Genomic DNA, 224868 nt, shown 5'->3' with positions numbered 1-224868 from the left:
GCCGGACGCCTTGGCGATCGGGCCCCACTTGGCCAGCTCGGCCTTGACGTGCTCGCCGAGCGCCTCGGGCGTCGAGCCGACGATCACGGCGCTGACATCCTCCAGGCGCTGCTTCACATTGGCGTCCTTGAGCGACGTATTGGCGGCGCTGTTGATCTTGTCGACGACCGGGCGCGGCATGTTGGCGGGCCCGAACAGCGCATTCCAGGTATAGGTCTCGTAGCCGGCGAGCCCGCCCTCGGCGATCGTCGGCAGATCCGGGAAGGACGAGACACGCTCCTTGGTGGTGACGCCGATGGCGCGCAACTGGCCGCTGCGGATGAACTGGGCCGAGGAGGGCAGGTTGTCGAACATGATCGGCACGGCGCCGGCGACGACGTCGTTGAGCGCGGGGCCGGCGCCGCGGTAGGGCACATGGTTCATGCTGACGCCGCCGAGCGACTTGAACAGCTCGCCGGAGAGGTGCAGCGGCGTGCCGACCCCGGAGGAGGCGTAGGAGTACTTGCCGGGATTGTCCTTCAGCAGCTTCAGCACTTCCGGCACGGTCTTGGCCGGGAAGCTCGGATGCACGACCATGACGTTCGGCACGACGGCGAGCAGCGAGATCGGCGTGAAGTCCTTGACCGCGTCGAAGGTCACGGTCTTCAGGATCGCCGGGTTGAGCGCATGGGTCGAGATCGTGCCGAGCAGCAGCGTGTAGCCGTCGGGCGTGGCCCGGGCGACCGCGGTCGAGCCGATATTGCCGCCGGCGCCGGCGCGATTGTCGATCACGATCGACTGGCCGAGCAGTTCGCCCATCTTCTGGCCGACGAGGCGCGCGACGATGTCGGTCGAGCCGCCGGCGGCGAAGGGCACGATCAGCGAGATCGGCCGCGTCGGGAACTGCGCCTGGGCAAGAGCCGAGCCGGCGGCGCCGGCGAAGGGCAGGGCGGTGGCACCGGCAAGAAAGCCGCGGCGGCTGAGACCTTCAGTCGACATGAGCGATGAACCTTTCAAAATGGGTCGGCGACTGTAGCGCGCCCGGCGCAACCGTCATCTGCGTCTGATGCATCAATCGCAGGAAACAATAAAGGCCGCGACGGGTTCCGTCGCGGCCTCGTCATTCAGCCGATGGAGCCGCTCAGCGGCGGCCGATCGGGGTGTAGTCGCGCTTCGGGGCGCCGGTGTAGAGCTGGCGCGGACGGCCGATGCGCTGGGACGGATCCTCGATCATCTCCTTCCACTGTGCGATCCAGCCGATGCTGCGTGCCAGCGCGAACAGCGCGGTAAACATCGAGGTCGGGAAGCCCATCGCCTTCAGGGTGATGCCCGAATAGAAGTCGATGTTCGGATAGAGCTTCTTCTCGATGAAGTACTCGTCGTGCAGCGCGATGCGCTCGAGCTCCATGGCGACGTCGAGCAACGGATCGTCCTTGATGCCGAGCTCGGCCAAGACCTCATGCGTGGTCTTCTGCATGATCTTGGCGCGCGGATCGTAGTTCTTGTAAACACGGTGGCCGAAGCCCATCAGGCGGAACGGATCGTTCTTGTCCTTGGCCTTGGCGATGTATTTCGGGATGTTGTCGACGCTGCCGATCTCCTCGAGCATCTTCAGCGCCGCCTCGTTGGCGCCGCCATGCGCCGGGCCCCAGAGGCAGGCGACGCCGGCCGCGATGCAGGCGAAGGGATTGGCGCCGGAAGAGCCGGCGAGCCGGACCGTCGAGGTCGAGGCATTCTGCTCATGGTCGGCGTGCAAGATGAAGATCCGGTCGAGGGCCCGCGAGAGCACCGGATTGACCTTGTACTCCTCGGCCGGCACGGCGAAGCACATGCGCAGGAAGTTCGAGGTGTAGTCCAGCGAGTTGAGCGGATACACGAAGGGTTGGCCGATCGTATACTTGTAGGCCATCGCCGCCAGGGTCGGCATCTTCGCGATCATCCGCATCGAGGCGATCATGCGCTGCTGCGGATCGGAGATATCGGTCGAGTCGTGATAGAAGGCCGACATGGCGCCGACCGAGGCGACCAGAACCGCCATCGGGTGCGCGTCGCGGCGGAAGCCCTGGAAGAAGCGGGCCATCTGCTCGTGCACCATGGTGTGGCGCGTGACGCGATAGTCGAAATCCGCCTTCTGCGCCGCGGTCGGCAGCTCGCCGTAAAGCAGCAGGTAGCAGGTCTCGAGGAAGTCGCCATGTTCAGCGAGCTGCTCGATCGGATAGCCGCGATAGAGCAGGACGCCCTCGTCGCCGTCGATATAGGTGATCTGCGACTCGCAGCTCGCGGTCGAGGTGAAGCCGGGGTCGTAGGTGAACATGCCGGTCTGGCTGTACAGCTTGCCGATGTCGATGACCGATGGCCCGATCGAACCCGTTTTGACCGGCATGTCGACGGTCTTGCCTTCGACAGCCAACTGGCTGGTAGTTCCGCTCATGGATCCGATCCTTTCAGGCTCGTTCTTCAGTCATAGTCCCGGTCGGACGGAGGCGCCGGCTGCCTGTCGCATTCCACGTCATCCGAACGTCCCACGATGACGGCTCCATGACGGGACTGTCGGGGCGGGCAAGCGGGAAGGGTTCATCGGACTGATTTTGAAGCATTTTTTATGCCGGACCGGCAGCCGGAGCAGCCGGTCCGCAGCGCGTTGCTAGACCAATTCCGCGAGGGGTTCAACCGAGCGGGCATTAGCCTTTCTGAGGGCGCTCAGGCCGCGTCGGCGAGGCGGGCCAGCACCTCGTCGCGGCCGAGCACCGCCATCACGTCGAAGAGGCCGGGCGAGGTGGTCTTGCCCGTCAGCGCCGCGCGCAGAGGCTGCGCGACCTGGCCGAGCTTGACGCCGCTCTCCTCGGCGAAGTCGCGGATCGCGCTCTCCAGCGGCGGCGGCGCCCAATCCGACACTGCCGAGAGCTTTTCCGCCAGTTTCGGCATGCGTTGGCGCGCAGCCTCGTCCAGCAGCGCGGCCGCCTTGGGCTCCAATGCCAGCGGCCGCTGGGCGTAGAGATAGGAGGCGCTGTCGATCAGCTCGATCAGCGTCTTGGCCCGCTCCTTCAGGCCCGGCATGGCCGCCATCAGCTTGGCTTCCAGCTCCGGGGTCGGCTCCGTGCCGATGCCACGCGGCGGGCCGATCTCCGACCAGATCGCCTTAAGCGCGGTCATCAATTCGTGATCGGCCGACTCGCGCATATAAAGGCCGTTGAGGTTCTCGAGCTTGGCGTAGTCGAAGCGCGCCGGCGAACGGCCGATCGAGGACAGGTTGAACAGCTCGATCATCTCCTGCGTGGAGAAGATTTCCTGATCGCCATGGCTCCAGCCGAGCCGCAGCAGATAGTTGCGCAGCGCCACCGGCAGATAGCCCATGGAGCGATAGGCATCGATGCCGAGCGCGCCATGCCGCTTCGACAATTTGGCGCCGTCAGCCCCGTGGATCAGCGGGATATGCGACATGCTCGGCACGCTCCAGCCGAGCGCCTGGTAGATCTGCGTCTGGCGGGCGGCATTGGTCAGGTGGTCCGAACCGCGGATGATGTGGGTGACGCCCATGTCGTGATCGTCGACGACGACGGCGAGCATATAGGTCGGGTTACCGTCTGAGCGCAGCAGCACGAGATCGTCGAGATTCTCGTTCTGCCAGACGACGCGGCCCTGGACCTCGTCCTCGACCACGGTCTCCCCGGTCCGCTCGGCCTTGAGGCGGATCACCGGCTTGACGCCCTCGGGCGCCGTCGCGGGGTCGCGGTCGCGCCAGCGCCCGTCATAGATCCACGGCTTGCCTTCGGCGCGTGCCGCCTCGCGCTCCGCCTCGAGCTCCTGCGGCGTCGCATAGCAATAATAGGCCTTGCCGGCGGCCAGCATCTGCTCGGCGACCTCGCGATGGCGGGCGGCGCGCTGGAACTGGTAGACGGTCTGCCCGTCCCAAGCGAGACCGAGCCAGGCCAAGCCGTCGAGGATCGCGGCGATGGCGCCCTCGGTCGAGCGTTCGCGATCGGTGTCCTCGATGCGTAGCAGCATCTTGCCGCCATGACGGCGAGCATAGAGCCAGTTGAACAGCGCGGTGCGGGCACCGCCGATGTGCAGGAATCCGGTTGGCGACGGCGCGAAGCGCGTGACGACCGTGTCACTCATGAAAGGAAGGCTCCGGCGGAACGGGTAAGCAAAAGGCGAGGGCAGTTGCGGTGCGGGCCTCGGCCGGGGCTGACATCCGGCGCCGCCGCTGTAACATGGCTTGCCGGCTGCCGTTAAGTGCCTCCTGCGGGGAGGGGGCGATCATCGCGCAGCCGCGACGGGGGACGGATGCTCTCCTACGGGCCAGAACAGCGCCGTAGCAGGGTGCGGGCCGCCGCGCTGGCCTTGCCGGCGCGCTTGCGGCGTGCCGCCGGATTCCCCTGGCCTGCATCACTTTCCCTGCAGGATTGGGGCTGCCGTCTCCGCCACGCTCTCGAAACCGAGATCGAGCGCCGCCGCCTGTTCAACTGGCTTCCGGTCTGCATGGGCGCCGGCGTGTTGCTCTACTTCCTGGCCGATCGTGAGCCGGGGCTGGCCGCCCCCCTGGCCGGGTTGGTGCTGTGCGCGCTCGCCGCGCTGCTGCTGCGGCAGCGCCGGGCGGCCATGGCGGTCTGCATCGCCGCGACTGCGGCCTTTGCAGGTTTCGCCGCCGCGACCTGGCGAACGGCAGGCATCGCGGCGCCCACCCTCGCACGCAACCATGTCGGCAAGCTCACCGGCTTCATCGAAGCGCTGGAGCAGCGCGAGAAGGGCGTCCGCATCGTCATCCAGGTCACCGACCTGCCGGGCATCGATCCGGCACAGAGGCCGCGGCGGGTGCGCGTCACCACGCCGGTGACGACGCTGAAGCCTGGCGACCATATCAGCGCGACCGCGCGCCTGTTGCCGCCGCCCGGCCCGGCGCGCCCAGGCGGCTATGATTTCGCCCGCGACGCCTTCTTCCAGGGCATCGGCGCCGTCGGCAATATCGCCGGCAAGATCGCGCTCGCACCGGCGCCGATCCCGATGCCGCGCCGGCTCGCTTGGGCGGTCGCAATCGACCAGGCCCGCAACGCCTTGACCGAGCGCATCGCGACCAGCGGCGGTGGGCAGGCGGGGGCGATGGCGGCAGCGCTGGTCACCGGCAAGCGCGGTTTGATCAGCGAGCAGACCAACAACGACCTGCGCGCCGCCGGCATCTACCATATCGTCTCGATTTCCGGCCTGCATATGGTGCTCGCCGCCGGCACGATCTTCTGGCTGGCGCGGGCGCTGCTGGCATTGTCGCAGACGGCGGCGCTGTACTGGCCGGTGAAGAAGCTCGCGGCGCTCGCTGCCATGGCTGGCGCGACCGCCTACTGTGTCTTCTCCGGCGCCGAGGTCGCGACGGTGCGCTCGCTGATCATGACACTGGTCATGCTCGGCGCGATCCTGGTCGACCGGCCGGCGCTCTCCATGCGCAATCTCGCGCTCGCTGCGATCATCGTGCTGCTGCGCGAGCCGGAGGCGCTGCTCGGGCCGAGCTTCCAGATGTCATTCGGGGCGGTGGCGGCGCTGATCGCCTTCGCCGAGCGCTGGCAGGAGCGGGCGCCAGACGCCGCGGCTACGTGGCCCTGGCCGCTGCGGCCGCTTTGGCTCTCGGCCGTCGGCATCCTGACCACCACCATGGTCGCGACCGCGGCGACGGCGCCCTATGGCGTCTTCCATTTCCAGACCTTCAACCCGTTCGGCCTGCTCGGCAACGCGCTGGCGCTGCCCTTCGTCTCGCTGATCGTGATGCCGGCCGCGGTCTTCGGCGTGCTCGCCTATCCGTTCGGGCTCGACTGGCCGGCCTGGGCGCTGATGGGCTGGGCGTCGGGCCTCGTGCTCCAGCTCGCCCATTGGGTCGCCGGCATCGACCGCTCGACTATTGTGCTGCCGGCCTTCGGCCCGCTCGCGCTGATCCTGTTCTCGCTGTCACTGCTCTGGCTGACCCTGTGGACGACGGCGCTGCGCTTCCTTGCCGCATTGCCGCTGGTCGGCGGACTGGCGCTGGCCTCGGCGCCGTCGCGGCCCGACATCCTGATCGAGCGCGACGGCTCGGGCGTGCTGGTGCGCGGGCCGGAGGGAAAGATGGTGCTGGCCGGCAAGCCGAGCCGCTTCGTGCTGACGCAATGGCTGCATGCCGACGGTGATTCCCGCTCGCCGGACGATGCGGCCCTGCGCGATGGCGCCGCCTGCGATGCGCGAGGCTGTGTCATCCGCCTGCCGGATGGACGAAGTGTCGCCTATACGCGCGATCGCATCGCACTGGTCGAGGACTGCCAGCGCGCCGATCTCGTGGTGACGTCGCTCTATTGGACAGCACCTTGCGCCGCGCGCCTGATCGATCGCAGTGCGCTCATCCGCGACGGCGCGACCGCTTATCATGCTGCCCGCGGCGGTTGGCGCGCCTATACGGCCGACGAGGTCACGCGCCTGCGTCCATGGACCCGCGCGCGGCCGGAACCGAGGCCGGTGCCCGAGCCTGCAACTGCCCCCGCGCCGACACCTGCAGAGCCGGCACAGGATCTGGAGGCGCTTCAGTAGCGCCGCATCAGGTTGACGAGGCGGCCCTGGATCTTGACCCGGTCGGGGCCGAGCACACGCGTCTCATAAGCGGGGTTGGCGGCTTCGAGCGCGATCGACGAGCCACGCTTGCGCAGCCGCTTCAGCGTCGCTTCCTCGTCGTCGATCAGGGCGACGATGATGTCGCCGGTATTGGCGGTGTCCTGCTTGCGGATCACCACGGTGTCGCCGTCGAGGATGCCGGCCTCGATCATCGAATCGCCGCGGACCTCGAGCGCATAATGCTCGCCGCCGCCGAGCATGTCGGCCGGCATCGTCACGCTGTGGCTGCGGTCCTGGATCGCCGAGATCGGCGTACCGGCGGCGATACGGCCCATGACCGGGATGGAAACGGTCGAACGCCCGCTCTCTTCAGCCGGCGGACGCGGCTTCGTCAGATTGGCCGCAGGTGCCGGGGCTGGCGGGGTTTGGCCGAGCCCACCCTGGACGATCGAGGGGCTGAAACGGCCACGCTGCGCCTGCGGCCCGCCGATGCCGTCCGGCATCTTGATGACTTCGAGGGCGCGCGCCCGGTTCGGAAGCCGGCGAATGAAGCCGCGTTCCTCCAATGCCATGATCAAACGGTGGATGCCCGACTTGGAGCGCAGGTCGAGCGCGTCCTTCATCTCGTCGAAGGAGGGCGGCACGCCGGATTCGCGCAGGCGCTCATGGATGAAGCGAAGCAGTTCGAACTGTTTGCGTGTCAGCATGGCCGCGCCGTTCGCCTCTCGGGCTAGAATCGAAACAAAGCACGAACACCATACGCGTTCGCCTTGTGTTCCGCAAGGCGCTTCCTCTCCCAAGGTGAACGGATCAGCGCAGCCGGATGATGCGGCAGCGATCGCCTGCCTTGGCCGGCTCGGCGAAAGCGGGGCGGATCACCAGCGCCTCGGCCCGCGACAGGTTCGCCAGCATGGACGAATCCTGCTTCGAGAACGGCCTGACGCGTCGCTCGCCGTCGATCGTCTCGATCGTGGCGCGCAGATAGTCCTGGCGTTCATCATTGGCCGGCAGATCGCTGGCGAGGATGGCGGCTTCGCTGCGGTCGCGCTCGGGATCGGCGATGCCGAGCAGGGCCTCGACCAGCGGCATGGCGAAGAGATGGCCGCAGACGATCGAGGAGACCGGGTTGCCGGGGAGGCCGAGCGCGACCATGGGCCCGAGCCGGCCCATCATCATCGGCTTGCCCGGGCGCATCGCGATCTTCCAGAAGCCGAGCGCCATGCCCTGCGCCTTCAGCGCCGCCTGGACGAGATCGTGCTCGCCGACCGAGGCGCCGCCGAGCGTGATCAGCACATCGGCGCCGGCCGTGCGCGCCGCTTCGATCTTGCTAGCGAGGTCGGGATGGTTGTCGCGGGCGATGCCGAGATCGAGCGCCGTGCCGCCTGCCTGCTCGACCAGCGCGGCGAGGGCGAAGCTGTTGGAGGCGACGATCTGGTCGGGGCCGACCGGCTCGCCCGGCAGGACGAGCTCGTCGCCGGTGGCGAGGATCGCGACCAGCGGCTTGCGGCGGACCGAAAGCGTGGGATGTCCAGCGGCGGCGGCAAGGCCGAGCGCGGCGCTGTCGAGCCGGCGCCCGGCCTTGAGCAGGACCTCGCCGGTCTGAAAATCGAGCCCGGCCGGGCGGATGAACTGGCCCTTGCTCGCTGGCCTGGTGACGCGGATGACCGGGCCGCCAACGCCCTCGGCATGCTCCTGGATCAGGATCGCGTCGGCGCCGTCGGGAATGGGGGCGCCAGTGAAAATGCGCACCGTCTCACCGGGGCCGACAGGGCCGGGAAAGCCACGGCCGGCGGCGGATTCGCCGATGACCTTGAGCTCCCTGCCCGGCTCCAGATCGGCGGCGCGGGCGGCATAACCGTCCATGGCCGAATTGGCGAAGGGCGGCTGGGTCCGGAGCGCGGCAACGTCTCCAGCCAGCACGCGGCCGGCGCATTGCGCCAGCGGCAGCGTCTCGGCTTGTGTCGGGCCGGGCACGCTGCCGAGCAGCGCTTTGAGCGCGACGGGAACGGGAGTGAGGCTCATGCTGGCCCTGCGAGCTCGTAGGTTCCGGACTTGCCGCCGGATTTATGCACAAGCCGGATCCCTTCGATATGCATGGCGCGGTCGACCGCCTTCACCATGTCGTAGACCGTGAGGCAGGCGACGCTGACGGCGGTCAGCGCCTCCATCTCGACACCGGTCTTGCCGGTGAGCTTCACCTCGGCGCGGACGCGCACGCCCGGCAGGGCTTCGTCGATCGACAGGTCGACCGCGATCTTCGAGAGCAGCAACGGGTGGCAGAGCGGGATCAGTTCATGGGCGCGCTTGGCGGCCATGATGCCGGCGAGGCGGGCGGTGCCGAGCACGTCGCCCTTCTTCGCCTCACCGTCGCGGACGATCGCCAGCGTCCCGGCCTGCATCACCACATGGCCTTCGGCGATTGCCGTGCGGACGGTCTCGGCCTTGTCGCCGACATCGACCATATGGGCCTCGCCCTTCTGGTCGAGATGGGTGAGGCGGCTCACGCCGCCGCCTCGGTGGTGCCGCCGGTCAAGAGCTGCCGTGTCGCGGCGGCCACGTCCGTCTGGCGCATCAGGCTTTCGCCGACCAGGAAGGTGTTGACCCCGCAAGCCTGCAGGCGGGCGATGTCGGCATGAGTGAAGATGCCGCTCTCGCCAACGAGCAGTCGGTCCTTCGGCGCGCGCGGCGCCAGGCGCTCGGTGACGGCGAGGTCGAGCTCGAAGCTACGCAGGTCGCGGTTGTTGATGCCGACCAGCCTGGTGTCGAGCTGCAGGGCGCGCTCCAGCTCGGCTTCGTCATGGACCTCGGCGAGCGCAGCCATGCCGAGCGCCTTGGCGGTGGCGACGAGCTCGTGCGCCGCGGTATCGTCGAGCGAGGCCATGATGATCAGGATGCAGTCGGCGCCCCAGCTCCTCGCTTCGAAGACCTGGTAGGGCTCGAACATGAAGTCCTTGCGCAGGCCGGGCAGGCCGGAGGCGGCGCGCGCTTCGGCGAGATATTCCGGCCGGCCTTGGAAGGATGGCGTATCGGTCAGCACCGAGAGGCAGGCAGCGCCGCCCTCGGCATAGGCTTTTGCCAGCGCCGGCGGGTCGAAATCGGGGCGGATCAGGCCCTTGGACGGCGAGGCCTTCTTGATCTCGGCGATAAGGGCTGGACTACCGGCGCGATGCTTGGCCTCGAGCGCGCCGACGAAATCGCGCGGGGCAGCTTGCGCCGCCGCGCGCTTCTCGATCTCGGCCTGGGGAACCGCAACGCGAGCCGCCGCGATCTCGTCGCGCTTATAGGCCTCGATCCGCCTGAGGATATCGGACATGGGCAGCCTCACGCATTGGAGCTGGCGACGAGGGTCGCGAGCGCCGCCTTGGCCTTGCCATTGTCCAGCACCGCATAGGCCTGCGCCAGCCCCTCGCCGAGCGTGGCGGCCTTGCCGGCGACGACGAGCGCAGCGGCGGCATTGAAGGCAGCGATGTCGCGGAAGGCACTCTTCGCGCCGCCGAGCACGTCCTGCAACGCCTCAGCATTCTGCGCCGGCTCGCCGCCGCGCAGATCCTCAGGCTTCGCCCGGGCGATGCCGACATCCTCGGGCGCGATATTGAAGCTCTCGATCTTGCCGTCCTTCAGCGCGACGACGCGGGTCGGGCCGGTGGTGGTGATCTCGTCGAGGCCGTCGGAGCCGTGCACGGCCCAGACCGTCTTCGATCCCAGCGACTCCAGCACCTTGACCATCGGCTCGAGCCAGGTCTCGGAGAAGGCGCCGATCAGTTGCTGCTTGACGCCGGCCGGGTTGGAGAGCGGTCCGAGCAGGTTGAAGATGGTACGGGTGCCGAGCTCGGTGCGTACCGGCGCGACATGGCGCATCGAGGCGTGATGGGTCGGCGCGAACATGAAGCCGACGCCGGCCTCGGCGATGCAGCGCTCGGTGCCGGCGGGCTCCAGCCCGACCTTGACGCCGAGCGCGGTCAAGACGTCGGCCGCGCCGGAGCGCGAGGAGGCCGCGCGGTTGCCATGCTTGGCGACCGGGACGCCGCAGGCCGCGACGATGATCGAGGCCAGGGTCGAGACATTGTAGGAGCCCGAGGCGTCGCCGCCAGTGCCGACGATGTCGATGGCGTCGGCGGGCGCCTCAACCGGAAGCATCCGCGAGCGCATGGCCGTGACGGCGCCGGCGATCTCCTCGGTGGTCTCGCCGCGCACGCGCAGCGCCATCAGGAAGGCCGCGGCCTGCGCGTTGGTGACCTCGCCGGAGAGCATGGATTCGAAGGCGTCGCGGGCCTCCTCGCGCGACAGCGAGGCGCCGGTCGCGACCTTGGCGATGAAGGGTTTGAAGTCGTCCATGGGAACTCGATCGATCAGGCTGTCGCGGAAAGGGCGGCTTTGTTGGTCTGGCGCGACCATCGCTCGGCGAGATCGAGGAAATTGCGCAGGATCGTCGCCCCATGCTCCGAAGCGATGCTCTCGGGGTGGAACTGCACGCCATGCACCGGCAGGTCGCGATGCGACAGCGCCATGATCATGCCGTCCCCGGACTCGGCCTCGATGGAGAGTTCGGACGGGCAGGTCTCGCGCCGGACGACCAGCGAATGATAGCGCGTCGCCTCGAGCGGGCCGTTGATGCCGTGGAACAGGCCCCGCGCCCGGTGAGTGATGGTCGAGACCTTGCCGTGCATCGGCAGGGGGGCGCGCACCACCTCGCCGCCGAAAACCTGGCCGATCGTCTGCAAGCCCAGGCAGACGCCGAAAATCGGCTTTTTGTCCGCGCCTTCGCGCACGAGATCGAGGCAGATGCCGGCTTCATTGGGCGTGCACGGGCCGGGCGAGAGCACGATCGCGTCATGGTCGCCGACGAGGGCCTCATCGACCGAGAGCGTGTCGTTGCGGCGCACGTGGACCTGCGCTCCGAGCCCGCCGATCAGGTGGACTAGGTTCCAGGTGAAGCTGTCGTAATTGTCGATCAGCAGGATGTGCATCGCGTCCAGGCCGTTCCCACCCAGTTTCTCAGGGCTGCACATGCCCCCGAACGCGCATGCGGGTCAAGCGCGAGGGCGCGGAGCTGGTTGCTCCGCGCCCTCGAAAGTCTTCAGTCGTGTCGATGCCGAGCCGTCATTTCACCCGGCGGTAATGCGCCGTCATGAACTGGATCCACTGGCCATTCTCGTCCTTGGCGCGCGAGGACAGGATGTGATGATCCGGGCTCTTGATCTCGACGATGTCCTGATAGGCCGCAGTCTTGCCGGGGTTGGTGAAGTCGGGACCTTCGGTATCGAGCGTCAACACTTTGCCGTCGGCGCTGCGCGTGCCGGAATAGACCCACTGACCGCTCATCATCGAGCCGATGAAGGAGCCGACATAGCGCTCCTTCATCGGATCGTAGCCGAGCGTGATCCGGGTCCTGGCCGGGCTGCCGTCGGGCATGGCGCCGGTGCCGTCGCCGACGAGCCAGAGTCCGCCGATGGACGAGTAGGATTGCGTGCCCGAAGACTTCATCGGCGGCTGGTCCGGACCCATCATGCAGTCGGTCTCATAGGTCCATTCGCCGACGAGCTGGTGGAGCCATTCATGCTCCGCCTGGGGCTTGGACGGCATGCAGCCGGACAGGTCGCCGGCCTGCGGCTTGTCGAGTTCTGCTGCGTTGGTCATGGTTCTATCCTCCTTTGCTTTGCTTCTCTGGGGTGAATAGTCGAATCCGCCGCGGTCAGGCGGCGGCAGCAACCAGTTGCGGCCGCTCTGCCGCCTGCTTGAGGGCGGCAAGACCCTTCTCGAAGTCGCCGCCGACCATGCGGTCCATGTTGAAGAGCGTGCCCATGACCTTGCCGATGAACGGACAGGCGCCCTGCATGTGCCAGGTCACCAGCGTGCCGCCTTCGGCCGGGGCGAGCGTGAAGGTGATCAGGTTGTGGCAGGCCATCGGCTTGGTCATGTCGAGCGTGACGGCGAGCTTCACCGGCGCCTGGACCTCGACGATGGCGAGCTCGCCGGTGCCGACCTCTCTGTTGCCGTCGAAGGCGTAGACGGCGCCGACGCCGGAGGTCGCGCCCTTGAAGCTGCGCGTCATCGCCGGATCCTTCTTCTCATAGGGCGACCAGGCGCCCCATTCCTGGAAGTCCGCGAGCAAGGCGAAGATGCGCTCGGGCGTCGCCCGGATCGTCGCGGAACGGCTGACCTGGAAAAGATCGGGCTTGCGTGCGGCGACAATGAGGACGCCGGCGATCAGGGCGAGCACGGCGATGGCGAGATAGGTGAGCATGGCGTTCTCCTGTTGCAGGCGTTTTGGGGCCGGTTTTCCGCCCGTCTGCTGCTAGGACGCTGGCGCCTTCCGCGATCTGACAGCCGGTGCGAATTTTTTTCGCGAGCCGGCTGGCGGCATCAGTCGCTTGCTTCTGCGGCAGCTATCGGCGCGCCGCTGCAGAGCGGCGCGGCCAATATCTCGGCAAGGAGGTCGCGCTGGTTGAGACGGGCGCGCTCGGCGTAGTGGCCGGCGTGCTGGCCGAGCAGCAGGCCTGCCGCACCCAGCAAGGCGATCGATAGGAGCGGGAGGGCGATGCCGAGCCGCCGGGCGAGCTGGCGACGTCGTGCCAGGCCGGCCGCCAACATCACCACGCCGACAGAGCAGCAGATCATCGTGCCCTCCCGCTCGGCAGCTCTTATTCCGCCGCCGGGGCGTGGCAGCAGGACGCCGCTGCGTCCTCGCGCCAGCGGCCGGTCAGGTCGGTCTTGCCGGGCGTGTCGTAGCGATCGTGCGGGCGGACCCAGTCGGTCAGATTGCCGGCCGGGCCGGTCTCGTTGCGGCCCTTCGGGGTCAGGTCGAGATACATGTAGGTGCCGAGCACCTCCTCGGCGCCGCGGCCGAAGGTCGAGTAGGTCTGGTAGATCGTCCCGTCCGCATCCTGCTCGAAGACGGTATGGCCGGAGAGGTCCTCCAGCGGCGAAGCGATCGTCTCGAAATTGTAGAAGGCGTTGGCAAGTTGCTCCGGCGCGTAGGAGACGTCGAAATCATAGTTGAAGTCGCTGCCATGGGACGAGACCCAGTGGAAGCGCCAGCCCATGCGGTTCTTATAGGCCTCGATCTCGGCGAGCGGCGCGCGAGCCACCGCGACATAGGCGACGTCGTGCCGTTCGAGATGCTGCAGCACGCCATCGACATGGTCGGCCTCGAAGGAGCAGCCGACGCAGCCCTCGATCTGGCCGGGCGCCAGCATGAAATGCTTGACGATGAGCTGGCTGCGGCCGCGGAACAGGTCGGACAGCGTCTGCTTTCCGGTCGGCGTGTCGAAGACGTATTCCTTCTCGATCCGGATGCGCGGCAGAGCGCGGCGCTCGGCGGCGACCGCGTCGCGCTGGCGCGTCAACGCCTTCTCCTTGACGAGTAGAGTCTTGCGGGCGGCGATCCAGTCTTCCTTGCTGACGGTGATCTTCGTCATGGTCGGTCTCCTCGCTGCACTGGCCGCTCCCGATCCTGAAACTCAGGATTCCGAAGCAAGCTGTTGTCATCGACGAGTTTTTGGTCCCGGCATTATCCAGCCGACGCCAATCGCTCGTCGCCCCTCTGCGGCAAGGACGAACAGGCGGGTGCGATGCCGACACGGCACCTCAGAAATTTTCAGTAGCGACCCATAGCCGGCCTCAGCCGGCCGCGACCTGTCCGCTCTCGCGCATCAGCCGGTCGATATGCTGGCGAATATGAGCGGCCTCGCTGGCCGAGCCGGCGAGCGCGATGGCGCGATCGAAAGTCATGCGCGCCTCGCGGTTGCGGCCGAGCTGCATCAGCAGCCAGCCCTTGAAACCGAAGAAGTAGAAATAGCCTGAGAGCGACTGCTCCAGAGGCTCGACCATGGCGAGCGCGGCTTCGGGCCCGCGCAGCTTGGCGACGGCGACGGCGCGGTTGAGCGTGATCACCGGCGAGGGCTGGATATGCTCCAGCGTGGCATAGAGAATGTCGATCTGGGCCCAGTCAGTCTCGTCCGGCCGCGTCGCACGGGCGTGAACACCGGCGATCGCTGCCTGGACCTGGTAGGGGCCGGGCCGGCGATGGCGCATCGCCTTGTCGATCAGCGCCAGGCCCTCGGCGATGAGCTCGCGGTCCCAGAGCTTCCGGTTCTGATCATCGAGCAGGACGATCTGGCCGTCGGCGTCGAGCCGCGCCGCCGCCCGAGCATGCTGGAGCAGCATCAGCGCCAGCAGGCCCATGATCTCTGGCTCGGTCTGGAACAATCGCAACAGCAGCCGCGTCAGGCGGATCGCCTCCTCGCTGAAAGGACGGCGGCGATCGCTCTCGGCGCCGCTGGCCGAGTAGCCTTCGTTGAAGACGAGGTAGAGCATCGCCGCCACCGCCGCGAGGCGCTCGGCGCGCTCGACCGGGCCGGGCGTTTCGAACGGTACGTTCGCGGCAGCGACGCGCGCCTTGGCGCGGGTGATGCGCTGTTCCATCGCGCTCTCGCCGACGAGGAAGGCGCGGGCGATCTGCTTGACGCTGAGCCCCGAGACGATGCGCAAAGCGAGCGCCACCTGCTGCGTCGCCGGCAAATCGGGATGGCAGCAGATGAACAGCAGGCGCAGGATGTCGTCGCGGTAATGGCCGCCGTCGAGCCGCTCGGCGACCTCGCTCTCGGCATCGCCGAGATCGGAGAGGCGATCCTCGTCGGGCAGGGCTTCCTGCTTCTTCTGCCGCCTGACCTGGTCGAGCGCGACATTGCGGCCGACGAAGATCAGCCAGGCGGCGGGATCGCGCGGCGGGCCGTTCTGCGGCCAGGTTCGGAGCGCCCGTAGGCAGGCCTCCTGATAGGCCTCCTCGGCAATGTCGAGATCGCGGAAATAGCGCAGCAGGGCGCTGATCGCCTGAGGGCGCGCCGAGGTCAGCGCCGCATGGATCCAGGCGATCTCGGCCATGATCAGACTCCGGCCGGATAGTAGACGGCGAGCGGACGGACCTCGAAGGCGCCGCCCGGATTGGCCTCGCCGAGCTCGCGGGCGATGCCGAGCGCCTCGTCGAGATCGGCGACGTCGACGATGTAGAAGCCGAGGAACTGCTCCTTGGTCTCGGCGAAGGGGCCGTCGATGATCAGCGGCGGATCGCGGTCCTTGCGCAGGGTCGTCGCGGCCGTGGTCGGCAGCAGGCGCGCGACCGGGCCGAGCTTGCCCTCCTTGGCGATGCGCTGGCGGACCTGTTCGAGGCGGCCCATCACCTCCTCGTTCTGCTCCTTCGACCAGGCCATGACGACCTCTTCGGAATGATAGCAAAGGATGGCGTAGTGCATGCGCTGCGCTCCGGTTCAGGCCAAGGACGTTCGGCCGGGCCGGCAGCCGACAAGGCCGCGCGAAAAAAATCAAGCTGGGTCGATACTCCTCCAGACAAAGTCGTCCCGGGCGGGCGAAGCGCGACCCGGGACCCATTCCGGAACCTCTATCGGGAAGGCTCAGGCATGGATCCCGGATCTCCGCTTCGCTGCGTCCGGGATGACGATGTGGGAAAAGAAGGAGCTAGACGACCGGCGGGTTGAGCCGGGCGAATCCCTCCTGGCGATGGTAGGGGAAGGCTGGGTAGGGCGGGACGGTCGCGCTCGCCTTGTCGAGCCTTGCGATCTGCTTTTGCGTCAGCGTCCAGCCGACAGCGCCGAGATTGTCGCGCAATTGCTGCTCGTTGCGGGCGCCGATGATCACTGAGGCGACGGTCGGGCGCTGCAGCAGCCAGTTGATCGCGATCTGCGGCACGCTCTTGCCAGTCTCCTTGGCCAGTTCGTCGAGCACGTCGACGATGGCGTAGAGCTTCTCGTCATCGACCGGCGGGCCGAAATCGGCGGTCTGATGCAGGCGGCTGCCTTCGGGCAGGGCCTGGCCACGGCGGATCTTGCCGGTGAGGCGGCCCCAGCCCAGCGGGCTCCAGACCAGCGCGCCGACGCCCTGGTCGAGGCCGAGCGGCATCAGGTCGAACTCGTAGTCGCGGCCGACCAGCGAATAATAGACCTGATGCGCGACATAGCGCGGGAAGCCGCGCTTTTCGGCGAGCGCAAGCGACTTCATCAACTGCCAGCCGGCGAAGTTGGAGACGCCGACCTGGCGGATCTTGCCGGCGCGGACCAGCGCATCGAGCGTCGCGAGGACCTCCTCGATCGGCGTGAAGGCGTCGAAGGCATGGAGCTGGAGCAGGTCGATATGGTCGCTGCCGAGCCGGCGCAGCGCCGCGTCGGTGCCGTCGATCAGCCGGCTGCGCGAGGAGCCGGCATCGTTCGGACCGTCGCCCATCGGCAGCGTCATCTTTGTCGAGATCAAGAGCTTGTCGCGCCGGCCCTTGATCGCGGCGCCCAAGACCTCCTCGGAGGCGCCGTTCGAATAGACGTCGGCGGTGTCGAACAGGTTGACCCCGGCTTCGAGGCAGATGTCGATAAGACGGGTCGCCTCCTTGGCGTCGCTGGTGCCCCAGGCGCTGAAGAGCGGGCCCTGGCCGCCGAAGGTGCCGGCGCCGAAGCTGAGGGCGGGAACCTTGAGGCCGGAGCGGCCGAGATATCTGTAGTCCATGGTGCAGTTCCTTATGCGAAGTCTCTGAAAACGCTTACTGCGGGCAGGAGGCTGGGGCAGTCTGCAGCGCCGTCTGCGGGCGCTTGTCGAGGCGCAGGCTGATCACGGCCAGCGCCAGGCTCGCCAGCGGCACCAGGCCGGCGACCCAAGTCACGGCGGCCAGCCCCGGCCCATGCTCGATGGTGACGCCGCCGAGCCAGGCGCCGAAGGCATTGCCGAGGTTGAAGGCGGCGATGTTGAGGCTGGAGGCGAGGTTGCGCCCGGCGGGACCCGCCTTGTCGAGCACGCGCATCTGCAAGGGGGCGACAGTCGCGAAGGCGGCGGCGCCGATCAGTCCGACGAAGATCGTCACCGCGACAGGCGAGCGAAGCGTCGCAGTCATGGCGAAGAGCACGATGGCGAGGGTCGCCGTGGTCGCGAGCAGCGCAACGGGCAGATTGCGGTCGGCGAGCTTGCCGCCGAGCATGTTGCCGACGATCAGGCCGAGGCCGAAGAGCAGCAGGATCGGCGAGACGGCCTCCTGCGAGAAGCCGGTGATCTCGACCAGGATGGGCTGGATATAGGTAAAGACCGCAAAGACGCCGCCGAAGCCGAGCACGGTCATGGCGAGGCCGAGCAGGACCTGCGGGTCGGTGAGGGTCGCGAGCTCCTGGCGCAGCGGCGCGACCTCGACCTTGCCCTTGTCGGCCGGGACGAGACGAGCCAGCACCAGCATGGCGACGACGCCGATCACGGCGATGGTCCAGAAGGTGGCGCGCCAGCCAAAATGCAGGCCGAGCCAGGCGCCGGCGGGGACGCCGAGAAGGGTCGCGATGGTCAGGCCGGTGAACATCACGGCGATGGCCGAGGCCTTCTTGTCCGCGGGGACGAGGCTGGTCGCGACGACCGAGCCGACGCCGAAGAAGGTACCGTGCGCCAGCGAGGTGACGATGCGCGCCGCCATCAGGAGGCCGTAGCTCGGCGCGAGAGCACAGGCGATGTTGCCGAGGGTGAAGATCGCCATCAGCAGGATCAACACCTGCTTGCGCGGCAGCGTGCGGGTAGCAAGGGTCAGGACCGGCGCGCCGACAAAGACGCCGAGCGCATAGCCGGAGATCAGCAGGCCGGTCATCGCGACCGAGACCTGCAGATCGGCGGCGACCTGCAACAGCAGGCCCATGATGACGAATTCGGTGGTACCGATGCCGAAGGCACCGGCGGTTAGGGCATAGACGGCAATGGGCATGGGAGGCTCCGCGCCAGGCGAAAGGGAATGATGCCAAGCCAGATGGTGCAATGCAGCGGTTTGAACTAGGATGCCGCTCGTAACATCACTTGTGACTTGAGTTCATCATGGCAGCGCTGCTCAGCAACCGTTCCGGCGAGATGGAAGTGTTCGCGGCCGTCGTCGAGCGCGGTGGCTTCTCCGCCGCGGCCAAGCTCTTCGGCATGACGCCGTCGGCCGTCAGCAAGCTGGTGACCCGGCTGGAAGCCCGGCTCGGTGCCCGGTTGGTCAATCGCTCGACGCGCAAGCTGCAACTGACGGCGGAGGGGCAAGCCTTCCATCAGCGCTGCGTCACTATCCTTTCCGATATCGCCGAAGCCGAGTGCGAGGCGGCGGCCGGGCGGGCGCCGCGCGGGCGGGTGCGGGTCAATGCCAATGTCGCCTTCGGCAATCAAATTCTGCTGCCGCTGGTGCCGGCCTTCCTGGCCGAGCATCCCGAACTCTCGGTCGATCTCGTTTTCACCGACCAGGTCGTCGATCTGATCGAGGAGCGGGCCGATATCGCCATTCGCGTCGCGCCCGGTCCCTTGCGCGGCAACCAATTGATGGCCCGCAAGATCGGCGAGAGCGGCGTCGCCGTCGTCGCCTCGCCCAATTACCTTGCCCGTCATGGCGAGCCGAAGACGCCCTCCGACCTCACAAAGCACAACCTGATCGGCTTCAACTTCGCTCGCTCGGTCGAAGGCTGGCCCTTCCGCGTCGATGGCACGCTGATCTCGATCGCAGCAGTCGGCAACACCCAGGTGGGTGATGGCGAGATTGCGCGCCAGCTTGCCGTCGCCGGCGTCGGGCTCGCCCGGCTGGGGCGCTTCCATACCCAGGCCGAGGTCGCCGCAGGGCGGCTCGTCACGGTGCTGGAGGACTTCAACCCTGGCGACATCGAGGTGATCCACGCCGCCTATCTTGGGCAGGGCGGCTTCGTTCCGGCGCGGATGCGCGCCTTCATCGATTTCCTGGCTAGGAATGTGAAGATCCGGGCTTGAGCCCGGAATCCGTGACACTGCCCTTTTCCGTCATGGTCGGGCTTGTCCCGACCATCCACGCCTTCGCTTCCATGATCGCGTGCAGTGTTCAAGACGTGGATGCTCGCCACAAGGGCGAGCATGACGAACTGGATCAGCGTCGTGGGCATGGGTTCCGGGCTCGCCGCTTCGCGGCGCCCCGGAATGACGGCGGAGCTCTCAGCTCAGCAGCAGGCTGTCGTCCGAGAGCTCCTCGCCGCGCACCTGCTTGAACAGGCGCAGCAGATCGGGCACGTCCATCGCCTTGCGGCGCTCGCCGGCGATGTCGAAGACGACCTTGCCCTCGTGCAGCATCACCGTGCGGCTGCCATGGTCGAGCGCGTCGCGCATCGAATGAGTGACCATCAGGGCGGTCAGCTTCTGCTCGTTGACGATGCGCCGGGTCAGGTCGAGCACGAAGGCGGCGGTGCGGGGATCGAGCGCGGCGGTATGCTCGTCGAGCAGCAAGGTCTTGGTGCCGGCCAGCGTCGACATCAACAGGCTGACTGCCTGGCGCTGGCCGCCCGACAGCAGGCCCATCGAATCGCCGAGGCGGTTTTCGAGGCCGAGACCAAGCATCGCGAGCTTGTCGCGGAACAGGGACCGGCGCGAGCGGTCGAGGGCTGCGCCGAGGCCACGGGCACGGCCGCGCGCCTGAGCCAGCGCCATGTTCTCCTCGATCGTCAGGCGCTCGCAGGTGCCGGCCATCGGGTCCTGGAAGACGCGCGCGATCAGGCCGGCGCGCTTCGGCGTCGGCCAGCGCGTCACGTCGATGCCGTCGACCTCGACCGTGCCACGCTCGGCCCGGGCATCGCCGCTGAGAACGTTGAGCAGCGTCGACTTGCCGGCGCCGTTCGAGCCGATCACGGTGATGAACTCGCCCTCGGGCACGGCGAGATCGAGCCCGCGCAGCGCCCGGTTCTCCAGCGGCGTGCCGCGCCCGAAGGTGACATGGACGTCCCGGACGCTGATCATGGCGCGCTCCGCTTGAACAGGCTGCGCAGCGGATTGGCGACACCTGGCAGCATCAGGGCGATGCCGACCAGCACTGCGGTGACGAGGTTGAGGTCGGACGCCCGCAGGCCGAGCCAGCCGGCGTTGAGCGCAAGCGCGATGGCGAGGCGGTAGGCGATGGCGCCGATCAGGCAGGAGAACACCGCGACGACGATCGACTTCGTACGGAAGATCGTCTCGCCGAGGATGACGGCGGCGAGGCCGGCGATGATGGTGCCGGTGCCGATGCTGACATCGGCGAAGCCGGCCGTCTGTGCGAACAGGGCACCGGCGAGCGCGACGAGGCCGTTGGAGAGGGCGACGCCGACATAGACGTGCATGTCGGTGCGGATGCCCTGCGCCCGCGCCATGCGCGGATTGGCGCCGGTCGCGCGCATCGCAAGGCCGAATTCGGTCTTGAGGAAGCGAGCGAGCAAAGCGGCGATCACTGTGACGATGATCAGCAGCGCCAGCACCCGCAGCGTCGGACGGGCAGGGAGCCCGGTCGCGGCGATCAGCGGGTTCAACCAGGCGAAGAAGTCGATCACCGTCGGCCGGTTCATCAGCGGGATGTTGGGCACGCCCATCACCCGCAGATTGATCGAGAACAGCGCCGTCATCGTCAGGATGCCGGCGAGCAGATGCAGGATCGAAAAGCGGATGTTGAGCCAGGCGGTGACGCTGCCGGCGAGGCAGCCGGCGACGATCGCCGCCAGCGTGGCGAAAAGCGGATTGACCCCGCCCGCGATCATCGCCGCTGCGACGGCTGCGCCGAGCGGCAAGGTGCCGTCGACCGTCAGGTCGGGAAAGTCGAGGACGCGGAAGGTGATGTAGACGCCGAGCGCCACGAGAGCGAACACGAGTCCGATCTCGATGGAGCCCAGGGTTGCGATGAGACTCATCGGTCGCCCTGCTTGCTCTGTTCTGGATTTGGGAGGCGGCCGGTCGCGGCGGCGCTGGAACGCCGCCGCGTCTTCAGGTCAGTTGATCACCTGCTTGGCCCGAGCCTGCACGGCGGCCGGGATCGTCACGCCCATGGCGGCGGCGGCCTTGGCGTTGATGACGAGGTTGCTGCCGCTGGCGTTCTTGACCGGGATGGCGCCGGGCTTCTCGCCCTTGAGGACACGCACGACCACCGCGCCGGTCTCGAGGCCGACCTGGAAATAGTCGAAGCCGATCGAGGCGACCGAGCCCTTCTGGACCGACTCGGTGTCGCCGGTGAAGACCGGCAGCTTGTTGTCGGTGCCGACGGCCAGCACCGTGCCGAGCGCCGAGATGATGGTGTTGTCGGTCGGCAGGTAGATCGCGTCGACCTTGCCGACCAGACTCTGCGCGGCGGCCGAGACATCGGCGGTGCGGCCGGCCGAAGCCTCGACGATCTGCAGGCTGCGGGCGGGTACCAGCGCCTTGACCGCGTTGAGCAGCGCGACGCTGTTGGCCTCGCCGGGATTGAAGACGACGCCGATCTTCTTGGCCGCGGGGACCAGCTCCTTGATCAGGTCGAACTGGGCTTCGAGCGGCGAGAAGTCGGAGATGCCGGTGACGTTGCCACCGGGCGCCTTGCGGTCCTTGACGATCTGGGCCGCGACCGGGTCGGTCACGGCGGTGAACACCACCGGGATCGTCTGCGTTGCCGTCACCATCGCCTGGGCCGACGGAGTCGCGATCGCGACGATCACGTTCGGGTTCTCGCCAGCAAACTTCTGGGCGATCTGTGCCGCTGTCGCCGGGGACCCCTGCGCCGATTCATAGCGGAAGGTGAGGTTGGTGCCGTCCTTGTAGCCGGCCTCCTCCAGCGCCTTCTTGACGCCGTCGCGGGCGGCATCGAGCGCCGGGTGCTCGACGATGGCGGTGACCGCGACCGTCACCTTCTGGGCCTGCTGGGCGATGGCGGCCGTACCGGCCAGAAGCACCAGGGCAAGACCGCTGCCGATCATGCTTGCGCGCAAACGCATGGTTTCCTCTCCATTTGTGTCCGAGCCCTGTCGTTCCGCATCAGGCATTCGTGCCAGCGGGCAGGGCCGGTTCTGATTGCTGAGTGGCCGTCCGAAGCAACCTGAGGGCTAGGGAGCGGCACTCTCGACTACCGGCAATATGCGCGGGCCAAAACACGCCGCGCAAGTGAGCGGGCTGCATGCGCCTCTGGGAGTTGCGCATGCGAAAAACCGCGCCGGGATCACTGGCCCCGGCGGCTGCGCGCGGCAAAGCGCACCGCTTCCTCGGCCGCCTTGAACAGGGCTTTCGCCTTGTTGATGCATTCGAGCTGTTCGGAGGCCGGATTCGAATCGTAGACGATGCCGGCGCCGGCCTGGACCTGCATGCGGCCGTCCTGAACGACGGCGGTGCGCAGGACGATGCAGGTGTCCATCTCGCCATTGGCGCCGAAATAGCCGATGCAGCCGCCATAGGCGCCGCGTCCGTCCTTCTCCAGCTCGTCGATGATCTCCATGGCGCGCACCTTCGGCGCGCCGGAGACGGTGCCGGCCGGGAAGCCGGCGGCGAGGGCGGAGAGCGCGTCGTGCTCGCCGGAGATGCGTCCCTCGACATTTGAGACGATGTGCATCACCTGGCTGTAGCGCTCGATGAAGAAGGAATCGGTGACGTTGACGCTGCCGATCTCCGCGACCCGGCCGACGTCGTTGCGGCCGAGATCAAGCAGCATCAGATGCTCGGCCCGCTCTTTGGGATCGGCCAGCAATTCGTCGGCGAGGGCGGCGTCGGCTGCCAGCGTCGCGCCGCGCGGCCGCGTGCCGGCGATCGGCCGGATCGTGACCTTGCCATCGCGCAGCCGGACCAGGATCTCGGGGCTGGAGCAGACGATCTGAAAAGCTTCGAAATCGAGATAGCCGAGGAAGGGCGCCGGATTGAGCCGCCGCAGTGCGCGGTAGAGCGCAAAAGGCGGCAGTTCAAATGGCGCCTCGAAGCGCTGCGACAGCACGACCTGGAAGACGTCTCCGGCGCGAACATATTCCTGCGCCCGAGCGACCATGGCGTGGAATTCGGCCTCGCTGGTGTTCGAGGTCGCTTCGGGATGCGGGATCGCAGCGATGTCGATGCCGGCCTCGGGGGGCAGGGGCCCTTCCAGTGCCCGCACCACCGCCTCCAACCGCTCCTGCGCCCGCTCATGGGCCGTGCGGGCCGAGACGTTCGCTTGCGGACGCACCGGCGTCAACACTGTGATCTCGTCGCGGATCGAATCGAATACGACCATCAGCGTCGGCCGCGTCAGGATGGCGTCGGGCACGCCCGGGCCGGTTGCCTTCGGCTCCGGCAGGCGCTCCATCAGGCGCACCATGTCGTAGCCGAGATAGCCGAACACGCCGGCGGCCATGGGCGGCAGGCCGTCGCGATCGGGGATGGCGCTCTCGGCGAGCAGGGCGCGCAGGGAGTCGAAGGCCGGGCGCGGATCGGCGACGAAATCCTCATCCTGAGCAAGGCGGCGCAGCGAGGCCTGCCCGCGATGGCAGCGCCAGATCACGTCGGGATCGAGCCCGATCATCGAGTAGCGGCCGCGTACCGCGCCACCCTCGACGGATTCGAGCAGGAACGCTGGACCTCCATAAGCGTGGCGCAGCTTCAGGAAGGCGGCGACCGGCGTCTCGCAATCGCCGACCAGCGACAGCGTCAGCAATTGCGGCTCGCCGGCGGCGTAGGCGGCGGCGAAGCGGGCGAAGTCGGCGGCCGGATCCATGCGTCCCGCTTCAGTTCTGGCTGCCGCCGGTGGCGTTGCGCAGCGCCGCCTGGTTGACCTGCACGCCGAGATCGTTCTGCAGCTTGCTCACATACTGCGCGAGGATGTCCTCGCTGATGCTGGAGGTCAGCAGCCGCACGAAGTTCTCGGCCTCCTCGGCGGTACGGACATAAGGCGTAACGGTCGCTTCCTTGACCTGGAAGACTACGCGGCCGGCATTGTCGACCGCGGCCGAGCCGGCCTTGCCGGCCGGCGTGCCGAACACCAGCGAGACGACGTTGCGCGGCAGCGCCTCGCTCTGGTCCTGGCGGCCGAGCGTGACAGTCTCGAAGGCCAGCCCCTGGGCGAAGGCGAGCGCATCGAGCTTCTCACCAGCGTCGAGCTTCTGCACGATCTCGCGCGCCTGCGCCGACAATCGGGTGGCGACCTCGTCGGCGCGCCATTGCTTCTCGACCTCGGCCTTGACCTCGTCGAAACTGCGCTCGCGCGGCGGATCGATCTTGATGACGTCGTACCAGACATAGCCGCCATTGTTCGGCAGGCGGATCGCCTCGTTGTCGACGCCGATATCGGAGCGGAAGATCGCCTGCTGCGTCGCGTCGCCGCCGGGGAGGGCCGTCTCCTGCGTGCCGTCGGCCTTGCCGAGGCTGGAATCGGCCGGGCCGAATGTCCGCAGAGCCAAGTTGAACTCCTTGGCGATCTCGGGCAGCGGCTTGGCCGAGGCGCGCTGGTCCTCGATCTTGTCGTGCAGCTCGGTCATCTGCTCGCTGGCGCGGCTGGTCGCGACGTCACGGCGGACCTCGTCGGTGACCTCCTCGAAGCTCTTGAGGCGAGCGGCCTCGATCGTCGGCACACGCAGCAGCACGACGCCGAAGCCGCCCTGCACGGGCTCGCTGACCGCGCCCTGCGCCAGCGCGAAGGCTGCGTCGCGCACGGCCGGATCGAACAGGCCTTCGCGGGTGAAGGTGCCGAGCGCGAGATCGGCCGTGGCGATGTTGCGGCTTGCGGCGACCGCCTCGAAGGTCTCGCCGGCATCGATCCTGGCCTTGGCGGCCTTGGCCTCCTCGATCGAGGGGAAGCTGATCTGCTGGACGGTGCGGCGCTCGGGCGAGCCGAAGCGCTGCGTCTTGATCTGCTCGTAGCGGGCGCGTGCGTCGGCATCGCTGACTTTCGCGGGGTCGGCGAGGGTGGCGGTGGTGAGGGCCAGCACGCTGGCAGTGCGATATTCGGGGGCGCGGAAGGCCGCCTTGCGCTCGTCGAAATACTTGCGCAGCGCCTCGTCGGTCGGCGTGGCGATCTCGCCGGCGGCGCTGTCGGGCAGGGTGATGTAGCCGATCTCGCGCTTCTCATGGCGCAGGCGGTGGCCGAGCTCCTGCAGCGCACCCGGGGCCGTCACCGCGCCGATCACCATTTCGGCGAGTTCCTGGCGCATCGTCGCGGCGCGCTGCTCGCGCACGAATTGCTGCTCGTTCATGCCGATGGCGCGCAGCAATTCGTTGAAGCGGCTGGGCTCGAACTGGCCGGCGGCGTTCTTCAGGTTGGGATCGTTGAACAGGATGTTGCGCACGGTCTCGTCGGAGACGGCGAGGCCCATCTTCGTCGCGGTCTGATCGAGCGTCGCCTCGGTGACGAGACGCGAGAGCACGCGCTGGTCGAGGCCGAGCGCCCGCGCCAGGTCCGGGCTGATCGGCCGGCGCTGCTGGCGCTGCAGCTGCTGGATCTCATTCTGATAGGCGGTTCGCACCTGCTCGAGGCCGATCTCGGTCTTGCCGACCACGGCGACGGCGTTGCGGCCATAGCCGCGGAAGATGTCGCCGATGCCCCAGATCGCGAAGGAGATGATCAGGAAGCCGAACATCACGGCGATGATGAGCTTGCCGATCAAGCTCTGCCCCGCCTTGCGGATGCCCTGCATCATCATGGTCTTGTCTTCCCGATCCTCTCGCGGCCATGCCGCTGCGCGCCGCTTATAGGAAGAGCGACGCCTCCCGGCAATCGCTGCCAACCGCCTTGATTGCGATCATGTGACAGCATTGCTAGAGCCGAACGGACAAGATTTGGAGAGCAGCCGTGACGCGAACGATCAAGCCGCTGGTGGCGGGCAACTGGAAGATGAACGGGCTGAAGGCGGATCTCGCCATTGCCGCCGAGGTGGCGAAGGGGGCTGACGCTCGCCTGCGGCGCTCCGTCGACCTCGCCATCTGCCCGCCGGCGACACTGTTGTTCACGCTGAGCGCCTCGCTGATCGGCTCACGCATTGCCACCGGCGGGCAGGATTGCAGCGCCCATGCGAGCGGCGCCTATACCGGCGAGGTCTCGGCGCCGATGCTGGTCGATACGGGGGCGACCTATGTGATCGTCGGCCATTCCGAGCGCCGCACTTTGCACGGCGAGAGCAATGCGCAGGTCAAGGCCAAGGCCGAGGCGGCGCTGGCGGCTGGGCTGATCCCGATCGTCTGCGTCGGCGAAACCAGGGACGAGCGCGAGGCCGGCAAGGCGCTGGCGATCGTGAAGAAGCAATTGCGCGGCTCGGTGCCCGATGGCGCGACGGCGGCTTCGCTCGTCATCGCCTATGAGCCGGTCTGGGCGATCGGCACCGGCCTGACTCCGACCTCGGCCGATGTGGCCGAGATGCACGAGGCGATCCGGGCCGAGCTCGGGCGCATCCTCGGCAAGGCCACGGCCGCCGGCGTGCGGCTGCTCTATGGCGGCTCGGTCAAGCCGAGCAATGCGGCCGAGCTGATGAACGTCGCCAATGTCGACGGCGCGCTCGTCGGCGGCGCCAGCCTCAAGGCCGAGGATTTCCTGGCGATCGCGCGCGCTTGCGCCTGATCTTCATGAACGACATCAAATCGCGGGTGGCATGGGCGCAAAGCCCATGCTATGGGCAGCGCCGATCCGCGGGATGCCGCCATCTTGGCAGGCGCCCGCGCCATACCCATTTCGTGAGCCATGCAGAACGTTCTCATCGTCATTCACTTGCTGATCGTGATCGCGCTGGTCGGCGTCGTGCTGCTCCAGCGTTCCGAGGGTGGCGGCCTCGGCATGGGCTCTGGCGGTGGCGGCGGTGTCGGTGGCTTCATGACCGGCCGTGGTCAGGCCAATGCCCTGACCCGCGCCACGGCGATCCTCGCCGGCCTGTTCTTCATCACCTCGATCGCGCTCGCTGTGATGGCGACGCATGGCCGCACGCAGCGCTCGATCATCGACGGCGCCCCGGCGCCGGCCGGCACGACCGCCCCGGCCGCCCCGAGCGGCCCCTCGGCGCCGAATGCCGGCGGGGTGCTCGACCAGCTCCGGCAGATGCAGAACCAAGGCGGTTCACAACCGCCGCAGCCGGGAACGCCGACACGGTGACCGGGACGAGACAGGGGCAGGGGCCGGGAAACCGGCCCTTCTCTTTTGTGGACAAGCGCGAGGTGCAGGACCGGCCTGCACCGACCTGCTTAGCGAATCGAACTTTAGGCGTTAAAGGTGACCTCCCATGACGCGGTATGTTTTCATCACCGGCGGCGTGGTGTCCTCGCTTGGCAAAGGCCTGGCGGCGGCAGCCCTGGCTGCTCTCCTGCAGGCGCGTGGCCATACGGTCCGCCTGCGCAAGCTCGACCCCTATCTCAATGTCGATCCGGGCACGATGAGCCCGTATCAGCACGGTGAGGTCTTCGTCACCGACGATGGCGCCGAGACCGATCTCGACCTCGGCCATTACGAGCGCTTCACCGGCCGGCCCTGCAACAAGGGCGACAACATCACCACCGGCCGCATCTACATGGACATCCTGACGCGCGAGCGCCGGGGCGACTATCTCGGCGCCACCATCCAGGTGATCCCGCACGTCACCAACGCCATCAAGGAGTTCGTGCTCTCCGGCAATGACGGCTACGACTTCGTGCTCGTCGAGATCGGTGGCACGGTCGGCGACATCGAGAGCCTGCCCTTCCTCGAATCGATCCGTCAGATCAGCCAGCAATTGCCGCGCGGCCAGTGCATCTTCGTGCACCTGACGCTGCTGCCCTATATCCCGACCGCGGGCGAATTGAAGACCAAGCCGACGCAGCATTCGGTCGCCGAGTTGCGCTCGATCGGCATCCAGCCCGACATCCTGCTCTGCCGCACCGATCGCGAGATCCCGCCGGAGGAGCGGCGCAAGCTGGCGCTGTTCTGCAATGTCCGCGAGACGGCGGTGATCGAGGCCCGCGACGTCGCCTCGATCTACGACGTGCCGCTGTCCTACCACGCCGAGGGCCTCGACACCGAGGTGCTGGCGGCGTTCGGCATGGACGACAAGACCGCCCCCGACATCAGCAACTGGCGCCGCATCTCGGAGCGGATCAAGAACCCGGAAGGCGAGGTCACCATCGCCATCGTCGGCAAATACACCGGGATGAAGGACGCCTATAAGTCGCTGATCGAGGCGCTGACCCATGGCGGCATCGCCAATCGGGTCAAGGTCAATCTCGACTGGATCGAGTCGGAGGTGTTCGAGAAGGAGGACCCGGCGCCCTTCCTCGAGCATGTCCACGGCATCCTGGTGCCCGGCGGCTTCGGCCATCGCGGCGCCGAGGGCAAGATCAAGGCAGCGAGCTTCGCCAGGCAGCGCAAGGTGCCCTATTTCGGCATCTGCTTCGGCATGCAGATGGCGGTGATCGAGGCGGCGCGCTCGCTCGCCGGCGTCAAGGACGCCAACTCGACTGAGTTCGGCCCGACCGAGCAGCCCGTCGTCGGCCTGATGACCGAGTGGATGCGCGGCAACGAGCTGGAGCAGCGCTTCTCCGGCGGCGATCTCGGCGGCACGATGCGGCTCGGCGCCTATCAGTCGAAGCTGTCCGAGGACACCAAGATCGCCAAGATCTACGGCTCGACCGACATCTCCGAGCGGCACCGCCACCGCTACGAGGTCAATATGGGCTATCGCGAGATGCTCGAGGCGAAGGGCCTGCGTTTCAGCGGCGTCTCGCCCGACGGGCTGCTGCCCGAGACGGTCGAATATCCCGACCATCCCTGGTTCATCGGCGTGCAATACCATCCGGAGCTGAAGTCGCGCCCGTTCGAGCCGCATCCGCTCTTCGCCAGCTTCGTCGAGGCGGCGGTGGTGCAGAGCCGCCTGGTCTGATCAAGCGGCTCAGTCGACCGGCACCGCAACCCAAGGGTGGCGGTGCTGGGTGTAGACCTGCTTGCCGGGCGCCGGGAAATCCGGATCGGCGAAGGCGCCGACTGCGACCGCGATCATCTGCGGCTTGCGCAGAGGTTCCCAATAAATCGTGCTGCCGCAGCGCGGGCAGAAGTGCTGCGTGACCTCGAAGCCGCTGTCGGCTGGCCGGCGATAAGCCGTCGCTTCGCCACTGATCTCGACCTCCAAACGAGGAAAGAAGGCGGCGATGCCATAGGTGCTGCCGGTGCGGCGCTGGCATTCCCGGCAATGGCAGAGCGAGACGAGTGCCGGATCGCCGCGGCAGATCAGGCTCAAAGCCCCGCAAGAGCATTGGGCATGTCTCTCCTTCATGGGGTCTCTCCGTGACGTCGTCCGCGCGCCCGCAGAACAAGCCGCGACAGTCTGGCGCAGCGGCGCCGCTGACGTATAGTGAGCGCCTTGACCATCATGGCATGCAAGAGGCGGCAGCATGACGATCTCGATGGCCGGGTTGCCGGCGTTCATTCTGTATTTCTGTGTCGGCTTCGCGCTGATCGCCGGCTTCGCCGCGGTCTATATGCGGCTCACCGCTCATGACGAGATCGCGCTGATCCGCGGCGGCAATCTCTCCGCCGCGATCGCCTTCGGCGGCAATCTGATCGGCTTCTCCGTGCCGCTGGAGACGGCGATCGAGCAGGCGGCCAGCATCCCCGATCTTGTGATCTGGGCCGTGATCGCCGTGGTGGTCCAGTTCGGCGCCTATGGCTTCGCCCGCATCGTCATCCCCGACCTGTCGCGCAAGATCGAGGAGGACCGGATTCCCTCGGCGGCGATGCTGGCGGTGATCGCGGTCCTCAGCGGCACGCTCGCAGCCGCCAGCATGACGTTGTAGGAGGGGCCGATGAAGCGCTCGACCCAGATCGGGCTCGCCGCCGCCGGCGTGGTGCTGGTCGCGACCTATTGGTCGCTCTCCGGCGGTGAGACCGACGATTCGCTGATCTACAACAATCTCGCCGAGTGCCGGGCCGCCAACCAGCTCAGCGCCAGCCAATGCGAGCAGCGCTTCAACGAGGCCTCCGCCAACCATTTGCGCGACGCCAAGAAGTTCACCAGCAGCGCCGCCTGCGAGCAGGAATTCGGCGCGAGTGGCTGCCAGAGCGCCGTCTGGAACAATGCCCAGGTCTTCATCCCGGCGCTGGCGGGGATCATGCTGGCGCGCCAGTTCATGTCCGGCGGCGGCGCGGCCCAGCCATTGCTGCCGCCGACCAGCTCAGCCTGTCCACCCGGCACGCGCCAGCCAGGCTCCGGACGTCCCGAATGCGAGCAGCCGGCCCGCAGTTCCTCGTCCTCGTCGTCAGGCGGCTATTATGGCGGCAGCAGCAGCCGCTCGCGCGCCTATACGACGACCTCGGGCCAGGCGATGGTCGCCCGCAACATCTCCTCGACGGGGATGGCGAGCACGCCCAGTGTCGCCTCGCGCGGCGGCTTCGGCTCGTCCTCGCGTTCGTTCTCCTCGTTCTCGTCGTCCTGAGACATCCTGGCAGGTGCTCATCCATGCAGCGGCTTCGCGTAGCACCTCGCAAGGACTGGCAGGCGGAGGTCGAGCGCCTCGGCTTCGCCTATCACACGCTCGATGGTGAGACGTATTGGGACGAGAGCGTCGCCTACGCCTTCTCGCTGAAGGAGATCGAGGAGGATATCGAGGCGCCGACCAGTGAGATCGAAGGCCTCTGCTTCGCCTTCGTCGAGCGCGCTCTCAAGGATGAGGCGATCCTGCGCCGACTCGCCATCCCCGAGGCGCAATGGGGGCTGATCCGCGAGAGCTGGCAGCGCGGCGACCGCAATCTCTACGGCCGGCTCGATCTCGCCTATGACGGCAAGGGCCCCGCCAAGCTGCTGGAATACAACGCCGACACGCCGACCTCGCTGTTCGAGGCGGCCGTGGTGCAATGGGACTGGCTCGAGCAGGCGATGGCGCGCGGCGCGATCTCGCGCGGCAGCGACCAGTTCAACTCGCTGCATGAGCGCCTGATCGCGGCTTTCGGTCAGCTGCGCAACCCGAAGCCCGAGCGCATGCATTTCACCTGCGTGCAGGGCAGCTTCGAGGACAAGGGCACGGTCGACTATCTGATCGACTGCGCCAGCCAAGCCGAGATCGACGCCCGCTTCACCTATATCGAGGAGATCGGCCTGCTCGCCGACGGGCGCTTCTGCGACGGCGCCAGCCTGCCGATCGAGATGCTGTTCAAGCTCTACCCATGGGAGTGGCTGTTCCGGGAGCAATACGCTGCGGCGCTCGCCGGCTCGCGCTGCCAGTTCGTCGAACCGCCCTGGAAGGCGCTGGTCTCCAGCAAGGGCCTCTTGCCCTATCTCTGGGAGATGGCTCCCGGCCATCCCAATCTGCTGCCGGCTTATTTCGAGGACGATCCGCGCTGTGCCGAGCTCGGCGCCAACCATGTGCGCAAGCCGCTCTATTCGCGCGAGGGCGCCAATGTGACGCTGGTCGAGGGCGGGGCGGTCCGCGACAGCGACGACGGCCCCTATGGCGCCGAGGGCTTCATCCTGCAGGCGACCGCGATGCTGCCGAATTTCGACGGCAATTATCCGGTGCTCGGCTCCTGGCTCGTCGCCTCGCAGCCTTGCGGGCTCGGGGTCCGCGAGGATACGACTCCGATCACCAAGAATACCTCGCGCTTCGTGCCGCATTTCATCGAGCCGTAGCGCCAAAGCCTACGGTTCGCCCATGCCTGAAACCCACGCCCGTGGCCTCGACCATCTCGTGATCGGCGTCGCCGATCTCGATGCGGCCGGCGTCTTCTATGAGCAGCTCGGCTTCCGCGTCGGCGCGCGCAACCGCCATCCCTGGGGTACTGAGAACCGGATCGTCCAGTTTCCCGGCTCCTTCCTCGAACTGATCACGGTTGGCGACGCCACGCTGATTCCACCGCATGCGCCGCGGCATTTCTCATTCGGCGCGTTCGTGCGCGACGCGCTGGCGCGCGGCGAGGGCATGTCGATGCTGGTGCTGGAAAGCCGCGATTCGGCCGGCGATGCCGAGGGTTTCCGCACCGCCGGCATCGGCGATTTCGAACCCTTTTTCTTCGAGCGCCAGGCGCGCCGGCCCGACGGCAGCGAGGTCCGCGTCGCCTTTTCGCTCGCCTTCGCCGACAATCCAGGCGCGCCGGACTGCGGCTTCTTCGTCTGCCAGCAGCACGAGCCACAGAACTTCTGGAACCCGGCCTTCCAGCAGCATGAGAACGGTGCGAGCGGGCTGTCCGCCGTGTTCCTGGTGACTGAGGAGCCAGCGGCGCAGACGGCTTTCCTCGGCGGCTTTTCGGGCGCCGAGAGCTTCGCGACACCGGAGGCAGGTCTGCGCCTGCCGCTGCCGCGCGGGCGTCTCGAGGTGCTGACGCCGCAGGCCGCCGGGGCCATGCTCGACGACGAGAGCCGGGAACAGACCCACTTCGCCGGCTTCGCAGTCACGGTGCCGGATCTCGATACCATCGGCGCCAGGCTGGCCGAACGCGGGACTGCCCATCACCGGGACGGTGAGCGCATCGTCGTGCCGGCGGCGGCGGCCTTCGGCTGCGCCATTGTTTTCGAGACGGGCTGAGCGCGAGAAGCTCAGCGTAATCGGATCACCGCCGGCCCGGCCGCTCCCTGCGTCCCCAGGCGCGCGCTCTGGCGACGCGCATGCGCCACCAGCCGCCGGCCCGCCGGCGATGCGTCAATCGGCCGACCAGCAGCGAGTATTCCGCGTCTCCTTCGGGGGCGGCTGCCAGGACCCGGTCTAGTTCGGGCGGGCCGGCCAGGGCCTGCGCGGACGGCAAGGCGGCGAGCACGGCACTGCCGGCGCCGATGCCGATCAGGCTCAGAAGAAACTGGCGACGTTGCATCGAATTCTCCTCGTTGGCGACGGGGAGAAGAATGGTGGATCGATGCCGCTCAAAAATCCTTCGAATGCATGAGGTCTCGATCAGGCCGCCGGGCGCCTCAGCGGCCGACCGGCTCCGCACCGGCACGGGCCGGGCCGTCCGGCAGGTTGGCCAGCAGGCCGAGCAAAGCACGGTCGTGCAATACGACCATGCGCTCCTTCGGCTTCAGCCAGATCACCGCGTCCGCAATCGTCTCGGCGTCGATCAGCTTGGCCTGCGCCACGGCGCGGTCGGGCTCGATCTCGCCGCGTCGGCGCGCCTGGACATGGGGCAGCATGGCCTCATGTGTCGCGCGCAGCATCGGATCGGCATGGAGCACGCTGAGCCCATCGGCATCGTCGAAGCCGGCTTCAGCGAACTCGGCCTGGAGCGCGTTGGCGCGCAAGGCGATCGCCGGCGGGTCGCCTTCCTCCGGCGTCAGCAGGAGGCCGCGCCGCTTGAGCCAGAGGCCGAGCGCGAGGTTGCCCGAGGCCCAGGACAACGGGATCGCCAGCAGCAAGCCGACGATCGTCGGCGACATCCAGGCGAAGAGCGAGGTCGCGATCATGAAAGCCGACAGGCCGGCAACGAGGCCGAGCAGCGTGTGGGCGCGGTGCCGGCGGACGATGTCCTTGAGCGGGATCGAGCCGTCGTCGCGCCGCTGCGGATTCCAGCCGGTATCGCGACCGACCAGGATCTGGAAGACCGAGCCGGACTGGATCACCATCATGATCGGCGCGAAGAAAGCCGAGAACAGGATCTCCAATAGCGCCGAGAGGACGAGCCGGATGCCGCCGCCGCAGGCGCGCCTGAGCTTGCCGTCGAACAGCGTCAGCAGGAGGCCGAACAGTTTTGGCGCCAAGAGGATCGCCATGGTCAGCCCGAACAGGTTGAGCGCGCGTTCTGGGTCGAAGCGCGGCCAGATCGGGAAGAGCCTGAACTCCTCGGTGAAGTATTCCGGCCTGGCGTAATTGACCTGCAGCACGATCAGGATGCCGACCACAAGCTGCATCAGCCAGAATGGCGAGGCGAGATAGGCCATCATGCCGGTGGCGAAGTGCTGGCGGGTCGAGAGCTTGAGGCCCCTGGCGCCGATGATGCGCGAATGCTGCAGATTGCCCTGGCACCAGCGCCGGTCGCGCGTGGCGATGTCGATCAGCGAAGGCGGGCTCTCCTCATAGGAGCCCGTCAGGTCCGGCAGCATGTAGACCGACCAGCCGGCCCGCCGGATCAGCGCCGCCTCGACGAAGTCGTGACTGAGGACGTGGCCGCCGAAGGGCGGCTTGCCCTTGAGGTCGGGCAGGCCGCAATGATCGGCGAAGGCCTTGGTGCGGATGATCGCGTTGTGGCCCCAATAGTTGCCGTCGCGGCCGGACCAGATCGCCAGGCCCGTCGCGATCACCGGACCGTAGACCCGCGCCGCGAACTGCTGCAGGCGCGCGAAGAAGGTGTTGCGATTGATGATCAGCGGCAGCGACTGGATGATGCCGGCGTCGGGGTCGGCCTCCATCGCCGCGGCGAGGCGCACGATGCAGGTACCGGTCATCAGGCTGTCGGCGTCGAGCACGACCATGTGCTCGTAATGCCCGCCCCAGCGCGTGACGAAATCGGCGATGTTGCCGGCCTTGCGATGATGATTCTTCGGCCGGTGGCGATAATAGATGCGCGCATCCGGGCCGAGCCGCTGGCGCAGCGCCAGGAAGGCGCGCTCCTCCGCCACCCAGATGTCGGGATTGGTCGTGTCGGAGACGATGAAATAGTCGAAATGGGCACCCAGGCCCGTCGCCTCGATCGATTCCCGGATCGCCGCCACCGCGGCGAAGGTCCGCGCCGTCGATTCGTTGTAGATCGGCATGACCACGACGGTCTTCTGCGTCAGCGTCTCGGCACGCGGGCTCTTCACCAGCCGGAAGAGCAAAGCGAAGAAGCCGAGGATGGCGCTGGTGAAGGCGAGCGCGATCCAGGAGAAGTTCACCGTGAAGAGGACGAGCAGCACATACTGCAGGAAGGTTGTGCGGCTGACCGACACGACATTGTACATTTCCCAAGCGCCATAGGCGGTGAGCGCCCAGGCTCCGCCGAAGACGAAGATTCTCGCCAGCCACGGCGTGCGCCAGGCTTGCGGCGCGGCGGGCTTGCGCCCCTCGGAGGCGTTCCAGCTGCGGAAGGACTGCACCGGCATCTCCAGCCGGTTCTCGGGCGGCGTCGCCTCGACCGGAGCGGGACAGCCGGTCGCGACCTCGATCTCGGCCGGGCGGGCAAGCGCTTCCACGGTCACCAGGTCCACCGATTGAGCAGGGTTTCCGAAACCGGCTGGCCGCCGGCGTCGAGCACCAGGCGCAGTTCCGAGAGCGTCTCGCTGCCGGGATCGACCTCGAAGGCGACGCGCATGGTCCGGCGCTCCGGAAACGGCCAAAGCCGCAGATTCTGGATCGTGCCTGGTGTCGCTGTGACGTTGGCGCGGATGGCCGCGACGAGAGCGGGGTCGCCGAGCCGGTCGCCGCTGAAGTCGACGAGGAAGCGACGCCTGCGCGCCTGCGAGCCGCGTCCCTGCCGGAGGCGGGTCGCGGTGGCGAGCTGCGGGCGCTCCGGCGGCTGCCAGCACCAGGCCTGGCGATAGGCGATCGTCGTCTCGCTGCCGGCGGCGATCGGCTGACGCGGCCGCCAATAGCTGATGATGTTGTCGTTGAGTTCGGATTCGCTGGGGATCTCGATCAACTGCACCGAGCCCGGTCCCCACTCGCCCAATGGCTCCATCCAGACGCTCGGCCGAAGCTCGAAGCGCTGGTCGTCGTCGACGAAGGCGTTCGGATCACGCTCGCGCTGGACCAGACCAAAGCCGCGCGGATTGGAATCCTGGAAGGACGAGACCTGAAGATTGGCCGGGTTGCTGAGCGGCCGGTAGATCCACTCGCCATTGCCAGTGAGCATCTGCACGCCGGAAACCTCATGGACGGCCGGGCGCAGATCGTCGAAGCCGCGGCGGCTCTGCGGGCCGGAGAGATAGGTGCCCATCACGCAGCCGAAGCCGACATGGTCGAGATTGGCGCGGGCGAACAATGTCATCTCGACATCGATGAAGGTGACGTCGCCGGGGCGCAGCGTCATGCGCACCGCGCCGGTGACGGTCTCCGAATCGAGCAGCGCATGGATGATCACCACACCGGCGGCCGGGCTCGGCCGCTCGATCCAGTAGGCGCGGAAGAACGGGATCTCCTCGCCACGCGTCTCGCCCGGCCGCAGGATCAGGGCGCGCGCCAGTGCCCCGAAATTCTGGCCGCGCGCCAGCGAGCGGAAGAAGGTCGCGCCCTGGAACAGCGCCAGCTCATAAGGGCGCTCCAAGCCGGCCGATACCCGGAAACCCGAGAACTGCAGATCGGTCCCTGGCGGCGGGGGCGTCACGCGACCATAGTTGAACTTGCCGGGGTCGAAGGCGACGCGCCTGACCACGTCGTCCTCGACCGTGAACAGGCTGACCGGTGAGGAGAAGACATAGCCACGATGCAACGGCTCGACGGTGAAGCCGCGATTCTCGCCGGCCCAGATCATGCCCAAGGGCTGCGCCCGGATGCCGACATACTGGTCGTAGGGCAGGGTGGCGTAGCCTTCAGGAAGATCGGTCGCGACGAGCGGCACCATTGGCCGGCGCGAGAGGACGCGGGCGGCCTCGACCACGAGCGCCGGATCGAAACGCTGGCCTTCGGCGATGACCGATTGAACCAGTCCGGCCCATGTCGTCGGGGCCTGCGCCGCCGCAGGACCGACGGCAAACCGCGGCGCGATGGCGCCGGTCGCTGCGAGGCTCAAAAATCGACGGCGATTCAAGGATTTCGACATCACATCCAACTTGGGCCGGCAAAGCTCTGCCGCCATGCGCTTCTAGAGCATTTCGCGCAGGGCTGAAAAGCGCGGTGCAAGGCCAAAGGCGAAAAAAGGAACGCCTTTCATGCAGGAATGCCATGCCGGAAACGAAGCCGTCCCAGCCGGCCCGTTCAGAGCCAGCATGCTGACGTATCGTTCGCCGGGCTTTGCCAAATTCGCTCGCTATCGGCTATCCACCGTCGGTGCGGCATTCGCCTGCACCCGGGACCACGGCCGGTGGTGGCCGCGTTTCCTCTCAGCGAGCATGTGACAGGACGATCATGACGGAAATGCAGCCCGCCCGGACCTGCCTCGCCATCGTGCTGGCGGCGGGCGAGGGGACCCGGATGAAATCTGCGCGGCCGAAGGTCCTACACGAGGTGGCCGGCCGTTCGCTGCTCCGCCATGCCCTGGCGGCCGTGACGGCGGCCGGCGCCGATGCGCTCGCCGTGGTGATCGGGCCAGACCGGCCCGACGTCGCGGCCGAGGTGAAAAAGCACGCGCCGCACGCTGCGGTCTTCGTCCAGAACGAGCGCAAGGGCACGGCCCATGCGGTGCTCGCGGCCCGCGAAAGCCTGAACGGCAAGCATGACGATGTCCTTGTCGCCTTCGCCGACACGCCGCTGGTCCGGCCGGAGACCTTCGCCGATCTGCGCAAGGCGCTGCATGGCGGTGCCGCCGTCGCCGCGCTGGGCTTTGAAGCACGGAACCCGACCGGCTATGGCCGCTTCGTCACACAGGACGGCGAGCTGCAGGCCATCGTCGAGCACAAGGATGCCGACGAGACGACACGCGCGATCACGCTCTGCAATGCCGGGCTGATGGCGCTCGACGGCGGGACGGCGCTCGGCATTCTCGATGCGATCGGCTGCGCCAATGCGCAGAACGAATATTACCTGACCGACGCCGTCGCGGTGGCGCGCGCGCAGGGCCTCACGGCGGTCGCCCAGGTCGCGCCCGAGGCCGAGGTGCAAGGCGTCAACGATCGCGTTCAGCTCGCGGCGGTGGAGGCCGATTTCCAGGCGCGCAAGCGGCGGGAGATGATGCTGGCCGGCGCGACGCTGGTCGCGCCCGGGACCGTGTTCTTCAGCCATGACACTGTGATCGGCCGCGATGTGCTGATCGAGCCCAATGTCGTCTTCGGCCCGGGCGTGCGGGTCGCGGACAACGCCGTCATCCACGCCTTCTCGCATCTGGAAGGAGCGAGCGTGGGCGAGGGCGTCTCGATCGGCCCCTATGCGCGCCTGCGTCCGGGAGCCGAGCTGGCGAAGGGCGCGCGCGTCGGCAACTTCGTCGAGATCAAGGCGGCGGCGATCGGCGAGGGTGCCAAGGTCAACCACCTGACCTATATCGGCGATGCCGAGATCGGCGCGAACGCCAATATTGGCGCAGGCACGATCACCTGCAATTATGACGGCTTCGTCAAGTCGAAGACGATCATCGGCGAGGGCGCCTTCGTCGGCTCCAATTCGGCGCTGGTCGCACCGGTGACGATCGGGGCGGGCGCCTATGTCGGCTCGGGCTCGGTCATCACCCGCGACGTCAAGCCGGATGCGCTCGCCGTCGCGCGCGGCCGGCAGATGGAGCGCGAGGGCTGGGCGTCCGCCTTTCGGGCGGCCGCCAAGGCGCGAAAAGACCGATAATAGGTGATTTTCAAGACATTCCGTTCACAGTTCGACATTCAACGTGATTTCGCGATTGTTCCGCCACGGACTATTGCGATGCGCATCGCTATCAACGGATGAGGCACGTTCATGTGCGGGATCGTGGGCATTCTCGGCAAGCAGGCCGTCGCGGGTCAGGTGGTCGAGGCGCTGCGGCGGCTCGAATATCGCGGCTATGATTCCGCCGGCGTCGCGACGCTCGAAGGCGGCCGGCTCAGCCGCCGCCGCGCCGAGGGCAAGCTCAAGAATCTCGAAGTGCGCCTCTCCAGCGAGCCGCTCGACGGCCTGATCGGCATCGGCCACACCCGCTGGGCGACGCATGGCAAGCCGACCGAGAGCAATGCCCATCCGCACGCCACCGAGAAGCTGGCGGTCGTCCATAACGGCATCATCGAGAACTTCCGCGAGCTCAAGGCCGAGCTCGAGGCCGATGGCCACGTCTTCGCCAGCGAGACCGACACCGAGGTCGTCGCCCATCTCGTCACCCGCGAGCTCGACCGCGGCAAGGACCCGGTCGCGGCGGTCGGAGCCGCACTGCCGCATCTGCGCGGCGCGTTTGCGCTCGCCTTCCTGTTCGAGGGCGAGGAAGACCTCTTGATCGGCGCCCGCAAGGGCTCGCCGCTGGCGGTCGGCATCGGCGACGGCGAGATGTATCTCGGCTCGGATGCGCTGGCATTGGCGCCGTTCACCAATCTGATCGCCTATCTCGACGAGGGCGACTGGGTGGTGCTGAACCGCAAGGGTGCGACCTTCTACGACGCCGACGGGAACCAGGTCGAACGCCGCGCCCAGCGCGTCGCGGCCGGCGCCTTCCTCGTGGAGAAGGGCAACCACCACCACTTCATGGCCAAGGAGATCTACGAGCAGCCGGAGGTGGTCGGCCATACGCTGACGCATTACATCGACATGGCGAATGGCGTGACGCGGCTGCCCTTCGAGACGCCGTTCGACTGGAAGGACCTGTCGCGCCTCTCGGTCTCCGCCTGCGGCACCGCCTATTACGCCGGACTCACCGCCAAATACTGGTTCGAGAAGCTGGCGCGCCTGCCGGTCGAGATCGACGTCGCCTCGGAGTTCCGCTATCGCGAGGCGCCGCTGCCGGCGAACGGGCTTGCCCTCTTCGTCTCGCAATCAGGCGAGACCGCCGACACGCTCGCCTGCCTGCGCTATGCCCGCCAGGAAGGCCAGCACGTGATGTCCGTGGTCAACGTGCCGACCTCGACGATCGCCCGCGAGAGCGATGTCGTCGCCCCGACACTGGCCGGTCCCGAGATCGGCGTCGCCTCGACCAAGGCCTTCACCTGCCAGCTCACCGCGCTCGCCGGTCTCGCCATCGCCGCGGCCCGTGCCCGTGGCACGCTCTCGGCCGAGCAGGAGGCGACTTACGTCCAGGAGCTGATCGCACTGCCTGGCCTGATGGCACAGGCGCTGACGCTGGAGCCGGAGATCGAGAAGCTCGCCCGCAAGCTCGCAAGGGCGCGCGACGTGCTCTATCTCGGCCGCGGCACCGCCTTCCCGCTGGCGCTGGAAGGCGCGCTGAAGCTCAAGGAAATCAGCTACATCCATGCCGAAGGTTATCCGGCGGGCGAGCTCAAGCACGGCCCGATCGCGCTGATCGACGAGGACATGCCGGTCATCGTCATCGCCCCGCACGATGCACTCTTCGAGAAGACTGCCTCGAACATGCAGGAGGTCGCAGCGCGCGGCGGCCGTATCATCCTGGTCACCGACGCCAAGGGTGCGGCGGAGTGCGGCATTGTCCCGGAAGCCACGATCATCATGCCGGAGATGGATCCGCTCTTCGCGCCGATCGTCTACGCGGTGCCGATCCAGATGATCGCCTACCAGACCGCCGTCTTCATGGGCAAGGACGTCGACCAGCCACGCAACCTGGCGAAGTCGGTTACCGTCGAGTAATCTCGTCTTCGGTCGGCTCCGGCCGGCTCGCGACATAGGTGCCGGCCGCGATCAGGCCGGCGCCGCTCAGCCAGAGCGCGATCGGCGGCGCGTCGGTCGCCGCCACGATGACGAAGCTCAGCAGCATCGAGCCACAGGCGACATATTTCGTCCTGCGGGCGATGGCACCGGTCTTGCGCCAGCGCACCACCTGCGGCCCGAGCCGGGGATGGTTGATCAGCCAGCTCTCGAAGCGCGGCGAGGAGCGCGAGAAGCACCAGGCGGCCGCGATCAGGAAGACGGTGCCGGGCATCACCGGCAGGATCAGCCCGATGACACCGAGCAGCACGCAGAGCCAACCGGCGGCGAGATAGAGCGGCCGGTGCCAGCGGGGTTGCGGTCTGGAAGGTTCGGACACGAAACTCGTCGATCCCGGCGAATCGGGGCTGGCCAGCGTCGCGCGCTCGGCTATCGTCCGATAGTGCGGCGCAATAAGGTCAGGCCGCAAGAGCGGACGGAGACCCGGATCGTCGATGACTACCCGCATGCCCGATCCGCGCCTCGTCGCCCAGCCCGACCTGTTGCGGCCGACCTTCGGCACCAGGCTCAGGCGCTATTTCCTGACCGGCCTCGTGCTGGCGGCGCCGCTCGCCATCACCGCCTCGGTGACCTGGTGGTTCATCAACCTGGTCGACGGGATGGTGAAGCCGCTGGTGCCTGCGCAGTTCTGGCCGGACAACTATTTGCCGTTCCCACTGCCCGGCTTCGGCCTCGTCATCGCGCTGATCGGCCTGACGGTGATCGGCTTCTTCGCCGCCAATCTGGTCGGGCGCTCGCTGATCGGCGCCGGCGAGGCGATCCTCAACCGGATGCCGGTGGTGCGCGGCCTCTACAAGGGCGTGAAGCAGATCTTCGAGACGATCTTCTCGCAGTCCGGCACCTCGTTCCGCAAGGTCGGCATGGTGCAGTTTCCGCAGCCGGGGATGTGGTCGATCGTCTTCATCGCGCAGGAGGCGGCGCCCGAGATCGCCGGCAAACTACCCGACGGCGATGAGCAGATCGGCGTCTTCCTGCCCTGCACGCCGAACCCTACCACGGGCTTCTTCTTCTATCTGCCGCGGCGCGAGGTCGTCGAATTGACGATCTCGGTCGAGGACGGCGCCAAGCTGATCATGTCCGCCGGGTTGATCCAGCCCGGCGAACCTGTGGTCGACGGAGCAAAATAGCTCAGCTTTTCAGCGGCACCCAGATCTCGACGACGCCGTTGCCGGTCGCACCGTCGAAGCGCTCGTCCATGCGTTCGAGCGTCACGCCCATGGCCGGTTCCCGGCCCGATTTAGGCAGCCAGTCGCGCCAGATCGCCTCATAGGTCTGCTTGATGCCGGTGATGTGGCCACTGTGCTCGAAGACTGCGCAGAGCTGCTCCGGCACGCTCAATCGTGCGAACTCGTCGGGCAGATCGCTGAAGGACGCGACCTCGGCACCGGCAATGTAGTCGAAGGCGCCGACATCGTCGCAGTTGTAGCTCGCACCATAGGCGACATAGCCCTTCTGGCCGGGGATATGGCCGAAATGCGGGACGATCCTCTGCCAGAGCAGCGGGATTCCTTGCGTGTTGTCGACCGAAAAATGACCGCTGAAGCCGGCGATCAGCATGGGCTTGCCGGTGACGAGACGCGGCTCGGCGAGGGGGATGTGGTTTGCAGCGTGCATGGATAGGGGCTCCACGAGAGCAAGGGAGGAGAGATCGCGCCGCGAACGCAGTTCCTCCGGCGTCAGGCCGAACTGCTCGCGAAAGGCGCGGGTGAAAGCCTCGTGAGAGCCATAGCCCCAGTCGAGCGCGACCTGGAGGATGTCGGGTGCGCCATCGGCGAGCTGGCGCGCCGCTTCCGAGAGCCGGCGCTCGCGCACATAGCGCATCACCGAGCGGCCGGTCGCCACGCCGAAGGCGCGGCTGAGATGGAAGCGCGAGACGCCGCTGACCTCCGCGATCTCGTCGAGCGAGAGCTCGGAGGCGAAGCGGCTTTCGATGCACCAGAGGGCTTTCTTGATCGGGTCCATGGCTCACTCACGAAACGCCGGCACCATGGCGGAGGGAAGGGGCGCGCGCTTGATCGGGATTGCTGTCGCTTCTAGCGCGCGGCCTTGACGACATCGAGGAAGGCCCGCAGCGCCGGGGGCACGGCGCGATGGCCGGGATAATAGATCGCGACCCGTTCGGGGGTGGGCGTCCAGGCTGCCAAAACCCGGCGAAGGCGCCCCTCGGCGAGCGCAGTTTCGGCGGCCGGGCTGGCGACATAGGCAATGCCGAGGCCCTTGACGGCGGCATCGACCATCAGCTCCTCGTCGTCGAGGATGACCGGTCCACTGGTCTCGATCGTCAGCGCCTGCCCGGCCCGCTCGAACTCCCAGCGATAGAGTTTGCCGTTGGGGACGCGGTGGCCGATGCAGCGATGGCGTTGCAAATCGTCGGGCGTCGCCGGCTCGCCGAAGCGGTCGATATAGGCCGGTAAGGCCACGCAGATGAAGCTGACCTCGCCTGCGAAGGGCACGGCGATCATGTCCTTCGGAATCGAGTCGACCAGCCGGACGCCGGCATCGAAGCCGGCCGAGACGATGTCGACGAGCTTTCCCTCGACGACGAGGTCGACGACCACCTCGGGACAGCGCTCGGCCATCACCGGCAGGATGTCGCGCACGAGGATCGAAGCCCCCAGCCGCGGCGCATTGATCCGGACGGTACCTGTGACGTTGCCGCGGAAGGTGGCGATGCTGTCGAGTGCTTCGTCCAAAGACGCGAGCGCCGGTTGAAGCCGGCCGAGCAGTTCGAAACCGGCTTCGGTTGGCGAGACGCTGCGCGTCGTGCGGTTGAGCAGACGCACGCCCATGCGCTCTTCGAGGGCTCGCATTGCATGGCTCAACGTGGAGGGCGCCGTGCCGAGCTCGTCAGCCGCGCGCCGGAAGCTGCGACGGCTCGCGACGGCGACGAAGGCGGTGAGGTCGTGGAGCGACGGGCGGACCATTGCTGGTGATTTTGCATCGGCTTATGCCGATTTCAACGGCTAATGCAAACAATGGCCGCCCGTTATCTCCTGTCGGCAACAGCGAAGCACGCGAATAGGTCGCCTGCGTTCGCAGCTCACAAAAGGAGCCGACATGGCCAAACGCGACGCGATTTTTCCTGCCGACCGGCACGCGCTCTACGATCTCCACCAGTATTCCGCCGCCATCCGCTCCGGCGACCTGCTCTTCATTTCCGGGCAGGTCGGCAGCCGCGAGGACGGTTCGCCCGAGCCGGTGTTCGAGGATCAGGTCCGGCGCGCCTTCGCCAATCTGCGCGCCGTTCTGGCTGCGGCAGGCGCGAGTTTCGACGACGTCATCGACGTCATCTCGTTCCACACCGATCCGCAGGCGCAGTTCGATACGGTGATGGCCATCCGGGCCGAGGAGATCGGCGAGCCGCCCTATCCGACCTGGACCGCCGTCGGCGTGACCTGGCTCGCCGGGTTCGACTTCGAGCTCAAGGTCGTCGCCCGGATTCCGTCCAAGGCTACCGAAAACGCCTAGTTCGCGCAGGGCTGAGTATCATCTCAGCCAGCCCGCAGCAGGCGGATCGCGACGTCGCGCTCGAACAGGTAGAGCAGCGTCCGGATCGCCTGGCCGCGCGGCGTCTCCAGCTGCGGGTCGCGCTCGATCAGCAGGCGAGCATCGTCGCGCGCGGCGGCGAGGAGATCGCCGTCGATCTCCGGGCGAGCGATGCGCCAGTCGGGCGAGCCTGACTGGCGTGTGCCGAGCACCTCGCCTTCGCCGCGCAGGCGCAGGTCTTCCTCGGCGATGCGGAAGCCGTCCTCGCTTTCGCGCATGATGGTGAGGCGCGCTTCCGCCACCTGGCCGAGCGGACCCTTGTAGAGCAGCAGGCAGGTCGAGGCGGCGCTGCCCCGCCCGATCCGCCCGCGCAATTGGTGGAGCTGGGCGAGGCCGAAGCGCTCGGCATGCTCGATCACCATCACCGAGGCGTTGGGCACGTCGACGCCGACCTCGATCACCGTGGTCGAGACCAGCACGCGCGTCTGCCCGCCCGAAAAGGCGGCCATGGCCGCGTCCTTGTCGCGGCCCGGCATCTGGCCATGCAGCAGCCCGACCTTGTCGCCGAAGAGATCCTGCAGCGCCTCGAAGCGTTCCTGTGCTGCCGCGACATCGAGCGTGTCGGATTCCTGCACCAGCGGGCAGACCCAGTAGACCTGCGCGCCGCTCTCCAAGGCGCGCCCGACCGCGCCGACGACTTCGTCATAGCGCTCCAGCGAGATCGCCCGTGTGGTGATCGGCTTCCGGCCGGCCGGCTTCTCCGAGAGGATCGAGACGTCCATGTCGCCGAACCAGGTCAGCGCCAGCGTGCGCGGGATCGGCGTCGCGGTCATCACGAGGATGTCGACCGCCTCGCCCTTGGCCCCGAGCAGCAGGCGCTGGTGCACGCCGAAGCGGTGCTGCTCGTCGACGACGGCGAGCGCGAGGTCATGGAAGGCGACGCCCTCCTGGAACAGCGCATGGGTGCCGACAACGATGTCGATCTCGCCATTGGCGAGGCCTTCCAGCACCTGCCGGCGCCCGGCGCCCTTCTCGCGGCCGGTGAGCAGAGCGAGCTTGAGGCCGGCCTTGTCGGCGAGCGGCGCCAGGCGCTCGGCATGCTGGCGGGCGAGGATCTCGGTCGGTGCCATCAGCACCGATTGCCGCCGCGCCTCGGCTGCGGCGGCCATCGCCATCAGCGCGACCACGGTCTTGCCCGAGCCGACATCGCCCTGGAGCAGGCGCAGCATGCGCTCGGGCTTTTCCATGTCGTCATGGATGTCGGCGATCGCCTTGCGCTGGCCGTCGGTCAGCGTGAAGGGCAGGGCGGTCTCGATGGCGTGGCGCAGGACGCCGTCGCCGGCAGTGGCGCGGCCCGCCGCCTTCTTCTGCTGGCGGCGCACGAGGGCGAGCGCGATCTGGCTCGCCAGCAATTCGTCATAGGCGATGCGCCGGCGCGCCACCGTTTCGCCAGTCGCCGCCTTGAGATCGACCGGGTGGTGCAGAGCGTGAATGGCGTCGCGGAAGGGCACGAAGTCGTTGCGGGCAGCGAAGGCCTCGTCCTGCCATTCCGGTAAGTCCGGGCAGCGTTCGGCCGCACCCGCGGCAATGCGCGCCATGACGCGCCCGCCGATGCCCTCGGTCAGCCCGTAGACCGGCTCGACCGAGGGCAAGGTCGCGGCGAGCTTGGGATCGAGAATGCGGTCGGGATGCACCATCTGGCGCATGCCGTCCCAGAGCTCGAGCTTGCCTGAGATGATGCGGTAGGCGCCGATCGGCAGGGTCTGCAGGAGATGGCGGACATCGGCATGAAAGAAGACCAACGTGACGTCGCCGGTCTCGTCTTCGACGATGACGCGATAGGGTGCCTTGGCCTTGTTCGGCGGGGCAGGGCGATGCTCGGTGACCTGCGCCGAGAAGGTCGCGACCTCGCCGATCGGCGCCTCGGCGATGCTCTCGCTCGGCCGCCGGTCGATCGCGCCGGTCGGCAGATGGAACATCAGGTCGATGACGCGAGCGGCATGCGTCTCGTCGCCCAGCAGCTTGTCGAGCGCCTTGGCGAGCTTGGGGCCGACGCCGGAGAGGGCGGTGGCCGGTGCGAAGAGCGGATCGAGGACGGATGGACGCAATGGCTTCACGGCATGTCAGGAGTGCGAGCCCGGCGGCATTCCTGCCGCTGACTTCGCGAGATGGCATCGCTATATAGCTCGCGACGGCAGGCTTCGCGATGGGGCCGGCCCTATTCCTATTATCCGCGAGGCCGATGATGAGTGGCTCGACCCGTAGCAGTGCCGATCTCGACCCGCGCCGGCGCAAGATCCTGTTCCGCGCCTGGCATCGCGGCATGCGCGAAATGGACCTGATCATGGGCCGCTTCGCCGATGCGCAGATCGGCACGTTGAGCGAGGCCGAGCTCGACGAGTTCGAGCGGTTGATCGAGGTGCTCGACCGCGACCTGCTGAGCTGGGTGACCGGAGAGGCTGAGGTGCCGGAGAACTACGACAGCGATGTCTTCCGGCGGCTGAAGGCCTTCCACCAGCACGACAAGCCGATCCATGTGTGAGGGCTTGGCCTGCTCCCTTCATTGTCATTCCGGGGCTTCGCGCAGCGAAGAACCCGGAACCCACGAACAGGTGAGCGGCCAGGAACCAAGCACAAGATGTTCCATCCCGTCGTGGGTTCCGGGTTCGCGCCTGCGGCGCGCCCCGGAATGACAAGCTATAGTCAGAACTGAAGCGTCCCGATGAGCATTCCGCCTCCCTCCCAGATCGCCAAGCCGCAGCTCGAGCGCATCCTCGATGCGCTGAACCGCGGCGACAAGCCTATGCTCGCCGGCGTGCCGGATGGTTTCGACGCCGTCGTGCTCGCCGATCTGACCCGCGCCCGCGCCAAGAAGTCGGAAGGGCCGGCGCTGATCGTCTTCGTCGCCCGCGACGGCCAGCGCCTGCAGGTGCTGGAAAACGCGCTGCAGTTCGTCGCGCCCGATCTGGAGGTGATGAGCTTCCCGGCCTGGGATTGCCAGCCCTATGACCGCGTCTCGCCGGCGCCCTCGATCGTGGCGCACCGGATGACGACATTGTCGCGCCTCGCCCGGACCAAGTCGGGCGACAGGCCGCGCCTGCTGCTGACCACCGTCAACGCCGCGCTCCAGCGCGTGCCGGCTTTCGGCAAGGTCGCCTCCGAGAGCTTCTCGGCCGCGCCGGGCAACATGGTCGACACCGAGGAGCTGGCGCGCTGGCTCGACGTCAACGGCTACCTCCGGACCTCGACCGTGCGCGAGACCGGCGAGTTCGCCGTGCGCGGCGGCATCGTCGACCTCTTCCCGCCGGGCATGCCGGCGCCGATCCGGCTCGATTTCTTCGGCGATACGCTGGAATCGATCCGCACCTTCGATCCGGAGACGCAGCGCACCACCGGGCAGTTGCGCGGGCTCGACCTCGTGCCGATGTCCGAGGCGCAGATGACGAGCGACTCGATCCGTCGCTTCCGTCAGTCCTATATTTCGACCTTCGGCACGCCCGGCCGCGACGACACGCTCTATGAGGCGGTGAGCGAGGGCCGGCGTCCGGCGGGCCTGGAGCACTGGCTGCCGCTGCTGGCGGAGAAGCTCGACACGCTCTTCACCTATCTGCCCGACGTGCCTGTGGTGCTCGACCATCACGCCGACGACGCGGTCGGTGAGCGCATCAGCCTGATCAAGGACTATTACGACGCCCGCAAGAGCGCGCTCGACCAGCCTTCGCCCGGCTCGATCCCCTACAAGCCGCTGCCGCCGGAGGCGCTCTATCTCTCGCCGGCCGACTGGCGCGGGCTCATTGGCGAAGCCGGCGTCGCGACGCTGACGCCGTTCCAGCTGCCGGAGAGCGAGGGCAAGCTCGTCGTCGATCTCGGCGGCAAGCAGGGCCGCAGCTTCGCCGCCGAACGCGCCGACAATTCCGGCAGCGTCTTCGACGCGGCCGTCGCGCATGTGAAGGCGCTGGAGGCGGACGGGCGACGCGTCATCCTCGCTGCCTGGTCGGAGGGCTCGCGCGAGCGCCTCGCCCATGTGCTGGCCGATCACGGCCTCAAGACCGTGCAGATGACCGGCTCGCTGCGCGCCGCCTTCGACCTCAAGCCCGGGACCACGGCGCTCGCCGTCTGGGGCTTCGAGACCGGTTTTGAGGCTGGCAAGCTTGCCGTCATCGGCGAGCAGGACATTCTCGGCGACCGGCTGGTGCGTCCGCGCAAGAAGGCGCGCCGGCCGCAGGATTTCATCAACGAGCTGTCCTCGCTGACGCCCGGCGACATCGTCGTCCATGTCGACCACGGCATCGGCCGCTTCGTCGGCCTGCAGACGATCACGGCGGCGGGTGCGCCGCATGACTGCCTCGAAATCCACTATGCCGGCGACGCCAAGCTGTTCCTGCCGGCGGAGAATATCGAGCTGCTCTCGCGCTACGGCTCGGAGGACACCGAGGTCGTGCTCGACCGGCTCGGCGGTGGCGGCTGGCAGGCCCGTAAGGCCAAGCTGAAGCAGCGCATCCGCGAGATGGCGGGCAAGCTGATCCAGATCGCCGCTGCGCGCGCCCTCAAGGAAGCGCCGCGCCTCGTCCCGCAGGACGGGCTCTACGACGAGTTCTGCGCGCGCTTCCCTTATGAGGAGACCGAGGACCAGCAGAACACCATCGATGCCGTGCTGGAGGATCTGGCCGCCGGCCGGCCGATGGACCGGCTGGTCTGCGGCGACGTCGGCTTCGGCAAGACGGAAGTCGCGCTGCGCGCCGCCTTCACGGCGGCGCTCGCCGGCAAGCAGGTCGCAGTGGTGGTGCCGACGACGCTGCTGGCGCGCCAGCACTATCGCAATTTCGCCGAGCGCTTCGCCGGGCTGCCGGTCAAGGTCGGCCAGGCCTCGCGCTTCGTCTCGGCCCCCGATCTCAAGGCGGTGAAGCAGGGCATCAGCGACGGCACGATGGACATCACCGTCGGCACCCATGCGCTGCTCGGCAAGGGCATCGACTTCAAGGATCTCGGCCTCGTCATCGTCGACGAGGAGCAGCATTTCGGCGTTGCCCATAAGGAGCGGCTGAAGGAGATGCGCGCCGAGGTTCACATGCTGACGCTGACCGCGACGCCCATCCCGCGCACGCTGCAGCTCGCCATGACCGGGGTGCGCGAGCTCTCGATCATCGCGACCCCGCCGGTCGACCGTCTCGCCGTGCGCACCTTCGTCACGCCCTTCGATCCGCTGATCGTGCGCGAGGCGCTGCTGCGCGAGCGCTATCGCGGCGGCAGATCGTTCTATGTCGTGCCGCGCATCGAGGACATCGCCGAGGTCAAGGACTTCCTCGACAAGCAGGTGCCAGAGTGCAAGGTCGGCATAGCCCATGGCCAGATGGCGGCGGGCACGCTGGAAGACGTGATGACGGCCTTCTATGAGGGCCAGTACGACATCCTGCTCTCGACCACGATCGTCGAATCCGGGCTGGACATTCCGACCGCCAACACGCTGATCATCCATCGCGCCGACATGTTCGGTCTCGCGCAGCTCTACCAGCTGCGTGGTCGCGTCGGCCGCTCGAAGGTGCGTGCCTATGCCCTGTTCACCGTGCCGGCCAACCGCAAGCTGACCGAGCAGGCCGACCGGCGGCTCAAGGTATTGCAATCGCTCGATACGCTGGGTGCCGGCTTCCAGCTCGCCAGCCACGATCTCGACATCCGCGGCGCCGGCAACCTGCTCGGCGACGAGCAGTCCGGCCATATCAAGGAGGTCGGCTACGAGCTCTACCAGCAGATGCTGGAGGAGGCGGTGGCGGCGCTCAAGGCCGGCATCGAGATCGAGAGTGACGCGCACTGGTCGCCGACGATCCAGATCGGCGCGCCGGTGATGATCCCCGAGCACTATATCGGCGATCTGACGCTGCGGCTGACGCTCTACAAGCGGCTCTCGACCATGGACGACGACGCCGAACTGCAATCCTTCGGCGCCGAGCTGGTCGACCGCTTCGGCCCCCTGCCGGAGGAGGTCAAGCAGCTGCTGGAGATCGTCGCGATCAAGGCGCTGTGCAAGCGCGCCAATGTCGAGAAGGTCGAGGCCGGGCCGAAGGGCATCATCGTCGCCTTCCGCGACAATGAGTTCGCCAATCCTGAGGGCCTCGTCGGCTACGTCGCCAAGCAGGGCACGCTGGCCAAGGTCCGCCCCGACATGCGCGTCGTCTTCATCGACGATTTCGACGATGCCGAGCAGCGGCTCAAGGGCACGCGCCGGCTGCTGACCGATCTGGCGCGCATCGCCGAGCGCAAGAAGGCGGCGTAGTTGGAAAGGCCGTCATTCTCGGGCGGAGCGAAGCGCAGACCCGAGAATCTCATGACGAGAAGGCGCCGGCCAGTGCCTCTTCCGGCCTGAGGTGCTCGGGGCAAGCCCGAGCATGACGGCCTTCCGGCTCAGCCGGGATTGCGCCGCCTGATCTCGACGCGGTCCGGCGCGTGCGTGATTACATCGACGATGGCGAGGTCGGGCCGGTCGAGGCGCGGCAAACCGTCATCCTCGCCGGCGCGGCGGGTGACGACGAGGCTGGTCAGCGCCTTGTGGCCGCCGAGCCGCGAGCGTGCCAGCGCGGGCTCCAGCGCCGCGGGGATCACGAGATGGACCATGCGTCCGCCTTCCAGGCAGGCGCGCAGGTCGTCGAGCACGAACAGGCCGAGCGGCAGGAGCTCGACGCCGGTGAGCAGCGCGATGCCGGGGCCGGTCGCGAGCGCGGCGAGGTCGCCGCCGACCAGCGTGGTGATGATGCGCGACGAGGCGAGCGGCTTCAGCACGCGCGAGATTTCGAGCGCTTTGGCCAGCACCTCCTTCTCGCTGATCGGGAAGGGGCCGGTCAGGCTGTGGCCATCGACGACACGGATCGGTGCCCGGATCGCCGCAGGCGGCAGGGCCGAGGGCGTGGCGCCATGGCCGAGGAGCGGATCGAGGGCTGCGACGCCATCCGGCACGCGCGCCCCGAAGCCGCCGATGAAGCGCATGCCGAAAGAGCGGGCGGCGACATCCCTCAGCAGATGCAGGGGCTGCAATTCGCCGATTCGCGGCACGCCGAGCGCCATCACGGCTCCGGAGCGCTCGATGATGGGCAAGAGCTCCGCGTCCTTGGCATGCGCCGGAAGGACCATGGGCGACAGGCCGGCGCGCAGGCTCGCCAGGATCGAGACCAAGGCCTCGGGGCCGAGCGGCGCCAGGATCGCGACGCAGGCGCCGGGCTGCGGCTTGGCGAGCAGGAGCAGATTGGCGAGCCGGTCGACGCGGCCGTCGAGCTCGGCGAAGCCGAAGGCATTGGGGGAAAAGTCGCTCCAGTCGCGCCGGCCCGGAGGATCGCGGAAGGCCGGCTCATAGCCGCGGCGGGCAGCGAGCGCCTTGAGCAGGCTGTCGAAATCGAGCCCCTCGACCAGCGCGCCGATGGAGATTTCGTCGGAGCCCATGCGCATCGCCGGACCTAGTTGGCCGGCGCCGGCGGCGAGGGTGACCGCGCCAGCGTCTCGGTGGAGAAGAAGTATTTCGGCTGCCGCTCGGGCAGGGCGATCTCGCGCGCACGCGCCAGCCAGGTCTCGGGCAGGTAATAGAGCGGCACGACATAGAAGCCGGAGAGCAGCAGACGGTCGAGCGTGCGCACCGTCGCGACGAAATCCTCGCGCGAGCGCGCCGCCAGCAGCCCCTGCAACGTGGCATCGATCGCCGGCGAGCGCACACCGGCATAATTGAGCGCGCCCTTGCGCTCGGCATTGGCCGAGCCCCAGCGCCCGATCTGCTCATTGCCAGGCGAGGCCGAGGCCGGCCAGGTCCACTGGATCATGTCGAAATCGAAGGTCGAGAGCCGGCGCCAGTACTGGACGTCGTCGATCAGTCGGACTGTGACGGCGATGCCGAGCCGCGCGAGCGAGGTCGCATAGTTCAGCGCCAGTCGCTCCTGCGGCCGGTTGGTGACGGTGATCTCGAAGCCGAAGACCTCGCCTTCGCCGCCTTTCTGGCCGCCCTTGCGCAATTGCCCGTCGATCAGCCGGTAGCCTGCGGCTTCCAGCAGATCGAGGGCGCGGCGGGCCTGATCGCGGTCGCGGCCGGAGCCATCGGTCGCGGCCGGCGCCCAGCTCCCTGCCAGGATATCGTCGCGCACGGCGCCGGGGAAGGCGGCGAGCAGCGCCTTCTCGCGCTGATCGGCCGGCACCCCGAGGGCCGAGAGCTCGCTGTCGGCGAAGAAGCTGCCGGCGCGGCGATAGACGCCGTGGAACAGATTGCGATTGGCCCATTCGAAATCGAACAGCATCGCCAGCGCTTCGCGGACGCGGATATCGGCGAATTGCGGGCGGCGCGTGTTGAAGACCAGCCCCGTCATGCCCTTAGGGGTCTGGAACCGGAAGGTGTCGCGGACGATCCGGCCATCGCGCACGGCCGGCACGTCATAGCCGGTCATCCAGCGCGTCGGGTCGCTTTCCAGGCGAAAATCGTAAAGTCCCGCCTTGAAAGCTTCGAACAAGGCATTGGAATCACGATAGAAATCGTAGCGGATCTCGTCGGCGTTGAAGAGCCCGCGGGTGAGGGGATGGTCCTCGGCCCAGAAATCCTTGCGGCGCTTCAGCCGCAGCATCTCGCCGGGCTTGACCTCCTCGACGAGGTAGGGGCCGGAGCCGAGCGCCGGCTTGAAGCTGGTGTCGCCGAACTTCTCGGCGTCCGTCGCATGCTTGGCGAAGATCGGCATGGCGCCGATCACCAGCGGCAATTCGCGGTTGGAACCGTCGCCGAGCTCGAAGACGACGCGGTCGGGCGAGGGGGCCTCGACCTTGGTCACCCGCGCCAGGCTGGAACGGTGGAACGGCTTGCCCTTGGTCTTCAGCATCTCGAAGGTGAAGACCACATCCTCCGCCGTTACCGGCTTGCCGTCGGAGAAGCGGGCGCGCGGGTCGATCTGGAAGGCGAGGCGGGTGCGCTCCGGATTGAGCTCGACCTTGCTCGCCAAAAGCCCATAGGCGGTGAACGGCTCGTCGGCGGAGCGGAAGAGCAGGCTCTGCTGGACGTAACGCGGAACCGCGTCGGGAGCGACGCCGAGCACAACCAGCGGGTTGAGGCTGTCGAAGGTGCCCTGCTGGCCGAAGATGATTCGCCCGCCCTTCGGCGCCTTGGGATCGGCATAGGGGAGGTGCTCAAACCCCTTGGGCAGCTCCGGCTCGCCATGCATGGCGATCGCGCTGTCGTTCTCGGCCGCAACGGCGCACAGGCTCCCGATCGGCCAGACGGCCGCCAGGCTCGCTAGGATGAGCCCGAAAAACCAAGCGGGACGCGCAGATGCGCTGATTTGCCGATGCATGCTCGAAACTGATTCCCTGCCGCAGGATAACATGCGATCAAACTTGTCGCGCTGCGCTCTTCGGGCTGGAAACCTGCGACGGAACTCGTTAAACGCAGGCCGGGCGTCATTCAAACGCCTCAATCGCGCCTGATGTGCTCACGCCGCCACCGGCCCCGGCACCTTGCCGGTTGAGTCTCGGGTGATGCACGCCGCCGGTTACGGCAGCCGAACAAGTTTCATGGTCAAGGAAACGCAGATGTCAGCTTCGACCCGCCTGTCCAAGAGCCAGGGCGCCACCGCGAAGAGCACGGTCCGCAGCCTCGCGCTCGTGCTGGGCGCCGCCGTCGCTCTTGCTCCTCTCGCCGCCAGCGCGCAGCAGGCGCAGCCGCAGCGTCCGGCGAGCCGTCCGGCGCAGCCCGCGCCGGCCCCCGCACAGCCGCCGGCCCAGGGTGGCCAGGCCGCGCAGACCGGCCCGACCGTGGTCCAGGTCAAGCCCGAGCCGTCGCAGACGACCTGGACCAAGGTCTGCGGCAAGGACCAGGCCGCCAACAAGGAAATCTGCTACACCACCCGCGACTTCGTCTCGGACCAAGGCCAACCGGTGCTCGCCGTTGCGGTCTATGACGTCAAGGGCGACCCGAACAAGATCGTCCGTTTCCTGATGCCGCTCGGTCTGCTGCTGCAGCCCGGCATCCGCTTCGGCGTCGACACCGCGCAGCCGCAGCCGGGTCGCTATGCGGTCTGCTTCCCGAATGGCTGCTTTGCCGAGGCGCAGGTCAAGGACGACTTCATCAATGCCTTGAAGAAGGGCACCAACCTCAACATCAGCGTGCAGAACCAGGCGGCGCGCGAGGTTTCCTTCAACATTCCGCTCACGGACTTCGCCAAGGGCTTCGACGGCGCGCCGATCGACCCGAAGGTGCTGGAAGAGCAGCAGAAACAGCTTCAGGACGAGCTGGCCAAGCGCCAGGAGGAGCTGCGCAAGCGCCTCGGCGGCGGCGCGGCCGATGCCACTCCCGGCGCAGCACCGGCGCCGGGCACCCCAGCGGCTCCTGGTGCGGCTCCGGCTCCGGGCGCAACGCCCGCTCCGAAGCCCTGATCGGCCGACGAGACGAATGCCATACTGACGCCGGGCCTCGCGCCCGGCGTTTTCGTTTCAGGGCGCGATGCGCTCGGCGCGCTTGACCCGCTGCCAGAGCGCTTCCATCTCGTCGAGCGAAGCATCGGCTGGCTTTCGCCCGTACTGTTCCAGCGCCGCCTCGATGCCGGCGAAGCGGCGCTCGAACTTGGCGTTGGCTGCCGTCAGGCAGGCCTCGGGGTCGGCGTCGACATGGCGGGCGAGGTTGGCGATCACGAAGAGCAGGTCGCCGATCTCCTCCTTGATCGCGGCCTTGTCGCCACTGGCGAGCGCCTCGTCGATCTCGGCAGTCTCCTCGCGGATCTTGTCCAGCACCAGCCGGGCGTCGTTCCAGTCGAAGCCGACGGTCGAGGCCTTGGCCTGGAGCTTCCAGGCCCGGGTCAGCGCGGGCAGGGTGGTCGGCACGCCGGCAAGGACACCTCTGGCCTCGGGCGGCTCTGGCTGGCCGGCCTCGGCTCTCGCCCGTGCCTTGTCGGCCTTCTCTTGCGCCTTGATCTGCCCCCACAGCGCCTTGACCTCGGCCGGTGACAAATCGCGAGCGTCGCCGAACACATGCGGATGCCTTCGGATCAGCTTGGTGGTGATCGCCTCGACGACGTCCGGAAAGGCGAAGCTGCCCTGCTCCTGCGCCATCCGGGCATGAAACACGACTTGCAGCAGCAGGTCGCCGAGCTCGTCCTTGAGATCGACGAGATCGCCCCGCGCAATGGCATCCGCGACCTCATAGGCCTCCTCGATCGTGTAGGGGGCGATCGAGGCGAAGTCCTGCTCGAGATCCCAAGCGCAGCCCGTACCCGGCGTGCGCAGGGCCGCCATGATCTCGATCAGGCGTTCGATGTCACGCGAGGGCTTCATCGCTGCAATCCTTCTCGGTTTGAGCTAGCGTCCTCCCATGATTCAAGTCAGCCCGTCCATTGCGATCGACGAAAGCGAGATCGAGGAGAGCTTCGTGCGCGCCTCCGGTCCGGGCGGGCAGAACGTCAACAAGGTCTCGACCGCGGTGGAGCTCCGGTTCGACGTCCGCCGCTCGGTCTCCTTGCCCAATGATGTGGCGATCCGCCTGATGAAGCTTGCCGGCAGCCGGCTGACACAGGACGGCGTCATCGTCATCACTGCGCAGGAGCATCGCAGCCAGAACCGCAATCGCGAGGAAGCGCTGGCGCGATTGATCGAGCTGATCCGGCAGGCGGAGGTACGGCCGAAGGTCAGACGGGCGACCAAGCCGACCAAGGCTTCCAAGGAGCGGCGCCTGGCCTCGAAGGAGAAGCGCTCCTCGGTCAAGTCGACCCGCGGCAAGCCGAGGTTCGATTAGCGTGACGTCGATGCAGGATGGCGAAGCGGCCCTGCCCGGGAAACCGGCGCCGAGGCGGATCGATGCGGCCTATCTGCGCCGCGCCGCGCTCCACTATCTCGAACGCTATTCGGTGCCGGCGGCGCAATTGCAGCGCGTCCTGCTGCGCAAGGTCGAGCGAAGCTGCCGGCATTACGGGCTCGACCCACAGTCGTTCCGGGTGACGGTCGACGAGGTCGTCGCGTCCTGCGTCGCATCCGGCCTGGTCGATGACCGCCGCTTCGCCGAGGCGAGGGCGCAGAGCCTGCGCCGCAAGGGGCGCTCGGCACGGGCCGTGGCTGCCGGGCTCGCGTCCAAGGGCGTGGAGCGCGGTCTCGTCGCCGCGGTGGTTGTGGCCAACGATGACGCCGAGCTGGACGCTGCGCGCGTCGCGGCCAAACGCAAACGCCTCGGCCCATGGAGCCGAGGCGATCGGACGGAACTGCGCCAGAAACATATCGCCGCGCTGGCGCGCGCCGGTTTCAGCCTCGCGATCGCCCGCGCCGTGATCGACGGTGCGGGCGAGGGCGGGTAGTTCGGCTCAATCGGGCTTGACGTTGGCCTCGGCGACGACCTTGCCCCAGCGCGCGACCTCGGCCTTGACGAACTCGCCGAAAGCGGGGCCGTAGAGGTTCGGGATCTCCGAGCCGTTCCGCTTCCAGGCCTCGCTCACCGTCGGCGAGGCCAGTGCCTTCTGCACTTCGGCCGCCATCTTGGCGACGATTTCCGGCGGCGTGTTCTTTGGCGCCCACATCGCATACCAGGTCGAGACCTCGTAGCCCGGCACGCCGGCTTCAGCCGTGGTCGGCACGTCCGGGAAGGCGCTGGCGCGCTTGGGCGCGGCGACGGCCAGCGCACGCAGCGTGCCGCTGGAGATCTGCGCGGCGGAGGAGCCGAGCCCGTCGAAGGCGAGATCGACCTGGCCGGCGACGAGATCCTGCATCAGCGGGCCGGCGCCGCGATAGGGGACATGGGTCAGGTTGACCTTGGTGGTGAGCTTGAACAATTCGCCGGCGAGATGATGTGTCGTGCCGTTGCCGGCCGAGCCGTAATTCAGCTTGTCGGGGTTCTTCTTGGCGAAGTCGATCAGCTCCGCCAGCGTCTTGGCCTGGACCTTGCCGGGATGGACGACCACGACCTGCGGCGGCTGGGCGATCACGCCGATCGGGATAAAATCGGTCTGGATGTTGTAGTCGAGCTTGGGATAGAGCGCCGGCGCGATGGCGTGGTGCGCGGCGCCGATGAAGAAGGTGTAGCCGTCCGGCGTAGCCTTGGACGCGGCCGAGGCGCCGACCGTGCCGCCGGCACCGCCGCGGTTGTCGATGAGGATGCGCTGGCCGAGCTGTTGTTCGAGCTGGGCGGCGAGGGGGCGGGCGAAGGCGTCGGTGCCGCCGCCGGCCGGGAACGGCACGATGAAGCTGACGGGCTTCTGCGGCCAGGCTTGAGCGATCGCCGGCGCGGCCGGGACAAGCTGAGCAAAGGTGGCGAGCGCCAGTGCGCCGAGCCAGCCGGACTTCGACATCGATTTGACCTCCCTGGAGATTTGCGGACTCTTCACGGTCCTTACGACTGCGCGTCAGGCGAAATGCCGAGCGCTGCGCAGATTAGCGCATCGCGATCCTAGAATGGCAACCCGACCAAGGTCGTGGTGGCCTGAGCTCGAAGGATCGGGACAGGGGCAGTCTCGCTGTCGAGTGGCTAGGGTGCTTCCGTGCTTCCTCGAATCGCGGAAATGCTCCAAGCCTTTGGCTTATCGCATTTTCCTCGCGCGAACCGGTGTCCACTCCGCTCGACGATGCTCTAATCGGGAAATGCGAAGGAGAGCTCTTTTCCCTTTTTCTTGAAGTCATCGATACCGATGGGATCGCCGGATGGGGCGATGACGGCCGGCATCCCATAGTAGCAATATTCGACGGTTCCAGGTTTCACGGCTCTGTCCAATGCCGCGAACGTCTGCGTGACGACGAAGCATCCGGTTGTTTTCGCCAATTTTGCGCAGAACGGCCGGCCACTGCCGCCGATGTTGCATGCAGACAGCCAGATCACGCGAAGCGACGAGATGCGCATCCATGGCTCGCAGACCTGGACATTGTCCTCCTTGAAGGTTTGCCCGATTTCGAGATGGGCTGGATATTCCGGCTTTGTCGGATGGCCGTGGCAGTTGAAGATGACATGCCGATCGCCGTCCTTCAGCTTCGCGACAATGTCGGCATTGCTCGTGCCGTAGGGAAAGAAAAAATTTCGGGTCGCTTTCGTCTGGTTGACGATCCGCGGGCCGTTGAGTCCGACGGAGTTGGGGCTGAGACGAACGAGTTTCTGGGGCGGGTCAGCCATGAACACGACCTCGTTGCCATTGAAGTCAGCAAGCGTCCGAAGGCCAGGCGGGCGGATGCTATCACGGCCTCGTTGTGGCGGCCATCGAGCAGTGGCTTTCGTGCGACGAGCAATGGAGTGAGGCTGTCGGCATCGGAGCGGGCCTGCTGCCGGCGATGGCCGCGAACAGGCTGAGGAATGATCGGAGGTGGATCGCACGCCCGTGGTCGAGGAGTGCCGCCGGGCCTCGTGGGCCCATTCGCATAAGACATATTATGGAACTTGAATTGATGCCCGACTATGCGCCCCCGGCACTGGCCTATCCCTCGATCGTCAGCTTCATGCCGTCGAAGGCCGGTTCAATGTTGTCCGGCAAGCGCCTGGACAGGCTGGCATAATCGAGATCGACATGGAGATTGGTCATGATCGCGCGGCGCGGCTTGAGCTGCGCGATCGCCTCCAACGATTGCTCCAGATTGAAGTGGCTGGGATGCGGCGCCTCGCGCAGACAGTCGAGGATCAACACGTCGAGCCCGCTCATCGCCGCCAGCGACTCCGGCGGGATCGCGCTGACGTCGGGCGCATAGCCGAAAGAATCGAAGCGGAAGCCGAGCGCGTCATAGTTCGGGCCGTGCTCAAGCCGGAACGGCAGCGTCTCGATCGGTCCGCCGGGGCCGTCGATCGTCAGCGGCTCGCCGGCCGCGAGCGGCGCGAGATCGAGGATCGGCGGATAGAGGCTGCCGGGCGGCGTCTCGAACAGATAGCCGAAGCGCTGGCGCAGCGTCGCGCCAGTCACGGCGTCGGCATGGACCGGAATGCGCTTGCGCATATGCAGGACGAGCGCACGCAGGTCGTCGATGCCATGAGTATGGTCGGCGTGATCGTGGCTGAACAGCGTGGCGTCGAGGCGGTCGACCTCGGCCGAGAGCAATTGTTCGCGCAGGTCCGGCGTGGTGTCGATCAGCACGCTCGTCGTGCCGCCGACGCCCTGGCGCTCGACCAGGATCGAGCAGCGCCGGCGCCGGTTCTTCGGATTGGCGGAATCGCAGGCGCCCCAGCCCGAGCCCGGCCGCGGCACGCCGCCGGATGAGCCGCAGCCGAGGATGGTGACGGTCAGGCTCATGCGGCGCGGCCAGCCTCAGGCCACCTGCGCCACAGGAGCGGCGTGGTCCATCTTCCAGTAACAGCGCCTGGCGTTCGCGGTGGTGACCCTCGCGATCTCGTCGAAGGACACGCCCTTGACCTCGGCCAGAACCTTCGCGGTTTCAACGACATAGGACGGTTCGTTGCGCTTGCCGCGATAGGGCGTCGGGGCAAGATATGGCGCATCGGTCTCGACCAGCAGGTGTTCCAGCGGGATGTCGCGGGCGATATCGCGCAGTGCCTGCGAGGTCTTGAAGGTCAGGATGCCGGAGAACGAGACATAGAGCCCGAGCTCGACGCCGGTGCGGGCCAAGATCTCGCCCGCGGTGAAGCAGTGCAGGATGGCGGGGAAGGCGCCCTTCCCCATCTCCTCGCGCAGGATCGCCGCCATATCCTCGTCAGCCTCGCGCGAATGGATCACCAGCGGCAGCTGGGTCTCGCGGGCGGCAGCGATATGGGTGCGCAGGCCCTGCTCCTGCGCCGCGCGCGGGCTCTTGTCATAGTGGTAGTCGAGCCCGGCCTCGCCGATGGCGACACAACGCGGATGGCGCGACAATGCGACGAGCTGCCCGGCGGTGACGTCGAGCTCTTCATGCGCGCCATGCGGATGCGTGCCGACCGTGCACCAGATCGACGGGAAACGCTCGGCCAGCGCCGCATAGGTGTCAAAGCGAGCAACGCGGGTGGAGATCGTCACCATCCGGCCTACGCCGGCCGCTTCGGCACGGCCGACATAGGCTCCGATATCCTCGGCGAAATCCGGGAAATCGAGATGGCAATGCGTATCGATCAGCATCAGGCGGCCTGCCCGTCTTCCGGCTCGACATAGCGCGGGAAGACCGCGCTCGGCGCCGGCAGCACGGTGCCCGAGGTGAGGCGGCCGGCCTTGCCGAGCGCGGCGAAGTCGCGCGCCTCCGCCGGGACCGCGAGCAGATCGAGCAGCCTGGCCATCGATTGCGGCATCACCGGTTGGGTCAGGATCGCGACCTGCCGGATCGTCTCGATCGTGACGTAGAGCACCGTATCGCGCCGGACCGGATCGCTCTTGGAGAGCTTCCACGGCTCGTTGTTGGCGAAAGAGCGGTTGGCCTCGGCGACCACGGCCCAGATGTCCGCCAGCACGACGTTCAGGGCGAAATCCTGCATGGCCGCGCGCGTCTTCGCCAGCAGCCCGTCGGCCTGCGCCAGCATGGCCTTGTCAGCCTCCGTCAGCGCGCCGGCCGGCGGCACCCTGCCCTCGCAGTTCTTGGCGATCATCGACAGCGAGCGCTGCGCCAGATTGCCGAGGTCGTTGGCGAGGTCGGCGTTGATGCGCCCGACGATCGCCTCATGGCTGTAATTGCCGTCCTGGCCGAAGGAGACCTCGCGCAGGAAGAAATAGCGCAGCTGGTCGACGCCATAGGCCTCGGTCAGATCGAACGGGTCGACGACATTGCCGACCGATTTCGACATCTTCTCGCCCTTCGAGAGCAGGAAGCCGTGGCCGAAGACGCGCTTGGGCGGCTGCAGCCCCGCCGACATCAGGAAGGCCGGCCAGTAGACCGAGTGGAAGCGGGTGATGTCCTTGCCGATGATGTGCACATCGGCCGGCCAGAAGCGCCAGCGCGGATCGCTCTCATCCGGGAAACCGCAGCCGGTGACGTAATTGTTGAGCGCGTCGACCCAGACATACATCACATGCTTCGGATCGCCCGGAACCGGCAGCCCCCAATCGAAGGTGGTGCGGCTGATCGAGAGGTCCTGCAGCCCGCCCTTGACGAAGGAGACGATCTCGTTGCGGCGCGTGTCCGGCCCGATGAAGGACGGATTGGCTTCGTAGTGCGCGAGCAGCCGGTCTTGATAGGCCGAGAGGCGGAAGAAATAGCTCTCCTCCTCGGTCCACTCGACCGGCGTGCCTTGCGGGCCGATGCGCACGCCATCGGCGTTGAGATGGGTTTCCTCCTCGCCGTAATAGGCCTCGTCGCGCACCGAGTACCAGCCGGCATAGCGGTCGAGATAGATGTCGCCATTGGCCTCCATCCGCCGCCAGAGCTCCTGGGTCGACGGCAGATGGTCGGCATCGACCGTGCGGATGAAGCGGTCATAGGCGCAGTTCAGCACGTCGGCCATCGCCTTGAAGCGCGGCGCGGTCCGGTCGACCAGCTCCTTCGGCGTCAGGCCTTCCTTGGCGGCCGCCTGGAAGATCTTCAGGCCGTGATCGTCGGTGCCGGTCTGGAAATAGACGTCGAAGCCGTCGAGCCGCTTGAAACGGGCGATCGCGTCGGCCGCCACGACTTCGTAGGCGTGGCCAATATGCGGCGCGCCGTTCGGATAGGAGATCGCGGTCGAGATGTAGAAGGTCGGGGCCGAGGCCATGGCAGTCCGGTTTCGTGTCGTTGTCAGGCCGCGCGCGAACGGGAAACCGCCTCCGACAGATCGTGAAACAGCGACATGACGAGGGGGCGGCGATCGAGATTATAGGTTTCGACCTCGTTCGCGGCGCGTGCAAGTCTCTCCCACACCTCCGCGAGGGGCGCAAGCCGGGCGGGACCTGCGGCGGCATGCGCATGGAGATGCGCGCCGAGCCAGCCCTGCACGGTTTCGATCATGACGGCGAAATCGGCCTCGCCCGCCCTGCCCGCGACATCCTCGCCCAACGCCAGCAGCGCGGTCAGATCGATAGAGGGCAAAGCATCAAGCCGCGCCCGTACCGCTTCGACCAGCGCCAGGGTCTCCGGATCGACGTAGGTCAGCGCCCGCTTGACCGAACCCTCTGACAAGGTCGCGGCGCGCCCGAGCGCCGAGGCGTCATAGGGCATCCGCATCCGCTCCAGCGCGATCGCGCCGGCTTGGGCGACGTCGTCCTCGCCCAAGGGGTCGAAGCTGAGCAGCCGGCAGCGCGAGCGGATCGTCGGCAGGACGCGGCCGGGGGCATGGGCGACGATCAGGAAGAGGCAGCGCGGCGGCGGCTCCTCCAGCAGCTTCAGCAAGGCGTTGGCGCCCGGCCGGTCGAGGTCCTCGGCGGAGTCGACGATCGCGACGCGCCAGCCGCCCTCGCCCGCGCTGGAGCCGAAGCGGTCGATGATCCGGCGCACCAGATCGACCGGGATGTTGCTGGTGAAGCTCTTGCCGTCCGGCTTGGCGATGCGGCGTAGCAGGTGCAGGTCGGGATGCGACTGCGCCGCGATCTTGCGGGCGGCGCCTTCGGTTTCCGGCACGGCGAGGTCGCGCGCAGCTTCCGCACGACGCAGCGGATCGCCCTCGGCCAGCATGAAGCGGGCAGCGCGATAGGCGAAGCTCGCCTTGCCGACGCCCTCCGGCCCGCCGAGCAGCCAGGCATGATGCATGCGGCCGGAGCGCAGCGCCGTCAGGACCGCTTCCTCCTGGCGCTGGTGGCCGATGAGCGCCAGCGTCTCGCGCGGATGCGGGGCGTTCGGCAGGCGGTCGGGTTCGTTGCTCGATTCGATCATGCCGGCGCAATCTGCGGCAAGGGCAGCCGGGTGGAAAGCGCCTCCCAGGCGGTATCCGCCAGCGTCTCCGGCGGCAGGCTGGCGTCGAGGACGACGCAGCGCTGCGGCTCGGCAGCGGCGATGTCGAGAAAGCCCTGGCGCAGGCGGCGATGGAAGGCGATCGTTTCGCTTTCGAAACGGTCCGTCGCCTCGCCCGGCTGGCGACGGCGAGCGGCGCGGGCGAGGCCGGTCTCCGGCGCAAGATCGAGGATGAAGGTCAGCTCGGGCATCAGGCCGGCGACCGCAACGGCCTCCAGCGCCGCGAGCTTGTCCGCGGCGATCTCGCCGAGCGTGCCCTGATAGACGCGGGTCGAATCGATGAAGCGGTCGCAGATCACCCAGGCGCCGCGCTTGAGCGCCGGCCTGATCCGGCTATCGACATGATCGATGCGGGCGGCCTGGAACATCAGCGCCTCGGCGAAGGCGCCATAGGGCTTGATCCGCCCGGCGAGCAGGGCTTCGCGGATGCGCTCGGCCTTGGGCGAGCCGCCGGGCTCTCGCGTCAGCTCGACGTTGAGGGCGTGCGCCTCCAGCCGGGCAGCGAGTGCCTTGGCGAGAGTCGATTTGCCGGCGCCCTCCCCGCCTTCGAGCGTGATGAAATGCCCAGCCGCGGGCCGCGCCTTCGCTCTGGCCACGCTCAGCTCCGCTTCAGGGCCTTGCGGACCCAGCCGGTCGCGGCCTCCATCAGCGCGTCGAGCGCCCGCTGCTGCAGGCTGCCGACCGCAACGCTCTCCGCCGCATAGAGCGGGATGTCGAGCGTCTTGACCTCGCCGCGCGTGACCAGCAGGCGGCCGACCTCGGTCCCTTCCGCCACCGGCGCCTGCAGCGGGCCTCGATAGACGATGCGAGCGGCGAGACGCTCGCTGCTGCCGCGTGGCACCAACAAGCTGACCGCCCCTTTCGCACGCAGCGCAATACGGCCCTTCTCGCCGCCGAAGACGCTCGCTTCACCGACGCTCTCGCCCTCGGCGAAGACCTGCTTCTGCTCGAAGGAACGGAAGCCCCATTCGAGCAGCTTGCGGGCCTCGCCGGCGCGATCGCGCGCATTCTTCAGCCCATTGACCACGACGATCAGTCGCTGGCCCTTCTGCACGGCCGAGCCGACGAGGCCATAGCCGGTCTCGTCGATATTGCCGGTCTTGAGGCCGTCGGCGCCGATGTCCATGGTCAGGAGCGGGTTGCGATTGCTCTGCTTGATCTTGTTCCAGGTGAAGTCGCGCTGGCCGAAGATCCTGTAGAGCTCGGGATAGGTCTTGATGATGTGGTCGGCGAGCAGCGCAAGCTCGCGCGCCGTCACCTTCTGCTGCGGATCAGCCAAGCCGGTCGCGTTGCGGAACTGCGACTTCGGCAGGCCGAGCGCGTGGACGCGCTCGGTCATGACCCTGGCGAAGCTGGCCTCGTCACCTGCCACCGCCTCGGCCAGGGCGATCGCCGCGTCGTTGCCGGACTGGACGATCAGGCCCTGCAGGATGTCGCCGAGCTTCACGCGGCTGTTGACGATCGCGAACATGGTCGAGCCGCCGGAGACGCCGCCGCCCTTGCGCCAGGCGTTCTCCGAGATCGAGATCTCTGTCTCCAGCGTCATCTTGCCGGCGGCGATCTCCTGGAAGGCGACGAGCGCAGTCGCGAGCTTCACCATGCTCGCGGGCACCATCAGTTCGTCGGCAGCTTTCTCGTAGAGCACAGCGCCGCTGGCGGAATCGAGCAGAAGCGCATAGGGCGCGGCCGACTGGAATGCCTGCGCGCGAGCAAGGCCCGGCGTCAGCAGCAGCAAAGCCACGCAGGCGGCGATCACCCTGCTCCAAATCGGAAGATAGGCGCGCATCATCCCTGATCGACCTTGCGTCATATCGAGATCAGATGATGCGTTGGTCCGGGCGGTCAAGCCCGGAGCAGACTCAATTCCGCGCCAGCGACTGCTGCGTCTGCGCCTTCATGCTGCTGAAGCTGGCGCGCGGCACCGGCAGCGGCGCGTTGACGGCAGCCGGACGCAGGACCGGGACCGGCTTGCCCGCATTGGCGATGGTGTCGAGATCAAACGGGCGCGACGGCGGCAGGCGCACGCCATGGACCGGCACGCCGGCGGTCGGGGCCGATGCGACACTGGCGACGATCGGGCTCTGGATCGCAATCGTGCGCGGCTGCTCGGGCGCATAGGCCTGGACGACGGGCTGGGCCTGGACCGGCGCCGGCTCGGCCCGAACAGGAACGGGTGCAGGCCGCGCGGCCTCGTCATCGATATCCGGGCCGGCCGAACGGCCGAGATCGACCTGCGATGCGGCGCTCGCGATCATGGTCCGGCTGCTCTGGCCCGGAATCGAGGCCGGCGAACCGTCGGTGCGCAGCGAGGCGAGCAGCATGTTGTCGTCGGAGCCGGCGAGCGAAGCCTGGCCGAGATACTCGATCTTGACGCGCGCCGTGCCGAGATGCCGGAAAGCGAGGGCGTCGGCCGTCTTCTGCGAGACGTCCATGACGCGGCCGCCATGGAACGGGCCGCGATCGTTGACGCGCACGATGATCGAGCGGCTGTTGGTGATGTTGGTGACGCGGGCATAGGCCGGCAGCGGCATGGTCGGATGCGCGGCGCTGACGCTGTGACGGTCATAGACCTCGCCATTGGCGGTACGGCGACCGTGGAAGGCCTCGCCATACCAGGAGGCAGTGCCGACGGCGGTGTAGCCGACCGGCTTCTCATAGGGCGTATAGCGCTTGCCGGCGACGGTGTAGCTGCGGCCGATCAATTCGCGGCCGCCCCCCTTCGGCACCGGCTGCCCCTCCTCCACCACGCGGGCGCTGGCGGGGCCGTATTTGGATGACGGGAAGGCGCCGATCTCTTTCGACTTGCCGCGGCGGGCGACCTGGTCGTTGGCGCAATTCGCCAGGAACAGGCCGGCGAGCACGACGCAGCCGAGGCGGGTTGCGGCGGAAAGCGAGGAAGAAGCGCGAGGGGCGTCGCCGGAATCGGCCGGAGAGGTGATCACCGCCGGTGCGCTCGAGCCTCGCATCATGCCGCATTCCCGTTCGTCGCGCCGAAAACGCTGCGCCGCCCAAGCCACCGTCGTGGCAAGGTCGCAGTTTTCGACCAATTTCATTAAGGGATCGTTAAGCGATGGAAGCGCGTACGCACCGCCGTCAACGGAAGCCCAGCCCGGCCTTTGGGCGGGCACAAAGGTGTCGAAAATGCGGCAGCTGTCAATCCGCCACCTTCACGGCGCCATTTTTCGGGGGAGCGTGACAAGCCTGCAACGCTGAAATTCGCCTGCCGGCAAGGCCCTGGGGAGAGGCTGGAGTATCCGCACAAATCCTTGAGAACGCGTCTATTTCCGCGGAGATTGGCAAAGACGAGCGCGATTTCTTTGCGGGCCGCTTGCAAAAATCCGTCGGGGGCGGCAATGACGAGCGCGCTGGAAGGGTGGCCGAGTGGTTTAAGGCAGCGGTCTTGAAAACCGCCGTGGGTGCAAGCCCACCGTGGGTTCGAATCCCACCCCTTCCGCCATTCTTTGCATTGCGCGATGCCGCCCACCAACCCATCGCGCGGGCTCCGATGTCGAACTTGCGTCCGAACTCGGAGCCAGCTCTCAGAATCTGCGCGCCCGCCTCGCACCGGTTGCCGGCGCGCGCCTTCTACCGCGCATCCTCGCGCACCATCTGCGCGCCCTTCTCGCCGATCATCATGCTGGGCGCGGCCGTGTTACCCGAGGTGATCGCCGGCATCACCGAGGCGTCGATAACGCGAAGACCCGCGACGCCGCGCACCCGCAGGCGCTCGTCGAGCACCGCCATGGCGTCGTCCTCGCGGCCCATCTTCGCCGTGCCGACAGGGTGGAAGATCGTCGTGCCTATGCGGCCGGCGGCCTCGACCAGCGCCTCGTCCGTCTCGTAGCCTGGCCCCGGCAGGTATTCCTGCGGATTGAAGCGGGCGAGGGGCGCCTGCGCCACGATGCGGCGGGCGAGCTTCAGGGCGTCGACCGCGACCTGCCGGTCTTCTTGCGTGGAAAGATAGTTCGGCGCGATCGCCGGCGCCGCAGCCGGGTCGGCCGATTTGATATGGACGCTGCCGCGGCTCGATGGCCGCAGATTGCAGACGCTCGCCGTGAAGGCGCCGAACGGGTGCAGGCCGTCGCCCCATTTGTCGAGCGAAAGCGGCTGGAAATGGAATTCGAGATTGGCGGTGGCGTAATGCGGGGCCGATCTGGCGAAGGCGCCCATCTGCGACGGCGCCATGGTCAGGGGGCCGGTGCGGCGCACCGCATATTCCAGCGCCATCAGTGGCCGCCGCCAGAGCTTGGCATAGTCGGTATTGAGCGTCTTGACCCCATCGACCTTGTAGATCGGCCGCAATTGCAGATGGTCCTGCAGGTTTTCGCCGACGCCGGGAGCGTGCTGAACAGTCTCGATGCCGAGCCCGCGCAGGCGCTCGCCATCGCCGATGCCGGAACGCTCGAGGAGAGCGGGCGAGCCGACGGCGCCGGCGCTGAGCAGGACCTCGCCGGTGACCCGCGCCAGATGCCGCTCGCCGCCGCGCATGAGGACGACGCCGGTCGCGCGGCCATCCGCGACGACGATGCGCTCGACCAGGCAGCCGAGTTCGACCCGAAGATTGTCGCGGTCGAGCGCCGGCTCCAGGAAGGCGCGCGCCGCGCTGAAGCGCCGACCGCGCTTCTGGGTGACCTGGAAATAGGACGACCCCTCATTGTCGCCGGTGTTGAAGTCGTCGATCTTGCGGATGCCGGCCGCCTCGGCCGCGTCGCGCACGGCGTCCAGGATGTCCCAGCGCACGCGCGGATGTTCGACGCGCATCTCGCCGCCGGAGCGATGGAATCGGCCATCGGGCGCGATATGGTCCTCGTGCTTCATGAAGAGCGGCAGGACGTCGTCCCAGCCCCAGCCGGTCAGCCCCTGCTGGCGCCAGCCATCATAGTCGGCGCCCTGCCCGCGCATGTAGATCATCGCGTTGATCGCCGAACAGCCGCCGACGACCTTGCCGCGCGGATAGGCGAGGACACGCCCGCCGAGCCCGGCCTCGACCTCGGTCTGAAACAGCCAGTCGGCCCGCGGATTGCCGATGGCGTAGAGATAGCCGACCGGAATGTGGAACCAGATCCAGTCGTCCTTGCCGCCGGCCTCGACGATCAGGACCTTGCGACGGCGATCGGCCGAGAGCCGGTTCGCCAGCACGCAGCCGGCCGAGCCCGCTCCGATGACGACGTAGTCGAAAGTGCCGATGTCGATCTCGCCCGCCATGGCCGCCCTGTTCCGTTGCGCTTCCCCGATCAGGGATAGAGCGGGGACCGCATGGCGGCAACGCGCGCCACGGCGCAAAGGCGCATTGGCGCCGCGACACGTCCCGCATCACATCCTCGCTTCCGCTTCTGGCGCCGGAGAGAACCTCTGCCTAACAATTTTCGCCGGCCAAGTACCGCGCCGATCACCTGGAGGACATCCGCATGTTGGACTGGACCACTTATCGCACGGAGCTGAAGGGGCGCGTCGGCGATTTCGGCAAGGCCGCCCCTGAGGCGCTTCGAGGCTATGCCGCGCTGGCCGGCGGGGCGGCGAAGACGACGCATCTCGATGCCCGTACCCGCGAGCTGATCTCGCTCGCCGTCGCCGTCACGACGCGCTGCGACGGCTGCATCACCTCCCATGTCGATGCGGCGATCAAGGCCGGGGTCAGCCGCGAGGAGATCGCAGAAGCGCTCGGGGTGGCGATCGCGATGAACGCCGGTGCGGCGCTGGTCTACTCGGCGCGGACGCTCGACTGTTTCGAACAGATGACGGCCCCCGTCCCCGCTGCCGCGGAATAAGGCCGGCTCGTCTCCGAAGGAGCCGTGGTCTGCCTCCGAAGGGCTCATGCGAGCGCCACATTGCCATGGCAGGTTGACCGGGAGGCGCGGAACGCCTGATGGCGCTCCGTCGTTTCCTCGTCGACCGCAACGGAACCAGGAGGACGCGATGAGTCATACTGGCAAGGCCGAGCGCGAGATCCGCAAGATCGCCTATGCGCTCTGGATGGAGGAAGGGCAGCCGGAAGGCCGCGACCACGAGCATTGGGAAGCGGCCAAGGCGATCTGGACCTTCCGCAACCGCAGCGAAGACATCGTCGACCACGGGGCGGAGGACGAGCTCAAGGGCGAGCGCATCCGCCGCCGCGAGCAGGAATGGCTGTCCTGACCGCCGCTCGCAGGGCTGCGATCCGCTGCAGCCCTGCCATTCGCTCTCTGCATGATCGCAACCGGCGACAAGCGGTCGCGCCGCGCCCACATTGTGGCTGAAGCGGTGTCGGCGTTGGCGTGTCGGCTCCAGCGGAGAGACGTCATGACCCAGCATGTCGAAACCGGCCGGATCGCCGTCGTCGAACGGCCGGAAAGCGGGCGCTTCGAGCTCGATTTTCCTGGCGGGCAGGCCTTTGCCGTCTATCGCAGCGATGGTGACCGGATCATCGTCACCCATACTGAAGTACCGCCGGCCTTCAACGGCCGCGGCCTTGGTTCGCAACTGGCCGAGGGCATCTTCCAGATCGCGCGGGTCAGCGGTCGCCGCGTCGTGCCGCGCTGCTCCTTCGTCGCGGCGTGGGCGCATCGCCATCCCGACTACGCGGATGTGCTGGCCTGAGCCGCCCCGCTACATCTTGCCTCGCGGCCGCCGATCGCGTTTGAAGGCTCCGTCATGAAACGGGGCCTGCCATGCCGGACGATCTCGCCATCACCGACTTTCCGCTGCGGGCGCATGACAAGCTCCGCTATGGCGACACCGACCGCCAGGGCCACGTCAACAACGCGGTCTTCTCGAGCCTCCTGGAAACCGGTCGCGTCGAGCTGATCTATGGTCAGGCCGGTCGTCTGGTCGAGCCGGGGGCCTCCTTCGTCCTCGCTCGGCTGGAGCTGGATTTCCGGGCAGAGCTGCTCTGGCCCGGCGAGGTCGAGATCGGCACGCGTGTCGCCTCGATCGGCCGCAGCTCGGTCCGGCTCGAACAGGCGATCTTCCAGGGCGAGCGCTGTGTCGCCAGCGGCGTTTCGGTGATCGTCCAGACCGACGAGGCGACGCGCAAGGCGCGGCCGTTCTCGGAGGCGGTGCGCGAGCAGCTGGCGCAGCTGGTGGCGCCGACAAGCTGATCTATCCGCCCTCCTCCGGCCAGCCGACCAGCTCGGTCGGGGTCCAGCGCGCTTTTCGGCGCTCGCGCCGGCCGCCCAATGCTTCGCCGCTGAAATCACGCGGCTCGGCCGGCCTGGTGAAGCGGGCGCGCTCATCGAGCGCGTCGATATTGATCGTCGTCCAAGCTCTGCCGTCCTCGACCATCAGCATGGCGACATAGACGCCGCAGCGCCGGCAAAGAACCACTTCGGACGCGGCGAGCCCGAAACGGTAGCGCTGGAGCTGCGCCGGCTCGTGCACGGTGAGACGGGCGGTCCCCCTCGGATCCGAGACGGTCCGCGCATTGTGCTTGCGGCAAAATGAGCACTGGCAGGCGCCGACGGTCTCCGCCTCCGGCGGACGAGGCAGCGACAGTTCGAGGCCGATCGCGCCACAATGGCAGCAGCCCGTCAGGCGATGCGTCATGCGGTTCTCCCTGTCGCGCGCTGTCACATCACGGCAATTATGGATGTGCGATGATCTGATCAAAACAAGTGATTGGATACCGAATCGAATCGGGGGAACGGAATCATCCCCGCCGCGTTCGAAGCCAAAATGCGGGAGGACATCATGAACAGCCTTGTTGCGGCCTCGGCGCTGTTCCTGGCCGGCGGCTTGTCGAGCGTGACCATGGGGGCCGTGCCCCTGCAAGGCGTTCTCAACGAGATCTTCTGGGCGAGCCTGGCGCTGTCGGGCTTCCTCGCCATCGTGGGCCTCGAAGCGGCGAGCTGATTGCTGGTCGGCCTGCCTCCTTCCCTTATCTGCCGAACCCGCCCGCTGTGCCCTGCGGCAAGCGCTGACTGTCGGCTCGACCGGCCGGCGCTTTAGATGCCTTTGCATCTTTATGCATCGTTTATGCCCCCGCCTGCCCTTCCGGCTCGACCCTTTAGCGGAGGCGACACCACATCTCCGGTCTGAAACTAGGCTGGAGAGCCATCATGGCCGATATCGTCTTTCTCGCGCTCGGAGCCGGGGCCTTCGCGCTCTTCGGCTGGTACGTAGCGCTGCTGCGCAAGGTCTGACGCCATGGGCCTGACCTTGCTCTATGCCGCCGCCGCCCTCGGGCTCGCGGTCTACATGGTCGCCGCGCTGCTGCGCCCCGACCGTTTCTGAACCAACGATAAAAAAGGAGACCTCGCATGGACTGGCGGGGCTGGGCTGAGATCGTCTTCACGATCGCGCTGACGGTAGCCGTGGGCTGGCCGCTCGGCATCTATATGGCGCGCGTCTGGGCGCGCGAGACAACGCCGCTCGACCTGGTGCTGAAACCGGTAGAGGCCGGCTTCTATGCCGCGCTCGGCGTCGACCGGAACAAGGGGCAGACCTGGCTCGGCTATGCCGGCGCCGTGCTCGCCTTCAGCGCGGCCGGCTTCGTGCTGCTCTACGGCCTGCTGCGATTGCAGGGACTGCTGCCGCTGAACCCGCAGGGCTTCGACGGACTGTCGCCGCATCTCGCCTTCAACACCGCCGTCAGCTTCGTCACCAATACGAACTGGCAGTCCTATGGCGGCGAGACGACGCTGAGCAGCCTCAGCCAGATGGCGGGCCTCACCGTGCAGAATTTCGTCTCGGCCGGCGCCGGCCTTGCCGTCGCGGCCGCCGTGGCGCGGGCCTTCGCCGCCGACCGTGGCGAGACGCTTGGCAATTTCTGGGTCGATCTGACCCGCTCCGTCCTCTACGTGCTCCTGCCGGTCTCGATCGTCACCGCGCTGGCGCTCGTCGCGGCCGGTGTGCCGCAGAGCCTGCTCGCCAACGTCACCGCCAAGACGCTGGAGGGCGCCGACCAGATCATCGCCCTCTTCCCGGTCGCCAGCCAGGAAGCGATCAAGCAGTGGGGCACCAATGGCGGCGGCCTATTCAACGTCAACTCGGCCCACCCGCTCGAGAACCCGACGCCGCTGACCAATCTGATCGAGGTCGTCTCGCTGAACGCGCTCGCCTTCGGCACGGTCATCGCCTTCGGGCGCGTCGCCGGCGCACGCAAGGAAGCGCGCGCTCTGCTCGCCGCGATGGTCATCCTCGTCGGCCTCGGCGCCACGGCGATCTACTCCGCCGAGACGCTGACGCCGCAGCCCGCCATGATCGCCGCCGGCATCACCGATGCGCCGGCCAATATGGAGGGCAAGGAAGTGCGCTTCGGCGCCGCCGCCTCGGCGCTCTGGGCGGCGATGACAACCGGCGCCTCGAACGGCTCGGTCAATTCGATGCATGCCAGCTACATGCCGCTCGGTGGCGGCGTCGCGATGTTCCTGATGCAGCTCGGCGAGATCCTGCCCGGCGGCGTCGGCTCCGGCCTCTACGGCATGGTGGTAATGGCGCTGCTCGCGGTCTTCGTCGCCGGCCTGATGGTCGGGCGCACGCCGGAATATCTCGGCAAGAAGGTCGAGAGCCGCGAGATCAAGTTCGCCATGCTGGCGGTGCTGATCCTGCCGCTCGCCATCCTCGGCTTCTCGGCCGTCGCCGCGGTGCTGCCGGTCGCGCTCGAAGGCTTGCTGAACAAGGGGCCGCGCGGTCTCTCCGAGATCCTCTACGCCTATTCGTCGGCGGCGGGGAACAACGGCTCGGCCTTCGCGGGGCTCACCGCCAACGCACCCTGGTGGAACACGACGCTCGGCATCGCCATGCTGCTCGGCCGCTTCGCCTACATCGTCCCCGTGATCGCCATGGCCGGCGCCATCGCGGCCAAGCCGAAGCTCGCGCCAACCGCCGGCACCCTGCCGAGCGACAGCCCGCTCTTCGTCGGCCTGCTCATCGGCATCATCCTGATCCTGGGCGGCCTGCAATTCTTCCCCGCGCTCGCGCTCGGGCCGATCGTTGAGCACTTCCAGGTGCTTGCGGCCGTTCGCTGAGCCGACAAAGGAACCATGTGAAATGAGTGTCTCACTCGCCAAATCCAGCGCCTTCAGCCAGGCCATCGTGCTCACGGCCCTGAAGAGCGCCTTCAGCAAGCTCGATCCGCGTGAGTTGACCGGCAACCCGGTCATCCTCGCCACCGAAGTCGTCGCGGCGCTCGCCACCGTCTCGGCGATCGTCGCCATCGCCAATGGCCAGGCTGCGGCCTTCCCGATCCAGATCGCAATCTGGCTCTGGCTCACCGTGGTCTTCGCCAATTTCGCCGAGGCGATCGCCGAGGGACGCGGCAAGGCGGCGGCGGATTCGCTGCGCGCCACCCGCGTCACAACCAAGGCCAAGCTGATCATCGATGCCGAGCGCAATGCGATGATCCCGACGCCGGCTCACGAACTCGCGCCGGGCGACATCGTCCTGGTCGAGGCCGGCGACGTCATTCCCGCCGATGGCGAGATCATCGAGGGCGTCGCCTCGGTCAACGAGGCCGCTATCACCGGTGAATCCGCGCCGGTGATCCGCGAGAGCGGCGGCGACCGCTCGGCCGTCACCGGCGGCACGACGGTCGTCTCCGACTGGATCAAGGTGAAGGTCACCTCGCGGCCGGGTTCCTCCTTCCTCGATCGCATGATCGCGATGGTCGAGGGCGCCGACCGGCGCAAGACCCCTAACGAGCTCGCGCTCGCCGTGCTGCTGGCCGGCCTGACCCTGGTCTTCCTGATCGCCGTGGTGACCCTGACCGGACTCGGCGCCTTCTCCGGCGTCTCGCTCGACCCGATGGTGCTCGGCGCGCTCTTCGTCACGCTGATCCCGACCACGATCGGCGGCCTGCTCAGCGCCGTCGGCATCGCCGGCATGGACCGGTTGCTGAAGGTCAACGTGCTGGCGACCTCGGGCCGGGCGGTCGAGGCCGCCGGCGACGTCGATACGCTGCTGCTCGACAAGACCGGCACGATCACCTTCGGCAACCGCATGGCGGTCGAGGTGATCCCGGTTCCCGGCGTGCGTCCGGACGCGGCGCTGCGCGCTGCGCTGATGGCCTCGCTCGCCGACGAGACGCCGGAAGGCCGCTCGATCGTCGAGCTCGCCCGTAACCAGGGCGTCGCCGCCGAGATTCCGGCGGGCGCGACGGCGATCCCGTTCAGCGCCACCACGCGCCAGTCGGGCTTGGACTTCGATGGCAAATCCTGGCGCAAGGGCGCGGTCGACGCCGTCATCAAGACGCTCGACCTCGCTGAGAGCCAGGTGCCGGCGGAATTGCGCCAGGCGGTCGATGGCATCGCCCGTTCGGGCGGCACGCCACTCGCCGTCAGCGAGAACGGCGCGCTGGTCGGCGTCATCCACCTCAAGGACGTGGTGAAGCCGGGCGTAAAGGAGCGCTTCGCGGATCTGCGCCGCATGGGCGTGCGCACGGTGATGATCACCGGCGACAACCCCGTCACCGCGGCGGCGATCGCCTCCGAGGCCGGCGTCGACGACTTCCTCGCCGAGGCGACGCCGGAGGACAAGCTGCGGATCATTCGGACCGAGCAGGCCAAGGGCCGCCTCGTCGCCATGTGCGGAGACGGCGCGAACGACGCCCCTGCCCTCGCCCAGGCCGATGTCGGCGTCGCCATGCAGACCGGCGCGCAGGCGGCGCGCGAGGCCGGCAACATGGTCGATCTCGACAGTGACCCGACCAAGGTCCTGGAGATCGTCGAGGTCGGCAAGCAACTGCTGATCACCCGCGGCGCGCTCACCACCTTCTCGATCGCCAACGACGTTGCGAAATACTTCGCCATCATCCCGGCGCTCTTCGTCGTCTCGCTGCCGGCGCTCGGCGCGCTCAACATCATGGGTTTGGCGAGCCCGCAGAGCGCGATCCTCTCGGCGGTGATCTTCAACGCGCTGGTGATCGTCGCGCTGATCCCGCTCGCCCTGAAGGGCGTGCGCTACCGGGCCATCGGCGCGGCCAAGCTGCTTTCGCGCAACCTCACCGTCTACGGCATCGGCGGCATCATCGCGCCCTTCATCGGCATCAAGCTGATCGATCTCGCCCTCGCCGCCCTCAAGCTCGTCTGACGGCCTGACAGGAGAGCCGTATCATGATCGCCAATCTTCGCCCCGCCATCGTTTCGATGGTCCTCTTCACCGCCCTGCTCGGCCTCGCCTATCCGCTCGGGCTCACCGGGCTGGCGCAGGCGCTGTTCCCGGCCCAGGCCGGCGGCTCGCTGATCCGCAACGCCTCCGGCGAGATCGTCGGCTCGCGCTTCGTCGGCCAAAACTTCAAGGACGAAGCCTACTTGCGTCCCCGCCCCTCGGCCGCCGGCAAGGACGGTTATGACGCCTCCGGCTCGTCGGGCTCCAATCTCGGGCCGCTCAACGAGGACCTCGCCGCCCGGATCAAGACCGACGCCGAGGCGCTGCGCGCCGAGAGCCCGGCGCCGATTGCGGTCGACGCCGTCACCACCTCCGGCTCGGGGCTCGACCCGCATGTCTCGCCGGCCAATGCCGCCCGGCAGGTCGCGCGCATCGCCGCCGCCCGCAAGGCCCCGCCGAACGAGGTTCTGGCTGTGATCGCCGCCAATACCGAGGGCTCGACCTTCGGCCTGCTCGGCGAGCCGCGCGTCAATGTGCTCGCCGTGAATTTGGCACTCGACGCGCGCTGGCCACGCACGCAGCGCTAAATGGCTATTCTTTGAGTGTGAGCTACAAGATGAGGTCGTCCCGGGCGGAACGTAGCAGCGACCCGGGACCCATGCCTGACCCTCTCTCCGGAAGGCTCAGGCATGGATCCCGGATCGGCGCGTTTTCGCCGCTTGTCCGGGATGACTTTGCAAGATGGTCAAGAATATCTGGGTAATGGCAACCGACGAATCCCAGTTCCGAGAGGCAGGGCGGCCCGACCCCGACGCCCTGCTCGCTTCAGCCGGCCGCGGCAAGCGTGGCCGGCTGAAGATCTTTCTCGGCATGGCGCCGGGCGTCGGCAAGACCTACGAGATGCTGACGCAGGCTAGGCGCGCGCAAGAGGAGCATGGCGAGGTGCTCGTCGGCGTGGTCGAGACGCATGGCCGGCGCGAGACGGAAGAGCTGCTCGACGGGCTCGAGGTGATGGCGCGCCGGCCGCTCGAGCATCGCGGCCGGCTGATGATGGAGTTCGACCTCGACGCGGCCCTCGCCCTCAAGCCGAAGCTGCTGCTGGTTGACGAATACGCCCACTCCAACGCGCCCGGCAGCCGCCATCCCAAGCGCTGGCAGGATGTCGAGGAGTTGTTGCAGGCGGGCATCGACGTCTGGACGACGCTCAACGTCCAGCATCTCGAAAGCCTGGTCGACGTGGTCTGGAAGATCACCGGCGTGCGCCAGCGCGAGACGGTGCCGGACAGCGCCCTCAGCCGCGCCGACGAGATCGAGCTGATCGACATCACGCCGACCGAGCTGCGCCAGCGCATGGAGGAAGGCAAGGTCTACGTCCCCGAGACGGCGCGGCTCGCCGCCGGCAACTTCTTCAAGCCCGAGAACCTGACGGCGCTGCGCGAACTGGCGTTGCGACGCGCGGCCCAGACGGTCGACGACCATCTCAACCAGGCGATGAAGCGCGCCGGGGTCGAGGGGCCTTGGGCGGCGGGCGAGCGTATCCTCGTGCTGATCGGCCCCGATGCCATGGCCGGCTCGCTGGTCCGGGCCGGGCGGCGCCTCTCCGACATGATGATGGATGCGCCCTGGACGGTCGCCCATGTCGAGCGGCCCAGTGGAGTGGAGCCGGATGCGGCCCGCGGCGCCCATCTCGCCGAAGCGTTGAGGCTCGCCGAACAGCTCGGCGGGGCCAGCGTCGTGCTCAACGGCGACGATCTCGTCGGCGCGGTGCTCGACTATGCCCGGCGCAACAACGTCACCCAGATCGTCGTCGGCAAATCGCATCGCAAGGGCTGGCGCTCCTGGTTCAGGCCCTCTCTCGCGCCCGAATTGCTCAAGGCACAGAACGGTGCGGCGCTGCACATTATCACCGAGGTCGCAAGCGGGCCGGTGCAGCCGGCCCTCCGCGCTTCGCCGCAACGGAGAGCGGGCTGGCTCGGCCATCTCGGCGCGTTAGCCATGGTCGGGGCCGCAATCGGTCTGGCCGAACTGATCGACAGGCGGGTCGAGAACGTCAACCTCGCCATGCTGTTCCTGGTCAGCGTGCTCGGCGCCGGCCTCGCCTTTGGCCTCTGGCCGGCGGTGACGGCCGCGGCGCTCGCCGCCTTCGCCTACAATTTCTTCTTCCTCGAGCCGCGTCTGACGGTGTGGATCGGCCACCCGGCCGACGTACTGACCTTCCTCGTCTTCTTCGCGGTCGCGCTGACGACGGGCGGCCTGACCGGACGCATCCGCGACCAGGCCAGGGCGACGGCACGGAGGGCGTCGGCGATCACCGCCCTGCTCGCCGCCAGCCGCCGGCTCTCGGCCGCGGCGCGGCGCGAGGACGTCGCGTCCATTCTGGCCGAGCAGGTCTCGGCGGCAACCTCCGGCAAGATCGTGGTGCTGCTGCCGGTGGACGGCGAGATCGCCCCGGCCGCGGGCGCGCCGGAGCTGGAGGCGCTTTCGACCGCGGACATGACCGCCGCGCGCTGGACCTGGAACCGCGGCGAACCGGCCGGCGCCGGCACCGGCACCTTGCCGAACGTGGCCTGGACCTTCCGGGCGTTGCAGGGCGTGCGGGCCCGATCGGGCGTAGTCGGCTTCGAGCCGAAGGCGCTGGCGAGCGCCGAGAGCGAGCGTTTCGCCCTGGCGCTGCTCGATCAGGGCGCGATCGCGATCGAGCGGGCCGAGCTTGCGGCCGCCGCCGTCGATGCCGAAGCATTGCGTCGCAGCGACCGCCTGCGCTCGGCGCTGCTCAACTCGGTCAGCCATGACCTGCGCACGCCGCTCGCCACCGTGCTCGGCTCGGCAACGACGCTGATCGACTATGGCGAGGGCATGCGGCCGGCCGTGCGCGACGACCTGCTGCTCTCGATCCGCGAGGAGGCCGAGCGGCTCAACCGCTATGTCGGCGATCTCCTCGACATGACCAGGCTCGAAGGCGGGGCGCTGGTGGCGCGGCGTGACTGGATCGATGTCCGCGACGTGATCGCGTCGGCGCTGTCGCGCATTTCGCGCCGGCTCGGCCAGCGCCGGGTCCAGCGCGACTTTCCCGCCGAGCTTTCCCTGGTCCGGGCCGATGCCGGGCTGCTGGAGCAGGTGCTGGTCAACATCCTCGAGAACGCCATCGCCTATAGCGAGGACGGTGCGCTGATCGAGGCGGCAGCCTATGAAGACCGCGGCAATGTCGTGATCTCGATCGAGGACGAGGGCCGCGGCATCCCGACCGCCGAATTGGAGCGCGTCTTCGAGAAGTTCCGGCGCCTGGAGGAATCGATCGACCGCGGCGGCGAGCGCGGCAAGGGTGCGGGTCTCGGCCTTGCGATCGCCAAGGGGTTCGTCGAAGCCATGGGCGGGCGCATCGCCGCCGCCAGCCCGATCCATGACCGCCCTGACGGCAGCAAAGGCGGCACCCGCATCCTGATCAGCCTGCGTAAGGACGTCGCGGGCGGAGAAAGCAAGTCATGACAGCCTTCCGCCCGCGTATCCTCGTCATCGACGACGAGCCGCAGATCCACCGCTTCCTCGGCCCGGCGCTCGACGCCGCCGGCTATGAACCGATCCGCGCCGACGACGCCACCACCGGCCTGCGCGAGATCGCCCGCAAGCCGCCCGACGCCGTCGTGCTCGATCTCGGCCTGCCCGACATGGACGGCAAGGAGGCGCTGGCCAAGGCGCGTGCCTTTTATGACGGGCCAGTGATCATCCTCTCCGCCCGCGACCGCGAGACAGAGAAGATCGACGCGCTCGACGCCGGCGCCGACGACTATGTCGAGAAGCCCTTCGGCGTCGGCGAGTTGCTGGCGCGCCTGCGCGTCGCGCTGCGCCACCGCCTCGAACGCCAGGGCTCGGAGCCGGCCCTGCAGGTCGGCGATGTCGAGATCGACCTGGTCAACCGCCGGATCAGCAAGGCCGGTGCGGCGGTGAAGCTCTCGCCGAAGGAGTACGACCTGCTCGCCTGCCTGGCGCAAGGCAATGGCCGGGTGCTGACCCATAAGCAGATCCTCACCGCGGTCTGGGGCCCGGCACATGAGCACGACGTGCAGTATCTGCGCGTCTTCGTCGGCCAGCTCCGGCAGAAGCTGGAGGACGATCCGGCCGAGCCGAAGCTGATCGAGACCGAGCCGGGCGTGGGCTATCGGCTGGGGGGGCTGGTCTGAGGCTGAGCCCCCTGGCGCTTCGCCTTGCGCCGTTTCCAACGCCTCTCTAACGTCGGCACCACAACCATGAGGAGAATGGTGATGCGGTTGCCGGTGTTGAGTGCGCTGATCGGCATCGGCTGCTTCGGCCCGGCGCTGGCGGGTTGGGCGCCGACCATCTTTGAGGGTGAGACGAAGCGCGCGATCCAGGGCTGCGCGGCGAAATCGACAGACGATGCCTGGTCCTGCGCCTTCATTCGCTGCGAGCCTGACGGCAGCGGGCTCGGACTCTATCTCGATATCCCCGGTGCCCTCTTGGACGGGCCGATCGTCCTCGCCGTCGACGGCCGTGACTTCCCGCTCAATCTTGAGGACACGTCGGGACCGTTCGGCGGCGCTTATCGTGTGGCCGGCACCGACAGCGTGATGTTCTCGGCACTATCCAGCGGCAAGTCGCTCCGTATCCGGCTGGAAGGCCTCAAGAAGGGCTATGACGTGATCCCGCTCGCTGGAATCGCCCCGGCCCTGCGCAAGCTGAACCAGTCCTGCAAGTCGGGCTGAGGGCGTGCCACTCGGATCCAATGGGCGCTCGGGGGAGGAAAAAACTTCTGCGCCGGCGAATGCCAAAGAGGTCGTGAAGAGAGATTTCCTCTTTTCGAACGGGAATAAGAAAAATCACACTACCTGACGTGAATTGATGCTCGAAGGCCTCTGCCTTATGTAAAACGTTCGGAATAGCGAACGTAGCGAGCATCATTCATGGCTGCCGCCAAACGCCCTGCCCTGCCGGTGATCCTGCTGGCCAACGACCTGCTCGACGGCGATGTCGTCTTCGCGGCGGGCGATGCCGATGGCCTGCACTGGACGCGCGATCCCGGTGCGGCGCTGGTCGGCGACGACGATGCGACCGCCGACCGGCTCGACGCCTTCGCCGCCACCGAGCTCGGCAACCAGCATGTCGTCGACGCCTATCTCGTCGATGTCGCGATCGAGGACGGCGTGCCGGTGCCGCGCCATTACCGCGAGCGGATGAAGACAACCGGCCCCAGCATCCGGCGCGACCTCGGCAAGCAGGCCGAATTGCCGCTCGCCCAAGCCCTTCTGAGAGCCTGACGCATGTATCGGTACGACGAATTCGACGAACGCTTTGTCCGCGAGCGGGTCGTGCAATTCCGCGACCAGGTCGGCCGCCGGCTCAGCGGTTCCCTGACGGAGGACGAGTTCAAGCCGCTGCGCCTGAAGAACGGCGTCTATCTGCAGCTGCACGCCTATATGCTGCGGATCGCCGTGCCCTATGGCACGCTCTCGTCGAAGCAGATGCGCCAGCTCGCGCTGATCGGCGAGCGCTATGACCGCGGCTACGGCCATTTCACCACGCGCACGAATCTCCAGTTCAACTGGCCGAAGCTGCGCGACATCCCTGATATTCTCGATCTGCTCGCCGATGTCGAGATGCATGCGATCCAGACCTCGGGCAATTGCATCCGCAATGTCACCGCCGACCATTTCGCCGGCGTGGCGCAGGACGAGGTCGAGGATCCGCGCCCAACCGCCGAACTGATCCGGCAATGGTCGAGCCTGCACCCGGAGTTCGACTACCTGCCACGCAAGTTCAAGATCGCGGTGACCGGCGCCGCGCACGACCGCGCCGTGGTCAAGGCGCACGATATCGGACTGCGCATCCTGCGCCATCCCGACACGCATGAGATCGGCTACGAGGTCATCGTCGGCGGCGGCCTCGGCCGTACCCCGATGATCGGCAAGGTGGTGCGCGAGTTCCTGCCCAAGGCTGATCTGCTCGCCTATCTCGAGGCGATCATGCGGGTCTACAATCTCGAGGGCCGGCGCGACAACAAGTACAAGGCCAGGGTCAAGATCCTCGTCCACGAGATCGGCACCGAGGAATTCTCCCGCCGCGTCGAGGAGGAGTTCGCCCGGCTCGACGGCCCCTCGGTCAATGCCGATACGGCCGAGGTCGCGCGCATCGCCGCCTATTTCGCGCCGCCGGCCTATGAGACGCTGCCGGCGACCAGCGGCGCCTTCGAGGCGGCCAGGGCCGGCAATCCCGATTTCGCCCGCTGGGTCGAGACCAATCTGACGCCGCACCGGCAACCCGGCTATGCCGCGCTGACCATCTCGCTGAAGCCGATCGGCGCGCCTCCGGGCGACGCCACCAGCGAGCAGATGCGTGTCGTCGCCGATCTGGCGGATGAATTCTCGCTCTCCGAGATCCGGGTCACCCACGCGCAGAACCTCGTCCTGCCGCATGTGAAGCTGTCGGACCTGTTCGCGGTCTGGCAGCGCCTCGGCGAGGCGGAGCTGGCAACGGCCAATGCCGGCCTGATCACCGACATCATCGCTTGCCCCGGCCTCGACTATTGCGCGCTGGCGACGGCCCGCTCGATCCCGATCGCGCAGGCTCTGGCGCAGCGCTTCGCCGATCCCGTCCGGCAGAAGGAGATCGGTGTGCTCAACATCAAGATCTCCGGCTGCATCAATGCCTGCGGCCACCATCATGTCGGCCATATCGGCATTCTCGGCCTCGAGAAACGCGGCATCGAATCCTATCAGATCACGCTTGGCGGCGACGCGACCGAGAATGCGGCGATCGGAGAGATCCTCGGCCCCGGCCTCGCCGCCGAGGACGTGCCCGACGCGATCGAGCGCATCGTCTCGGTCTATCTGGCCCAGCGCCAGGCGGGCGAGAGCTTCATCGACAATGTCCGCCGCATCGGCCTTGCGCCGTTCAAGGCGGCTTTTCAGGAGGTCAGCCATGCCGTTGCTTGATCGTCACGGCGCCAAGGCCGAGATCTGGACGCGCAGCGAAGGCGCGGCGATCGACAATCTCTCGCATGCGCTCGTCGACTGGGCGGCGCTGCCGGAGGCGCTGGCGCAGAAGACGCGCGACCAGCGCATCGGCGTCGTCATCCCCAACACCGTCCGCATCCCCGAGCTCAAGTTGCTCATGCGGCAACTCTCGCTGATCGCGATCAGCTTCCCGTCCTTCGGCGATGGGCGTGGCTTCAGCCTGGCGCGCCTGATCCGCAATCACGGCTTCACCGGCACGTTGCGCGCCAGCGGGCCGCTGATCGTCGACCAGTTCGCCTATGCCCTCGCCTGCGGCTTCGACGAGGTCGAGCTGCCGGAGGCCAGCGCGGCGCGCCAGCCGGCAGAGCAATGGGTCAACGCGCTCGGCCAGATCAGCCATGGCTATCAGCGCGGCTATGGCGACAGCGGCAACATCCTCGATCGGCGCCGCTCGGCCCGGCTGAAGCATGCAGCGGCAGGCTGAGACGATGCACGGTTCGGCCCAGACCAGCCTGCGGCGGCCGGCCGACCGCCATAGCGACGATGAATGGGAGGAGGCCGTGTTGAACGACGCCCTGAGTCACTCCGCTCCCGGCCCGCGCGAGCGCTGGTTCGATCTTTGCTTCCGGCTTATCATCCTGGTGCTTGCCGGTCTGTGGCTGTTCATGCCACCTGCGGGCGACAGTCAGGCGCAACCCGATGTGAAGGCCGCAGCGACGCAACGATGAGTGCAAGACACCCGGAAGCTATTGCCCCGCGCCGGATCGACCGGCTCGCGACCCTGCCGCTCTTCCACAAGCTGGAGGGGCGCAAGGTCGTGCTCGCGGGTGCGAGCGAGGGCGCTCTGTGGAAGGCGGAACTGCTCGCCGCCGCGGGCTCGACGCTGCTGATCCTCGCCGGCGACCAGCCGGAGGTTTTCTTAAGCCTCGCCGCTGACCCGCCGGCCGGTTCGGTCACCGTGCTCCCCCGCACCTGGCAGGCTGATGATCTCGACGGCGCGGCGCTCGCCATTGCCGATGTCGAATCGCTCGACGAGGCCAGGGCCTTTGCCGCGGCGGCCCGGCAGTCTGGCGTGCCGGTCAACGTGGTCGACAAGCCCGAATTCTGCGATTTCGCCTTCGGCTCGCTGGTCAACCGCTCGCCTCTGGTGGTCGCGATCTCGACCGATGGCGCCGCTCCGGTCTTCGGCCAGGCGATCCGGGCCAAGATCGAGGCGCTGCTTCCCGCCGGTCTCAAGGCCTGGGCGCAGGCCGCGCATGACTGGCGCCCGATGGTCAAGGCACGCGAGCTTTCCTTCCCGCTGCGCCGCGATTTCTGGGAACGCTTCACCAGCCGCGCCCTCGCCGAGCCCCAGCGCCGACCCGACGAGAATGATCGCAGCGACCTCACTGCCGCTCTCGACGAGATCGAGCGCGGGGGCACGCCAAACGGCCGCGTCACGCTGGTTGGCGCAGGCCCGGGCGATCCGGAATTGCTCACGCTGAAGGCGATCCGGGCGCTGCAGAGCGCCGACATCATCCTCTACGACGATCTCGTTTCGGCCGGCGTGCTCGAACTCGCCCGGCGCGAGGCCAAGCGCATGCTGGTCGGCAAGCAGGGCTATGGTCCGGCAGTGAAGCAGGACGACATCAATGCGATGCTGGTTTCACTCGCTGCACAGGGCAAGCATGTGGTCAGGCTGAAGGGCGGCGACCCCGGCATCTTCGGACGCGCCGGCGAGGAGATCGAGGCCTGCCAGCGCGCCGGCATCCCGATCGCGATCGTGCCCGGCATCTCCGCGGCGCAGGGCGCGGCCGCCTCGCTCGGGCTTTCGCTTACTCATCGCGACCATGCCCGCCGCTTGCAATTCGTCACCGGCCATGCCCGCGACGGCAAGCTGCCGCAGGATCTCGACTGGAAGGCGCTCGCCGATCCGGCCGCAACCACGGCGCTCTATATGGCGCGCGCCACCTTGCCACTGTTCCGCGAGAAGGCGCTCGCTGCCGGGCTCGATCCGGCGACGCCGGCAATCGCCGTGCTCGGCGCCACCACCCCGGCGGAAACACGGATCGCAAGCACGATCGCGGAGCTGCCCGAGCGCCTCGGCGAGCTGCCGAGCCGCGGCCCCGTCCTCGTCCTGATCGGCCATGCCATGGGGGCTGCGCTGCCGGCCGTGGCCGGTGTAAAATTGGCTCAGGGCTGATGTGAACCAAACCGCCGGAGATGCGTTTTCTCTCTGGCGCGAAAAGTTTGGAAGGGCTCTACTGCCCCCGCTAGTTGAGCGATGACCGCCAATTCAGTACGTTCTGTTTGTTTTTAAGAACAGTTTTGAGCCGTTTCGACGGTTTTCCGAACTGTCCGACACGGAGCACTGAGATGACGCGACAGAGACTTCACCGCCTGCTGCAAGCCGGCCTGGCGCTTGGAGCTTTCGCCCTGTGCTTCGGCGTGATCAGCGGCGCCCGCGCGCAGACCGAGCTGCTCAACGTCTCCTATGATCCGACCCGCGAACTCTACCGCGAGATCAATGCGGCCTTCATCGCCGACTGGAACGGCAAGAACGCCAAGAAGATCACCACGATCCGGCAGTCGCATGGCGGCTCGGGCGCACAGGCCCGCACCGTAATCGACGGCCTCAACGCCGATGTGCTGACGCTGGCGCTCGCGGGTGATATCGACGCGGTGGCGCAACGCTCGAAGAAGCTGCCGCTCGACTGGCAGAAGCGCCTGCCGCAGAACTCCTCGCCCTACACCTCGACCATCGTCTTCCTGGTCCGCAAGGGCAATCCGAAGGCGATCAAGGACTGGGGCGACCTGGTGAAGCCGGGCGTGCAGATCATCACGCCGAATCCGAAGACCTCGGGCGGCGCCCGTTGGAACTATCTCGCCGCCTGGGCCTATGCCGAGAAGGCCTTCAACAAGGACGAGGCCAAGGTCCGCGACTATATCGGCAAGCTGCTCGCCAATGTCCCGGTGCTGGACACCGGCGCGCGCGGCGCGACCACGACCTTCACCCAGCGCGGCATCGGCGACGTCTTCCTGTCCTGGGAGAACGAGGCCTTCCTGGCGCAGAAGGAGTTCGGCGAGGACAAGTTCGACATCGTCGTGCCCTCGCTCTCGATCCTGGCCGAGCCGCCGGTCACGGTGGTCGACGGCAATGTCGACGCCAAGGGCACCCGTGCCCAGGCGCAGGCCTATCTCGACTTCCTCTACACGCCAAAGGGCCAGGCGATCATCGCCAAGCACTATTACCGGCCGCGCAATCCGGAAGCCGCCGATCCGAAGGACATCGCCCGCTTCCCGAAGGTCGAGCTCGTCACCATCGACGAGAGCTTCGGCGGCTGGGCAAAGGCGCAGCCCACCCATTTCGGTGACGGTGGCAGCTTCGACCAGCTCTACAAGCCGGCCCGCTGAGCATGACGGCGACGGTATCACGCTGGCGCGAGCCCAGCATCCTGCCCGGCTTCGGCCTGGCGCTGGGCATCACCGTGACGGCGCTGTCGCTGATCGTGCTGATCCCGCTCGCCGGGCTATTCATCAAGGCGGCGAGCGCCGGCCCGGCCGATATCTGGGCGGTTGCGACCTCGCCGCGCACGCTGGCGGCGCTGAAGCTCTCCTTCTTCGGAGCGTTCTTCGCAGCAACGGTGAATGCCGTCTTCGGGCTGATCCTGGCCTGGGTGCTCGTCCGCTATGATTTCCCCGGCCGGCGCCTGATCGATGCAGCGGTGGACCTGCCCTTCGCCCTGCCGACCGCCGTCGCCGGCATCTCGCTTGCGGCGATCTATGCGCCGAACGGCTGGATTGGCGGCCTGCTCGCGCCCTATGACATCAAGGTCGCCTATACGCCGCTCGGCGTCATGGTGGCGCTGATCTTCATCGGCCTGCCCTTCGTCGTGCGCACCATCCAGCCGGTGCTGGAAGAGCTGCCGGCCGATATCGAGGAGGCCGCGGCCCTGCTCGGCGCCAGCCGTTGGCGCACCGTCTTCACCGTGCTGCTGCCGCCGGTGCTGCCGGCGCTATTGACCGGCTTCGTGCTCGCTTTCGCGCGGGCCGTCGGCGAATACGGCTCGGTGATCTTCATCGCCGGCAATGTGCCGATGGTCTCGGAGATCGCCCCGCTCCTCATCGTGATCCGGCTGGAGCAGTTCGACTATGCCGGGGCGGCCGTGGTCGCGACGATCATGCTGCTGCTGTCGTTCTCGCTGATCCTGCTGGTCAACCTGATCCAGGCCAGCGCCCGCCGGAGGTTCGGCGATGTCTGACGCCAGCCTGCCCTATCAGATCGAGGACCTAGCGCCCGCGCGCGCCGCGCGGCGCGTCAAGGGCGAATCCCGCATCGTCCAGTTCGTGCTGGTCGGCATCTCGCTCGCTTTCCTATGCCTGTTCCTCTTCCTGCCGCTGATCTCGGTCTTCGTCGAGGCCGGCGCGCGCGGCTGGCAGGCCTATCGCGAGGCGATCCTCGAACCCGATGCGCTGGCGGCGATCCGGCTGACCCTGCTCATCGCGGCGATCGCGGTGCCATTCAACGTGATCATCGGCCTTGCAGCCGCCTGGGCGATCGCCAAATTCGAGTTCCGTGGCAAGAGCCTGCTGATCAGCTTCATCGACCTGCCCTTCTCGGTTTCGCCGGTGATCTCGGGGCTGGTCTTCGTGCTGCTCTTCGGAGCGCAGGGCTATTTCGGTCCCTGGCTCGCGGCCAACGACATCAAGATCGTCTTCGCCGTGCCGGGCATCCTGCTGGCGACGATCTTCGTGACCTTCCCCTTCGTGGCGCGCGAACTGATCCCGCATATGCAGTCGCTCGGCTCGGCCGATGAGGAGGCGGCACTGACGCTCGGCGCCTCGCCCTGGCGCACCTTCTTCACGGTGACATTGCCGAATGTGAAATGGAGCCTGTTCTATGGCGTGCTGCTCTGCAATGCCCGCGCCATGGGCGAGTTCGGCGCAGTCGCCGTCGTCTCCGGCAAGATCCGCGGCCTGACCAACACCATGCCGCTGCATGTCGAGATCCTCTACAACGAGTATATGGGCGCCGCCGCCTTCGCCGTCGCCTCGCTGCTGGCGGGCCTGGCCCTCGTCACGCTCGTCCTGAAAACCGTCCTGGAATGGCGCTTCGCCGATGCGATCGCCGCCAGCCGTCGTCACTGAGATAGCGGGACATTCCGATGTCGGTCTCCGTCACCATCGAAAGCGTCGAGAAGCGCTTCCAGAACTTCCCCGCTCTGCGCGGCGTCTCGCTCGACATCCAGCCGGGCGAGCTCGTCGCCCTGCTTGGCCCATCCGGCTCGGGCAAGACCACGCTGCTGCGCGTCATCGCCGGGCTGGAGCAGGCCGAGCGCGGCCGCGTGCTGTTCGGCGAGACCGATACGCGCGAGCTCTCGCTGCGCGAGCGCCGGATCGGCTTCGTCTTCCAGCATTACGCGCTGTTCAAGACGATGAGCGTCGGCGAGAACATCGCCTTCGGGCTGAAGTCGCGGCCACGAGCCGAACGGCCGAGCCCGGCCGAGATCAGGAAACGCGTCTCCGACCTGCTCGAACTCGTCCAGTTGCCGGGCCTGGAGAAGCGCTATCCGAGCCAGCTCTCCGGCGGCCAGCGCCAGCGCATCGCGCTCGCCCGGGCACTGGCGATCGAGCCGCGCGTCCTGTTGCTCGACGAGCCTTTCGGTGCCTTGGACGCCAAGGTCCGCAAGGATCTGCGCGCATGGCTGCGCGAGTTGCACCGGCACACCGGCCATACCACCGTTTTCGTCACGCACGATCAGGAGGAGGCACTGGAACTCGCCGACCGTGTCGCGATCCTGCATGACGGCCGGCTCGAGCAGGTCGGCTCGCCCGACGACGTCTACGATCATCCGGCGACGCCCTTCGTCTGCCAGTTCCTCGGCGACGCCAACCATCTGCCGGTCAAGGTCGTCGGCAGCCAGGCTTTCTTCCAGGATCGGCCCGTGCTCGGTGGCCTGCGCCAGAACCAAAGCGGGCCTGCCTCGCTCTATGTCCGGCCGCAGCATCTGCGCATCGTCGACGACGCGCCGTTGGCCTTGCCCGGCGTGGTCGAGCATCTGCGCCGCAACGGGCCGCTACGCCGCGCTGAGGTCGCCGTCGACGGTTTGCCGAAGCGGCTCGACGTCGATCTCGCCAGCCAGGTCGCGCCGGCGATCGGTGAGCGCATCCGCTTACGCATCACGCATGGCAACCTCTTCGCCGCGGCCTGATGCCGCCCTCGCCTTTCGCGCACCTGACGGGTTATGCCTGTCGCCCGACACGTTCCGACGACAGGAGACGACCATGAAAGCGCGGGCGAAATGGGTCGAGGGCATGGCCTTCATGGGCGAGGCCGGCAGCGGCCACTCCGTGATCATGGACGGCGCGCCTGAATATGGCGGCCGCAATATCGGCATCCGGCCGATGGAGATGCTGCTGATCGGGCTCGCCGGCTGCACCGGCTTCGACGTCGTGCAGATTCTCAAGAAGGGCCGCGAGGCGGTGACTGGCTGCGAGGTCGAGGTGGAGGCCGAGCGCGCGAGCGAAGACCCCAAGGTCTTCACCAAGATCCACATCGCCTATCGCGTCAGCGGCCGCGGCCTGTCGCAGGCCAAGGCCGAGCGCGCCGTCACATTGTCGAAGGAAAAATACTGCTCAGCTTCGATCATGCTGGGCGCGACCGCGCAGATGAGCACCTCGCTCGTGGTCGTCGACGAACTGCAACAGGAGGCCGCGGAATGACGGATATCCCGACCTCGGGGCTGGTGTCTCCCGAAGTCCTGCGTGGCGCGCTGGGCACGCCCGGTCTCGTCATCATCGACATTCGCGCTGCCGCCGAGGGCGGGCGCCAGGCCTTCGAGGCCGGCCATATCCCCGGCGCCGTCCATAGCGACTATGCCGCCGACGGCTGGCGCGCCAAGGTCGGCAATGCGCCGGGCATGCTGCCGCCGCTCGACTATCTCGCGGAGCTGGCAGGCCGGCTTGGCGTAACGCCGCCGAGCAAGGTCGTGATCGTGCCGGCCGGGCGCACCGCCAGCGACCTTGCCGCCGCGACCCGCGTCTACTGGACGCTGAAGCTGATCGGCCATGGCCAGCAGGCGATCCTCGATGGCGGCTTCAAGGGTTGGCAGAGCTCGCTGCGCTTGCCGATCGAGACCGGGCCGTCCAAGCCCCATTCAGCGGCCCCGTATCCGGTCGTGGTGCAGCAGAAATTACGCAGTACCGCCGACGCCACCCTCGTCGCCTCGCGCAGCAAGCTCGCGACGCTCGTCGACGCCCGCTCGGACAGCTATTTCGTGGGCAGGGAGAAGGCCGCCGAGGCCACCCGCGCCGGACACATTCCCGGCGCCGTGTCCCGCGACTACGTGGCTGCCTTCGATCCTGCGACCGGGCGCTTCCGGCCGGTCGAAGAGCTCGCTGCCCTGTTCGGCTCGGTGCCGAACGGTCCGGTGATCTCCTATTGCAATACCGGCCACACCGCCTCGTTCAATTGGTTCGTGATGTCGGAGTTGCTCGGGCGCGAGGAGGTCTCGCTCTATGACGGCTCGATGACCGACTGGACGCAGGACCCGGAACGGCCGGTCGCGGCGGGAGCCGCCTGAGCGGCGGCCCCAGCTGGCTGATGGAGCACTCGCTTATCGGCTGGTCGAGACCGAGCGATTGCCCTGACGGTCGACATGGACACCGACGCGGGTGCCGTCGGCCTGGGTGGTCCAGGTCGAGGTGATCCCGGTGCGCGGATTGTAGGTTGTCCGGCTGGCAGCGCCGGGCTGGCCGGCCCGCTGTCCGGCCGGGCGAAAGCCTGAACGGACTACGCCGTCCGGAGTGATCGTTGTCACGAAGCGGTCGCCGCTGGCGAGACCGATGGAGCGGATGCGCGTGCCGTCGGGCAGGACGGTGTCGGCCGAAGCGACGCCGACCTGGTGTCCCATGGCGCCACCGCCGGCACGAGGCCCGGCGGCGCGATCGGCCCGGCCGATGTGACCATAGCTGCTCGCAGCTTGGCCCAGATTCGGCTGGTTGTGGAACACGGCCCAGCGATCATCGCCACCACCACCACCGCCGCCTCCGCCCCCGCCGCCTTCGCCGGCAAAGGCGGGCGCCAGCGGCGCCGACAGGCAGAGCGCGATCGACAGCGTGCGCGAAACGCGAAGAGAAAACGTAGCCATAGCCGGCCTCCTGAAAGGTGTTGCGCGGCGGCTCGTGCCGTGGCGCTTAGGCACTAGGCTTCCATCGGCGCGGCCTGCTCGGCCTCATCACCGGTGGGATAGTGCTGGCTTGTTGCGGTTTCCACGCTTTTCGCATGCCTTGGCCAGCGTGCGGCGCTGCCGGCGTGAGAGCTGCGCATTTGCAAATTCGTCCAAAAAGGATCAAAGAGGCGCCAATCGTGCCGGCCTTGCCGCGCCCTCATCTTTCCCTGTCAGAGTTACGCCGCCGATGAACGCCGTCGCGCCGAAAATCTCGTTCGTCTCCCTCGGGTGCCCGAAGGCGCTCGTCGATTCCGAACGCATCATCACCTCGCTGCGCTCGGAGGGCTACGAGCTCAGCAAGAGCCATGCGGGCGCTGATGTCGTCATCGTCAACACCTGCGGCTTTCTCGACAGCGCCAAGCAGGAATCGCTGGAGGCGATCGGCTCGGCGATGGCCGAGAACGGCAAGGTCATCGTCACCGGCTGCATGGGCGCCGAGCCCGAGCAGATCCGCGACGCTTTCCCGAACCTGCTCGCGATCACCGGCCCGCAGGCCTATGAGAGCGTCGTCTCGGCGGTGCATCAGGCCGTGCCGCCCAAGCACGATCCCTTCATTGATCTCGTCCCGGACCAGGGCATCAAGCTGACGCCGCGGCACTACGCCTACCTAAAGATTTCAGAGGGTTGCAACAACCGTTGCAGCTTCTGCATCATCCCCAAGCTGCGTGGCGATCTAGTCTCGCGGCCGATCGGCGACGTGCTGCGCGAGGCCGAGAAGCTGGTCAAGGCCGGCGTCAAGGAATTGCTGGTGATCTCGCAGGACACCAGCGCCTATGGGCTCGACATCAAATATGCGCCGTCGATGTGGAAGGACCGCGAGGTCCGCACCCGCTTCTTCGAACTGGCGCGCGAGCTTGGCCAGATGGGTGTCTGGGTGCGGATGCACTATGTCTACCCCTACCCGCATGTCGACGAGGTCATCCCGCTGATGGCAGAGGGCAATGTGCTGCCCTATCTCGACATCCCGTTCCAGCATGCCTCGCCTTCCGTGCTGAAGGCGATGCGCCGGCCGGCCCATCACGAGAAGACGCTGGAGCGGATCCGGAAATGGCGCGAGATCTGCCCCGACCTCGCCATCCGCTCGACCTTCATCGTCGGCTTCCCCGGCGAAACCGAGGACGACGTCGACTTCCTCCTCGACTGGCTGAAGGAAGCAAAGCTGGAGCGAGTCGGCTGCTTCAAATACGAGCCGGTCAAGGGCGCGACCGCCAATGATCTCGGCCTGCCGCTGGTCACGGAGGACGAGAAGGAGGCGCGCTGGCATCGCTTCATGAAGACGCAGGCCGAGGTCTCGGCCCGCATCGTCAAGGGTCGCGTCGGCAAGCGCATTCCGGTGATCATCGACGAGGCCGGGCCGACAGTCGCCAAGGGCCGCTCGAAATGGGATGCGCCCGAGATCGACGGCAATGTCTATGTCTCGAGCCGGCGGCCGCTCCGGCCTGGCGACATCGTCACGGTGAAGATCGAGCGCGCCGACGCCTACGATTTGCACGGCATTGCGGTCTGAGACCGCTTCGGCTCAGGCGAGTTTCGTGGTGACCGGCCGCGGCATGCGGCGTGACTCGGTGACACGGCCGACGCGCGGGCGTGACGACTTCTCGAAGACGACCTGTGCGTCGCTGACCTGAGTAGCGAGCTGGAGCGTCGGGCGGGCGGTGAGCTGCGCCTGGAGCGCCATCGCGACGATGGCGAAGGAAAGGATGAAGCCGGCGCGGCGAAGAAGCGGGGACATGACGTAAGGACCAGTGATCTTGTTGTTGGTCCCGCTTTGCCGGCTCCAGGTGCGCTTTCGCTTTCGGGTTTCGGAATTTTCATTTTTCTTGCTCCCTCTACGTCAGGGAGTTGGCGCGGACGCTTCCATGCGAGAGATGGCGCGACGCTTTCGACCGAGCCGTCCGAGCCACCAGCCGAAGCGCTGCGCGGCCATGGCGACGGCCAGTGCGTAGCCGAGCAGCGCCAGCATCCAGCCGGCTGTCTGCAGGCTGAGCGCGCCGAGCACCAACGCCGAGCGCCCGAGCAATCTGAGAGTTGCGCGCACGGTCGACGGCTTGGCCGCCGCGAGCTTGGCAGCCCGGCCGACATCGCCGGCGTCCTCGGCGACGGCGAGCACTTGGCGCAAGCCGCGCTGGCCTGTCCGGGCATAGAGCGCGCCGGCGTCCTGGCCGAGCGCGGTGAAGCGCGCCAGCGCTGCGGGCCGGACGATGCCACCTGCCGCCGTTTTTGCTGCCGCAAGGTCCAGGCGGGCTGCTGCGCCGAGGCTCGCTGTCAGGGCCGGCCGGTCGACTGCACCGGCCGCCATGCGGCCGAGATTCGCAGTGAGCACCGGGGAAAGCAGTTTGGCTTTGCTCGCGGCCTTGATGGCGCTGACCCCGCCGCGGGCTGGAAGGCTGCCGCCGAGGCTGACCCATGTCGCGGCGCTGACCGCAAGGCCGACCGCGGCGAGCGCCAGCACCGTCTCATCGATCGTCTCGCCGCCGACGAGCTTGTGCCCCTCGCGGACGAGATCGCGCAAATCGCCGAAGCCGCTGATGTCCCCGACCAGCGCACCGGCGAAGGCGGCATCACTCTCGCGCTCGCCTGCGACGAAGCCGTGGCCGAAATCGGAGACAGCGCGCGTTAGCGCGTTCTGCCGCAAGGCCTCGATCTGGGCGACGCGCTCGGGAGCCGTGGCGATGCCGCGTTCGGCCGCCAGCGCGACGAAGCTTTCGGCGAGACCGAGATCGCCGGCTGCCACTGCCCGGTCGATCTCAGGGGCGATGCGATCCTGCGTCGCGACGCTGACGAGGCGAAGCCGGGACAGCTCGGAGGGATCATCTTTCGCCTGTTGAAGCTGCCAGCTCTGCAGGGCCGGCGGAGCGATCATGGCGCCGCCCGCTGCGAGTGCGACGATGATGCTCGACGAGACGATGACCCTGGCAATGCGCAAGCGGGATACCTGAAACGGAAACGGTCCGGCCACCCGGCCGGACCGCAATTCCCATAGCCTTCGATTCAGGCGGAAATTGCGCCGCCGCTACGGCACGATCACCGTCGAACCGGTCGTGCCGCGGCTTTCCAGCGCGCGGTGGGCGTCGGCAGCATCCTTCAGCGCGAAGCGGGCATTGATCGCGACGCTGACCTTGCCGGAGCCGACGGCCTCGAACAGGTTCTTCGCCATCGCGACCAGGGTTTCACGCTTGGCCGTGTGTGTGTTCATCGTCGGGCGGGTGACGTAGAGCGAGCCCTTCGCCGCGAGGATGCCGAGATTGAAGGCCTCGACCGCGCCCGAGGCGTTGCCGAAGCTCGCCAGCAGGCCGAACGGCCTCAGCGAGTCGAGCGAGCCCATGAAGGTGTCCTTGCCGACGCCGTCATAGACGACGTTGCAGAGCTGGCCGCCGGTGATCTCCTTGACCCGCGCCGGGACGTCCTCGTCGCGGTAGAGGATGACATGGTCGGCCTTGTTCGCCCTGGCGAGCTCGGCCTTCTCCTTGCTGCCGACGGTGCCGATCACGGTCGCGCCGAGCGCCTTGCCCCATTGGCAGAGGATCGAGCCGGTGCCGCCCGCCGCGGCATGGACCAGGATGGTGTCGCCCGGCTTCACCGGATAGGTACGGTGGAGCAGGTATTCCGCCGTCAGCCCTTTCAGCATCATGCTGGCGCCGGCTTCGTAGGAGACGTTCTCCGGCAAGGCGACCACCGCCGACGCGGGTACGATGCGCTCCTCGGCATAGGCGCCGTGAGCTGCGACCACGGCGATCCGATCGCCGGGCTTGAATTCCGTCACACCGGGGCCGACCGCGACCACGTCGCCTGCCGATTCATTGCCGAGGGTGAAAGGCAGCGGCGCCGGGTACAGGCCGGTGCGGAAATAGGTGTCGATGAAGTTGAGCCCGATGGCGCGGTTGCGGATCAGGATCTCGCCCGGCCCAGGCGCAGGTAGCGCGACCTCCTCCAGCTGCAGAACCTCGGGCCCACCGGTCTTGTGCACGCGGATTGCTTTCGCCATGGCGATCTCCTGATGTCGATGGCGCAACGATAGGGACTTGCCTTCCTCCGACGCAACGGCTGCACTGCACGGCAGACCCGCGCAAACGCCGAGTCGGTCTGGCATAACTGCATGATCGGTCTCTGACATGAACAGGCAAGGCGCTCATCTCGGCGGCCAACCGATCCTGCGCGAGGCATTCACCCCCAAGCTGGTCACCGCTTTGCGCGAAGGCTACGGCTTCGCTCGCCTGCGGGCCGACGCGGTCTCGGGGCTGACGGTCGCGATCGTCGCGCTGCCGCTCTCCATGGCGATCGCCATTGCCAGCGGCGCGACGCCGGCTGCCGGGCTGTTCACGGCGATCATCGGCGGCTTCCTCGTCTCGGCGCTGAGCGGCAGCCGCCATCAGATCGGCGGGCCGGCCGGCGCCTTCATCGTCCTCGTCGCGGCGACGATCGACCAGCACGGCTTCGACGGGCTGCTGCTGGCGACCATGCTGGCCGGCGCCATGTTGATCGCAGTCGGAGCGCTGCGGCTCGGCACCTACATCAAATACATCCCGCATCCGGTGCTGGTCGGGTTCACCACCGGCATCGCCATCATCATCTTCGCAAGCCAAATCCGCGATCTGGTCGGATTGACGCTCCCCGGCAAGGAGCCGGCGGCGCTGATCCCGAAGCTGCAGGCGCTCACGGCGGCGCTGGGCACGCTCAACCCGGCGGCGCTCGGCCTCTCGGCCCTGACGATCGCGACGATCCTGGCCGTCAGGCGCTGGCGGCCGAACTGGCCGGGTCTCCTAATCGCTGTCGGGCTCGCGGCCGCCGCGACCTTCCTGCTCAACCTGCCGGTCGAGACCATCGGCAGCCGCTTCGGCGGCATTCCGCGCGCTTTGCCCGCCCCGCATCTGCCGGCCTTCAGCCTCGACAAGCTGGTCGAGGTGCTGCCGGCGGCGCTGTCGATCGCGGTGCTCGGCGGCATCGAATCGCTGCTCTCGGCCGTGGTCGCCGACGGGTTGAGCGGGCGCCGCCACCGCTCGAACATGGAGCTGGTCGCGCAGGGCGTCGCCAATATCGGCTCGCCCTTGTTCGGCGGCATCTGCGTCACCGGCACCATCGCCCGCACCGCGACCAATATCCGTGCCGGCGGCGTCACGCCGGTCGCCGGGATGCTGCACGCCGCCTTCGTGCTGCTGTTCATGCTGGTCGCGGCGCCGCTTGCCTCCTACATCCCGCTGGCGGCACTCGCCGGCGTGCTCGCCGTCGTTGCCTGGAACATGGCCGAGAAGGCCGCTTTCGCCGCGATCCTCAGGCATTCGCGCGCCGACTCCCTCGTGCTGCTGTCGACCTTCCTGTTGGTGATCTTCGAGGACCTGATGGTTGGGATCGGTATCGGCGTCGTGCTGGGGTCGCTGATCTTCATGCACCGCATGGCGAGCATCGTCACGGTCGAGGCCGGTATGGACGCTGGCCTCGTCGATTATGACGAGGAGGGCCATGACGAGCTGCAGGCGAACGGCAACGGCAAGCGCGATGGCGAGGCCTTCCACTACAAAATCACGGGCCCGCTCTTCTTCGGCGCCAGCAGTCATGTCGCGACCGTGCTCGATCGGGTCGGCCCTTTTCCCGAGCGGATCGTGCTCGATCTCTCCGGCGTACCCTTCGCCGATTCGAGCGCGGCGGTCTCGCTCAAGGCGATGCTCGACAAGGCGCTGCGGCATGGCTCCGCCGTCGAGATCCGCGGCGCCGGGCGGCAGGTCCGCGCCGTGCTCGGCCATGAGGGCATCGACGAGCGGATCGTCTCCTTCCGGGAGATCGCCCAGAAGCCGCGTAACGGCGTCGTCTGGGGGTAGCCGGCAGCTGCGGCAAGGGCGCGCTCGCCAGCGGCGCCGGCATCGGCTACCCAAAGACCATGACGGACCAGCAGCATTGCGACATCGCCATCGTCGGGGCGGGAGCCGTCGGGCTCGCGGCGGCGCTCGCGCTCGCCGCTGCCGGGCGGCAGGTCGTGCTGTTCGGCCAGGCGAGCGCGCCGCGCGATGGCCGCACGGTCGCCCTGCTCGACGGCTCCTGGCGACTGCTCGAGGCGCTCGGCCTGACGGAGACGCTTGACACGGTCGCGGCGCCGCTCGCGGTGATGCGCCTGGTCGACGACACCGGCAGCCTGTTCAAGCAGCCGCCGGTCGAGTTCAAGGCGGCCGAGCTCGGCCTGCCGGCCTTCGGCTGGAATGTCGAGAACGCCGTGCTGGTCGAGGCGATGGCGGCGAAGGCGGCGGCGGAGCCGCGCATCCGCATGATCCCGCAGGCGGTGACAGAGATCGCGGCAGGCGCCGACAGTGTCCGTCTGGCGGGTGACGGCTTTACCCCTGTCGCGGCCCGCCTCGTCGTCGGCGCCGATGGCCGCAAGTCGCGAGTCCGTGAAGCTTCCGGCATCACGGCGCGCGACTGGAGCTACCCACAGATGGCGCTGACGGCGATCCTGAGCCATCGCCGCGAGCATCAGGACGCCTCGACCGAATTTCACACCCGCTCCGGTCCCTGCACGCTGGTGCCGATGTCAGGGCGGCGTTCTTCGCTGGTCTGGCTGCTCAAACCGGGCGAGGCCGAACGTATCGCCGGGCTCGATGACGCCGCTTTCGCCCGCGAGGTCGAGCGCCGGACCCACTCGATCCTCGGCGCTCTGACCCTGGCAGGCCCACGCGGACGCGTGCCGATGGGAGGTTTGTCGGTCGATCGCTTCGCCGCCAACCGCATGGCGCTGATCGGCGAGGCCGCGCATGTCTTCCCACCGATCGGGGCGCAGGGGCTCAATCTCGGCCTGCGCGACGTCGCCGCGTTGCGCGATGCCGTTTCCGGTGCCGATGATCCCGGCGAAGAGGCAGCGCTTTCCGCTTATGACCGGTCGCGTCAGGCGGATGTGCGCCTGCGCACCGGCGCGGTCGATGCGCTGAACCGGACCTTGCTGACCGACCTGCTGCCGGCCGATCTGATGCGCGGCGCGGGGCTGCTGGCGTTGTCGCGATTCGCGCCGCTGCGCCGGCTGGTGATGCGGCAAGGGCTGGCCGGCGGCACGGCTGCGGGCTGAGCCTCAGATCTCGTAGTCGCCGATCGGCGGGCTCGCGCGCAGCGCCGGCGCGGCATCGCGGAAGACCGGCGCGAGCGGCAGCGGTGTCGAGACCATGCGCCTGCCACCCGGCTCCTCGACCTGCCGGTCGAGCAGACCGCGCGCGGTCAAATGCGGATCGGCCAGCGCCTCGTCGAGCGTCCGCACCACCGTGCAGCAGCAGTCGAGCGGCTCGATCGTGTCCTGCCAATGCTTCGCCGGCCGGGAGGCGATGATCGTGGTGATTGCAGCCCGCGTCGCCGCCGGATCGCGCCGGTCGTCGTGCAGTTCGGCGGCGAGGCCGATGCCCTCGCAAAAACTCGTCCAGAACTTCTCCTCGATCGCGCCGACGGCGAGGAACCAGCCATCTTCCGTCGCATAGAGGCCGTAGCGCGGACTGGCACCGGTGAGCAGCCCCTCCCCGCCCTTGGGATAGCGGCCAACGGCCTGACCCTGCGCCAGCGCATACCAGGAGAAGGCGAGCATCGCGTCGGTCATGGCGATGTCGAGATGGCAACCCTGCCCGGAGCGGTCGCGCTCGCGCAGCGCCAGCAGGATGTTGATTACCGCCGGCATGGCGCCGCCGGCGATGTCCGCGACCAAAGTCGGCGGCAGGGGCGCCGGCCTGCCCTGCGCGAGCGATTGGCCGAGCAGGCCGCCGATCGCCTGGTAGTTGATGTCGTGGCCGGCCTCCGAGGCGCGCGGACCGTCCTGGCCGTAGCCGCTGATCGAGCAATAGACCAGCCGGGGATTGAGCGCCTTCAGAGCCTCGTAGCCGAAGCCGAGCCGGGCCATCACGCCCGGCCTGAACTGCTCGATCACGATGTCGGCCTGCGCGATCAAGCGCGTCAGCCGTTCCAGTGCGTCGGGCGCCTTGAGATCGATGGCGAGGCTCCGCTTGCCGCGGTTGAGCGCGGCGAAGGGGGCGGAGGTTTCGCCGAAGCGCGGCGGGAAGCGGCGCATGTCCTCGCCATCCGGCCGCTCGATCCGGATCACGCGGGCGCCGGCCTCGGCGAGGAAGAGGCTCGCCAGCGGGCCGGGCAGCAGGGTCGAGAAGTCGAGGACGAGGAGATCGGAGAGCGGCTGCATCGATGGGCTCGCGAGTCCCTGCGGGCGATCAGTGGAACAGGTCAGCCGGCATCCTGCCCGTCTTCACCAGCCACAGGAAGCCCGTCAGCGTCACCGTTGAGACGATGGTGCCGACAAGGATGCAGGCCGAGGCGCGCTCGATGCCGACGCGATATTGCGTCGAGATCACGAAGATGTTCAGCGCCGGCGGCAGCGCCGCCATGATCACGGCGGCATAGACCCAGGGGCCCGAGAAATCGCCGAGCCCCGATAGCAGCAGCCAGACCAAGAGCGGGTGCAGCAGCAGCTTGATCGCGACCAGCCAGGGCAGCTCGCTGGGCATCTGCCGGATCGGCTGCAGCGCCACCGTGACGCCGAGCAGAAACAGGGCGCAGGGAGCGGCCGCCTGCGAGAGCCAGAGCGTCATCTTGTCGAGCGCTGTCGGCAATTCAAGCTTGAAGAAGGCCGCGAGCACGCCGGCCACCGTCGCGACATTGAAGGGATGGGTGACGACCCGCCGGACCACCTCGGCGGCGGTCGCGGAAAAGCTGCGCTTGTCGACGCCGGCCAGCGCCATCAGGAACGGGATCAGCGAGAACAGCAGCAGGTTGTCGAAAACGAAGATCAGCACGACCGGGGCGCTGGCAGCGGGGCCGAGCGCCGCCATGATCAACGGCGGGCCCATATAGCCGATGTTCGAATAGGAACCGGCGACGCCCTGCATCACCGCCTGCGGCATGTCGCCATGGGTATGACGCCAGCCGAGCGCAAAGGAGAGCACGAAAGCGCAGAAGGTCGCGAGCGTCGTCACCGCGACGAAGCGCCAGTTCGTCAGTTCGCTCAGCGGCTTGTCGGCGATCAGCCGGTAGAACAGGCAAGGCAGCGCGACATAGATCAGGAAGAACTGCATCCAGGCAAGGCCCTCGCCCGGCAGGCGCTTGTAGCGGCCGATCAGGAAGCCGAGCAGGATCAGCCCGAAGAAGGGCGCAACCAGATTGAACAGGCTGGCGATGTCGGCCATGCGGCGATCTCGGGCGGCCGACGATAGCGACGGCGTCGCCTTATAGGATGCGCCCAGGGGCCTGAGAACCCAGAGAGCTCGCACATCCGGGTGCCAACCGAGGGATATCTCCCGCAACTGGTCGCCTGAATGCTCGACACAACCGTAAATTGCAGAAATCGTCGAACATGGAAGCGATCGGGTAACACATTAATGCCATGCTTGGTCAAAAGCTCATGGAACAGGCGATGATGAGCAGCTCTCAAGCGGCGGCAGGAGGTCCGGTGTCAGGGACACTCTGGCGGAATTCGATAATGTCCCCGACCTTCTGGATCGCGGCGTTCCTGGTCATGGTTATCCTCGGGCTGGCGCTTCCCATGCGCCTGCCCCTGGGGCCGAATTATTGGGACACCGACATCTATCTCGACGCCGCCCAGCGCATCCAGCTCGGCCAGATTCCGAACATCGACTTCTTCACATCGATCGGCTCGCTCGGCTTCTACCTCACCGCCTGGATCAGAGCCGTGTTCCCGCAGGCGCAGCCCGCTCTCCTCGCAAACTGGGCGATCGTGCCGATCTCGCTGCCGATCTTGGTGCTGATCGTCAGGGATGTCGACCTGCGCTCGCGCCGTTTGGCTCTCGCGCTCCTGATACCATTCCTGTTCTTCGCCTCGCTCCCGATCAACCTTCACAGCCTCTACCCATCACCGGGCTTCGACGGTTTCGGCTACTACAACCGCCATGTCGCCCTGCTCCTCTACCTGCTGCTGGCGGCGCTTCTTTTCGTCGAAAGCCGGGTTCTGCTGACGACGCTCGTAGCGGTGCTGATGATGGCCTTGTTCCTGGTCAAGATCACGGGGCCGGTATCGGGCGCGGCTCTCGTCGGCTACGCGGTCCTCGCCGGACGCATGCGCCTGCGCGACGCAGTGATCGCCGCCAGCGTGGTGATCGCATGCCTGTTCCTGATCGAGCTGACGACAGGCATGGTCTACGCCTATGTCGAAGACATCATGAACCTCGCCATGCTCAATTCGGCGTCGTTCCTGCGACGTTTCCTGACGCTCGGCTCAGTCAAGTTCAACGTGATCGCGCCATGCGTGACGCTGATCGGCGTGCTCGCTCTCGCCGCGTGGCGTGACAGGCTTTCACCGGCGGCATTGCTGTCTTCCCCGCTCGGCTGGCTCAGCGCCAGCCTCTTCGCCCTGGTCCTGGGCGAAACCCAGAACAGCGGGTCGCTCGAGTTCATCGGACTTTGGCCGGTCCTCATCCTGATCCTCAAAGACTACTATCCGCGGGCAGACGACCGCCTGCGCATATGGGTGCTCGTGCTCGTCATGGCGGTGTCGCTGCCAAGCGCCATCATCTTCCTCGAACGGGGTGCGCGGGCCCTGGTTTCCGCGCCGCGCTACCAGGCGCTGGACGTGCCGGATCTGGGGCCGCTCGGCCGCGTCAGCCTCAAGCCGGAGCTGGCCGCGCGCGCGATCGCCCAGATCGAGCGTTACCCGAAATACACGGAAGCCTATCAGGACCTCGCCCGCCGGGGCCTGCTGCCATCGGCCACCTTGTTCTCGGAGATCGATCACCAGGCGACCTGGCTCCTCGAAGTGCAGCAGGGTGTCGGTGCGATCAAACGCTGGGAAGCCTCCAACCAGCGGCAGCTGAACGGCTTCTTCGCGCTCGACTTCGTCAATCCGTTCAACCATCTGCTCGAGCGCGCGGCGCCGCTGCACGTCGCGCTCGGCATCGATACCGACCGCACCAATCCGAAAGTCACGCGGGAGATGCTGGAAGCCCTGCGCGATATCGACGCCATCATGCGGCCCAAATGTCCCTTCGAGCTCAAGCGTGCGGCGATCTGGGCGCAGTTCTCGCAGGCGCTCGAAGGGCGCCAGCTGATCGCGCTTTCGCCCTGTTGGGACATGTATCTGAAAAAGTAAGGCCCGCGCGGGATCGTCGAGCCCGGGCGCGAGAATCTGGAGAACGGCGGGCGCCCGCTCGGAGCAGTCCTCGCCAGGAACGCCGAGGTGGTGACCCGCGGCGTCAAGAACTCCCGAGCACGAACGATCCGACGGCGCTCCCTATGGCTTGTCGACCGCGGCCGTCTATGCCGATCTGGCCAAGCCGCTCGCAGAGCAGCCGATGAAGGTCAACTACGAGCCGGTACTGCCGGAAACAGGTCAGGATTTCTACGGGGCGTGGCGGCAGAGACAGGCTGACCAGAGCCGACACTGACGATGCCCCCGCACGGCCCTCCGCTGCAGACGTTGTCGATGACGTCTTCCCGCAGCTCTGCAAACGTGGCTTGATCGGGCCGCGCGATCGCCCGGCCGAAAAGGGGTTGATCGAAACCGCACTTCCGGCTGTCCTACAGCCGAGCCGGGTGACGCTCGTCGCACGGTGCCCTGGAATGCCGCAGCAAGCCGGCACGTGGCGAGGAGAGACGATGAGACGGCAACATGTCCGGTGCGCGCAGACGAAGTTCCGCTCGATCGGCAGTGCGGCCTTCGCGCTGACGCTGCCGCTGATCCTCGCCGCCTGCGGTGGCGGCGAAGGCCCGTCGTCCTCGGCCGGCGTCGCGGCAAGTGCACCGGCTCCGACCGGGATCACGCGCGACGTCCTGGTCGGCCGCTGGGGCATCGCCTCCTTCCATACCGACAAGGACCGCAAGCGCACCGAGGCCGAGGCGCGGGCGGGGTGCAAGCAGCCCTATACGATCGTGCAGGGGCCCGGCGACGGCGTGATGATGCATGTCGCCGACGATCCCAAGCCGTATGAGCTCAGGCTGAAGTCCGGAGGCGGCAAGACCTATGTCGGTTTCGAAGCGCCGGCTGGCGACCCGCAGGACCGCGAGATCCTCTCGCACAGCAGATCGATGCTGATGATGCGCTTCGTCGATCCGGATGCGCAGCGGCGCTACGGCACCTTCATCTACTCCCGTTGCGGCTGAGCGGAGGCAACGCCCATGAGCACAATTCGCACTGCCCTGCGCAGCCTCCTTGCCTGCGGCCTCACCTTTCCCCTGCTGGCCCTGCCCGGTGCCGCCCAGCCACGCCCGCCCGCGGCGTTGCAGGAGACGATGGATATCGGCGACGAGCCGGGCCGGGTCTCGACCGAGGAGGTCAGCATCAGCGAGGGCCCCTATGCCCGCCAGATGGTGCTCTTCCGCTCGAACGAGGCGCCCGGGACCGTCGTGATCCATTCCGGCGAGCGCTTCCTCTATGTGGTCCAGGGCAATGGCCGGGCGTTGCGCTACGGCATCGGCGTCGGCCGCGAGGGCTTCACCTGGTCGGGCCAGGTCCAAGTCAGCCGCAAGGCCGAGTGGCCGGACTGGCGCCCGCCGCCGGAGATGCTGCAGCGCCAGCCCTATCTGCCGCGCTTCATGGCCGGTGGCCCCGGCAATCCGATGGGCGCCCGTGCCCTCTATCTCGGCTCGACCGTCTTCCGCGTCCACGGCACCAACCAGCCTGAGACGATCGGACAGGCGATCTCCTCGGGCTGCTTCCGACTCGCCAATGGCGATATCGTCGATCTCTATGACCGCGTTCCGGTCGGGACCAAGGTCATCATCCGCCACAAGGCGACGCTGTGACCGGCCCTACCCTGTCCCCAGACACCCGAAAGGAGACGCGTGCCATGTCGAAGGCTTCATCGGTTTGCTCGCAGCGTTCCGGCTTGGCCGTCCTCGGAGCACTGGCGGGCTTGTCCGTCATGCCGACCATGGCCGGAACACTCGATACGGTGAAGCAGCGCGGCACGCTGCAATGCGGCGTCAGCGAGGGCGTGGCGGGCTTCTCCGACAAGGATGCGCAAGGCAATTGGCGCGGCTTCGACGTCGACTTCTGCCGGGCCGTCGCGGCCGCGGTGCTGGGTGACAAGGGCAAGGTCGCCTTCACGCCGCTTTCTGCCAGCGAACGCTTCGAGGCGCTGAAGGGCGGCAAGGTCGATCTCCTTGCGCGCAACTCGACTTGGACGCTCGAGCGCGAGGCGCAGCTCGGCCTCGCCTTCGCCGGCATCAGCTTCCATGACGGCCAGGGCTTTTTGGCCAAGCGCGCGCTCGGTGTCGACGGGGCGCTTTCGCTGGACAAGGCGAAGATCTGCGTCGAGGCCGGCACCACGACGCAAGCCAATCTCGGCGACTTCTTCAAGGCCAATTCGATGGCCTATGAGGAGAAGGCGTTTCCGAGCGCGGCCGAGGCCCTCGCCGCCTTCCAGTCCGGGCAATGCGACGTCTTGACCCGCGACCAGTCGGCCCTGCACGGCGAGCGCCTCAAGCTCGCCAAGCCCGCCGAGGCGATCGTGCTGCCTGACGTGATCTCGAAGGAGCCGCTCGGTCCGGTGGTGCGCAGCGACGACTTCGGCTGGTTCACCGTGGTGAAATGGGTGAATTTCGCCCTGGTCAACGCCGAGGAACTCGGCATCGCCAGCACGACCATCGACGACGCCCTCAAATCCCAGAAGCCGGATGTGCGCCGCTTCACCGGCGCCGAAGGCGGCTTCGGCAAGGCGCTCGGCCTCGATGCCGACTGGGCGGTTCGCTCGGTCAAGGCGGGCGGGAACTATGCCGAGCTCTACGAGCGCAATCTCGGCACAGGCTCGCCCCTCGCCATCCCGCGCGGCCTCAACCAGCTCTGGAGCATGGGCGGCATCCTCTACGCCCCGCCGCTGCGCTGAGCAGCGCTGCGGGGACCGCGCTGTCGACGGGGCGCCGTCGACAGTTTCAGGAGCGCCGGCGCGGCGAAGCTGAACCCGTCCCGCGCAGGCCGAGAAGCGGCCCCGCCGCCCCTGCACTCCTTGCGAGGAAGCCGTCAGCCCGGCTTGATGCCGGCTTCCTCGACCACGCGGTTGGCGCGCTGGATTTCGGCCTCGATGAACTTGGCGAAGCTCGCCGGATCCTCGGTCACAGCTTCCGCACCGAGCGCGGTCAGCTTCTCGACGATCTCGCGATCTTTCGAGGCCGCCTGCACCGTCGCATTGACACGCTGCACCGTCTCGGCCGGCAGGCCCTTCGGCCCCCAAAGGCCGTACCAGAGCGTGAAGTTGAGATCGGACAGCCCCTGCTCGCCGGCGGTCGGCACGTTTGGCAGAAGCTTGCTGCGCTGCGCACCCATGATCGCGAAGGCGCGGACCTTGCCGTCGGTGATGAACGACAGGGCCGAGCCGAGTGGGGCGACCATCAGCGGCACCTGGCCGGCGACGACATCGGTGAGCGCCGGAGCCGTGCCGCGATAGTTGACCAGCTCGGCGCTCGTCCCGGTGCGGAGCTTGAAGCTCTCGGTGGCGAGGTGGCCCATGCTGCCCAATCCGGAATTGGCGAAGGTGAACTCGGTCGGCTTCGCTTTCATCTCCGCGATCAGCGCCGGCAGGGTCTCGGGCGTCTTGGTCGAGCCGATCAGCACCATCGGCGAGGTCGCGAAGCGCGAGATCGGGGTGAAATCGGCGAGCGGATCGTAGGACACGCTGCGCATCACATGCTTCGCCATGATGTGGATGTCGGCATTGGTCAGATAGGTCGTGCCATCAGGCGCAGCGCGCGCGACCTCGGCCGCGCCAAGCGTGTTGCTGGCGCCGGCCTTGTTCTCGACCACCCAGGATTCGTCGAGTGCCGGCGCAACGCGCTGGGCATAGAGCCGGCCGATCACATCGATCGCCCCGCCCGCTGCGGCGGGCACGATCAGCCTGACGATCTTGCGCTGGGCCAAGGCGGCACGGGGCGCGAACGCAATGCCCGCGAGCCCGATCAAGGCGGCACGTCGTGTGATGATCACTGGTTTTCCTCCGGGTGCGGCCGCGTTGATGGCGGTTCTCATTCGCTGCGAAAGGGCCGTCTGCGTTCCGGATCTCGCGCTGGGGCAGCCCTCGCCAGCCGCGCTCCGCTCGTGCCGCAAGATAAGACCGCATACTTATTATCAGTATGCACCGTATCTTGGACCTGTCAAATCCGAGCTCCACGAACTGCGCCGACCGGAGTTCAGGAAACCGGTTTCAGCGTCACCTGCGATCTCGGAAAAGTCGCGCCCTCAGGCAGCGTCGGAAGAGCGCAGTGCGTCCAGCCGCAGCGGCACGCGCGAGGCCTCGTTGTTGAGCTCGACGAGCTGCGCGAGCATGCGCATGAAGGTCTCGCGATCCTCCGGCGCGAGCGGGGCGAGGATGCGCTCCTGCGCCCGCTGCGCCAGCGGTCCGGCTTCCTGCAGGATGCGCTCGCCCTTCGGCGACAGGTGCAGCACCTTGACGCGCTTGTCGTCCTTGCTGCCCGAGCGCTGGATCAGCTCCTTGGCTTCCATCCGCTCCAGCACATTGCCCAGAGTCGAGCGGTCGAAGGCGACGAGGGCCGAGAGTCGGGTCGCGTCGATGCCGGGATTGTCGCGCACCGTCACCAGCGCCGCGAACTGGACGGGGGTGAGGTCAACGGGCGCGCATTCCTCGAGAAAGAGCGAGACGGCGATCTGCTGCGCGCGCCGGATGAGGTGGCCGGGCATATGATAGATATCGTCCGTCGCCATCGTCGCTTTGCCTTGGTGGGGCGGGTGGATTTCCGCCGCTCGAATGGTCGTGCCGCCGGCTCTTCGTCAGGCGAATCCGGCTCGGCTCGATCGCTGCATCTTCGCTATAGATCGTATGCTTTCAGTCCGTAAGCGGTCAAAGTGCCCGCTTCACCCTATCCGGATGGAATGCTCAGGCCCCCGCCCTGCAGCCACAGTTGACAGGCAAAAATCTGAGCGTATTCTGTTAATCAGTATACGGACGATCTAGCAGAGATCGCCGGATGGGAGGTTGGCCCAGCGCGTTTCAGTTGCTGGATCTCGGACGCCACTTGCGGGGGGCACACGCTGCTCGCGTACCATTCGCTTCTCTGATCCTTTGCCCGGTTCGGCGGTGTCGCCGCCCTATCGGCAGAGCCTGGCCAGCAAATGTCGATCAAGGCGATTTCGGAGAGAGCGAGCAATGTGCACCGCGGATCATGGCAATCACCCCATCGCCGTCGACGTGGCCGACACGGCCGCTGCCTCGGTCGCGCCCTCGCCCGAGATCGTCGAGGAGCTGGTCGCGGCCAATCACATCCTGTTCGACCAGGGCGTCGTCGATGCTTTCGGCCATGTCAGCGTGCGCCATGACAAGCGGCCCGATCGTTTCCTGCTCGCCCGCAACATGGCGCCGAGCCGGGTCGCCGCCGAGGACATCGTCGAGTTCACCCTCGACGGCGAGGCGGTGAACGCCAATGGCCGCAAGGTCTATCTCGAGCGCTTCATCCACGCCGAGATCTTCCGCAGGCGTCCCGACGTGATGGCCGTGATCCATAGCCATTCGCATTCGATCGTGCCGCTCAGCGTGGTCAAGGGCACTCGGCTCCGGGCTATGTTCCACATGGCCGGCTTCGTCGGCCAGGGCGCTCCCGTCTTCGAGATCCGCGAGGCCGGGGGCGATGCGACCGACCTGCTGATCAGCAACAACCAGCTCGGCCGGGCGCTGGCCGAGCATTTCAACGGGCACGACATCGTGCTGATGCGCGGCCATGGCTCGACCGTGGTCGGCTACTCGATCAAGCAGGCGGTCTACCGTGCCGTCTATGCAGAGCTCAATGCGCGCTACCAGCTCCAGGCGATGCAACTCGGCGAGGTCACCTATCTCACCGAGGGCGAAAGCCGCGCCTGCGTCGCCAGCATCGAGGCGCAGGTCCATCGCCCCTGGGAGATGTGGCTCGAACAGGCGCGCAACCGCCGGCGCTGAGACGCCGCCCGCGTCGAGATCAGCTCAATCCATCCTGCCTCGCAGAAGGTGGCCTTCATGCAATTCCATCTCAACGGTTTTCGGACCGGCGATCCCTCTGTCTCGGACGTTGCCGAGAACCTCCCGGCCTCCCCGGGCGGCGCCCTGCCGCAGGAGGTCGACGTCCTGATCGTCGGCTGCGGCCCTGCCGGCCTGACCCTGGCGGCGCAGCTCTCGGCGTTTCCCGAAATCACCACGCGGATCGTCGAGCAGAAGCCGGGGCCGCTGGAGCTCGGCCAGGCAGATGGCATCGCCTGCCGCACCATCGAGATGTTCGATGCCTTCGGCTTCTCCGAGAAGGTGCTGAAGGAGAGCTACTGGGTCAACGAAACCGTGTTCTGGAAGCCCGACGCGGCTCAGCCGGGCGCCATCGTCCGCAGCGGCCGCATCCTCGATGTCGAGGAAGGCCTCTCCGAATTCCCGCATGTCATCCTGAACCAGGCGCGCGTGCACGACTTCTTCCTCGACGTCATGCGCCGCTCGCCGAGCCGGCTGGAGCCGGACTATTCCCGGCGCCTCGTCGATCTTGAGATCGACAATGCATCGTCACACCCGGTGACCGTAACGCTGGAGCGTGTCGATCCCGCGCATGAAGGCGAGATCGAGACCGTTCGCGCCCGCTATGTCGTCGGCTGCGACGGCGCCCGCAGCGCCGTGCGCAAATCGATCGGGCGCACGCTGCAGGGCGATTCCGCCAACCAGGCCTGGGGCGTGATGGATGTCCTCGCCGTCACCGATTTCCCGGATGTGCGATTGAAGGCGCTGATCCAGTCCGCTGGCGAAGGCACGATCATCATCATCCCGCGCGAGGGCGGCTATCTGATCCGCATCTATGTCGAGCTCGACAAGCTCGCCGCGAACGAGCGCGTCGCGAGCCGCAATATCGGCGTGGAGCATCTGATCGCCGCGGCGCAGCGCATCCTGCGCCCCTACACATTCGAGGTGAAGCAGGTCGCCTGGTGGTCGGTCTACGAGATCGGCCAGCGCCTCTGCGACAAGTTCGACAACGTGCCGGAGGGCGAGGTCGGGCAGCGCCTGCCGTCCGTCTTCATCGCCGGCGACGCCTGCCACACCCACAGCCCCAAGGCCGGCCAGGGTATGAACGTCTCGATGCAGGACGCCTTCAACCTCGGCTGGAAGCTGGCGGCGGTCCTGCGCGGGCAATGCCCGCCGGAGCTCCTGCACAGCTACTCGGCCGAGCGCCAGGCGATCGCCAAGGAGCTGATCGATTTCGACCGCGAATGGGCGAAGATGCTGAGTGCTCCTTTGAAGACCTCGGAGACGGGCGACGGCGTCGATCCCAAGGAGGTCGAGGCCTATTTCATCAGGCACGGCCGCTATACCGCGGGCACCGCGACCCGGTATGCGCCCTCCACCCTGACCGGCGAGCCAACCCATGCCGGCCTCGCGACGGGATTTCCGATCGGCGCGCGCTTCCACTCGGCGCCCGTGATCCGGCTCGGCGACGCCAAGCCGGTCGAGCTCGGCCATGTCGCGCAGGCCGATGGCCGCTGGTGCCTTTACGCCTTTGCCGATCGCGCCGACCCGTCCTCGCCGGCATCGCGGCTGCGAGCCCTTTGCGATGCTCTGGCGAATGAGCCCTCGTCACCGCTGCGCCGCTATGTGGTGCCGGGTGCCGACATCGATTCCGTCATCGACTTGCGCGCGATCCTGCAGCAGGCCCATCGCGAGGTTGCGGTCGAGACCCTGCCGGGCCTGCTCCTGCCCCGGAAGGGCCGCCTCGGCCTGATCGACTACGAGAAGGTGTTCTGCCCCGATCTGCGTGGCGGCCGGGACATCTTCGATCAGCGCAGCATCGACCGGGAGCGCGGCTGCCTGGTGCTCGTGCGGCCCGACCAATATGTCGCGCATGTGCTGCCGCTCGACGGTCACGCTGCTTTGGCAGCCTTTTTCGCCCGCTTCATGTCCCCGCGCGTCTGATCGACGCGCGCCGATCGCAGACCGTCATCAGCCTGATCGCGTCGGCTTGTTTTAAATTAGGACTCCTATATATCTGGTTGCATGGAAACGCCAGGCAACCCGACGACCATCGTTTACCGGCTGCGCGAGGCCCTTGCCCGCGTCTCGACGGTGATCCGCGCCGACGACTGGGAACGGGCGAAGCGAGCCGGCATCAACCCGACGCAGCTGGCGATCATCGAGCTTCTCGACGGCCGGAAGGGCGGGTTGGGGGTCAAGGACATCGCTGCTCATCTGGGCGTTTCGCAGCCGACAGCGACGGATTCGATCGGCGCGCTGGAACGCAAGGGATTTGTCGAGAAGCGCGCGATTGCCGGCGACCGGCGAGCCGTGGTCGTCGCGCTGACGGCCAGCGGCAAGGCGGTGCTCGATGTCGATGCGATGACGAGCGGCGCCGCCGATCAGGCCGTGAGAGCCCTCGCGGCGGAAGAGCAGGACGGGCTGCTCCTCACCCTGATCAGGCTGATCCGCGCGCTGCAGGAAGCCGACGCCATCCCGATCCAGCGCATGTGCGCAAGCTGCAGATATTTCGCGCCTTTCGCCCATCCGCGCGCGGCGCGGCCGCATCATTGTCGTTTCGTCGACGCCGCCTTCGGCCAGCGCGAATTGCGCATCGATTGCCGCGACCATGAGACAGCCGATCCCGCTTCCCGGGCTGCCACCTGGGAAGCATTTCAAGCGGGATGACCCCCTCCAGGCAGGACAGAAAGGAACAGAATCATGGTGGCAAAACGGATAGCCGGCGTGCTCATCGCCGGGACGGCCTCGCTATGGCTGGCGGCCGCCACCGCTCACTCGGTCAAATCGAAGCCGACCGAGGCGGTCCAGGCCTCCTTCGACATCATCGAGACCACCATCGTGACCAAGGGCGACACGGCCGTGTTCACCACACGAGTGCGCGGCGAGGCCGGCAAGGACAAGCCCGACGCCACCGGCAAGTTCGAAGGCTCCAGCGTCCACGCCTATGTCTGGCCGACGACGCTCGACAGCGCCGAGATCGGCTTCGAGAAGGACCAGGGCATCGTCGCGCTCGCCGTCACCTTCCACCCCGATTTCGACGACGCGGCCTATGGCGGCAAGAACCGGCACATCTGGCATCCGCATTGGGTCGTGCTGGCGCAGGACAAGGCCTGCGGCGGCGGCCTGAAGGTGATCGACATTCCCGCTGGCGCAAAGCCGAAGGTGCCGCCGACCTGGCCGAACGTACCCCTGCTGATCGACAGCCCTGACTATCCGACCAGCTTCAAGGGCGACACGGTCGACGTCTCGATCCCGGTCGCGCTGATCGGCGGCATCAAGGGCGCGTCCTTCGACGGTGTCACCGCCGGCCTCAAGGTCAACGGCAACCTGCATGCGCCGCTGCTCTGCGTCAGCGACGTCTTCAAGGTCGCGTCCGGCAATCTGAGCCTTCCCGGCAAGGTCGTGCCGGGCAAGTGACCGCAATAGCGCCGGTTCGCCGACTGCCATCGACGAACCGGCATGTTCTCCCCCTCCAGGCAAATGAAAGGTCAGAACATGAGCAGGATTACCCGCATCGAACCGGCGGGCGCAATGGGAGCCACCCCGGCCCAGATCGCCGTCGCACTCACCGTGTCCATCGACTTTCCCGGCCTGGAGCCGATCTGCGAAGCCGCCGGCGCCGTTACAGGGGCTGGCTACTCAGATGGCCCGCTGGCCTCGAAGGAGTGCCTGTGATGTCCGGCAACGAAGCCGTGCTGGCGCCTGAGCTGGCCGTGAGCGAATGGTTCAATACCCCGACGCCCCTGACCCTGGCCGCGCTGCGCGGGCGGCCCGTCTTCCTGCATGCCTTCCAGCTCCTTTGTCCGGGCTGCGTCGCGCAGGCGATCCCGCAGGTCCAGCGTATCGAGCGGGTTTTCGCGGAGAGCGACCTCCAGATCATCGGCATCCACACAGTCTTCGAGCATCAAGCGGCGATGTCGCCCGTCACCCTGCGCGCCTTCCTGCACGAGTATCGGCTGAGATCGCCGGTGGCCGTCGACCTCGCCGAAGAAGGATCGGACGTTCCGGTCACGATGCGGCGTTTCGGCCTGCAGGGCACGCCGTCCTCTGTGTTGATCGGACGCGACGGGACGATCCTGCACCATGTCTTCGGCTTGGAGGACGATCTCGCGGTAGGCGCCAGGATCGCGATGGCACTGTCGGGCCCGCTTCGCGCCCTGTGCCCAGTCAGGCGACAGCAGGCGCAGATGGCTGCAGCGCCGGGCGATGCGAGGCGCCGGTCCCGGCCGATGTCAGGTGAACTTGTGAAGGGGAATGGAAGTGGCGCGGTCTACGGGAATCGAACCCGTCTTCCCAGCGTGAAAGGCTGGTGTCCTAACCGATAGACGAAGACCGCGGGCCTGAGCGCGAAGCGCTCTTGCAGGGCGGGGCGAGCTATAGTGTCCCGGCGAAGCTTGGGCAAGCCCGCTCTCAGGGTTTTTCGCAGTTGCTCACGACGGACGGGCGAGATCGACCACGCGCAGTTCCGCCCGCTCGCTGCCGCCCCAGCGATTCAAGGTCAACGTTCCCGCGAGATGGACGCTCTCGCCGCGCCCCGCCAGCAGCGCCTGCCCAAGCGGCTCACGCGCGGCGCGAAAGGCGATTCCGCCGATCGTGGCGCCGTCGCCGGCACGCAGCTTGATGCGCAGATGCCCGCCCGCGCCGACCTCGATCACCTCGGTCAGGCGATGGGCCGGCAGCACGAAGACCGGCTCCGGACAGCCGGCACCGAACGGCCCTGCCCGGTCGATTTCGGCGAGCAGGCGCGGATTGGCGCCGCCGGCACTGATCGCAGCATCGATCAGCAGCGCCTCCGACTCGCGCGAGCCTGCTACGCCGGCGGCCAGCCTTTCGCTGACGAAGCTGGCGAAGGCGCCCTCCTGCCCGGGCGCCAGCGTCACGCCCGCCGCCATGGCGTGGCCGCCGCCCTTGACCGCGAGGCCGGCCTCGACCGCCCGGCGCACGGCCGAGCCGAGATCGACGCCGGCGATCGAGCGGCCCGAGCCGGTCGCGCCGCCAGTGGCGTTGCGTGCCAGAGCGAAGGCCGGCCGGTTGAACCTTTCCTTCAAGCGACCCGCAATCAGCCCGACGATACCCGGATGCCAATCGGCCGAGCCGACTACGAGTACCGGATGCGCGGCAGCATCCTCGAAGCGATGCTCGACCTCGGCAACCGCCTCCTCGACCGCGGCGCGCTCGATCTCCTGGCGCTCCTGATTCAGCCGGTTGAGCTCGGCCGCGATCGTGCGCGCCTCGACCTCGTCGCGCGTGAGCAGCAGCCGGGCGCCCAGCGCCGCATCGCCGATGCGCCCGCCGGCATTGATGCGCGGACCGAGCAGGAAGCCGAGATGCCAGGGTTGCACGGGACCATCAAGCCCGGCGACATCGAGCAATGCCGCGAGGCCGGGCCGGTGACGCAGCCGCATGATCGCGATGCCCTGACGTACGAAGGCGCGGTTGAGCCCGATCAGCGGCACGACGTCGGCGATGGTCGCCAAAGCAACGAGGTCGAGCGCCGCGAGCAGATCGGGCTCGCTTCCCCTCGCCTGCCAGACGCCGCGCCGGCGCAATTCGCGATTCGTCGCGACCAGCGTCAGGAAGACGACGCCGGCGGCGCAGAGATGACCGAGACCGGCGAGATCATCCTGCCGGTTCGGATTGACCAGTGCCTGGACCTCGGGGAGGAGTTCGGGCGCCTGGTGATGGTCGAGCACCACCGTGTCGAGGCCGAGCCGTGCCGCCTGCTGCAGCGGCTCATGGCTGGTCGTGCCGCAGTCGACGGTGACGAGCAGGGTCGCGCCCTCGCCTGCCAGCATCGTGATCGCCTCAGCGTTCGGGCCGTAGCCTTCGATCAGGCGATCCGGAATATGGATGCGCGGCCTTGCGCCAGCTTCGGCGAGGAAGCCGGCGAGCAGCGCCGCCGAGCAGGCGCCGTCGACATCGTAGTCGCCGAAGATCGCGACCTTCTCGCCTGATATCGCCGCCTGCGTCAGTCGCTCGGCGGCGCGGTCCATGTCGCGCAGCACCGACGGGTCCGGCAGCAAATCGCGCAGCTTCGGCTCGAGATGGCGCAGCGCCTCGCTGGAGACGACACCGCGGCCGGCGAGGACGCGCGCCAACGTGTCGGGAACACCCTCGACCTGCGCCAGCGCTTCAGCCTGCGCGACGCCGGCAGGATCGAGCCGATCGCGCCAGGGACGTCCGAGGGCGGAATTCCCCACGCCAAGGAACAGGCGATTCTGGCCGAGATTCATGCATCACCGCTGGCGCAGCAGCGCGGGTTCGTCAATCCAAGGTGCATCACTCGAGCGGCTTCTGGTCCTCGATCGCCTGCGCGGTGACCTTGCGAGCGCTCACCGGCGCATGGCCGGAGACCTCGGCGCCGGCATCGGGCTTGAGCTGCATCATCCACAGAACCGAGGAGGCGGAGATCAGGCCGACGAGGGCGAAGGCCGGCCAGAAATCGCCGGCGCCGAGCGTCTTGCCGCCATTGTAGAGATTGGCGGCCTCGAGCGCGAAGGCGCCGATGGTGACGCCGAGGCTGAGCGACAATTGCTGGGCGACGCTGGAGAGGCTGGTCGCGCTCGACATGTCGCGATTGGAGACGTCGGCATAGCTCAACGCGTTGATGCCGGTGAACTGCAGCGAGCGGAAGCAGCCGCCGATCAGCAGGACGCCGAGCATCAGCCAGTGCGGCGTCGTCGGCGTGAACAGGCCGGAGGCCGCGAGGAAGGCCGAGCCGATCAGCGCATTGAAGGTCAGCACGCCGCGGAAGCCGAAGCGGGCGAGGATCGTCTTCGCCAGCGTCTTCATGATCAGCGCGCCGGCGGCCGAGGCGAAGGTGATCAGGCCCGATTGCAGTGCGTCGAGGCCGAAGCCGAGCTGCAGCATCAGCGGCAGCAGGAAGGGGATGGCGCCGATTCCGATACGGAAAACCGAGCCGCCGATCACGCCGATCCGGTAGGTCGGGATTCGCAGCAGCGAGAGGTTGAGCACCGGATAGGCCAGCCGGCGCGCATGGAACCAGTAGACGACCAGCGCCGCCACGCCGAAGGCGACGCAAGCATAGGAGACCGCAACGGGGACAAGATGGCGCCCGCCGGTGGCGAGGCCGAGCATCAGGGCGGCGAAGCCGGTCGAGGAGAGCAGGAAGCCGATGATGTCGAGCGGCGCGACATCCTCCTCGCGGATGTCCTCGAAGAACATCGTCGCGAGCGCGATGCCGAGAAAACCGATCGGGATGTTGATGAAGAAGATCCAGCGCCAGTCGAAATAGGTCGTAATGAAGCCGCCGACCACCGGCCCGACGACCGGGCCGACCAGCGCCGGCACGGTCAGATAGGCGAGCGCGCTGACGATCTGCGATTTCTCGACGCTGCGCAGGATGACGAGCCGGCCGACCGGCACCATCATCGCCCCGCCCATGCCCTGGATGAAGCGCGCGCCGACGAAGGCTCCGAGCGAGTTCGAGAAGGCGCAGAGCACGGAGCCGAGCATGAAGATGCCGAGCGCCGTCCTGAAGATGGTGCGGGCGCCGAACTTGTCCGCCATCCAGCCGGAGATCGGGATGAAGACGGCGAGGCTGACGAGATATGAGGTCAGCGCCAGCTTGAGCGCGATCGGGTCCTCGCCGAGCGACTGCGCGATCACCGGCAGCGAGGTCGCGATCACCGTCGAGTCGGTGTTCTCCATGAACAGCGCGCAGGCGACGATCAGAGGCAGGAGTTTGGCGCGCTGCAAGGAATCGGACTTTCGGATTTTTGGCCGCCCGCAGGCCTTTAATGTGGGTGCTGGCAGCTGGCGAGAGCGGATCGGGGCATGATGACAAGAGTTGCACCCGGTGCATGGCCGCGGACTGTGGCGTTTCAAGGCAAGCCGGCTTCCGATCCGCGCCCAGATCGTCACAAGGCTGTGATTGCGGCGCGGCTATGCGTTTTTTGCAGGGCAATTCGATCAGCCCGTGCCTATCTCAACGTAGGAAGGGGTAACGCTTTCGTATCAGCCAGCGCGGCATCGCCGCGGGCAAGAGGTGTTTCATGATCGCTTCCACTCACCATCACGTCCGCTCGGTCGCCTCAACCGCGCTCCGTCACGGCGCCGCTCTCGCCTTGCTCGCAGGCGCCGCCGCCCTATTCAGCGCCGGCCAGGCTCCGGCTTCCGCACAGTCGATGAACTGGGAAGAAGGCTGCGCCATGCGGGTCGTCACGCCCGGCTCCGGCGATATTCTGCGGACCACCAATTGCGGCCGTCAGAAGGACTGTCAGCAGATGGCCAACGCCCAGGGCAGCATGATGATGGGCAATGGCTGCTTCTTCGTGATGCCCAACGCTGCGCCTCCCGCGGCGCAGGCCAGCCAGACGCGTCCGGTGCGGAAGCACTGACGATTGTGCGAGGCGGTCGCGGTGCCGTGCCGCGACCGCCTCGACAGTTTTTATGATGATGCCTCTAGCGGGCGCGTCACACGCATGATAACGGGCCTCGTCAACTCGGCTCAGGGCGCTTCCGCCCGGCCCTTTTTCAGCGCCGGCCTCGCCGGTCCTCGGAGTTGACGATGGCCACGATCACAGACGGTCTCATTCGCGACGGTTTCACCTTCGACGACGTGCTGCTCGAGCCGGGCCCGTCCGAGGTGATGCCCGGCGATGTCGACATCACCACCAAGCTCACCAAGACGATCTCGCTCAATCTTCCGATCATCGCCTCGGCGATGGACACGGTCACAGAGGCGAAGATGGCGATCGCAATGGCGCAGGCCGGCGGCCTCGGTGTCGTGCACCGCAATCTCGACCCCGATCAGCAGGCTGCCCAGGTCCGCCTGGTCAAGAAGTTCGAATCCGGCATGATCGCCAACCCGATCACCATCCACCCGGACGAGACGCTGGCCGATGCGTTCGCGCTGATGCGGAACAACGGCATTTCCGGCATTCCGGTGGTCGAGCGCGGTCCGCAGGGCCACAAGGGCCGGCTCGTCGGCATCCTGACCAATCGCGATGTGCGCTTCGCGGCCAATCCCGAGCAGCCGGTCTCCGAGCTGATGACCAAGGACCGGCTGATCACCGTGCGCGAGGGCGTCAGCCAGGATGAAGCCCGCCGGCTGCTGCACCAGTTCCGCATCGAGAAGCTGATCGTCGTCGACGATCACTACCGCTGCATCGGCCTGATCACCGTCAAGGACATGGAGAAGCAGGTCACGCATCCCAATGCCGCCAAGGATGGCCAGGGGCGCCTGCTGGTCGCGGCCGCGACCACCACCGGCGACCAGGGCTTCGAGCGCTCGGAGATGCTGATCGACGCCGGCGTCGACCTCATCGTGGTCGATACCGCCCATGGCCATTCCGCCAAGGTGCTGGAGGCGGTGACGCGGGTGAAGAAGCTCTCCAACACCGTCCAGGTCATCGCCGGCAACGTCGCCACCGCCGGCGGCGCCCAGGCGCTGATCGATGCCGGCGCGGACGCGATCAAGGTCGGCATCGGCCCGGGCTCGATCTGCACCACCCGCATCGTCGCCGGCGTCGGCGTGCCCCAGCTGACCGCGGTGATGGATGCGGCCTCCGCCGGCCAGAAGGCCGGCATCCCGATCATCGCCGATGGCGGCATCAAGTATTCGGGCGACCTCGCCAAGGCGCTCGCCGCCGGCGCCGCCTGCGCCATGGTCGGCTCGCTGCTCGCCGGCACCGACGAGACGCCTGGCGAAACCTTCCTGTACCAGGGCCGCTCCTACAAGGCCTATCGCGGCATGGGTTCGGTCGGCGCGATGGCGCGCGGCTCGGCCGACCGCTACTTCCAGCAAGATATCAAGGATGCGCTGAAGCTGGTGCCGGAGGGCATCGAAGGCCAGGTCGCCTATAAGGGCCCGGTCTCGGGCGTGCTGCATCAGCTCGCCGGCGGTCTGCGCGCCGCGATGGGCTATGTCGGCGGCCGCAATCTCGAGGACTACCGCAGCAAGGCCCGCTTCATCCGCATCACCAGCGCCGGCCTGCGCGAGAGCCATGTCCACGACGTGACGATCGTGCGCGAGAGCCCGAACTATCCGACGCGCTCCTGATCTCGGATCGCCTCATGGCGATCTGTCCTTTTTCGATTGGGCATCGGATACTTCCGGAAGGCGGACCCAGTTGTCGGTCCGCCGCTCCACGAAGAGGACTTGCATGACGCTCAAGCTGATCTATCCGGCGCTGGCCCAGATTTTCTGGAGCTTCGTCGTCCTCGTCATCATGTTCCGGCGCCGCAAGCAGGCCTTTGCCAATCGCGAGATCAAGCTCGCCGATATCGCGGTCTCGACCGAGCGCTACCCGGATTCGGCCCGTCTCGCCGCGGCCAATTTCAGTAATCAGTTCGAGACGCCGGTCCTGTTCTTCGCGCTCACCCTGATCGCGATCCATGTCGGCGCTACCGGCTATGTCATGGCGGCGCTGGCCTGGGCTTTTGTCGTCACGCGCGTCGCCCATACATTGATCCACACCGGCTCCAACAGCCTCAAGCACCGGGCGCTCGTCTTCGCAGCAGGCATCGCATGCCTGTTCTTCATGTGGATCGGCATCGTGATTGCTATCATCTGAACGGGGTTTACTTTGCGCACGCAAGACGTGTGACAGCGATTTCGCTCCACTGAATTGTCGTCCTGTCACCGCGTCGCTACAGCACTCAATAAACCGTGTTAGACACTTGCGTCGAAATCGGGCCGTCTTCATGCTAACTTCTTGCGGTGAGGACGGTTTGGGGAGCAACCGTTCGACAGGGTCGGCATGGCGCTCCCCGTGGCGCAAGGCTTTCGATGGCAGTGCTGACTTTCGGGCGTGTGGCTCTGTTCTCGGCCGCGGGCGTTCTCGCCGCGGGCGCGTTTCTTCATTACACCGGGCGTCCGGTTCCCTGGCCGCTCGACCAGGTTCCTTACGGCAAGGTGATCCCGGGACCGGCGAAGCCGGTAGCGACGGCTTCCGCGCCAGCAGCCGGCGGCAACCGCTCCGGCCAGCCCAACCGGCCGCCGGTGACTGTCGTCACCGCCAAGGTCGAGCGCCGGGCGATGCCGGTCCGGATCGACGCGATCGGCACGGTCCAAGCGATCTCCACCGTCAATATCCGCTCGCGCGTCGACAGCCAGATCATGGCGGTCGAGTTCCGCGACGGCGCCATGGTCAACAAGGGCGATGTGCTGTTCCGGCTGGACTCGCGCCAGCTCGAGGCGCAGTTGCGTCAGGCCGAGGCCAATGTCGCGCGCGACAAGGCCTCGCTCATCGCAGCTGAATCCGATCTGCGCCGGGCCGAAGAACTCTCCCGGCGCGAAATCGCCACCGACGCACGGCTCGATACCGCCCGCACGGCGGTGAGCACGCTGCGTGCCGCGATCCGTGGTGGAGAAGCGGCTGTCGACAGCCTGCGCGTCCAGCTCAGCTATTATACGATCAGCGCGCCGGTCTCGGGCCGCGTCGGAGTCGCCGCCTTGAAGGAAGGCAACATCGCCAAGAGCGGCGACAGTTCGGCCATGCTGGCGACGATCAACCAGATCGACCCGATCTATGTCAGCTTCGCCGTGGCGCAGCGCTATCTGCCGGAGATCCGCGAGGCGATGCAGGCGAAGACGGCCGTCGTCCAGGCGAGCCAGCAGGGCGTCGGCAAGAGCATCGAAGGCACGATCGCAGTGATCGACAACGCGGTCGACGCGACGACCGGCACGATCCAGATCCGCGCCAGCTTCGACAATCCGGCCGAGACGCTCTGGCCCGGGGCGCTCGGCCAGGTCAGGCTGACGCTGCGGACCGAGCCCGACGCCGTCACGGTGCCGCGCGAGGCGGTGCAGACCGGGCAGAACGGCTCCTATGTCTTCGTGATCGAGAACAACCTCGCGCGCGCCCGCCCGATCGTGCTCGCCCGCAATGTCGACGATCGCGCCGTCATCGCCTCCGGCCTCACTGGCGACGAAACGGTGGTGATCGACGGGCAGCTGCTGCTGACCGAGGGCGCGCGCACGATCGAGCGCGGCCGCGGCGGCCAGAGCCCGCCGGCGCCGAACCTCACCTCCCAGCGGGGGAGCGCCGGCTGATGAACCTGCCCGAGCTCTGCATCCGTCGCCCGGTCATGACGACCCTCCTGATGGCGACGTTCCTGATCTTCGGGCTGTTCGCCTTCAAGCAGCTGCCGGTCGCTGCCCTGCCCCGGGTCGATTTCCCGACCATCAATGTCAGCGCCCGCCTGCCCGGCGCCAGCCCGGAGACGATGGCCTCCTCGGTCGCGGCGCCGCTCGAGCGCGAATTCGCCTCGATCTCCGGCATCACCTCGATGTCATCGGTCTCGCAGCAAGGCTCGACCTCGATCACGCTGCAATTCGACCTCAACCGCAACATCGACGGCGCCGCGCTCGACGTGCAAGCGGCGCTCAGCGCGACGGTGCGGCGCCTGCCGCCGGAGCTCCCTGCCCCGCCGAGCTTCAGGAAGGTCAACCCGGCCGACCAGCCGGTGCTGTTCATGGTGCTGACCTCGGCGACCAAGCCGCTCTACGAGGTCCATGAATTCGGCGAGAACATCCTGCAGCAGCAGATCTCGCAACTGCCCGGCGTCGCCCAGGTCAACATCTTCGGCGCGCAAAAATATGCGGTGCGCGTGCGCGTGAACCCCGACGCCGTCTCGGCCCGCGGCCTGTCCCTCGCCGAGGTCCGCACGGCCATCGCCGCGGCCAATTCGAACTCCCCGGTCGGAACGCTGAACGGCACCAATCAGCGGCTGACGCTCGGCGCCACCGGCCAAATGGAGCGGGCCGGCGAATACGGCAACCTGATCATCTCGCAGAAGAACGGCATCCCGATCCGGCTCAACGACGTCGCCCAGATCTACGATTCCGTCGAGAACGACCAGACCGGCAGCTGGTACAACGGCCAGCGCTCGATCATGCTGGCGGTCTATCGCCAGTCCGACGCCAACACCGTCCAGGTCGTCGACAGCATCAAGGGCAAGCTCGACGCCTATCGCGCGCAATTGCCGGCGGCGATCGAGCTGCACGTCCTCAACGACCGCTCGATCCCGATCCGCGAAGCGGTCGAGGATGTCGAGGTCTCGCTGATGATCGCGATCGCCCTCGTCATCATGGTGATCTTCCTGTTCCTGAAGAGCTTCGCCGCGACGGTGATCCCGACGCTGGCGCTGCCCATCTCCCTGGTCGGCACCTTCGCGATCATGTATGCGCTCGGCTACTCGCTCGACAACATCTCGCTCCTGGCGTTGACGCTCGCAGTCGGCTTCGTCGTCGACGACGCCATCGTCATGCTGGAGAACATCATCCGGCATATCGAGATGGGCAAGAAGCCGTTCCAGGCGGCGCTCGACGGCTCACGCGAGATCGGCTTCACCATCCTGTCGATCACCATCTCGCTGGTCGCGGTCTTCATCCCGGTCTTCTTCATGGGCGGCGTGGTCGGCAAGGTCTTCGCCACATTCGCCGGCACCATTGCCGCCGCGATCATCGTCTCCGGCTTCGTCTCGCTGACGCTGACCCCGATGCTCTGCGCCCGCTTCCTCAAGGCGCACGACCATCACAAGAAGCCGAATATCGTCGAACGCCTGTTCGAAGCGGGCTTCCAGGGCATGCTCGGCGCCTATCGCTGGACGCTCGACCTCGTCCTCAAGGCGCGCTTCCTGATGCTGCTGGTGACGCTCGGCACCGTCTATGTCTCAGTCCAGCTCTATATCGACGTGCCCAAGGGCTTTTTCCCGACCGAGGACACCGGCCTGCTGCGCGGCGCCACCGAAGGCCCGCCGGACACCTCGTTCGAGGCGATGGCGGCGCGCCAGAGCCGCGTCGCCGAGATCGTCCGGGCCGATCCGGCGATCGACTACCTGACCTCGAATATCGGCGGCTTCAACGCGACCAATAACGGCTTCATGTTCATCGCGCTGAAGCCGAAGGATCAGCGCGACAAGGCCGAGGTCGTGATCGCGCGCCTGCGCCGGGCCGTCTCGGAGGTGCCGGGCATCACCGCGGTGTTCCAGCAGGTCCAGAACATCAACCTCAATGCCGGCCGTTCCTCGCGGGCGCAGTACCTCTATTCGCTGCAGGGGCCCGACCTTGGCGCCCTCTTCAACTACGCGCCGCTGATGCAGCAACGCCTGGCGCAGCTGCCGCAACTGCGCGACGCCAATATCGACCTGCAACTGCGCAACCCGCAGCTCTCGATCGACATCGACCGCGAGCGCGCCGCCAGCTTGGGCATCTCCAGCGACCAGATCCGCCAGGCGCTCGGCAACGCCTTCGGCTCGCGCCAGATCGCGACGATCTTCACGCCCGCGACCGACTACCAGGTGATCATGGAGGCCGACCGCGCCTACCAGCAGGACCCGGCGGTGCTGTCGCGGCTGATGCTGAAAGCCGCCAACGGCCAGAACGTGCCGCTCGAGACGGTGGCGACGATCAAGCCCAGCGTCGGGCCGCTCGCGGTCAACCGGATCTCGCAGCAGCCGGCGGTGACGATCTCGTTCAACACTGCGCCGGGCGTCTCGCTCGGCGACGCCGTCAACGCGATCCGCGCCGCCGAGCGCGAGATCAACCTGCCTGCCTCGATCGTCACCAGCTTCGCCGGCTCGGCCCAGCTCTTCCAGGATGCGCTGAAAGGCCAGGGCCTGCTGATCGTCGCCGCGATCCTGGTGATCTACATCATCCTCGGCATCCTCTACGAGAGCTTCATCCACCCGATCACGATCCTGTCCGGCCTGCCCTCGGCGGGCCTTGGCGCCCTGCTCGCCTTGCAGTATTTCCACATGGACCTGTCGGTGATCGCGATCATCGGCATCCTGATGCTGGTCGGCATCGTCAAGAAGAACGCGATCATGATGGTCGACTTCGCGATCGAGCGCCGTAAGATGGGCGACGACGCGCTGACGGCGATCCGCGATGCCGCGCTGGTGCGCTTCCGGCCGATCATGATGACGAGCTTCGCCGCGATCTTCGGCGTACTGCCGATCGCACTCGGCGCCGGCGCGGGCGCGGAGCTACGCCAGCCGCTCGGCATCGCCGTGGTCGGCGGCCTCGTCGTCTCGCAACTGCTGACGCTCTACATCACGCCGGTCGTCTACTTCTATCTCGACAAGGTCGACAGCTTCATCTCCGGCCGCGGTCGCGGCGAGCGGGAGGAAGTCGCGTCGGTTCCGGGCGCGGTGCCAGTGGCAATCCCGCAAGCGGTGCATCGCCAGCCGGATTGAGTTTTTTCAAGCTCCTAGAGCCCTCATCCTGAGGAGCAGCCAAAGGCTGCGTCTCGAAGGATGCTCCATTTGTCTGTGGAGCTTCCTGGAGCATTCGTCGAGACGGCCGCTTCGCGGCCTCCTGAGGATCAGGACCGTGGGGCTCGACGGCTTCGAACACCTCTTCAGCCTTCCAGCGATACCCCATGCGTGACGCCGCACGGACGCATTAACGATGAAGCCCGCTTTCCGGTGGCGGAAATGCGGCAGCCGTTGAGTCTTAACGAAAAGTAAACTAAGCCAATCCTGCGGCGGACAATGAACCAGCGAGCGATGGAGAGATCGCGGTGCTTCGTGTCCGTAATGTCGATTGCCTGCGTTCCGATCCTGTCCCGCCGACCGGTTCCAGCTCCTCGACAAAGGTGAAATCGGTTTCGCGCGGTCGCAGTAGCGGCCTGCGTCTGGTTGCCATGGCCGGTGTCGGGCTCGCGCTCGGCGCCGGCGGCACGATCCTGACCGTCTCGCTGGTCCAGGCCGAGGACGATGCCGGCATCCGCGCCTTCCATCGCCAGGAAGCCGCCAACCGGGCCGAGCGCGCCCCGCCGCGGGCGGCCTACGCCTCGGTCCCGGTGTCCGCCTATGCTCCAGCCCGCCACACCTGGTCCCTGCCCTTCTTCCAGCAGGCGCGGCCGGATGGGCGTCTCGCACCGCCACCGGTCGAGCTCAACCCGTTCAAGCCGGTCCAGGCCGTGCGCAAGCAGGCGCAGCAGAAGCCGAAGCTCCCGGCCATCCGCTACGACACGGTGTCCGGCGCGGCCGATGTGACGCGGACCATCTGCGTGCGCCTCTGCGACGGCTTCCAGGCGCCGATCGGCCATCTGCGCAGCCAGTCCGATCTCAGGGCGCATGAGGCGCTGTGCCAGGCCGCCAATCCCGGCGTGCCGGTCAAGGTCTTCAAGGTCGCGGCCGGCGCCGCGACGATCGACGACGCCGTGGCGAACGATGGCAAGACCTATCGCCAGCTGCCGATGGCCTATGCCTATGAGCGCGGCGCCGATCCGGCCTGCCGGCCCGCCATCGCGACCGCGAAGGATCGCCGCGTCTCGCTGCTGCGCGACTTCACCTTGCGTCCCGGCGACAGCATCGTGCTCGACGGGCGCGTGCGGACCTTCACCGGTGGCAAATGGCCTTACACCGCCGCGGATTTCCGCGATTTCCGCGGCTCGCCCGAGCTGACCGCCAGCGACCGCCGCAAGATCGACGAGAAGGTCGGCATCTCGCATATGGAGGCGCAGGTCCGTGCCCTGCGCCGCCAGATGCGGGTGCGTGAGGCCAGTCTGCACGACGACAACTACGCCAGCGATGCTGATGCGCTCGGCCTGCGAGGCCTGCTCAACCCGCGCGATCCGATCGCCAATCCGCCACGCGTCGTGCTGCAGACGCCGTTTTCGCGGAACTAGAGCATTTCCGCAATTCTTCGAATCGCGAAATTGCTCTAGATCCTTGTTCTATCGCATTTTCTTCACGCGAACCGGTGTCCACTTCGCTCGAAAATGCTCTAGCAGGCGGGGGACTCCTCTCGTCATTCCGGCGGACCAACGAGTTTGGGATGATTATCCTGGGTTTTTGATCCTAGGATAATTCACCCAAATCCCGTCGAAAGACCGATGGACGGCGGCCTGGCCTTCCGGCACATTCGCTGCGTTGCAGCATGGAGCCGAGCATGACCACCAAGACGCCGCGCCAGTTCTTCCGCCCGCTGGCGATCGGTGCGCCCGAGCCCTATCGCGAACTGCCGCTGCGACTGGAGCGGATGATCCATTTCGTGCCGCCGCATCTTGAGAAGGTGCGCGCCAAGGTTCCCGAGCTCGCAGGCCAGGTCGACATCGTGCTCGGCAATCTCGAGGACGCCATTCCGGTCGAGGCCAAGCAGGCGGCGCGCGACGGCTTCATCGAGCTGGCGAAAGCGATCGATTTCGGTGCGACTGGCCTGTGGACGCGGGTCAATGCGCTGAACTCACCCTGGTTCCTCGACGACATCGCCGCGATCATGGGCGAGATCGGCGGCAAGCTCGACGTCGTCATGGTGCCGAAGGTCGAGGGGCCCTGGGACATCCACTATGTCGACCAGCTGCTGGCGCAGTACGAGGCGCGCCATGCCCTGCCGAAGCCGGTGCTGATCCACGCCATCCTGGAAACCGCCGAGGGCGTGAAGAACGTCGATGCGATCGCCACCGCCTCGCCGCGCATGCACGGCATGAGCCTGGGCCCAGCAGACCTTGCCGCCTCACGCGCCATGAAGACCACGCGCGTCGGCGGCGGCCATCCCGAATACAAGGTCATCGCCGACCCTTCGCCCGATGGCGGCCCGCGCGCGATCGCGCAGCAGGATCTCTGGCATTACACCCTCTCCAAGATGGTCGATGCCTGCGCCTCGGCAGGCCTGAAGCCCTTCTACGGCCCGTTCGGCGATTTCTCAGACGGTGCCGCCTGCGAGGCGCAGTTCCGCAACGCCTTCCTGCTCGGTTGCGCCGGCGCCTGGACGCTGCATCCCTCGCAGATCGAGATCGCCAAACGTGTCTTCAGCCCCGATCCGGACGAGGTCGGCTTCGCCAGGCGTATCCTGGAGGCAATGCCCGACGGCTCGGGCGCGGTGATGATCGACGGCAAGATGCAGGACGACGCGACCTGGAAGCAGGCCAAGGTCATCGTCGATCTGGCGCGGCAGGTTGCAGCGCGCGATCCGGCGCTCGCGGCCCGCTACGGCTTCTGAGCCTCGCCCGCGACATCCGCGGATATTGACGCATTTGCGACGTAATCCTACGTCAAGCGCTGGGGTGCGGCGATACCGGCCGTGACGGGCCGGTCTTGGGCTGAACGAGGATCATGGAATCACGCACGGCGAAATTCCGCATCGGCGACGTTGTGCGCCACCGCGTCTATCCGTTCCGGGGCGTGATCTTCGACGTCGATCCGGTGTTCTCGAACTCGGACGAATGGTGGCTGGCGATCCCGGAGCATCTCCGTCCGTCCAAGGACCAGCCCTTCTATCACCTGTTCGCCGAGAACGAGGAAACCGAGTACGTCGCTTATGTCTCGGAACAAAATCTCGTGATCGACGAGTCGGGCCGGCCGATCCGGCATCCGCAGGCGCGCGAATATTTCCGGCGCGACCGCAAGGGCAAGTACCGGCTCGACAAGGCTGAGCTGAACTGAACTGATCCGCCAGCCTGCCAATCGACGTGCTGCGTGCTGACGAAGGGGTGGTTTCGTGAGCACCAGCCATGCCGACATCGTCATTCTCGGTGGCGGTCACAACGGGCTCGTCTGCGCCTTCTATCTCGCCAAAGCGGGGCTGAAGGTCATCGTGCTGGAGCGGCGCGCCGTGATCGGCGGCGCGGCCGTCACCGAGGAGTTCCACCCCGGTTTCCGCAATTCGACCGCGAGCTACACGGTCAGCCTGCTCAATCCGCGAATCATCGCGCAGATGGAACTCGCCCGGCACGGGCTGCGCATCGTCGAGCGGCGCATGGCGAATTTCCTGCCGCTGCCGGACGGGCGCTATCTTGCGGCCGGAGAAGGTCGAACCGAAGCCGAGGTGGCGAAGTTCTCGGCCCGCGACGCGGAGCGGCTATCGGCGTATGGTGAGCGGCTGGAACGGATCGCCGCCATGCTGCGCGATCTCGTCCTCCAGGCGCCACCCAATCTCGGTGAGGGCGGCTGGCTTGCCGCCTTGCCACAGATGCTGGAAGCCGCTGCGCTCGGGCGGCGCATCGCCGGGCTCGATCAGGCTGGCCGGCGTGATCTTCTCGACTTTTTCACCAAATCGGCTGGCGACTGGCTCGACGGCTGGTTCGAGAGCGATCCGGTCAAGGCGCTGTTCGGCTTCGACAGCGTCGTTGGCAACTATGCCAGCCCCTATACGCCGGGCTCGGCCTATGTGCTGCTCCATCACGTCTTCGGCGAGGTCAACGGCAAGCGCGGTGCCTGGGGCCATGCGCTCGGCGGCATGGGCGCGATCACGCAGGCCATGGCGCGGGCCTGCGCAGAACAGGGGGTCGAGATCAGGCTGGAAACGCCGGTCGCGCAGGTCCTGATCGAGAAGGGCCAAGCCGTGGGCGCCGTGACACAGCAGGGCGATGTGGTGCGGGCGCGGGCCATCGTGTCGAACCTGCATCCGCGCCTGCTGTTCGAGCGGTTCGTCGATCCGGCGATCGTGCCCACCGATTTCAGCGAGCGCATCCGCCGCTATGCCTCGGGCTCCGGTACCTTCCGGATGAATGTCGCGCTGTCGGAGCTGCCGCGCTTCGCCTGCCTGCCGGAAGCGGGCGATCATCTCACCGCCGGCATCATCATCGCGCCCTCGCTCGCCTATATGGATCGCGCCCATGCGCAGGCGCGGCTGTCGGGCTGGTCGAACGAGCCGATCGTCGAGATGCTGATCCCGTCGACGCTCGACGATGGCGTCGCTCCCTCGGGGCAGCATGTCGCGAGCCTGTTCTGCCAGCATGTCGCCCCACAGCTGCCAGGCGGCGAGAGCTGGGACAAGCATCGCGATACGGTCGCCGATCTGATGATCGAGACGGTGGACCGCTACGCCCCGGGCTTCCGCGCTTCGGTGGTCGGCCGGCTGGCGCTGGCGCCGAGCGATCTGGAGGAGCGTTTCGGGCTGGTCGGCGGCGACATCTTCCATGGCCGGCTGACACTCGACCAGCTCTTCAGCGCGCGCCCGGTGCTCGGCCATGCCGATTACCGCATGCCGGTGCCGGGCCTTTATCTCTGCGGCTCCGGTGCCCATCCGGGCGGCGGCGTCACCGGCGCGCCGGGACACAATGCGGCCCGCTCCGTGCTCGCCGATCTGAAGCCACGGCGCTTCAGGTTCCGATCATAGCGAGTGTAACCGACCCCATCCTCAGGGATTGCTGCCGACGCGCTCGGCCTGCGGGAAGCGCGCGCCGAAGGCCCCTTCCCGCTCGGGCGGCAGCCTGACCAGCAGCTCGAGCGTGCCGTCCTCAGCATCCTCGCGCTCGAGGATCTCGCCATTGGCGTGCAGCCAGGCCAGGGACTTGCCGTCGCCCGGCTCTAGAGTGAGCCGGTAGACCGGCCGGGTGCGTGCGATCCGGCGCTCGATCGCGTCGGTCAGCCGTTCCATGCCCTCGCCGGTCAAGGCGGAGACCAGCACCGGCCGGGAGGCGCCGGGCTTGAGCTCGGTCAATGCCGCCTGGCGCTCGCGCTCGTCGACCGAAAGCAGATCGGCCTTGTTCCAGACCTCGATGACGCGGTCGCCATCCTCCGGATCGATGCCGAGATCGCGCAGGATGCCCTGGACATCGGCGGCCTGCGCCTGCGTGTCCTCATGCGAGACATCACGGACATGCAGCAGCACATCGGCCTCGATCGCGTCTTCCAGCGTGGCGCGGAAGGCGGCGACGAGTTGCGTCGGCAGATCGGAGATGAAGCCGACCGTATCCGAGAGCATGATCTTTGCGCCGTGCGGAAGCTTCAGGGCACGCGCCGTCGGGTCGAGCGTGGCAAAGAGCATGTCCTGCGCCAGAACCTCGGCGGAGGTCAGCCGATTGAACAGCGTCGACTTGCCCGCATTGGTGTAGCCGACCAGCGCAACCACCGGATAAGGCACGCGTTTGCGGCTGGCGCGATGCAGCGAGCGGGTGCGCTTCACACTGTCGAGCTCGCGCTCGATCTTGGTCATCCGCTCCTGGATGATGCGCCGGTCGGCCTCGATCTGGGTCTCGCCCGGGCCGCCGAGGAAGCCGAAGCCACCGCGCTGGCGTTCCAGGTGGGTCCAGGAGCGCACGAGCCGGCTCTTCTGGTAGTTGAGATGGGCGAGCTCGACCTGCAGCGCGCCTTCGCGCGTGCGGGCGCGCCGGCCGAAGATCTCGAGGATCAGGCCGGTGCGGTCGATGACCTTGCAGCCGAAGGCCTTCTCCAGATTGCGCTGCTGCACCGGCGACAGGGCGCAATCCATCACGACGAGGCCGATCTCCTCGATCTTGACGCGCTCGGCGAGTTCCTCGACCTTGCCCTTGCCGAGATAGGTCGCGGGCCGCAGCGCCGTCAGCACAACGGGGATCGCCTCGACGATCTGGAGATCGATCGCACCGGCGAGGCCGAACGCCTCGTCCAGCCGCGCCGCATGGCTGCGCTGGTTCTCATCGCCTGCGGCGGCCCGGCTCGCGGCATGGCGCGCCAGATAGGGGCCGATCACAAAGGCGCGAGTGTCCGCGGCCAAGGCATGCTCGGCCGCATCGATCGAGATCCCGATTGCGCTTCCGCTGCCCGTTGTCGAGCTGCCGGACTTGCCGCCCACGGTCAGGCCTTGTCCGTATCCTCGGGCTCGAACAGCTGCACCGGATGGCCGGGCATGATCGTCGAGATCGCATGCTTGTAGACGAGCTGGGAATGCCCGTCGCGGCGCAGCAGGACGCAGAAATTATCGAACCAGGTGACGACGCCCTGCAGTTTGACGCCGTTCACGAGAAAGATGGTGAGGGGAATCTTCTGCTTGCGGACGTGGTTGAGAAAGGTGTCCTGGAGATTTTGAGCCCGCTCGGCGGCCATGGGTAACCCCTGTTGTTGGGATCGCAGCTCGGCTTGCACCTGCGATCCAGATCGTTCCGTTCGGCTTCGGCGCCAATCGCCGGGCCATCGGAACACCGACACTCCATTAGATCGCGACCCAGCGAGAGCGCGCAAGAGTTGCGAGGCGCGAATTTCGATCGGTCGCCTTGCGTGCAGTGCAATACGGCCGCCGGTTCTCAGCCCACCCCTAGCGATTTGAGCTTACGGTGCAGGGCTGAACGCTCCATGCCGATGAACTCCGCCGTGCGCGAAATGTTTCCGGAGAAGCGCGCGATCTGCGCCATCAGATACTCGCGCTCGAAAATCTCACGAGCGTCGCGCAGCGGCAGGCTCATCAGCTTCTCGCCCCCCGAGCCGGAGGGCGTCGTCGGCACCATGGCGCCGACCTCGGCCGGCAGCATCTCGACCGTGATCTCTGCCGTCGGCTCGCCCTTGGTCAGGATCATCAGCCGCTCGACATTGTTGCGCAGCTCGCGGACATTGCCCGGCCATTCATGCGATTGCAGGATCGCCATGGCGTCGCCGCCGATCCGGCGCTTGGGCAGGCCGGTCGCGACCGAGATCTGATCCATGAAGAACTCGATCAGCTCGGGCACATCCTCACGGCGTTCCGACAGAGCCGGCACGCGGATCGGCACGACACCGAGCCGGTGATAGAGATCTTCGCGCAGTTGGCCGTCGGCGATCAGCTTGGCGAGGTCGCGGCTGCTGGAGGAGATGATCCGGACATCGACATGGACGCGGGTGGCGCCGCCGACGCGCTGGAAATTCTGGTCGACCAGCACGCGCAGAATGCGGTTCTGGGTCTCGCGCGGCATGTCGCCGATCTCGTCGATGTAGAGCGAGCCGCCATGGGCTTCCTCGAGCGCGCCGACACGGCGCGAGCGCCCATCGCCGCCCTCGACGCCGAACAGCTCCTCTTCCATCGTCTCCGGTGTGATCGTCGCCGCATTGATCACGACGAAGGGGCCGGCCGAACGGGTCGAAGCATCGTGCAGGGTGCGCGCGGTCAATTCCTTGCCGCAGCCCGGCTCACCGGTGATCAACACGCGGGCATTGGTCGGGGCGACGCGCTCCAGCGTCTGACGCAATTGGTTGACCGCGGTCGAGCGGCCGACGATGCGGCTGGCCTGGACCGAGCGGGTCTTGAGCTCGCGCACCTCGCGCCGCAGCCGCGACGCCTCCAAAGCGCGCTCGGCGACGAGCACGAGCCGATCGGCCTTGAACGGCTTCTCGATGAAGTCGTAGGCGCCGCTCTTGATCGCCGAGACGGCGGTCTCGATGTTGCCGTGGCCGGAGATCATCACCACTGCCAGGTCGGGATGACTCTCCTTGATCAGCTCCAGCACCTGCAATCCGTCAAGCCGGCTGCCCTGCAGCCAGATGTCGAGGAAGACGAGGTTGGGCCGCCGCGCCGCGATCGCGGCCAGCGCCTCGTCGGCGGAGCCCGCCTTGCGCGTCCGATAGCCTTCGTCCTCCAGGAGGCCGGCCACCAGCTCGCGGATATCAACCTCGTCGTCGACGACGAGAATGTCAGCACTCATGCCTTCGTCCCGTTCACTTGTCGTGCGGCGGAAACCGCCGTGCTCTTGCCTGTTTCTGATCGATCTTCGCCGGCCGGCGGCGGACCGGTCTCGATGAACCAGAGCCTGATCTGCGCGCCGCGGGTGCCGTCGGGACGGTCGAGCAGCTCGATGCCGCCGCCATGGTCCTCGAGGATCTTGCCGACGATGGCGAGGCCGAGTCCGGTACCGCCGTCGCGGGTGGTCATATAGGGCTCGAGCAGCTTCTGGCGCTGGTCGGCCGGCAGCCCCTTGCCGTTGTCGAGGATGTCGATGACGATCCGGCCGTCCTGCGTCCGCTCGAAACCGATCTCGATGCGGCCCTTGCCGCGCTCCTCGGCCGGCACGGCCTGGATCGCCTCGGTCGCGTTCTTGATGACATTGGTCAGGGCCTGCGAGATCAGGCGCCGGTCGAAATGCGCCATGACCGGCGTTTCAGGCAGGTTGTCGGAGATGTCGATCTCCGGATTGCCGACCCGCATCAGGAAGGTGACCTGCCGCGCCGTCTCGACGATGTCGTCCCGCGCCGGCGAGGGCTTCGGCATACGGGCGAAGGACGAGAACTCGTCGACCATGCGCCGGATATCCTCGACCTGCCGCACGATGGTGGCGGTGCACTGGTCGAAGATCTCCCTGTCGTCGACGATCACGCGGCCGAACTTGCGCCGGATGCGCTCGGCCGAGAGCTGGATCGGCGTCAGCGGGTTCTTGATCTCATGGGCGATACGGCGGGCGACATCGGCCCAGGCAGCAGTGCGCTGCGCCGAGACGAGATCGGAGATGTCGTCGAGCGTCACCACCAGCCCGGCACCTGCGCCCTCGCCTTCGCGCGTCGCCCGAATGTTGACCATGCGGTCGCGACCGCCGCGGGTGATCGCAACCTGGGTGGAACTCAGCCGCTGGCGGTTGGTGAGCGCCTCCGCGACGAAGCCGGCGATCTCCGGCACGACACGCGCCACCGGTTCGCCGAGCAGGCGCCCGCCGGCACCGAGCAGAGTCTCGGCCGAACGGTTGCTGATCGTGACGTGTCCGTCCTCGTCGATGCCGAGCACGCCGGAAGAGACCCCGGAGAGCACCGTCTCGGTGAAGCGCCGGCGCCGGTCGATCACCTCGCTCGCGGTGACCAGCCCGTCGCGCTGGCGGCGAAGCTCGGCGGTCATCTTGTTGAAGGTCTCGCCGAGATGGGCGAGGTCGCCCTCAGCCCGCCGGATCGGGACCTGGACGTAGAAATTGCCGCTGGAGACCTGATCGGTCGCGTGGATCATCCGCCGGATCGGGGCGACGAGGCCGTTGGCGAAGTTGAGGCCGAGCCAGATCGCCGAGAGCAACAGGATCACCGAGATCAGCGCGTACATCGAGGCGAAGGCGATCTGCACGCCTTTGCGTCGCGCATCGATGCCGAGATATTCGACGGCAGCGCCGCGCGCGACGGCCGGAAACTCGACGGCGAGCGGATCGACCTCGCGAGCGACGTAGAGGAAGGCGCCGTCATAGGTCGGCAGCTTCATCAGCGCGCCGAAGACCCGGCCGGTCGACGGCAGAACACAGATCGGCTCCGGCGAGCTCTGCGCATCGTCGAAGGCTTCGGGATTCGGTTTATGGGGATCGCGCAGCACGTCGATATTGGCTCGGACGAGGATCTCGTCCGGCGGCTTCATGATCCAGACGACCGGCAAACCGAGCGCCGTGGCGCGCGCCGTCAGGAAATTCTCGAACCAGCGCCGATCGGCGTCGTAAGCTGTCTTCGCCCGCCCGAGATCGTCCGAGAGCAATCGGATTTCCCGCCCGAGCGAGCGGCATTGCCCGGTGGTGTAAGCGTCGGCGACCTCGACGGATTTGAAGATCACGTCGCGCATGCGGTCTGAGAACCAGGGCTCGAGGCCGCGCTCCAGCGTCGCCGTGGCGATGATCGCGACGAGGACGGCCGGCAGCGCCGCGACGATGCTGAACAGGCTGACGATCCGCACATGCAGGCCGGCCGCGGCCACGCCTCTGCGCCTGGCGCGAATCAAGACTGCCGCCTCGAAGGCGACGATGATCAGCAGCAGCAGGATCAGCAGGCCATTGATGACGAAGACGCCGACCACGACCTCGTGGACCGGTGCGACCGGCGTCGCGCCCGAGAGCACGAGGAAGGTCGTGAGCGCCGAGACCAACGCGAAGCCGACGACGAGCGCGCCGAGCCAGCCCGAGACCCGGCGGGGCGGGTCGTCGGTCCGGGGCGCCATGCGCATGTCACCGGTCGAGGCCGTCAAAGCGATGTCGAAGCTCCGTTGCTGCGACGCCTTCTTGGCGTCACGCGACGCACTGATGCGCCGCCGCAACGGTGTTGTCAAAATATGACAGATGCAAGGCAGCCACAGTGCCTTGTCGTCACCTGGGCGAACGGACCACCTGCATGTCGAGTTCGCGGATCTTCTTGCGCAAGGTGTTGCGATTCAGTCCCAGCAGCTCGGCGGCCCGGATCTGGTTGCCGCGCGTCGCCGCCAGGGCGGCTGCGATCAGCGGCGGCTCAATCTCGCGCAGGATGCGGTGATACAGCCCCGGCGGCGGGATTTGGTCGCCGAACCCGCCGAAATACTGGCCGAGATGGCGCTCGACCGAACCCGAGAGCGTTTCGGCCCGCTCCGGCGTGGAGCCGCTGCCGGCCTGCACGGGAACACCGCTCGCCGGTTGCAGCTCGGCCTCGACGATCGGCGCGGTGATCGTCTCCTGCGGATAGAGCGCGGCCAGACGCCGCACCAGATTCTCAAGCTCGCGGACGTTGCCGGGCCAGCGATAGCGCCGCAGCACATCCATCGCCTCCGAATCGATCTGCTTGCGCGGCAGCCCTTCCTTCTCGACCAGCGCGAAGAAATGACGGACGAGATCCGGAATGTCCTCGACCCGCTCGCGCAGCGGCGGCAAGCGGATCGGCACGACGTTGAGGCGGAAGAACAGGTCCTCGCGGAACAGCCCATGCGCGATCGAGATGCGCAGATCCTTGTTGGTTGCGGCGACGATGCGGACATTGGTCTTGATCGGCGTGCGGCCGCCGACCGTGGTGTACTCGCCCTGCTGCAGCACGCGCAAAAGCCGCGTCTGCGCCTCCATCGGCATGTCGCCGATCTCGTCGAGGAAGAGCGTGCCGCCCTCCGCCTGCTCGAAGCGGCCGGAGGAGCGGGTCAGCGCCCCGGTGAAGGCGCCCTTCTCATGGCCGAACAGCTCCGATTCGATCAGATCCTTCGGAATCGCCGCCATGTTGATCGCGACGAAGGGGCCGTTGCGCCGTTTGCCGTAATCGTGCAGGGCGCGGGCGACCAGTTCCTTGCCGGTGCCGGACTCGCCGTTGATCATCACGGTCAGGTCGATCGGCATCAGCCGCGCCAGCGCGCGATAGACGTCCTGCATCGCCGGCGAGCGGCCGACCAGCGGGATGTCCTCAGGTTCGGCGGCGTGGTTGCGCGGGGCATCGCCGCGCGGCCGCGACAAGGCCCGCCCGACGATGGCGACGAGCTCCTTCAGGTCGAAGGGTTTTGGCAGGTACTCGTAGGCGCCGCGCTCGGAGGCCTTGATCGCGGTCATGAAGGTGTTCTGCGCGCTCATCACGATGATCGGCAGCTCGGGCCGGACCCGCTTGATGCGCGGCAGCAGGTCGAAGGCGTTGCCGTCCGGCATCACGACGTCGGTGATGATGAGATCGCCGAGCCCTTGCGCCGCCCACGTCCAGAGCGTCGCCGCCTGGCCGGTGGTGCGGACCTCGTAGCCGGCGCGGGCGAGCGCCTGGTTGAGCACGGTGCGGATCGCGGCGTCGTCGTCGGCGATGAGGATGTTACCCGTCGGCATGCGCTTTTCCGTGTCCTGCTCTTTCCTCACCCGGCCTGAGACGGTTTCGCCTCGTGCAGGGGCAATCGAATGCGGAATGTCGTGCGTCGCGGAACGGACTCGCATTCGACAATTCCGCCGTGATCGCCGATCACCTTGGCGACGAGTGCAAGTCCAAGGCCACTTCCCTGCGCCTTGGTGGTGACGAAGGGATCGAACAGGAGCTGGTGCAGGTCCGGCGGCACGCCCGGCCCGTTGTCACGGACGCCGATCTCGAGCGGCAGAGCGAGCCTCGTGCCGGAGCCGGGCGCCTGCATCCGGATGCCCGGGCGATAGGCCGTGGTGAGCGTGATTTCGCCGTCTATGGCGTCGTTGCCGATCGCTTCTGCTGCGTTCTTGACCAGGTTCAGCAGCACCTGGACGAGCTGGTCGCGGTTGCCTGCGACCGGCGGCAATGACGGGTCGTAGACCTCGCTAAAGCGGATGTGGCGGGCAAAGCCCGACTGGGCCAGCCGCTTCACATGGTCGAGCACGTCATGGACGTTGACCGGCCCGCGCTCGGCCGGCCGGTCGTCGCCGAACAGTTCGACGCGCTCGACCAACTTCACGATCCGGTCGGCCTCGTCGCAGATCAATTGCGTCAGCAGGCGGTCGTCATCCTGGACGGAGGCCTCGAGCAGCTGCGCCGCCCCGCGGATGCCGGAGAGCGGGTTCTTGATCTCGTGGGCCAGCATCGCGCCGAGCGCGGTGATCGAACGGGCTGCCCCTCTATGCGTCAATTGCCTGTCCATTTTTTCGGCAATTGTCCGTTCTTGCAGCAGAAGCACGACCGCATCGGGCTGGCTGGGCAACAGAGAGGCAAAGATGTCGACGACGCGGTCGAGTCCGAGCCGGGGCAAGGCGAGCTCGAGCCGGTATTCACTGACGCTGGCGCCGCGACGCTGCACCTCCTCGACCAGTCCAAGGACCGGCGAGCCGAAGGCAACGAGATCGTCGAGGCGCTGGCGCTTCAGCACGAGCGCGCTGGCCTGGAAGAAGTCCTCGGCGGCGGTGTTGGCGTAGAGAATGCCGTGGCCCTCGCCGATCACAAGCACCGGCATGGGCAGAACGTTCAGCGCCTGGATTTCGAGCAGGTCGGACAAGGGATCGTGCCGCTCCTCCAGGCCATCGTTGAACATCGCCATCGTCATCTGCGGGACTTTCGTGATCAGGCGGCGGCGCCGATTTGGTCGGTCGAGAACAATTGCCCGAGCGCGGTGATGGCTCGGGCGGGCTCAGTGGTGGTGAGCAACTCGCGGCGGGCAGCCTCGTCCGGCTCCAATCCGCTGGCGAGCGCCTCGTCTGCATAAGCGGCGAGATGCTTGCGGGCATGGCGGATGCCGGTCTCGCGCCCCATCAGGGAGAGCAGGCCCTCATAGTGCTCGCGGGCGATGTCGTGCTTGGCAGCGAGCGAGATCGCTGGCGGCGCGCGGCCTGCCAGCGCGGCGCCGATCGCGCCGGGCAGCCAGGGGCGGCCCGTTGCGGCGCGGCCGACCATGACATAGTCGGCGCCCGAGCGTTCCAGGCAGGACTGTGCCTGTGCCAATGTCGCGATGTCGCCATTGGCGACCAGCGGAAACGTGCCCGCCGTTCGGACCGGACGGATCGCCGCCCAATCGGCCTGGCCCTTGTAGAATTGCTGGCGGGTGCGGCCATGGACAGTGATGGCTGCCGCCCCGGCGATGACGGCCCGGCGTGCCAGCTCCGGCGCATTGCGGCTGGCATCGTCCCAGCCGAGCCGCATCTTGACGGTGACCGGCACCTTCACCGCCGCGACGACTGCCTCGACCAGGCCGACGGCATGGTCGAGATCGCGCATCAGCGCCGAGCCGGCCCAGCCGCCGACCACCCGCTTGGCCGGACAACCCATATTGATGTCGACGATGTCGGCGCCTGACGCCTCGGCGAGTTGGGCCGCCTCGGCGAGCCAGCGTGCCTCGCAGCCGGCGAGCTGGACGACATGCGGCGTGACGCCGGCTCCTTCCGCCCGCAGCCTTGCCTCCTCGCTACCACGGACGAGCTCGTCGGAGGCGACCATCTCGGAGACCACAAGCCCGGCGCCGAAGCGCGCAGCGATCCGGCGCATCGCCAGATCGGTCACACCCGACATCGGCGCGAGGAAGGCGCGTGACGCCGGTAGAAGCCCGCCGATCGACGCTTCGCGCTCGCCCGAATTTGAGGCAATTTCCATTTTGCCGATTTATTGGACAAATGCTGCGCCGCGCAAGAGAATTTCGCGACATGCTGCATTGCAATATCGGCATGTGCAGCGATCGATCGTCCCGCCATGTCCCGTTCCGGAGTGCCGGTGGCTTGGCGGCAGCGTCTTGCCGTCCTATCAGCGAAGCCCCATGCCGAGGAGCCAAGAGGATCGATGACATCGGCTGTCGCCGCCCTGATCGTTGCCGCCGGACGCGGCCTACGCGCCGGAGCCGGTTCTCCCAAGCAATACCGGCAGCTGGGCGGCGTGCCGGTCCTGTGCCGCACGCTCGCGCCCTTATTCGCCGACGATCGCATCGGGACAGTACTGGTGGTGATCGGCTGCGGCGACAGCGCGCGTTATGACGATGCGATCAGCCATCTTCCGGAGGCGGCGCGCGCCCGGCTGACCGCGCCGATCGACGGCGGCGAGACCCGGCAGGATTCGGTTCGCGCAGGGCTGGAGGCGCTGGCCGCCATCGGCTTCGACGGCAATGTGCTCGTGCACGACGCAGCCCGCCCGTTCGTCTCGCCAGACTTGATCGAGCGTGCCTTGGCGGCAAGCGCGGAGCATGTCGCCGCTATCCCGGCGCTCGCGGTCACGGACACGGTCAAGCGTGTCGATGCCGCCGGCCTGATCGAGGAGACCCTGCCGCGCGAGCAACTCGTCTTCGTGCAGACGCCGCAGGCCTTCGCCTTCCAGCCGCTGCTCGCCGCGCACCGGGCCGCCCACGCCGCCGCAGCCGGCGGCTTCACCGACGATTCCGCCATCATGGAATGGGCCGGCCATCGCGTCGCGACCTTCGCCGGAGATCCGATGAACCTGAAGCTGACCTATCCCGGCGATTTCGAACAGGCCGAGCAGCGCCTCGCCCGCCCGCTCGTGACCCGCATTGGCACGGGCTACGACGTCCACGCCTTCGCCGAGGGCGACCATGTCTGGCTCGGCGGCATCCGCATCCCGCATAGCCGCGGCGTCACCGCGCATTCGGACGGCGACGTCGCCCTGCACGCACTCACCGACGCCGTGCTGGGGGCCCTCGCCGATGGCGATATCGGCAGCCATTTCCCGCCGAGCGACCCGCAATGGCGCGGCGCTTCCTCCGACCGCTTCCTCGCCTTCGCGGCGGAGCGCGTCCGGCAGCGCGGCGGCAGGATCGATCATCTCGACCTGACCATCGTCTGCGAGAGCCCGAAGGTCGGCCCGCATCGCGATGCCATCCGGGCCCGCATCGCGCAGATCGCGGGCCTGCGCCTCGATCAGGTCGGCACCAAGGCGACGACCTCGGAGCGCCTCGGCTTCACCGGGCGCGGCGAAGGCCTGGCCGCTCTCGCCACCGCCACCATCCGCCTGCCCGAGCCGGAGTGAGGCCATGTTCGATCTCGACATCCGTTCGCTTGCCGCCGAACTGCTCAACATCTCGCGCGAGCGTGGCATCACCGTTGCAACGGTCGAATCCTGTACCGGCGGACTGGTCGCCGGTGCGCTGACCGCGATTTCAGGCTCGTCCAGCATGGTGCTCGGCGGCCTCGTCACCTATTCGAACGAGGCGAAGACGGTGCTGGCCGGCGTCCCGGCCGAATTGATCCGCGAGCATGGCGCGGTCAGCGAGCCGGTCGCGCGCGCCATGGCGGAGGGTGGCCGGCAACGGCTGTCGTCGCGGCTCGCCGTCTCGATCACCGGCATCGCCGGCCCGGACGGCGGTAGCGAGGCGAAACCGGTCGGGCTGGTGCATTTCGCCTGCGCCAACGGAGCGCAGACACTGCATCGCGAGAAGCGCTTCGGCGCGAAGGGACGCGACGAAATCAGGCGCCTCAGCGTTCTGGAAGCGCTCGACCTGCTATGCGAGGCCTCGCTCAGCTTGAAATGACAGGGGCGGCCGTGCCGCCGGCGCCATAGATCGCATCGGCGCGTTTCTCGAAGGCTTCGGCGAACTTGCGGAAGGCCTTGTCGAACATCGCGCCCATCAAAAGGCCGAGCATGCGGCTGGCGAATTCGTAGGAGATGAAGAAGCCGACCTCGCTGCCGGTCTCGAGCGGCTTGAAGCTCCAGCGGTTCTCCAGATAGCGGAACGGCCCGTCGACATATTCGACGAGGATCTTGAGGTTCGCGGGATCGAGCGTGACGCGGCTGGTGAAGGTCTCGCGGATCGCCTTGTAGCCGACCGTCATGTCGGCGAGCAGCACCTCCCCGCCCCCGTCGCGCGGCGTGCGCCGACGGACCGTCAGCCCCTCGCAGAGCGGCAGGAACTGCGGGTACTTCTCGATATCCGCCACCAGCGCGAACATCTCTCCGGGTGAGTGCTTCACCCGGCGGGTGTTGTTGAACATCGGCATGAGTACGGAGCCGATCAGTCGCCGAGCTTGGCCGCGCGCGCCGCCCGCAGCTTGGCGAAATCCTCGCCGGCATGGTGCGAGGAGCGCGTCAGCGGCGTCGAAGAGACCATCAGGAAGCCCTTCACATAGGCGATGGTCTCGAAGCTCTTGAACTCGTCCGGCGTGACGAAGCGCACGACTTCATGGTGCTTGCGCGACGGCGCCAGGTACTGGCCGATGGTGATGAAATCGACCTCGGCCGAACGCAGGTCGTCCATCAGCTGCAGCACCTCGTTCCGCTCCTCGCCGAGGCCGACCATGATGCCGGACTTGGTGAAGATGGTCGGGTCGAGCTCCTTGACCTGCTGCAGCAGCCGCAGCGAATGGAAATAGCGGGCGCCGGGACGCACCTTCAGATACTTGCCGGGCACGGTCTCGAGATTGTGGTTGAACACGTCGGGCTTGGCCGCGACGACGACTTCGAGCGCGCCGGGCTTGCGCAGGAAGTCCGGCGTCAGGATCTCGATCGTCGTGCCGGGCGACGCCTCGCGGATGGCGCGGATGACGCGGGCGAAATGCTCGGCGCCGCCATCCTTGAGATCGTCGCGGTCGACCGAGGTGATCACGACATGCTCAAGGCCGAGCTTGGCGACGGCGTCGGCGACCTTGCGCGGCTCATGCGCGTCGAGCGCTTCCGGCACGCCGGTCTTGACGTTGCAGAAGGCACAGGCGCGCGTGCAGGTGTCGCCCATGATCATGAAGGTGGCGTGCTTTTTCTCCCAGCACTCGCCGATATTGGGGCAGCCCGCCTCCTCGCAGACGGTGACGAGCTTCTCGGCCTTCACGATCTTCTGGGTCTCGGCCCATTTCGGCGAGCCCGGCGCCTTGACCCGAATCCAGTCCGGCTTGCGCAGGATCGGGTTCTCCGGCCGCTTCTGCTTTTCCGGATGGCGCAGTTCCGGCTTCACCTCGGCTTTCGGGTTGCCGGCATTGGCGCGCGGATCGCGGTTGAGGAGGTCGAGCACGACGGCCATGGACGGGTCCGTTACTGGCGCCGCGCAGCAGGGCGCGGCCACTCCCGTCTAGCTAATGCCGAAGTGCGGCGCGGGCAACCCGCGCGCAGCAGAACTCAGTTGCGCACGGCGCGCCAGACCACGATCAGCAGGCAGGCGCCGGCGATCGCGGCGGTGAGCGTGCGCCAGAAGCCGAAGACCGGAATGTCCAGCAGCTCCGCGATGCGGCTGCCGACGAAGGAGCCGGCGACGCCGACGATCATGTTGGTGAAGAGGCCGTGATCAGACGAGGTGACGCGCTCGGCGATCCAGCCGGCAAGAACGCCGATCAGCAGCGTCATGAAGAAGCCGTAGCCCGGCGTGCCGAGCGCGGCATAGATCTGGTCGTTCATGATAGTCCCCCTGCCCTCAAAGACCGGCCATTCGGCCGCCCACGACAACGCGCCGCCCGCTCGCTGGTTCCGTCAGGCGATGAAGCGGGCCAGCAGCACGACCAGGATCGCGCCGATCACCGCCATCGCCATCGAATCGAGGAAACGGTAGCCGGTACTGGCCCGCCAGCCGGTGACGCGCACGATGCCCTGGCCGACCAGCATGCCGAGCAGCCCGACCACGGCATGGCGCAGGAAGCCTCCGCCTCCGACCACCAGACTGGCGATGAAGCCTGCGGCTGTACCGAAGGCGACCGGCGGCAGCAGCCGACGCCAATCGAGCGCGAAATCCCGCCTTGGAGGCAGGATCTCGATCCTGTCGTTGGGCACGACCTTGTCAGCCTTGGCGGATTTGCGGGCGCGGCTCATCGGCCGGATATGGCCTGCGCGACCGGCAAATGCCAGCGCCCGCCGCTCAGGCGATCAACCGGGCCAGGAAGACCACGACGATCGCGCCGATCGTCGCGGTGACGATCTGCGAGATCAGCGGATTGCCGATGCCGAGGTTGATGCCGAGCGCCGAGAGCAGGAAGCTGCCGACGAAGGCGCCGATCAGGCCGGTGATGATGTAGCGGATCAACCCACCGCCACCCATGACGATGCTGGCGAGCCAGCCGGCGACGGCGCCGATGGCAATGGCGACGAGAATGGCACGAAGGTCCATGGTGATCTTCCCCAAGCAATGACAGGAGGATCAGCAAGCTTACATGAAGCGGGTATGAACGATGCGGCGCTCTGCCGTCGTTGCGAGGAGCGCAGCGACGACGCAATCCAGGAAGACGTAGAGATGTGCGGCCCCTGGATTGCTTCGCTTACGCTCGCAATGACGGAACGGCTCAGGCGTTCAGCACCTTGCCATAGGCGTCGAGCACCGCCTCCTTCATCGTCTCCGACAGGGTCGGATGCGGGAAGATGGTGTGCATCAGCTCTTCCTCGGTGGTCTCGAGGTTCATCGCGACCACGAAGCCCTGGATCAGCTCGGTGACTTCGGCACCGACCATATGGGCGCCGAGCAGCTTGCCGGTCTTGGCGTCGAACACCGTCTTGACCATGCCGCTGTCCTCGCCGAGCGCCACCGCCTTGCCGTTGGCGACGAAGTTGAAGCGGCCGACCTTGAGCTGGTGGCCGGCTTCCTTGGCCTTCGCCTCGGTCAGGCCGACGCTGGCGATCTGCGGGTGGCAATAGGTGCAGCCCGGGATCATCGCCTTGTCCATCGGGTGCGGATGCAGGCCCTTGATCGCCTCGACGCAGATCACCGCCTCATGCTCGGCCTTGTGCGCCAGCATCGGCGGGCCGGCGACGTCGCCGATCGCATAGACGCCCTTCACATTGGTACGGCAGAGCCCGTCGATCGCGATCACGCCGCGGTCGAGCTTCACGCCGAGCGCCTCGAGGCCGAGATTCTCGACATTGGCGACGACGCCGACGGCCGAGATCATCCGTTCGGCGGTGATCGTCTGCTTGTTGCCCTTCTCGTCCTCGACATGGGCGGTGACGGAGTTCGCTCCCTTCTCGACCTTGGTGACCTTGGTCGAGGTCAGGATCTTCATGCCCTGCTTCTCGAAGGCTTTTCGCGCGAATGCGCCGATCTCGGCATCCTCGACCGGGACGACCTGCGGCATGATCTCGACCACCGTCACCTCGGCGCCGAGCGTGCGATAGAACGAGGCGAACTCGATGCCGATCGCGCCCGACCCCATCACCACCAGCGATTTCGGCATGGTCGGCGGCACCAGCGCCTCGAAATAGGTCCAGATCAGCTTGCCGTCCGGCTCCAGCCCCGGCAGAGCGCGCGGACGGGCGCCGGTCGCGACGATGATGTGGTCGGCGGTATAGGTGCCCTCGCCCTTGGCGCCCTTCGGGATCGGACCCTGCGGCTGCATCGCCGGCTTCTTGGTCGGAGCGACGACGATGGTGTTGGCCTTGGTGAGCTTGGCCTCGCCCCAGATCACGTCGACCTTGTTCTTCTTCATCAGGAACTGGACGCCGTTGTTCATGCGCACCGCGATGCCGCGAGAGCGCTTCACCACCGCCTCCAGATCGGCCTTGAACGAGCCTTCCAGCGTCAGCCCGTAATCCTTGGCGTGCTGGCCGTAATGCAGGATCTCGGCCGAGCGCAGCAGCGCCTTGGTCGGAATGCAGCCCCAGTTCGAGCAGATGCCGGCAAGGTGCTCGCGCTCGACGATCGCGGTCTTGAAGCCGAGCTGCGCCGCGCGGATCGCCGCGACATAGCCGCCGGGGCCGGAGCCGATGATGATGATGTCGTAGTCAGCCATGGGAAATGCCTCGGCTCGTTCTGCCCACCGCGGGCAGTGTTGATGGTGCGGGGCAAGGCCCCGATCGAATGTCGTCTACGGGCCCGTGATGCGCAGCGCCGGCCCGCGCGCCGGCAGTGGCAGGCCGAGCAGGCCATCGACGACCGGCGCCAATGCCAGCCCGATCGCACGGGTGTTGTCGGCGTCGAGGTGGATGCCGTCCGCGCCGGTCACGGTCGCGACCGCCGCCGCGTCGAAGAAATTGACGCCGATCTCGTCGGCGATGCGGCGATAATAGGTCGCCAGCAGCGCCATCTTCTCGGGCGCGCCCTCCATGAAGAAATTGGCCTCGTGCTCGGGATCGTCGGGCATGCGGACCACCGGCGGCGAGACGATCAGCACCTCCGGTACGGGCATGCCGGGCTCGACCGGCGGACGCTGCGCAAGCTGCGCCAGCATCCGCATCGAGCGGGCGACGTCGTAGGGTGCGAGCGAATGCTGGCGCTGGCAGTCATTGGTGCCGAGCATCAGGATGACGAGATCGAGCGGCGCATGGCACTCGATGAACAGCGGCAGCAGCGAGATGCCGGAGCGATAGGGGCGCAGCGGATCGTCGAGCGCGATCCGCCGGCCGTTCAGCCCCTCCTCGATCACCGTGGCGTAGCCGCCGAGCGCCTTTTCCAGCACCCGCGGCCAGCGCACATCGTCGCCATGTCGCTCCGGCCGGTTGGCGATCCGGCCCCAGGTCAGGGAATCGCCGAAGGCGAGGATGCGGGCCTGGCGGGTCATCGCCGCCTCACACCAGCATCGCCATGGGCTTCTCGATATAGCCCTTGAAGGCCTGGAGCAGCTCGGCGCCGAGCGCGCCGTCGACGGCGCGGTGGTCGGTCGAGAGCGTCACCGACATCACCGTCGCGACAGCCGGCTGGCCGCCCTTGACGATGACCCGCTGCTCGCCGGCGCCGACCGCCAGGATCGTCGCATGCGGCGGGTTCACTACCGCGGCGAAGTCCTTGACGCCGAACATGCCGAGATTCGAGACCGCGGTCGTGCCGCCCTGGTACTCCTCCGGCTTCAGCTTGCGCGCCTTGGCGCGGGCCGCCATGTCCTTCATCTCGTTGGAGATCTGGCTCAGCGTCTTGTGGCAGGCGTCACGGATGATCGGCGTGATCAGACCGCCCGGGATCGAGACGGCGACGCCGACATCGGCATGCTTGTGCTTGAGCATGGCGGCGTCGGTCCAGGAGACGTTGGCGTCCGGCACGGCCTTGAGCGCCAGAGCGAGCGCCTTGATCACCATGTCGTTGACCGAGAGCTTGTAGGCCGGCTTGCCGTCCTTCTCCGGCGCGGCCGCGTTGAGCTCGGCCCGCAGCTTGAGCAGCGCGTCGAGCTCGCAATCCAGCGTGACGTAGAAGTGCGGGATGGTCTGCTTGGCTTCGGTCAGGCGGCGCGCGATCGTCTTGCGCATGCCGTCATGCGGGATCTCCTCATAGGAGCCCGGCGCGAACAGCTTCTTGGTCTGCTCGTCGGTGGGGCCGGTCGCGAGCGGCGCGGCGGCGGGCTTCGGCGCAGCAGGAGCGCCCGCTGCGGCGGCCGGCGCAGCCTTGGCCGCCCCGCCCTGCCTGGCGGCCTCGATGTCCTTCTCGACGATACGGCCATGCGGGCCCGAGCCCTGGACCTTGCCGAGGTCGATGCCGGCATCCTTGGCGAGGCGGCGTGCCAGCGGCGAGGCGAAGGGGCGGTTGCCGGATGCGGGCGCGGCGGCCTTCGCGGCAGGCGCCGGAGCGGCGGCGGGGGCCGGAGCAGCAGGGGCTGCTGCGGCGGGGGCCGGCTCGGCCGCCTTGGGAGCAGGCTCGCTCTTGGCCGGCGCGGCACTGGGCGCCGAGACGCTCTTGGCGTCCTCGCCCTCACCGGCGATCACGCCGATCACCTCGTTGACGGCGACATCGGCGGTGCCCTCAGGCACGACGATCTTGGCCAGAATGCCCTCGTCGACCGCCTCGACCTCCATGGTCGCCTTGTCGGTCTCGATCTCGGCGATGATGTCGCCGGACTTGATCTTGTCGCCTTCCTTCTTCAGCCATTTGGCGAGATTGCCCTTCTCCATCGTCGGAGAGAGCGCGGGCATCAGGATGTTCACGGGCATGGCTGGAGGCTCGCTTTTTCCAATGCGATGAACAGCATGCGGCGGGCAACGCCCATGCCGAAGCTGACGGAGACGATGACGAAGGCGATATAGTCGAGATGCTCCAGCGCCGTGCCGGCCAGCGTCTTACCGGCCATGAGTTCGGGCGCGAAAGCCTGGACGCTTTCCGGGATCAGCGTCAGCACGCCGGCGGCGGCTAGCACGAAGGAGAGCACGTCGATGCGGTGCAGATGGAGCCGCGTCGTGGCGAGGTCCCTCGGCGTCAGCGGGCGCGGCGCCAGCCGCTTGCGGGGCTTGACATAAGCATAGGTCGCCAGCCCCCCGATCGACGCGAGGCCGACCGAAACCAGCATGGCTCCGATCGTCACCTGCATGACATCAGGCCCGGTAGCAGACGGCCTTGGCCGCCGCGACGACCTCGCCGATGTTGGGCAGCGCCAGCTTCTCGAGGTTGGCGGCATAGGGCATCGGCACGTCCTTGCCGGTGACGCGCGCCACGGGTGCGTCGAGATAGTCGAAGGCCGCCTCCATGATCTTCATGCCGATCTCGGCGGTGACGCCGGACTGCGGGAAGCCCTCCTCGACCGCGACGCAGCGATTGGTCTTCTGCACCGAGGCGATCACCGTCTCGATGTCCATCGGCCGAATGGTTCTGAGGTCGATGACCTCGGCCTCGATGCCTTCCTTGGCCAGTGCCTCGGCAGCGCCGAGCGCATAGGTCATGCCGATGCCGAAAGAGACGATGGTGACGTCGCTGCCGGGGCGCACGACTTTGGCCTTGCCGATCGGGATCGTGAAATCATCGCCCTTCGGCACGTCGAAGGAGCGGCCGTAGAGAATCTCGTTCTCGAGGAAAATGATCGGGTTGGGATCGCGGATCGCGCTCTTGAGCAGGCCCTTCGCATCCGAGGCGCTGTAGGGCATCACCACCTTGAGGCCCGGAACGTTCGAGTACCAGGCGGCATAGTCGTGGCTGTGCTGCGCGCCGACACGGGCGGCAGCGCCGTTGGGACCGCGGAAGACGATCGGGCAGCCCATCTGGCCGCCGGACATGTAGAGCGTCTTGGCGGCCGAGTTGATGATGTGGTCGATCGCCTGCATGGCGAAGTTGAAGGTCATGAACTCGACGATGGGCCGCAGGCCGGTCAACGCCGCGCCGACGCCGATGCCGGCGAAGCCGTGCTCGGTGATCGGGGTGTCGATGACGCGGCGCGCGCCGAACTCCTGCAGCAGCCCCTGCGTGACCTTGTAGGCGCCCTGGTATTCGGCAACCTCCTCGCCCATCACGAAGACGTCGGCGTCGCGCCGCATCTCCTCGGCCATGGCGTCGCGCAGCGCCTCGCGCACGGTCATCGAGACGACCTCGGCGCCGGCCGGGAATTCGGAGGAGGCGTCGTAGGATTTCGCCTGGGCCGGAACGCTCGGCGCCGCGGCCTGAGCGGCAGGCGCCTCGGCGGCTGCTGCCGGTGCCGGAGCCGGAGCCTCCGCCGCCTGAGGCGCCGGAGCGGCCTTGCCGCCACCACTCGCAGCGGCAGAGAGGTCCTCGCCATCGGCGGCGATCACCGCGATCGGCGTGTTGACCGCGACGTTCTCAGTCCCGTCGGCAATCAGGATCTTGGCGAGGATGCCCTCGTCGACCGCCTCGACCTCCATGGTCGCCTTGTCGGTCTCGATCTCGGCGATGATGTCGCCGGACTTGATCGTGTCGCCCTCGGCTTTGAGCCATTTGGCGAGCTTGCCCTGTTCCATGGTCGGCGACAGGGCGGGCATCAGAATGTCGATCGGCATGAACGCACCCGGAGTTCTGGGATAGCCGCAAGGGCTGAGATGGGTGGGAAGGATCGGGCGCGGCGTCAGGCCTGAGCCGGCTCCAGCAGGATGTCGGTCCAGAGCTCGGAGACGTCCGGCTCGGGATCATGCGTCGCGAACTCGGCGGCGTCGTTGACGATCTCGCGCACCTTGGCGTCGATCGCCTTGAACTCGTCCTCGCCGAGCTTGTGCTCGCGCGTCAGGCGGCCGCGCACCTGCTCGATCGGGTCGTGCTCCTCGCGCATGCGCTGGACCTCGTCCTTCGAGCGATACTTCGCCGGATCGGACATCGAATGGCCGCGATAGCGATAGGTCTGCATCTCAAGGATGTAGGGGCCCTTGCCGGAGCGGGCATGCTCGATGGCACGGCTGGCGGCCTCGCGCACGGCGCGGACGTCCATGCCGTCGACCTGCTCGCCGGGAATACCGAAGGAGACGCCGCGCTTGGAGAAATCGGTCTGGGCCGAGGCGCGGTTGACCGAGGTGCCCATGGCGTAGCGGTTGTTCTCGATCACGAACACGACCGGCAGCTTCCAGAGCTGGGCCATGTTGAAGCTCTCATAGACCTGGCCCTGATTGGCGGCGCCGTCGCCGAAATAGGCCATCGATACCCGCCCGTCCTGGCGATACCAGTTGGCGAAGCCGAGGCCGGCGCCGAGCGAGACCTGGGCGCCGACGATGCCGTGGCCGCCATAGAAATTCTTCTCGCGGCTGAACATGTGCATCGAGCCGCCCTTGCCGTGCGAATAGCCGCCGCGCCGGCCGGTGAGCTCGGCCATCACGCCGCGCGATTCCATGCCGCAGGCGAGCATGTGACCATGGTCGCGATAGCCGGTGATGACTTGATCGCCATCCTTGGAGGCCATCTGCATGCCGATGACCACGGCTTCCTGGCCAATGTAGAGATGGCAGAAGCCGCCGATCAGGCCCATGCCGTACATCTGGCCGGCCTTCTCCTCGAAGCGGCGGATCAGCAGCATCTCGCGATAGGCGTGGAGCTCCTCCTCCTTAGTGAAGGTCGGAACGTTCGGGATCGCCTTGGCCGCACCCTTCGGGGTGCTCTTCGCCGCGGTCTTTGCCGGCGCCTTTGCGGCTGCCTTCGCAGGCGCCCCTGCTTTCGTCTTCCGTGCGGCAATGGCCATGAACGGTCCTCCCCGAGCTCTCCTGCTTTGGTTGTAGAGGAAGCCCCGAGCCTTGGCGAGACGGGCATCTCGCACTGCAACATAGTCTAAGACATTGTTATATTTAATATAATGAGATTTAACCGATTATAAGTTAATCGATCTTTTTGCGACCATTGACGCAAGGATAGCCGGCTCGAAGCCCGCTCGACCAGACCGATGCAGTCCAAGCGGCAAAGCGGTTTCTTGCCTTGCGACGACATCGCCCGGCCGACCGGGATCTCGGGCATGTTCGAGCGAAGTGGACACCAGTCCGCGTGAAGACAATGCCACAAGACAAGGACCTGGAGCGTTTGCGCGATTTGGAGAGGCGCGGAGATGCTCTGACCCCGCAGGATCGCCTCAGCGCCCCATCACGACGACGTCGTTGCGATGGACACGGCCGAGCATGGCCCGAGCCCTCTCTTCGAGCAGATCGCGATCCACAGCTTCGTCGCGCATCAGGTTCAGGCGCTTTTCCCAATCCTGCCGCTCGCTGGCCAGCGCCGCGAGCTCGCCGTCCATCTCGGTGAGCTTCTCGCGCAATCCGCCGAGCGCCTCGAGGCCACGAGCGCCATGCTGGGCATGGAACAGGAAATAGCCGACCACTGCGCTCGACACGAGATAGAGCGCGAGCGTGATGAGGACGGAGCGGAGGCCGCGGCGAATGACCATGTGGCCACGATAGAGTCGCTTGGTTGATGCAGCGTTAACGAAGCGCGCCGCGCCCGGCGGGACCGGGTCCGCCGTGCGATCGGGGGCGAGCGTGCAGCGGACCCCGATCGTTCGAAACTCGCGCGTGAGCATCGAAGCGTGAACATGATCAGCGCCCGCACCCTGAGCGCAAACACCTTGCTCCAAGCGCTCCAGCACATCCGCGCGGCCGCCAAATCCGCGCCGATCCTTGCGTTCGTCGACCATCGTCGCGAACTCTGCCACGATGCGCCCGACGGAACGATGTTGACCGCCGCGCGCCAGCTGCCTATGTCAGCGCCCCAGTGAGGGCGGGTAGCTCAGTGGTAGAGCACGTGACTTTTAATCATGTGGTCGAGGGTTCGATCCCCTCCCCGCTCACCATGATCAAACGACTGATTTGTCTAGAAAATTAGACCAACCTAACCGAGTCCGAACACGAGTTTGCGACGCTGGAGGACGCGTCGCGTGCCGCAGGTTCGCCGGAGATCGTTCTGGGCGCGTTCACCGCATCTGCCGCATCGTCGGCAGGAATCAGGCGCCGGCGAGACGGAATTCACGCGGCCTACCGAAAAGATCGTCGGCCAGCACAAGGGGGCTCGTCGCGATCAGGGCCTGCCGGCATCGCGCGCTACAGCTTCGCGATGGTGCGATGGAATGACTGATAGTCCCCCTCGGCGGGGAAGATGATCCGCGGCGTGTTTTCGACCCAGAGTACCTTGCCGATGAATCGCCTCCCTGCCGGGCCGGCTGGTGCCGCGTACCAGAGATGATTCAGGATCTCGCCCCATAGCGAGCCCTTGCCGGGCTCGGTCGCCCAGGCATCGCTGACCGCATAATGCTGATTGTAGGCATCCTGCGGATCGAATGCCGGATATTCGACCTCGACCAGAAGCGCGCCCGCGCCGCGCATGCCACGCAGCCGGTTCTTCGCGTTCCTGTTCGCATCCGGAATGACGAAGCCCAGCTCCTCCTCGTATCCGAAGAACAGCTTGTAGCGCTTCTTCTGCGCGTTGTGACTGCCGGCGGCCTTCCGTCCCAGCGCCTCGATGGTCATGCGGTTGGGGTTGAAGCTCACATAGATCTGAGGGACCTTCGGCGCGTCGATGCCCGAACCACCAAAGACACGACCAATGCTGCGAAGCACCGGTTCGGTCTTGCCGATACTGCAGCCTCGGACGATGATTTTCGGACCCCGCTTGATCGCCGCGGCCTTTCTGGCGATTCGCTCCAGCTCGTCGTCTTTCACGCCTGCCGGGGCATCGATTTTCGGCTTTTCCTTGCGCCGGAAGCTCTCGGCGGCCGAGGCGATCGCGTTCATGAGCGCGGTGAAGGATTTGGCGTCTCCAGGTATGCCGGTCTTCTCGGATAGATCGACCGCAAGCCCGCCGTCATGACCATGGCAGACTATCAGGTTGTATGCGGCATGGCTGGCCGCGATCTGCTCGACAAGTTGTTCGATCGTAGAGAAGCGCGACTGTTGGCGGACCGGAATGAACTCCGTGCCGAAACTGTCCTGCGGGCAGCGGGTATAATATTGCCCGGGAATATTTCCCAGCGAAGCATGGATATGGGCGCTGATCGGCATACGGGATTCTCCGGACGACGCCGCCAGCATGAGGCAAGGCGAGAAGCCGGAAATCCTTCATTTGGATGGCAAGGCGCTCCGCCGTACCGTCTCAGCCCAGACGTTCGACGATGCCACCCGGCGGCGTCCCGCGAGGTTGCCGCGGCCTCCCGAAGGAGCGGCCTTCAGATGGCGCAATCTCCCCTGCGTAGCCATCGAGCTCCCAGCAGCGCCAGCGCTGGTAATCCGCCGCGGTCGCAGCCTCGGAGCAGGCCAGCCATTGCGAACGTTGCCAGAAGGCCGCGGCGGGGGCCGTCGTCGCGATCATGCCGACAGCGGCGAGGCCGAAAAATGTGAGATTTCTGCACATCCTATCAGGCTCCCGGCCGTCATGACGAGCCGCGAGAAAAGCGCATAGGCCTTACTGAAGCGCTAAGCCGACTTTCCTCGCGCGCCTCCCAATCCGTCAAACGGCACGCGCATCCTCCCCATACGCGAACCAAAACGTCGCTTCCGCGTTGTCCACTCATCCCGCAGATGCGGACACGACAGGAGGATACCGATGTACAAGCGTCACGTTGCATTGACGGCTATCGGCGGCGTCATGCTTGCCACAGCTGCCGTCGCGCAGACCAGCTCGCCCTCGAACCAGCCGCCGAGCCCGCAGCCGACAGCGCCCGCGACGAGCGCGCCTGCCGCCCCGGCGCCGGCTGCCGAGACCGCCAAGGCCCCGGAGAACAATCTCGCCGGCCAGGGCAAGTGGCGGGCATCGAAGCTGATGGGCGTCGACATCTACGGTCCCGACAACAAGAAGGTCGGTGACGTCACCGAGGTGGTGTTCGACAAGACCGGCAAGATCGAGCTCGTCACCGTCGGCGTCGGCGGCTTTCTCGGCATCGGCACCAAGGACGTCGCGATCCCGTTCGAGCAGGTGCAGTGGAGCGAGGAGCCGATGGTTACGCCGGCCCCCGCCCCTGCCGGCGGGACTGGAGCCAGCGGCAGCACCGCGATGAACGCGCCGCCAGCCGCCAAGAAGGGCCCGGAGATGTATCCGGACCATGGTAAGATCACTATGACCAAGGAGCAGCTGACCTCCGCTCCGGCCGTGACCTACGCGGCCCGTTGATCGAAGGTCGTTGTGCCAATCACAGCCCGCCCCTCACGGGGCGGGCTTTTTCTTGCCGGCCGGATCGTCGTAGAGCTGCGCCAGCAGTGGTGGCAACGCTTCGGGCAGGTCATCGGCGATGAGGCCCCCGCCGAGCTCCTCGCCGGCGCGGCCATGCAGCCAGACCGCGGCACAGGCCGCCTCAAAGGCCGGCATCTTCTGCGCCAGCAGGCCGGCGACGACGCCGCCGAGAACGTCGCCCGAACCGGCTGTCGCCAATGCGGATGAACCGGTCTCGTTGATCGCGCCCCGCCCATCGGGAGCTGCGATCACCGTGTCTGGGCCCTTGAGCACGACGACCGCTCCGGTCTGCTTGGCCGCCTGCCGCGCCCGCTGGAGCTTGCCGCGCGCCGCCGCAAAGCCCCCCGCTTCGCCGAACAGTCGCTTGAACTCGCCCTCATGCGGCGTCAGCACGGCAACGCCGGAGCGCCGGCTCAGCAGGTCGGCAAAGCCCGGCCGCCGTGCCCCGATATGCGTGAGCGCATCGGCATCGAAGACGCAGGGCCAGCCCTGCCGCAAAGCAACCTCCACCCAGGCGCACGCTTCGGCGTCGAGCCCGAGTGCAGGGCCGATCAGTACTGCGTCGAGCTTGCGGCTCGTCGATGCCGCCTCGAAGGCGGCCGCGTCCGCGGCGGCCGATTGCATCAGGGCGTCCGGGCCGCGCCCGGCATGGGCCGCCAATGCCTCCGGCCGGCAGATGATCGTCGCCAGGCCCGCGCCGATGCGCAGCGCCGCGCGCGCCCCCAGTCGTGGCGCTCCGACACCGGACAGCCCGCCTGCTGCGATCGCCATCACGCCGCGGCCGTATTTGTGGACATCGGTCGCGTGGTCGGGGAGTTGAGAGCGCCACAGCGCCGGACCGTTGCGGAAAGCGGATGGCGCGATTCCGCCCGGCGCGAAGAGAACCTCGGGCCGGATGCCGATGTCCGCCAGCGTGAGCACGCCGCATAGTGCCCGGCCGGGATGCAGCAGATGGCCGGGCTTCAGCCGGAAGAAGGTCACGGTCTCATCGGCGCGGACGGCGGGGCCTTCGGTGAGGCCGGTGTCGCCATGGACGCCGCTCGGCACGTCGACCGCGATCACGGTTTGCCCTGCCGCGTTGACGCGCTCGATCAGGGCCGCGGTCTCGCCGGAGATCGGTCGGCTGAGGCCGGCGCCGAACAGTGCGTCGATCACGACATCATGCCGAGCCGGGTCGACGCCTCCGCTCGTCTCGATCGCCCCGGTCCAGCGCTCTGCCGCAAGCGCGGCGTCTGCGTCGAGGGCCGCCCGCTCTCCGGCGAGCGCCAGCGTCACGTGACAACCGCGCTCCGCCAGCAGACGAGCCGCGACGAAGCCGTCGCCGCCATTGTTGCCGGGGCCGCAGAGGACCAGGACGCGGTGACCAGGGCGGATGCGCCGCGTCACCGCATCGGCGACGGCCCTGCCCGCTTTTTCCATCAGGACAATGCCAGGCGTGCCGGCGGCGATCGTCGCCGCATCCGCCCCCGCCATCTCGGCGACGCTGAGCAAAGCAAGGGCGGCGGGAGGCGAGACAGTCATGCGCGGATTGTCAGCCAGCCCGAGGACAGGGGCAAGAACCCACGCAGGATTTGCGATTGCACGCGTTATGTGCAGATGCATAATTTTTGGACTGTTTTTTGCCTCTTCAACAGGCGGATTGCCCCGGGGGGCGTCATGGCGGCCCGCCTGCGCCGATGCTATGAGCAGTTCAGGCGAGGTTTTGTCGGACGCGCCGAGGTTGATCCGGGCTGGCCGCCATGGTCAGAACGGAAGAAGGCTGCGTACAGTGCTGCAAGCTCACGCCAAGGAGGTCGGTCGGCGCATGAAGAAGATCGAAGCGATCATCAAGCCCTTCAAGCTCGACGAGGTGAAGGAGGCGCTGCAGGAGGTGGGCCTCCAGGGCATCACGGTGCTCGAGGCGAAGGGTTTCGGCCGCCAGAAGGGCCATACCGAGCTCTATCGCGGCGCCGAATACGTGGTCGACTTCCTGCCGAAGGTGAAGATCGAGATCGTGCTGGCCGACGACATGGTCGAGCGCGCGATCGAAGCGATCAAGAAGGCCGCCCAGACCGGCCGGATCGGCGATGGCAAGATTTTTGTATCGAGCGTGGAGGGGGCGATCCGCATCCGCACCGGAGAATCCGGCGCAGACGCGATCTGAGGATTATTCCCACTACCCCAGAGCGGGATGCGAAAAGTGGACACCGGTTTTTCGCATCGACCCCGCTCTGAACTTTGGAATCGATCACGTTCACCGTGATCTAGGAATGCGTGCGCCGGCGGAGCCCCGCAGGCAACGTCTGTCGTGAGACCCTAGCAGTCGACAAAGGAAGTCGTGAGATGAAGAACGCCAAAGAGGTCCTGAAGGCGATCAAGGACAATGACGTCAAATACGTCGACTTCCGCTTCACCGATCCGCGCGGCAAGTGGCAGCACGTCACCTTCGACGTCTCGATGATCGACGAGGAGATTTTCGCCGAAGGCACGATGTTCGACGGCTCCTCGATCGCCGGCTGGAAGGCGATCAACGAGTCCGACATGCTGCTGATGCCCGACCCGTCGACGGCCTGCATCGACCCGTTCTTCTCGGCCTCGACCATGGTCATCAACTGTGACGTGCTCGAGCCGGCGACCGGCGAGCCCTATAGCCGCGACCCGCGCGGCATGGCCAAGAAGGCCGAGGCGTACCTCAAGTCGACCGGCATCGGCGATACCGTCTATGTCGGCCCCGAAGCCGAATTCTTCGTCTTCGACGACGTCAAGTTCTCGGCCGACCCTTACAACACCGGCTTCAAGCTCGACAGCGTCGAGCTGCCGATCAACGGCCAGACCGAATACGAAGGCGGCAATCTCGGCCACCGTATCGCGATCAAGGGCGGCTACTTCCCGGTCCCGCCGCAGGATTCGGCGCAGGACATGCGCGGCGAGATGCTCGCGGCCATGGCGGCGATGGGCGTCAAGGTCGAGAAGCATCACCACGAGGTCGCCTCGGCCCAGCACGAACTCGGCATGAAGTTCGACACGCTGACGCATATGGCGGACCAGATGCAGGTCTATAAGTACGCCATCCACAATGTCGCCCAGAGCTACGGCAAGACCGCGACTTTCATGCCCAAGCCCGTCTATGGCGACAACGGCTCGGGCATGCACGTCCACCTGTCGATCTGGAAGGGTGGCAAGCCGCTCTTCGCCGGCAACAAGTACGCCGACCTGTCGCAGGAGTGCCTGTGGTTCATCGGAGGCGTGATCAAGCACGCCAAGGCGCTGAACGCCTTCACCAACCCGTCGACCAACTCCTACAAGCGTCTGGTCCCGGGCTATGAGGCGCCGGTTCTGCTCGCCTATTCGGCGCGCAACCGCTCGGCCTCCTGCCGTATTCCGTGGACGACCTCGCCGAAGGCCAAGCGCGTCGAGGTCCGCTTCCCCGATCCGATGGCGAACCCCTATCTCGCCTTCGCCGCGCTGACGATGGCCGGCCTCGACGGCATCCTCAACAAGATCGATCCGGGCCCGGCGATGGACAAGGACCTGTACGACCTGCCGCCGCGCGAGCTGAAGAAGATCCCGACCGTCTGCGGCTCGCTGCGCGAGGCGCTGGATGCGCTGAAGAAGGACAACGCCTTCCTCAAGGCCGGCGGCGTCTTCACCGACGACTTCATCGAGAGCTATATCGAGCTGAAGATGCAGGACGTGGCGCGCTTCGAGATGACGCCGCACCCGGTCGAGTTCACGATGTACTATTCCTACTGAGCCTTTTCCGGCCGAGCTTTCGGCTCGGCCAGGATTTCCTCCCGACTGCGGCGATCCGCAGTCCACCTTGCAAACCGGGGCGGCGACGCCTCGGTTTTTTATTCGTTAGCGCCATCGGCGCCGTTTTCGGTGATCGCCTTTACCGGCTGGCAGAGTTTTCCCAGTAAGCAATCTGCGATCCGTCAGCTTCCGGAGCGCCGCAATGGCTCCTGCCTCGTCCGCCATCGCTTTCGACCGCTCGGCCGGCCGCCTCGTCGCCGGCAGCCTCGGCACCCGAACCCTGGTCGGCGCGCTCGATGCCTATGGCGCGCTTTCCCGCCCCCTGCAGCAGCGCGGGCTCTACAAGGCTTGCCGGCTGGTCGGCAGCGTCGCCTGGAGCGGACGGACCGCGACCATCGCGCTCGGCCCCGACGCGCAGATCAGCTTTCCTGCCAGCGATCCCTACTGGAACCGGATGTTGCTGCGCTCCTACGACCATGAGCCGGAGCTGGCGCGCCTGCTGCGCCTGCTGGCCGGCGTCGACTATGGCTTCGTCGATTGCGGCGCCAATATTGGCTACTGGTCGGTCTTCGTCGCCTCGCGCACCGGCGGCGGCAAGCCGGTCCTCGCGATCGAAGCCTCTGCCTCCACCTATGCCCGCCTGGCCGCCAACGCCGCGCCGCATGCGGACAAGATCGAGCCCATCCATCGCGCCATTTTCGATCGTTCCGGCATCGAGGTCAGGCTCAATGCCGAGGCGCATGAGGCCAGAGGCATCGCAGCCGAGGGCGAAGTCTCGAACGGCGAGATCGTGATCTCGACCTCGATCGACGATCTGCTGGATCAGCGCAGCTGGGCCGCGCGTCGGCTCGTGGTCAAGCTTGACGTCGAGGGCGTCGAGCGCGAGGCCTTGGCCGGGATGGAGCAGGCGCTCGGCAAGGGTGCGCTGGTGATCTACGAGGATCACGGCTCCGACCCGGCGCATGCCCTGACCCGGCACATCATCGCGGAGCGCGGGCTTGCCGTGCATCTGCTGCTCGACGATCGCACGGTTACGATCACGAAGGCCGACGAGCTCGACGCCTACAAATGCGATCGCACCAGAGGCTACAACCTGATCGCCCTGCGCGATCCGAAGCAATGGCCTGAAGTCTCGCCATAGGTGCGCCGATGTCGCTCCGCCAGGACGCACCGACGGCCATACCGTCGACCGCCGTTCCCCTGCTCGACAATCTTCAGGTCTGCCGGGCCTTCGCGGCGATCACCGTCGTCATCGGCCACGCCCTGCACGATGCCGGGGTCGTCGCCGCCGGCCGAGGCGTCGAGGCGCCTGGCCCCAACCTGGACTGGACCTTCGGCGTCGACGTCTTCTTCGTCATCTCCGGCTTCATCATGGTCTATGTCTCGGGCAGGGATTTCGCCAAGCCGGGAGCGGCCTGGCAGTTCCTGAGCCGCCGGCTGATCCGGATTGTGCCGCTCTACTGGACGCTGACGACGCTCCTTCTGGTCGTCGGGCTGCTCCTGCCGCAATTGCTCACAATCCCCATCGGGTCGCTGTCCTATATCGTCAGCTCCTATCTTTTCATCCCCGAATGGCGCATCGGCGCGCCGGTGCCGGAAATCCGCCCGCTCCTGGCGCTGGGCTGGACCCTGAACTACGAGATGCTGTTCTACGTCGCGCTAGCGGGTGTGATGTTCCTGCCCGCGAAGCGAGCGATCGCGGTCCTGAGCGTGCTGTTTGCCGCAGCGGTGACGGCGCGCTTCGCCTTCGACATCCAGCAGACCCAGCTGATGTTCTGGAGCGATCCGATCATCCTGGAATTCCTGATGGGCTGCTATCTGGCGCTGGCTCGCCAGGCCGGCTGGCGCCTGCCCGCGCCGGCGGCGCTGCTCCTGGCCATGGCGGGGATCTTTGGGTCAGTGCTGAATTCCGGCAGCGCGGCGGAAATGCGCCCGCTCGTGGTGGGGCTACCCGCCCTGATGCTGGTCGCCGCCGCGGCACTCGGACCGAGCTTGCCGAGACTGGCGCCGACCCGCATCGCGATCCTGCTCGGCGACGCGTCCTATGCGCTCTATCTCAGCCACCCGCTGGTCATCCGGTCGCTGCGCGAGGTCTGGCTGAAGCTCGCCGATCCCGCCTGGCCCCTCTGGGTCTATGCCGTGCTGTGCGTCGTGGCGGCATCGCTGGCGGCGATCCCGATCTACCTGCTGTTCGAGCGGCCGATGACGCGGCTACTGCAGGGCAAAGCGAAAGGTCGGCGGGAGGCGCAGAAAGATCTGGCGACCGTCTCGCCTCAGGCCGCGGCGGTGAGCACCGGCCGGTAGGCCTCGATCAGCCGCCGGACATGACGCTGCATCGTCAGCGGGTCGTCCCAATAGCGGCGATAGGCGGCGGCCCCCATGCGCGCGGCGGCGTTGTCGTCCGTCAATCGACCCAGGGCGTTCGCCAACCCTGTCCTGTCGCCACCTTCGACCAGGATCCCGTCTTCGCCGTCCTCGATCCAGCTCGCAGGGCCAGTGGTCCGCGAGAGCACGACCGGCACGCCGAGCGAGCGCGCCTCGGCGATCACCAGCGGGCCCGGCTCGTACCAGAGCGAGGGCAGCACGAGGCAGCGTGCCGCCGCGATCTCGTCGAAGACCTGTTCGGCCGGCACCCAGCCGCGGATTTCGGCCTGCGGATTGAGACGGGCGATCTGCTCGGCGAGCGGTCCCTCGCCGACGAAACGCACGGGCATGCCGGCATCCTGCGCGGCAAGGGCCAGGATGTCGCCGGCCTTCTCCTGCGTGAAGCGCCCGAGAAACAGCGCGTGGCGGTTCTTCGCCACGTCGACGGGCCGGCGCTTCTGCGCCTCCATCATGTTCTCGACCACGGCATGCTGGGCCTGCTTCGGCAGGAAGGGCTCGGCGAAACGGCGAGCGAAATCGCTGACATGGATGAAGAGCGGTGCGCGGAGCTTGCGCATCGCCTCATCCGAACGCCATTGCCGGGCGACGCGAACCAGTTTGTGAATATAAGAGGCGCGGTCGCAATTGGCGGTGATGCAGCCGACCGACATCGGCGTCTGCTGGCAGGGCGCTCCGGCCTTGAAATCGAAATAGCCGCCCACCGGGCAGAAGGAGAAATAGTCGTGCATGGTGATCGCGACGGGCAGGCCACTTTCGCCGGCAGCCGCGATCGCAGCCGGGCTGAAGGCCTTGGTCCATTGATGCAGGTGCACGAGCGTCTCGCCGCGCGGCTGGCGCGCGAGAAGGTCGGTCAGGAAGGTATGGGCAGGAGTATTCCAGATGCCCTGCCGAGCGGCCGCCACCTTGCTGCCGACATGCCAGATCTCTTCGCCAGGGTAGAGCTCGACACTGATCAGCGGGTGATCCAGCCGCTCGGAGACCGGGCCGATCGCACAGGCGAAGACGATCTCGACGCCGACCTCGGCAAGCCCGCGTGCACTCTCGATCGCGACCTTGGCGGCGCCGCCGTTGACCGAGCCGAAATCGCTGACGATGACCACGCGCATTGACGAGCCTCCCACCGAGGCTCTTCTAGCGTTCAAAGATTGAGGAAGCGCTGACGGCGCCTCAACGCAAGGCGACGAGCGCCAGGCCGATCAGCGCGACGATGGCGGCGGCCCACCAAAGCCGGCGCAGCTGCGCGGCTTCCGCATCCTGTCGCGTTTCGAGGCCGGAGCATTCCTCGTAGGCAAAGGCTTCACCGGCAAAGCGCGCGGCCCGTTCGAGGCCAGCGATACAGACCTTCGGTACTGCGGAACGCGACGCCACGTGACCTTCCCCCTTGAAGCCAGCTTAGCCGAATACGCGGCCGGAACCAGTCCCGATTCGCGTGACGATGATGAAACCGCCGCCGTTAACGGCAGCTGAACCCGCGAGCAGCGGAAGCGGTTCCGCAAGCTCGCTCTGGCATTCCCGGATGACGGTTCAGCGACGGCCTCGTCCATCCTGACTTTCGGCGGCAGACCGATCGGTTTATTGCGGAGAAGCGCCGGGCTATAGGGGCTCGGGCAAGCGGGCGTCGGGCCGATGCGATATCCTGCGGACCTAGCGAATCAGCGAGTGCGGTGACGATGACGGACGATCTCTTCGGCGATGACGGCGGCAAGGATGCGCGCGCGGAAGCGCCTGCGCCGGCCCCAGCGCCGAAGCCGGCCGCACGCCCTGCCCCGCGCAGCGGCACGCCGTCCGAGGCCGGCTACGATGCCTCCGCCATCGAGGTGCTCGAAGGGTTGGAGCCGGTGCGGCGCCGGCCGGGCATGTATATCGGCGGCACGGACGAGCGGGCGCTGCATCATCTCTTCGCCGAGGTGATCGACAACGCCATGGACGAGGCCGTCGCCGGCCATGCCAGCTTCATCGATGTCGAGCTCTTCGCCGACGGCTCGCTCGCGGTCACCGACAATGGCCGCGGCATGCCGATCGACCCGCATCCGAAATTCCCGGACAAGTCCGCGCTCGAAGTGATCATGACGATCCTGCACGCCGGCGGAAAGTTCGACTCCAAGGTCTATGAGACATCGGGCGGCCTGCACGGCGTCGGCGTCTCCGTCGTCAACGCGCTCTCCGACCTGGTCGAGGTCGAGGTCGCGCGCGGCCAGATGCTCTATCGCCAGAGCTTCTCGCGCGGCCTGCCGCTCGGGCCGCTGGAGACGGTCGGCCGGGCGCCGAACCGGCGCGGCACCCGCGTGCGTTTCCATCCCGACGCACAGATCTTCGGCGAAGGCGCGCATTTCGTCCCGGCGCGGCTGTTCCGCATGGCCCGTTCGAAGGCCTATCTGTTCGGCGGCGTCGAGATCCGCTGGCGCTGCGCGCCCTCGCGCTTGCAGCCCGAAGGCGACGTCGCGGCCGAGGCGGTGTTCAAGTTCCCCGGGGGCTTGCGCGACTATCTCGCCCGCGAGATCGAGGGCAAGGACCTCGTCGCCGAGCCGATCTTCTCGGGGAAGATCACCAAGGAAGGCGGCCACGGCTCGCTCGAATGGGCGGTGGCCTGGCTCGCGACCGGCGAGGACGGGTTCTCCTCCTCCTACTGCAACACGATCCCGACGCCGGAAGGCGGCACGCATGAGCAGGGCCTGCGCATCGCCCTGCTGCGCGGCCTGCGCGACCATGCCGAGCGCATCGGCCAGTCCAAGCGCATGGCGCAGGTCACCGCCGACGACGTGATGGCGACCTGCGCCGCCATGCTCTCGGTCTTCATCCGCGAGCCGGAGTTCCAGGGCCAGACCAAGGACAAGCTGGCGACGCTGGAGGCCGCCCGCATCGTCGAGAACGCGATGCGCGACGCCTTCGACCATTGGCTCGCCGCCTCGCCGCAGCAGGCGCTGAAACTGCTCGACTGGTCGGTCGACCGGGCGGAGGAGCGCCAGCGCCGGCGGCTGGAGAAGGAAGTCTCGCGCAAGACCGCGACGCGCAAGCTCCGGCTACCCGGCAAGCTGGCCGATTGCAGCTCGGCCGGCGCGGCAGGATCCGAGATCTTCATCGTCGAGGGCGATTCGGCCGGCGGCTCGGCCAAGCAGGCGCGTGACCGGGCGACCCAGGCGATCCTGCCCCTGCGCGGCAAGATCCTCAACGTCGCCAATGCGACGCGCGACAAGCTCAACGCCAACCAGCAACTCGCCGACCTGATCCTGGCGCTGGGCTGCGGCATCGGCAGCCAGTTCCGCGAGGACGATCTGCGCTACGAGAAGGTCATCGTGATGACCGACGCCGACGTCGACGGCGCCCATATCGCCTCGTTGCTGGTGACCTTCTTCTGGCGCCAGATGCCGCGGCTGATCGAGAAGGGCCATCTCTATCTCGCCGTGCCGCCGCTCTACCGGCTCCAGCATGGCGGCAAGAGCGTCTATGCCCGTAACGACGCCCATAAGGACGAGCTGATCGACACCGTCTTCAAGGGCAAGAAGCCGGAGATCAGCCGCTTCAAGGGCCTGGGCGAAATGATGCCGGCCCAGCTCAAGGAGACGACCATGGATCCGAAGAAGCGGATCCTGCTCAAGGTCATGGTCGACCATGAGGCCAAGGAGGAGACCTCCGACACGGTCGAGCGGCTGATGGGTAACAAGCCGGAGGCGCGCTTTCTCTTCATTCAGGAGCGGGCCGCCTTCGCCGGCGAGCTGATCGACCTGTGAAGCGAAGCCTGGGCGGCTCGCCTGCCGGGCTCCCCCGCAAGCCTGCCGGGCTGCCTCCTACCGCGTATGCGCCCATCCTGCGCGCATGCCGACCGATCCACACGATGCCGACCATGACTTCGCAGAGCGCCGTGGCCGCCCCCAGCCCTATCTCTGGCCGCTGAGCGCATGGGCGAGCCTCCTGCCTCTCCACCTCGACGCGATGCCCAAACCTCGGGACAGGCCTCGCTCTGGGCCGATCTCGAAATCTTCCACGCCGTCGCCAGCAGCGGCGGCCTCGCTCTGGCGGCGATTGTTCTCAGTTTGAGCGAAACCACCGTCGCGCGACGGCTGAAGGCGTTCGAGGCCCGACTCGGCCTGCCTCTGTTCCAGCGCGGCGCCAATCGGCTGATCCCGACGCAGATCGGCCTTGCGCTCGCCGCCGACGCAGCTGCCGCCGCCGAGGCCGTCGCGCGCTTCGAGGCGCGGGCAAACGCTGCGTGCGTTCGCGATGACGCACCCGTCCGCATCACCGCGACGACCTCGATCAGCCTGTTCCTGACCCAGCATGCCGCCCGTCTCTCGGCTGCCGTGGGCAGCATCGAGATCGTCATCATCAGCACGCGCGAACGGCTCGACCTCGCCCGCGGCGACGCCGAGATCGCAATCCGCATGCGCAAGCCGCCCGCGGAAGCCGGCTATTTCGGCCAGAAGGTCGGCAGGTTGGCGCAGGCCTTCTATGTCCGCCGCGACGTCGACCCGGCGACGGCGCCGGTAATCTCGGTCAGCCGGGACGTCTCGTCGCGGATCGAGCAGCATATCCTCGCCTGGGCGGCCGGCCGGCCGATCGCCGCCCGCGTCGGCGATTCCGCCGCGCGCTATGAGAGCATCCGCTCGTCCGGCGCGGTCTCGATGGCGCCTTGCTTCCTCGCCGATGGCGACGCGACACTGATCCGGCTGGAGCAACCGCCCGAAGCGACCGCCGACGAGATTTTTCTCGTCTCGCATGAGAGCAGCCGGCAACGGGCGGCGGTCCTGGCCACGCTGGAGGCCCTGCGCAAGCTCTTCCGCGAACATCGCGGCCGGCTGGAAGGCCGCACCTGACGATTCGAATTCCATCGATCGCGCTGGGGCCGCGCTAACCAAGTCTTTACATGGGTCGGCGCAGGATTTCCCTGTCGGCGCTCGGCGCCTCTTCTTGAAGATCCGGAGAGCAGCGATGCGCCTCGTCATCGCCTTCCTGCGCAATCAGCGCGGCACCATGGTCGCCGATGTCGCCAAGGCCGGCGCGGCGATCGCCTTCCTCTCCGTCATCGCCGCCAACTTCGTCTCGAGCCAGACGGCGCAACTCGATCGCGACGCGCTGCGCCAGATCGCCCAGGCCGCGACAAAGGGCCAAGCGATCGACCCGCAGGTCACCGGCTCGATCGCCAAGCGCGCCAGCGAAACCAAGCTCGACCCGTGCGTGGCCCCGCGCTGAGGCTCAGCCAAGCCAGTCAAGCAGCGCCGGCGTGACGATCTCGGGTGTCTCCAGCGTCGACAGGTGGCCACAGCCCGGCACTTCCAGATAGCGCGCCTTCGCGCCGATGCCCGCGGCGATCTCGCGCGCTTCGTCCGGCGGGGTGATCGCGTCTTCCGCGCCGACCACGACCAGAGTCGGAACGGAAATCGTCGCGAGGACAGGCCGCGCATCGGACCGGCCCATGATGGCGCGCTGCTGGCGAATGAAGCCCGTGGGGCCGACCGCCTCGGCCATGGCTTTGACTGCGAGCCGTAGCGCCTCGTCTGCGAGACGACCGGGGGCGACGAGCTTCTGCCAGAGCACCGTCACGACATTGTCGAAGGCCCCCTTCTCCGCCAGCGCGATCATCTGCTCGCGCGGCGTGTTCGTCTCGAGCGTCGGCGGCTTTGCGGTGGTGTCGAGCAAAGCGAGCCGCGTCACCCGCTCGGGCGCGCGCCTCATCACCTCGAAGGCGACATAGCCGCCCATCGACAAGCCGCCGAGTGCGAAACGTTCAGGCGCAGCCGCCAGCAGCCGCTCGACCATGGCGGCGATCGTGTCGTCGGCGGCGGTCTCGGCGACCAGAATTTGCCGGCCGGATGCCAAGGCTGGCCATTGTGGAGCATAGAGCGCCGGCGTGCAGTTCAGCCCCGGAATCAGGACCAGAGGCTCCGGAGTCTTCGCCATAACCACACCCATCCTTCAGCAACCTCGCTAGAATGTTGACTTTGCCCTGTTTTTTCTGCATTGCACGGGCGTCCGAAGGCGCGCAACCCAGCAAAGTCGCGCCACCGTTGCGGTTGAACGGTCATCCCGCCACGTGTCCCCGACCCTTGAGAAGCGCAACCATCGATGTCTTTTGCCGAACTCGGCCTGAGCGATAAGGTTCTAACCGCGGTCACCACCGCCGGCTATACGACGCCCACCCCCATCCAGGCCCAGGCCATTCCGCATGTGCTCGCCCGCAAGGACGTGCTCGGCATCGCGCAGACCGGCACCGGCAAGACCGCAGCCTTCACCCTGCCGATGCTGACCATCCTGGAAACCGGCCGCGCCCGGGCCCGGATGCCGCGCACGCTGATCCTCGAGCCGACGCGCGAGCTCGCCGCCCAGGTCGAAGAGAACTTCGTCCGCTATGGCGTCAACCAGAAGCTTTCGGTGGCGCTACTGATCGGCGGCGTCTCCTTCGGCGACCAGGATGCCAAGATCACGCGCGGCGTCGACGTGCTGATCGCCACGCCCGGCCGCCTGCTCGACCATGTCGAGCGCGGCAAGCTGCTGCTCACCGGCGTCGAGCTGCTCGTCATCGACGAGGCCGACCGCATGCTCGACATGGGCTTCATCCCGGACATCGAGCGGATCTGCAAGCTGGTGCCGTTCACGCGCCAGACACTGTTCTTCACTGCGACGATGCCGCCCGAGATCACCAGGATCAGCGAGCAGTTCCTACACAATCCGGTCCGCATCGAGGTCGCCAGGCCGGCAACTGCGGCCGCGACGATCACCCAGCGTCTGGTCGCCTCGCACAGCCAGGACTACGAGAAGCGCGATACGCTGCGCCGGCTGATCAAGGACGCCAAGGACCTGCAGAACGCGATCGTGTTCTGCAACCGCAAGCGCGATGTAGCAACGCTGCACAAGTCCTTGCAGAAGCATGGTTTCCCGGCTGTCGCGCTACATGGCGACATGGATCAGTACGCCCGCATGGCGGCGCTCGATTCCTTCCGCGCCGGCGAGAACCCGATACTGGTCGCCAGCGATGTCGCGGCCCGCGGCCTCGACATCCCGGCCGTCAGCCACGTCTTCAATTTCGACGTGCCGACCCATGCCGAGGACTATGTCCACCGCATCGGCCGCACCGGCCGCGCCGGCCGCGAAGGCGCTTCGTTCACCATCGTCACGCGGCATGACGACAAGCTCCTGGCCGCGATCGAGAAACTGACCGGCCAGAGCATCGAATGGGCCGGGCCGGGCCTCGAGAGCCTGCCGGCAGCCGAGCCGCGCGAGGAACGCCGCGGCCGCCGTGGCGACGACAGAAAGGGCGGCCGGCCACAGCGCGGCGGGCGCGATGGCAAGCCGCCGCGAGGCGAGGCAAGGAGCGAGCACGTCCGGTCCGAAAGCCGGCCCGAGCGGGCCGAAGCGGAGGCCGTGCGCAGCAACGATGCGCCGCGCGCGCCACGCCGCGAAGAGACCGCCGGCAACGGCGCTCCGCGAGGCCCTCGTGGCCGCTCGTCGCGGCGCGACGATCTCGATGACGGCCCGGAGGTCAAGGGCCTCGGCGACCACGTTCCCGCCTTCCTGCTACGCCCGGTCCGCCTCGGCTGAATCTTACGTCCCTGCAACCTTGCATTAACTCCGTCTGCCCTAGGGTCAGGCGCGTAGCGGGCGCGGAAGAATTTCGTGCCCGGCGGGGGACAGGACGTCATGACCAACAGCCGATCGGGCTCGCCGCAGGCTCACGACCTCGCTGAACAGGTCGTCACGGCGATGCGTCAGCATTATTCTCCCGGCTATCCGCGTTCCTTCGAGGTCTGGTACGCTCATCTCAGTGGCGAAGTGCCGGCTCTCAGCATGGCGATGAACGCCGTGATCGCCGCCAGCAATGGCGAGGTCGGCGCCGCCGACATCGACACGCTCTACGAGAAATTCATCAGCACCGACCGCCTCACGCGCCAGGCCGAGCGCACCAGCCTGCAGGTGCTCGCCGAGATCGACAGCATGATGGCGCTGGTCGACCGGGCCCTGAGCTCGAGCGAGCAGTATCACGGCCGGCTCTGCGCCATGTCCGAAGAGGTGCCTCCCTCGGCCGACCGGCAGAAGCTGCGCGAATGGGTCGAGGCCCTGGTCCTGTCGACCCGCGAGGAGGTCGCCCGGAAGACCCAGCTCGAAGGCCAGCTGCGCGAGAGCGCGCACGAGATCCACAATCTGCGAGAGGCGCTGGAATCGACGCGGGCGGAGGCACTGACCGACCCCCTCACCGGCCTCGCCAACCGTCGCCATTTCGAGGAGATGCTGCAGAAGGCGATCGATCAGGCGACGCTGCGGCGCGAGCCCTTCGCGCTGGTCATGGCCGATATCGACTTCTTCAAGAACTTCAACGACATGCACGGCCATCTGACTGGCGATCAGGTGCTGCGCCTGGTCGCCAGGACGATGAAGGACAAGTTCAAGGACAAGGCGATCATCACCCGCTTCGGCGGCGAGGAGTTCGCCATCATCCTGCCGGAAGCCGACGTCGTCGCCGGCAAGTTCGGGGCCGAGACCGTGCGTCAGGCTCTGCTGACCCGGGAGCTGGTCAAGCGCTCGACCAATGAGAGCCTCGGGCGCATCACCATCTCGCTCGGTGTGTCCGTCTACCGGCGCGGCGATACGGCGAGCTCGATCGTCGAGCGGGCCGACAATGCGCTGCTGCAGGCCAAGCGAGACGGGCGCAACCGCACCGTCACCGAGGACGCCGTCCAGGACGCGGCGAAGGTCGCCTGAGCGATCCCGGCTTTACTGGCCCGCCAGCGCAGTTTCCGCGCGCGGTTTGATCTCGACCGATTCGCCGCAGCCGCAGGCCGAGACCTGATTCGGATTGTTGAAGACGAAGGTCGAGGAGAAACGGTCGGTCTTGAAGTCAAGCTCGGTGCCGAGCAGGAACAGCACCGCCTTGGCGTCAACGATCACGGTCGCGTCCTTCTCGGTCACGACCTCGTCGCCCTTGCCGACCACACGCGCGACCTCGAAGGTGTATTCCATGCCGGCGCAGCCGCCCTTCTTGACGCCGACGCGCAGGCCGAGCGCCGGCGAATCCGGATTGTCGCGCACCGACTGCGCCATGATCTCGCGAATGCGCCGAGCGGCGGCGTCGGTCAGCGAGACGACCTTCAGGCCGGGTATCGAAAACATATCCTCGTCCCTCCTCGACCGGATTCAAGGTCCGGTGAAAACAGGATTGCTGACGGCAACATAAGGACTGGTGAGCGCAACGTCGAGATGCACCGGCCGGGACGGCGCCATTTGCTTGCGTCCATTGCATGGAGCGCACGCCCGTGCACTCTGCGCGGATCATTTCAGCATCTGACAGATGGCCATGACATCCTATCGCTTGCACCGGCCCGAGGCGCTCCGTGCCCTCACCCGCGCCATGATAACCGCTGCCGGCTGGAGCGAGGACGAGGCGAAGGAGACGGCCGACCATCTGGTGCTCGCCAATCTCAGCGGCCATGACAGCCATGGCATCGGCATGCTACCGCTCTATTTCAACTCGCTCGCCGACGGCCATCTGACGCCGCAGGCCAAGCTCAGCATTCGCAGCGAGGCCGGTCCCTTCCTGATCGTCGACGGCAATGTCGCGCTCGGCCAACCGGCTGCGCGAGGCGCCGTCGACCGCGCCATCGCGATCGCGCAGACCGGCGGCGTCGCCGTGCTCAACCTGCTCGACTCCCACCATATTGGCCGCATCGGCCATTATTCCGAGGTCGCCGCGGCTGCCGAGCTGATCTCGGTGTTCTGGGTCAATGTCGCCGGACGGCCGCCGATCGTCGCGCCCTTCGCCGCCAAGCAGGCGCGCTTCGGCACCAACCCGATCTCGATCGGCCTGCCCGTGCCCGGCGGCGAGCCGTTGATCCTCGACTTCGCCACCAGCCGCATGGCGCATGGCAAGGCACGCGTCGCGCTCAACAAGGGCGTCACCGTGCCGGAAGGCTACATCATCGATGGCGAGGGCCGCCCGACCGTCGAGCCCCGGCATGTCTTCCTCCAGGAGGGATTGCCGCTCGGCGCGCTGCTGCCCTTCGGCGACCACAAGGGCGCCGGCCTGTCGCTGATCGCCGAACTGCTGTCGGCCGGGCTGATGGGTGCGGCCCGCATCGATCAGAAGCCGCACAAGACCTGGATCATCAACTCGCTGTTCGGCGTGCTGATCGACCCGGCCCGGCTCGAGCCCGATGCCGCCCTGCGACAGCAGCGGATCGAGAGCTACCTCGCCTTCGTACGCGCCGCCGCGCCGCAGGATCCTTCGCAGCCCGTGCTGGCGCCCGGCGACAAGGAACGCAAGATGCGGATCGAGCGCGAGCGCGACGGCATCCCGCTGGACGACGAGACCTGGTCGCAGATCGTCGCCGCGGCGAAGGCCCATGGCGTCGACGCCGAGAGTTTCTAACTTCCGTTAGACCTGACTACTCGCGATCCCGCCTGTGCTGCTCGGCGCCCTTCTGGTGTGCCAGCCAGGGCTCGCGGCGGATGGTCCAGAGTTCATAGGCCGGCAGCAAGGCGCTCGGCGGGCTGTCCAGGCTGCCGAGCTTGATCTCGATCTCGTCGGAGCCTTCCGCCCAGCAGAACAGCGGTGAGCCGCAGGCCGGGCAGAAGCGCTCGCCGCCGGCGCGGCTCGACCAGGATGCAAGTTCTCCAGACAGGATAGCGCTGGCCTTCGGCCAGATGCCGAAATAGGAAAAGGCAGAGCCCGAACCCTTCCGGCAGGTCTCGCAATGACAGATGCCGACGCGGATCGGCTCGCCGTCGAGCTCGTAGCGAACCTGCCCGCAATTGCAGCCGCCTGAAAGTTTCATCGTCGCCTCGCGCACCTGAGCGGCAGATCAACCATGCCCGGTCGCACTGGTTCCGTCACTCCGGCAAGCCAGCCTTGCGGAAACCCTCGACGAAGCGCTCACGCAGCGCATTGTCACGGAACGGCTCCATCGCCGCCCAATGGCGAATACTGAATTCGGGATTGCCGACCAGGAAAAGCTCGGCCTCGGCGCGCCCCTCGTCGAGCTGGCCAAGCTGGGCTAGGCTCGCCGCCAGGAACCGGCGCGAGCTCGTGCGATGGGTCTGATCCCGACGCAGCGCTTCAACAGCAGCCTCGTAGTCGCCAGCCGCATAGAGCGCCTGACCAAGCGACAGATAATACCAGCTCGCCGGAAACGGGTTCAGGCGGAACGCCTTGCGGATGTGCTCCAGGCCTTCCTCAACCCGCCCGGCCAGCACGGTGATGTCGGAGAGCGCTGCCCAAGCATCGGCCTCATTCGGGTCGAGCGCAATCGCTCTGGCGAACTCTGCATCGGCCTCGGCGAAACTGCGCTCATAGGCAAGCAGATACCCTAAGGACCATCGGCAGCCGGCATCGTTGGGGTCCAGCGCCACGGCCTTGCGCGCCAGCTCCAGGGCGGTGCTTCGGGACGCCTCGCTTGGCCCGCCGGAATGCACCCAGCCCATCCAGTGGTTCAAGGCGAGCCAGCGATAGGCCTCAGCATAATCCGGATCGAGCGCGACCGCGCGCGTCAGCAGGATGTGCGCTTCCTGCGCCGCTTGCGGCGTGTCGTCCATCAATCGACGCGCCCGCACGCAGAGATCATAAGCTTCGAGGCTCTTCGGTCGCCGGCGCGGCGACGGGGTACGCAGCCGGCCGAGCAGTGCCTCGACAATTCTGGCCGTGACCTCGTCCTGGACGGCGAAGATGTCATCGAGCTCGCGGTCGAAGCGTTCCGCCCAGAGATGGTCCCCAGTCGTTGCATCAACTAGCTGGGCGTTGACCCGCACACGCCCCGCAGCGTGTCTGACGCTGCCTTCGAGCACATAGCGCACACCGAGCTCTTCGGCGATCTCGCGCGCATCCCTCGCCTTGTTCTTGTAGGTGAAGGCCGAATTACGGGCGATGACGAACAGCTCCGCGGCCCTGGAGAGGTCGGTGATCAAATCCTCAGTCAGTCCGTCGGCGAAGCTTTCCTGCTCGGGATCGTTGCTGACATTGGCGAAGGGCAGCACGGCGATCGACGGATTGGTCGGAAGTGGCAAGGATTTGCGTTTCACCTCGCCGAGTCGCTCGACCGCCCCCGTAAAGCGATAGCCGACACGCGGGATCGTGACGATCCATTCACCGCCCTCGGATGGCGCTCCGAGACGTTTACGCAATTGCGCAATCTGGACGGTGAGATTGGCCTCCTCCACGGCCATCCCCGGCCAGCCGGCGTCGAGCAGTTCGGCCTTGCTCAGGATCTCGCCGGGTCGTGCGGCGAGCGCCGCGAGGAGCTTCAGGCCGCGATAGCTGGCGCTGACGGGGACATCGTTCTCGCGGAGCGTTCCCGCGCCCGGATCGAGCACGAACGGGCCGAAGGCGAAGCGCGATCCCTGCATGGGCTAAATCCATAGCCCGTTTGGAAGTTTTTGGAACTCTTCGGGCGGGCTTAAGGCCCAAGCTGCCCGCATCAGGCAGAACGAAACCTCCCTTCACCCTGAGCGCAGCGCGCCCCGAACCATGGGAGGTTGCCATGCACGATGCTGCTCCCACTCTCGTAAGGTCACCACAAACTGCACCGCGAGGCATCCTGGCAATCTGGCGCGAGCGGATTCGCGTGCGCTGGAAGCTGGCGCAGATGGCGCAGGAGAATCCGCACCTGCTCGAGGATATCGGCCTGACGAAGCAGCAGGTCGAGGCGGAGATCGCCAAGCGCTTTTGGCAGCGCTAGCGGATCGGATCGCCGGCTCCGGACATCAGCTGTCTGCTGTTAGGATACAGGTGATCCGAAGAAGCGACTCGCGACAGCAGGACGACATGACACTCGCCGAATACAACGCGTTCTGCGCCGCCCTGCCAGCGACCAGCCATGTCGTGCAATGGGGCGGTGCCGATGTCTGGAAGGTCGGCGGCAAGGTGTTCGCGCTCGGCCGCGACGATGCCGAGGGCACGCTCTTCGTCTCGTTCAAATGCTCAGCCGTCGCCTATGAGATGCTGCGCGACGCACCCGGCTGTAAGCCCGCGCCCTATCTCGCCTCGCGCGGGATGAAGTGGATCCAGCGCTTCTCCGACGAGGGGCTGCCGGACGACGCCTTCCGCGACTACCTGCGCGAGAGCCACCGGCTGGTCGCCGCGGGGCTGACGCGGAAGGTACGGGCGGAGCTTGGGCTCAGCTGACGGCCGCGTCATTCTCGGGCGGAGCGAAGCGCAGACCCGAGAATCTCGTGACAAGAAGGCGCCATTCAGGGCCTCCTCCGGCCTGGGATGCTCGGGTCAAAGCCCGAGCAGGACGCGCCATTCTTAAACCGTCGCCTCGCCCCTCAGCACCGGCACGCAGCCGCCGCCGACAGTGGCGCGGATCTCGCCATCGGCGCGCCGCGCCGTGACATTCAGCAGGCTCGGCCGGCCCATCTCGACGCCCTGCGCGATTTCGAAAGCGATGCTGTCCTTCTCGGAGAGCGAGAGAGTGAGCGCCGCGAGCGTCGCGCTGGCGCTGCCGGTCGCGGGGTCCTCCCAGGTGCCGGCGAGCGGCGCGAACATGCGGGCGCGAACCCTGTCGCCGTCCCAGGCGTAGAAGAAGATCGACAGGCGGCCTTCCAAGACCGGGTTGGCTGCCGAGAGCCGGCGATAGGCCGCGATGTCCGGCGTCGCCCGCGTCAGCGCCTCCGGCGTGACCTCGGCAAAGAAGAACTTGACCCCGACCGAAGCCTGCTGCGGCAGATGGCGGCCGGTGAGCACGTCCTGCGGGCCGAGCCCGGCGCAGGCTGCGATCGCGTCGGCCGGCAGCTGGAGGCCGAGCGAGAGGGCCTGCGGCGCGGCGATGGTCGCGCCCGTCACCAGTCCTGTGGCACCGCGGGCGACACGGACCTCGACGAGCCCTGCCATTTCCTCGAACAGCAGGATGCCGTCGCGGTCGCGGCCATGGGCGGCGAGCACGCAGGCGGTGCCGACATTGGGATGGCCGGCGAAGGGCATCTCGGCGGTGCGATGGAAGATGCGGACGCGCGCCGTGTTGGCCGGATCGCTCGGCGGCAGCACGAAGGTCGTCTCACTATAGTTCATCTCCGCCGCCAGCGCCTGCATCTCGGCATCCGAGAGGCCGCGCGCATCGGTGAAGACGGCGAGCTGGTTGCCGCCGAAGCGGGTATCGGTGAAAACGTCGACGGTCTCGAACGGATAGGACGGCATGGCGGTCTCCGGCAGCCTGATCAGGCGCGGAGACTGCCACCCGGTGTAGCGTCCGGGAAATCAGGATTCGGAATGCGACCGATCACGCGCCGATGGGTTTCACGCCCACCAGCGCTCGCCAACCGGGAAACGGCCGGCCGCCTCCTCGATGACCTGGCCGAGCGAGAACAGCGTCTCCTCGTCGAAGGGCCGGCCGATCAGCTGCAGGCCGAGCGGCAGGCCCTGGCTGTCGAGCCCCGCCGGCACGGAGATTCCGGGCAGGCCGGCCATGTTGACCGTCACCGTGAAGACGTCGTTGAGATACATCTCGACGGGATCGGACGAGCCCTGCTCGCCGATGCCGAAGGCGGAGGATGGCGTCGCCGGCGTCAGCACCGCGTCGATGCCCTGGTCGTAGACCTGCTCGAAGTCGCGCTTGAGCAGCGTCCGCACCTTCTGGGCGCGCAGGTAATAGGCGTCGTAATAGCCCGAAGACAGCACATAGGTGCCGATCATGATGCGGCGCCTGACCTCGGCGCCGAAGCCGGCGGCACGGGTCTTCTCGTACATCTCGACAATGTCGCGGCCCTGCTCGCGCAGGCCGTAGCGAACGCCGTCATAGCGCGCGAGGTTCGACGAGGCCTCGGCCGGCGCGACGATGTAATAGGCCGGGAGCGCGTATTTGGCATGCGGCAGCGAGATCTCGACGATCTCGGCCCCGGCCGCCTTCAGCCAGTCGATTCCCTGCTGCCAGAGCGCATCGATCTCGGCGTTGAGGCCTTCCAGCCGGTACTCCTTGGGAATACCGATCCGCATGCCCTTGACCGAGCGGCCGACCGAGGCCTCGTAATCCGGCACCGGCCGGTCGACGCATGTGGTGTCCTTCGGGTCGTGCCCGGCCATGGAACGCAGCATCACGGCGCAGTCGCGCACGGTCTTGCCGATCGGCCCGGCCTGGTCGAGCGAGGAGGCATAGGCGATGATGCCCCAGCGCGAGCAGCGGCCATAGGTCGGCTTGATGCCGACCGTGCCGGTGAAGGCGGCCGGCTGGCGGATCGAGCCGCCGGTGTCGGTTGCCGTCGCGGCGAGGCACAGATGCGCGGCGACGGCCGCGGCCGAGCCGCCGGAGGAGCCGCCCGGAACCAGCTTGGCCGAAGACTGTGCACGCCGCCAGGGATTGACCACCGGCCCGAAAGCCGAACTCTCGTTCGACGAGCCCATGGCGAACTCGTCATTGTTGAGCTTGCCGAGCATGACGGCACCGTCGCGCCAGAGCTGCGACGAGACGGTCGATTCATAGGGCGGCACGAAATTGCCGAGGATGCGAGAGCAGGCTGTGGTGCGCACGCCCTTGGTCGCGAACAGGTCCTTGATGCCGAGAGGCAGGCCTTCCAGCGGGCCGGCGTCGCCCTTGGCGAGCTTCTCGTCCGAGGCGGCGGCCTGCTTCAGCGCGTGCTCGGGCGTCTCCAGCACATAGGCGTTCAGCGCCCGCGCCTGCTCGACGGCGGCGATATGGGCCTTGGCGAGCTCGGTGGCGGAGAACTGCTTGGCCTTCAGCCCCTCGCGGGCTTCGGTCAGGGTCAGGCGGGTGAGATCGGTCACGGGAATATCCGAAAACATGAGCGGGCGGGGCGATGGCGATGAGCAGAGCGCCTCAGGCGCTCACTCGATCACCTTCGGCACCATGAAATAATCGTCCTCGGAAGCCGGCGCGTTGGCGACGATCTCGGAAGCGATCTCGCCGTCGTTGACGATGTCCTGGCGCTTCTTCATCACCATCGGCGTGACAGAAGTCATCGGCTCGACGCCGGAGACATCGACCTCGTTGAGCTGCTCGACGAAGCCGAGAATGGCGTTGAGTTCGCCTTGCAGCTTCGGCACATCCGCATCATCGACGGCGATGCGCGAGAGATGCGCGACGCGTTTGACGGTGGCGGCGTCGACCGACATGGGCGGGCTCCTGAAACTTCGCAGCACTGGCGAACGTGATGTGTTGCACGGGCTATACGGCGCGCGAGCCCGGCCCGCAACACGCGTCAAGCCACGCGCGGGATCCCCTCTCCTGGAAGGAGAGGGGTAGGGGTGAGGTGTTCGGGAGAGAAATCGTGAGCCTGAACTCGACCGCGCGGTGAGCGCTCGCGGCGATGGTCGAACAGTCTACACCTCACCCTGCCCTCTCCTTCCAGGAGAGGGTTCCCCGCGCCCTGCTGCCCGGCCTTCGCGCTCCTTCAGACCGTCACCGCCTTGCCCTTCTCCGGCACCAGCGCCTCGACGCCGCTGCCCTTCAGCCCCTCGACGAAGACCGCCGCATCCTGGGCGATGATCGGGAAGGAGCCGTAATGGCAGGGGATGGCGAGCTTCGGCTTGACGAAGCGGGTCATCGCCAGCGCCGCCGTCCTGGCGCCCATGGTGAAGCGGTCGCCGATCGGGCAGATGCAGGCCTCGACGCCATGGATCTCGGCGAGCAGGGCCATGTCCGAGAAGATGTCGGTGTCGCCCATGTGCCAGAGCGTCTTCTCGCCGGGCGCCTTGATGATCGCGCCATTGGCGTTGCCGACCGGGACGCTCACCCCCGCCTCGCCCATGCCGGCCGAATGATCGGCGCGGACCAGCGTCACCGAGAAGGCGCCGAGATCGACGCTGCCGCCGGTGTTCATCGGCTGGAATGTCTTCAGCCCCTTCGAGGCAAGGTGCATGCACAGGTCGTAATTGGTGATCACGGTGGCGTCGTTCGCCGCGGCGATGGCGAGCGTGTCGCCGACATGGTCGCCATGGCCATGCGTCACGACGATATGGCTGACCCCCTTGCCGGCGGCGGCATCGCCCTCGAAAGCGGGATTGCCGGTGAAGAAAGGATCGATCAGGACCGAGGCGCCGGGCAGGTCGAGCCGAAACGCCGAATGGCCGAACCAGGTGAGCTGCATGATGGTCTCCGCGAAAGGCGACTGGACAGCGCCTGTCTAGGCCGGCGAGATGGCGTAGCCAAGCCGGCCCGAACCCGGAGCACTGTCCCATGACCGATGCAGCCACCCTCGCCCGCCGGATCGCGCAAGGACGCGGCGATGAGCCGGCCGATCTCGTCATCCGTGGCGCGCAGCTATTCGATCTCGTCTCGGGCGAGCTGGTCCAGACCGACATCGCGCTCTGCGGCGACACGATCGTCGGCACCTATGGTCGCTATGACGGCAAGGCGAGCTTCGATGCGAGCGGCCTGATCGCCGTGCCCGGCTTCATCGATACGCATCTGCATGTCGAATCCTCGCTGGTGACGCCGCTCGAATTCGAGCGCTGCGTGCTGCCCCACGGCGTCACCACCGCGATCTGCGATCCGCACGAGATCTCCAACGTGCTCGGCGCCGAGGGTATCCGCTATTTCCTCGAATGTGCCGAAGCGATGCGCATGGACCTGCGCGTCCAGCTGTCGAGCTGCGTGCCGGCAACGCATCTGGAGACGGCGGGCGCGGCGCTGGAGGCGGCCGACCTCACGCCGTTCATGGACCATCCCAAGGTGATCGGGCTCGCCGAGTTCATGAATTTCCCGGGCGTGCTGCATCGCGATCCCGGCTGCCTCGCCAAGCTGGAAGCGTTCTCGCACCGGCATATCGATGGGCATGCGCCGCTGGTGCGCGGCCTCGACCTCAACGGCTATCTCTCCGCCGGCATCCGCACCGACCACGAAACCACAACGGCCGAGGAGGCCCGCGAAAAGCTCGCCAAGGGCATGGCGATCCTGATCCGCGAGGGCTCGGTCTCGAAGGACCTGCATGCGCTGATCCCGCTGATCAGCCGCGACGCCTCGCCCTTCCTCGCCTTCTGCACCGATGACCGCAACCCGCTCGACATCGCCGAGGAAGGCCATCTCGACTACATGATCCGCACCGCGATCGCCCATGGCGCCGACATCCTCGCGACCTATCGGACGGCAAGCCTTTCGGCGGCGCGGAATTTCGGCCTGTTCGACCGCGGCTTCATCGGCCCCGGCAAACGCGCCGACATCGTCCTGGTCGATGATCTCGCCGCCTGCCGTGTCCAACGAGTGTTCGCTGGCGGCAGGCTGGTCGAGGACGCGCTGTTCGCCGGCCGGAAGCCGGTAGCGCCGGCCGGCCTCGCCAGCGTCCGTAGCCGCAAGCTCGCGCCCGAGGATTTCGCGGTGAAGGCGCGCGAAGGCGAGACACCGGTGATCGGCGTCGTGCCGGGCCGCATCATCACTGAGCGGCTTTCGATGCACCTGCCGGCACGCGATGGCCTCGCCTTGCCCGATCTCGACCAGGATGCCGTGAGAGTCACGGTGATCGAGCGTCATGGCCGCAATGGCGGCATCGCTTCAGGCTTCGTCCATGGCTTCGGCATGACGCACGGCGCCATCGCCTCCTCGGTCGGCCATGACAGCCATAATCTCTGCGTCGTCGGCGTCGACGAAGCCTCGATGGCGGCGGCCACCAACCGGCTGATCGAGACCGGCGGTGGCTTCGCCGTGGCCGATGGCGGGAAGGTCACGGCCGAGCTGGCGCTGCCCGTCGCCGGGCTGATGAGCGACCAGCCTTTCGAGACGGTACGGCATGGGCTGGAAGGCCTGCGCGCGGCGGCAAAGGCGCTCGGCGTCGTCTTGGCCGAGCCCTTCCTGCAGGTCGCCTTCCTGACCCTGCCGGTGATCCCGCATCTCAAGATCACTGACAAAGGCCTTGTCGATGTTGATCGATTCGACTTTGTCTGACGAAGGTGGGCGCAGCCTCAATCGCGCGCGAAAAGTTCCGCGCAACGCGAGAAGGACAACCCCATGCCGTCCGAATCGCGGCTGATGCGGATCGACTCGATGATGCCCTGCTGATCGGCCACGATCTGGGCCTCGCAGACATAATTGAACTGCCGTGGCGGCTGATAGGTCGTGGTCGTCGTCGTGGTGCGCCGGCCGTCCAGCGTCTGCGTCGGCACTGTACGGGTCTGGAAACTGCCGGGGCGCACCGAGGTCGCCTCTCCTCCACGCCAGGTGTAGATTTGACCGCCGTTGTCGCGCGGGAAACCGGCGACCGGCGGACCGTTCTGGACGAAGAAGGAATCGGCGCTCCGGCCGATCCATTCACTCTTGAGCGTCTGTGCCGCCTTCTCCGTCGTCTGGCACCCTGCCAGCGCTGCTGCCATGGCCCCAGCAAGCAAAGTCGTCTTCATATCGTCCCCGAACGGTTCGCCCGACCCGATGCCGCCGCGTGGACGATGTTTTACTGTCGACACCTTCAAGCTTCGCGTCACGGTTTCCTAAAATCGACCGCAGGCGATTAACCAGCCGCAGCAAACGTCAGAGCGCGACCTCGATCCCCTCCGCCCGGGCTTTGGCCCGCAGGCCATAGCGCCGCATGCCGGGCAGACGCGTGCCGGGCTGCTCCTCGATCGCATGCGTCAGCATCCGCATGCGCTCGGCGAACCAGTTGCCACCCATGCCCGCGGGATCGATGGCGAGGATGAGCTGGCCGGTATCGGGCGGGCCGCCCTTGTCGTCGAGGAAGGACGAGGCCTGGAAGGCAAAATGGGTGCCGACCAGCGCCGCCGCGAGGATCTCGACCATCATGGCGAGCGTCGCGCCCTTGGCGTCGCCGAGCGGCACCATCGTGCCGGCGATCGCCGCCGCCGGGTCGGTGGTCGGCTTGCCCTGGGCGTCGAGCGCCCAGCCCTCGGGGATAGCCTCGCCCTTCTGTCTGGCGGCGACGATCGGCCCGCGCGCCACCTTGGACAGCGCCATGTCGATCACCAAGGGCTCGCGGCCGGCCAGCGGCGCGGCGAAGGCGATCGGGTTGGTGCCGAAGACCGGCTTGGCGCCGCCCCAGGGCGCCATCGCGCCGGGCGTGTTGGCGAAGAGCAGTGCGACGAGGCCCTGCTCGGCCAGCCGCTCGACATGAAGGCCCGCGGCGCCGCAATGGTTCGAGCGCCGGATCGGGGCTGCAGCGATGCCCTGCTTGCGGGCGATTTCGGGCAGTTCGATCACGGCAAGATCGATCGCCGGATAGGCGAAACCATGGGCAGCGTCGATCGCCAACACGCCAGGCTTGGGCTGGCGCGCGATCGGGACGGCCTGGCCGTCGATCTTGCCGGAGCGCAGCATGGAGATGTAGGTCGGCACGCGCGAGAGGCCGTGGCCCTTGAGCCCGTCCGCCTCGGCCATGACCAGCGCCAGCGCGACCGAAGCGGCGTTGGCGGGCGAGGCCCCGGCCTCGATTAAGAGGTCCGCGACCTTCTGCTCGGCCGCTTCCAGCGAGAGCTTGGTCATGCCCTGCCCTCCAGCGCCGCCATCACCCGCTCGGCGACGAGGCCCGAGACGCGCCCGTTCGATTCGACCGTATTGCCGGCGATGTGAGGGGTCAGGATCAGATTGGGCGTGCCGGCGAAGAGTTTCGCGCCATCGGCCTTGAGCGGCTCCTGCTCGAAGACGTCGAGCGCGGCGCCGCCGAGGCACCCGCCTTTCAGCGCCGCGACCAGCGCCGCCTCGTCCATGATGCCGCCGCGCGCCGCGTTGATCAGGATGGCGTCGGGCTTCATCTTCGCAAAGGCCGCCTCGCCGATCAGCCCGCGCGTCTCAGGCGTCAGCGGCAGGTGGATGGAGATCACGTCGGAGGTCGCGAGCAGCGCGTCGAGCTCGAGCTTCTCGATGCCCTGCCAAGCGTCGCCGGCGGGAACATAGGGGTCGTAGGCGGCGACGGTCATGCCGAGCGCCCTGGCATGGCGCGCCGCATCGCGGGCGATCGCGCCGAAACCGACGAGGCCCATGCGCTTGCCGGCGATCTCGCGGCCGATCAGCTTGGTCTTCGGGAATTCGCCGGCGATCATGGCGGAATTGGCGAAATAGGCGCCGCGCAGTAGCGTCATCGCCGTGCCGATCACATATTCGACCACCGACAGGCTGTTGGCACCGGTCGCCGGGAAGACCTGGATGGCGCGGGCCGAGCAGGCCTCCATGTCGATATTGTCGAGCCCGACGCCGAGCCGGCCGACGACCTTGAGGTTCTTCGCGCCGGCCAGCAGCGCGCCGCGAACCTGCGTCTGGTTGCGCACGATCAATGCCGGGATGTCGGCGACCAGCGTCGCGAGCTCGTCCGGCTTGCCGAAGAGCTCGGGGTCATGGTGCACACTGTAGCGCGCCTTCAGCGTCGCCACCGCCGCCTCGTCCATGAATTCGGTGATGACGATATCGGTCATGGCTGTTTCCACTGTGAGTTTCGCTCAGCCGAGCAGGATGATCCCACCCGTGGCGACGACGAGGATGACGAGGCTGGTGCCGGTGACGACGGCGAGATGGCGCCAGCCGAGCCGGGCCATCGCCGCGATCGAGGTGCCGAGGCCGAGCGCCGCGATCGCGATCAGCAGGCCCCAGCGCGAGACTTCGAGCAGGATGTCGCGGATCGGCAGATAGACCCCGGCAACGCCCGCCTGCGTGCTCAGCACGCTGTTGAGCACGCACATGATCAGGAAGACGAAGGCGAAAACCGGGACGGGCACCTTGGCGTCGACATGGCTTTCGCCATGGCGGGTCAGCCACCAGCCCACGATCAGCACCGCGGGCAGCAGCAGGAAGACGCGGAAGAGCTTGACGATGACGGCCGCGTTCGCCGCCTCGTCCGAGACGGCCTGGCCGGCACCGACGACCTGCGCGACGTCGTGGATCGTTGCGCCGAGCATCACGCCGGTCTGCTGCTGCGAGAGGCCGAGCCAAACGCAGAGCAGCGGATAGGCTAGCATCGCGATCGTCGCGAGCACGTTCATCGCGATCACGGTGAAGGCGGTGTCAGCGGCCTTGTCGCGATAATCCGGCACCACTGTCGCGGTAGCGAGCGCGGCCGAGGCGCCGCAGACGGCGGTGGCGACGCCACCGAGGGCGCCTACTCCAGGCTCGCGGCCAAGCAGGCGCGCCAACGCGAAGCCGGCGACGACGGTCGCCACCATCGAGACAATGACGAGCACAGCCGTGCCCAGGCCGAGCGCAATGATGTCGCCGAGCGCGACGCGCAGGCCTAGCAGCGCGATCGCCCAGCGCAGCAGCTTCTTGACGCAGAAGGTCATGCCCGGGAGGAAGAGCTTTGTGTTTGCGACCGGATGCAACGCCATGCCGATCACCAGCGCGATCACCACCGCCGGGATGCCGACGCGTCCGCCGGCGAGCTGCTTCAGCACGGGCTCGGCCAGGACGGAGGCGATCGCCACCACCGTCGAGAGGGCGAAGCCCGGCAGGAGCGGGCCGAGGCCTTTCGCCAGGCGCGGGACGGCTGCTTCGGTCATGATTGCAAATCGATCCGGTACATCAGTCGCTCCCCGGGTCCGTAGAACGGAGCGACGAAACTCTCGACGAAACGCCCGCCATTCTTCTCGATGACCCGCCGCGAGGCTGCGTTCCCGGCATCGCAGGTGATCTTGACGAACGGCAGGCCGATGGAGCGAGCTTCGGCCAGCACCGCCGCCAAAGCGGCGCTGGCGTAGCCGTTTCCGGCATGGTCCGGCAGGATGGTGTAGCCGACATGGCCGAGCACATGCGGCGGCAGTTCGGTGACCGGCTTGCCAGCCTCGTCTTCCTGCCAGCGCAGGTTGATGCTGCCGACAAACTGACTCTCCGGCCCACGAGCCGCGATGATCCAGCGGATGATGCCCGGCAGGCGATCGACCTCGCTGCCGTCATGCAGGCGAATCTTGCCGCCGCGCCCGTTGAGACCGAACAGGAAGGCATCCGGATCAGCCGCGATCGCGGCGAGCTGCTCCGGCGCGACATCGCGCATCGTGTTCGGCGACCAGCCCGCCTCCAGGGCACGGACATAGGCGGGCAAGACTGCCCGCCCCGGCTCATGCAATGAAACGATGCTGTCCGACACGTCTTTCGCCTCGTCGCGCCCGGAGACGCAGGTGCTCAGGCGCTGCGGTATAGCTTGGTCATCGAGAACTCGCGATGGCCCAGCGCCTCGGCTGCCGTGAGGCGGCCATTCGCCGTGCGCACGATGTTCTCGATCAGCGCGTCGCCGGCCTGCGGAATGGTGAGGTCGCGACGCAGGATGCCGGAGACGTCGACGTCGATGTGCTCGGGCATGGTCCGCATCGTCTTCGGGTTGCCGGTGATCTTGATGACCGGGACGATCGGGTTGCCGATGACGTTGCCCTGCCCGGTCGGGAAGGTGTGCACGACGTAGCCGCCGGCAGCCATCAGGGTCACGCATTCGGCGGCAGCCGACGAGGTGTCCATGTAGTAAAGGCCGGGCCCCTTCTCGGGCGCCTGCGCCGGCTCGAGAATGTCAATGAACTTGCACTCGCGGCCGATCTTCTCGAGGTTGCCGAGCGCCTTCTCTTCGATCGTGGTCAGGCCGCCGGCGATGTTGCCCTTGGTCGGCTGCGAATCGGAGAGGTCGTCGGTCTTGTGAGCCTCGATGACGTCGTCCTGATAGGCCTTCCACATCTTGTACCAGCGCTCGCCGACCTCCGGCGTCGCGGCGCGCGCCTTGCAGAGATGCTCGGCCCCGGTGATCTCGGATGTCTCGCCGAAGACGCCATAGACGCCGCGCGGGATCCATTTGTCATACATGTTGCCGACGGTTGGGCAGGAGGACAGGCCGGTGGTGGTGTCCGACTCACCGCATTTGGTCGAGACCCAGAGCTCCTCGATTCCGCACTTCACGCGCTGCAGCTCGGTCGCCCACTGCACGAACTCCTTGGCGACATAGGAGGCCTTGGCGATGGTGGCGATGTCGCCATGGCCCTCGATGCCGAAGCCGACCACCGGCTTGCCGGTCTTGGCGATGCCGTCGACGACGCGCTTGGTCCAGCCGTCCTCGATGCCGATGACCACGACGGCGGCGACGTTCGGGTTCGAGCCGGTGCCGATCAGGGTGCGGAAATGGACCTCGAGATCCTCGCCGAACTGCAGGCGGCCATAGGCGTGCGGGATCGCCAGCGTGCCCTTGATGTTGTTGGCGACGGCCTCGCAGGCGGCGTTGGAGAGATCGTCGAGCGGCAGCAGCAGCACGTGGTTGCGCACGCCGACGCGGCCGTTCTCGCGGCGCCAGCCCATGAAGGAATCGAGGCTGCGGCCGGTCGGGCGCTTGACGAAGGGCGTCTTGAACTCGGGCGCGTCGATCTTGCGGCCCTTCACCCGGGCGAGCTTGCCTTTGACGAGGTCGAAATTGGCGACGATGGAGGACATTGGCGGTTTCCTGGACGGTTGAGGGCTCGACCCTGAAGGGAGCCCTAAGATCGGAACGAACGAAGGCCGGCGCTCACCGGCCTGGCGATCACCAGCGCTTGGTCTTGACGTTGTGGACGTGCAGATGCTCGCCCTTGCCGATGTCGGCGATCGCCTTGCCGATGTCCTGGCCGTATTTCCAGATCGTATCGCCCTTCTTGATGTCCTTGAGCGCGACCTTGTGGCCGATCGGGATGTCCATCTTGGCGGCCAGGCGGAAATCGGAATTGTCGTGCGTGACGACGCCGAGCATGTCGGTTCCGGCCTTGAGGCCCTCGACGACGACGACGCCGACCGTGTCCTTCTTCTCATGCACCAGCAGATGCGGCTTGCTCATGGCGAACTCCCCTGAACCGATTTCGTGACCTGCACGCCGACCCATTTGCGAAATCGGGCTCGACGTGGCTGCGCCCAAGTCTTATATAAGACATATGAGTGTGCACAAGCTCGAAATCGCAGGGCAGCCGCGCGAGCCCGACACGCCGGAGACGCTGGGCTTCCGCCCGCTTTACCGACAGGTGAAGGCGATCTTCGTGCGCCGGCTGATGGACGGCGTCTGGGCGCCGGGCGCGGCGCTGCCGAGCGAAGGCCAGCTCGCCGCCGAGATCGGCGTCAGCCAGGGCACGGTGCGCAAGGCGCTCGACGAGCTCGCGGCCGAGAATCTCGTCGTGCGGCGCCAGGGCCGTGGCACCTTCGTCGCCGAGCATGACGAGCGCCGCATCCTGTTCCAGTTCTTCAAGCTGGCGCCGGACCAAGGCTCGCCGCGCTTCCCCGACAGCGTCGTCCTCTCGGTGACGACCGCCCTGGCCAGCGAGGCCGAGCGCGCGGCACTGGATCTCGCGGAGGATGCCGCCGTCATCCGCATCCGCCGGCAGCGCGCCTTCGACGGCGCGCCGCTGATCGTCGAGACGCTCAGCCTGCCGCAGCAGCTTTTTCCCGGGCTGGAGAACGGGCCGATCCCGAACAATCTCTACAGCCTCTATGCCGGGCACTACGGCATCACCATCGCCAATGCGCGCGAGCGGCTGAAGGCGGTGGCGCTCGGCGCCGAGGACGCCGCGGCGCTTGGCGTTCCGGCCGGCGAGCCGGCCCTGCAGATCGACCGCACCGCCCTGTCGCTCGACGGCACGCCCGTCGAGCACAGGCTCAGCCTGTGCCTGACCCAGGAGGTTCACTACCTGTCGGACCTACGCTGAGCCGCCCTCGCTTCACAGGCGCGTCAGAGCGTCGATCGATCGCAATCGACGCATCATCAACTTGTTGCCAAGTGTTTCTAAAATTTCGCTCGAACAGAGCGATCCAAGCTCGAGGACCGAAAGACCACGAGATTTCGACCAAGCCGACGCAGAGCGGCCGCCACACCGGAGGACACGAATGATCGCCCAATTCCGCAGATTCCTTACGACGCGCCGCGGCGCCCTGGCAGGGCTGCTCCTGCTCGGGCTGGGCGCGCCCGCTCTGGCCCAAGGCTTTCCGAGCAAGCCGATCACCCTGATCGTGCCCTTCGCCGCCGGCGGCCCCAGCGACGTGATCGCTCGCCTGCTCGGCGAGCATATGGGCCGCACGCTCGGCCAGCAGGTCATCGTCGAGAACATTGCCGGCGCCGGCGGGACGGCCGGCGCCAAGCGCCTGGTCTCGGCAGAGGCCGACGGCCACACCTTGCTGATCCACCATCTCGCGCTCGCCGCGGCGCCAGCGCTCTACAGCAATCTCGGCTACGACACCTCGACCGCTTTCGCGCCGGTCGGCTTGGTCAATACCGGCCCGATGGTGATCGCCGGCAAGCTCGCTTTGCCGCCGGTCGACGGCAAGGCTTTCTTCCCCTACGCCAAGCAGCAGGCGGAGAAGCTCACCGTCGCCCATGCCGGCGTCGGGTCCAACGCACATCTATGCGCCGTGCTGATCTCGCAGGCGCTCGGCGTCAAGCTCGCCCAGGTCGCCTATCGCGGCACGGGGCCGGCGATGAACGACCTCGTCGGCGGCCAGGTCGACGTGCTCTGCGACCAGTCGACCACGGCGGTGCCGCAAATCCAGTCCGACAAGATCCGCGCCTATGCGGTGACCTCGCCGGAGCGCCTCGGCGTGCTGCCGAACGTGCCGACCTCGCGCGAGGCCGGCACCGAGATCGACATGACGATATGGCACGGGCTCTACGCCCCGAAGGGAACGCCGGCTGCCGCACTCGGCAAGCTGAACGGCGCATTGCAGGCGGCGCTGAAGGACCCGGCCGTGCTCGATCGCTTCAAGGCGGTCGGCACCAGCGCCTTCCCGACGGCGGAATGGACGCGCGAAGCCCATGGCAAGCGCTTCGCCGCCGAGGTCGCCAAATGGGGCGCGGCGCTGAAGGCGGCCGGCCTGACGCCGCAGAACGCCAACTGAGTCGAGCGGGCCGCTCGCCTCCGCGGGCGGCCCATGCTACCGGCGGCGGATGAGCAATCTCGTCGACCTGGACCACTTCCTCGCTCTGCCCGAGCACGCTCGCCTGCTCGGGCTCGATCTCGGCACCAAGACCATCGGGCTCGCCTTGTCCGATGTCGAGCGCCGGATCGCATCGCCGCTGGAGACGATCCAGCGCGTAAAGTTCAAGCAGGATGCAGCAGCGCTGCTCAAGGTGGCGCAGACCCACGCGATCGCCGGGCTGGTGATCGGCCTGCCGCTCAACATGGACGGGACGGAGGGACCGCGGGTGCAGTCGACCCGCGCCTTCGTGCGCAATCTCGCGCCGCTGACGGCGCTGCCGATCGTGTTCTGGGACGAGCGGATGTCGACGCTCGCCGTCACCCGCACCTTGCTCGATGCCGATGCCTCGCGCGCCCGGCGGGCTGCCGTCGTCGACAAGATGGCGGCAGCCTATATCCTGCAGGGCGCGCTCGACCGGCTCGGCCGCCTCGAATCGGAGGCGGGCGAGCCGGAGGACGACCAAGGCTAGGGCATGATGTAGCCGTTCTTGAACGCCTTCTTCTGCGCCCGGCGATGGTTCTTGATCGCCCGCTTCTGATCTTCGATGCTCATCCCGGCGAGCGGATTGCGAGGATCGGGCCCACGCCGATAGTCGCCGCCATAACGCCGGTCGTCGTAACGTCGCCGATCGTAGCCCCGGTCGTAGCCACGATCATAACCGCGATCATAGCCAGGGCGTTCGTAACGGCGGCCGTAGCCGTCATTGTAGTACTGGGCCATTGCCGTACCGGAGCAGAGCACCGCCAGGGCGACCGCACCGCAGCCGGACAGCAGCGTCTTGAGCGAAGGTTTCATCGTCTTTCTCCAAGGTCGACAAGGCGACGGCTCCGGGTTCGGAGCCGATTGTTCCCGCGCGGCGAAAAGGGCCACCACCGTCGATGGACGGAAATGACCCTTCGCAGCCTAGGCGTCAGGCGTTCGGAATTTATTAAGGCTATTGTCCGGGCGGGACTCAGCGATAGCTGCCGCCAGCCGGATCCCTGATGTTGTCCGGATAGTAGCCGTAATGGCGAGGGCCGTAGTAGCGGCGCGGCGCGACATAGACGGGCTCTTCATAGACATAGCGCGGTCCGTAGCCATAGCCGTTGTCATAGCCATAAACCGGTTCGGCATAGGCGGGCCTGCTCGCCGCGATGGCAGCAGCGCCGAGGATACCGAGACCGACGCCGGCAGCGATGGCAGCGCCCCGGTTACCCCCGCGCCAGCCGCGACGATAATATTGCGAATAATCGACCTGCGCCGCGTCGAGACGGCTCTTGTCGAAGCCGACCGGGCGAGTCTCGCCGGCGATGACGGGGCTCAGGCCCGCCGCCAGAACACTGCCGGTGACGGCGAGCGTCACCAGGAAGCGGCTCTTTCCGAAAACTGACATGGCACTCTCCTTCCGGCGAAATTTCGCCTTGCCGCTCGATCTAACGCGCCTCGGTTGAACCGGGCCTGAACCAATCGCGGCCAAATTGCGACGCGGAAGAAACGCGCTGATCGCGGAGACGTTCCATACAAGAAATTTTATACACGCAGTGATTGCATTATTCGAAGGCGAGTAGCAAGAATAGCCCTTGTCGAACACCGGTTCGTTCCCCCGGGCTGACGCTACCGCGAGGGCAGGAGAAATGAGAAAAGCAACATCACGGCGACTCAAGGAGGATAAAATCTATCCGGATGACAATCGCTTGCCCCGAGTGCCCGATCTCGGCCGGAGCGTGCGGGTTTCACCGGGCCCGCATAGCATGGACGCGATGGCGCGAATGCAACTTGAGGTTGCCACCTATATCGAGGAGATCAGTGTGGAGCTGGGCGCGATGGCACGGGCGGCGCAACTCAGCAGCCTCGCTTATTTCGTCGACATGACGCGGCTGGAGGCTGCGATCAATCGCCGGACCTGCCTTGTTCAGCTGGGTGAGGCGAGCGATATCGACAGTGGAGCTTAGTTCCGCGTGTCCTTTGCCGATTATTAAATTATAGGTTGCATTGTTGTTTGACAGCAACCTGACGGGAGTGCCCCATCCCGGCTTCTCCAACGACCGACGCCTACGCCCCCAGCACTTTTGCGACCTGCCGAACCCCGCCTGTCCACGGCGAATCCGAAACCCTGGCGCTGCAGTTCCTCGTCGCGAAACGAGCCCGTCAACGGGAGCTCCAGCGCGATCTTGCCGTCAAGGCGACGACGATGCTCGCCGAGCTCGGCACGCAGGCTCGCGCCGCCGATCTCGACCTGCTCGTTACCCTCCTGGAACTCGCAGCAGCGGAGGCCGAGCGAGAGCGCGACCGCTGGGGCGAAATGATCGATTGATCGCCGGCCACGATCACTCATCCCGACCGCGAGAGCGCACCACCGGCGTGACGCTGCACCACGCCCTCCAGCTCCAGTTCGAGCAGGATGCGGCTGACCTCGCGCGCAGGCCGGCCGCTGGCGCGAACAAGATCATCCATCGCTATCGGCGCTGAGCCGATCAAATCGAGCAGGCGTCGATGCGGGACGTCCGCAATAACGTCCTGTTGCTGCGGAAACCCGCTTTCGAGCTCGAGCTTCGGCGCCGGCAGCACCTCCGGCAAGTCGAGCTCGTCCCAGAGCGCCTCTTGACGCGCAGGCGGCTCTCCCCCCTCGCGCGCAAGGAACGGCACAGGACCGAACAGATCGCCTTGCCGCAGCATCGGCGCCAGCACGTCGACGATATGCGCCGTCTCGGCACAGAGGATCGCGCCCTCGCGAATCAGGTGATTGCCACCCTCCGCGCGCGGATCGAGCGGCGAGCCCGGCACGGCGAAGACCTGCCGGCCCTGCTCGTTGGCGAAGCGGGCGGTGATCAGCGAGCCGGATTTGCGCGCCGCCTCGACCACGACCGTTCCCAGGGCCAGGCCCGAGACCAGGCGGTTTCGCCGCGGAAAATCACGCCCGCGCGGCACCCAGCCGAGCGGCATCTCGCTCAGCGCCGCGCCACGCTGGCGGATGCGATCGAGCAAGGGAATGTTCTGCGTCGGATAGACCTCGTCGAGCCCGCCGGCCAGCACCGCGATCGTGCCGCTCTCCAGGCTCGCCTGATGAGCTGCCGTATCGATGCCGCGGGCAAGGCCCGAGACGACGACAAAGCCGGCATCGCCGAGCTCGCGCGCCAATGTCGCGGTGAATTTCAACCCGGCAGCCGAGGCGTTGCGCGAGCCGACCACGGCAACGCAGGGGCGGTTCAGCGCCGCCGGGTCGCCGTCGATCGCGATCAGGGGCGGGGCGGAATCGATCGCCTGCAGCGGCACGGGATAAGCGGCTTCGCCCAGCGCGATCAGATGGGCGCCGCGCCGGCGCAGCGCCTCGAATTCCCGCTCGGCCTCAGCCGGTGTGCACAGCCTCAGCGACCGCCCGGCCTGCCGGCCGAGCTCCGGCAAAGCGTCGAGCGCCCCGGCCGCGCCGCCGAAGCGGTTGACCAGAGTGCGGAAGGTGCGCGGGCCAATGCTTTCGCTGCGGATCAGGCGGAGCCAGTCGAGGCGTTGCCGGTCGTCGAGAGCGAAACCGGCCATCGCCATTCAGCCCTTCTGTCCGATCTTGCCCTCGCGGCCGGCGAGCAGCCTCGTGATGTTCTCGCGATGCATGAACCAGAGCAAGAGCGTGAGGATCGCCATCAGCCCGGCCATCTGGACGTCCCGTACCCAGAACCAGAGCAGCAGAGGGGTCAACAGGCTGGCGATCAGAGCCGAGAGCGAGGAGTACTTGGAGAGGTAGGCGATGCTGAGCCAGATCGCGGCGAAGATCAGCGCGATCGACCATTTCAGCCCGATCAGGATGCCCAGGAAGGTGGCAACGCCCTTACCGCCTTTGAAGCGCAGCCAGACTGGAAAGAGATGGCCGATGAAGGCGCCGAGGCCGGCGGCGAGCGCTGCGTTCTTGCCGCCGAGCAGCCAGCCGGCGAGGAGCACCGCGGCGGTGCCCTTCAGCATGTCGCCGAGCAGCGTCAGCGCCGCCAGTTTCTTGTTGCCGGTGCGCAGGACATTGGTCGCGCCGATATTGCCGGAGCCGATCGTGCGCAAATCGGGGCCGCCGGTCAGCCTTGTCAGGATGATGCCGAACGGGACCGAGCCGCAGAGATAGCCGAGGACGAGCGCGGCGAGGCCCATAGGCCCCGAAAACGCCCAAGCGAACGCCTCAGCCATGCAATCTCCCCTGCCCGTCTTGGTTGAACTTACGCGGGTTCGCCGCGATAGACCACCCGGCCACCGACGAAGGTCGCCTGGACGATCCCTTGCAGCCGCGCCTCGTCGAAGGGCGAGTTCTTGGCACGGGATTTCAGCTTGCGCTTGTCGACGACGAAGGGGGCGTCGATGTCGACCAAGGCGAGATCGGCCGGTGCGCCTGCCGCCAGCCGGCCACAACCCAGGCCCAGCAGTTCAGCCGGCCGGCTCGACAGGGCGGCGAACAGCGAAGCAAGGCCTATCTGCTCGCCATGATAGAGCCGGAGCGCCGCCGGCAGCAGCGTCTCGATGCCGAGCGCGCCATTGGCGGCCTCGGCGAAGGGCTGACGCTTGGTCTCGACATCCTGCGGGTCGTGGTCGGAGACGATGACGTCGATCAGCCCCTCGGCCACCGCCGCGATCATCGCCAGCCGCTCGTCCTCATGCCGCAGCGGCGGCGAGACCTTGCAGAAGGTGCGGTACTCGCCGACATCGTTCTCGTTCAGGCAGAGATTGTTGATCGAAACGCCGCAGGTGACGGAAAGCCCGTCTTCCTTGGCCCGGCGGATCAGTACGAGCGAATCCGAGCAGGAGACCATGGCGGCGTGATAGCGGGCGCCGCTGGCGCGGGCGAGGCGCAGATCGCGCTCCAGCATCACCGTCTCGGCCTCGTGCGGGATGCCGGGAAGGCCCTTGCGGCTGGCGAACTCGCCCTCGTTCATCACGCCGACGCCGCGCAGATCGGGGTCTTCGACATGGTTGATCAGCAGCGCGTCGAAGTCGCGGGCATAGATCATCGCCCGGCGCATGACCTGCGGGTTGCGCACGCCGTTGGCGCCGTCGCTGAAGGCGACCGCGCCGGCTTCCAGCAGCAGGCCGAACTCGGTGATCTCCTTGCCGGCGAGCCCCTTGGTCAGAGCCGCCGCGGGCAGGACATTGACGATGGCCTTGTCGCGGGCGCGGCGCTTGATGAAGTCGATCACCGATGGATCGTCGATCGGCGGGTCGGTATCGGGCCGGCAGATCACCGTGGTGACGCCGCCGGCGGCAGCGGCCTGCGAACCGGTCCCGAGCGTCTCGCGGAATTCCGCGCCGGGCTCGCCGAGAAAGGCGCGCAGGTCGACGAGACCGGGGGCGAGGACGAGACCGCCGGCATCCTCGACCGCGATGCCGGCGGGCAGGTCAGGGCGATCGCCGCCCCAATGGACATCGGCGATGACGCCGTCGCGGATCAGGACGCTGCCGACGCCCTCGCGCCCGGAGGCCGGGTCGACCAATCGCGCGCCGATGATCGCAAGATCGCTGCTGTCAGCCATCGCTACGCTCGACCCCGTTCATGCGCTCGCGGCGCTGCGTGAAGACATAATGCCAGAACCCGATCAGCCCCCAGATGCCGACGCACAGGAGCGCGCCCAGCAGCACGATCAGCCAGGTCCAGGCGGAGCGCGGTTCGGCATAGACAAAGCCGGCCACGACCACGAGATAGAGGCCGACGAAGACGATCCGAGCCCGGCGCATCTGTCGCAGCAGCCAGGCGAGGAAGAGCTCCATCCGGCTCAGCCATTTGGCAGATGCTGCGCGAGCGCATCGAGCACCGCCATACGCACGGCGACGCCCATCTCGACCTGCTCGCGGATCAGCGACTGGGCGCCGTCGGCCACTTCGGAGGAGATCTCGACGCCGCGATTCATCGGACCGGGATGCATGACGAGCGCATCCGGCGCCGCCAGCGAGAGCTTGTCGCGGTCGAGCCCGAAATAGCGGAAGTACTCTTTCGAGGACGGAACGAAGGCGCCGTTCATGCGCTCGAGCTGCAAGCGCAGCATCATGACGATGTCGACGCCCTCCAGCCCCTTCCTCATGTCACGGAAGACCTCGACGCCCATGCGCTCGACACCGGTCGGCAGCAAGGTCGAGGGCGCGATCAGGCGCACCTTGGCGCCGAGCGCGCTGAGGAGGATGATGTTGGAGCGGGCGACGCGCGAATGCACGATGTCGCCGCAGATCGCGACGGTAAGCCCCGCTATCCGGCCCTTGTTACGGCGGATGGTCAGGGCGTCGAGCAGGGCCTGCGTCGGATGCTCATGGGCGCCGTCGCCGGCATTGACGACGGAGCAATCGACCTTGCGGGCGAGCAGATTGACCGCGCCGGCGGCATGGTGGCGCACGACCAGGATGTCCGGCCGCATCGCGTTCAGCGTCGCGGCGGTGTCGATCAGCGTCTCGCCCTTCTTCACGGAGGAGGAGCCGACCGACATGTTCATCACATCGGCGCCGAGGCGCTTGCCGGCGAGCTCGAACGAGGCCTGGGTCCGCGTCGAGGGCTCGAAGAACAGATTGATCTGGGTGCGGCCGCGCAGCGTCGCGGTCTTCTTCTCGACCTGGCGCGAGAGCGCGACATAGGTCTCGGCGCGCTCGAGCAGGGCCTCGATATCCAAATGAGACAGCCCCTCGATCCCGAGGAGATGCCGGTGCGGATATAGCGGTGCGGTCGATGTCATTTGAAGACCGCTGTTTAGGGGCGAGTCGTGGCCGGCGCAAGGCAGCGCGTATGTTCTCTGTGGGTCACTCCGCCTTCAGCGAATAGACATGCGCCTCGCCCGGGAACTGGCGGCTGCGCACCTCGGCGGCATAAGTCCGCACCGCCTCGCGGGTGTGCCCGGCCAAATCGCCGTAAGCCTTGACGAATTTCGGTACGCGGCCGGTGAGGCCGAGCATGTCGTCGAGGACGAGGACTTGTCCGTCGCAGGTGGCGGAGGCGCCGATGCCGATGGTCGGGATCGTAATTTTCTTGGTGATCTCCGCCGCCAACGGCTCGGCGACCGCCTCGACCACCAGGGAGAATGCGCCGGCATCGGCGATCGCCTCGGCGTCGGCGATGAGCGCTGGCCACTGCGCCCTGCTGCGCCCCTGCGCCTTGTAGCCGCCGAGCGTATTGACCGCCTGCGGCGTCAGGCCTACATGGCCCATGACCGGCACGCCGCGTTCGACCAGGAAACGCACCGTCTCGGCCATGCGCAGGCCGCCCTCTACCTTCACTGCGCCGGCGCCAGTCTCCTTCACCAGCCGGGCTGCATTGCGGAAGGCCTGCTCGCGGCCCTCCTCATAGCTGCCGAAGGGCATGTCGATCACGACGAGCGAGCGCGCCGTGGCGCGTGTCACCGCCTGGCCGTGCAAGCTCATCATCTCCAGCGTCACCGGGACAGTGCTGTCGAGGCCGTAGACGACCATGCCGAGCGAGTCGCCAACCAGCGCGACGTCGGCGACCTCGTCGACGATCTTCGCCATCGGCGCCGTATAGGCCGTCAGCGCGACGATCGGCTCGCCGCCCTTGCGGGAGCGAATATCGAGAGAGGTCAGCCGGCTTGTCCGGTTCTGCGACGACATGCTGGGTCTCCTTGACATAGATCAAAAACAGCATCGGCTGGTGACCTAGCCTGACCGCCCTGCCCCGGAAAGCAGAATCGGGTTTGACAGGACCGGCCGCGTGAACCACTTTCGCGCGCAATCCCGAACCGGTATCAACGCGCCCCGCGCCAAGTTCGGCGAGGCTGGTCGCCAGTGCCCGCCTTACCCTTGCCTATGAGATCGAAAGCGTCATGAAGCTCCTCGTCGTCGAGTCGCCGGCCAAGGCCAAGACGATCAACAAATATCTGGGCTCGGACTACGAGGTCATCGCCTCGTTCGGGCACATTCGCGATCTGCCCGCGAAGGACGGCTCGGTCGATCCCGAGAACGACTTCGCCATGCTGTGGGAGACCGAGGGCCGCGGCGCCAAGCAGGTCGCCGAGATCGCGCGGGCGGCAAAGAACGCCGAGAAGGTCATCCTCGCCACCGACCCGGATCGCGAGGGCGAAGCGATTTCCTGGCACGTGCTGGAGGCGTTGAACCAGAAGCGCGCCATCAAGGGCATTCCGGTCGAGCGCGTCACCTTCAACGCCGTGACCAAGGATGCGGTGCAGAAGGCGCTGGCCAATCCGCGCCCGATCGACCAGGCGCTGGTCGACGCCTATCTCGCCCGCCGGGCGCTCGACTATCTCGTCGGCTTCACGCTCTCGCCGGTGCTCTGGCGCAAGTTGCCGGGCGCCCGCTCGGCCGGGCGCGTGCAGTCGGTGGCGCTGCGGCTGGTCTGCGACCGCGAGCGCGAGATCGAGGCCTTCCGAGCCCGCGAGTATTGGTCCCTGGTCGCGACCCTCGCGACCCAGAGCGGCGCGACCTTCGACGCGCGCCTCTCCGGCGCGGACGGCAAGAAGATCACCCGGCTCGACATCGGCACGGGCGAGGAGGCGCATGCTTTCAAGGCGGCGCTGGAAACCGCGCGCTTCTCGGTCGCCGAGGTCGAGGCAAAGCCGGTCAGGCGTCACCCCCAGCCCCCGTTCCAGACCTCGACCCTGCAGCAGGAAGCCTCGCGCAAGCTCGGCATGGCGCCGGCCCGCACCATGCAGGTGGCACAGCGTCTCTATGAAGGCGTCGATATCGGCGGCGAGACCGTCGGCCTGATCACCTATATGCGTACCGACGGCGTCGACATGGACGGCTCGGCGATCGCCGCGGCGCGGCGGGTCATCGGCAAGGAGTTCGGCGACAACTACGTGCCGGACGCCCCGCGCAAATATACGGTCAAGGCCAAGAACGCGCAGGAAGCGCACGAGGCCATCCGCCCGACCGACCTTGGCCGGCTGCCGGCGATGGTCGCGCGCCATCTCGAGCCGGAGCAGGCCAAGCTCTACGAGCTGATCTGGAAGCGCACCATCGCCAGCCAGATGGAATCGGCCTCGATCGAGCGCACCACGGTCGACATCGCCGCCCAGGTCGGCGCCCGCGCGCTCGAACTGCGCGCCACCGGCCAGGTCGTGCTGTTCGACGGTTTCCTGACGCTCTATCAGGAGAGCCGTGACGACGAGGAGGACGAGGACTCCAAGAAGCTGCCGGCGATGAAGGCCGGCGACCCGCTGGAGAAGCGGGCGATCGCCGCCGACCAGCATTTCACCGAGCCGCCGCCGCGCTTCTCGGAGGCGAGCCTGGTCAAGCGCATGGAGGAGCTCGGCATCGGCCGGCCCTCGACCTATGCCGCGACGCTCGCCACCCTGCGCGACCGCGAATATGTCCGCGTCGAGAAGAAGCGGCTGGTGCCCGAGGACAAGGGCATGCTGGTCACGGCGTTCCTGGAGAGCTTCTTCAAGCGCTATGTCGAGTTCGACTTCACCGCCAGCCTGGAGGAGAAGCTCGATCTGGTCTCCAGCGGCGATGTCGACTGGAAGGCGCTGCTGCGCGAGTTCTGGGACGAGTTCACCAAATCGATCGGCGAGACCAAGGAGTTGCGCGTCGGCGACGTTCTGGAAGCGCTGAACGGCATCCTGGGCGAGCACGTCTTCCCGCCGCGCGCCGATGGCGGCGACCCGCGCCGCTGCCAGGTCTGCGGCACCGGCACGCTCTCGCTCAAGCTCGGCAAGTTCGGCGCCTTCGTCGGCTGCTCGAACTACCCCGAATGCCGCTTCACCCGCCCGCTCAGCGCTTCGGCCGCCGAAGGCGAGGCCTCGGCCGAGGGCGGACAGGCCGTCAACGGTGTCCGCACCCTCGGCAAGGACCCGGTCAGCGATCTCGAGGTCACCGCGCGCGAAGGCCGCTTCGGCCCCTATATCCAGCTCGGCGATGGCGAGAAGCCGAAGCGCTCGAGCCTGCCCAAGGGCGAGACTGTCGGGTCGCTGACGCTGGAGAAGGCGCTCGCTTTGCTCTCGCTGCCGCGCGAGGTCGCCAAGCATCCGACCAGCGGCGAGCCGATCCTCGCCGGCATCGGCCGCTACGGTCCTTACGTCCAGCACGGCAAGACCTACGCCAATATCGACAAGGACGACGACATCCTCGACATCGGCGCCAACCGGGCGATCGACCTGATCGTCGCCAAGGAGAGCGGCGCGGGCGGCAGGCGCTTCGGCAATGCCGCGGCGACGCCGGGCCGCGATCTCGGCGAACACCCGCAGGGCGGCAAGATGGAGGTCAAGGCCGGCCGCTACGGTCCCTATGTCGCCTGGGGCAAGGTCTACGCCACTCTGCCGAAGACGATGGCGCAGGAGAGCATCACCGCCGAGCAGGCGATCGAGCTGGTCAACGCCAAGGCCGCGGCCGGCGGCGGCGCGAAGGGCAAGGCGAAGGCTCCTGCCAAGAAGCCTGCAGCCGCAAAGAAGGCGCCAGCAAAGGCCAAAAGCGCCAAGCCCAAAAAAGCAAGCGCAACCGAGGGCTGAAGCCAGTCACGGTTAACTCCGGATTCAAGGCCTCTCGTTACCTTGCAGCGCCGCAGTCGAACTAGCGGCCTGCGAGGGGAAATCATGAAATCCATCAGGACCCAGATTCTGGGGCTGATCGCGATTGTCGCGGCCGGCGCCTTGGTTGCACTCGGTTGCGCATTGCTGGCGATGACCCGCATCGACACGATGAACGGACGCTCGTCGCAGCAGAACCACATCGCCCTGGCCGCCGAACGGCTCAACGTCGCGGTCAATCTGGTCGTCGCCGATTCCTACCTCGTCTACACCGCACGCAACCCGCATCTCGCCGGGATCGCCGCGACGACGGTCGAAGGCGGCCTCGCCAAGGTCGAGGAACGCCGCAAGGACCTCGCCAAGCTCGTCCCGCCGGCCGAGCGCGAGCGCATGGAGAAGATCAGCGGCCTGATCACCGAATTCGTCGCCATCCGGCTGGAGACGACGCGCATGGTCCGGGAGATCTCGGCCCGCGCTGCGGAAGCCTGGGGCAACAGCGACGCCAGCAAGAAGAACCGCGCGACGCTGCAGGAAGAGCTCACATCGCTGAGCAGTTTCAACGAGACGCTCGCCAACGAGGTCGATGCAGCCTCCAGCGCCTTCTCGGAGCAGGTGCGGACCTGGCTGCCGGTCGCGCTGGTCGTGGTGCTCGGCGGCGCGATCTTCGGCGCACTGGTCTTCTCGCGGCGCTCGATCATCCGCCCCCTCGTCGATCTCGGCGGCACGATGAGCCGCCTGACCGCCGGCGAGACCCAGATCGAGGTGCCGCACACCAAGCGCCGCGACGAGATCGGCGAAATGGCGCGGGCGGTCTCCGTCCTGCGCCAGAGCACCGAGCAGGTGGCGCTGCTGCAGGAGCAGGAGCGCGCCGCCTCCGCCGCCCGGATACGTTCGGCCGATGCGATGGCCTCGGTGGTGTCGGATGTCGGTGAGGTTGTCGCCGCAGCAGCTGCCGGCGACTTCTCGGCCCGGCTCCAGATCGACCATGGCGACGAGCAGATGCAGAAGCTGGTCGCCGGGATCAACGAGATCAATGCGGTGGTCGACAATGCCACCACCGAGTTCGTCGCGGTGCTGCAGGCGCTCGCCGCCGGCGACCTGACCAACCAGGTGCCGACCGCCTATCGCGGTCGCTTCGCCGAATTGAAGGATGCGATTAACGAGACGATGTCGCGCCTGTCCGCGACCGTCAGCACGATCCAGACCATGTCGGCGGATGTCGGCCTGTCGGCGCGCGAGATCAACATGGGCGCCGACGACCTCTCCAAGCGCACCGAGGAGCAGGCTTCCTCGCTCGAGGAAAGCGCCGCGACGACCGAAGAGCTCGCCGCCTCGGTGAAGGCTGCGGCCCAGGCCGCCCAGCAGGCCGTGCGCCAGGCCGGCGAAGCCATGCAGGTCGCGCAAACCGGCGGCAACATCGTCACCGACGCCGTCTCGGCGATGGAGCGGATCGAGGCGGCTTCCAAGAAAATCTCCGACATCACCCGCGTCATCGACGACATCGCTTTCCAGACCAATCTGCTGGCGCTCAACGCCGCGGTCGAGGCTGCCCGCGCCGGCGATGCCGGCAAGGGCTTTGCGGTCGTCGCGTCCGAAGTGCGCACTCTCGCCCAGCGCTCAGGCGAGGCGGCCAAGGATATTTCGGGGCTGATCTCCTCTTCGAACATCGAGGTCGAGGCCGGCGTGAAGCTGGTGCGTCAGGCCGGCGATGCGCTCACCCGCATCGTCTCCGCCTCGCAGAGCGTCCAGGCGACCGTCTCGGAAGTCGCCGCCGCTTCGAGCGAGCAGGCCAACGGCATCGAGGAGATGAGCCAGACCGTCGCCCATATGGACGAGATGACCCAGGCGAACGCCGCGCTCGCCGAGCAGAGCGCCGCCTCCGCTGGTGCGTTGTCGGGCAAGATCGGCGAGCTCAACGCGCTGGTCGCCGGCTTCCGGACCGGCGAGAGCGCCAGAGCCGCCTCGCCTCAGTCGGCGACGTTCGTATCGGCCAGCGCGTCAGAGCCAGGACGACTGCAGCAGCTTGCGGAAGTCGCCTTTGCCCAGCACAAGCCGACACCGCGTCGCGAACGGGCTGCGCCCGCTCCCGTGCCGGCGCCGGCCCGCAAAGTCGCGAACGCCCGCGGCGGTGACGCGGGCTGGGAGGAGTTCTGAGACCGCTCACCCACAAAATCCTGTCTGCGATGTCCCGCCGAACCTTGACTTTGGTCATCCCGGGCTTGACCCGGGATCCATGCCAGAACGCTTACGAATAAGGTTCGGGCATGGATCCCGGCTCTGCGCTTCGCTCCGGCCGAGATGACTGGTGTGGTTCCAGTGCAGGAATGAGCTGGCGGCGCGCCGCAGCCGCTCCTTCTGTCAGGGCCGCCTGATGCGCTGCAGATGGCAGATTTTGACCTGCCCGCCCCTGCCGTCCGAACGCCAGCTGCAGCCGGGATTGCGCGGCCGCCCTTCGTAGATGTGGTAGACGCCGCGGTTCCGGCGGTCGAAGCGCTGATTCGAGACGTCATGCCCGCCAATGCGGACATTGTTGCCGAAACGCACTTCGGCGGCGGCCGGAGCGGCCACCGCCAGAGGGAGCGCTAGCGCAGCAAGCACCAGCAGGGATGTCGGAAGATTGGCCGGTCTGATCATGCTCCGATCAGACCAGCACGGTCCTTATCGCGCAAGCCAGCGGAGCACTCAGCTGCGCCCGCCGACCACAACGAGCTGCTTGATCTCGCCGCGCAGGAAGGCCTGCAGGAAGCGGTCATAATCCTTGACCGAGACGCAGCCATTCGAGTCGCCGCGCGGGCCGAGCAGGTAGTTGTGCACCAACAGGCCGGCGCGGCCGAAGATCTTGCCGCTGCCGCCGACCGGGTGCATGCGGATGGCACGCACGCCGTGGAAGAGCGCTTCGCGCTCGGTCAGATTGTAGACGTGAGGCGGGGTCGGGCCCTTCATCCGGACATGGACGAAGCGCAGGTCGTTCATCATCTCGCCGAAGCCGGAATTGGCTTCCAGCCGCTCGCCATTGGGCAGATAAACCGTGCGGGCACTGATGTCGTAGACCGCGGTCTTGCCACTGGCGGCCGGTGTCGCCGACGACATGGGCGCAGGCATCGGCGCCGGGGTGACGGTCAGGCCGCTGCCACGGCCGCTGCGCTGGGTGATGTCGTCCTGCGGCGCCGCATAGGCAAGCCGTTCGCCGGAACTCTGCGGCGCATTCGCGTTCACGCCGAAGAGCTTCTCGAAGAAGTTGCGGTTGTCGGCCGCAGGCTCGGTCTTGGCGAGGACGTCCTTGCCCTGGCGCGAGGTCGCGCGCGCCGTGACGCGCGGCTCGGGCAGCGTCGGCAGCTTCAGGTCCGACGGGCGGGGCACCGGACGCGGCGCGATCAGCGCGATACGCGGCGGCTCGACCGTGGCGGGTTGGACGGCAACCGTGGTCGTCGCCAGGCTTGGACCGCCGACCGGTTCGGACGACGCGATCGAGCCGGTGGTTTCAGGATCGAACGCCACTGGCCGCGGAGCAGCCGTCACCGACTGAAAGCGACCAGGGAGCGGCGCGCTGTCGGCGAAGGACTGCGCGACATAGCCGACGACATAGCCAGGACGGAGCAGCGGCGTCGCGCCATGGGCAGGGGCCGGATGTGCCAGTGCGTGCCGTTGGACCGGCGGAGCTGCGGTCGCCGCATGCTCGGCCTGCCTGTTCGACCAGACCGACACGCCGGCCATTGCGCCACCGGCAATCGCGACGAGCACTCCGAGGCGGACGAACGGGCTGCCGCGCCGACGCTTCAGACTATAGGAATAACCGGCGAACTGGTTCGAGCTACGCATACGCAACGCCTCGGGACACCTTGCAGGCATCCCGCTGAGGTTCAGCGCCCTACCCGTCTCGCCGCTGCGCTCGCTTGCGCCGGGCAGACCGTAGCGGCCTGTTCGTCAGTCTCGGGAGGCCCCCAACCACATGAGGCCCATTCAGCGCGACCTTGGTTAATTCGCGATGAATCAAAACAAGTTTAGCGAAAGCCGATCGCGCTGCGGCCAGAACGGCCGCAGCGCGTTTCGTCAGCCCTGGCTCGCTCAAGCCAGGGGCTTGAGTCCGGCCTCGATCGCCGCCCGCTTCGACTCCAGGAAGGGCGGCAGCGACAGCCCTTCGCCCATGGTCTCGAAGGGCTCGTCGGTGGCGAAGCCCGGCCCGTCGCTGGCGATCTCGATCAGCACCCCGTTCGGCTCGCGCAGATAGAGCGAGCGGAAATAGAAGCGATCGACCGGCCCGCTGTTCGGATAGCCCGAGGCGCGCAGCCGCTCGGCCCAGGCGTCGTATTCGCCGAAGCTTGGCGTGCGCAGCGCCAGATGGTGAACCCCGCCAGCGCCTTCGCGCGCCGGCGCAAGACCGGGCTCGACCGCGACGTTGAGCTCGGCCGCCGGGCCGCCCTCGCCGATCCGGAAGACATGGATGTCGCCGCTGGCGTGAGCTGCGTCCCGATAGTCCGCGATGCGCTCCAGCCCGAGCAGCTTGGTCAGGACCAGCTCGGTCCGCTCGATCTGCGGCACGGAGATCGTCACCGGCCCGAGGCCGCGGATCTGATGCTCGGCCGGGACCGGGCTCTTCTCCCAGGCGACGAAGGGGATCGCCCCGCCATCGACGATGAGCGTCAGCCGCTGGCCCTCCGGATCATCGAAATCAAGTGCGGCGCGGCCATTGAGCAGGCGGGTATCGGAAACCTTGACGCCGGCAGCGGTCAGCCGCTCGCGCCAGAAGTCGAGCGAGGCTTCGCTGGCGACCCTGAGCGAGGTCCGCGTGATCGAATGCGTGCCGCGCTTGGCCGGAGCGGTGGGCCAGTCGAAGAAGGTCAGGTCGCTGCCGGGCGAGCCGGCGCCGTCGGCATAGAACAGGTGATAGGCGGACGTATCGTCCTGGTTCACCGTCTTCTTGACCAGACGCAGGCCGAGCATCTCGACATAGAAGCGCCGGTTCTGCGCGGCCTGGGCGGTAATTGCGGTGACGTGGTGGATGCCGGTGAGCTGCATGAGTGGACCCCTTGGTTGCGCCTCAGCTGTCGAGGCGCCTGCGTTGCCACCAAGATAGTCGTTGCATTCACGCCATAAAGACAGCTTTCATCCAATCATAAATTGCGCAAATGCAATGTCATGAACCGCGCCGTCATTCCGGCTGGAGCGAAGCGGAACGCCGGAATCCATCTGGAACTCTGGTGCCCTTCGATGAATTCCGGCGCTGTGCCGCTTCGCAGCTCGTCCGGAACGACAGCGAGATTTTACTCCGCCGCCCGCGCGACCGGAACCGCGGGCGCGCTGCCGTGCCGGCTCGGCTTGGCCTTGAGCTTCAGATCCTGGAGCTCTTCGCGCTCGCGCGGCGTGTTGCGCATGAGCTGGTCCTTGCCGGGCTGGTACTGCACCGGCTGGGAGACATCGGCGCCGTACCAGGCGGCTGCCCTGAGCACGAAGGACGGATCGGCCAGATGCGGCCGTCCCAGCGCGACGAGATCGGCGCGGCCGGCGGCGACGATGGTGTTGGCCTGGTCGGCCGAGGTGATGGCGCCGACGCACATGGTGGCGACGCCGGCCTCGTTGCGGATGCGGTCGGCGAACGGGGTCTGGAACATGCGGCCATAAAGTGGGCGGGCACGCGGCGTCGTCTGTCCGGTCGAGACGTCGACGAGGTCGCAGCCGGCCTGCGCAAAGGCCTCGGAGATCGCGACCGAATCCTCGGCGCTGATGCCGCCCTCCTGCCAGTCCGTCGCCGAGATGCGCACCGACATCGGCTTGTCGAGCGGCCAAGTCTGGCGAAGCGCGGCAAAGACTTCGAGCGGGAAGCGCAAGCGGTTTTCGAGCGAGCCGCCATAGGCGTCCGTGCGCTGGTTGGTCAGCGGCGAGAGGAAGCTCGCGAGCAGATAGCCATGGGCGCAGTGCAGTTCGAGCATGTCGAAACCGGCGCGCAGGCCGCGCTCCGCCGCCGCGACAAAGTCCGCCTTGACCCGGTCCATGTCGGCGCGGGTCATCTCGCGCGGCACCTGGCTCTCCGGGTAATAGGGCAAGGGCGAGGCCGAGATGATCGGCCAGGCGCCTTCGGCGAGCGGCCGGTCCATGCCGTCCCACATCAGCTTGCTCGCGCCCTTGCGGCCGGCATGGCCGAGCTGCAGGCAGATTTTCGCGGCGGAGTTGCCATGGACGAACTCGACGATGCGGGTCCAGGCGGCTTCCTGCGCATCATTGTAGAGGCCGGTGCAGCCGGGGGTGATGCGGGCATCGGCAGAGACGCAGGTCATCTCAGTGAAGACCAGCCCTGCCCCGCCGATGGCGCGGGCGCCGTAATGCATCAGGTGCCAGTCGCCCGGCAGACCATCCTGTGCGGAATACTGGCACATCGGCGAGACGACAAAGCGGTTCGCCACCTTCATCTCGCGCAGGAAGAAGGGCTGGAAGGCTGGTGGCACCGGCGTGCCGTCGCGGCGCGTCGCTTGCTCGGCACCGAGATCGTCGGCGACCAGCCTGTCGATCGCCGCGACGAACTCGGGGGCACGCAGCGCGAGGTTATCGTAGGTGATCGCCTTGGAACGGGTCATCAGGCCGAAGGCGAAGCGCAGCGGCTCGAAATCCCAGAAGCGCTTGAGCTGCTCGAACCAGACCAGCGAGACGTCGGCGGCGTGCTGGGTCTTCTCGACCTCCTCGCGCCGTCCGGTCTCGAAGCCGGCGAGCGCCGCCTTGACGTCGAGTCCGGCGCGATGGAAGGCGCGGTGCAGCGCGATCGAATCCTCCATGGCGAGCTTGGTGCCGGAGCCGATCGAGAAATGCGCCGTCGCCTTGGCGTCGCCGAGCAGCACGACATTGTCGGCCACCCAGTTGCTGCAGCGGATCATCGGGAACTGCCGCCAGAGCGAGCGGTTGGCGATGAGCCTGTGGCCCTGCAATTCCTCGGCAAAGACCTGTTCGAGGAAGGCGGCCGTGCCGGCCTCGTCCATCCCTTCCAGCCCGGCACGGGCGAAGGTCTCGGGGTCCGTCTCCAGCACCCAGGTCGATTGGCCCGGCTCATACTGGTAGCAATGGGCGATGAAGACGCCGTGCTCCGTCTGCTTGAAGAAGAAGGTAAAGGCGTCAAAGGGCCGGGTCGAGCCCATCCAGACGAAGCGGTTCGGCCGCAGATCGACCTGGGGGGCGAAGCGCTCGCGGCCGCCCTCGCGGATGCGGCTGTTGATGCCGTCTGCGGCGACGACGAGGTCGTAGTCGCGCTTTAACGCTACGACGTCCTCGATCTCCTGCGAGAAGACGAGCTTGACGCCGACCTGGCGCGCCCGCTCTTGCAAAAGCATCAGCAGCGTGCGGCGCGAGCAGCCGCAGAAGCCGTTGCCGGAGACGCGCTGCACCGTGCCTTTGAAATGGATCTCGATGTCGTCCCAATAGGCGAAGCTGCGGACAATCGCCTCATAGCTCGGCAGATCGGCCGCCTTGAACAGGTCGAGCGTCTGGTCGGAGAAGACGACGCCAAAGCCGAAGGTGTCGTCGGGACGGTTGCGCTCGAAGACGGTGACGTCGAGCTCAGGCCAATCCCGCTTCATCAGCAGCGCGTAATAGAGACCTGCCGGCCCGCCGCCCACCACCGCAATGCGCATGACGCTCTCCCTCGCTCACGAAATCATTTTAAACCTAAAATAATTTTGGCTCAAGCCCTGACTGAACGGCCATATTACCGACCGCGACGCAGGCAGGTCGAATCTGCTTAAACCACGTATAATAGACTGCGATATCAACGATATTCCTCCTCGTCCCAGCTTCTCTCCATCCCTCTTGCAAAATGTTTCAGACCTAAAATATATTAACTGCCAAGAGGGAGTGAACGGCATGGCATCGGCTCTGGCGGGACAGCATGCCCTGGTGAGCGGCGGCGGACGCGGCATCGGCCGCGCCATCGCTTCCGCTCTGCGCCAGGCCGGCGCTCGCGTCTCGATCATCGGCCGCAATGACGACATTCTGCAACAGGCCGTGCTCGCCGGTGCCGCCGATGCCGCCCATGCCGTCGACGTGACCGACGAGGCGGCAGTGCGCGAGGCCATGGCTGGGCTCGCGGCCGGCCAGCCTTTCGACATCGTCGTCGCCAATGCCGGCGCGGCCGAAAGCGCCAGCTTCCAGCGCAGCGATGCTGAGCTGTTCCGGCGCATGGTCGAGATCAACCTGATCGGCACTGTGAACTGCTTCCGGCCGGCTTTGCACGGCATGACCGAGCGCCACTCCGGACGATTGATCGCCATCGCCTCGACGGCGGGCCATCGCGGCTATCCTTACGTCTCGGCTTATGTCGCGGCCAAGCATGCGGTGGTCGGTCTGGTGCGCTCGCTGGCGCTGGAGACCGCGCGCAGCGGGGTCACCGTCAACGCCGTCTGCCCCGGCTACACCGACACCGACATGGTCGCCGGCAGTCTGACGACGATCGCCGCCAAGACCGGCAAGAGTCGCGCGGAGGCGCTGGCTGAGCTGACCAAGGACAATCCGCAGCACCGGCTGATCACGCCGGAGGAAGTCGCGGCAGCCGTGCTCAATCTCTGCGGCCCGCAAACCCGCGGCATCACCGGCCAGTCCGTCCTGATCAATGGCGGGGAGTTCTGATGATGGAAATCCCGTCCAGCGCTCCTCTGCTCGACCGTGAGACCAAGGCGAGCGAACGCCCCGGCGACCACAAGGACGAGCTGCGGCTCTGGCTGCGGATGCTGACCTGCTCGACCCTGATCGAGAGCGAGATCCGCACCCGCCTGCGCGAGGAATTCAAGACGACGCTGCCGCGCTTTGACCTGATGGCGCAGCTGGAGAAATCGACCACCGGCATGACTGTCGGTGAGGTCTCGCAGCGGCTGATGGTCTCCAACGGCAACGTCACTGCCGTCGTCGCCGGCCTGCTCGCCGACGGGCTGGTCGACAAGCGCCCTGCGGCGCAGGACCGGCGCGTCCAGGTGCTGACGCTGACCGCGCAAGGGCGGCGCGCCTTCAAGGCGATGGCCGAGCGCCATGAGGACTGGATCGCCGAGCTCTTCGCCGGTCTCGGCCCGGCCGAGATCGGCCAGCTCTTCCGCCTGCTCGGCGGGGTCAAGGCCTCGCTGCACCAGGCCATCAGCAACCGCCAGAACGGCACGCCGACCGCGGCGGGAGACGACCAATGACCAGCGCAAACCCCGTCACCCTGCCCCTCTCCGGCTTCAAGCCGCAGCATTTCCAGCTCTCGGTCGCCGGCAAGGTCGCGACCGTGACGCTGAACCGGCCGGAGAAGAAGAACCCGCTGACCTTCGAGAGCTATCGCGAGCTCACCGATTTCTTCCTGGCGGCGCAGAAGGAGGAAGCGGTCAAGGCGATCGTCATGACCGGCGCCGGCGGCAACTTCTCCTCGGGCGGCGACGTCTTCGAGATCATCGGGCCGCTGGTTGCGATGGAGACCAAGGACCTGCTGAAGTTCACCCGGATGACCGGCGAGCTGGTCAAGACCATGCGCGCCTGCCCGCAGCCGGTCGTCGCCGCGATCGACGGCATCTGCGCCGGCGCTGGCGCGATCGTCGCCATGGCCTCGGATCTCAGATTCGGCACGGCCGAGACCAAGATCGCCTTCCTGTTCAACCGCGTCGGCCTCGCCGGCTGCGACATGGGCGCCTGCGCGATGCTGCCCCGCATCATCGGCCAGGGCCGCGCCGCCGAGCTGCTCTATACCGGCCGGGTGCTCAAGGGCGAAGAAGCCGAACGCTGGGGCTTCCTCAACCGCCTCGTCGCCCGCGAGACCGTGCTCGCCGAGGCGCAGACGCTCGCCGCCGAGCTCGCCGACGGGCCGACCTTCGCCAACGCCATGACCAAGCGCATGCTCGAAATGGAATGGGCGATGTCGGTCGAATCCGCGATCGAAGCGGAAGCGGTGGCGCAGGCTTTGTGCATGCAGACCGAGGACTTTTCACGCGCCTATCACGCCTTCGCCGAGAAGCGAAAGCCGGTGTTCGAGGGCAACTGAGATGGCTTCGCTCGGCACAAGCATGCTCGGCGACACGCTCGACTGGCCCTTTTTCGAGGCGCATCACCGCGACTTCGCTGAGCGCCTCTCGGCCTGGGCCGACGCCACCTTGCCCGGCCTGCCGCATGACGATGTCGATGAGGCCTGCCGTGCCCGGGTGAAGGCACTGGGCGCCGCCGGCTTCCTCAGGGCAGCCGTGCCTGCCGAATATGGCGGACTGCATGCCGCGCTCGACGTGCGCACGCTCTGCCTCGCCCGCGAGATCTTGGCCGCCCGCGACGGGCTCGCGGATTTCGCGTTCGCCATGCAGGGGCTCGGCACAGGCTCGATCAGTGTCGCCGGCTCGCCCGAAATGAAGGCGCGCATTCTTCCGGCGGTGGCGCGTGGCGAGAGGATCGCAGCCTTCGCGCTCTCCGAGAAGGAGGCCGGCTCCGACGTCGCGGCCTTGGCGACGACGGCGACGCCGGACGGCAACAGCCATGTCCGTCTCGACGGCGAGAAGACCTGGATTTCGAATGGCGGCATCGCCGACCATTACGTCGTCTTCGCCCGCTCCGGCGAGGCGCCGGGCGCGCGCGGCCTCTCGGCCTACCTGGTCGAGGCCGATACGCCTGGCCTCTCGATCACGGAGCGCATCGACGTGATCGCGCCGCATCCGCTGGCGACGCTGCGCTTCGACGCCTGCCGCATCCCGGTGGAGAACCGCATCGGCGGGCCGGGCGACGGCTTCAAGGTCGCGATGGCGACGCTCGACATCTTCCGCTCGACGGTCGGCGCCGCGGCGCTCGGCTTCGCCCGCCGCGCACTGCACGAGACGGTTTCCCATGCGAAGGGCCGCAAGCTCTTCGGCGGCACGCTCGGCGATCTACAGCTCTCGCAGGCGGCGATCGCCGAGAGCGCGACCGAGGTCGATGCGGCCGCCCTCCTCGTCTATCGCGCCGCCTGGACCAAGGACCGGGGCGCAGCCCGCGTCACCCGCGAGGCGGCGCTGGCCAAGCTGGTCGCGACCGAGAACGCGCAGAAGGTTATCGACCGCGCCGTGCAGATCCATGGCGGGCGCGGCGTCACCCGCGGGGTCAAGGTCGAGGAACTCTATCGCGAGATCAGGGCGCTCAGGATCTACGAGGGCGCCAGCGAGGTGCAGAAGGTCGTGATCGCGCGCGACCTGCTGAAGTAAGGCCGAAAGAGCCAGGGGAACGAGATGGGTACCGCAGATTTCATGCGGTCGGGACATGTGGACACGTTCGCGCGGGACAACCTGCCACCGCGCGAGAGCTGGCCGCGCCTCGACCTCGCAGCCGCCGGGCTGAGCTATCCCGAGCGGCTCAACGTCGTCACTGAATTTGTCGACCGGCACGTCGCCGAGGGGCGTGGCGAGCGCGATGCGGTGATCGGACCGAGCGAGACCTGGAGCTATCAGGCGCTCGCAGAGACGGTGAACCGCATCGCCAATGTGCTGACGCGCGATCTTGGCATGGTGGCCGGCAATCGCGTGCTGCTGCGCGCCGCCAACACGCCGATGATGGTCGCGACCTATTTCGCGGTGCTGAAAGCCGGCGGCGTCGTGGTGGCGACCATGCCGATGCTGCGTGCCGGCGAACTCGCCTATCCGATCCGCAAGGCGAAGATCGGGCTCGCGCTCTGCGACGCCACGCTGGTCGACGAACTCAAGGCAGCGCAACGGCTTGCGCCGGAACTCTCGACCATCGTCACATGGGGAGATGGCGCGCTCGAAACCATGATGGACAAAGCCGGCTACGAACATTTCGAGCCGGCTGGCACGGCGCAGGACGATGTCTGCCTGATTGCCTTCACCTCGGGCACCACCGGCGAGCCCAAGGGCACCATGCATTTCCAGCGAGACCTGCTGGCGATCTGCGATGCCTATGGCGCGCGCGTGCTGCAGGCAGCTCCGGACGATCGCTTCATCGGCTCGCCGCCGCTCGCCTTCACCTTCGGGCTCGGCGGCATCGTGCTCTTTCCCTTGCGGATCGGCGCCGCCTGCATCCTGCCGGCCAAGGTCGCGCCGCCCGATCTCGCCGAGGCGATCGAACGCTATCGCGCGACGGTCTGCTTCACCGCGCCGACCGCCTATCGCGCCATGCTCGGCAAGCTCGCCGAGCTCGACCTGTCATCGCTACGTATCTGCGTCTCGGCCGGCGAGGCCTTGCCGAAGGCGACCTTCGATGCCTGGCAGGCGGCGACCGGGCTGCCATTGATGGATGGCATCGGCGCGACCGAGATGCTGCACATCTTCATCGGCGCGCCACGCGACAAGATCCGGCCCGGCTCGACCGGCCTGCCTGTGCCCGGCTACGAGGCGAAGATCGTCGACGAGGACGGCAAGGAGGTGCCTGACGGCACGCCGGGGCGCCTCGCCGTGCGCGGGCCCACGGGCTGCCGCTACCTCGCCGATCCGCGCCAGGCCAAATACATTCTCGATGGCTGGAACGTCACCGGCGACACCTATCTACGCGATGGCGACGGCTATTTCTGGTATCAGGCCCGCTCCGACGACATGATCATCTCGGCCGGCTACAACATCGCCGGGCCGGAGGTCGAGGCCTGCCTGCTGGCGCATCCGGCGGTGGCCGAATGCGGCGTCGTCGGCGCGCCCTGCCCCGAGCGCGGCCAGATCGTGAAGGCCTATGTGCTGCTGCGCGAGGGTTTTGCCGGCGATGCCGCCTTGGCAAAGGCGCTGCAGGACCACGTCAAGGCGTCGATCGCGCCGTACAAGTATCCGCGCGCCATCGCTTTCGTGACAACCCTGCCGAAGACCTCTACCGGGAAGCTGCAGCGCTTCGCCCTGCGCGAGATCGCGCGTCAGGAAGCCACGGCCTCCTGACTATCGCTTGAGAAAGATGACGCCATGACCAGCGGCTCGCCGCCCTTCGATCCCGCCTCGCGCCGCGCCCGCGCCGTCCTGCCCGATGGCTGGCCGCAGCCGCGCGGCTATGCAAACGGCATGCTCGCCGAGGGCAAGGTGCTGATGACCGGCGGCCTCGTCGGCTGGGATGCGCAGGGCGTCTTCGCCAAGGGCTTCGTCGCACAGGTCGGCCAAACGCTCGCCAACATCAAGGCGGTGGTCGAGGCCGGCGGTGGCAAGGTCGAGGATATCGTGCGGCTGACCTGGTACGTCACCGACATCGAGGCTTATCGTAACAGCCTTTCCGATCTCGGCCCGGCCTATCGCGCCAATTTCGGCCGTCATTTCCCGGCCATGGCGGTGGTCGCCGTCGCGGCGCTGGTCGAGCCGGAGGCGATGGTCGAGATCGAGGCCACGGCGGTGCTTCCCGGCTGAGCAGCCGCTCCGGCGTGGTTTCCAGCCTGCTAGGAATTTACCAATAATTAGCCACGATACTCGACCGCGCCGCCCATACCCGGGCGGTGCGTAACCAGGAGTATCGCATGACAAGCATCGGCGGCGTTGGGGGCTTTCGCCCGCCACCGCCCGGAAAACCACCGAGCTTCGAAAAGCTCGACGGCAACGCCGACGGGGCGCTCAGCCTCGACGAATTCGCCGCCGGCGCGCCGAAGGGCGCCGACAGCAAGAAGACCGAGCGCCTGTTCAAGGCGATGGACGCCGACCAGGACGGTTCGGTCAGCAAGGCGGAATCGGACGCCTTCAAGGCGAAGGTCGAGAAGGCCGAGCAGCAGATGCAGGCTCTCCTGCTGATGCTGCAGTCGGAGACGGCCAGTACCAAGACCGACTCCAAGGACGGCGAGGACAAGAACTACTTCGCCAAGCTCGACGCCGATTCCGATGGCAGCGTCGCCAAGGAAGAATTCCTGAAGGCCGTCAATCCCGATGGCGACGGCTCGAACGGCCTGCTCAGCCGTCTCTTCGCCGCGATGGATGCGGACAAGGACGGCAAGATCTCCAAGGAGGAGATGGCCGACTTCAAGAAGCAGATGGAAGAACGCGCCTCGCACCGGCCGCCTCCGCCACCGCCACCGGCGGAGATCACTGGCGCATCGGAAGCGTATGGCCAGACCTACCAGCTCGGAGCGAAGGCTTCCGCTGGCACGACCTATTCCCAGGCGGCTTAAGCCACCGCTTGCGCAACGCCGGGCCGGCAGAAGGCCGTCCGGCGCTCTTAAGCCTCCTAGCTGCCTGCCCCGTCATAGAGCGCAGGGGGCGCCCTCCTCGCCCACAAGCGGGCATGCAGACCCTTCAGCAGCGGTCGTAGCACGATGTCGCCGAGCCCCAGCGCGGCCGCAAAAGCCCATTGGCCCGTCGGCAGCGCCACCGCGGCGAAGACGAACAATCCGCTCGCCAGGCGCCAGCTCGCCGCCTCGAACCAGGCGCGTCGTTCCTGCGCACCGCGCCAGCCGACGAGACGCAGGACCGTGCGGCGGGCCGCACCCGCCTCGGCAATCGAACGGTTGTTGGATTTACTCCGATGCGTCTCGATGAAGCCGAAGGCGACCGTCTGGTTGCTGAGCCTGTCGATCAGGATGAAGCCGCCGAGCTCGCGGCTGCGGGCGTAGTCGAGCACCGCGAGTTGCCGGTCGAGCGTCAGCGTCGCCAAGCCGATGCCGTTCATCGCCAGGCTTTCGGCGGGAGCCTCGGCATAGCTCTCGATGTCGACGCTGTTGTGCAGGCGAACGACCTGGGCATTAGCGGCCGCGGTGGCGAGCTTGAGGATGAACTCGCCGCCCTCACGCAGCGCCGCTTCGCCGGTCCAGAGCAGCCGAGCCTGCAATTCCTGCTTCACCACCGGGGCATGCGAGACTGAGGCGATGACGTCGCCGCGCGAGATGTCGATCTCGTCCGCGAGCGTGACGGTGACCGACTGGCCGGCGCTCGCCTGCGAGACGTCGCCGGACGGCGCGAGGATGCGCGCGATCGTGCTGCGGCGGCCCGATGGCAGCGCCGCGACGACATCGCCGACGCGCAACCGCCCGCGCGCCACGGTGCCGGCAAAGCCGCGAAAATCGAGATCGGGCCGGTTGACCCATTGCACCGGCAAGGCGAAGCCGGCCTCGACCTCAGCCTCGGCGACGACCACGACGGATTCGAGCAAAGGCAGCAGGGCCGGGCCGCGATACCAGGGGGTCAGGCTGGAGAGGCTGGTGACGTTCTCGCCATCACGGGCCGAGACCGGGACGAAGTCGATGCTGGCGAAGCCGAGCCCAGCGACCGCCTTGCGATAGTCCTGCTCGATCTGGCGGAAGACCGCCTCGTCATAGCCGACCAGGTCCATCTTGTTGACGGCGACGACGACATGGCGGACGCCGACCAGCGAGACGATGAAGGAATGCCGGCGCGTCTGCGGCAGCAGGCCCTTGCGGGCATCGATCAGGATGATGGCGAGGTCGGCGGTCGAGGCGCCGGTCGCCATGTTGCGGGTATATTGCTCGTGGCCAGGCGTGTCGGCGACGATGAAGCTGCGCTGGTCGGTCGAGAAATAGCGATAGGCGACATCGATGGTGATGCCCTGCTCGCGTTCGGCCGAGAGTCCGTCGACCAGCAAGGCGAAATCGGGCGCGGCGCCTTGCGTACCGAACTTGCGGGAATCGCTGTCGAGCGCGGTGAGCTGGTCGTCGAAGACCGCGCCGGCCTCGTAGAGGATGCGGCCGATCAGCGTCGACTTGCCGTCGTCGACCGAGCCGCAGGTGATGAAGCGCAAGAGCGCGCGGGCGCTGCCCTCGGTGCTCTGGCCCTGGTCATTGGCGGGATGCGGCTGGCCGGCCGGAACGGGCTGGCCCTTCAACTTCGCGAGCGCCGCCATCAGAAATAGCCTTCCTGCTTCTTCTGCTCCATCGAGCCTGAGCCGTCATGGTCGATGACGCGCCCCTCGCGCTCGGAGGAGCGCGACGCCCGCATTTCCGCGATGATGTCGGTGAGATTCGCCGCCTCGCTCTCGACCGCCCCGGTCAGCGGGTAGCAGCCGAGCGTGCGAAAGCGGACCATCCTGGTCTCGACCACCTCGCCGGGCAGCAGGTCCATGCGCTCGTCGTCGCGCATGATCCAGGCGCCGTTGCGGCGCACGACCGGGCGCGGCGCGGCAAAATAGAGCGGCACGACCGGGATGTTCTCGAGCGCGATGTAGTCCCAGACGTCCTTCTCGGTCCAGTTGGACAGCGGGAAGACACGGAAGCTCTCGCCCTGGGCCTTGCGGGTGTTGAACAGCCGCCAGGGCTCCGGCCGCTGGGTCTTCGGATCCCAGCGATGCTGAACCGAGCGCAACGAGAATACACGCTCCTTGGCCCGGCTCTTCTCCTCGTCCCGGCGGGCGCCGCCAAAGGCCGCGTCGAAGCCGTATCTGTCGAGGGCCTGCTTCAGCCCTTGCGTCTTCATCACGTCGGTGTGCAGGCGCGATCCCGACGCGAACGGATTGACGCCGGCGCGGACACCCTCCTCGTTGATGTGCACGATCAGGTCGAGCCCGAGCCGGCTGGCGGTCTGGTCGCGGAAGGCGATCATGTCCCGGAACTTCCAGGTCGTATCGACATGGAGCAGCGGGAATGGCGGTTTGCCAGGATAGAAGGCCTTCATGGCAAGGTGGAGGAGGACGGCCGAGTCCTTGCCAATCGAATAGAGCAGCACCGGCTTCTCGCAGGTCGCGACGACCTCGCGGATGATGAAGATCGCCTCGGCTTCGAGCTTCTGCAGATGACTGAGCTGGATCACGCCAAAACCTCCGCGGCCGGCTTCGACCGCACCAAACGACCATCGGGGCCGACATGCAGGCCGCATTCCTTGGCGGCCTCCTCTTCCCACCACCAGCGCCCCGCCCGCTCCGGCTCGTCCGGCCGGACGGCGCGAGTGCAGGGCTGGCAGCCGATCGAGAGGAAACCCCGCTCGTGCAGCGGGTTGAGCGGAACATCGTTCGCGCGGGCGAAGGCCAGCGCCTCCTCGCGCGACCAATCCAGCAGCGGATTGAGCTTGATCAGGCCGCGTTCCCGGTCGATCTCGGCGAGGGCGACGCCGCCACGCGCAGCCGACTGGTCGGCGCGCAGGCCGGTGATCCAGGCGGCAGCCCCTGCGAGCGCCCGGCCGAGCGGCTCGACCTTGCGGACATTGCAGCAGGCCTTGCGGGCCTCGATCGAATTGTAGAAGCCGTTGATGCCATGGCCGCGCACGAAGGCTTCGACGGCATCGTGACGCGGATAGAACGGCGTGATCGTGATGCCGTAGCGCGCCTCGGTTTCCGCCCAGAGCGCATGGACCTCGCCGAAGAGCCGGCCGGTATCGAGCGTGACGATCTCGATCGGCAGATCTTGTGTCGCGATCAGATGGGTGACGATCTGATCCTCGAGGCCGAAGCTGGTGGTGAAGACGAGGCGCCCGCCAACATGCCGCACCAGTCCCGCGAGGCGTTCGGCTGCATCCGACTTTCCGAACGCGGCATTGAGGTTTTCGGCCTGGTCCTGCAACTCGAACATGTGCTTGCTCTGCGCAGGCGAGGCCGGCGCGGACAGCTAAACGCTACCCTCGCTTGCCGCCACCCGCCGTTACCGCCGGTCAGTCGGATGTTCTGTAAATCGAACAATCCACATATAGCCTGAAAGCTGATCAATCAATTTACAGCAGGTAGCGTGAAATTTCTTATTTCGCGAACGAGGGAGAAAATCCTTCCCAAGGCAGGCGCGCCGAGTTGCGAACGCCGGTGTGCCGAGCCCTTTGCCGTAGGAACTTTCGATCCGGGGCCCGCGTTGAGCGAGCAGGCAGGCTGGGCCCTGCGACGCAACAGGGGAACATCATGACGAATTCCGCGAACAAGGCGGTCGAGAGCTTGCGCAAGGAGCAGCGCGAGCAGCGTAAGGACGAGAAGAAGGCGGGTGGCAAGGGAGAGAGTGAACTGGACCGGGCTCTCAAGGACACTTTTCCCGCCAGTGATCCCGTCGCGCCACAAAGTCCGACCAAGCCCGGAGCGCCCAAGCACCGGAGCTGATGCTGACACACGCCGTAGAAGACAGCGCTACGCTCCTCCATCCCGGCCTGACGAGATGGAGATCACCATGCCTGACCGCGCCAGAGTTGATGCCTTCGTTGCCGCCGTCGTCAGCGGCGATCATGTCGGCGCGATCCGCGACTTTTATACCGACGACGCGACGATGCAGGAGAATGCCAACGAGCCGCGCCGTGGCCGCGAGGTGCTGATGGCGCATGAGGCGCGAGCCCTGGTGCGGCTGGAGAAGATGCATACGCACCCGCCTGTCGCTGTGCTGGTCGACGGCGACCATGTCGTCGTCCGCTGGATTTTCGACGCGACAGACAAGGCGGGCGTGACCCGCCGCCTCGAAGAACTCGCCTTCCAGCGCTGGCAGGGCGACCGCATCGCCGAGGAGCGCTTCTTCTACGACACCGGAAGCGCCTGGCAGGTCGTCGGGTAGGCCGACGGGAACCGATCTCGAACGGGTCTCCGGCCTCGCGAGCCGACCAAAAAATGCACGAGTCGCCCTGGGCGACCCGGGACCCATTCCGGAACCTCTTTCGGGTAAGCTCAGGAATGGATCCCGGATCTTCGCTACGCTCCGTCCGGGATGACACTGTGGTTGAGGCCAAGGCCCATTGACTCTCAGCGCAGGCCGCTCGGCCCGACCGCGAGCTTGTCGCCAATCTGAATGAACTTCAGCGGGTTGCGCGCCTCGTCCGACAGCCGCGTCTCGTAATGCAGATGCGGGCCAGTCGAGCGTCCGGTCGAACCGACGCGGCCGATGATCTGGCCGGCGGCGACGAGCTGCCCTTCCTTGACGTCGAAGGCCGAGAGATGGCCGTAGCGGGTGGTGACGCCATTGCCATGGTCGAGCTCGACCAGATTGCCGTAGCCGCCAGCCACCTCGGCGCGCAGGACCTTCCCTGCCCCGGGGGCGCGGATCGGCGTTCCAGTCTCGCCGCGGAAATCCATGCCGGCATGCATCGCCGTGCCGCCGGTGAACGGATCGGAGCGCGGGCCGAAATTGCTGGTCGTGGTGTCGTCGCCCTCCAGCGGGCGCTGGAACGGCATGATCGCCGCCAGATCGCGCCAGCGGCCGAAGACCGCCCTCGCCTCGCCGAGCTGCATCAGCGCATGTTCGAAGGTGCCGGGCTTCAACGCCACGCTCATCGGCACCAATGGCCCGCCCATGCCGGGCCGGCCCGGCGGCAGCCTGACCTTGGCCGGGTCGAGCCCGACCTCGGCCAGAGCCGCCCTCACCTCCTGCACACGTCCGACGAGCTGGCGCCCGAGCGCAGGAAGCTGCTGGTTCTGGCCGTTCTGCACCCGGTCGAGCGACTGGCCGAGTATGGCGATGCGCTGGTCCAGCGACATGGTCTCGGCTGCCTTGACCGCCGCCGCGACCTGCCGGCGCTGCTGCGCCAAGATGGCCGGGTTGACGCGGTCGAGGACGTTCTGGCCGTCGGCGAACTGGTTGCCGCCCGGCGCCTGCGCCCCGCCCTGCGGCAGGATCGGCCCGACCGCCTGCCCGGTGAGCGCGCCGAGCAGGGCCTGGCGGGCTTCCAACTCGATCTGGCGGGTGATCAGGTCGGCGAGCTGGTCACCTGCCTTGCCAGCCACGGCGGGCTGGCCCGGCTGCGCCGGCAGGCCGGGCGAATTGCCGGAGGCGACGATCGCGCTGACGAGGCGGCGCTGCAGCGCTTTGAGCTTCTCATCATAGCTGCTCTGCAGGATCGCCTGCTCCTGCTGGAGAACGGCGACGCGGCCCTTCTCCTCGTAAAGCAGGTAGCCGGTTGCGCCGGTCGCGATGAGACCCAGGCAAGCCAGGAACCAGGGCAGAACGCTGCCCCGGCGGCGCGGTGGGCGCCCGCCAGTCGGTGGTTCGCGAAAGCGCCGTGGAGATGCGCTCTCGCCCTCGGAGCCGGCGACGGCCGGCACCGCTTCGTCGCGCCGCTTCAGCCTGACCGGTTGCATCACCCTTCCATCCCCATGGACACCCGTCAGCCGAACCAGGCCGGCGGGCGCACGATCAGTACTTTGCCGGTCTTGTCGATCTGGATGTATTTCGCGCCGCCACTGGACTTCACTCCTTCCCAGGACTTCCGGTTGTGCTTCGGCCCGTAGTGACCGCTGCCATCCGACGCACCGCTCGACTCGGCGATGAACAAGGTATCCGGAGCGACATCGACATAGGAGATCAGCGCAATGTGGCCCGGCGCCCTGGTCTCGACCATGCGGCTGTTCATCCACACCATCATATCACCGACGCGGACCTGATCCTGCTCCCAAATCAGAGCGCTTTCCAGACCGGGCGCCTTGTTCTTGACCGCTCGGCCGACGAGAAACGGGCAGCTGGCCCCGCCGCTGTACTTGTCGACGTTGATGCGGCCGATCTCGTTGTAATAGGCGACGACGAAGCCGGTGCAGTCGACGCCGAGGCATTGATCGGCCCAGGCCTGAAGATCGCCCGGCTTCACCAGCCCGCTCCGCACCGCCATGGTCAGAATATGCTGGCAATCGCCCGGCGTGACCTTGCCCATGCTAGCCCGGGTGAACGCCTTCTGATCGATGCGATGATTGAGTTTCGCTGCCGCCTGCTGGACGGCCTTGCGCTTCTGTGCCCCGGCATCGGAATTATGGATGCCGATCATGTATTTGTTGATCGAGATGTAGTCATCGTCGACCTGGATGTTCCAATAGGCCTCCACCATGTCGCCGGGCTGGAAATGGTAGTTGCCAATATCACTCGCATTGCTGATGTCAGGCACGGTCATGCTCGCATCTCCTCTGCTGCCAATCCGAACGAACGGCCGCCGCGGCCTGGTCGCGCACGCGGCGGATTTAGCATCGCAATCGAGGCGCACTGTCTTCGCCGTGGCGAAGCGGCCTACCGCTATCAGTTGCAGACGTAGTGGAACGCCCCATCCTGGACGGTCACCTTCGCCTCGGTCAGCGGCTTCTTCTCCAGTTGCAGGTTGAGGATGCTGCGCGAAAGAGCCGGCAGCATCGAGTTGGTGATAATGTTGTCGATCATGCGGCCGCCCGAATCCGGGTCGTTGCACTGGGCGACGATGTGCTCGACGACGGCGTCGTCATAGGTGAAGGCGGCGTTGTGGTTGTCGCGCAGACGCTTGCCGATGCGGCCAAGCTGGAGGCGCACGATGCCGCCGAGCATCTCGCCGGAGAGCGGGTAATACGGGATCGTCACTAGGCGGCCGATCAGCGCCGGCGGGAAGACCTTGAGCAGCGCCGGCCTGAGCGCCACCGCGAGCTCCTCCGGATCGGGCCTGCTCGTCTCGTCGCCGGCCATGCGCATGATCTCGTCGGTCCCGACATTCGAGGTCAGGATGATCAGCGTGTTCTTGAAGTCGATGCGGCGGCCGGTGCCGTCCTCCATCTGACCCTTGTCGAAGACCTGGAAGAACAGCTCATGCACGTCCGGGTGGGCCTTCTCGACCTCGTCGAGAAGCACGACCGAATAGGGCTTGCGCCTGACGGCCTCGGTCAACCGCCCGCCCTCGCCATAGCCGACATAGCCGGGAGGCGCGCCCTTCAGCGTCGAGACGGTGTGCGCCTCCTGGAACTCGCTCATATTGATGGTGATGACGTTCTGCTCGCCGCCATAGAGCGACTCCGCCAGCGCCAGCGCCGTCTCGGTCTTGCCGACGCCGGAGGGGCCGCAGAGCATGAAGACGCCGATCGGCTTGTTCGGATTGTCGAGCTTGGCGCGGTTGGTCTCAATGCGCTTGGCGATCATGCCGATGCCATGGCCCTGCCCGACCACGCGCTTGTTCAGCGTCTGCGCGAGGTTGAGCACGGTCTCGATCTCGTCCTTGACCATGCGGCCGACAGGGATGCCGGTCCAGTCGGAGACGACCGAGGCGACCGATTGCTCATCGACATGGGCGTAGATCATCCGGTTTGCCGGATCGATCGCGCCGAGCGTCGTGAACTTCTCCTTCAGGCTGGCGCGCGTCGCCTCGGGATCGGCCGGCGCTTCGGCTGGCGCGACCTCGGCCGGTGCCTCCCCATCGGCGGGAGCAGCCTCAGCGGCCGCCTTCTCGCCGAGCTTGCCGCGCAGCAGCGTGATCTCCTCGACGAGGGCGAGCTCGGAAGCCCAGTCAGCCTCCAGCGCCTCCAGCTTCGCCGTCAGCGCAGCGCTCTCCTCCTCGATCTTGCCGAGGCGCTCATCCGTGGCATCGCCGAGATCCTTGTCGGCGATCAGGGCGAGCTTCTCCTTCTCCAGCGCGGATATGGCGACACGGGCATCCTCGATCGCAGCAGGCGTCGCCGTCTGGCTGATCGCGACGCGGGCACAGGCGGTGTCGAGCAGGCTCACCGCCTTGTCGGGCAGCTGGCGAGCCGGGATATAGCGCGACGAGAGCTGGACGGCGGCGACGATCGCAGCGTCGGAGATGCGCACCTTGTGGTGCTTCTCCATCGGCCCGATCAGGCCACGCAGCATAGTGCAGCAGCGCACGACGTCCGGCTCGTCGACCTGGACCGGCTGGAAGCGCCGGGTCAGTGCCGGGTCCTTCTCGAAATACTGGCGATACTCGGACCAGGTCGTCGCGGCGATGGTGCGCAGCGTGCCGCGGGCGAGAGCGGGCTTCAGCAAATTGGCGGCGTCGCCCGTGCCGGCAGCCCCGCCGGCGCCGATCAGCGTATGAGCCTCGTCGATGAACAGGATCACCGGCGTCGGCGAGGATTGGACCTCGTCGATGACCGAGCGCAGGCGCTGCTCGAATTCGCCCTTCATGGAGGCACCGGCCTGCATCAGGCCGATGTCGAGGGCGCAGACCTTGACCCCGCGCAGCGGCGGCGGCACGTCGCCGGCGACGATGCGCTGGGCGAAGCCCTCGGCGATCGCGGTCTTGCCGACGCCGGCCTCGCCGGTCAGGATCGGGTTGTTCTGGCGCCGGCGCATCAGCACGTCGATGACCTGGCGGATCTCGTCGTCGCGGCCGAGGATCGGGTCCATCGTGCCCGAGCGAGCCTTCTCGGTCAGGTCCTGCGAGAAGCGGTCGAGCGCCGTCGTGCCCTTGGCGCCTTCGGCCTGCTCGGCGCCGGGCGTGCCGCCAGCGCGCAGGCCCGAGCCGTCCATCGGCCGCAGGTTCTCTTCCTCGGAATCCTTCCAGATCTTGGCATGGCCGGCGGCGAGCTCCTCGACCGGGATCTTGCCGAACTCCTTGGAGATGCCGGTCAGCGCCCGCTTGAGTTCGAGCGATTTGAGCGCCGCGACCAGGACATGGCCAGTCCTGATCTGGGTCTCGCCGAAGAACAGCGTGGCGTAATGCCAGCCGCGGTCGAGCACATCGACGACGTTGTTGGCGACGCCGGGCATCTCCGTCTCGTTCTTGCGGAAGCCCTCGATGACGCCGCCGATATCAGTGGCGAGCCGGGCCATGTCGAGGCCGTAATGCTGCGCGGTCAGCCCGATATCGGTCGAGCGCCGCTGCAGGATCTGGGCGAGCCAGTGCGCCAGCTCGACATTGCGGTTGCCGGCCCCTTTCGCCTGGCGCAGCGCCTGGATGAAGGCCTCATAGCCGACGCGGTTGAGTTTGCCGGTTACGGCTTCGAGACTGATATCGGCCATGGCTGCCTCCTATCGTTTCGTCGTTTGTTTCTGGCTGCGCTTCAGCCGCATGCGTTCAGCGGGGTGGAAACGGGCATCGCGGCGCAAGGTGCCGTCGGCGACATCCCAGTTCGGCGCGACCCAGCTCGACCAGCCGAGCGCGCCGGAGCGGCCGAGCTGCATCGGCCTGACCTTGCCGACCGGCAGAGCGAGCTCGACATCCCATTCGAACTGCTCACCGAGATAGAAGAACACCGCATCGGCCAAGGGCTCGCAGCGATCGCCATTCGGCAGGAAGCGGTTGAACTGCTCAAGGTCGCGCGCGACCAGCTTGACCCGGAACTTGTCCTCGACGCTGTAGACGCTGGCGCCGAGCAGGACATTGCTGCCGAGCGCGCATTGCCCGCGGCCGAGCTTGGTCCGGTCCTCGGGATCAAAGACGAGGCGCATGCCGACGAACTGCTCAACCTCGACCTCGATGTCGAAGAGCCCGGCGAGCAGGCTGCGCAGGCGCGAGGCCGACTTGGCCTGCGCGCCCGCGAGCCCGGCATGGGCGAGCTTCTCGGGATCGGGGACGCTGTCGCGGTTCTGGTAAGGTGAGGAACCCAAACCCACCATGCTGCCGACATAGGCGATGAAACGGTCCTTGTCGGGCCGGTCATGCTGCGCGACGGGACGCGAATCCGCCCAGGCCCGGTAGAAGAGCTGCAGGAAGCGGTTGTTGAAGATGTCGAGGAAGCGCGGGAAGGCATCGTCGCGGACGAGCTGCCAGTGATAGCTCTCCTCGGTCGTCGCCAGCGGCAGCGCGCCCTGGGGCCCGAGCAGGCCGAGGAATTTGACGAAGAGCCGCAGGCGCCCCTGCAGGTCGCGATCGGCCTCGGCGAAGGTCGAAGCCGGAAAATCCATATAAGGCTGCTCGCCGAGCGCGACATATTCATCGCGCCTGGCGGCGACGTCGCCGATGCGCTCGCGCTCTGGGAAGCTGCGCTCGATCCGGCGCAGCACCGCGTAAAAGTCGTGCCGCCAAGGCTCGGCGCGCAGCCCTTCGACGAAGGGCGGCTCGACGCGCAGCTCGTCGAGCGCGGCCGGTGGCGGCAGGGATGGCGCGGTCTCGTTCACAGGATGCGCCTCGTTCCGGCGCGTGGCGGAAAGCGCATGACCTCGCCGCGCTCGACGGTGCGGATCACCGTCTGGGTGAAATGGTTCATCGCGGCGTATTCGGCGAAGAAGCGATCGAGTATCGCCCCCAATAGGAAGACGCCGCTGCCCTCGAAGGCCTTCTCGTCGAAGAGCACGGTGACTTCGAGCCCCCGGGCGGCGCCCGTTCCGGCCCGCTGCGGGAAGCGCCGGATCACCGGGCGGCTGTCGACGTTCTTGATGCCGCGGATGCGGCGCTCGGTGGCGCTGTCGGCGAGATCGGCGAAGAGCGAGAGCATCTCGCGCAGTGCCTCGGCGTTCTCGCCGGCGCCGCGCTGGACCAGGCCGAGATGGTTGAGGCTGAGCAGGTTGATCAGCCGCCAAGTGACGACGCCGGTGCTCGCCGTCTCGGAGCGCAGCCTGAGCTGCGAGACGATCGGCTCGCGCGGCGGCGTCGGCCCGGCGAGGCAGGTCACGTCGAGCACGACGTTGTCGATCAGGCGGAAATCGGCGCCGCCTGTGCCGGTCGGCAGATGCTCGGTGAGATGCCGGTTGGAGCAGAGGGCGCGAACGCTCAACTCGGCCACGGACGCGGCATCGGACACCGTAGCCGGCTCATAGAGCGAGATGAACATCTCCGTGCCGGTATAGTCGGAGGCCCGTCCCTCGCGGCGCTCGGCAGCCGAACGACGGCGTGGCAGGCGCCGCTGCGTATAGAGCAGGCCGTGCGTCGGCGAAGCGCCTTCCGGGGAGGAATAGAGCGGGTGGACCGGCTGCTTGTCGCGGCCACCGGTGTAATGCGCATAGACGTCGAGGATCGAGTGCGGCTCGTAGTCGAGCATGCGGCTGCGATCGGGCACGACATGGTATTCGTGCTCGTTCCGGCGCACCGGGATGCGGTCGGTGGTCTTCTCGAACAGATTGACCGCGGGCGCGGCGTATAGCGCGAACATCTCTCGCTGAACCGCCGCCGACAGGCGCGTGTTGACCTCGTCGAAGACGAAGACGACATCGACCGTCTTGGCCTTGAGCCGGGACATCACCTTGTCGAGGCCCGTCAGCTTGAAGCCGAGGAATTTGCGCGGGAACCAGAACTGCTCGCGCAGCAGGTCGAACCCGCGGAAGATGCGGGTATCGGCCGGCAGCAGCGCGTCGTCCTCGCCGAAACCGATCTGCTCGACGGCGCAGTCGGCGCCCGAGAGAACGACGGGGTCGCCGAACTCGTCGAGATAGCGGAAATAGATGCCGAGACGATCGCCGAAAATCTGCTCGTAGAGCGCGATCGCATCCGCCTCGGCGCCGAGCAAGTGCACGGTGAGCTCACGTGTCCTGCAGCCGGCAAACCAGGCTGCCGGCAGCTTCTTCGCCTCTTCCGGCGACGGCTCTTCGGCCGGGTCGCTGGCGACACGATGGGTCAAAGCGAGCCGCAAGCCCGACAGCACCCGCCCGTCGACCGGCAGTCCGAGCGCCTGCAGCCGCCCGGGCGCGGCGATGTACTCGGCGGACGCGACGTCGAACGGCCAGAGCATCACCGCGGAGCCCAGCCGATAGCGGCAGGCGACGCGCCGGTCGCGCTCGACGTAAGTCGCGTCGAGATAGGAGCCGCGCGGCACCTCGACACCGTCGCGCAGGGCCGGATCGCCAAAGGTCGGCGCAATGCCGGCAAGCAGCGCCGACGGCGTCGGCGCCAGATAGTTCGGGATGAGCTGCTCGAGCAGATTGTTGGTGAATTCCGGAAACTCGTGCTTGAGCTTGAGCTGGACGCGGGCGGCGAGGAAGGCAGCGCCTTCCAGCAAGCCGCCGACCATCGGGTCCATGCGTTCGCCGACGAGACCGCCGAGCCGTTCGGCAATCCCTGGATATTCCTCGGCAAACTCCTTCGTATGCTCGGTGAAGAGCCGGAGCTCACGATTGTAGAAATCGAGGAATTCCTGGTTCATCCGCGCTACCGGTTCCTGATCGCGATCTTGCCGGTGTCGAGCTCGACATCGGCGACGAATTGCACGGGGATGTTGAGCGGCTCGCAGTTCAGATCCGCCCGCACGACGAAGCGGATCTTCAGCTCGGCCTTGTCGAGCCCCTCGTCGCGCTCGACGATGATCGACTGCTTCAGCAGCCTGGGCTCGTATGCCAGCAAGACCTGAGCGAGCTCATCCTTGATCGAGCCGACCCGGTACTCGTCGATCGACTTGTTCTGGATGTCGGGGAAGCCATGATTGAGGACGGAGCGGCGCACATGCTCATGGCGCGAGAGATCGGTGGACGAGCCGAAATTGATCGTATTGACCAAAGCTTCGAGATCGGTAGCGATCTCCTGGCGCAGCTTGCTTTCGGTGATCGCGGCCCGCGGCGCGGCGCGGCGACCGGCCACGACCCGCTCGCCGCCAGCGTCGCGCAGATCGAGATGCACCTTGGCGTCCTTGCTGCGATGCGCCTCGCGGAAGGCGAACATCAGCGGTGGGCGCAACCGGTTCTTCGCCTTGGGGTCGACCATTCGCGCTCCCCGAACGGTTTGCTGAAAGCGATGGACTCCCGAAGACTGCTGCCGCAGTCGCGCGGGAGTCCGTTCTGAGCTGGGCAGGGCCGGCACCGCCAGTCGACGGCGAACCCCGCCTTAGCCGGGCCCGCTGAAGCGAGCCCGGCGAGAGCAGGATGTTACTCCTTGTTCTCCTTGAGATTCCAGGTGCCGGTCGAGGTCGCGCCGAGCGAGCCGTCCTTGTTCTGGACCTTGTACTCGTACTTGATCTTGGCGAAGTTCAGCGAGAACTGGTCGGTCGGGACCGGGTTGCCGCCAGTCGAGTCGCCGGACTGATAGCTCGACACCAGCAGGTCCTCGAGGGTGACCTTGTAGAACTCCTGCTGCTCCTTGCCCTGCTTGCGGACGAAGAGCACGGCCTTCTTGATGTGCTCGCCGGTGGCGCATTTCAGCATCAGCACCGGCGAAGCCTTGCTGACATTGGACGTGCAGTGCAGGTCCTGGAAGCTCGCCTTGCCGGCGCCGCCGCCATGTCCGGCGGCATGCGTGCCGGAGTTGCTGACGCCCCAGGAGAAGGACTCGATCTCGATCGTGTCCTTATGCTTGGAATCCTGGCTTTCGCCTTTGATACCTTCGATTTCGAGGAGGAAATCGCTAGCCATGGTGCTCTCCAATGGTTGGCTGTTTCAGGTTGATTTGGGCATAGAATTCGCGTCGCCTGGAGAGCTCCCCCCATGCGTCGCCACTCTCCCTGCGCGGCAAGCGCAGGGCCAACTATCGTCCTGGGGGTCCTGCGCGCCGGCGGCGCGCCCGGGTCTCAGGTCTTGGGCGCCGGCAGGCGCGAGACGAGGCTCAGGCCGATATCCATGCCCTCGAGCTGGAAGTGCGGCCGGAGGTAGAACTTGGCCGAATAGTAGCCGGGGTTCTCCTCGTCCTCGAAGACGTCGATGCGCGCTTCGGACAGGGGCTTGCGCGCTTTCGTCTCCTCGCTGGAGTTCAGCGGATCGCCGTCGACATATTCGGTGATCCACTCCTGCAGCCAGCGACGCAGGGGTTCGCGCTCCTTGTAGGAGCCGACCTTGTCGCGCACCATGCACTTCAGATAGTGCGCGAAGCGGGACACGGCGAACATGTAAGGCAGGCGCGAGGACAGGTTGTCGGAGGCCGTCGCCGCGACGCCGTCCGGCCCGAAGAAGGCCTTGGGCTTGTAGAGCGACTGCGCGCCGATGAACGCCGCCTTGTCGGTGTTCTTGCGATGGATCAGCGGGATCAGGCCGGACTTGGCCAGTTCCGCCTCACGCCGATCGCTGATCGCGATCTCGGTCGGGCATTTCAGGTCGACGCCGCCATCATCCGTCGGGAAGGTGTGGGTCGGCAGGTTCAGCACCTCGCCGCCCGACTGGACGCCGCGGATGCGGGTGCACCAGCCATACTCCTTGAAGGCGCGGTTGATGTTCACCGCCATGGCATAGGCAGCGTTCATCCAGGCGTATTTCTCGCCCTTGTGACCGTCGGTGTCCTCCTCGAAGGCGAACTCCTCGACCGGCTCCGACTTCGCACCGTAGGGAACCCGCGAGAGGACGCGCGGCAGGCAAAGCCCGACATAGCGGGAGTCGGCCGCGTCACGCAGGCCCTTCCAGGCGGCGTAGTCCGGCGTATCGAAGACCTTGCCGAGATCGCGCGGATTGGAGAGCTCGGTCCAGGAGTCCATGCCCATCAGGTTCGGGTCGGCGCCGGTGAAGAGCGGAGCATGGGCGGCGGCGGCGACCTTGGAGAGATCGCGCAGCAGCTGGACGTCCGCCGGGACATGGCTGAAGTGGTAGTCGCCGACCATGGCGCCGAAAGGCTGGCCGCCGAGCTGACCGAATTCCTGCTCGTAGATCTGCTTGAAGAGCGGGCTCTGGTCCCAGCGGGCGCCGGGATAGGTCTTCAGATTGCGGTAGAGCTCGCTCTTGCCGATGTTCATGACCTTGATCTTCAACTGAGCGTCGGTCTCTGAGTTGAAGACGAGGTAGTTGAGGCCGCGCCAGGCGCTCTCGAGCTTCTGGAACTCGGGTGCATGCAGCACCTCGTTCATCTGCTCGCTGAGCTTGGCGTCGAGCCTGGCGATCATCTCCTCGATCGTGTCGAGGACATCGCCCTTGATCAGGGTGGAGTCGGCGAGCGCCTGGTTGACCAGGGTCGCGACCGCGTTCTCGACCTCGGTCGCCGCCCGTTCGGTCTTCGGCTTGAAGCTCTGCTTCAGAAGAGCCGAGAAATCGTCGGCGCCTTGCGTTTCAGCAGTTGCCGCGCCGGGTTGTTGGATCTGTGCTTCCGCCATGGCCGCCTCGCTCAACCGTTGCCGTCCTGCTTGTCGTCACCAGCCGGCTTTTCGCCGAGCTTGTCCTTGAGCGCCGCCATCAGCTGCGGATCGGCGAGCAAGGCCTTGATCTGGTCGCTGGCCGCGACCTTGCCGTCCATGTAGCGCAGCAAATTGGCGAGCTGTTCGCGCGCTTCCAGCAGCTTGGCCGTCGCCGGGATCTGGCGAGCGATCGCAGCGGGGCTGAAATCGTCGAACTTCTTGAACTTCAGCGAGACCGAGAGCTTGTCGCTCCCGTCGCCGAGCTTGTTGGGCACTGCGAAGGCCGCACCGGGCTCGATCGCGGCCATGCGCTGGTCGAAATTATCCATGTCGATATCGAGGAATTTGCGCTCGCCGACATCCGGCTTCTCGACGGCCGAGGCGTTGCCGGAGAGGTCGGCGAGCACACCCATCACGAAGGGCAGCTCGATCTTCTGATCCGCGTTGTAGGGATCCTCATAGGTGATGTGGACCCGCGGCGGCCTGTTGCGGCGAATGAACTTCTGCCCTGAATCTCCGGCCATGTCGGCGCCCCTTCCTCTAGAGGCATCACGCAAGGAGAGCGTGACACCACGCTAACGATCCGGCTCGCTACACCATACACATTTGCCGATCACTTGACAGTTCCTGTTGAACTGCTCGCGTCGGCGGCGAAGGATCCCAGCCAGCCCAAGTTTGCAGACGAATAACGCCTGCGCATCCATCGAACGAATGATGCGCCCAGGCCCGCCTGCGAGCCGCGCGGCATCATTCGTCGACGCTCTGCCTTATGCCGACATCAGGGAGGATATCGCTCAGCAAGGAGAGAAAATCCTGCTGGGCCAGGGCACAAGCCTTGTCCATCAGCAACGGGACCGGATTGGACGGTTCGGCATGGCGATAGAAGGCGGCGATGGACTTCATCCGGACGATAGCCTCGACGCGGCTGGAGATGACGATCGCAGGCGCGATGCCGGCCGTGGCATTCTGCTCCTTCGCCTTCGGCTCGGGCTCGGGCTGTTCCGCCTCGGCCCAATCGTCGGACGCCTCTGCTGACTCCGTTTCCCCGGAATCGTCGGCAGGCTCATCCTCGCTGCTCGCCTCCTCCTCATATGAGGAGCCATCGTCATAGGACGAGCTGTCCTCGTCGCCGGATGAATCGCCGTCATCGCCATTGCCGGCGTCGTAGCCGTCGCCACCGAGCCGCTCCAGCGGCAGCTGGTATTTCGTGTCGTCGCCGATCTCGAGCATCGCCTTGTCGACGTGCTCGGGGAACATGATCTGGATGACCTCGATCAGCGACTTGCCGATCAGGCGCTGCGCCTGGCCGATCAATAGCACCGCGGGGCTCGACGGCTCGGTCCGCCGGAAATAGGCGAGACAGCCGGCG

The 224868-nt window shown here is 67.1% G+C and carries 209 protein-coding genes, 3 tRNA genes and 1 pseudogene (2 of these 213 running past the window's edge); 95 read left to right on the top strand and 118 right to left on the bottom strand.

Annotation, left to right across the window (positions count from 1 at the left end; all coding sequences use genetic code 11):
• From BMZ69_RS01565 to gltX, 3 genes are all read right to left on the bottom strand, one after another.
• On the bottom strand, positions 1–978 hold the 5' portion of the coding sequence (locus tag BMZ69_RS01565) for a Bug family tripartite tricarboxylate transporter substrate binding protein (RefSeq protein WP_092154091.1). The gene continues 15 nt to the left of window position 1, outside the view; the window shows 978 of its 993 coding nt (coding positions 1–978); its start codon is at positions 976–978; the stop codon falls past the left edge of the window.
• A gap of 142 nt (positions 979–1120) precedes the next feature.
• On the bottom strand, positions 1121–2410 hold the full coding sequence (gene gltA / locus BMZ69_RS01560) for a citrate synthase (RefSeq protein ID WP_092154089.1): 1290 nt from the start codon (positions 2408–2410) through the stop codon (positions 1121–1123).
• Between the two features lie 269 nt (positions 2411–2679).
• Positions 2680–4098 carry a glutamate--tRNA ligase gene (gene gltX / locus BMZ69_RS01555; protein ID WP_092154087.1) on the bottom strand — a complete coding sequence of 473 codons (1419 nt, stop codon included), beginning with the start codon at positions 4096–4098 and terminating at the stop codon, positions 2680–2682.
• A gap of 168 nt (positions 4099–4266) precedes the next feature.
• On the opposite strand from gltX, the gene BMZ69_RS01550 reads away from it, so the two are divergent.
• On the top strand, positions 4267–6525 hold the full coding sequence (locus BMZ69_RS01550; RefSeq protein WP_092154085.1) for a ComEC/Rec2 family competence protein: 2259 nt from the start codon (positions 4267–4269) through the stop codon (positions 6523–6525).
• Here the strand turns inward: BMZ69_RS01550 and lexA are convergent.
• From lexA to BMZ69_RS01480, 14 genes are all read right to left on the bottom strand, one after another.
• Positions 6519–7253, bottom strand: coding sequence for a transcriptional repressor LexA (gene lexA, locus BMZ69_RS01545; protein WP_092154083.1), 735 nt, complete (start codon positions 7251–7253; stop codon positions 6519–6521). The two genes, BMZ69_RS01550 and lexA, sit on opposite strands and share 7 nt — an antisense overlap.
• 103 nt (positions 7254–7356) lie before the next feature.
• Positions 7357–8568, bottom strand: a complete 1212-nt coding sequence (gene glp, locus BMZ69_RS01540) for a molybdopterin molybdotransferase MoeA (protein WP_092154081.1) — start codon at positions 8566–8568, stop codon at positions 7357–7359.
• Positions 8565–9050, bottom strand: a complete 486-nt coding sequence (gene moaC, locus BMZ69_RS01535; protein ID WP_092154079.1) for a cyclic pyranopterin monophosphate synthase MoaC — start codon at positions 9048–9050, stop codon at positions 8565–8567. Before moaC ends, glp begins: the two co-directional genes overlap by 4 nt.
• The gene (trpC, locus tag BMZ69_RS01530) at positions 9047–9859 is read right to left on the bottom strand and encodes an indole-3-glycerol phosphate synthase TrpC (protein WP_092154077.1); all 813 of its coding nucleotides are present in this window, start codon (positions 9857–9859) and stop codon (positions 9047–9049) included. The genes moaC and trpC overlap by 4 nt, the downstream gene beginning before the upstream one ends.
• A gap of 8 nt (positions 9860–9867) precedes the next feature.
• Positions 9868–10881 (bottom strand): anthranilate phosphoribosyltransferase, encoded by a 1014-nt coding sequence (trpD, locus tag BMZ69_RS01525; RefSeq protein WP_092154075.1) that lies wholly within the window; start codon positions 10879–10881, stop codon positions 9868–9870.
• A 14-nt stretch (positions 10882–10895) separates the two neighbouring features.
• Positions 10896–11513: an anthranilate synthase component II gene (locus tag BMZ69_RS01520; protein WP_092154073.1), complete on the bottom strand. Its 618-nt coding sequence runs from the start codon at positions 11511–11513 to the stop codon at positions 10896–10898.
• 133 nt (positions 11514–11646) lie between these two features.
• Complete coding sequence (locus BMZ69_RS01515) at positions 11647–12183, bottom strand: DUF1579 domain-containing protein (RefSeq protein WP_244543159.1); 537 nt, start codon at positions 12181–12183, stop codon at positions 11647–11649.
• A gap of 55 nt (positions 12184–12238) precedes the next feature.
• A complete protein-coding gene (locus tag BMZ69_RS01510; RefSeq protein WP_092154071.1) occupies positions 12239–12790 on the bottom strand; it encodes an SRPBCC family protein in 552 nt (183 codons plus the stop codon).
• 119 nt (positions 12791–12909) lie between these two features.
• Positions 12910–13164 carry a hypothetical protein gene (locus BMZ69_RS01505; RefSeq protein WP_092154069.1) on the bottom strand — a complete coding sequence of 85 codons (255 nt, stop codon included), beginning with the start codon at positions 13162–13164 and terminating at the stop codon, positions 12910–12912.
• Between the two features lie 23 nt (positions 13165–13187).
• Positions 13188–13964 (bottom strand): DUF899 domain-containing protein, encoded by a 777-nt coding sequence (locus BMZ69_RS01500; protein ID WP_092154067.1) that lies wholly within the window; start codon positions 13962–13964, stop codon positions 13188–13190.
• A 202-nt stretch (positions 13965–14166) separates the two neighbouring features.
• Complete coding sequence (locus BMZ69_RS01495) at positions 14167–15429, bottom strand: RNA polymerase sigma factor (RefSeq protein WP_092154065.1); 1263 nt, start codon at positions 15427–15429, stop codon at positions 14167–14169.
• Between the two features lie 2 nt (positions 15430–15431).
• On the bottom strand, positions 15432–15797 hold the full coding sequence (locus BMZ69_RS01490) for a YciI family protein (protein WP_092154063.1): 366 nt from the start codon (positions 15795–15797) through the stop codon (positions 15432–15434).
• A 223-nt stretch (positions 15798–16020) separates the two neighbouring features.
• Positions 16021–17055, bottom strand: a complete 1035-nt coding sequence (locus BMZ69_RS01485) for an aldo/keto reductase (protein ID WP_092154061.1) — start codon at positions 17053–17055, stop codon at positions 16021–16023.
• Between the two features lie 34 nt (positions 17056–17089).
• On the bottom strand, positions 17090–18280 hold the full coding sequence (locus BMZ69_RS01480) for an MFS transporter (protein ID WP_139218952.1): 1191 nt from the start codon (positions 18278–18280) through the stop codon (positions 17090–17092).
• A 107-nt stretch (positions 18281–18387) separates the two neighbouring features.
• On the opposite strand from BMZ69_RS01480, the gene BMZ69_RS01475 reads away from it, so the two are divergent.
• A complete protein-coding gene (locus tag BMZ69_RS01475; RefSeq protein WP_092154059.1) occupies positions 18388–19302 on the top strand; it encodes a LysR family transcriptional regulator in 915 nt (304 codons plus the stop codon).
• Positions 19303–19500: 198 nt separating this feature from the next.
• Here BMZ69_RS01475 and BMZ69_RS01470 read toward each other — a convergent pair whose 3' ends face one another.
• The 5 genes from BMZ69_RS01470 to BMZ69_RS01450 form a co-directional block, all read right to left on the bottom strand.
• Positions 19501–20295, bottom strand: coding sequence for an ABC transporter ATP-binding protein (locus BMZ69_RS01470; RefSeq protein ID WP_092154057.1), 795 nt, complete (start codon positions 20293–20295; stop codon positions 19501–19503).
• Positions 20292–21215 carry an ABC transporter permease gene (locus BMZ69_RS01465; RefSeq protein ID WP_092154055.1) on the bottom strand — a complete coding sequence of 308 codons (924 nt, stop codon included), beginning with the start codon at positions 21213–21215 and terminating at the stop codon, positions 20292–20294. Before BMZ69_RS01465 ends, BMZ69_RS01470 begins: the two co-directional genes overlap by 4 nt.
• 78 nt (positions 21216–21293) lie before the next feature.
• Positions 21294–22268, bottom strand: a complete 975-nt coding sequence (locus tag BMZ69_RS01460; protein WP_092154053.1) for an ABC transporter substrate-binding protein — start codon at positions 22266–22268, stop codon at positions 21294–21296.
• A gap of 221 nt (positions 22269–22489) precedes the next feature.
• Positions 22490–24004, bottom strand: a complete 1515-nt coding sequence (trpE, locus tag BMZ69_RS01455) for an anthranilate synthase component I (RefSeq protein WP_092154051.1) — start codon at positions 24002–24004, stop codon at positions 22490–22492.
• 10 nt (positions 24005–24014) lie between these two features.
• Positions 24015–25925 carry a SurA N-terminal domain-containing protein gene (locus tag BMZ69_RS01450; protein ID WP_244543158.1) on the bottom strand — a complete coding sequence of 637 codons (1911 nt, stop codon included), beginning with the start codon at positions 25923–25925 and terminating at the stop codon, positions 24015–24017.
• A 149-nt stretch (positions 25926–26074) separates the two neighbouring features.
• Here BMZ69_RS01450 and tpiA point away from each other — a divergent pair, with 149 nt between their 5' ends.
• From tpiA to BMZ69_RS01435, 3 genes are all read left to right on the top strand, one after another.
• Positions 26075–26836 carry a triose-phosphate isomerase gene (gene tpiA / locus BMZ69_RS01445; RefSeq protein WP_092154049.1) on the top strand — a complete coding sequence of 254 codons (762 nt, stop codon included), beginning with the start codon at positions 26075–26077 and terminating at the stop codon, positions 26834–26836.
• A 120-nt stretch (positions 26837–26956) separates the two neighbouring features.
• Positions 26957–27361: a preprotein translocase subunit SecG gene (gene secG / locus BMZ69_RS01440; protein ID WP_091828792.1), complete on the top strand. Its 405-nt coding sequence runs from the start codon at positions 26957–26959 to the stop codon at positions 27359–27361.
• 127 nt (positions 27362–27488) lie between these two features.
• Positions 27489–29117: a CTP synthase gene (locus tag BMZ69_RS01435; protein ID WP_092154047.1), complete on the top strand. Its 1629-nt coding sequence runs from the start codon at positions 27489–27491 to the stop codon at positions 29115–29117.
• A gap of 9 nt (positions 29118–29126) precedes the next feature.
• Here the strand turns inward: BMZ69_RS01435 and BMZ69_RS01430 are convergent, their stop codons facing one another.
• Complete coding sequence (locus BMZ69_RS01430) at positions 29127–29507, bottom strand: GFA family protein (protein WP_092154045.1); 381 nt, start codon at positions 29505–29507, stop codon at positions 29127–29129.
• 118 nt (positions 29508–29625) lie between these two features.
• On the opposite strand from BMZ69_RS01430, the gene BMZ69_RS01425 reads away from it, so the two are divergent.
• Genes BMZ69_RS01425 through BMZ69_RS01410 form a run of 4 tightly spaced genes read left to right on the top strand, consistent with a single transcriptional unit; the run spans position 29626 to position 32748 of the window.
• A complete protein-coding gene (locus tag BMZ69_RS01425) occupies positions 29626–30027 on the top strand; it encodes a DUF350 domain-containing protein (RefSeq protein WP_092154042.1) in 402 nt (133 codons plus the stop codon).
• Positions 30028–30036: 9 nt separating this feature from the next.
• Positions 30037–30666: a DUF1190 domain-containing protein gene (locus BMZ69_RS01420; protein ID WP_092154040.1), complete on the top strand. Its 630-nt coding sequence runs from the start codon at positions 30037–30039 to the stop codon at positions 30664–30666.
• A gap of 23 nt (positions 30667–30689) precedes the next feature.
• Positions 30690–31856 carry a glutathionylspermidine synthase family protein gene (locus tag BMZ69_RS01415; RefSeq protein ID WP_092154038.1) on the top strand — a complete coding sequence of 389 codons (1167 nt, stop codon included), beginning with the start codon at positions 30690–30692 and terminating at the stop codon, positions 31854–31856.
• Between the two features lie 22 nt (positions 31857–31878).
• Complete coding sequence (locus tag BMZ69_RS01410) at positions 31879–32748, top strand: VOC family protein (protein ID WP_092154036.1); 870 nt, start codon at positions 31879–31881, stop codon at positions 32746–32748.
• 25 nt (positions 32749–32773) lie between these two features.
• Here the strand turns inward: BMZ69_RS01410 and BMZ69_RS01405 are convergent, their stop codons facing one another.
• From BMZ69_RS01405 to BMZ69_RS01395, 3 genes are all read right to left on the bottom strand, one after another.
• Complete coding sequence (locus BMZ69_RS01405; RefSeq protein ID WP_092154034.1) at positions 32774–33031, bottom strand: hypothetical protein; 258 nt, start codon at positions 33029–33031, stop codon at positions 32774–32776.
• A gap of 97 nt (positions 33032–33128) precedes the next feature.
• A complete protein-coding gene (gene mdoH / locus BMZ69_RS01400) occupies positions 33129–35294 on the bottom strand; it encodes a glucans biosynthesis glucosyltransferase MdoH (protein WP_280142058.1) in 2166 nt (721 codons plus the stop codon).
• 29 nt (positions 35295–35323) lie between these two features.
• On the bottom strand, positions 35324–36856 hold the full coding sequence (locus BMZ69_RS01395) for an OpgD/OpgG family glucan biosynthesis protein (protein WP_244543157.1): 1533 nt from the start codon (positions 36854–36856) through the stop codon (positions 35324–35326).
• A gap of 344 nt (positions 36857–37200) precedes the next feature.
• On the opposite strand from BMZ69_RS01395, the gene glmU reads away from it, so the two are divergent.
• Positions 37201–38553: a bifunctional UDP-N-acetylglucosamine diphosphorylase/glucosamine-1-phosphate N-acetyltransferase GlmU gene (gene glmU / locus BMZ69_RS01390; protein ID WP_092154032.1), complete on the top strand. Its 1353-nt coding sequence runs from the start codon at positions 37201–37203 to the stop codon at positions 38551–38553.
• Positions 38554–38664: 111 nt separating this feature from the next.
• Complete coding sequence (gene glmS, locus BMZ69_RS01385) at positions 38665–40491, top strand: glutamine--fructose-6-phosphate transaminase (isomerizing) (RefSeq protein ID WP_092154029.1); 1827 nt, start codon at positions 38665–38667, stop codon at positions 40489–40491.
• On the opposite strand, the gene BMZ69_RS01380 is transcribed toward glmS, so the two are convergent.
• On the bottom strand, positions 40478–40888 hold the full coding sequence (locus BMZ69_RS01380; protein ID WP_244543156.1) for a YbaN family protein: 411 nt from the start codon (positions 40886–40888) through the stop codon (positions 40478–40480). The two genes, glmS and BMZ69_RS01380, sit on opposite strands and share 14 nt — an antisense overlap.
• 115 nt (positions 40889–41003) lie before the next feature.
• Here BMZ69_RS01380 and BMZ69_RS01375 point away from each other — a divergent pair, with 115 nt between their 5' ends.
• A complete protein-coding gene (locus BMZ69_RS01375) occupies positions 41004–41696 on the top strand; it encodes a DUF502 domain-containing protein (RefSeq protein WP_244543155.1) in 693 nt (230 codons plus the stop codon).
• 1 nt (position 41697) lies between these two features.
• Here BMZ69_RS01375 and BMZ69_RS01370 read toward each other — a convergent pair whose 3' ends face one another.
• Together BMZ69_RS01370 and BMZ69_RS01365 are read right to left on the bottom strand one after the other, a co-directional pair.
• Complete coding sequence (locus tag BMZ69_RS01370) at positions 41698–42531, bottom strand: AraC family transcriptional regulator (RefSeq protein WP_092154023.1); 834 nt, start codon at positions 42529–42531, stop codon at positions 41698–41700.
• A gap of 71 nt (positions 42532–42602) precedes the next feature.
• A complete protein-coding gene (locus BMZ69_RS01365) occupies positions 42603–43493 on the bottom strand; it encodes a LysR family transcriptional regulator (protein ID WP_092154021.1) in 891 nt (296 codons plus the stop codon).
• 133 nt (positions 43494–43626) lie between these two features.
• Here BMZ69_RS01365 and BMZ69_RS01360 point away from each other — a divergent pair, with 133 nt between their 5' ends.
• Positions 43627–44037: a RidA family protein gene (locus BMZ69_RS01360; RefSeq protein ID WP_092154019.1), complete on the top strand. Its 411-nt coding sequence runs from the start codon at positions 43627–43629 to the stop codon at positions 44035–44037.
• Between the two features lie 23 nt (positions 44038–44060).
• Here the strand turns inward: BMZ69_RS01360 and recG are convergent, their stop codons facing one another.
• A complete protein-coding gene (gene recG / locus BMZ69_RS01355; RefSeq protein WP_244543154.1) occupies positions 44061–46172 on the bottom strand; it encodes an ATP-dependent DNA helicase RecG in 2112 nt (703 codons plus the stop codon).
• Positions 46173–46300: 128 nt separating this feature from the next.
• Between recG and BMZ69_RS01350 the strand changes: the two genes are divergently transcribed.
• Positions 46301–46597 carry an FAD assembly factor SdhE gene (locus BMZ69_RS01350; protein ID WP_092154017.1) on the top strand — a complete coding sequence of 99 codons (297 nt, stop codon included), beginning with the start codon at positions 46301–46303 and terminating at the stop codon, positions 46595–46597.
• A 180-nt stretch (positions 46598–46777) separates the two neighbouring features.
• Positions 46778–50326 carry a transcription-repair coupling factor gene (mfd, locus tag BMZ69_RS01345; RefSeq protein ID WP_092154015.1) on the top strand — a complete coding sequence of 1183 codons (3549 nt, stop codon included), beginning with the start codon at positions 46778–46780 and terminating at the stop codon, positions 50324–50326.
• Between the two features lie 128 nt (positions 50327–50454).
• Here the strand turns inward: mfd and BMZ69_RS01340 are convergent, their stop codons facing one another.
• Positions 50455–51483: an AMP-binding protein gene (locus BMZ69_RS01340; protein ID WP_175506623.1), complete on the bottom strand. Its 1029-nt coding sequence runs from the start codon at positions 51481–51483 to the stop codon at positions 50455–50457.
• A gap of 14 nt (positions 51484–51497) precedes the next feature.
• Entirely contained in the window at positions 51498–53360 is a 1863-nt protein-coding gene (locus tag BMZ69_RS01335; protein ID WP_092154012.1) for an extracellular solute-binding protein, read from the bottom strand.
• Positions 53361–53598: 238 nt separating this feature from the next.
• Between BMZ69_RS01335 and BMZ69_RS01330 the strand changes: the two genes are divergently transcribed.
• Positions 53599–54441, top strand: coding sequence for an invasion associated locus B family protein (locus tag BMZ69_RS01330; RefSeq protein WP_092154601.1), 843 nt, complete (start codon positions 53599–53601; stop codon positions 54439–54441).
• Positions 54442–54498: 57 nt separating this feature from the next.
• Here the strand turns inward: BMZ69_RS01330 and mazG are convergent, their stop codons facing one another.
• Complete coding sequence (mazG, locus tag BMZ69_RS01325; protein ID WP_092154010.1) at positions 54499–55335, bottom strand: nucleoside triphosphate pyrophosphohydrolase; 837 nt, start codon at positions 55333–55335, stop codon at positions 54499–54501.
• Between the two features lie 37 nt (positions 55336–55372).
• On the opposite strand from mazG, the gene arfB reads away from it, so the two are divergent.
• Together arfB and BMZ69_RS01315 are read left to right on the top strand one after the other, a co-directional pair.
• Positions 55373–55792, top strand: coding sequence for an alternative ribosome rescue aminoacyl-tRNA hydrolase ArfB (gene arfB, locus BMZ69_RS01320; RefSeq protein ID WP_092154008.1), 420 nt, complete (start codon positions 55373–55375; stop codon positions 55790–55792).
• A 10-nt stretch (positions 55793–55802) separates the two neighbouring features.
• Positions 55803–56345: a regulatory protein RecX gene (locus BMZ69_RS01315; RefSeq protein WP_092154599.1), complete on the top strand. Its 543-nt coding sequence runs from the start codon at positions 55803–55805 to the stop codon at positions 56343–56345.
• A gap of 6 nt (positions 56346–56351) precedes the next feature.
• On the opposite strand, the gene BMZ69_RS01310 is transcribed toward BMZ69_RS01315, so the two are convergent.
• The 9 genes from BMZ69_RS01310 to BMZ69_RS32330 form a co-directional block, all read right to left on the bottom strand.
• Positions 56352–57332 (bottom strand): Bug family tripartite tricarboxylate transporter substrate binding protein, encoded by a 981-nt coding sequence (locus BMZ69_RS01310; protein ID WP_092154005.1) that lies wholly within the window; start codon positions 57330–57332, stop codon positions 56352–56354.
• 278 nt (positions 57333–57610) lie between these two features.
• Entirely contained in the window at positions 57611–58144 is a 534-nt protein-coding gene (locus BMZ69_RS01305; RefSeq protein ID WP_092154003.1) for a hypothetical protein, read from the bottom strand.
• Positions 58145–58442: 298 nt separating this feature from the next.
• Positions 58443–59246 (bottom strand): MBL fold metallo-hydrolase, encoded by an 804-nt coding sequence (locus BMZ69_RS01300; RefSeq protein ID WP_092154001.1) that lies wholly within the window; start codon positions 59244–59246, stop codon positions 58443–58445.
• 15 nt (positions 59247–59261) lie between these two features.
• Complete coding sequence (locus BMZ69_RS01295; RefSeq protein WP_092153999.1) at positions 59262–60062, bottom strand: TatD family hydrolase; 801 nt, start codon at positions 60060–60062, stop codon at positions 59262–59264.
• Positions 60062–61621, bottom strand: coding sequence for a methionine--tRNA ligase (gene metG, locus BMZ69_RS01290; RefSeq protein WP_092153996.1), 1560 nt, complete (start codon positions 61619–61621; stop codon positions 60062–60064). Before metG ends, BMZ69_RS01295 begins: the two co-directional genes overlap by 1 nt.
• A 23-nt stretch (positions 61622–61644) precedes the next feature.
• Positions 61645–62715 carry a DNA polymerase III subunit delta' gene (locus BMZ69_RS01285; protein ID WP_092153994.1) on the bottom strand — a complete coding sequence of 357 codons (1071 nt, stop codon included), beginning with the start codon at positions 62713–62715 and terminating at the stop codon, positions 61645–61647.
• Positions 62712–63389, bottom strand: coding sequence for a dTMP kinase (gene tmk, locus BMZ69_RS01280; protein ID WP_092153991.1), 678 nt, complete (start codon positions 63387–63389; stop codon positions 62712–62714). Before tmk ends, BMZ69_RS01285 begins: the two co-directional genes overlap by 4 nt.
• A 2-nt stretch (positions 63390–63391) precedes the next feature.
• Positions 63392–64579 carry a D-alanyl-D-alanine carboxypeptidase family protein gene (locus tag BMZ69_RS01275; RefSeq protein ID WP_244543153.1) on the bottom strand — a complete coding sequence of 396 codons (1188 nt, stop codon included), beginning with the start codon at positions 64577–64579 and terminating at the stop codon, positions 63392–63394.
• A gap of 73 nt (positions 64580–64652) precedes the next feature.
• Entirely contained in the window at positions 64653–65846 is a 1194-nt protein-coding gene (locus BMZ69_RS32330) for a septal ring lytic transglycosylase RlpA family protein (RefSeq protein WP_280142054.1), read from the bottom strand.
• A 314-nt stretch (positions 65847–66160) separates the two neighbouring features.
• Here BMZ69_RS32330 and BMZ69_RS01265 point away from each other — a divergent pair.
• Positions 66161–66250, top strand: a tRNA-Ser gene (locus BMZ69_RS01265).
• A 128-nt stretch (positions 66251–66378) separates the two neighbouring features.
• On the opposite strand, the gene BMZ69_RS01260 is transcribed toward BMZ69_RS01265, so the two are convergent.
• Positions 66379–67998 carry a GMC family oxidoreductase gene (locus tag BMZ69_RS01260; RefSeq protein WP_092153986.1) on the bottom strand — a complete coding sequence of 540 codons (1620 nt, stop codon included), beginning with the start codon at positions 67996–67998 and terminating at the stop codon, positions 66379–66381.
• A 203-nt stretch (positions 67999–68201) separates the two neighbouring features.
• On the opposite strand from BMZ69_RS01260, the gene BMZ69_RS01255 reads away from it, so the two are divergent.
• From BMZ69_RS01255 to BMZ69_RS01240, 4 genes are all read left to right on the top strand, one after another.
• Entirely contained in the window at positions 68202–68561 is a 360-nt protein-coding gene (locus tag BMZ69_RS01255) for a carboxymuconolactone decarboxylase family protein (protein WP_092153984.1), read from the top strand.
• 148 nt (positions 68562–68709) lie between these two features.
• Entirely contained in the window at positions 68710–68928 is a 219-nt protein-coding gene (locus BMZ69_RS01250) for a DUF2934 domain-containing protein (protein ID WP_139218951.1), read from the top strand.
• A 144-nt stretch (positions 68929–69072) separates the two neighbouring features.
• Positions 69073–69369: a GNAT family N-acetyltransferase gene (locus tag BMZ69_RS01245; protein WP_092153980.1), complete on the top strand. Its 297-nt coding sequence runs from the start codon at positions 69073–69075 to the stop codon at positions 69367–69369.
• A gap of 71 nt (positions 69370–69440) precedes the next feature.
• Positions 69441–69869, top strand: coding sequence for an acyl-CoA thioesterase (locus BMZ69_RS01240; RefSeq protein WP_092153978.1), 429 nt, complete (start codon positions 69441–69443; stop codon positions 69867–69869).
• A gap of 1 nt (position 69870) precedes the next feature.
• On the opposite strand, the gene BMZ69_RS01235 is transcribed toward BMZ69_RS01240, so the two are convergent.
• Positions 69871–70314, bottom strand: a complete 444-nt coding sequence (locus tag BMZ69_RS01235) for a GFA family protein (protein WP_092153976.1) — start codon at positions 70312–70314, stop codon at positions 69871–69873.
• Between the two features lie 144 nt (positions 70315–70458).
• Here BMZ69_RS01235 and BMZ69_RS31465 point away from each other — a divergent pair, with 144 nt between their 5' ends.
• The 18 genes from BMZ69_RS31465 to BMZ69_RS01140 all read left to right on the top strand — a co-directional run bounded on the left by BMZ69_RS31465 (position 70459) and on the right by BMZ69_RS01140 (position 89341).
• Positions 70459–70620 carry a hypothetical protein gene (locus BMZ69_RS31465; protein ID WP_175506622.1) on the top strand — a complete coding sequence of 54 codons (162 nt, stop codon included), beginning with the start codon at positions 70459–70461 and terminating at the stop codon, positions 70618–70620.
• 407 nt (positions 70621–71027) lie between these two features.
• Positions 71028–72737 (top strand): potassium-transporting ATPase subunit KdpA, encoded by a 1710-nt coding sequence (kdpA, locus tag BMZ69_RS01220; RefSeq protein ID WP_092153971.1) that lies wholly within the window; start codon positions 71028–71030, stop codon positions 72735–72737.
• Between the two features lie 22 nt (positions 72738–72759).
• Positions 72760–74796 (top strand): potassium-transporting ATPase subunit KdpB, encoded by a 2037-nt coding sequence (gene kdpB / locus BMZ69_RS01215; protein WP_092153969.1) that lies wholly within the window; start codon positions 72760–72762, stop codon positions 74794–74796.
• Positions 74797–74819: 23 nt separating this feature from the next.
• Entirely contained in the window at positions 74820–75401 is a 582-nt protein-coding gene (kdpC, locus tag BMZ69_RS01210) for a potassium-transporting ATPase subunit KdpC (RefSeq protein WP_092153967.1), read from the top strand.
• Positions 75402–75576: 175 nt separating this feature from the next.
• Positions 75577–78300 (top strand): sensor histidine kinase, encoded by a 2724-nt coding sequence (locus BMZ69_RS01205; RefSeq protein ID WP_092154595.1) that lies wholly within the window; start codon positions 75577–75579, stop codon positions 78298–78300.
• Positions 78297–78992, top strand: a complete 696-nt coding sequence (locus tag BMZ69_RS01200) for a winged helix-turn-helix domain-containing protein (RefSeq protein WP_092153965.1) — start codon at positions 78297–78299, stop codon at positions 78990–78992. The genes BMZ69_RS01205 and BMZ69_RS01200 overlap by 4 nt, the downstream gene beginning before the upstream one ends.
• A gap of 81 nt (positions 78993–79073) precedes the next feature.
• Positions 79074–79532 (top strand): hypothetical protein, encoded by a 459-nt coding sequence (locus BMZ69_RS01195; RefSeq protein WP_092153963.1) that lies wholly within the window; start codon positions 79074–79076, stop codon positions 79530–79532.
• A gap of 198 nt (positions 79533–79730) precedes the next feature.
• Positions 79731–80084 (top strand): DUF2849 domain-containing protein, encoded by a 354-nt coding sequence (locus BMZ69_RS01190; protein WP_092153961.1) that lies wholly within the window; start codon positions 79731–79733, stop codon positions 80082–80084.
• 3 nt (positions 80085–80087) lie between these two features.
• Positions 80088–81758 (top strand): nitrite/sulfite reductase, encoded by a 1671-nt coding sequence (locus tag BMZ69_RS01185; RefSeq protein WP_092153959.1) that lies wholly within the window; start codon positions 80088–80090, stop codon positions 81756–81758.
• The gene (locus tag BMZ69_RS01180) at positions 81745–82263 is read left to right on the top strand and encodes a DUF934 domain-containing protein (protein WP_092153957.1); all 519 of its coding nucleotides are present in this window, start codon (positions 81745–81747) and stop codon (positions 82261–82263) included. The genes BMZ69_RS01185 and BMZ69_RS01180 overlap by 14 nt, the downstream gene beginning before the upstream one ends.
• 4 nt (positions 82264–82267) lie before the next feature.
• A complete protein-coding gene (locus BMZ69_RS01175; RefSeq protein WP_139218950.1) occupies positions 82268–82507 on the top strand; it encodes a hypothetical protein in 240 nt (79 codons plus the stop codon).
• Positions 82504–83961, top strand: coding sequence for a siroheme synthase CysG (cysG, locus tag BMZ69_RS01170; RefSeq protein ID WP_092153952.1), 1458 nt, complete (start codon positions 82504–82506; stop codon positions 83959–83961). Before BMZ69_RS01175 ends, cysG begins: the two co-directional genes overlap by 4 nt.
• Before the next feature lie 173 nt (positions 83962–84134).
• On the top strand, positions 84135–85172 hold the full coding sequence (locus tag BMZ69_RS01165) for a sulfate ABC transporter substrate-binding protein (RefSeq protein WP_092153950.1): 1038 nt from the start codon (positions 84135–84137) through the stop codon (positions 85170–85172).
• A gap of 2 nt (positions 85173–85174) precedes the next feature.
• Positions 85175–86020 carry a sulfate ABC transporter permease subunit CysT gene (gene cysT / locus BMZ69_RS01160; RefSeq protein WP_092153948.1) on the top strand — a complete coding sequence of 282 codons (846 nt, stop codon included), beginning with the start codon at positions 85175–85177 and terminating at the stop codon, positions 86018–86020.
• A complete protein-coding gene (gene cysW, locus BMZ69_RS01155; protein WP_092153946.1) occupies positions 86013–86906 on the top strand; it encodes a sulfate ABC transporter permease subunit CysW in 894 nt (297 codons plus the stop codon). The genes cysT and cysW overlap by 8 nt, the downstream gene beginning before the upstream one ends.
• A gap of 17 nt (positions 86907–86923) precedes the next feature.
• On the top strand, positions 86924–87970 hold the full coding sequence (locus BMZ69_RS01150; RefSeq protein WP_092153944.1) for a sulfate/molybdate ABC transporter ATP-binding protein: 1047 nt from the start codon (positions 86924–86926) through the stop codon (positions 87968–87970).
• 73 nt (positions 87971–88043) lie between these two features.
• Positions 88044–88481 carry an OsmC family protein gene (locus tag BMZ69_RS01145; protein ID WP_092153941.1) on the top strand — a complete coding sequence of 146 codons (438 nt, stop codon included), beginning with the start codon at positions 88044–88046 and terminating at the stop codon, positions 88479–88481.
• Positions 88478–89341, top strand: coding sequence for a sulfurtransferase (locus BMZ69_RS01140; protein WP_092153939.1), 864 nt, complete (start codon positions 88478–88480; stop codon positions 89339–89341). Before BMZ69_RS01145 ends, BMZ69_RS01140 begins: the two co-directional genes overlap by 4 nt.
• A 33-nt stretch (positions 89342–89374) precedes the next feature.
• On the opposite strand, the gene BMZ69_RS01135 is transcribed toward BMZ69_RS01140, so the two are convergent.
• Entirely contained in the window at positions 89375–89908 is a 534-nt protein-coding gene (locus BMZ69_RS01135; RefSeq protein WP_092153937.1) for a hypothetical protein, read from the bottom strand.
• A 268-nt stretch (positions 89909–90176) separates the two neighbouring features.
• Between BMZ69_RS01135 and rimO the strand changes: the two genes are divergently transcribed.
• On the top strand, positions 90177–91496 hold the full coding sequence (rimO, locus tag BMZ69_RS01130; protein WP_092153935.1) for a 30S ribosomal protein S12 methylthiotransferase RimO: 1320 nt from the start codon (positions 90177–90179) through the stop codon (positions 91494–91496).
• A 12-nt stretch (positions 91497–91508) separates the two neighbouring features.
• On the opposite strand, the gene BMZ69_RS01125 is transcribed toward rimO, so the two are convergent.
• From BMZ69_RS01125 to BMZ69_RS01115, 3 genes are all read right to left on the bottom strand, one after another.
• Positions 91509–91721: a hypothetical protein gene (locus BMZ69_RS01125; RefSeq protein ID WP_092153933.1), complete on the bottom strand. Its 213-nt coding sequence runs from the start codon at positions 91719–91721 to the stop codon at positions 91509–91511.
• Between the two features lie 102 nt (positions 91722–91823).
• Positions 91824–92915: a hypothetical protein gene (locus tag BMZ69_RS01120; RefSeq protein ID WP_092153931.1), complete on the bottom strand. Its 1092-nt coding sequence runs from the start codon at positions 92913–92915 to the stop codon at positions 91824–91826.
• An 87-nt stretch (positions 92916–93002) separates the two neighbouring features.
• The gene (locus BMZ69_RS01115; protein ID WP_092153929.1) at positions 93003–93974 is read right to left on the bottom strand and encodes a quinone oxidoreductase family protein; all 972 of its coding nucleotides are present in this window, start codon (positions 93972–93974) and stop codon (positions 93003–93005) included.
• Positions 93975–94101: 127 nt separating this feature from the next.
• Here BMZ69_RS01115 and BMZ69_RS01110 point away from each other — a divergent pair, with 127 nt between their 5' ends.
• Both BMZ69_RS01110 and BMZ69_RS01105 read left to right on the top strand, forming a co-directional pair.
• Positions 94102–95802, top strand: a complete 1701-nt coding sequence (locus BMZ69_RS01110; protein WP_092153926.1) for a SulP family inorganic anion transporter — start codon at positions 94102–94104, stop codon at positions 95800–95802.
• A 59-nt stretch (positions 95803–95861) separates the two neighbouring features.
• On the top strand, positions 95862–97034 hold the full coding sequence (locus BMZ69_RS01105; RefSeq protein ID WP_092153924.1) for a UbiH/UbiF family hydroxylase: 1173 nt from the start codon (positions 95862–95864) through the stop codon (positions 97032–97034).
• Positions 97035–97037: 3 nt separating this feature from the next.
• Here BMZ69_RS01105 and BMZ69_RS01100 read toward each other — a convergent pair whose 3' ends face one another.
• The gene (locus BMZ69_RS01100; RefSeq protein WP_092153922.1) at positions 97038–98141 is read right to left on the bottom strand and encodes a CaiB/BaiF CoA transferase family protein; all 1104 of its coding nucleotides are present in this window, start codon (positions 98139–98141) and stop codon (positions 97038–97040) included.
• A 28-nt stretch (positions 98142–98169) separates the two neighbouring features.
• On the bottom strand, positions 98170–99141 hold the full coding sequence (locus tag BMZ69_RS01095) for an AEC family transporter (RefSeq protein ID WP_092153920.1): 972 nt from the start codon (positions 99139–99141) through the stop codon (positions 98170–98172).
• Between the two features lie 293 nt (positions 99142–99434).
• On the opposite strand from BMZ69_RS01095, the gene BMZ69_RS01090 reads away from it, so the two are divergent.
• The 5 genes from BMZ69_RS01090 to BMZ69_RS01070 all read left to right on the top strand — a co-directional run bounded on the left by BMZ69_RS01090 (position 99435) and on the right by BMZ69_RS01070 (position 103791).
• Entirely contained in the window at positions 99435–101057 is a 1623-nt protein-coding gene (locus tag BMZ69_RS01090; RefSeq protein WP_092153918.1) for a hypothetical protein, read from the top strand.
• A gap of 148 nt (positions 101058–101205) precedes the next feature.
• Positions 101206–101352, top strand: a complete 147-nt coding sequence (locus BMZ69_RS31990; RefSeq protein WP_244543152.1) for a hypothetical protein — start codon at positions 101206–101208, stop codon at positions 101350–101352.
• 211 nt (positions 101353–101563) lie between these two features.
• Positions 101564–102067, top strand: a complete 504-nt coding sequence (locus BMZ69_RS01080; RefSeq protein ID WP_092153916.1) for a hypothetical protein — start codon at positions 101564–101566, stop codon at positions 102065–102067.
• A gap of 15 nt (positions 102068–102082) precedes the next feature.
• Entirely contained in the window at positions 102083–102709 is a 627-nt protein-coding gene (locus tag BMZ69_RS01075; RefSeq protein WP_244543151.1) for a L,D-transpeptidase, read from the top strand.
• Between the two features lie 44 nt (positions 102710–102753).
• The gene (locus BMZ69_RS01070; protein WP_175506621.1) at positions 102754–103791 is read left to right on the top strand and encodes an amino acid ABC transporter substrate-binding protein; all 1038 of its coding nucleotides are present in this window, start codon (positions 102754–102756) and stop codon (positions 103789–103791) included.
• 134 nt (positions 103792–103925) lie between these two features.
• Here the strand turns inward: BMZ69_RS01070 and BMZ69_RS01065 are convergent, their stop codons facing one another.
• Together BMZ69_RS01065 and BMZ69_RS01060 are read right to left on the bottom strand one after the other, a co-directional pair.
• Positions 103926–104885: a Bug family tripartite tricarboxylate transporter substrate binding protein gene (locus tag BMZ69_RS01065; protein ID WP_092153913.1), complete on the bottom strand. Its 960-nt coding sequence runs from the start codon at positions 104883–104885 to the stop codon at positions 103926–103928.
• 252 nt (positions 104886–105137) lie between these two features.
• Positions 105138–105620 carry a MarR family winged helix-turn-helix transcriptional regulator gene (locus tag BMZ69_RS01060; protein ID WP_092153911.1) on the bottom strand — a complete coding sequence of 161 codons (483 nt, stop codon included), beginning with the start codon at positions 105618–105620 and terminating at the stop codon, positions 105138–105140.
• A 442-nt stretch (positions 105621–106062) separates the two neighbouring features.
• Between BMZ69_RS01060 and BMZ69_RS01055 the strand changes: the two genes are divergently transcribed.
• From BMZ69_RS01055 to BMZ69_RS01035, 5 genes and pseudogenes are all read left to right on the top strand, one after another.
• Entirely contained in the window at positions 106063–106845 is a 783-nt protein-coding gene (locus BMZ69_RS01055; RefSeq protein WP_092153909.1) for a class II aldolase/adducin family protein, read from the top strand.
• A gap of 57 nt (positions 106846–106902) precedes the next feature.
• Complete coding sequence (locus BMZ69_RS01050) at positions 106903–108825, top strand: FAD-binding monooxygenase (RefSeq protein ID WP_092153906.1); 1923 nt, start codon at positions 106903–106905, stop codon at positions 108823–108825.
• A gap of 81 nt (positions 108826–108906) precedes the next feature.
• A complete protein-coding gene (locus tag BMZ69_RS01045) occupies positions 108907–109551 on the top strand; it encodes a MarR family winged helix-turn-helix transcriptional regulator (RefSeq protein WP_092153904.1) in 645 nt (214 codons plus the stop codon).
• Between the two features lie 33 nt (positions 109552–109584).
• Complete coding sequence (locus BMZ69_RS01040; protein WP_092153902.1) at positions 109585–110301, top strand: hypothetical protein; 717 nt, start codon at positions 109585–109587, stop codon at positions 110299–110301.
• Between the two features lie 257 nt (positions 110302–110558).
• Positions 110559–110906: pseudogene (locus tag BMZ69_RS01035) on the top strand (TlpA family protein disulfide reductase); the annotation flags it as partial.
• 239 nt (positions 110907–111145) lie between these two features.
• On the opposite strand, the gene BMZ69_RS01030 reads toward BMZ69_RS01035, so the two are convergent.
• The 3 genes from BMZ69_RS01030 to BMZ69_RS01020 form a co-directional block, all read right to left on the bottom strand.
• Positions 111146–111220: transfer RNA gene (locus BMZ69_RS01030), tRNA-Glu, on the bottom strand.
• A gap of 94 nt (positions 111221–111314) precedes the next feature.
• Entirely contained in the window at positions 111315–113117 is a 1803-nt protein-coding gene (gene recJ, locus BMZ69_RS01025; RefSeq protein WP_092153900.1) for a single-stranded-DNA-specific exonuclease RecJ, read from the bottom strand.
• A gap of 46 nt (positions 113118–113163) precedes the next feature.
• On the bottom strand, positions 113164–114603 hold the full coding sequence (locus BMZ69_RS01020) for an MFS transporter (RefSeq protein WP_092153898.1): 1440 nt from the start codon (positions 114601–114603) through the stop codon (positions 113164–113166).
• A gap of 296 nt (positions 114604–114899) precedes the next feature.
• On the opposite strand from BMZ69_RS01020, the gene BMZ69_RS01015 reads away from it, so the two are divergent.
• From BMZ69_RS01015 to BMZ69_RS00975, 9 genes are all read left to right on the top strand, one after another.
• On the top strand, positions 114900–115244 hold the full coding sequence (locus tag BMZ69_RS01015; RefSeq protein WP_092153896.1) for a hypothetical protein: 345 nt from the start codon (positions 114900–114902) through the stop codon (positions 115242–115244).
• Between the two features lie 170 nt (positions 115245–115414).
• Entirely contained in the window at positions 115415–116908 is a 1494-nt protein-coding gene (guaB, locus tag BMZ69_RS01010) for an IMP dehydrogenase (protein ID WP_092153894.1), read from the top strand.
• A gap of 103 nt (positions 116909–117011) precedes the next feature.
• The gene (locus BMZ69_RS01005; protein ID WP_092153892.1) at positions 117012–117422 is read left to right on the top strand and encodes an MAPEG family protein; all 411 of its coding nucleotides are present in this window, start codon (positions 117012–117014) and stop codon (positions 117420–117422) included.
• 215 nt (positions 117423–117637) lie between these two features.
• The gene (locus BMZ69_RS01000; protein ID WP_092153890.1) at positions 117638–118903 is read left to right on the top strand and encodes an efflux RND transporter periplasmic adaptor subunit; all 1266 of its coding nucleotides are present in this window, start codon (positions 117638–117640) and stop codon (positions 118901–118903) included.
• Positions 118903–122049, top strand: a complete 3147-nt coding sequence (locus BMZ69_RS00995) for an efflux RND transporter permease subunit (protein ID WP_092153888.1) — start codon at positions 118903–118905, stop codon at positions 122047–122049. Before BMZ69_RS01000 ends, BMZ69_RS00995 begins: the two co-directional genes overlap by 1 nt.
• 326 nt (positions 122050–122375) lie before the next feature.
• Positions 122376–123488, top strand: coding sequence for a DUF2865 domain-containing protein (locus tag BMZ69_RS00990; RefSeq protein WP_139218949.1), 1113 nt, complete (start codon positions 122376–122378; stop codon positions 123486–123488).
• Positions 123489–123751: 263 nt separating this feature from the next.
• Positions 123752–124801 (top strand): HpcH/HpaI aldolase/citrate lyase family protein, encoded by a 1050-nt coding sequence (locus BMZ69_RS00985; protein ID WP_092153885.1) that lies wholly within the window; start codon positions 123752–123754, stop codon positions 124799–124801.
• A 113-nt stretch (positions 124802–124914) separates the two neighbouring features.
• Positions 124915–125244 (top strand): heat shock protein HspQ, encoded by a 330-nt coding sequence (gene hspQ / locus BMZ69_RS00980; protein ID WP_092153883.1) that lies wholly within the window; start codon positions 124915–124917, stop codon positions 125242–125244.
• Positions 125245–125299: 55 nt separating this feature from the next.
• Entirely contained in the window at positions 125300–126919 is a 1620-nt protein-coding gene (locus tag BMZ69_RS00975; protein WP_092153881.1) for a phytoene desaturase family protein, read from the top strand.
• A 21-nt stretch (positions 126920–126940) separates the two neighbouring features.
• Here the strand turns inward: BMZ69_RS00975 and hflX are convergent, their stop codons facing one another.
• The 7 genes from hflX to dusB form a co-directional block, all read right to left on the bottom strand.
• Entirely contained in the window at positions 126941–128278 is a 1338-nt protein-coding gene (gene hflX / locus BMZ69_RS00970; RefSeq protein ID WP_244543150.1) for a GTPase HflX, read from the bottom strand.
• 80 nt (positions 128279–128358) lie between these two features.
• On the bottom strand, positions 128359–128607 hold the full coding sequence (gene hfq / locus BMZ69_RS00965) for an RNA chaperone Hfq (RefSeq protein ID WP_057192822.1): 249 nt from the start codon (positions 128605–128607) through the stop codon (positions 128359–128361).
• 197 nt (positions 128608–128804) lie between these two features.
• Complete coding sequence (locus BMZ69_RS00960; protein ID WP_092153879.1) at positions 128805–130172, bottom strand: nitrogen assimilation response regulator NtrX; 1368 nt, start codon at positions 130170–130172, stop codon at positions 128805–128807.
• A complete protein-coding gene (locus BMZ69_RS00955) occupies positions 130169–132418 on the bottom strand; it encodes a sensor histidine kinase NtrY-like (RefSeq protein ID WP_244543149.1) in 2250 nt (749 codons plus the stop codon). The genes BMZ69_RS00960 and BMZ69_RS00955 overlap by 4 nt, the downstream gene beginning before the upstream one ends.
• 145 nt (positions 132419–132563) lie before the next feature.
• Positions 132564–134015 carry a nitrogen regulation protein NR(I) gene (gene ntrC / locus BMZ69_RS00950; protein WP_092153877.1) on the bottom strand — a complete coding sequence of 484 codons (1452 nt, stop codon included), beginning with the start codon at positions 134013–134015 and terminating at the stop codon, positions 132564–132566.
• Positions 134016–134041: 26 nt separating this feature from the next.
• Positions 134042–135094 (bottom strand): two-component system sensor histidine kinase NtrB, encoded by a 1053-nt coding sequence (locus BMZ69_RS00945; protein WP_244543179.1) that lies wholly within the window; start codon positions 135092–135094, stop codon positions 134042–134044.
• A gap of 107 nt (positions 135095–135201) precedes the next feature.
• On the bottom strand, positions 135202–136224 hold the full coding sequence (dusB, locus tag BMZ69_RS00940; RefSeq protein ID WP_092153875.1) for a tRNA dihydrouridine synthase DusB: 1023 nt from the start codon (positions 136222–136224) through the stop codon (positions 135202–135204).
• 183 nt (positions 136225–136407) lie between these two features.
• On the opposite strand from dusB, the gene BMZ69_RS00935 reads away from it, so the two are divergent.
• Together BMZ69_RS00935 and BMZ69_RS00930 are read left to right on the top strand one after the other, a co-directional pair.
• The gene (locus BMZ69_RS00935; protein WP_092153873.1) at positions 136408–137601 is read left to right on the top strand and encodes a bifunctional 2-C-methyl-D-erythritol 4-phosphate cytidylyltransferase/2-C-methyl-D-erythritol 2,4-cyclodiphosphate synthase; all 1194 of its coding nucleotides are present in this window, start codon (positions 136408–136410) and stop codon (positions 137599–137601) included.
• 4 nt (positions 137602–137605) lie between these two features.
• On the top strand, positions 137606–138103 hold the full coding sequence (locus BMZ69_RS00930; RefSeq protein WP_092153871.1) for a CinA family protein: 498 nt from the start codon (positions 137606–137608) through the stop codon (positions 138101–138103).
• Here BMZ69_RS00930 and BMZ69_RS00925 read toward each other — a convergent pair.
• The 12 genes from BMZ69_RS00925 to BMZ69_RS32445 form a co-directional block, all read right to left on the bottom strand.
• Complete coding sequence (locus BMZ69_RS00925; RefSeq protein ID WP_092153869.1) at positions 138090–138569, bottom strand: type II toxin-antitoxin system RatA family toxin; 480 nt, start codon at positions 138567–138569, stop codon at positions 138090–138092. The genes BMZ69_RS00930 and BMZ69_RS00925 overlap by 14 nt on opposite strands.
• A 14-nt stretch (positions 138570–138583) precedes the next feature.
• Complete coding sequence (gene lipA / locus BMZ69_RS00920) at positions 138584–139582, bottom strand: lipoyl synthase (protein ID WP_092153867.1); 999 nt, start codon at positions 139580–139582, stop codon at positions 138584–138586.
• Between the two features lie 95 nt (positions 139583–139677).
• Positions 139678–139953: a GlsB/YeaQ/YmgE family stress response membrane protein gene (locus BMZ69_RS00915; protein ID WP_092153865.1), complete on the bottom strand. Its 276-nt coding sequence runs from the start codon at positions 139951–139953 to the stop codon at positions 139678–139680.
• A 72-nt stretch (positions 139954–140025) separates the two neighbouring features.
• On the bottom strand, positions 140026–140361 hold the full coding sequence (locus BMZ69_RS00910; protein WP_092153863.1) for a GlsB/YeaQ/YmgE family stress response membrane protein: 336 nt from the start codon (positions 140359–140361) through the stop codon (positions 140026–140028).
• A 46-nt stretch (positions 140362–140407) separates the two neighbouring features.
• Positions 140408–140662, bottom strand: coding sequence for a GlsB/YeaQ/YmgE family stress response membrane protein (locus BMZ69_RS00905; protein WP_210187978.1), 255 nt, complete (start codon positions 140660–140662; stop codon positions 140408–140410).
• 166 nt (positions 140663–140828) lie between these two features.
• Positions 140829–142268, bottom strand: a complete 1440-nt coding sequence (gene lpdA / locus BMZ69_RS00900) for a dihydrolipoyl dehydrogenase (RefSeq protein WP_092153859.1) — start codon at positions 142266–142268, stop codon at positions 140829–140831.
• Between the two features lie 75 nt (positions 142269–142343).
• Entirely contained in the window at positions 142344–143036 is a 693-nt protein-coding gene (locus tag BMZ69_RS00895; protein ID WP_092153857.1) for an SGNH/GDSL hydrolase family protein, read from the bottom strand.
• Between the two features lie 7 nt (positions 143037–143043).
• Positions 143044–144393, bottom strand: coding sequence for a pyruvate dehydrogenase complex dihydrolipoamide acetyltransferase (locus tag BMZ69_RS00890; protein ID WP_092153855.1), 1350 nt, complete (start codon positions 144391–144393; stop codon positions 143044–143046).
• On the bottom strand, positions 144384–144746 hold the full coding sequence (locus BMZ69_RS31460) for a hypothetical protein (protein ID WP_175506620.1): 363 nt from the start codon (positions 144744–144746) through the stop codon (positions 144384–144386). Before BMZ69_RS31460 ends, BMZ69_RS00890 begins: the two co-directional genes overlap by 10 nt.
• 25 nt (positions 144747–144771) lie before the next feature.
• Positions 144772–146181: a pyruvate dehydrogenase complex E1 component subunit beta gene (locus tag BMZ69_RS00880; protein WP_092153851.1), complete on the bottom strand. Its 1410-nt coding sequence runs from the start codon at positions 146179–146181 to the stop codon at positions 144772–144774.
• A gap of 65 nt (positions 146182–146246) precedes the next feature.
• Entirely contained in the window at positions 146247–147344 is a 1098-nt protein-coding gene (gene pdhA, locus BMZ69_RS00875; RefSeq protein ID WP_092153849.1) for a pyruvate dehydrogenase (acetyl-transferring) E1 component subunit alpha, read from the bottom strand.
• A gap of 381 nt (positions 147345–147725) precedes the next feature.
• Positions 147726–148283: an FtsB family cell division protein gene (locus BMZ69_RS32445; protein WP_348272439.1), complete on the bottom strand. Its 558-nt coding sequence runs from the start codon at positions 148281–148283 to the stop codon at positions 147726–147728.
• Between the two features lie 81 nt (positions 148284–148364).
• Between BMZ69_RS32445 and BMZ69_RS00860 the strand changes: the two genes are divergently transcribed.
• Positions 148365–148439: transfer RNA gene (locus BMZ69_RS00860), tRNA-Lys, on the top strand.
• A 247-nt stretch (positions 148440–148686) separates the two neighbouring features.
• On the opposite strand, the gene BMZ69_RS00855 is transcribed toward BMZ69_RS00860, so the two are convergent.
• Positions 148687–149643, bottom strand: coding sequence for a hypothetical protein (locus tag BMZ69_RS00855; RefSeq protein WP_092153845.1), 957 nt, complete (start codon positions 149641–149643; stop codon positions 148687–148689).
• Between the two features lie 541 nt (positions 149644–150184).
• Here BMZ69_RS00855 and BMZ69_RS00845 point away from each other — a divergent pair.
• Positions 150185–150748 carry a PRC-barrel domain-containing protein gene (locus BMZ69_RS00845; RefSeq protein ID WP_092153841.1) on the top strand — a complete coding sequence of 188 codons (564 nt, stop codon included), beginning with the start codon at positions 150185–150187 and terminating at the stop codon, positions 150746–150748.
• A gap of 33 nt (positions 150749–150781) precedes the next feature.
• Here the strand turns inward: BMZ69_RS00845 and BMZ69_RS00840 are convergent, their stop codons facing one another.
• Positions 150782–152329: an NAD(P)H-hydrate dehydratase gene (locus BMZ69_RS00840; RefSeq protein ID WP_092153839.1), complete on the bottom strand. Its 1548-nt coding sequence runs from the start codon at positions 152327–152329 to the stop codon at positions 150782–150784.
• Positions 152330–152612: 283 nt separating this feature from the next.
• On the opposite strand from BMZ69_RS00840, the gene BMZ69_RS00835 reads away from it, so the two are divergent.
• From BMZ69_RS00835 to BMZ69_RS00820, 4 genes are all read left to right on the top strand, one after another.
• Entirely contained in the window at positions 152613–152951 is a 339-nt protein-coding gene (locus tag BMZ69_RS00835) for a P-II family nitrogen regulator (RefSeq protein WP_057192756.1), read from the top strand.
• Between the two features lie 179 nt (positions 152952–153130).
• Positions 153131–154540 (top strand): type I glutamate--ammonia ligase, encoded by a 1410-nt coding sequence (gene glnA / locus BMZ69_RS00830; RefSeq protein WP_092153837.1) that lies wholly within the window; start codon positions 153131–153133, stop codon positions 154538–154540.
• A gap of 202 nt (positions 154541–154742) precedes the next feature.
• Positions 154743–155681, top strand: coding sequence for an FkbM family methyltransferase (locus BMZ69_RS00825; protein WP_092153835.1), 939 nt, complete (start codon positions 154743–154745; stop codon positions 155679–155681).
• 8 nt (positions 155682–155689) lie between these two features.
• Entirely contained in the window at positions 155690–156844 is a 1155-nt protein-coding gene (locus BMZ69_RS00820) for an acyltransferase family protein (protein ID WP_092153833.1), read from the top strand.
• Here the strand turns inward: BMZ69_RS00820 and BMZ69_RS00815 are convergent.
• Both BMZ69_RS00815 and BMZ69_RS00810 read right to left on the bottom strand, forming a co-directional pair.
• Positions 156814–158031, bottom strand: a complete 1218-nt coding sequence (locus tag BMZ69_RS00815) for a glycosyltransferase family 4 protein (protein ID WP_092153831.1) — start codon at positions 158029–158031, stop codon at positions 156814–156816. The genes BMZ69_RS00820 and BMZ69_RS00815 overlap by 31 nt on opposite strands.
• A gap of 61 nt (positions 158032–158092) precedes the next feature.
• On the bottom strand, positions 158093–158293 hold the full coding sequence (locus tag BMZ69_RS00810) for a hypothetical protein (RefSeq protein WP_092153829.1): 201 nt from the start codon (positions 158291–158293) through the stop codon (positions 158093–158095).
• A 302-nt stretch (positions 158294–158595) separates the two neighbouring features.
• On the opposite strand from BMZ69_RS00810, the gene parE reads away from it, so the two are divergent.
• The 3 genes from parE (at position 158596) to BMZ69_RS00795 (ending at position 162112) form a co-directional block, all read left to right on the top strand.
• A complete protein-coding gene (gene parE, locus BMZ69_RS00805; protein WP_092153827.1) occupies positions 158596–160653 on the top strand; it encodes a DNA topoisomerase IV subunit B in 2058 nt (685 codons plus the stop codon).
• Between the two features lie 168 nt (positions 160654–160821).
• Positions 160822–161736, top strand: a complete 915-nt coding sequence (locus tag BMZ69_RS00800; RefSeq protein WP_092153825.1) for a LysR family transcriptional regulator — start codon at positions 160822–160824, stop codon at positions 161734–161736.
• 115 nt (positions 161737–161851) lie between these two features.
• The gene (locus tag BMZ69_RS00795) at positions 161852–162112 is read left to right on the top strand and encodes a hypothetical protein (protein WP_092153822.1); all 261 of its coding nucleotides are present in this window, start codon (positions 161852–161854) and stop codon (positions 162110–162112) included.
• Positions 162113–162115: 3 nt separating this feature from the next.
• Here the strand turns inward: BMZ69_RS00795 and BMZ69_RS00790 are convergent, their stop codons facing one another.
• On the bottom strand, positions 162116–162820 hold the full coding sequence (locus BMZ69_RS00790) for an alpha/beta fold hydrolase (protein ID WP_092153820.1): 705 nt from the start codon (positions 162818–162820) through the stop codon (positions 162116–162118).
• Positions 162821–162985: 165 nt separating this feature from the next.
• On the opposite strand from BMZ69_RS00790, the gene BMZ69_RS00785 reads away from it, so the two are divergent.
• Both BMZ69_RS00785 and BMZ69_RS00780 read left to right on the top strand, forming a co-directional pair.
• The gene (locus BMZ69_RS00785; protein ID WP_092153818.1) at positions 162986–164458 is read left to right on the top strand and encodes a DEAD/DEAH box helicase; all 1473 of its coding nucleotides are present in this window, start codon (positions 162986–162988) and stop codon (positions 164456–164458) included.
• Between the two features lie 99 nt (positions 164459–164557).
• Positions 164558–165616, top strand: coding sequence for a GGDEF domain-containing protein (locus tag BMZ69_RS00780; protein WP_092153815.1), 1059 nt, complete (start codon positions 164558–164560; stop codon positions 165614–165616).
• Between the two features lie 12 nt (positions 165617–165628).
• Here the strand turns inward: BMZ69_RS00780 and BMZ69_RS00775 are convergent, their stop codons facing one another.
• Positions 165629–166024, bottom strand: a complete 396-nt coding sequence (locus tag BMZ69_RS00775) for a HesB/IscA family protein (protein WP_092153813.1) — start codon at positions 166022–166024, stop codon at positions 165629–165631.
• Between the two features lie 184 nt (positions 166025–166208).
• Between BMZ69_RS00775 and BMZ69_RS00770 the strand changes: the two genes are divergently transcribed.
• Entirely contained in the window at positions 166209–167279 is a 1071-nt protein-coding gene (locus BMZ69_RS00770; protein WP_175506619.1) for a malate/lactate/ureidoglycolate dehydrogenase, read from the top strand.
• A gap of 16 nt (positions 167280–167295) precedes the next feature.
• Here the strand turns inward: BMZ69_RS00770 and BMZ69_RS00765 are convergent, their stop codons facing one another.
• Complete coding sequence (locus tag BMZ69_RS00765; RefSeq protein ID WP_092154580.1) at positions 167296–167685, bottom strand: GFA family protein; 390 nt, start codon at positions 167683–167685, stop codon at positions 167296–167298.
• A 55-nt stretch (positions 167686–167740) separates the two neighbouring features.
• Positions 167741–169249: a winged helix-turn-helix domain-containing tetratricopeptide repeat protein gene (locus BMZ69_RS00760; protein ID WP_092153809.1), complete on the bottom strand. Its 1509-nt coding sequence runs from the start codon at positions 169247–169249 to the stop codon at positions 167741–167743.
• A 418-nt stretch (positions 169250–169667) separates the two neighbouring features.
• On the opposite strand from BMZ69_RS00760, the gene BMZ69_RS00750 reads away from it, so the two are divergent.
• Positions 169668–170027: an MmcQ/YjbR family DNA-binding protein gene (locus BMZ69_RS00750; RefSeq protein ID WP_092153805.1), complete on the top strand. Its 360-nt coding sequence runs from the start codon at positions 169668–169670 to the stop codon at positions 170025–170027.
• Between the two features lie 123 nt (positions 170028–170150).
• Here BMZ69_RS00750 and BMZ69_RS00745 read toward each other — a convergent pair whose 3' ends face one another.
• The 4 genes from BMZ69_RS00745 to BMZ69_RS00730 all read right to left on the bottom strand — a co-directional run bounded on the left by BMZ69_RS00745 (position 170151) and on the right by BMZ69_RS00730 (position 173941).
• Positions 170151–171038 (bottom strand): PhzF family phenazine biosynthesis protein, encoded by an 888-nt coding sequence (locus BMZ69_RS00745; RefSeq protein ID WP_092153803.1) that lies wholly within the window; start codon positions 171036–171038, stop codon positions 170151–170153.
• A 99-nt stretch (positions 171039–171137) separates the two neighbouring features.
• Positions 171138–172619, bottom strand: coding sequence for an Asp-tRNA(Asn)/Glu-tRNA(Gln) amidotransferase subunit GatA (gatA, locus tag BMZ69_RS00740; protein WP_092154578.1), 1482 nt, complete (start codon positions 172617–172619; stop codon positions 171138–171140).
• Positions 172620–172679: 60 nt separating this feature from the next.
• On the bottom strand, positions 172680–172967 hold the full coding sequence (gatC, locus tag BMZ69_RS00735) for an Asp-tRNA(Asn)/Glu-tRNA(Gln) amidotransferase subunit GatC (protein WP_092153801.1): 288 nt from the start codon (positions 172965–172967) through the stop codon (positions 172680–172682).
• Between the two features lie 278 nt (positions 172968–173245).
• On the bottom strand, positions 173246–173941 hold the full coding sequence (locus tag BMZ69_RS00730) for a metal-dependent hydrolase (protein WP_092153799.1): 696 nt from the start codon (positions 173939–173941) through the stop codon (positions 173246–173248).
• 89 nt (positions 173942–174030) lie between these two features.
• Between BMZ69_RS00730 and ade the strand changes: the two genes are divergently transcribed.
• A complete protein-coding gene (gene ade, locus BMZ69_RS00725) occupies positions 174031–175731 on the top strand; it encodes an adenine deaminase (protein WP_092153797.1) in 1701 nt (566 codons plus the stop codon).
• Positions 175732–175748: 17 nt separating this feature from the next.
• Here the strand turns inward: ade and BMZ69_RS00720 are convergent, their stop codons facing one another.
• The 7 genes from BMZ69_RS00720 to BMZ69_RS00690 form a co-directional block, all read right to left on the bottom strand.
• Positions 175749–176252: a hypothetical protein gene (locus BMZ69_RS00720; RefSeq protein ID WP_139218947.1), complete on the bottom strand. Its 504-nt coding sequence runs from the start codon at positions 176250–176252 to the stop codon at positions 175749–175751.
• A 58-nt stretch (positions 176253–176310) separates the two neighbouring features.
• Entirely contained in the window at positions 176311–177276 is a 966-nt protein-coding gene (locus BMZ69_RS00715) for an Ldh family oxidoreductase (RefSeq protein WP_092153793.1), read from the bottom strand.
• On the bottom strand, positions 177273–178202 hold the full coding sequence (locus tag BMZ69_RS00710) for a hydroxyacid dehydrogenase (protein WP_092153791.1): 930 nt from the start codon (positions 178200–178202) through the stop codon (positions 177273–177275). Before BMZ69_RS00710 ends, BMZ69_RS00715 begins: the two co-directional genes overlap by 4 nt.
• Positions 178203–178226: 24 nt before the next feature.
• Positions 178227–179279, bottom strand: a complete 1053-nt coding sequence (locus BMZ69_RS00705) for a YeiH family protein (protein ID WP_092153789.1) — start codon at positions 179277–179279, stop codon at positions 178227–178229.
• Positions 179276–179863 carry a GNAT family N-acetyltransferase gene (locus tag BMZ69_RS00700; RefSeq protein ID WP_244543148.1) on the bottom strand — a complete coding sequence of 196 codons (588 nt, stop codon included), beginning with the start codon at positions 179861–179863 and terminating at the stop codon, positions 179276–179278. Before BMZ69_RS00700 ends, BMZ69_RS00705 begins: the two co-directional genes overlap by 4 nt.
• 35 nt (positions 179864–179898) lie before the next feature.
• Positions 179899–181050 (bottom strand): UxaA family hydrolase, encoded by a 1152-nt coding sequence (locus BMZ69_RS00695; RefSeq protein WP_092154573.1) that lies wholly within the window; start codon positions 181048–181050, stop codon positions 179899–179901.
• Positions 181051–181270: 220 nt separating this feature from the next.
• Positions 181271–181558, bottom strand: a complete 288-nt coding sequence (locus tag BMZ69_RS00690; RefSeq protein WP_092153787.1) for a UxaA family hydrolase — start codon at positions 181556–181558, stop codon at positions 181271–181273.
• 100 nt (positions 181559–181658) lie between these two features.
• Between BMZ69_RS00690 and BMZ69_RS00685 the strand changes: the two genes are divergently transcribed.
• The 3 genes from BMZ69_RS00685 to ruvX all read left to right on the top strand — a co-directional run bounded on the left by BMZ69_RS00685 (position 181659) and on the right by ruvX (position 184150).
• On the top strand, positions 181659–182417 hold the full coding sequence (locus BMZ69_RS00685) for a GntR family transcriptional regulator (protein ID WP_244543147.1): 759 nt from the start codon (positions 181659–181661) through the stop codon (positions 182415–182417).
• Positions 182418–182595: 178 nt separating this feature from the next.
• Positions 182596–183600 carry a tripartite tricarboxylate transporter substrate-binding protein gene (locus tag BMZ69_RS00680; protein WP_092153783.1) on the top strand — a complete coding sequence of 335 codons (1005 nt, stop codon included), beginning with the start codon at positions 182596–182598 and terminating at the stop codon, positions 183598–183600.
• 49 nt (positions 183601–183649) lie between these two features.
• Positions 183650–184150 (top strand): Holliday junction resolvase RuvX, encoded by a 501-nt coding sequence (gene ruvX / locus BMZ69_RS00675; protein ID WP_092153781.1) that lies wholly within the window; start codon positions 183650–183652, stop codon positions 184148–184150.
• Here ruvX and BMZ69_RS00670 read toward each other — a convergent pair.
• Positions 184147–184476, bottom strand: a complete 330-nt coding sequence (locus tag BMZ69_RS00670) for a hypothetical protein (RefSeq protein WP_092153779.1) — start codon at positions 184474–184476, stop codon at positions 184147–184149. The two genes, ruvX and BMZ69_RS00670, sit on opposite strands and share 4 nt — an antisense overlap.
• A gap of 157 nt (positions 184477–184633) precedes the next feature.
• Positions 184634–185053: a hypothetical protein gene (locus BMZ69_RS00665; protein WP_092153777.1), complete on the bottom strand. Its 420-nt coding sequence runs from the start codon at positions 185051–185053 to the stop codon at positions 184634–184636.
• Between the two features lie 241 nt (positions 185054–185294).
• On the opposite strand from BMZ69_RS00665, the gene BMZ69_RS30960 reads away from it, so the two are divergent.
• Both BMZ69_RS30960 and BMZ69_RS32325 read left to right on the top strand, forming a co-directional pair.
• The gene (locus BMZ69_RS30960; RefSeq protein WP_139218946.1) at positions 185295–185612 is read left to right on the top strand and encodes a hypothetical protein; all 318 of its coding nucleotides are present in this window, start codon (positions 185295–185297) and stop codon (positions 185610–185612) included.
• 239 nt (positions 185613–185851) lie between these two features.
• On the top strand, positions 185852–185974 hold the full coding sequence (locus BMZ69_RS32325) for a hypothetical protein (RefSeq protein ID WP_280142052.1): 123 nt from the start codon (positions 185852–185854) through the stop codon (positions 185972–185974).
• Positions 185975–185991: 17 nt separating this feature from the next.
• Here the strand turns inward: BMZ69_RS32325 and dprA are convergent, their stop codons facing one another.
• The 6 genes from dprA to panB all read right to left on the bottom strand — a co-directional run bounded on the left by dprA (position 185992) and on the right by panB (position 191229).
• A complete protein-coding gene (gene dprA, locus BMZ69_RS00655; protein WP_092153773.1) occupies positions 185992–187200 on the bottom strand; it encodes a DNA-processing protein DprA in 1209 nt (402 codons plus the stop codon).
• Positions 187201–187824, bottom strand: a complete 624-nt coding sequence (plsY, locus tag BMZ69_RS00650) for a glycerol-3-phosphate 1-O-acyltransferase PlsY (protein ID WP_092153772.1) — start codon at positions 187822–187824, stop codon at positions 187201–187203.
• Positions 187825–187853: 29 nt separating this feature from the next.
• The gene (gene pyrC / locus BMZ69_RS00645; protein ID WP_092153770.1) at positions 187854–189158 is read right to left on the bottom strand and encodes a dihydroorotase; all 1305 of its coding nucleotides are present in this window, start codon (positions 189156–189158) and stop codon (positions 187854–187856) included.
• Positions 189151–189393: a hypothetical protein gene (locus BMZ69_RS00640; RefSeq protein WP_092153768.1), complete on the bottom strand. Its 243-nt coding sequence runs from the start codon at positions 189391–189393 to the stop codon at positions 189151–189153. Before BMZ69_RS00640 ends, pyrC begins: the two co-directional genes overlap by 8 nt.
• A 5-nt stretch (positions 189394–189398) precedes the next feature.
• The gene (locus tag BMZ69_RS00635; protein ID WP_092153766.1) at positions 189399–190343 is read right to left on the bottom strand and encodes an aspartate carbamoyltransferase catalytic subunit; all 945 of its coding nucleotides are present in this window, start codon (positions 190341–190343) and stop codon (positions 189399–189401) included.
• 64 nt (positions 190344–190407) lie between these two features.
• Positions 190408–191229, bottom strand: a complete 822-nt coding sequence (panB, locus tag BMZ69_RS00630) for a 3-methyl-2-oxobutanoate hydroxymethyltransferase (RefSeq protein ID WP_092153764.1) — start codon at positions 191227–191229, stop codon at positions 190408–190410.
• A gap of 212 nt (positions 191230–191441) precedes the next feature.
• On the opposite strand from panB, the gene topA reads away from it, so the two are divergent.
• Complete coding sequence (gene topA, locus BMZ69_RS00625) at positions 191442–194084, top strand: type I DNA topoisomerase (protein WP_092153762.1); 2643 nt, start codon at positions 191442–191444, stop codon at positions 194082–194084.
• An 84-nt stretch (positions 194085–194168) separates the two neighbouring features.
• Positions 194169–196256, top strand: a complete 2088-nt coding sequence (locus BMZ69_RS00620) for a methyl-accepting chemotaxis protein (RefSeq protein ID WP_092153760.1) — start codon at positions 194169–194171, stop codon at positions 196254–196256.
• Between the two features lie 204 nt (positions 196257–196460).
• On the opposite strand, the gene BMZ69_RS00615 is transcribed toward BMZ69_RS00620, so the two are convergent.
• From BMZ69_RS00615 to BMZ69_RS00600, 4 genes are all read right to left on the bottom strand, one after another.
• Positions 196461–196736 carry a hypothetical protein gene (locus BMZ69_RS00615; protein WP_092153758.1) on the bottom strand — a complete coding sequence of 92 codons (276 nt, stop codon included), beginning with the start codon at positions 196734–196736 and terminating at the stop codon, positions 196461–196463.
• Positions 196737–196784: 48 nt separating this feature from the next.
• Positions 196785–197921 (bottom strand): tlde1 domain-containing protein, encoded by a 1137-nt coding sequence (locus tag BMZ69_RS00610; protein WP_244543146.1) that lies wholly within the window; start codon positions 197919–197921, stop codon positions 196785–196787.
• A 246-nt stretch (positions 197922–198167) separates the two neighbouring features.
• On the bottom strand, positions 198168–199118 hold the full coding sequence (locus tag BMZ69_RS00605; protein ID WP_092153753.1) for a ring-cleaving dioxygenase: 951 nt from the start codon (positions 199116–199118) through the stop codon (positions 198168–198170).
• 245 nt (positions 199119–199363) lie between these two features.
• Positions 199364–201715: a bifunctional salicylyl-CoA 5-hydroxylase/oxidoreductase gene (locus BMZ69_RS00600; protein WP_092153751.1), complete on the bottom strand. Its 2352-nt coding sequence runs from the start codon at positions 201713–201715 to the stop codon at positions 199364–199366.
• Between the two features lie 229 nt (positions 201716–201944).
• On the opposite strand from BMZ69_RS00600, the gene BMZ69_RS00595 reads away from it, so the two are divergent.
• From BMZ69_RS00595 to BMZ69_RS00565, 7 genes are all read left to right on the top strand, one after another.
• Entirely contained in the window at positions 201945–202706 is a 762-nt protein-coding gene (locus BMZ69_RS00595; protein ID WP_092153749.1) for an SDR family NAD(P)-dependent oxidoreductase, read from the top strand.
• A gap of 2 nt (positions 202707–202708) precedes the next feature.
• Positions 202709–203254: a MarR family winged helix-turn-helix transcriptional regulator gene (locus BMZ69_RS00590; protein ID WP_092153746.1), complete on the top strand. Its 546-nt coding sequence runs from the start codon at positions 202709–202711 to the stop codon at positions 203252–203254.
• Positions 203251–204084 carry an enoyl-CoA hydratase family protein gene (locus tag BMZ69_RS00585; RefSeq protein WP_092153744.1) on the top strand — a complete coding sequence of 278 codons (834 nt, stop codon included), beginning with the start codon at positions 203251–203253 and terminating at the stop codon, positions 204082–204084. Before BMZ69_RS00590 ends, BMZ69_RS00585 begins: the two co-directional genes overlap by 4 nt.
• Position 204085: 1 nt before the next feature.
• Positions 204086–205261: an acyl-CoA dehydrogenase family protein gene (locus BMZ69_RS00580; protein ID WP_210187970.1), complete on the top strand. Its 1176-nt coding sequence runs from the start codon at positions 204086–204088 to the stop codon at positions 205259–205261.
• A 24-nt stretch (positions 205262–205285) separates the two neighbouring features.
• Positions 205286–206929, top strand: a complete 1644-nt coding sequence (locus BMZ69_RS00575) for an AMP-binding protein (RefSeq protein ID WP_092153742.1) — start codon at positions 205286–205288, stop codon at positions 206927–206929.
• Positions 206930–206953: 24 nt separating this feature from the next.
• Positions 206954–207385 (top strand): RidA family protein, encoded by a 432-nt coding sequence (locus BMZ69_RS00570; protein ID WP_092153740.1) that lies wholly within the window; start codon positions 206954–206956, stop codon positions 207383–207385.
• A gap of 107 nt (positions 207386–207492) precedes the next feature.
• On the top strand, positions 207493–208134 hold the full coding sequence (locus tag BMZ69_RS00565) for an EF-hand domain-containing protein (protein WP_092153738.1): 642 nt from the start codon (positions 207493–207495) through the stop codon (positions 208132–208134).
• 56 nt (positions 208135–208190) lie between these two features.
• On the opposite strand, the gene cysN is transcribed toward BMZ69_RS00565, so the two are convergent.
• Genes cysN through BMZ69_RS00550 form a run of 3 tightly spaced genes read right to left on the bottom strand, consistent with a single transcriptional unit; the run spans position 208191 to position 211476 of the window.
• Positions 208191–209819, bottom strand: coding sequence for a sulfate adenylyltransferase subunit CysN (gene cysN / locus BMZ69_RS00560; RefSeq protein ID WP_092153736.1), 1629 nt, complete (start codon positions 209817–209819; stop codon positions 208191–208193).
• Positions 209819–210721 (bottom strand): sulfate adenylyltransferase subunit CysD, encoded by a 903-nt coding sequence (gene cysD, locus BMZ69_RS00555; RefSeq protein ID WP_092153734.1) that lies wholly within the window; start codon positions 210719–210721, stop codon positions 209819–209821. The genes cysN and cysD overlap by 1 nt, the downstream gene beginning before the upstream one ends.
• Positions 210718–211476, bottom strand: coding sequence for a phosphoadenylyl-sulfate reductase (locus BMZ69_RS00550; RefSeq protein WP_092153732.1), 759 nt, complete (start codon positions 211474–211476; stop codon positions 210718–210720). The genes cysD and BMZ69_RS00550 overlap by 4 nt, the downstream gene beginning before the upstream one ends.
• Positions 211477–211793: 317 nt before the next feature.
• Between BMZ69_RS00550 and BMZ69_RS00545 the strand changes: the two genes are divergently transcribed.
• Positions 211794–211985 (top strand): hypothetical protein, encoded by a 192-nt coding sequence (locus tag BMZ69_RS00545; protein WP_092153730.1) that lies wholly within the window; start codon positions 211794–211796, stop codon positions 211983–211985.
• A 67-nt stretch (positions 211986–212052) separates the two neighbouring features.
• Positions 212053–212427, top strand: a complete 375-nt coding sequence (locus BMZ69_RS00540; RefSeq protein WP_092154568.1) for a nuclear transport factor 2 family protein — start codon at positions 212053–212055, stop codon at positions 212425–212427.
• 185 nt (positions 212428–212612) lie between these two features.
• Here BMZ69_RS00540 and BMZ69_RS00535 read toward each other — a convergent pair whose 3' ends face one another.
• The 10 genes from BMZ69_RS00535 to BMZ69_RS00490 all read right to left on the bottom strand — a co-directional run.
• Positions 212613–213944 carry a M23 family metallopeptidase gene (locus BMZ69_RS00535; RefSeq protein ID WP_092153728.1) on the bottom strand — a complete coding sequence of 444 codons (1332 nt, stop codon included), beginning with the start codon at positions 213942–213944 and terminating at the stop codon, positions 212613–212615.
• Between the two features lie 26 nt (positions 213945–213970).
• Complete coding sequence (locus BMZ69_RS00530; RefSeq protein WP_139218945.1) at positions 213971–214834, bottom strand: hypothetical protein; 864 nt, start codon at positions 214832–214834, stop codon at positions 213971–213973.
• Positions 214835–214866: 32 nt separating this feature from the next.
• A complete protein-coding gene (gene tssH / locus BMZ69_RS00525) occupies positions 214867–217566 on the bottom strand; it encodes a type VI secretion system ATPase TssH (RefSeq protein ID WP_092153724.1) in 2700 nt (899 codons plus the stop codon).
• Between the two features lie 9 nt (positions 217567–217575).
• Positions 217576–218664, bottom strand: coding sequence for a type VI secretion system baseplate subunit TssG (gene tssG, locus BMZ69_RS00520; protein WP_348272438.1), 1089 nt, complete (start codon positions 218662–218664; stop codon positions 217576–217578).
• Entirely contained in the window at positions 218661–220622 is a 1962-nt protein-coding gene (gene tssF, locus BMZ69_RS00515; RefSeq protein ID WP_092153722.1) for a type VI secretion system baseplate subunit TssF, read from the bottom strand. Before tssF ends, tssG begins: the two co-directional genes overlap by 4 nt.
• 5 nt (positions 220623–220627) lie before the next feature.
• Complete coding sequence (locus BMZ69_RS00510; protein ID WP_244543145.1) at positions 220628–221176, bottom strand: type VI secretion system baseplate subunit TssE; 549 nt, start codon at positions 221174–221176, stop codon at positions 220628–220630.
• 161 nt (positions 221177–221337) lie between these two features.
• Entirely contained in the window at positions 221338–221820 is a 483-nt protein-coding gene (locus BMZ69_RS00505; protein WP_092153719.1) for an Hcp family type VI secretion system effector, read from the bottom strand.
• Between the two features lie 155 nt (positions 221821–221975).
• On the bottom strand, positions 221976–223478 hold the full coding sequence (tssC, locus tag BMZ69_RS00500; protein WP_092153717.1) for a type VI secretion system contractile sheath large subunit: 1503 nt from the start codon (positions 223476–223478) through the stop codon (positions 221976–221978).
• Positions 223479–223489: 11 nt separating this feature from the next.
• Positions 223490–224023: a type VI secretion system contractile sheath small subunit gene (gene tssB / locus BMZ69_RS00495; RefSeq protein WP_092153715.1), complete on the bottom strand. Its 534-nt coding sequence runs from the start codon at positions 224021–224023 to the stop codon at positions 223490–223492.
• Between the two features lie 223 nt (positions 224024–224246).
• Positions 224247–224868, bottom strand: partial view of a type VI secretion system ImpA family N-terminal domain-containing protein gene (locus BMZ69_RS00490; RefSeq protein WP_092153712.1) — the 3' end only. The gene runs 881 nt beyond the window's last position; the window shows 622 of its 1503 coding nt (coding positions 882–1503); its start codon lies off the right edge, out of view — the gene reads right to left on this strand; the stop codon is at positions 224247–224249.

It is taken from the genome of Allobosea sp. CRIB-10, from assembly GCF_900112185.1.
GTDB lineage: Bacteria > Pseudomonadota > Alphaproteobacteria > Rhizobiales > Beijerinckiaceae > Allobosea.
The sequence above is the reverse complement of the archived record's forward strand: the minus strand, read 5'-3'. Positions and strand labels throughout refer to the sequence as shown.

Excerpts from the sequence above, each read along its gene's own strand:
- gltA (WP_092154089.1), bottom strand. The coding sequence starts at position 2,410 with ATGAGCGGAACTACCAGCCAGTTGGCTGTCGAAGGCAAGACCGTCGAC.
- gltX (WP_092154087.1), bottom strand. The coding sequence starts at position 4,098 with ATGAGTGACACGGTCGTCACGCGCTTCGCGCCGTCGCCAACCGGATTC.
- BMZ69_RS01550 (WP_092154085.1), top strand. The coding sequence starts at position 4,267 with ATGCTCTCCTACGGGCCAGAACAGCGCCGTAGCAGGGTGCGGGCCGCC.
- lexA (WP_092154083.1), bottom strand. The coding sequence starts at position 7,253 with ATGCTGACACGCAAACAGTTCGAACTGCTTCGCTTCATCCATGAGCGC.
- glp (WP_092154081.1), bottom strand. The coding sequence starts at position 8,568 with ATGAGCCTCACTCCCGTTCCCGTCGCGCTCAAAGCGCTGCTCGGCAGC.
- trpC (WP_092154077.1), bottom strand. The coding sequence starts at position 9,859 with ATGTCCGATATCCTCAGGCGGATCGAGGCCTATAAGCGCGACGAGATC.
- trpD (WP_092154075.1), bottom strand. The coding sequence starts at position 10,881 with ATGGACGACTTCAAACCCTTCATCGCCAAGGTCGCGACCGGCGCCTCG.
- BMZ69_RS01520 (WP_092154073.1), bottom strand. The coding sequence starts at position 11,513 with ATGCACATCCTGCTGATCGACAATTACGACAGCTTCACCTGGAACCTA.
- BMZ69_RS01515 (WP_244543159.1), bottom strand. The coding sequence starts at position 12,183 with ATGACCAACGCAGCAGAACTCGACAAGCCGCAGGCCGGCGACCTGTCC.
- BMZ69_RS01510 (WP_092154071.1), bottom strand. The coding sequence starts at position 12,790 with ATGCTCACCTATCTCGCCATCGCCGTGCTCGCCCTGATCGCCGGCGTC.
- BMZ69_RS01505 (WP_092154069.1), bottom strand. The coding sequence starts at position 13,164 with ATGATCTGCTGCTCTGTCGGCGTGGTGATGTTGGCGGCCGGCCTGGCA.
- BMZ69_RS01500 (WP_092154067.1), bottom strand. The coding sequence starts at position 13,964 with ATGACGAAGATCACCGTCAGCAAGGAAGACTGGATCGCCGCCCGCAAG.
- BMZ69_RS01495 (WP_092154065.1), bottom strand. The coding sequence starts at position 15,429 with ATGGCCGAGATCGCCTGGATCCATGCGGCGCTGACCTCGGCGCGCCCT.
- BMZ69_RS01490 (WP_092154063.1), bottom strand. The coding sequence starts at position 15,797 with ATGCACTACGCCATCCTTTGCTATCATTCCGAAGAGGTCGTCATGGCC.
- BMZ69_RS01485 (WP_092154061.1), bottom strand. The coding sequence starts at position 17,055 with ATGGACTACAGATATCTCGGCCGCTCCGGCCTCAAGGTTCCCGCCCTC.
- BMZ69_RS01480 (WP_139218952.1), bottom strand. The coding sequence starts at position 18,280 with ATGCCCATTGCCGTCTATGCCCTAACCGCCGGTGCCTTCGGCATCGGT.
- BMZ69_RS01475 (WP_092154059.1), top strand. The coding sequence starts at position 18,388 with ATGGCAGCGCTGCTCAGCAACCGTTCCGGCGAGATGGAAGTGTTCGCG.
- BMZ69_RS01470 (WP_092154057.1), bottom strand. The coding sequence starts at position 20,295 with ATGATCAGCGTCCGGGACGTCCATGTCACCTTCGGGCGCGGCACGCCG.
- BMZ69_RS01465 (WP_092154055.1), bottom strand. The coding sequence starts at position 21,215 with ATGAGTCTCATCGCAACCCTGGGCTCCATCGAGATCGGACTCGTGTTC.
- BMZ69_RS01460 (WP_092154053.1), bottom strand. The coding sequence starts at position 22,268 with ATGCGTTTGCGCGCAAGCATGATCGGCAGCGGTCTTGCCCTGGTGCTT.
- trpE (WP_092154051.1), bottom strand. The coding sequence starts at position 24,004 with ATGGATCCGGCCGCCGACTTCGCCCGCTTCGCCGCCGCCTACGCCGCC.
- BMZ69_RS01450 (WP_244543158.1), bottom strand. The coding sequence starts at position 25,925 with ATGATGATGCAGGGCATCCGCAAGGCGGGGCAGAGCTTGATCGGCAAG.
- secG (WP_091828792.1), top strand. The coding sequence starts at position 26,957 with ATGCAGAACGTTCTCATCGTCATTCACTTGCTGATCGTGATCGCGCTG.
- BMZ69_RS01435 (WP_092154047.1), top strand. The coding sequence starts at position 27,489 with ATGACGCGGTATGTTTTCATCACCGGCGGCGTGGTGTCCTCGCTTGGC.
- BMZ69_RS01430 (WP_092154045.1), bottom strand. The coding sequence starts at position 29,507 with ATGAAGGAGAGACATGCCCAATGCTCTTGCGGGGCTTTGAGCCTGATC.
- BMZ69_RS01425 (WP_092154042.1), top strand. The coding sequence starts at position 29,626 with ATGACGATCTCGATGGCCGGGTTGCCGGCGTTCATTCTGTATTTCTGT.
- BMZ69_RS01420 (WP_092154040.1), top strand. The coding sequence starts at position 30,037 with ATGAAGCGCTCGACCCAGATCGGGCTCGCCGCCGCCGGCGTGGTGCTG.
- BMZ69_RS01415 (WP_092154038.1), top strand. The coding sequence starts at position 30,690 with ATGCAGCGGCTTCGCGTAGCACCTCGCAAGGACTGGCAGGCGGAGGTC.
- BMZ69_RS01410 (WP_092154036.1), top strand. The coding sequence starts at position 31,879 with ATGCCTGAAACCCACGCCCGTGGCCTCGACCATCTCGTGATCGGCGTC.
- BMZ69_RS01405 (WP_092154034.1), bottom strand. The coding sequence starts at position 33,031 with ATGCAACGTCGCCAGTTTCTTCTGAGCCTGATCGGCATCGGCGCCGGC.
- glmU (WP_092154032.1), top strand. The coding sequence starts at position 37,201 with ATGCAGCCCGCCCGGACCTGCCTCGCCATCGTGCTGGCGGCGGGCGAG.
- glmS (WP_092154029.1), top strand. The coding sequence starts at position 38,665 with ATGTGCGGGATCGTGGGCATTCTCGGCAAGCAGGCCGTCGCGGGTCAG.
- BMZ69_RS01375 (WP_244543155.1), top strand. The coding sequence starts at position 41,004 with ATGACTACCCGCATGCCCGATCCGCGCCTCGTCGCCCAGCCCGACCTG.
- BMZ69_RS01370 (WP_092154023.1), bottom strand. The coding sequence starts at position 42,531 with ATGGACCCGATCAAGAAAGCCCTCTGGTGCATCGAAAGCCGCTTCGCC.
- BMZ69_RS01365 (WP_092154021.1), bottom strand. The coding sequence starts at position 43,493 with ATGGTCCGCCCGTCGCTCCACGACCTCACCGCCTTCGTCGCCGTCGCG.
- BMZ69_RS01360 (WP_092154019.1), top strand. The coding sequence starts at position 43,627 with ATGGCCAAACGCGACGCGATTTTTCCTGCCGACCGGCACGCGCTCTAC.
- BMZ69_RS01350 (WP_092154017.1), top strand. The coding sequence starts at position 46,301 with ATGAGTGGCTCGACCCGTAGCAGTGCCGATCTCGACCCGCGCCGGCGC.
- mfd (WP_092154015.1), top strand. The coding sequence starts at position 46,778 with ATGAGCATTCCGCCTCCCTCCCAGATCGCCAAGCCGCAGCTCGAGCGC.
- BMZ69_RS01340 (WP_175506623.1), bottom strand. The coding sequence starts at position 51,483 with ATGGGCTCCGACGAAATCTCCATCGGCGCGCTGGTCGAGGGGCTCGAT.
- BMZ69_RS01335 (WP_092154012.1), bottom strand. The coding sequence starts at position 53,360 with ATGCATCGGCAAATCAGCGCATCTGCGCGTCCCGCTTGGTTTTTCGGG.
- BMZ69_RS01330 (WP_092154601.1), top strand. The coding sequence starts at position 53,599 with ATGTCAGCTTCGACCCGCCTGTCCAAGAGCCAGGGCGCCACCGCGAAG.
- mazG (WP_092154010.1), bottom strand. The coding sequence starts at position 55,335 with ATGAAGCCCTCGCGTGACATCGAACGCCTGATCGAGATCATGGCGGCC.
- arfB (WP_092154008.1), top strand. The coding sequence starts at position 55,373 with ATGATTCAAGTCAGCCCGTCCATTGCGATCGACGAAAGCGAGATCGAG.
- BMZ69_RS01315 (WP_092154599.1), top strand. The coding sequence starts at position 55,803 with ATGCAGGATGGCGAAGCGGCCCTGCCCGGGAAACCGGCGCCGAGGCGG.
- BMZ69_RS01310 (WP_092154005.1), bottom strand. The coding sequence starts at position 57,332 with ATGTCGAAGTCCGGCTGGCTCGGCGCACTGGCGCTCGCCACCTTTGCT.
- BMZ69_RS01305 (WP_092154003.1), bottom strand. The coding sequence starts at position 58,144 with ATGGCTGACCCGCCCCAGAAACTCGTTCGTCTCAGCCCCAACTCCGTC.
- BMZ69_RS01300 (WP_092154001.1), bottom strand. The coding sequence starts at position 59,246 with ATGAGCCTGACCGTCACCATCCTCGGCTGCGGCTCATCCGGCGGCGTG.
- BMZ69_RS01295 (WP_092153999.1), bottom strand. The coding sequence starts at position 60,062 with ATGCTGATCGATACGCATTGCCATCTCGATTTCCCGGATTTCGCCGAG.
- metG (WP_092153996.1), bottom strand. The coding sequence starts at position 61,621 with ATGGCCTCGGCCCCGACCTTCTACATCTCGACCGCGATCTCCTATCCG.
- BMZ69_RS01285 (WP_092153994.1), bottom strand. The coding sequence starts at position 62,715 with ATGATCGAATCGAGCAACGAACCCGACCGCCTGCCGAACGCCCCGCAT.
- BMZ69_RS01275 (WP_244543153.1), bottom strand. The coding sequence starts at position 64,579 with ATGCGCGCCTATCTTCCGATTTGGAGCAGGGTGATCGCCGCCTGCGTG.
- BMZ69_RS32330 (WP_280142054.1), bottom strand. The coding sequence starts at position 65,846 with ATGAAATTGGTCGAAAACTGCGACCTTGCCACGACGGTGGCTTGGGCG.
- BMZ69_RS01260 (WP_092153986.1), bottom strand. The coding sequence starts at position 67,998 with ATGGCGGGCGAGATCGACATCGGCACTTTCGACTACGTCGTCATCGGA.
- BMZ69_RS01255 (WP_092153984.1), top strand. The coding sequence starts at position 68,202 with ATGTTGGACTGGACCACTTATCGCACGGAGCTGAAGGGGCGCGTCGGC.
- BMZ69_RS01250 (WP_139218951.1), top strand. The coding sequence starts at position 68,710 with ATGAGTCATACTGGCAAGGCCGAGCGCGAGATCCGCAAGATCGCCTAT.
- BMZ69_RS01245 (WP_092153980.1), top strand. The coding sequence starts at position 69,073 with ATGACCCAGCATGTCGAAACCGGCCGGATCGCCGTCGTCGAACGGCCG.
- BMZ69_RS01240 (WP_092153978.1), top strand. The coding sequence starts at position 69,441 with ATGCCGGACGATCTCGCCATCACCGACTTTCCGCTGCGGGCGCATGAC.
- BMZ69_RS01235 (WP_092153976.1), bottom strand. The coding sequence starts at position 70,314 with ATGACGCATCGCCTGACGGGCTGCTGCCATTGTGGCGCGATCGGCCTC.
- BMZ69_RS31465 (WP_175506622.1), top strand. The coding sequence starts at position 70,459 with ATGAACAGCCTTGTTGCGGCCTCGGCGCTGTTCCTGGCCGGCGGCTTG.
- kdpA (WP_092153971.1), top strand. The coding sequence starts at position 71,028 with ATGGACTGGCGGGGCTGGGCTGAGATCGTCTTCACGATCGCGCTGACG.
- kdpB (WP_092153969.1), top strand. The coding sequence starts at position 72,760 with ATGAGTGTCTCACTCGCCAAATCCAGCGCCTTCAGCCAGGCCATCGTG.
- kdpC (WP_092153967.1), top strand. The coding sequence starts at position 74,820 with ATGATCGCCAATCTTCGCCCCGCCATCGTTTCGATGGTCCTCTTCACC.
- BMZ69_RS01205 (WP_092154595.1), top strand. The coding sequence starts at position 75,577 with ATGGCAACCGACGAATCCCAGTTCCGAGAGGCAGGGCGGCCCGACCCC.
- BMZ69_RS01200 (WP_092153965.1), top strand. The coding sequence starts at position 78,297 with ATGACAGCCTTCCGCCCGCGTATCCTCGTCATCGACGACGAGCCGCAG.
- BMZ69_RS01195 (WP_092153963.1), top strand. The coding sequence starts at position 79,074 with ATGCGGTTGCCGGTGTTGAGTGCGCTGATCGGCATCGGCTGCTTCGGC.
- BMZ69_RS01190 (WP_092153961.1), top strand. The coding sequence starts at position 79,731 with ATGGCTGCCGCCAAACGCCCTGCCCTGCCGGTGATCCTGCTGGCCAAC.
- BMZ69_RS01185 (WP_092153959.1), top strand. The coding sequence starts at position 80,088 with ATGTATCGGTACGACGAATTCGACGAACGCTTTGTCCGCGAGCGGGTC.
- BMZ69_RS01180 (WP_092153957.1), top strand. The coding sequence starts at position 81,745 with ATGCCGTTGCTTGATCGTCACGGCGCCAAGGCCGAGATCTGGACGCGC.
- BMZ69_RS01175 (WP_139218950.1), top strand. The coding sequence starts at position 82,268 with ATGCACGGTTCGGCCCAGACCAGCCTGCGGCGGCCGGCCGACCGCCAT.
- cysG (WP_092153952.1), top strand. The coding sequence starts at position 82,504 with ATGAGTGCAAGACACCCGGAAGCTATTGCCCCGCGCCGGATCGACCGG.
- BMZ69_RS01165 (WP_092153950.1), top strand. The coding sequence starts at position 84,135 with ATGACGCGACAGAGACTTCACCGCCTGCTGCAAGCCGGCCTGGCGCTT.
- cysT (WP_092153948.1), top strand. The coding sequence starts at position 85,175 with ATGACGGCGACGGTATCACGCTGGCGCGAGCCCAGCATCCTGCCCGGC.
- cysW (WP_092153946.1), top strand. The coding sequence starts at position 86,013 with ATGTCTGACGCCAGCCTGCCCTATCAGATCGAGGACCTAGCGCCCGCG.
- BMZ69_RS01150 (WP_092153944.1), top strand. The coding sequence starts at position 86,924 with ATGTCGGTCTCCGTCACCATCGAAAGCGTCGAGAAGCGCTTCCAGAAC.
- BMZ69_RS01145 (WP_092153941.1), top strand. The coding sequence starts at position 88,044 with ATGAAAGCGCGGGCGAAATGGGTCGAGGGCATGGCCTTCATGGGCGAG.
- BMZ69_RS01140 (WP_092153939.1), top strand. The coding sequence starts at position 88,478 with ATGACGGATATCCCGACCTCGGGGCTGGTGTCTCCCGAAGTCCTGCGT.
- BMZ69_RS01135 (WP_092153937.1), bottom strand. The coding sequence starts at position 89,908 with ATGGCTACGTTTTCTCTTCGCGTTTCGCGCACGCTGTCGATCGCGCTC.
- rimO (WP_092153935.1), top strand. The coding sequence starts at position 90,177 with ATGAACGCCGTCGCGCCGAAAATCTCGTTCGTCTCCCTCGGGTGCCCG.
- BMZ69_RS01125 (WP_092153933.1), bottom strand. The coding sequence starts at position 91,721 with ATGTCCCCGCTTCTTCGCCGCGCCGGCTTCATCCTTTCCTTCGCCATC.
- BMZ69_RS01115 (WP_092153929.1), bottom strand. The coding sequence starts at position 93,974 with ATGGCGAAAGCAATCCGCGTGCACAAGACCGGTGGGCCCGAGGTTCTG.
- BMZ69_RS01110 (WP_092153926.1), top strand. The coding sequence starts at position 94,102 with ATGAACAGGCAAGGCGCTCATCTCGGCGGCCAACCGATCCTGCGCGAG.
- BMZ69_RS01105 (WP_092153924.1), top strand. The coding sequence starts at position 95,862 with ATGACGGACCAGCAGCATTGCGACATCGCCATCGTCGGGGCGGGAGCC.
- BMZ69_RS01100 (WP_092153922.1), bottom strand. The coding sequence starts at position 98,141 with ATGCAGCCGCTCTCCGATCTCCTCGTCCTCGACTTCTCGACCCTGCTG.
- BMZ69_RS01095 (WP_092153920.1), bottom strand. The coding sequence starts at position 99,141 with ATGGCCGACATCGCCAGCCTGTTCAATCTGGTTGCGCCCTTCTTCGGG.
- BMZ69_RS01090 (WP_092153918.1), top strand. The coding sequence starts at position 99,435 with ATGTCCCCGACCTTCTGGATCGCGGCGTTCCTGGTCATGGTTATCCTC.
- BMZ69_RS01080 (WP_092153916.1), top strand. The coding sequence starts at position 101,564 with ATGAGACGGCAACATGTCCGGTGCGCGCAGACGAAGTTCCGCTCGATC.
- BMZ69_RS01075 (WP_244543151.1), top strand. The coding sequence starts at position 102,083 with ATGAGCACAATTCGCACTGCCCTGCGCAGCCTCCTTGCCTGCGGCCTC.
- BMZ69_RS01070 (WP_175506621.1), top strand. The coding sequence starts at position 102,754 with ATGTCGAAGGCTTCATCGGTTTGCTCGCAGCGTTCCGGCTTGGCCGTC.
- BMZ69_RS01060 (WP_092153911.1), bottom strand. The coding sequence starts at position 105,620 with ATGGCGACGGACGATATCTATCATATGCCCGGCCACCTCATCCGGCGC.
- BMZ69_RS01055 (WP_092153909.1), top strand. The coding sequence starts at position 106,063 with ATGTGCACCGCGGATCATGGCAATCACCCCATCGCCGTCGACGTGGCC.
- BMZ69_RS01050 (WP_092153906.1), top strand. The coding sequence starts at position 106,903 with ATGCAATTCCATCTCAACGGTTTTCGGACCGGCGATCCCTCTGTCTCG.
- BMZ69_RS01045 (WP_092153904.1), top strand. The coding sequence starts at position 108,907 with ATGGAAACGCCAGGCAACCCGACGACCATCGTTTACCGGCTGCGCGAG.
- BMZ69_RS01040 (WP_092153902.1), top strand. The coding sequence starts at position 109,585 with ATGGTGGCAAAACGGATAGCCGGCGTGCTCATCGCCGGGACGGCCTCG.
- recJ (WP_092153900.1), bottom strand. The coding sequence starts at position 113,117 with ATGAATCTCGGCCAGAATCGCCTGTTCCTTGGCGTGGGGAATTCCGCC.
- BMZ69_RS01015 (WP_092153896.1), top strand. The coding sequence starts at position 114,900 with ATGATCGCTTCCACTCACCATCACGTCCGCTCGGTCGCCTCAACCGCG.
- guaB (WP_092153894.1), top strand. The coding sequence starts at position 115,415 with ATGGCCACGATCACAGACGGTCTCATTCGCGACGGTTTCACCTTCGAC.
- BMZ69_RS01005 (WP_092153892.1), top strand. The coding sequence starts at position 117,012 with ATGACGCTCAAGCTGATCTATCCGGCGCTGGCCCAGATTTTCTGGAGC.
- BMZ69_RS01000 (WP_092153890.1), top strand. The coding sequence starts at position 117,638 with ATGGCAGTGCTGACTTTCGGGCGTGTGGCTCTGTTCTCGGCCGCGGGC.
- BMZ69_RS00995 (WP_092153888.1), top strand. The coding sequence starts at position 118,903 with ATGAACCTGCCCGAGCTCTGCATCCGTCGCCCGGTCATGACGACCCTC.
- BMZ69_RS00985 (WP_092153885.1), top strand. The coding sequence starts at position 123,752 with ATGACCACCAAGACGCCGCGCCAGTTCTTCCGCCCGCTGGCGATCGGT.
- hspQ (WP_092153883.1), top strand. The coding sequence starts at position 124,915 with ATGGAATCACGCACGGCGAAATTCCGCATCGGCGACGTTGTGCGCCAC.
- hfq (WP_057192822.1), bottom strand. The coding sequence starts at position 128,607 with ATGGCCGCCGAGCGGGCTCAAAATCTCCAGGACACCTTTCTCAACCAC.
- BMZ69_RS00960 (WP_092153879.1), bottom strand. The coding sequence starts at position 130,172 with ATGAGTGCTGACATTCTCGTCGTCGACGACGAGGTTGATATCCGCGAG.
- BMZ69_RS00955 (WP_244543149.1), bottom strand. The coding sequence starts at position 132,418 with ATGGCGCCCCGGACCGACGACCCGCCCCGCCGGGTCTCGGGCTGGCTC.
- ntrC (WP_092153877.1), bottom strand. The coding sequence starts at position 134,015 with ATGCCGACGGGTAACATCCTCATCGCCGACGACGACGCCGCGATCCGC.
- BMZ69_RS00945 (WP_244543179.1), bottom strand. The coding sequence starts at position 135,094 with ATGCCGGTGCTTGTGATCGGCGAGGGCCACGGCATTCTCTACGCCAAC.
- dusB (WP_092153875.1), bottom strand. The coding sequence starts at position 136,224 with ATGGAAATTGCCTCAAATTCGGGCGAGCGCGAAGCGTCGATCGGCGGG.
- BMZ69_RS00935 (WP_092153873.1), top strand. The coding sequence starts at position 136,408 with ATGACATCGGCTGTCGCCGCCCTGATCGTTGCCGCCGGACGCGGCCTA.
- BMZ69_RS00930 (WP_092153871.1), top strand. The coding sequence starts at position 137,606 with ATGTTCGATCTCGACATCCGTTCGCTTGCCGCCGAACTGCTCAACATC.
- BMZ69_RS00925 (WP_092153869.1), bottom strand. The coding sequence starts at position 138,569 with ATGCCGATGTTCAACAACACCCGCCGGGTGAAGCACTCACCCGGAGAG.
- lipA (WP_092153867.1), bottom strand. The coding sequence starts at position 139,582 with ATGGCCGTCGTGCTCGACCTCCTCAACCGCGATCCGCGCGCCAATGCC.
- BMZ69_RS00915 (WP_092153865.1), bottom strand. The coding sequence starts at position 139,953 with ATGAACGACCAGATCTATGCCGCGCTCGGCACGCCGGGCTACGGCTTC.
- BMZ69_RS00910 (WP_092153863.1), bottom strand. The coding sequence starts at position 140,361 with ATGAGCCGCGCCCGCAAATCCGCCAAGGCTGACAAGGTCGTGCCCAAC.
- lpdA (WP_092153859.1), bottom strand. The coding sequence starts at position 142,268 with ATGGCTGACTACGACATCATCATCATCGGCTCCGGCCCCGGCGGCTAT.
- BMZ69_RS00895 (WP_092153857.1), bottom strand. The coding sequence starts at position 143,036 with ATGACCCGCCAGGCCCGCATCCTCGCCTTCGGCGATTCCCTGACCTGG.
- BMZ69_RS00890 (WP_092153855.1), bottom strand. The coding sequence starts at position 144,393 with ATGCCCGTGAACATCCTGATGCCCGCGCTCTCTCCGACGATGGAGAAG.
- BMZ69_RS31460 (WP_175506620.1), bottom strand. The coding sequence starts at position 144,746 with ATGCTGGTTTCGGTCGGCCTCGCGTCGATCGGGGGGCTGGCGACCTAT.
- BMZ69_RS00880 (WP_092153851.1), bottom strand. The coding sequence starts at position 146,181 with ATGCCGATCGACATTCTGATGCCCGCCCTGTCGCCGACCATGGAACAG.
- pdhA (WP_092153849.1), bottom strand. The coding sequence starts at position 147,344 with ATGGCCATTGCCGCACGGAAGACGAAAGCAGGGGCGCCTGCGAAGGCA.
- BMZ69_RS32445 (WP_348272439.1), bottom strand. The coding sequence starts at position 148,283 with ATGGTCGACGAACGCAAGGATCGGCGCGGATTTGGCGGCCGCGCGGAT.
- BMZ69_RS00855 (WP_092153845.1), bottom strand. The coding sequence starts at position 149,643 with ATGCCGATCAGCGCCCATATCCATGCTTCGCTGGGAAATATTCCCGGG.
- BMZ69_RS00845 (WP_092153841.1), top strand. The coding sequence starts at position 150,185 with ATGTACAAGCGTCACGTTGCATTGACGGCTATCGGCGGCGTCATGCTT.
- BMZ69_RS00840 (WP_092153839.1), bottom strand. The coding sequence starts at position 152,329 with ATGACTGTCTCGCCTCCCGCCGCCCTTGCTTTGCTCAGCGTCGCCGAG.
- BMZ69_RS00835 (WP_057192756.1), top strand. The coding sequence starts at position 152,613 with ATGAAGAAGATCGAAGCGATCATCAAGCCCTTCAAGCTCGACGAGGTG.
- glnA (WP_092153837.1), top strand. The coding sequence starts at position 153,131 with ATGAAGAACGCCAAAGAGGTCCTGAAGGCGATCAAGGACAATGACGTC.
- BMZ69_RS00825 (WP_092153835.1), top strand. The coding sequence starts at position 154,743 with ATGGCTCCTGCCTCGTCCGCCATCGCTTTCGACCGCTCGGCCGGCCGC.
- BMZ69_RS00820 (WP_092153833.1), top strand. The coding sequence starts at position 155,690 with ATGTCGCTCCGCCAGGACGCACCGACGGCCATACCGTCGACCGCCGTT.
- BMZ69_RS00815 (WP_092153831.1), bottom strand. The coding sequence starts at position 158,031 with ATGCGCGTGGTCATCGTCAGCGATTTCGGCTCGGTCAACGGCGGCGCC.
- parE (WP_092153827.1), top strand. The coding sequence starts at position 158,596 with ATGACGGACGATCTCTTCGGCGATGACGGCGGCAAGGATGCGCGCGCG.
- BMZ69_RS00800 (WP_092153825.1), top strand. The coding sequence starts at position 160,822 with ATGGGCGAGCCTCCTGCCTCTCCACCTCGACGCGATGCCCAAACCTCG.
- BMZ69_RS00795 (WP_092153822.1), top strand. The coding sequence starts at position 161,852 with ATGCGCCTCGTCATCGCCTTCCTGCGCAATCAGCGCGGCACCATGGTC.
- BMZ69_RS00790 (WP_092153820.1), bottom strand. The coding sequence starts at position 162,820 with ATGGCGAAGACTCCGGAGCCTCTGGTCCTGATTCCGGGGCTGAACTGC.
- BMZ69_RS00785 (WP_092153818.1), top strand. The coding sequence starts at position 162,986 with ATGTCTTTTGCCGAACTCGGCCTGAGCGATAAGGTTCTAACCGCGGTC.
- BMZ69_RS00780 (WP_092153815.1), top strand. The coding sequence starts at position 164,558 with ATGACCAACAGCCGATCGGGCTCGCCGCAGGCTCACGACCTCGCTGAA.
- BMZ69_RS00775 (WP_092153813.1), bottom strand. The coding sequence starts at position 166,024 with ATGTTTTCGATACCCGGCCTGAAGGTCGTCTCGCTGACCGACGCCGCC.
- BMZ69_RS00770 (WP_175506619.1), top strand. The coding sequence starts at position 166,209 with ATGACATCCTATCGCTTGCACCGGCCCGAGGCGCTCCGTGCCCTCACC.
- BMZ69_RS00765 (WP_092154580.1), bottom strand. The coding sequence starts at position 167,685 with ATGAAACTTTCAGGCGGCTGCAATTGCGGGCAGGTTCGCTACGAGCTC.
- BMZ69_RS00760 (WP_092153809.1), bottom strand. The coding sequence starts at position 169,249 with ATGCAGGGATCGCGCTTCGCCTTCGGCCCGTTCGTGCTCGATCCGGGC.
- BMZ69_RS00750 (WP_092153805.1), top strand. The coding sequence starts at position 169,668 with ATGACACTCGCCGAATACAACGCGTTCTGCGCCGCCCTGCCAGCGACC.
- BMZ69_RS00745 (WP_092153803.1), bottom strand. The coding sequence starts at position 171,038 with ATGCCGTCCTATCCGTTCGAGACCGTCGACGTTTTCACCGATACCCGC.
- gatC (WP_092153801.1), bottom strand. The coding sequence starts at position 172,967 with ATGTCGGTCGACGCCGCCACCGTCAAACGCGTCGCGCATCTCTCGCGC.
- BMZ69_RS00730 (WP_092153799.1), bottom strand. The coding sequence starts at position 173,941 with ATGCAGCTCACCTGGTTCGGCCATTCGGCGTTTCGGCTCGACCTGCCC.
- ade (WP_092153797.1), top strand. The coding sequence starts at position 174,031 with ATGACCGATGCAGCCACCCTCGCCCGCCGGATCGCGCAAGGACGCGGC.
- BMZ69_RS00715 (WP_092153793.1), bottom strand. The coding sequence starts at position 177,276 with ATGACCAAGCTCTCGCTGGAAGCGGCCGAGCAGAAGGTCGCGGACCTC.
- BMZ69_RS00710 (WP_092153791.1), bottom strand. The coding sequence starts at position 178,202 with ATGACCGATATCGTCATCACCGAATTCATGGACGAGGCGGCGGTGGCG.
- BMZ69_RS00705 (WP_092153789.1), bottom strand. The coding sequence starts at position 179,279 with ATGACCGAAGCAGCCGTCCCGCGCCTGGCGAAAGGCCTCGGCCCGCTC.
- BMZ69_RS00695 (WP_092154573.1), bottom strand. The coding sequence starts at position 181,050 with ATGGGCTGGCGCCGCGAGAACGGCCGCGTCGGCGTGCGCAACCACGTG.
- BMZ69_RS00690 (WP_092153787.1), bottom strand. The coding sequence starts at position 181,558 with ATGAGCAAGCCGCATCTGCTGGTGCATGAGAAGAAGGACACGGTCGGC.
- BMZ69_RS00680 (WP_092153783.1), top strand. The coding sequence starts at position 182,596 with ATGATCGCCCAATTCCGCAGATTCCTTACGACGCGCCGCGGCGCCCTG.
- ruvX (WP_092153781.1), top strand. The coding sequence starts at position 183,650 with ATGAGCAATCTCGTCGACCTGGACCACTTCCTCGCTCTGCCCGAGCAC.
- BMZ69_RS00670 (WP_092153779.1), bottom strand. The coding sequence starts at position 184,476 with ATGAAACCTTCGCTCAAGACGCTGCTGTCCGGCTGCGGTGCGGTCGCC.
- BMZ69_RS00665 (WP_092153777.1), bottom strand. The coding sequence starts at position 185,053 with ATGTCAGTTTTCGGAAAGAGCCGCTTCCTGGTGACGCTCGCCGTCACC.
- BMZ69_RS30960 (WP_139218946.1), top strand. The coding sequence starts at position 185,295 with ATGAGAAAAGCAACATCACGGCGACTCAAGGAGGATAAAATCTATCCG.
- BMZ69_RS32325 (WP_280142052.1), top strand. The coding sequence starts at position 185,852 with ATGCTCGCCGAGCTCGGCACGCAGGCTCGCGCCGCCGATCTCGACCTG.
- dprA (WP_092153773.1), bottom strand. The coding sequence starts at position 187,200 with ATGGCGATGGCCGGTTTCGCTCTCGACGACCGGCAACGCCTCGACTGG.
- plsY (WP_092153772.1), bottom strand. The coding sequence starts at position 187,824 with ATGGCTGAGGCGTTCGCTTGGGCGTTTTCGGGGCCTATGGGCCTCGCC.
- pyrC (WP_092153770.1), bottom strand. The coding sequence starts at position 189,158 with ATGGCTGACAGCAGCGATCTTGCGATCATCGGCGCGCGATTGGTCGAC.
- BMZ69_RS00640 (WP_092153768.1), bottom strand. The coding sequence starts at position 189,393 with ATGGAGCTCTTCCTCGCCTGGCTGCTGCGACAGATGCGCCGGGCTCGG.
- BMZ69_RS00635 (WP_092153766.1), bottom strand. The coding sequence starts at position 190,343 with ATGACATCGACCGCACCGCTATATCCGCACCGGCATCTCCTCGGGATC.
- panB (WP_092153764.1), bottom strand. The coding sequence starts at position 191,229 with ATGTCGTCGCAGAACCGGACAAGCCGGCTGACCTCTCTCGATATTCGC.
- topA (WP_092153762.1), top strand. The coding sequence starts at position 191,442 with ATGAAGCTCCTCGTCGTCGAGTCGCCGGCCAAGGCCAAGACGATCAAC.
- BMZ69_RS00620 (WP_092153760.1), top strand. The coding sequence starts at position 194,169 with ATGAAATCCATCAGGACCCAGATTCTGGGGCTGATCGCGATTGTCGCG.
- BMZ69_RS00615 (WP_092153758.1), bottom strand. The coding sequence starts at position 196,736 with ATGATCAGACCGGCCAATCTTCCGACATCCCTGCTGGTGCTTGCTGCG.
- BMZ69_RS00610 (WP_244543146.1), bottom strand. The coding sequence starts at position 197,921 with ATGCGTAGCTCGAACCAGTTCGCCGGTTATTCCTATAGTCTGAAGCGT.
- BMZ69_RS00605 (WP_092153753.1), bottom strand. The coding sequence starts at position 199,118 with ATGCAGCTCACCGGCATCCACCACGTCACCGCAATTACCGCCCAGGCC.
- BMZ69_RS00600 (WP_092153751.1), bottom strand. The coding sequence starts at position 201,715 with ATGCGCATTGCGGTGGTGGGCGGCGGGCCGGCAGGTCTCTATTACGCG.
- BMZ69_RS00595 (WP_092153749.1), top strand. The coding sequence starts at position 201,945 with ATGGCATCGGCTCTGGCGGGACAGCATGCCCTGGTGAGCGGCGGCGGA.
- BMZ69_RS00590 (WP_092153746.1), top strand. The coding sequence starts at position 202,709 with ATGGAAATCCCGTCCAGCGCTCCTCTGCTCGACCGTGAGACCAAGGCG.
- BMZ69_RS00585 (WP_092153744.1), top strand. The coding sequence starts at position 203,251 with ATGACCAGCGCAAACCCCGTCACCCTGCCCCTCTCCGGCTTCAAGCCG.
- BMZ69_RS00580 (WP_210187970.1), top strand. The coding sequence starts at position 204,086 with ATGGCTTCGCTCGGCACAAGCATGCTCGGCGACACGCTCGACTGGCCC.
- BMZ69_RS00575 (WP_092153742.1), top strand. The coding sequence starts at position 205,286 with ATGGGTACCGCAGATTTCATGCGGTCGGGACATGTGGACACGTTCGCG.
- BMZ69_RS00570 (WP_092153740.1), top strand. The coding sequence starts at position 206,954 with ATGACCAGCGGCTCGCCGCCCTTCGATCCCGCCTCGCGCCGCGCCCGC.
- BMZ69_RS00565 (WP_092153738.1), top strand. The coding sequence starts at position 207,493 with ATGACAAGCATCGGCGGCGTTGGGGGCTTTCGCCCGCCACCGCCCGGA.
- cysN (WP_092153736.1), bottom strand. The coding sequence starts at position 209,819 with ATGGCGGCGCTCGCGAAGTTGAAGGGCCAGCCCGTTCCGGCCGGCCAG.
- BMZ69_RS00550 (WP_092153732.1), bottom strand. The coding sequence starts at position 211,476 with ATGTTCGAGTTGCAGGACCAGGCCGAAAACCTCAATGCCGCGTTCGGA.
- BMZ69_RS00545 (WP_092153730.1), top strand. The coding sequence starts at position 211,794 with ATGACGAATTCCGCGAACAAGGCGGTCGAGAGCTTGCGCAAGGAGCAG.
- BMZ69_RS00540 (WP_092154568.1), top strand. The coding sequence starts at position 212,053 with ATGCCTGACCGCGCCAGAGTTGATGCCTTCGTTGCCGCCGTCGTCAGC.
- BMZ69_RS00535 (WP_092153728.1), bottom strand. The coding sequence starts at position 213,944 with ATGCAACCGGTCAGGCTGAAGCGGCGCGACGAAGCGGTGCCGGCCGTC.
- tssH (WP_092153724.1), bottom strand. The coding sequence starts at position 217,566 with ATGGCCGATATCAGTCTCGAAGCCGTAACCGGCAAACTCAACCGCGTC.
- tssF (WP_092153722.1), bottom strand. The coding sequence starts at position 220,622 with ATGAACCAGGAATTCCTCGATTTCTACAATCGTGAGCTCCGGCTCTTC.
- BMZ69_RS00510 (WP_244543145.1), bottom strand. The coding sequence starts at position 221,176 with ATGGTCGACCCCAAGGCGAAGAACCGGTTGCGCCCACCGCTGATGTTC.
- BMZ69_RS00505 (WP_092153719.1), bottom strand. The coding sequence starts at position 221,820 with ATGGCTAGCGATTTCCTCCTCGAAATCGAAGGTATCAAAGGCGAAAGC.
- tssC (WP_092153717.1), bottom strand. The coding sequence starts at position 223,478 with ATGGCGGAAGCACAGATCCAACAACCCGGCGCGGCAACTGCTGAAACG.
- tssB (WP_092153715.1), bottom strand. The coding sequence starts at position 224,023 with ATGGCCGGAGATTCAGGGCAGAAGTTCATTCGCCGCAACAGGCCGCCG.